The following is a 185,460-nucleotide window of genomic DNA, read 5'->3' as shown; positions in this document are numbered from 1 at the left end:
ACCGGCAACGTCCTCCAGCAGGGCGCACAGACCGGACCCGGCACCGGCAACGTCCTCCAGCAGGGCGCACAGACCGGACCCGGCACCGGCAACGTCCTCCAGCAGGGCGCACAGACCGGACCCGGCACCGGCAACGTCCTGCAACAGGGCGCACAGACCGGCCCCAGCAGCGGCAACGTCCTGCAACAGGGCGCACAGACCGGCCCCAGCAGCGGCAACGTGCTCCAGCAGGGTGCACAGACGTGACCTCTGTCGCGTGCTGATCACGCCCGAACCGAGCAGACTCGGTAACGCGAACCCGCCACTGGGCAGTGGCGGGTTCGCCAACACGCTGGAGCACGCCGGGGCGAGGACCTGCGGCTACGGGGATCCGCCACCGGGGCGCGACCGCTGCAGTTCGGACACCAGCCGGCGCAGCCGCGGTGTGGGACGGAGTCCCAGCTCGGCGCCGAGCTGTTGCTCGTAGCGTTCGAAGTCGTACAACGCCTCGGACCGGTTGTCCTCCGCCAGGTGGGCACGGATCAGCGAAGCCTGACTGCTCTCCCGCAGCGGGTCCGCCTGGACAGCCGCGTGGGCGGCCGTCACGGCCCAGGCGAACTCCTTCGTGCCGATGAAGGCTTCCGTCAGTGCCTCAAGAGCGTGGAGCCGGAGCTGCCGCCATTGCTCCGCCTCCGGCAGCATCCACTCGTCGTACCAGCCGGGCAGCAGATCTGCGGACAGCTGGTCGACGGCCGCCGCGTTGAGGTCGAGTTCCCCTGCGGGGACATGGGAGTCGAGTATGCGCTGGGCCAGCAACCGGGCCCGGAACAGGTCGACGTCGACCTCCCGCGCGAGACGCAACTCGGCGGGGCAGATGTTCAGCGCCTGCTTCCCGAGGTCCTGGAGACGTGACAGCGCCGACCGGAGGTTCGTGTTCGCGCCCTGCTCGGTCGCTTCGGGCCAAAGACTCCCGGCGACCAGAGTTCGGGGAACAGCAGCCCGGTAGTGTAGCGCGATAAACGCCAGTAGTCGCTTCGAGCCGACTGGGACGGTCACTGGTTCGTCGCCGACGACGATGTCGAAACCGCCGAGCAGAGAGATGCTCACGAACGGCCTGGACCTGGTGGGCGGCTGCGAGAAAGCGAGATCATATGAGCTCATGGCTTTGTGATCGCTTTGTGATCGCGTAGGGGGGTCGGTCTACCCGGCGCCCGTCGACTGGCCGCGCCGCCAACGCTGGGGGCCAGCGATCTGTACACCTCCCGCTTAGCCATGCTGCTCTACCTGCCGAGCGATGTCGAATTGTCTTCATCGGGACCGCGGAACCGTTGCACCGTGCATGGACGGGCCGGGGTGACCATCGCACGATTCGCTCGTTCTGCTGAACGTGCGTCCACTGCCAGAAGTACCTTCCGCAGCCGCCCCGGCCGACGGGGAGCAGGCCGGGGCCGCGCTCGTCGAGCACTATCCGCGGCTGGTCCGGCTCGGTTATCTCGTGCTGCCGCCGTCGCTCGGCAGCCACCGCCGGGTACTGAAGGCGCATGCGCTGGCCCAGCGGTGCCTGCTGTCCGGGTGCCGGTCGGGGGCCGGGAGCGGCTTCCCGGTGCCGCGCGGGCCCGGCGGTGCGGCGGCGGATCCGTCGTACGCGCTCGCCCGCCGGCGGGTGTTGCGGGCGGCCCTGGCGGCGGGCCGTCGCACCCGGCTGCCGTCGCTGCTCCCGCTCGTGTGGGGGCTGCGGCTGTTCCCGCACTCCGGCGGATCGGGCGGACTCGCCCTGGAGAACGCCCTGTCGGCGCTCTCCGGTCCCGGCCGTGCCGCCCACGCCCTGCGCGGTCTGGAGGGGCTGACCGACGCGGAGACCCGGCGGGTGCTCGCGGACGCCGGGGTCGCCGACCCGTACGGGGCGCTCGCCCAGGCGGCGGGCGTCCCGGCGCCGCACGCGCTCCTCGGCTCCCCCGAGTTCGACCCCTGTTCGCTCCAGGCCCGGCCGCCGGATCTGCTGCGCCGCCGCCGGCACGCGAAGGCGGCGCTGACGGCGGTCGCCGCGCTGCTGGTGTGCGGGGCGCTGCTGGGGCTGCCGGGCAACGGCTGGGGGCGCGGCGCCGCGTCCGCGCCTCGGGACAACCGGGGCACGGCCGCCCAACAGGCCCTGGATCCGGGAAGGTTGAGCCGGGTGTCCACGACGTCCTGGCAGCGCTCGCCGCGTACCGACTTCACTTCCTGGCCCACCCGCGGCAGCCGCACCGGGGACACCCGGCTGTTGGGCCGCGCGCTGCGGGCCTGGGCGCGCCCGGACGGTGCAGTGCGTTCGTCGGCGACCCCCGGCACTCCCGTCGGGCCTCCGATGGGGGCGCCGCAACTGCTGTACGCGGGCGAGGTGGACCGGGTGACGGTGGTGCTGTTCTACGACGGGCTGCGTGTCGTGCGGTACGCGGAACCCCGGGACGGCGGCCGGGGCGAGGGCGTCGCGCTCGACTTCGCCCGGGTCGACGGTGCGGACCGGGCGACGGCCGCCGCGCTGATCGTGGCGCGCGGTGGCGACCGGATCCGCTACCTCACCGCGCCCTGGGTGAGCGCGGTTTCGGTGCGGGACCTGCTGACGCCGGCTGCCGTACGGCGGCCGCTGCCCCGCCGCGCCGACGGGGTGACCGCCGCGCTGACCAGCCCGGCAACGGTCCGTGACTGCCGTGCCTGGGAGGCGATCGAGGTCCGCGACGGCCCGGCGGCCCGGCTGATGGCGGACCTCGGCGAGCTGGTCCCGGCCCGGCTCACCTCGGGCCCGCCGTCCGCGCCGCACGATGTCGCCGGATGGGCGGAGCGGGACAGCTGGGCGCGGACCGCCTGTCTGCTGCCCGCGGTGCGTTCGCGCGGGGTGCGGTCGGTGAACTCCTGGCAGTACGCCGAGCAGTTGCTGCCCGAGGGCGGCGGTTCCGCGCGCTGGCTCTGCACCAGGGCGGAGACCTGGCGGGGTACCGGCAGCCGGGTCCTCGCCCAGTTCCAGGCCCCGTCGGCACCGGCCGTCGCGACGGGCGGGCCGCCCGGGGCGGTGGCGGCCAGGGCCGAGGACTCCCCGGCCTGCGGGATGCGCGCGCCCCGGGTGCTGGCCGGGGTGCTGTGGAAGTCGCGGGGCGGCCGCTGGTACGTACTGGCGGCGGGCAGTGAGCAGTTCGCCTCGCTGACGGCGTCGGGCGGGGTGGAGGCGCGCTCCGACAGCCGCCTGCTCGCCGTGCCGGCCAGGGCGGGCGACCGGGCCCGCCTGAACGGGACGCTGGCGGACGGGAGCCGGGTGGGCGCGTTGCGCTGATGCACCGTCCTCCCGGGCGTCAGGAATTCGCCGCATGCCTCTGTTCCGGCGGCTTACCTCTCAGTACATTGACAACATGTCTAACACGCAGCCGGCGCCGGTCGCCTCGGAGCGGACGCCTCTCAAGGCGCGCAAGGTCTCCTTCGCCTGGGAGAAGACCCCCCTGCACTGGGTGCCGGGCGACCCGTTCACCACGCACACCATCAATGTGCTCCATCTCCTGCTGCCCGCCGGGGAACGCTGGTTCATCCACGTGTACCGGCAGGTGCTGCCGTACATCCACGACGAACAGCTGCGTCAGGACGTCATCGGCTTCATCGGCCAGGAGGCCGTGCACTCCCAGGCGCACGACGACGTCCTGCCCCGTCTGAAGGAGCTGGGGCTCGACCCGACGCCGTACACCGCGCAGGTCGACTGGTTCTTCGAGAAGCTGCTCGGCGACCGGACGCTGCCGCCGGGGCGGGCGCGCAAGTGGTGGCTGATGGAACGGGTGGCGCTGATCGCGGCGATCGAGCACTACACCGCCTTCCTCGGCGACTGGGTGCTGAACGCCGACGAGCTGGACCGGCGCGGCGCCGATCCGATGATGCTGGACCTGCTGCGCTGGCACGGTGCGGAGGAGGTGGAGCACCGCTCGGTCGCGTTCGAGGTGTTCATGCACGTCGACGGCGGTTACCCGCGCCGGGCGCGCACCTGGGCCACGGCGTTCAGCGCGCTGGTCTTCCTCTGGCAGCGCGGCATCCGCTTCTTCATGGAGAACGACCCGAGCCTGCTGAACGGCAAGGGCTCGTTCAAGGAGTTCTACACCAGCGGCAAGCGCGGCACCCTGCCCGCCACCGGTGATCTGCTGCGTTCGGTCCCCCGCTATCTGAGCCGGGACTACCACCCCTCGCAGGAGGGCAATACGGCCCAGGCCATCGACTATCTCGCCCACTCGCCCGCGGCGACCGCCGCCGAGGCCCGTATGACGGGAACCAGCTGAACATGCCGCTCCCCCTGCCCCGCCTGCGCACCGTCGTCCTGGTCGCGGGCGCCGCACTGCTGGCCAAGCGCGCCCTGCACCGCCGGATCCAGAACTCCCCGCTGTGGCCGCTGCCCGCCCTGGAGGAACCGATCTCGGGCCACTCCGAGCGACGCACCACGGCCACCCGCCGGCTGCTGATCACCGAGCGGACCACCCCGGCCGAGGGCGTCGTCCAGCTCCGTCTCGAAGGGTCCGCCCTGCCGCCGTGGCAGCCCGGTGCCCACCTCGACCTGCTGCTGCCCTCCGGCCTGGTCCGCCAGTACTCGCTGTGCGGGGACCCGGCCGACCCCGGCACGTACACCATCGCGACGCGGCTGGTCGAGGACGGCCGAGGCGGCTCCCGCGAGGTCCACGCCCAGCTCCACGAGGGCGAGGAGGTGGAGATCCGCGACCCTCGCAACCGCTTCCCGCTCACCGACGCCCCCGCGTACCTGTTCGTCGCGGGCGGCATCGGCATCACCCCGATCCTGCCGATGCTGCGGTCCGTCGCCGCCTCGGGCGCCGACTGGCGGCTGCTGTACGGCGGTCGGACCCGCGCCTCGATGCCGTTCCTGGACGAGATCGAGAAGCTGGGCGCGGAGGGCGGCCGGGTGACGGTCGTCGCCGAGGACGAGGCGGGCCACCCGGACGCCGCGGCGGCCCTGGCGGACACGACGGAGGGCACCGCCGTCTACTGCTGCGGCCCCGAACCCCTGATGGACGCGGTCGCCGCCGCCGTCCCGCCCGGCCGCACCCTGCATCTGGAACGCTTCACGGCGGCGGCCGCGTCGCCGGCCGGCTCGGGCCCCTTCGAGGTCGAGCTGCGCCGCTCCGGCCGTACGGTCCGGGTGTCGGCGGACCAGTCGGTGCTGGCGGCGGTGCGCGAGGAGCTGCCCTACGTCTCGTACTCCTGCGAGCAGGGCTTCTGCGGTACGTGCCGGCAGCGCGTCCTGGAGGGCGAGATCGACCACCGCGACGAACTCCTGACGGACTCGGAGCGGGACGACTCGATGCTGATCTGCGTGTCCCGGTGCCGGGGCGAACGGCTGGTGCTGGACCTTTGAGCGCGGTGGGGAGCGGGGCCGGGCCGCCCGCCTCCGCTCCCGCGCCGCCCCACTCGGTACGCTGTCCACCATGACGACCGGGGTGCGGCGCAGGATGGGCGTCGAGGAGCGCAGACAGCAATTGATCGGTGTCGCGCTGGAGTTGTTCAGTCACCGCGCCCCGGACGAGGTGTCGATCGATGAGATCGCGGCCGCCGCGGGGATTTCGCGGCCGCTGGTCTACCACTACTTCCCGGGGAAGCAGAGCCTGTACGAGGCGGCGCTGCGGCGGGCCGCCGACGAGCTGGCGGCCCGGTTCGTGGAGCCCCGCGAAGGGCCGCTCGGGGCCCGGCTGTTGCGGGTGATGGGGCGGTTCTTCGACTTCGTCGAGGAGCACGGTCCGGGGTTCTCGGCGCTGATGCGGGGCGGGCCCGCGGCAGGGTCCTCGACGGCGAACGCGATGATCGACGGGGTGCGGCAGGCCGCCTGCGAGCAGATCCTGTCCCATCTGGGGGTCGAGGATCCCCCGGCGCGCCTGGAGCTGGTCGTGCGTTCCTGGGTGTCGCTGGCCGAGTCGACGGCGCTGATCTGGCTGGACGGGCGGCGGATTCCGCGCGAGGAGCTGGAGTTGCAGCTGGTGCACGACTTCGCCGCGCTGGCCGCGGTGAGCGCCGCGTACAGCACGGAGACCGCGGGCATCGTGCTGCGGGTGCTCGGCCAGGAGCCGGCGGACGGGCCGTTCGGAGAGCTGCTGAACCGGCTCTCCGCCCTGGCCCCGGCCGTACCCGCCGTGCCCGCGCAACGGCTGCTCCAGGGCGTGTTTCGAAAGTAGCGGTCTGCCCGCCGGGCGGACGGGACTTTCGAAACACGCCCTGGACCCCTACATGAGCAGTTCGCCCTGGAGCGCGGCGGCCAGACCGACCTCCGCGTTGTCCGCCCGGCCCCGTTCGAAGGCCCGCTGGTAGGCGACGTCGCCGACGGCCTCGCGGGCCTGGCGTTCGCATGCCTCGCGCAGCGGCTCCAGTTCCGGGGTGCCGCGTTGCGGCTGGCCGACCATGCGCCAGTACACCTGTCCCGTGCCGTACACCTGGGCGGCGCGGGCGCCCGCGCCCTGGGCGGCGATCGCCGCGGCCAGGACGTCCAGGCCCAGTGCGATCCCGAAGCGGTCGCGCATGCGGTGCTTGCCCGCGAGCATCGAGCGGGCGTGGGCGGCGGACGCCTGGGGATCTCCCTTCAGCAGGGCGATCAGGGCGAGCTGGTAGTCGACGTAGCTGCGGGTCCAGCATTCGTCCTGGGCCTCGCAGACCGCGCGCAGGACCGCGGCCGCCTCCGCCGCCTCGTCCAGCCGGCCGAGCCCGGTCAGGGCGAAGACCGTGATGAGCCGGCACCGCAGCCGGTAGGCCTTCTCCAGCGGGGTGGCGGTGCCGGTCGAGCGCAGGACCCGGTCGACCTCGCGCAGGCCCGCCTCGGGGCGGCCGGTCATCAGATCGGTGAGGCCGCACAGATAGGCGGCGGCGAGGATGCCCTCGTCGGTGCCGTCGCGCGCGGCTTCCCTGGTGCACTCCCGGCCCAGGCGGCGGGCGGCCGGGTAGTCGCCCTGGAGCATGACGGTGATGCCCAGCACCCACAGGGCGCGGGTGCGGTGGGGGCCCTCGGCCGGTCCGGCGGCCAGGGCGCGGCGGGCGTATTCGCGGGTCTGCGGGAGGTGGCCGCAGCAGCACCAGAAGAAGCCGATCCGTCCGGCCATCTCCTGGGCGGCCGCGGTGTCGTGGGCCAGCAGGTGGTCCAGGGCGGCGCAGAGGTCGGCGTGCGCCTCGGCGATGCGGTGGTACCAGCTGATCTGGTCGTCGCCGGTCCAGCCGGCGTGGGCCTTGCGGGCCAGGCCGAGGAAGCAGGCGGCGTGCCGGTCGGCGGCGGCCCGTTCCTCACCGAGTTCGGCGAGCCACATCCGTCCGTACTCGCGGATGGTGTCGAGCATGCGGTGCCGTGCGCCGTCCCGGCCGACCACGGACTTGGCGACCAGGCCGTTCAGCGCCCCGGTCACACCGTCCGGGGTGAGCGGCCCCCCGGCGCAGACCTCACGGGCCGCGGCCTCGTCGAACTCGCCGCGCAGGACGGTCAGCCGGGCCCAGAGCAGCCGTTCCAGCGGGGTGCACAGCTCATGGCTCCAGCCGATGGCGGTGCGCAGGGTGCGGTGGCGAGGCGGCCAGAGCGAGGTGTCGGCGGGTACGTCGAAGCGGGTCCTGATCCGTGCGGCGACCTGCTCGACGGTGTCCCGGCCGAGCGCCCCGGCCGCGAGTTCGACGGCGAGCGGAATGCCTTCGAGGCGGCGGCAGATCTCGGTGGCCGCCTCCGCGTTGCCCGGCTCGTCCAGGGCGAGGCCCGGGGCCGCCGCGGCCGCCCGGTCCCGGAACAGCGTCAGCGCGTCGGCCGCCCCCTCGACGGGCAGCGGTTCGACCTCGACGACCTGTTCGCCCTTGATGTTCAGGGGCTGCCGGCTGGTGGCGAGCACGGTGAGGCCGGGGGAGGTCGTGAGGATCTCGCCGAGCAGGTGCGCGCAGGCGGGGCGCAGATGTTCGCAACTGTCGAGGATCAGCAGCATTTCCTTGTCGACGAGCCATTCGCACAGGGCGTCGATGGGCATGCGCAGGGTGTGGTCGGAGAGCCCCACGGCGTCGGAGACGGTCGCGATGAGCAGTCCGTCGTCGTGCAGCGGTGAGAGGTCGGCCCACCACGCGCCGTCGCGGTGTCCGGCCGCCGCCTGCCGGGCGGCGCGGACCGCGAGCCGGGTCTTGCCGACGCCACCGCTGCCGGTGAGTGTGGTCAGCCGGTGCGTGGCGAGGGTGTGTTCGAGCCGGGCAAGTTCCGCTTTCCGTCCGACAAAGCTCGTGGTCTCCTCGGGGATGTTGCTCGCCATGGTCACCGTCGCTGAAACAGGTGGACCGGCCGGTCCCGGACCCTGACTCCGGACGGCACAGGCATGCGGGATGCCTGTGCCGTCCGGAGAGGGGCCGGGACCGGCCGGGTGGTGGGAGGGCGCGCCAGGGGTGCGGTGCTGCGGCATTCCCCGACGGCTGCTGCCTCCCAACCTAGCCCTGTCCTGGCTCAACTCAGGGAGAACACCGCCACCGTGCGTCCCGGGACGGTGAAACTTCCTGAACTCGCCTCATACGTGGACTTCTTGACAGTAAGATCCGCGCCCGCCGCCTGGACGGGGTGCAGCGCGTACTGCTTCCCCACCAGTTCGGCGACCGTCTGGGTCCGGGTGCCGGGAGCCGCGTTGAGGACGATCACCAGCTTTCCGAGCCGCATGGTGATCACGCCCGGGGTCTCGTCCTTCCCGGAGAGCGGGAAGGACAGGGCGGACTGCACCTGCTCGGTGGTGGAGAGGCCGAAGTCCTTCTCCGTGGAGCGGATGGTGAGCAGGTCCCGGTACGCGGCGGACGCGCCGTCGATCTGTGCGCAGCCGGGGCCGATCGCGGTGTTGCCCAGCAGCGGCTTCGCGTAGGACCACTTGGACTCGTTGTCGGCGGCCGGCGGCAGCCCGCGGCCGAAGCCGTTGCCGTCGCGGCAGTCCCAGTGCAGGGCGTTGAACCAGTCGCCGCTGTCGTACGAGTTGCGGTCCAGGGACTTGGAGCGCAGCAGGTCCGTGCCCGCCTGGGAGAGCGAGGGCCCCTGCGAGAGGGTGGCCGTCGCCATGGCCAGGACCTGCATGCGGGCCCGGTCGGCCGCCGGGGTGCCCGCCAGGAGCTTGAAGGCGAGCGCGTCGTACAGCGACTCGTTGTCGTGGGCGTCCGCGTAGGCGAGGGCGTCGCCGGGGGCGGCGGCGTATCCGGCGGGGGCGCCGTTGTAGTCGACGCCCGAGCCCTTGACGGTGCGGCCCGAGGAGTCGGTGAAGGTGTAGTCGGCGAGGTTGCCGGTGAGGCCGACCTTGATCAGGTCCTGGTAGTGGAGCAGCCGGGCCTTCTGCTCGGCCTCCGTGCCGTTGGCGGCGGAGGTGTTGGGGTCGGTGTAGAGGCCGGTGGCGAAGCCCTGTACGCCCGGGTCCTCGTCGAAGGGGCCGCCGCCGCGGACGGCGTCGCGGGAGCGGTCGGAGAACGTGGCGATGCCGGTGCCGGCCATGTTCTTCTGGGTGGCCTGGACGAAGCGGGCGTCGTCGGCGATCTCGCCGAAGTTCCAGCCCTCCCCGTACAGGATGATCTTCTTGCCGTCGACGCCGTCCTTCGCGACCGTCAGGGCGTCGAGCGCCTCGCGGACGGCGAGGATGTTGGCCCTGGGGTGGTGGCCCATCAGGTCGAAGCGGAAGCCGTCGACCTTGTACTCCTTGGCCCAGGTGACGATCGAGTCGACGACGAGCTTGCCCATCATGGCGTTCTCGGGGGCGGTGTTGGCGCAGCAGGTGGACGTGGCGACGGTGCCGTCGTCCAGCAGCCGCTGGTAGTAGCCGGGCACGATCCGGTCGAGTACGGACTTGTCGTCCTGGCCGGAGGCGACGGTGTGGTTGTAGACGACGTCCATGACGGTGCGCAGCCCCGCGCCGTTGAGGCCCTGCACCATCCGCCGGAACTCGACGGTGCGCTTCGTGCCCTCGGGGTCGGAGGCGTAGGAGCCCTCGGGGACGGTGTAGTGCAGCGGGTCGTAGCCCCAGTTGAACCCGTCGTTCGCGGCGGCCTTCGTCACGCAGGCCTGCTGCTCCTGGGAGTCGGGGGCGTACACGGACAGGTCACAGGCCGGCTTCTGCTGTGCGGACCTCTTCTCGGGGATGGTGCCGATGTCGAAGGCCGGCAGCAGATGGACGTAGCTGGTGCCGGAGTCCGCGAGCTTCTTGAGGTGCTTCATCCCGTCGGAGCCGGTGTCGGTGAAGGCGAGGTACTCGCCGGGGTGCTTCGAGGTGCGGTCCGCGATCGAGAAGTCGCGGATGTGCAGCTCCTGGATCTGGGCGTCGCGCAGCGGTACGGCGGCGGGCTTCTTCAGCCCGGACCAGCCCTTCGGCGCGAGGGCCGGGTCGTCCAGGTCGACGACGAGGCTGCGTGCGGAGTCGGTGGTCAGGGCGGTGGAGTAGGGGTCGGTGACCTTGTTGGTGACCATCTTGCCGACGGTGGGCGCCCAGACGTCCACCGTGTAGCGGTAGGGCTTGCCCTGCCAGCTCCTCGGGCCCGTGACGGACCAGACGCCGGTGCGGTCGTCGCGGCGCATCGGAACGCTGCGGCCGTCCAGCTCCAGGGCGACGGTACGGGCGGTGGGCGCCCAGACCGAGAGGGTGGGGCGGCCGTCGCGGCCGAAGACCGGGCCGAGCGCGGCGTCGGCCGCGTTCTTGCCGTACAGGTCGTCGAGCACGCCGGCGCTCTGCACGCCGGTGGCCGCGAGCAGGGCGCCGTTGGCGGCGCGCTGGGTGGCGATCAGCTGACCGCGCAGGGCCTCGCGGATCCGGTCCCGGTCCCGGGCGTCGACGGTGAACGCCGGGTAGTCCTTGAGGTTCGGGTGGGCCGCCTTCTGTGCGTCGGTCAGCGCGGCGGGGGTGAGCCGCAGCCACCGGCCCTCGTCGGAGAGCGCCCCGTCGACGACGGAGATCCCGCCGCCCGGTGCGTAGACGAGCTGCTGGCTGGTGGCGTCGGTGGTCTTCACCTTCCATACGACGGTGTCGGCGTCGATCCACTGCGCCTCGGCCCGGGAGAGGTCGGGGGCGGGTACGCCGCCGGTCTGGGGCAGCAGGTAGCCGGGCGTCGCGCCGAGCATCCAGACCTCGTGCCCGTAGGTGGCGAGGTCGAGCGACTGGTCGCTGGGGAGGTCCTTCTCGTCGCCCTTGTGCAGGATGTAGGAGAGCGAGGTGGCGCCGTCGGTGAGCGGTACCTCGAAGGTGACGCCGGAGGCGTCCTTCCGCACCGGCTGGAGGGGCTTCGCCCAGTCGGTGGGGTTCTTGGCGCCGGTCCAGGTGTGCAGCCCCCAGCCGTCGTAGTCGCCGTCGGGGCGGTAGTAGTGCAGGACGGCCTTGGTGGTGTCCTGCGGCGGGTAGGCGCCGTCGGGGGCCGTGTCGGCCTGGCCGTCCTTGCCCTGCTCGATCCAGACCTGCCCGGTCCTGGCGAGTTCGACGGTGCGCTGCGGCCCGTCGGCGGTGCCGTCCTTCTCGACGGTGTACGGGACGGTGGCGGCGCCCTCGTCGAGCTTCAGCCAGGCGAAGGCGCCGTAGGCGTCGCGCCCGGTGAACTGCGCGGTGCGGTCACCGGACCTGAGCGTCCAGCCCGCGTAGTCGCCGTCCGCGCGCTTGTAGTGGACGACGGCGTGGTCGCGCTGGACGGCCACCGGCTTCGGCTCGGCCGGGGCCTGTCCGGCGGTGGTCGTGGCGAGGGCGCTCGCGGTGCGTCCGGCGCGGTCGACGACGACCGCCTTGTAGCGCAGTGGGGTGCCGGCCGCGACCTTGCCGTCCAGGTGCTGGGTGACCTTGTACGGGGCGTGGTCGGCGGAACCGAGCGTGACCCACTTGCCGTTGCCGGTCTGAGCGGCGAAGACGACGCGGTTCAGCCCGCCGCCGTCGACGTCGGCGGAGATCTCGACGGTGCCGGTGGCCCCGGCGGCGGGCGCCTTCAGGGTGATGGCCGGCTCGGTGGCGGGGGTGCCCATCGGCTTCTCGGCGCGCAGCACGAGGCTGGAGAGGGCGGGGACGGTGACGGTGAGCTTCTTGTCGGCGCCGCTGCGGACGGTGGAGGAACCGCCGTACAGCGTACGGAAGTTCATGCCGGCCGATGCGGTGGGCAGCTCGACGGTCCTCGGGGCGGTGCCGTTGTTGGTGGCGACCAGGTACTCGTGGGGGCGCTCGGGGTCCGTGCGGGAGAAGGCGTAGACGGAGCCCTGCGCGTAGCGCTCGGTCTGGACGCCGTCGCGCAGCGCGGGGTTCTTCCGGGTGAGTGCGGAGAGCGCGGCGATGTTCCGGTACAGGGGGTGCTTCGGGTCGTACGCGTCGGTGGTGTGGGTGCGGTCGGTGCCCAGTTGGTCGTCGTCGAGGTAGTCGGCGGTCTTCGAGGCGAACATGGTCTGGCGGGCGTCCTTGTCGCCGCCCGCGCCGGTGAAGCCCTGCTCGTCGCCGTAGTAGACGACGGGGTTGCCCCGGACCAGGAACATCAGCTCGTTGGCGAGCTCCGCGCGCCGGACGAGTTCCGCGTCGTCGGCCTTCGGGTTGTCCTGCTTCAGGAACGTGCCGATGCGGCCCATGTCGTGGTTGCCGAGGAAGGTCACCTGCTCGTAGGCGTTGGCCTTGTCGGTGGTGTAGCGGTAGTCGTCGCCGAGGACGGCGGCGAGCTTCGCGGCCGGAGCGCCCTGGGAGGCGTACTGGCGGGCCGCGTCCTGGAACGGGAAGTCGAGTGTCGCGTCGAGCCGGCCCCGGGTGACGTAGGGCGAGGTGACGGCGGTGTCTGCGGAGTAGACCTCGCCGAACATGAAGAAGTCCTCGCGGCCGCGCCCGGCCGCGTAGGTGTCCAGGGCGGTCGCCCACTGGGTCCAGAAGTCCAGGTCGACGTGTTTGACGGTGTCGATCCGGAAGCCGTCGATGTCGAAGTCGCGGACCCACTTCTCGTAGATCTTCGCCATGCCGGTCACGACCTCGGGCCGCTCGGTCCACAGGTCGTCGAGACCGGAGAAGTCGCCGTACTCGGCGGACTCCCCGGCGAAGGTCGAGTCACCCCGGTTGTGGTACATCTCCGGGTCGTTGAGCCAGGCCGGGACCTTGTCGTCGCCGGTCTTCCTGGGCGTGTACGGGAACGAGTCCGCGTCGACCTTCGCCAGGCCCTTGCCGTCGTCGAACGGGCGGCCGTTCTCGTCCAGGTACGGGTAGGCGCCCTTCGGCCGGTAGCCGTAGGTCTTCTCGGCGTAGTCGACGGTGTCGGCGGTGTGGTTGGTGATGACGTCGAAGAAGACCTTCATGCCCTTGGCGTGGGCCTTGTCGATCAGCTTCGCCAGGTCGGCGTTGGTACCGAAGTGCGGGTCGACCTGCGTGAAGTCGGTGATCCAGTAGCCGTGGTAGCCGGCCGACGCGTCCTTGCCGGTGCCCTGGACGGGGCGGTTCCTGAAGATCGGGGCGAGCCAGATGGCGGTGGTGCCGAGGCCCTTGATGTAGTCGAGCCGGCTGGTCAGGCCCTTGAGGTCGCCGCCCTGGTAGAAGCCCTTGTCCGTGGGGTCGTAGCCGGTCTCCAGGCGCGAACCGGTCAGCCCGCCCCGGTCGTTGGACGTGTCGCCGTCGGCGAACCGGTCGGGCATGACGAAGTAGAACTGCTCGCGGGTCAGGTCGTGCCGGGCGGGCGCCTGGGCGAGCTTCGCGTCCGAGGGCGGGCCCGGAGGTCTCGGTGCGGCCGACGCGGTCGCCGCCGGGACGACGGGGAGGAGCGCCGCGCAGAGTGCGGCGACGGCTCCACGCCTGAGGGTGGAACGGGACACGGGCTGGGTCTCCTTGGGTGCGGGTGGTGCTCTGGGGGCAGGCGGACGTGCCGGGGGCGGGGCGGAGCGGACCCCGCCCCGCCCCCGGTCGCCGCTGTCAGCCGGTGGCCGCGCAGCTACGGGCGTTCACCTGGAGCGCCAGCGCTGTGTCGGCGCCGAGCGTCGCGGTGAACTGGCCCGAGCCGTTCACCGTGACGCCGTTCCCGGACTGGATGTCGCAGTAGTCGCCGGCGGGCAGCGAGGTCTGGAACGTACGGGTCAGCGAGGAGCTCTCGTGGTTGATCACGACGTACGCCTTGGAGCCGCGGCCGAAGGCGATCCGGTCGCCGCCGTTGTCCCACCAGTCGCTGACGGACTCGCCGCGCGCGGTGTTGCGGAAGCCGACCATGGAGGAGATCTCGCGCCAGGCGTGCTGGCACTTCCAGCCGTCGCTGTAACAGGCGTTCACCGTGCCGCCGCCCGGCGGACCCGCGTCCTTGTCGGACCACTCGTAGCCGGAGTGGACGTCGGGCGAGCCGTACGGCCAGGCCAGCATGAAGACACTGGCGAGGGTGTAGTTCGCGCCGTCCTTGTAGTTCAGCGTGTCGCCGCCGCGCTCGGTGTCGTGGTTGTCGACGAAGACCGCTGCCTTCGACGAGGGCATGAAGCCCCAGCCCTCGCCGTAGTTCTTCAGATAGGCGAGGTTCTCGTTGTTGAAGACCTGCTTGAGGCTTCGGGCGTAGCGGAATTCCTGGACGTCCCCGGTGCCGGTGTACTCGTCGGGCTGGACGGCCTCGCCCGCGCCGTGGATCGCCTCCTGCTTCCAGTAGACGCCCGGGTTGCTCAGCCGCGACTTGATGTCCGCCAGGTCGGCGGCGGGCATGTGCTTGGCGGCGTCGATGCGCAGGCCGTCGACGCCCAGGGAGAGCAGGTCGTCGAGGTAGGCGGCGATCCGGCCGCGCACGTAGTCCTCGCCGGTGTCCAGGTCGGCGAGGCCGACGAGTTCGCAGTTCTGGACGTTGGCGCGGTCCTGGTAGTTGCTGATCTGTGCGGTGCAGTCGTCCATGTCGGCGGCGGAGTACACGCCGGGGTAGTCGTACTTGGTGTACGAGGAGCCGCCGGTGCCGGTGCCCGAGCCGGCCGACATGTGGTTGATGACGGAGTCCGCGACGACCTTGACGCCGGCGGCGTGGCAGGTGCTGACCATGGCCGCGAAGGAGGCCCGGTCGCCGAGCCGTCCGGCGATCCGGTAGCTGACGGGCTGGTACGAGGTCCACCACTGGCCGCCCTGGATGTGCTCCTGGGGCGGCGAGACCTGTACGTAGCCGTAGCCGGCCGGGCCGAGCGTGTCCGTGCACGCCTTGGCCACCGAGTCGAACTTCCACTCGAAGAGGACCGCGGTGACGTCCTTGTCGCCGGGGGCGGCGGCACTGGCGGTCGCGGTCGGGGATATGAGGACGGCGGCGCCTGCTGCCAGGGCGAGCGCCGCGGACAGTGGTCTGCGTGCCATGTTTCCTCCTGCTGTGGGGGGAAATGCGGGTGACGGTGCAGCCTCACGTGGCAACGCGCCCTGCCCTCAAGGCTCCTGAAGGTTCTTGCTGCAAGAATGCAAACCTTGCCGCAGCGCAGACCGTACGAGTCCCTCAGGTTCCGGTCAACCCTTTGGACACCACCCGCTCACATCCACGAAATCCAGCAGTTTTCTTCCTGCAAGGACTTACGCAAAACATTGCAGCGCTGTTACGTTTCTCCCGACTCCGGTCCGGTCGGCCGGGGGTTCCGGCGACCCCGGACCCCACGCGCCCGGCCGGCCGGGCCGGTCACGGGCAAGAGAGGCACCCGGAGTCGCTCACTCCCCGCAGGCCCATTCCGGGCCGGCTCCCGGTGCCTCTCCTGTACGCCCGGCCCCCGGGCCTCCCGGTCGCCTCAGTCGCCCCGGAGCGCCGCGGTGGATCCCCGTACCACCAGCTCCGGCTGGAACACGTACTCCGTGCGCTGCACCGGGCTGCCGCCGATCTCCTCCAGCAGGGCGCCCACCGCCGCCGCGGCCATCGCCTGGACCGGCTGGCGCACCGTCGTCAGCGGCGGATCGGTGAACGCGATCAGCTGCGAGTCGTCGAAACCCACCACCGACACGTCGCGCGGCACAGCGAGCCCGCGCTCCCTGGCCGCACGCACCACGCCCAGCGCCATCAGGTCGCTGCCGCAGACGATGCCCGTACACCCCTGGTCGAGCAGCGCGCCCGCCGCCACCTGGCCGCCCTCGACGCTGAACAGCGTGGGGCAGACGAGGAGTTCGGCCTCGGCGCGGTCCATTCCCAGCAGGTTCACGGCGGCGTCGACGAACCCCTCGCGCTTGCGGCGGGCCGGCACATAACGCTGCGGCCCGATCGCCAGACCGACCCTGCTGTGGCCGAGTTCGGCGAGGTGCCCGACGGCCATCCGCACGGCGGCGGCGTCGTCGGGCGAGACGAACGGCGCGCTGATCCGTTCGTTGTAGCCGTTGATCAGGACGAACGGCACGCCGCGCTCGGTGAGCGCGGCGTACCTGGCCGGGTCGGCCGACATGTCGGCGTGCAGCCCGGAGATGAAGACGATCCCGCCGACGCCGCGCTCCACGAGCTGCTCGACGAGTTCGTCCTCGGTGGCACCGCCGGGCATCTGGGTGCAGAGCACCGGGGTGTAGCCGTGCCCGGCCAGCACCTGCTCGACGGACTGCGCGAACGCCGGGAAGATCGGGTTGGTGAGTTCGGGCGTCACCAGTCCGATCAGCCCGGCGCTGCGCTGCCGCAGCCGTACGGGACGTTCGTAGCCCAGGATGTCCAGCGCCGCGAGCACCCGCTGGCGGGTGGTCTCCGAGACGCCCGGTTTCCCGTTGAGCACCCGGCTGACGGTCGCCTCGCTGACCGCTGCCTGGCCGGCGATGTCCGAGAGCCTGAGCGTGCCGCCGGCTCTGGGCAAAGGGACGGTCACACCGTCCACCACACCGTTGTGTCCGCGGGCAGCTCGATCCCGGCGCCGTCGGTGACGACCGGGGCGCTGGACAGCAGGACGGTGCCGCGCACGGGGATGCGTACCGGGCGGTCCGTCATGTTGACGGTGCAGACGAAGCCGGGGCGGGCGAAGATCAGCAGCCCCTCGGGGGCCTGGAGCCACTCCACCGAGGTTCCGGCGCCGAGCCCCGGGTGGGCCCGGCGGGCGGCGATCGCGGCCCGGTACAGCTCCAGGGTGGAGCCCGCCACGCCAGTCTGCGCCTCCACGGAGAGCTCGCCCCAGCCCGTGGGCTGCGGCAGCCAGCTGCCGCCGCTGCCGAAGCCGTAGGAGCTGCCCTCGCGGGTCCACGGGATCGGCACCCGGCAGCCGTCGCGGAAGCCGTCCTGGCCCTCGGCGCGGAAGAACGAGGGGTCCTGGCGGACCTCGTCGGGCAGGTCGGTGACGTCGGGCAGGCCGAGCTCCTCGCCCTGGTAGACGTAGGCGGAGCCGGGCAGGGCCAGCATCAGCAGGGTGGCGGCGCGGGCCCGGCGCAGGCCCAGCTCGCGGTCGCCGGGGGTGCGGATCTGGGTGCCGAGGCCGGGCGGGTTGGCGAACCGGGTGGCGTGCCGGGTCACGTCGTGGTTGGAGAGCACCCAGGTGGTGGGGGCGCCGACCGGGCGCATCGCGTCGAGCGAGGTGTCGATCACCTCGCGGAGCTCGGCGGCGTCCCAGGAGGTGGAGAGGTACTGGAAGTTGAACGCCTGGTGCATCTCGTCGGGGCGCACGTAGTTGGCGGTGCGCTCGACAGTGGGGGTCCAGGCCTCGGCGACCGCGACACGCCCGCCCGTCGCCCGCCGCCGCCCTTCCGGCGAAGGCCCTTCGGGCCCCATGGTGTCGGGGTACTCGTCGAGGATGGTGCGCCAGGAGCGGTAGATCTCGTGCACCCCGTCCTGGTCGAAGAAGGGCATGACGTCGTTGCCGAGCAGCTTGAGCTGGTCGTGGCTGCCGAGGTCGGGCAGGCCCTCGGCCTTGACGAGGCCGTGGGCGACGTCGACCCGGAAGCCGTCGACGCCCATGTCGAGCCAGTAGCGCAGGATGGAGCGGAACTCGTCGGCGACGGCCGGGTGTTCCCAGTTGAAGTCGGGCTGCTCGGGCGCGAAGAGGTGGAGGTACCAGTCGCCCGGGGTGCCGTCCGGGTCGGTGGTGCGGGTCCAGGCGGGGCCGCCGAAGACGGACTCCCAGTCGTTGGGCGGCAGTTCGCCGGCCGCGCCCTTGCCGGGGCGGAAGTGGTAGCGATCGCGCAGGGCGGAGCCGGGGCCCTCGGCGAGGGCGCGCCGGAACCACTCGTGCCGGTCCGACGAGTGGTTGGGCACCAGGTCCACGATGATCCGCAGGCCCAGGTCGTGGGCGTCCCGGATCAGCCCGTCGGCGTCCAGCAGGGTGCCGAACATCGGGTCGATGGCACGGTAGTCGGCGACGTCGTAGCCGGCGTCCGCCTGCGGGGAGGAGTAGAAGGGGCTGAGCCAGACCGCGTCGACGCCGAGGCTCTTGAGGTAGGGGAGTCTGCCGCGTACGCCTGCGAGATCGCCCATGCCGTCGCCGTTGCCGTCGGCGAAGCTCCGCGGATAGACCTGGTAGATCACCGCGTCCTGCCACCAGCCGGTCTGGTGGGCCGCAGCGGCGCCGGACGTGCCGGTGGAGGGGGCAGCGAGGTGCTGGGTCATGTCGTCCCTGGGGTGTCTGGGTGGGGAGCGGCGCCGGGTCCGGGTCGGGATTCCGGCGGCCGCCGTGACTGGTGCGTGCGGGGCGTGCTGCCGTCGTGGGCTCAGCCCTTGACGGCTCCGGCGGACATGCCGGTCACGAGGTGCTTCTGCGCGAACAGGAAGACCAGGGCCGCGGGTATCGCGATGAGCACGGACGCGGCGGTCATCGGCCCCCACTGGGCTCCGTACTGGTTGACGAAGAGCTGGAGTCCGCCCGCGAGGGTGAGGTTGTCCTCGCCGACCATGAAGGCGGAGGCGTACGCCACCTCGCCCCAGGCGGTGATGAAGGAGTAGAACGCCGTGACGGCGAGGCCGGGCTTGGCGAGCGGCAGGATCAGCCGCCAGAACGTGCCGAACGGGGTGAGGCCGTCGACCTGCCCCGACTCGTCGATCTCGCGCGGGATGGTGTCGAAGAAGCCCTTCATCATCCAGGCGCAGAACGGCACCGAGATGGTGAGGTAGGTGATGACGAGACCGGCGGGCTGATTCAGCAGCCCCATGCCCGCCATGATGTTGTAGATCGGCACGATGAGGACGGCGACCGGGAACATCTGGGTGATCAGCAGCGTCCACATCAGTCCGCGCTTGCCGGGGAAGCGGAAGCGGCTGACGGCGTAGCCGGTGGAGGCGGAGACGATGACGCCGAGGAGCGTGGTGAGTCCCGCGATGAGCAGGGAGTTGCCGAACCAGGTGAGGAACTTCGTGTTCTGGATCAGGTTCGTGTAGTTGTCGAACGTCGTCTCTTTGAAGAAGTCCGTGGTGGTGGCGTACGCGGCGGGCTTCAGCGAGGTGAGCAGGACCCACAGCACGGGGAAGACGGCGATCACGGACGCGACGACGAGCGTCAGGTGCAGGCCGGCGGAGGCCAGCGGCGAACGCTCCCCGCGCAGCCGGACCTTGGGCGGCGCGGTGGGGGTGGGTGCGGTGGTGGTCACCAGTCGTCTCCCTGGGTGCGCAGGACTCGCCGGTAGACGGCGGCGAAGATCAGCAGGAGTACGAGGATCAGTACGCCCCAGGTGGAGGACTGCGCGAAGTCGCGCGGGCTGATCTCGAAGGAGAACTTGTACGCCTGGGTGACCAGGATCTGGGTGGCCTCGCCGGGTCCGCCGCGGGTCAGCAGGAAGATCACCGGGAACATGTTGAAGGTCCAGATGGTGGAGAGCAGGATCACCGTGGTGGAGACCGGCCGCAGCCCCGGCAGCGTGATGTGGCGGAACCGCTGCCAGGCGGTGGCGCCGTCCATCTCGGCGGCCTCGTAGTGCTCGCTGGGGATCGACTGCAGTCCGCCGAGCAGGGCGACCATCATGAACGGGACGCCGAGCCAGACGTTGACGGCGATGACGGAGAACTTCGCCCAGGTCGGGTCGTTCAGCCACGGGACGGCGTCGATCCCGCCGCCGGAGAGGATCTTGTTGAGCAGCCCGCGGTCCTCGTTGTAGAGGAAGCGCCAGGCGAAGACGGAGACGAAGCCGGGGATGGCCCAGGGCAGGATGAGCGCCATCCGGTAGGCGGAGCGGCCCGCGATCCTGCGGTTGAGGATGTTGGCGAGGGCCATGCCGAGGCAGAAGGTGATGGCCACGCAGGAGACCGTCCACACCAGGGTCCAGCCGAGCGTGCCGAGGAACTGGTCGCCGGTGAGGGCTTCGGTGTAGTTGTCCAGGCCCACGAACTCGTACGTGGCGGGCATGTGGTTGACACCGATGGACCGTTCGACGTTGCGCTCGTTGGCGTCGGTCATCGACAGGTAGATGCCGCGGACCAGCGGATAACCGATGATCACGCCGATCACGACGACGACCGGGGCGACCATGGTCCAGGCGTACCAGTGGGTCGACAGGGCCCGCCGGAGCCTGCCCGGCGGCGGGGGGTTGCCAGTACCGCGGCTCCGGCCGCGGGCGACGACGTCGTCACCCGCGGCCTTCGCCACCGACTGGCCGGTGTGGACAGCCATCAGCCGGCCTGCCTTCCTGTTACTTCCAGCCCTTGAGGAGCTTGCGGTAGGAGTCGCCGGTCGTCTTCGTGGCCTTCTCCGGCGTGGTCTGGCCGGTGAGGACCTTGGTGTACTCGGTGACGAGCGGGGCGAAGAGGCTGCCGGTCTCGGGGATCCAGGGGCGCTCGACGGCGGTCTCGACGACGGGCTTGAAGAAGCCGACGATCTCGTTGTCGACGACGTCCGGGCGGGCGTAGGCGGAGGTGCGGGTCGGCAGGAGGCTCAGCTCCTTGGTGACCTTGGCCTGGGTCTCGGCCGACGTCATGTAGTCGACGAAGGCGTAGGAGGCGTCGAGGTTCTTGGAGCCCGCGTAGACGGCCAGGTTGTGGCCGCCCTGCGGGGCGCCCTGGGCGGCGGAGCCGGCCGGGACCGGGGCGATGCCCAGGTTGGCCTTGTCCTTGAACTCCTTGCCGGCGTAGGTGTCGGCGACGGCCCACGGGCCGTTGATCATCATGGCGACCTTGCCGTCCTTGAAGGACGCCTGCATGTTCTCCCAGCCGTCCGTGGCATCGGTCTTGGCGGCCCCGGAGTCGACGAGGTCCTTGACGACCTTCATCGCCTTGACGCCCGCGGGGTTGTCGATGGTGACGGACTTGGTGGAGGCGTCGACCATGTCGCCGCCCTCGCCGTACAGGAAGGACAGGAACCAGTACGCGTCGTCGCCGCGCAGGTACATACCGGTCTTGCCGGTCTTGTCCTTGATCTTCTTGGAGACGGTCTTCAGCTCGTCGACGCTCTTGGGAACCTCGACGCCGGCCTCCTTGAAGATCTTCTTGTTGTAGAAGATGCCCATGGAGTCGATGACCTGCGGCACCGCGTACGTCTTGTCCTTGTACTTGGTGGACGCGGCGGCCTGCTTGAGGAAGTCGTCCGAGTTCTTCAGCGCGGCGGTCCCGTCGAGCGGCGCCAGGTAGCCGAGGTCGGCGAACTCGGGGGTCCAGGCGACCTCGGAGCGGATGACGTCGGGGGCGTCGGAGCCGGACTGCGCGGCGTTCTTGAACTTGTTCTGCGCGTCGCCGAAGGGGACGTTGACGTACTTGACCTTGACCTTCGGGTGCTTCTTGGTGAAGTCCTCGGCGATCTTCTTGAAGACCTTGTCCTCGCTGCCCGCGGTGGAGGTGTCCCACCACGTCACGGTGCCGGCGAGTTCGCCCGAGCTCTTGCTCGTGCCCTCGGACTCGTTGTCGCTGCCGCAGGCGGTCGCCGCGAGCGCCAGGGCCGCGACCAGGGCGGTGGCCGTTATGCCACGTCGCATCTGAACTCCTTCAACTGCCGTACCGCTCCGTCGCGGCGCCGGGTCGACGAGAACGTAACAAGGATGAAAGAACGCCGAAAGAGTTTGCGGAAGATTTCTGCAAGCGCCGACGATCGTTACATTCGCGTGTCCTCACGGTTGCCGTCAAGACCCTTGACGCGTGGCATCGCGCCCTGGCAGCAGCAGGCCACAGCCCCTGAGGCCATGCGGTGCGACGATCCGACCGGGGCCCGCAAGCCGTGCTCGCAAGTCCTTGCAAGATGTTGCCGGTAAACCACCGAGAACCGGCGCACGGGGGCACTCGTCCGGTTCATGCCCATGGTGGGCAATCCGACATACGCCCGGTACAGTCCACTTCCATGACCGCACGGCTTGCCGATATCGCAACTCAGGCGGGTGTCAGCGAAGCGACGGTCAGCCGTGTACTGAACGGCAAGCCCGGTGTTGCAGCGGCCACCCGTGAATCCGTCCTCGCCGCGCTCGACGTCCTCGGCTACGAACGGCCCGTACGCCTGCGCCGGCGCAGCGCGGGACTGGTCGGGCTGATCACGCCCGAGCTGGAGAACCCCATCTTCCCCGCCCTGGCCCAGGTCATCGGCCAGGCACTGACGCGGCAGGGCTACACGCCGGTACTGGCCACCCAGACCCCCGGCGGCTCCACCGAGGACGAGTTGACCGAGATGCTGGTCGACCGCGGCGTCTCGGGCATCATCTTCGTCTCCGGTCTGCACGCCGACACCTCGGCCGACATGCAGCGCTATGAGCAACTGCGCGTCAAGGGTGTCCCGTTCGTCCTGGTCAACGGCTTCTCGCCCAAGGTCCAGGCGCCGTTCATCTCGCCGGACGACCGGGCCGCGATGCGGCTCGCGGTGACGCATCTGGTGTCGCTGGGCCATCAGCGGATCGGGCTGGCGGTCGGCCCGAAGCGGTTCGTGCCGGTCCTGCGCAAGATCGAGGGCTTCCACGCCACGATGCGGGACCAGTTGGGCCTCGCGCCGGACGCGGTGGAGGAACTGATCCAGCATTCGCTGTTCACCCTTGAGGGTGGACAGGCCGCGGCGTCGGCGCTCATGGAGCGGGGCTGCACGGCGGTGGTGTGCGCGAGCGACATGATGGCGCTCGGCGCGATCCGGGCCGCCCGGCGGCTGTCGATGCAGGTGCCGCGCGATCTGTCGGTGGTCGGTTACGACGATTCGCCGCTCATAGCGTTCACCGATCCGCCGCTGACGACGATCCGTCAGCCGGTGACGGCGATGGGTCAGGCCGCCGTGCGCACGCTCCTGGAGGAGATCGGCGGCACGCCCGCCCCGCACAGCGAGTTCGTCTTCATGCCCGAACTGGTCGTTCGCGGTTCAACGGCAGCCGGCCCCGGGCCCGCTCCGACCGCCACCGCCTGACCGCCCCAGGATCCCACGCCCGCTCCTGGCGCGCACTCCCCCGCGCGCCCGGACGCTCCACCACGCACTGATGTGCAGCCCGGACCCGACCGGAGGATGATCGGGCGGAGGGGCAATTTCTGACAGACTCTGTGCCTATGGGTGAATTGAGCGTGACACCGAAGTCAGGCCGTTCGAGGGCCACCCCGTCACCCATCGTGGACGAGGCGGCCCCTGCGGCGAACCCGGAGCGGGACACCGGACGGCGTTCCGGCGGCCCGGCGGGACTGCGTTCCCTGCGCTCCCCCCGCCGCCCACGCATCTGGTTCGAAATCCTGCTCGTCGCGGCCAGTTACTGGGTGTACTCACTGGTGCGCAACGCCGTCCCGGAACAGCGGGCCGAGGCGCTGCGCAACGCCGAGCGGATCTGGTCGGCCGAGAACCACCTGGGCATCGCCGTGGAGCAGACGGTCAACCATGCGGTGAATTCCCTGACATGGCTGATCGTCTCGATGAACTACTACTACGCGACACTGCACTTCGTCGTCACCGTCTGTGTGCTGGTGTGGCTGTTCCGCTGCCACCCCGGCCGTTACGCGGCGGCCCGGCTCGCCCTGTTCGCGACCACGGGTGTGGCGCTGCTGGGGTACTACCTGTATCCGCTGGCACCGCCCCGTCTGATGAACGGCAGCCACTTCATCGACACCGTGCTGGTCCATCACACCTGGGGTTCGATGGCCTCGGGCAACTTCAAGAACATGTCGAACCAGTACGCGGCGATGCCGTCGATGCACATCGGCTGGTCGCTCTGGTGCGGTCTGACCGTCTTCGCGCTGACCTCCGCGCCCTGGGCACGGATCCTGGCCCTGCTCTACCCGGCGCTCACCCTGGTCGTCATCGTGGCGACCGCCAACCACTTCTGGCTGGACGCGCTGGGCGGCATGGCGTGCCTCGCCTTCGGCTGCGCCGTCTCGTACGCCTGGTACGGCTCGCTGCCGCACCATCTGCCCAGGCGGGTGGCGCCACCGCGCCAGCAGGCCCGGCTGGCGGGCCTCGCCGCGGCGGCGCCGCTGCCGACCCGGCGCCCGGCGGCGGACGCGGCGGCGGGCCGCCGCTGAGGCCGCGCCCGCCGCCAGGGCCCCGCCGCCTCAGCCCCGGTGCGCCACGCGCCCCCCGCACACCGTCAGCCGCACCGGCGCCTCGCCCAGCTCGTCCGCCGGTGCCGCCACCGGGTCCACGCCGAACGCCGTCAGATCGGCCCGGTGGCCCACCGCGATCCGGCCCGCGACCTGCTGCTCCCCGGCGGCGACCGCCGCGTGCGAGGTGCAGCCCTCCAGCGCCATCAGCCCGGTCAGCGCCTGCTCGGCGGTGACCGGCTCGGTGTCGTACGCCCCGGGCAGCCGCCGCAGCCGCGCCGTGGCCAGCACCTGCCGTACGTCGTAGTGGGCGATCGGCCAGTCGGAGCCCAGCGCCAGGTACGCCCCGGCGTCGCGCAGGTCCCGGCAGCGCCAGGCCCGTCCGGCCCGCTCGTCGCCGAGCCGCCTGGACCACTCGTCGCTGTGGTCGGCCCGGGTGTACGCGGTGTGCGTGGGCTGCATCGAGGCGATCACCCCGAGCTCTGCGAACCGGGTGGCCAGGGCGCCGGGCACGGTCTCGATGTGCTCGATGCGGTGGCGGAGCCGGCCGCCCTCCCCCAGCGCCTGGACCGTGTCCAGCACATGCCGCACGGCGGCGTCCCCGATGGCGTGGGTGGCGGTGCGCACCCCGGCGTGGTGCAGGTGGTGGACGGCGGCGGTGTACGCCTCGGGGTCCGGCCAGAACGCCTCGGTGCCCTCCCCGTGGCAGTCGGCGTGCTCCAGCCAGGCGGTGCCGCCCTCGACGGTGCCGTCCATGAAGAACTTGACGCCGCCGACGCGCCAGAGCCGGCCCGCCTCGCCCTGTACGCGCACCAGCTCGTCCAGGGCCTCCTTGTCGGCGCCCGGCATGCACCAGGGGGCCAGCCGCAGCCGTACCGGCAGGTCCGTCTCCTCCTCCACGGCGGCCAGCAGCCCGGGCACGGAGCCGTCGGCGAGGTCCATCACATGGGCCCCGGTGAGACCGGTGGCGGCCATGGCGGAGAGCAGCTCCACGAGGCGGGTGCGGCGCTCGGCGTACGAGGGCCTGGGCAGCCGTTCGCCGACCAGGTCCATCGCGGCGTGCTCGACCAGATGCCCGGTGGGGCGGCCGTCGGGGTCGCAGACGACGGTGGAGCGCTGGACGAAGGTGCGCGGCCCGGTGATCCCGGCGCGCTCCAGGGCCGCGCCGCTGACCAGGGCGGAGTGCCCGTCGTAGAGCCGGATGAAGGCGGGGGCGCCGCCGATGGCGTCCTCGATCAGGGCCCGGTCGACGGGCCGGCCGCCGAAGGCGTTGTGGTCCAGGCCCCAGGCGACGATCCAGCCCTCGGTCCGTTCGGCCGCGGCCAGGGCGGCGCGCAGCTGGTCGAGGTCACGGACGGCGGTGAGGTCGGTGCCGGTGGCCATCTCCAGCCCCCAGACGGGGTGGCTGTGCGCGTCGACCAGGCCGGGCGTGAGGGTGGCCCCGGACAGGTCGATGTGCTCGGTGCCGTAGCCGCGCCACTCGCGCAGCCCGGCCTCGTCGCCGACGGCGGTGATCACCCCGTCCTTGACCGCCACGGCGGTGGCATCCGGCCGGGCCGGGTCGAGGGTGCGGACACGGGCTCCGGTGAGGAGGAGGTCGGCTGCGGGCACGGTGGGGCTCCTTAGACGGTGGTGACGGCAGTGGCGGGGGCGGCCTCGGCCCCGGGCTCCTGCGACGGTGGCGACGACGGTGACGGTGCCGACGACGGCTCGGCCGCGAAACGGGCGTACACCTCGGGCCTGTCGCGCTTCAGCCGGTACGCGAGGGCCAGTCCGATCAGGAAGACCGCGGGCACCAGCGAGACGAGCACGATGTTCACCCCGGTCGAGGCGCCGGAGAACAGGTCGACGTGGTCCGTGACCAGGAAGATCGCGGCTGCCAGCAGCACGGCGGCGACGACCGGCGCGACGACGGTACGGAATCTGCCCTCGCCGTGCGCGAACCGGCGGAAGAACAGCGGTACGGCGATCGCGGCGAGCAGCTGGAGCAGCATCAGGCCGAGCATTCCCGGAGTGTTGACCCAGAGCAGCAGCTGCGCGTACGGGTCGGCGCCGGCCGCCGCGAAGCCGATGACGATCACGGCTCCGAGGGCGATCTGGGCGAGCCCGGCCACGTAGGGGGAACGGTGGCGGGGGTGGATGCGGCCCAGGGACGTGGGCAGCACCCCTTCCTCGGAGAGCGCGAGTCCGTACCGGTTGATGGCGTTGTGGAAGGCGAGCAGCGAGGCGAGGACGCTGGTGACGATCAGGATGTGCATCAGGTCCGCGGCCCAGGAGCCGACGTAGTGGGTGATGGCGGAGAAGAAGAGTCCGCCGGGGTCGGTGGTGGCCGACCGGACGACGTCCGCGTCACCGAACGCCTGGATGACGGCCCAGACGATGAACGAGTAGAACAGCCCGAGGAACGCGACGGCGATGTAGGTGGCGCGGGGGACGGTGCGGTCCGGGTTCCGTGCCTCGCGCCGGTAGATGACCGTGGACTCGAAGCCGGTGAAGGCGGCGAACGCGCAGGCCAGCACGGCCGCCGTGCCGGGTACGAGGACATTGCCCGGGGTGAAGGAGGCGAACGAGATCCCGTCGGCCCCGCCGTCCAGGAGCACTCCGCCGGCGAGCAGTACGAGGATGCCGGTCTCGGCGACGAGCAGCACCCCGAGGACCTTGGCGCCGAAGTCGATGGAGCGGAAGCCGCCGTACCAGACGAGCAGCAGCCCGGCGAGGGAGATCGGCAGCCAGGGGATGTCGATGCCCCACAGGGCCTTGGCGGTGTCGGCGGTGGTGGAGCCGAGCAGCCCGTAGACGCCGATCTCCATGCCGTTGTAGCCGAGCATCGCGATCAGGGCGGAGGCGATGCCGACGGGGCGGCCGAGGCCCTGGGTGATGTAGGCGTAGAACGCGCCGCCGCTGCGGACGTGGCGGCTCATGGTGGTGAACCCGATGGCGAATATCGCGAGGGTCACCCCGGCCAGCAGATAGCCGACCGGGGCTCCGATGCCGCCGAGCATGATGGCTATGGGGGCGACTCCGGCCATCACCGTGAGCGGGGCGGCCGCCGAGATGACGAAGAAGGCGATGTCGGCGGTGCCGAGGGTGCCTTTTCTGAGGGTTGGCGCATCCATGCGAAAGGGGAGCCCTTCTGCGACTGGCGGGGAGCAGGGACCGGCGACCGAAAATCTAAAGGCTTTCGGTTTGGCGCAATGTAGCCTCACCCACGGGCATCCGGGAAGACCTTCCGGTGGACACACGTCAGGAGAACCAGTCATGGGGCGGCCACGCACACCGCTGCTGGACCGGGAGCGCATAACCAGCACGGCACTCGAACTCATCGACGAGCAGGGCGAGTTCAGCGTCCCGCAGATAGCCCGGCGGCTCGGGGTGCAGACCGGGTCGCTCTACCACCATGTGGACGGAAGAAGCGGCGTCGTCGAGCTCGTCCGGGAACGGGTGTGCGCCGCGATCGACTCCGCGACCCTCGACGTGGAGCCCTGGGACGCGGCCATGACGGCCTGGGCCCGCTCCTACCGTGCCGCGTTCGCCGCCCACCCGCGCGCGATCCCGCTGCTGATGACGTCACCGGTGCGCGCCCCGAAGGTCCTGGACCACTACGAGCGGGCGGTCCGGCTGCTGCTGGGTGTCGGCTTCGCGATGGCCGAGGTGATGACGGTGATCACCGCGCTGGAGAACCTGGTGCTGGGTTCGGCGCTGGACCTGGCGGCCCCGGAGACGATGTGGGAGCTCCCGGACGACACCACGACACCCCGCCTCGCCGAGGCGCTGGCCGCGGTGGGCACGGGGCGGGCGGACGCGGCGTTCGAGCTGGCGCTGGGCGCGTTCATCGGGCACGCCCGCGCGCTGCTGGACGCGAAGGAGGCGTGACGGGGAGGGCCCACGCGCCCCGTCTCACGCCTCGCCGCACATCCCCCGTCTCACGCCCTCACCTCACGCCCCGTAGAACCGCTCCTCCATCACCGCCCGCGCCCGCCGGGTGATCCGCCGGTAGTCGTCCAGCATGTCCCCGACGTGCCCCGGCTCGTACCCCAGGTACCGCCCGACCGCGGTGAGTTCACGCGGACCCGACGGGAAGGTGTCGCCCGGCCGGCCGCGTACCAGCATCACCGCGTTGCGCACCCGGGTCGCCAGCACCCATGCCTCGTCCAGGGTGGCCGCGTCCTCGCCGGAGATCAGCTCCGCCGCGCAGGCCGCGGCCAGTGCCTCGCGGGTGCGGGTCGTGCGCAGCCCCGGCTCCACCCAGCCGTGCTGCATCTGCATCAGCTGGACGGTCCACTCGACATCGCTCAGCCCGCCGCGCCCCAGCTTGGTGTGGAGCGTCGGGTCGGCGCCGCGCGGCAGCCGCTCGGACTCCATCCGGGCCTTCAGCCGCCGGATCTCACGGACCGCGTCCTCCCCCAGGCCCTCCATGGGATAGCGCAGCGGATCGATCAGCTCGATGAACTCACGGCCGAGTTCGGCGTCACCCGCGACCGGTTCGGCGCGCAGCAGCGCCTGGCTCTCCCAGACCAGGGACCAGCGCCGGTAGTACGCCTCGTACGACGCCAGCGAACGCACCAGCGGCCCGCTCCTGCCCTCCGGGCGCAGATCCGCGTCGATGATCAACGGCGGGTCGGCGGTGGGCAGTTGGAGCAGCCGGCGCATCTCGGCGACCACCGCGTTCGCGGCCCGGCCCGCCTCCTGCTCGTCGACCCCCTCGCGCGGCGCGTGGACGAACAGCACATCGGCGTCGGAGCCGTAGCCGAGCTCGTGGCCGCCGAACCGGCCCATGCCGATGACCGCGAACCGGGTGGGCAGGGTGTCGCCCCACTGTTCGCGCACGGCGGCGCGCTGGGCGCCCGCGATCGTGACGGCGTTCAGGTCGGTGACCGCGTTGCCGACCCGGTCGACCAGCGCCCCCGGGTCCTCCTCGGCGGGCCTGTCCTCCGTGCCGTACGAGCCGATGAGGTCGGCGGCCGTGGTCCTGAACAGCTCGCGCCGCCGCACCCCGCGCACCACCGCGACCGCGGTCTCGGCGTCGTCCGCGCGCCCCACCGCGGCCAGCACCTCCTGCTCCAGGTTCTCCCGGGTGCGCGGCCGCAGCCCCTGCGGGTCGCCGAGCAGCGCCACCGCCTCCGGAGCCCGCAGCAGCAGGTCGGGGGCGAGCCGGCCGGCCGACAGGACCCGGGCGAGGTTCTCCGCCGCGGCGCCCTCGTCCCGCAGCAGCCGCAGGTACCAGGGGGTCTTGCCGAGCGCGTCGGACACCTTGCGGAAGCCGAGCAGCCCGGCGTCCGGATCAGCGGAGTCCGCGAACCAGCCGAGCAGCACCGGCAGCAGGGTGCGCTGGATGGCGGCCTTGCGGGACACCCCGGACGACAGCGCCTCCAGGTGCCGGAGCGCGGCGGCCGGATCCGCGTAGCCGAGCGCTTCGAGCCGGTGCGCGGCCGCCTTCGCGCTGAGCCGGGACTCGCCGGGCGCGAGCTGGGCGACGGCGTCGAGCAGCGGCCGGTAGAACAGCTTCTCGTGCAGCCGCCGCACCACGGAGGCGTGCCGCTTCCATGCCTGGTTGAGTTCGGTGATCGGGTCCGTGCGCATCCCGAGGGAGCGGCCGATCCGCCGCAGGTCCGACGCGTCCTCCGGGACGAGGTGGGTGCGGCGCAGCCGGTAGAGCTGGATGCGGTGCTCCATGGCGCGCAGGAAGCGGTAGGCGTCGTCCAGTTGCGCGGCGTCCACCCGCCCCACGTAGCCGCCCTCGGCGAGTGCGCGCAGGGCCTCCAGCGTGGTGCCGCTGCGCAGGGTGGTGTCGCTGCGGCCGTGCACCAACTGGAGGAGCTGTACGGCGAATTCGACGTCCCGCAGGCCACCGGGGCCGAGCTTGATCTCGCGGTCGACGCGGTCGGCGGGGATGTTGTCGACGACGCGGCGGCGCATCTTCTGCACGTCGGGGACGAAGTTCTCGCGGTCCGCGGCCTGCCACACGAGCGGCGAGACGGCCTCGACGTACTCCGCGCCGAGCTCGGGGTCGCCGGCCACCGGCCGGGCCTTCAGCAGCGCCTGGAACTCCCAGGTCTTGGCCCAGCGCTGGTAGTACGCGAGGTGCGAGGAGAGGGTCCGCACCAGGGGGCCGTTGCGGCCCTCGGGGCGGAGGTTGGCGTCGACGGGCCAGATGGTGCCCTCGACGGTCGTGTCGGAGCAGATCCGCATCATGTGCGCGGCCAGCCTGGTGGCGGCCGGCACGGCCTCGCTCTCCTCGTAGCCGTCGACCGGTTCCGCGACGAAGATGACGTCGACGTCGGAGACGTAGTTCAGCTCGTGCCCGCCGCACTTGCCCATCGCGATGACGGCGAGCCGGCAGCGGGCGGCGTCGGCGGGCGCCGCCGTACGGGCGATGGCGAGCGCCGCCCGCAGGGTCGCGGTGGCCAGGTCGGCGAGCTCGGCGGCGGCCTCGGCGACGTCCGTCGTGCCGCACACGTCGCGGGCCGCTATCGACAGCAGGCACCGGCGGTAGGAGACGCGCAGCGAGTCCGGGTCGTCGGCCCCGGCGAGCCCCTGCTCGAACTCGGCCACGCCGGGGTGGAGGTCGGATGCCTCGTAGGTGACCAGGGCCTGCCAGTCGCGGGGGTGACGGGCGAGGTGGTCGCCGAGCGCCTCGGACGCGCCGAGCACCCCGAGCAGCCGGTCCCGCAGCGGTTTGGCGGTGATGAGCGTGTCCAGCAGGACCTGCCGTTCGTCCGCCTCCTCGGCCTCCACCAGCCGGACGAGCCCGTTCAGCGCCAGATCCGGGTCGGCGGTCGCGCCGAGCGCTTCGAGCAGCACCGGATCGGAGCGTACGGACGACAGATCGGGCAGGTCGAGCAGCCGCTCGGCGGCGGAGGGGTCGGTGAAGCCGTGCCGCAGCAGTCGGGTGAACGTGCTGCTCCTTCGCCCCGGCACCGTCGTCATTCGTGCTCTCCCGCTCGCCGCCCACACATCGATCCAGCCTCCCGAGCCTAGCCCTGCTCCGAGTGTTCCGAAGCGGGTGCGCGGTCGGCATTTCGCGGGCACGATCATTCCCAGGAGCAGACCGGGGAGGCCCTCATGTCCGGATTCGAACCCTACGCCGAGCTGGACGGCGACTACAGCGACAAGGACGCGACGGCCTGCCCGTGGTCGACGGCCAGGGACCTGCTGACCGGGGCGGAGCTGTACTGGCTGTCCACGGTCCGCCCGGACGGCCGCCCGCACGTCACTCCGCTGATCGGGGTGTGGGCGGACGGCGCGCTGCACTTCGCCACCGGCGCCGAGGAACGCAAGGCCCGCAATCTGGCCGCCAACCCCGAGGTGGTGCTGACCACCGGGACCAACACCATGTCGGAGGGGCTGGACGTGGTGGTCGAGGGCAGGGCGGAACGGGTGACGGACGAGGGCCGGCTGAGTCTGCTGGCCACGGTCTGGGAGGCGAAGTACGGCCCGGAGTGGCACTTCGACGTCCGGGAGGGCGCCTTCGCGCACTCGGGCCATACGGCGCTGGTGTTCCAGGTGCGCCCCCGCAAGGCCTTCGGCTTCGGCAAGGGCGCCCGTTTCAGTCAGACCCGGTGGCGGTTCAGCTGACCGTGTCGCTCGCGGACGGGGCGTCCGGGCCGGGTCTGGTCGCGATGACGACGGTCGCGTACAGCTCGTCGGAGGTGACCACGCGCGGGATCAGGCCGCTGCGGGCGACGGTCGCCTCGGCCCGTGCCGCCTGCCGCTCGCTCGTCTCGACCAGCAGATGCCCGCCCGGTGCCAGCCACCGCGGGGCCTCGGCGGCGACCCGGCGCAGGACGTCGAGGCCGTCCGCGCCGCCGTCGAGCGCCACCCGTGGTTCATGGATACGGGCCTCCGGGGGGAGCAGTTCGACGTCGTCCGTGGGAACGTACGGCACGTTGGCGAGCAGGATCTCCACCCGGCCGCGCAGCGAGGCGGGCAGCGGCTCGAAGAGGTCGCCCTCGTACACCTCGCCCGCGGCTCCGATGTTGCGGCGGGCGCACCGCACCGCGGCGGGTTCGACGTCCGCGGCATGGAGTTCGGCCCGGCCCAGCGTCGCGGCGAGCGCGGCGCCGAGGGCTCCCGAGCCGCAGCACAGGTCGACGACGACCGCTCCGGGGCCGGTGAGTGCGGCGGCCTGCCGGACCAGGAACTCGGTGCGGCGGCGGGGTACGAAGACGCCGGGGTCGACGGCGATCCGCAGGCCGTCGAACTCGGCCCAGCCCAGGACGTGTTCCAGGGGGAGTCCGGCGACCCGCCGTTCGACCATGGCCGTGATCGCGGCGGGGCCGGTGGCGGTGGCGAGGATCAGTTCCGCCTCGTCCTCGGCGAAGACACAGCCGGCGGCGCGGAGCGCGGGAACGATGGCGGAGCGGGTGAGCGGTGCAGCGGTGACCGACATGAGCGGAGCCTTTCGGGAAAGCCGATGGGCGCTCCGCGGTCGACTATGCCGGGTCGACGACGCGTTCGCGGGAGCTGAGCACCCAGCCTGATACAGCGTTGATGGGTCTCACCTCCTTGGTCGGCCCCCGGGTGGGGATGCGTCACATTACACGGGCCGTGTCGCACCTGTCGCGCTCCGGACAAGGCCCGGCTCAGCCCGCCGAGGCCGGGGCCTCCACCGCGACCGGCGACGACCCGCCCTTCACGGCCATGCGGGGCTCCCCCGTCCCGTCCGCCGGCACGGTCCAGATGTCGCTCCCCCGGCCGCCCGCGCCCGGCAGCGCGTAGGCGAGCGTGCCGTCGTCCAGCCAGGCCGCCTGGTCGTCGACGCCGTGTTCCTCGGCGAGCGGCGTCTCGCGCATGGTGCGCAGGTCGAGGACGTACAGCCGCCAGGGCGCGGCCGCGTCGTCGGAGACCTTCTTCTTGAAGGCGAGCCGGGTGTTGTCGGGCGACAGGGAGGGGCATTCGACGTTCTGCCGCAGCGCCTTCGCCGTCCAGTCCCGCATGTTGCCCTCGACGAGGTAGGTGCGGCCCTTGGTGGAGACGGTCGCGTAGAAGCGGTTGTCGTCGCGGGCGAAGCTCACGCCCCAGTAGTTGACGTCGGGGGCGTGGTAGCGGGCGCCGTCGATGGTGAGCTGGATGTTCTCCATGGACTTGATGAGGTATCCGGTGCGCTGGTCGAGGATGGCGGTGCGGGTGGAGAAGGACGTGGTGGCGTACGAGTCACCGGTCGCGAACACCGTCCAGGACAGCATCCGCCCGGAGGCTGAGACCCGGGCGCGGGTGGGGACGCCGGGCACGGTGATCCGGCGCTTCTCGCGCAACTGCCGGTCGAGGACGATCGCGTACGTCTTCGGCAGCAGCCCGGGCCCGGCCCGCAGGCAGAGCGCGTCCCCGCCGGAGGCGTAGAACCGGTCGCAGGCGGGTCCGCCGCGGGTGCGGGCGCCACCGGTGCGGGCGTCGGTGGTCCGGGCCCCGCCGGTCCGGGCCCCGGGGAGCGGCTGGTGCGCGACGCGCCCGCCGGCCGTGTCCCGGAAGTACAGCGCGGGACCGCCGAGGGTGAACGAGGCGTCGGCCTCGGCCCGTTGGCCGTTCGTCCGCTGTCCGGCATGCATCACGTACCCGACGGAGCCGCCCGCCAGGAGCAGCACCGCGGCCACCACGACGGCGATCCTGGCGCGGGGGCCCAGCGGGGTCGCGGCTTCCGAGAACCTGGCACTCATGCGGTCCGCCTTCCGGGGATCTGGGCTTCCGGTTCCCCGGGGGCCGGGGCAACGGAGGGGTTGCGCGGCAGCAGCGCCCAGCCGCCCGCGAGGGCGGCGAGCAGGGCCGAGAGGGCCGCCCACAGCGCGGGCCCCGCCCCCCACAGGGTCCAGGCGGCGCCGAAGCCCGCTGCGGCGAGCATCCGGGCCAGCGCCTGTCCGGTCTGGAGCACGGCGAGTCCGCCCGCCCTGCCGTCGGCGGGCAGCACGGGTCCGGCCAGCGCCATCAGCACCCCGTCGGTGGTGGCGTAGAAGACCCCGAGCAGGACGAGGACGGGTACCAGCAGGAGCGGGGCCGGGCCGCCGGCCGGGGCGAGGAGCGTGGCGTACACGCCGAGCAGCGCGAGGTGTCCGTACAGGAACGGCAGCCGTCGGCCGACCCGGTCGGCGATCCGGCCCGCCGGGATCGCCAGCAGCAGGTAGCAGGCCGCCGCGCCGAGCGGCAGCAGCGGGAACCAGCTGACGGGGAGGTCGAGCCGGTGCTGGAGCAGGAGGTAGACGAAGGCGTCGCCGACGGTGGCGGCGCCGAGCAGACAGGCCGCCGCCAGGATCCGCCGGAAGGCGGGGTCGCGGAGCGCCGCGAACGCCTTGCGCCCGCGGGGAGCCGGGATCGCCGGTTTCGGTGCCGGCTGCTGCCCGGGGACGTACAGGACGAGGAGCAGTACACCGAGCAGGCCGACGCAGAAGCTGACGACGAACACCGCGTCGTAGGCGTCGGCGGTCGCCCAGAGCAGGGCGAACGCGGCGAGCGGGCCGAGCAGGGCGCCCGTGGTGTCCATCGCCCGGTGCACGCCGAAGGACCGGCCGAGCGTCTCGGGCGGGCTGCTCAGGGTGATCAGCGCGTCGCGGGGTGCCGTGCGGATGCCCTTGCCGACCCGGTCGGTGGCGAGGGCGGCGGCGATCGCGGCGGTGGCGCCGCCGGCGAGCAGCAGGCCGAGCCGGGAGAGGGCGGAGAGGGCGTAGCCGAGCCCGGCGACCCGTTTGTGGCCGCGGCCGCGGTCGGCGGCGTACCCGCCGAGCAGCCGCACGATGGCGGCGGCTCCGTTGAACAGGCCGTCCAGGAAGCCGAATTGGAGGGGCGAGAGACCGAGTCCGAGGACCAGGTAGAGCGGCAGCACCGCGGTGACCATCTCGGAGGAGATGTCGGTGACGAGGCTGACCGTGCCGAGTGCGAGTACGGTGCCGGGGACGCCCCGGCCCGCCCCGCCGGAGCGGGGCCGGGCCGGTGCGTCCCGGCGGCCTGTGGTCGCCAGGTACATCAGTGGCAGGTGTACTTCGGGCTGGTGTCCTTGGTCTCGCCATCGGTGCCGACGTAGTTCCAGCTGTAGCCGGAGTCGGTGAAGTCCAGCTTCAGGACGCCGTATTCACCGCTGATCCGCTTCTGGCTGTTGGGCTGGACCTCCTCGATGGGGTAGGGCTCGGCGCCGCCCATCCCGCCGACGATCTCGGTGATCCCGTCGGCGACGGCCTTCCCGTCGGGGTTCTGCGGGGCGAACCGTTCGTAGTGGTGGTCGTGCCCGTTGAGCACCAGGTCGGCCTTGGCCGCGTACAGGAGCTTCCAGACCGGCCTGCTGACCGGGTCGTTGCCGTGTCCGCCCGAGGAGTAGAGCGGGTGGTGCCAGTAGGCGGCGACGCACGCCTTGCTGTTCTTGGCGATGTCGGCCTTGAGCCAGTCGATCTGGGCGCTGTCGTCGAAGGAGTTGGAGTCGAGGGCGATGAAGTGCCAGTTGCCCTCGTCGTAGCTGTAGTAGGTCTTGCCCTGCGGGTAGGCGATGGCCCCGAAGTAGGACTTGTAGCCGGCCAGCGCCCCGGCCGGGTCGTACGTCTCGTGGTTGCCCGGCACCGGACGCGTCTTGGCCTTGAAGGCGCCCCAGGTCTTGTCGTAGTAGGCGCGGAAGTCGGCGATCCGGGCGTCGTCGTACTGGCTGTCGCCCATCGTCAGATAGAACTTCGGGTCGATCTTCTGGGCCAGCGCCGCGGTCCTGGGGTGGGCGCAGTCGCTGTCGGACGCGGTGCACTGGGCGGCGATGTCACCGGCGGCGACCACGGTGAAGGCGCCGGTCTGCGGCGGCTCGCTGCCGGGCGTGCCGTACACCTCCATCCCGTACAGCGAGTAGCCGTAGGCGGTGCCGCGCGCGGTGCCGTACACGCGCAGGTAGCGGCCCTTGCCGGTGAGGGAGGCCCAGTCGTCGGTGCCGCCGTCCCCGGCCGTCTCGTCGGCGAGCCGGGTCCAGGTGGTGCCGTCGGCGGAGATCTCGATCCGGTACGCCTTGGCGTACGCGTCCTCCCAGTCGAGCTTGACCCGCGTGACGGCGGCGCCGGCGCCGAGGTCGACGCTCAGCCATTGCGGGTCCTTGCCCTCGACGCTCGCCCAGCGGGTGGCCGGGTCGCCGTCGAAGGCGTTCTGCGGTCCGAATTCGGAGCTTTCGTCGGAGGAGGAGGTGGCGGTCCTGCCGCCCGAGATGAGGGGGTCGGCCGCCGCGCCGGCCCGGTCGGGGTAGGCGAGCAACAGGCCGCCCACGAGGACGAGTACGGCGGCGACGACCACGCCCACCGTACGGCGCCGCGTGGGCGTGAGGAGCAAAGCTGAGCCGTTCGGGTGCATCCCTGGACTCCTGGCCTTGTGGGGGTGGCGAGAGCTGGGCATCGGTGCGTGGCCCCGTATCCGGCCCGGGTGCGGGCAGGTTCCGGGGTCGTGGTGGCCGGGCCAGAGCTCTCACTGAGCGCGTCATGCCTGCGGAAGCGGGGCACCGCGCCGAGCCACCGCCGGGAATGCTAGCGAACAGTAAACTTTCCTACCAGTCCCCCAACTGGCTTCGTTCCACGGCCTGTTCACCATTTCCGCGATCAACATTCCGGCGTTCGGCATTCAGTTCGACGGCGAGCGGCGGCCGGACGCACTCCGGGCAGGACGCACTCCGGGCCGGAGGCATGCCGCCTCCGGCCCGGATGTCACTGCGTCGCGGTCACAGCACCGGCAGCAGCGCCTTCAGCTCGAAGGCGGTGACCTCGGAGCGGTACTCCTCCCACTCCTGCTTCTTGTTGCGCAGGAAGAAATCGAAGACGTGCTCGCCGAGCGTCTCGGCGACCAGTTCGCTCTTCTCCATCAGCGCGATCGCCTCGCCCAGGTTCTGCGGCAGCGGCTCGATGCCCATCGCGCGGCGCTCCGCGTCGGACAGCGCCCAGACGTCGTCGTCGGCGCCGGCCGGGAGTTCGTAGCCCTCCTCTATGCCCTTGAGGCCCGCGGCGAGGAGCACCGCGTACGTCAGGTAGGGGTTGGCGCCGGAGTCGATGGAGCGGACCTCCACCCGGGCGGAGCCGGTCTTGCCGGGCTTGTACATCGGTACGCGGATGAGCGCGGAGCGGTTGTTGTGGCCCCAGCAGATGTACGAGGGGGCCTCGCCGCCGGCGCCCGCCGCCCGGGAGGAGCCGCCCCAGATGCGCTTGTAGGAGTTGACCCACTGGTTCGTGACGGCGGAGATCTCCGCGGCATGGGTGAGCAGTCCGGCGATGAAGGAGCGGCCGACCTTGGAGAGCTGGTACTCGGCGCCCGACTCGTAGAAGGCGTTGCGGTCGCCCTCGAAGAGGGAGAGGTGGGTGTGCATGCCCGAGCCGGGGTACTCGGAGAACGGCTTCGGCATGAACGTCGCCTGCACGCCCTGCTCCAGCGCGACCTGCTTCATCACCAGGCGGAAGGTCATGATGTTGTCGGCGGTGGAGAGCGCGTCCGCGTACCGCAGATCGATCTCCTGCTGGCCGGGGGCGCCCTCGTGGTGGCTGAACTCGACCGAGATCCCCATGGATTCGAGCATGGTGATCGCCTGGCGGCGGAAGTCCATGCCGACGTTCTGCGGGGTGTGGTCGAAGTAGCCGGAGCTGTCGGCGGGGGTGGGGCGGCTGCCGTCGACCGGCTTGTCCTTCAGCAGGAAGAACTCGATCTCCGGGTGGGTGTAGAAGGTGAAGCCCAGGTCGGAGGTCTTGGCGAGGATGCGCTTGAGGACGTAGCGCGGGTCGGCGAAGGACGGTGAGCCGTCGGGCATCAGGATGTCGCAGAACATCCGGGCCGTGCCGGGGGCCTCGGCCCGCCACGGCAGGATCTGGAACGTGCCCGGGTCCGGCTTGGCGATCATGTCGGACTCGTACACCCGGGCGAAGCCCTCGATGGCCGAGCCGTCGAATCCGATGCCCTCGTCGAACGCCTGCTCCAGCTCCGCGGGGGCGACCGCGACGGATTTGAGGTAGCCGAGGACATCGGTGAACCACAGCCGTACGAAGCGGATGTCGCGCTCCTCAAGCGTCCTGAGGACGAATTCCTGCTGCTTGTCCATAGCCACATCCTTGCAGTTCAGACGGTCCGTGCACCACCGCCCGGGGTAGGGGAGGAGCTCCAGTATCACGACCCGGGATTTCACCCAGATTACGCACACGAAGTGAGATGGAGCACCTGGCCACCCACTACGATCGGCGCCCATGGCGCGCAAGGGGTGGAACGCCTTCGTGACGGCCCCGCGCGTGCCGGTTCTCCCGGCCTACGGCCCCGTCCGTCCCCCCATCCCTTCCCAGAAGGACCTGACGACATGAGCTTCGACCCCAGGACCCCCATGGCGCAGCAGCACGATCCCCACCGCGCGCGGCAGCGCCGCGACCGTGCCCTGGCCATAAGCCTGAGCGTGCTCGTGGTCGTGGGGCTGGTCGGCTTCGGCTCGTACATGGTGCTGGAGAAGTCCGAGGCGTCCGAGCAGAAGCAGACCGCCCCGGCGGCGGACGACAAGACGGGCGACAGGGCGCCCTCGGCACAGCAGCAGCCCGCGGGCGGGGCGATCGAGGGGCTGCGGACCTGGGACGCGAAGAAGCTGACCCGCAACCATGTCACCGGGCCCGTCGCCTACCCGATGAAGCCGCCGGTCGGCGGCGACCACAACCCCGTATGGATGAATTGCGACGGCAAGGTCTACAAGAGCGCGGTCCCCGATGTGAACGCCGTGCACGCGATGGAGCACGGAGCGGTGTGGGTCACGTACACCGGCAAGGCCCCGGCCGCCGATGTGGCGAAGCTCGCCGAGCGGGTCGGCCGGACGCCGTACTCGCTGATGAGTCCGTACGAGGGCCAGTCCGGAACGATCATGCTGACCGCCTGGGGCAACCAGGTGACCGTGGACGGCGCCGACGACCCGCGGGTCGAGCAGTTCTTCTCGAAGTTCGTGCAGGGGGCGCAGACGCCCGAGCCCGGCGCGACGTGCTCGGGCGGGCTGGAGGCGCAGTGACCGCGGGGAGGCGCATCCGGCGCGTCGAGTGGGTGGCGGGCTCCGCCGTGGTGCTCGCGCTGCTGTTCGCGGGGGCGGCGACGGTCGCCTCCGCGCGCGGCGACGCGGGCGGGGCGCAGCGGGTCGCCACCGCCGAGTCCACCGCGCGCACGCCCGCGGTGGACTCGGCGGACGCCGGTTTCGCCCGCGACATGGCGGTCCACCACCAGCAGGCCGTGGAGATGTCCTTCATCGTGCGTGACCGCACGCAGGACGAGGAGGTGCGCCGGCTCGCGTACGACATCGCCAACACGCAGGCCAATCAGCGCGGCATGCTGCTCGGCTGGCTGGATCTGTGGGAGCTGCCGAAGACGACCGCCGGGCAGCCGATGGACTGGATGGCGGCCGGGCACGAGGGCCACTCGATGCAGGACATGGACGGGATGGAGGGCATGGGCACCGGCTACCGGGCCCACGACGGCTCCCTCATGCCCGGCATGGCCACCAGGACCGAGCTGGACCGGCTCCGGGCGGCGAGCGGCAAGGCGGCGGAGGTCCAGTACCTCCGGCTGATGACCGAGCACCACAAGGGCGGCGTCGACATGGCCCGCGGCTGCGCCCGGCTGTGCACGGTGAAGGCGGAGAAGCGGCTCGCCGGCGGGATGGTCGAGGCCCAGCGCTCGGAGCTGGACGAGATGGCCGGGATGCTGGCGGCGCGGGGGTCGGCGCCCCGGTCGTGAAACATTCCCCGGATCCGCAGGTGCACCCGAACGGGTGATAGCGGTCGCGTCCCCCGAACGGGCCCATGACGATGGGTTCGCTCGGGGTCGTACGGCATGCCCATCGGCACGCAGGAGGAATCCCTCATGACCACTGCCAAGGACATCATGCACACCGGGGCCACATGGATCCCCGCGCACGAGACGCTCGACCGGGCCGCGCAGCTGATGCGTGACCACAAGGTCGGCGCGTTGCCCATCTCGGCCAGCGGCGAGAAGGACCGGATGATCGGCATCCTCACGGACCGCGACATCGTGATCGGCTGTGTGGCGATGGGCCACGATCCGTCGAAGATGACGGCGGGCGACCTCGCCCAGGGCACCCCCCGCTGGATCGACTCGGGGGCGGGCGTGGACATGGTCCTGGAGGAGATGCAGACCCATCACATCCGCCGGCTCCCGGTCGTCGAGGACAAGATGCTGATCGGCATGATCAGCGAGGCCGACCTGGCGCAGCACCTCACCGCGGAGCAGATCGCCGGCTGGGCGGAGAAGGTCTACGCCCGCGGCTGACCCACCGCACCCGGCCCGGCACCCCCTCGCACGGACCCCGCTGTCCGGATCCGGCCGAAGCACGGCCCGGTCCGGTCCGGGCGGGAGGCCGTGGGGTGCCGGGCCTTCGTGCTGCCCGCCCGGCCCCGCCGCCCGCCCCGCCGGGCCCCGTACCAGCGAAGATACGTTTCCGCGCGCGAGCGATACCCGGCGGGGGTAAGGTGCTCGACATGACCCTGAGTGGATGTGCGACATACGGACAGTTGTTGCTGTTCGTCTCGCTGCTCATCGGGATCCTCCGCCTTCTCAGGGGCGTCGCGGCCCGGGACGCACCCCGGCCGGGGCCGGATCCCCTGCCGGACGTGACCCGACCGGCCCCGTTGTCGGTGCTGTGCATATAGAAGGGGCGCCTCCCCCTCCCCCAGCAGACCGAAATACCGACAACACCCCGAGGTGCACCTCCGTCATGCGCACTCCACCCACCCGACGCGCCGTGCTCGGCGCCGCTGTCGCCACCGCCGGTTCGGCCGTGCTGGCCGCGTGCTCCGGCGAGTCCGACACGGGCCACGGCGGCAAGAAAACCGGTAGCGCGAACGCCGGTGGCACCAGCCACGGCGGCGTGAACCACGGGGCCTCCCCCGGCAGGAAGCACGGAGTCTCCCCCGGCGCGAAGCCCCGCGGCGAGTACGTCTCCCCCGACGGGGAGGAGGTCGCGGCGGCCGAGGCGAAGCGGGGCTCGGGCTCCCTGCGGAAGGTCCACCTCGTCGCCACCCCGTCCCGGCTCGATCTGGGCGGCGGGCTCACCGTCGGCTCCTGGGCGTACGAGGCCCGGCTGCCCGGCAAGGAGCTCCGGGTCACGGTGGGCGACACCCTGGCGCTCACCCTGGCCAACCACCTGCCCGAGGAAACGTCTCTGCACTGGCACGGCCTCAATGTGCGCAACGACATGGACGGCGTGCCGGATCTGACCCAGGCGCCCATCAAGCCCGGCGCGGAATTCGCCTACCGGTTCAAGGTTCCGCACGCGGGGACGTACTGGTTCCACCCGCACACGGGCGTCCAACAGGACCGCGGACTGTACGCGCCGCTGATCGTCGACGACCCGAAGGAGCCGCTCAAGTACGACAAGGAGTGGGTCGTCGTCCTGGACGACTGGGTCGACGGGGTGGCCGGTTCGACGCCGGACTCGGTGCTGTACGAGCTCAGCGGGGGCAGGGGCGGCATGAACCACGGCGGCGGCGCGCACGGAGCGCCCACCAAGGGCCGCACCGGCCCCACCCGGATGATGCGGGACTCCTACAGCGAACTGCTCGACAGCCACGGGGGCGATGTCGCCTACCCGTACTACCTGATCAACGGCCGCACCCGGAAGTCCCCCACGTCCTTCGCCGCGAAGCCCGGCGACCGGATCCGGCTGCGCATCATCAACGCGGGCGGCGACACCGCCTTCCGGGTGGCGCTCGGCGGCCACCGGATGACGATCACGCACACCGACGGCTACCCGGTCCGGCACACCACCACCGACGCCCTGCTGCTGGGCATGGGCGAGCGGTACGACGTACTGGTCACCGCCGGCGACGGGGTGTTCCCGCTGACCGCGGTCGCGGAGGGCAAGAAGTCCTCGGCACTGGCCCTGCTCCGTACCGGGAAGGGGACGGCGCCCACCGCGTCCGTACGGCCCGAGGAGCTGTACGGAAGGCTGGTGCAGGCGGACGAACTCGCGCCGGACGAGTCGGTGGAGCTGTCCTCGCGCAAGCCCGACCGGACGATCCGGTTCAAGATGACCGGCAACATGCGGGACTACAACTGGGCCTTCGACCACGAGCCGTACGACCCCCACCGGCGTCGCCCGGTGGAGGCGGGCGAGCGGGTCAGGCTGGAGTTCTTCAACACCACGGAGATGTGGCACCCGATCCATCTGCACGGGCACTCGTTCGGCCTCGTGGGAGCGGCGGGGCCGGACCACCGGGCGACCCGGCGGGGACCGGCCGCCTGGGCGCGCAAGGACACCGCGATCATCCGGCCGAACAGCTCGCTCGCCGTCGAGTTCGACGCGGACAACCCGGGGCTGTGGATGCTGCACTGCCACAACATCTACCACTCGGACGTGGGCATGATGACGGTCCTCGGGTACCGCCGCTAGCGCTGCCCCGGCGGGCCACGGCCATGGTTCCGCGGCCCGCCAGGACATTGCGTCAGTCAGACGATTACACTGGTGCGCGTGCCTCAACTACGTCTCGCACTGAATCAGATCGACTCGACCGTCGGTGACCTCGCCGGCAACGCCGAGGCGATCGTCCACTGGACCCGGCACTCCGCCGAACAGGGCGCCCATCTGGTGGCGTTCCCGGAGATGGTGCTGACCGGCTACCCCGTCGAGGACCTGGCCCTGCGCCCGTCCTTCGTCGAGGCCTCGCGGCAGGCGCTGCGCGCGCTCGCCGCCCGGCTCGACGCCGAGGGCTTCGGGGAGCTGCCGGTCGTGGTCGGCTACCTCGACCGCTCGGAGACGGCCCAGCCCCGCTACGGGCAGCCGGCCGGCTCCCCGCAGAACGCCGCCGCGGTGCTGCACCGGGGGCGGGTCGCGCTGGCCTTCGCCAAGCACCACCTTCCCAACTACGGCGTCTTCGACGAGTTCCGGTACTTCGTACCGGGCGACTCGATGCCGGTCGTGCGGGTCCACGGCGTGGACGTGGCGCTCGCCATCTGCGAGGACCTCTGGCAGGACGGCGGCCGGGTGCCGGCCGCGCGGGCCGCCGGCGCGGGTCTGCTGCTGTCGATCAACGCCTCGCCGTACGAGCGGGACAAGGACGACACCCGGCTGGAACTGGTCCGCAAGCGGGCCCAGGAGGCGGGCTGCACCACCGCGTACCTGGCGATGATCGGCGGCCAGGACGAGCTGGTCTTCGACGGCGACTCGATCGTCGTCGACCGGGACGGCGAAGTGATCGCCCGTGCCCCGCAGTTCGCCGAGGGCAGCGTCGTGCTCGACCTGGAGCTGCCGGCGGCCGCCGCCGAGCCGCCGTCCGGGGTCGTCAACGACGGGCTGCGGATCGACCACGTGGTGCTCTCCGAGGAGCCGCTCCCGGCGTACCCGGCGGAGCTGACCGGTGGCTACGCGGAGCGGCTGGACGACGACGAGGAGCTGTACTCGGCGCTGGTCGTGGGGCTGCGTGCGTACGCCGCCAAGAACGGCTTCAGCAGTGTGCTGATCGGGCTCTCCGGCGGGATCGACTCGGCGCTGGTCGCCGCGATCGCCTGCGACGCGCTGGGGGCGCAGAACGTGTACGGCATCTCGATGCCGTCGAAGTACTCCTCGGACCACTCCAAGGGTGACGCGGCCGAGCTGGCCCGCCGCACCGGGCTGAACTTCCGCACCGTGCCGATCGAGCCGATGTTCGACGCGTACATGGGCTCGCTGGGGCTCACCGGCCTCGCCGAGGAGAACCTCCAGGCGCGACTGCGCGGCACGACGCTGATGGCCGTCTCCAACCAGGAGGGCCAGATCGTCCTCGCGCCGGGCAACAAGTCCGAGCTGGCGGTCGGCTACTCGACGCTGTACGGCGACGCGGTCGGGGCGTACGGCCCGATCAAGGACGTCTACAAGACGGCGGTCTTCCGCCTGGCGAAGTGGCGCAACCGGGCCGCCGAGGAGCGCGGGCAGACCCCGCCGATCCCGGAGGCGTCCATCACCAAGCCGCCCAGCGCCGAGCTGCGCCCGGGGCAGGTCGACACGGACTCGCTGCCCGACTACGACGTACTGGACCGGATCCTGGAGCTGTACGTCGACCGGGACCAGGGCCTGGACGAGATCGTCGCGGCCGGCTTCGACGCGGCGCTGGTGGCGAAGACGTTGCGGATGGTGGACACGGCGGAGTACAAGCGGCGGCAGTACCCGCCGGGCACGAAGATCTCCCCGAAGGGCTTCGGCAAGGACCGGCGGCTGCCGATCACCAACCGGTGGCGCGAGTCGGGCTGAGCGCGGCGGGGGCGCGGTGACCGGGCGGACCGGTCACCGCGCCCCCGCGTTTCGGCGCACGTCCGCCATGGGGAACGGCTCGGCTCGTCACAGCTTCACGCGCGCCACGATCGGCAGGTGGTCGCTCTCCGTCGCAGCGAGCGTCCACGAGGACACCGGCTCGACGTCCTTCACCAGGATCTGGTCGATCCGGGCCATCGGGAACGAGGCCGGCCAGCTGAAGCCGAAGCCGTCGCCGGCCGCGCCCTGGGTGGAGCGCAGCTGGGAACTGACCGCGTTCAGGGCGCGGTCGTTCATCGTGCCGTTGAGGTCGCCGAGCAGGATCACCCTGTCGAGCCGTTCGTCGGCGATGGCCTCGCCCAGGGCGTCCACGCTGTCGTCGCGCTGGTTGGCGGTGAATCCGGCGTGCAGCTTGACCCGTACGGACGGCAGATGGGCCACGTAGACGGCGACCTCGCCCTTCGGTGTCGTCACCGTGGAGCGCATCGCGCGGGTCCAGCCCATCTTGATGTCGACCGGCCTGGTGGCGCTCATCGGGTACTTGCTCCACAGGCCGACGGTCCCCTGCACCGAGTGGTACGGGTAGCGGTCGGCGAGTGCCGCCTCGTACGCCGCCACCTTGCCGTTCGGGAGCTCCTCCAGGGCGATGACGTCGGCGCCGGAGTCCGCGACCGTCCGGGCGGTGCCCTTGGGGTCGGGGTTGTCGGCGTTGACGTTGTGGGTGGCCACGGTGAGGTCGCCGCCGGTGCCGGACTTGTCGGTGAGCAGGCCGCCGAAGGCGTTGAACCAGACCACGACCGGCAGCAGCAGGGCGATCAGCGCGGTCGCCGAGCGGCGCACCAGGCCGAGGACCAGCAGCAGCGGGACGAACGCCCCGAACCACGGCAGGAACGTCTCGGAGAGGCTGCCCAGGTTGCCGATGGTGTTCGGGATCTCGGCGTGGAAGGCCATCACGAGGGTGAGGAGCACCGAGCAGAGGGCGAGGACGATGCCGCGCCGCCAGATGCCCGGGTCGCGGGTCAGTCTGTCGCGCAGGCCCCGGAAGCGGGATCCGGGCCCGACGCGCCCCGGTTCCGGTTCCGCACGGTCGTTCCCGGTGTCCGCTCCGTACGCCTGCACCATCGCGCTGTCCTCACTGCCTTGCCGTGCATGTCGCCGCGCCCTCGACCCTAGGGTCTGTCCGCCGGACAGACCCTAGGCGATGGCGGCGTGTTTCCTGCCGTCGACGACGGCCGTACTGCCACGAGGACGAAGGGCGGGGTCCGGCGGGTTCCGGCCGGACCGGGTCTGTGGGGGCTTGTGACAGAACGCTCACACTCGGGCGGGTCTCATCGGCCCGCTCCCGCCGCGCGTACCGGCCGGTCGCCCCGGCCCGACCCGTCGGGGCCCGCCTCGGGGGGCGGCTTCCCCGGCAGGAAGAGCGCGACCACGAGGGCGCCCACCAGGGCGATGGTCGCCGAACCGATGGCGGTGACGTGCATGGCCTTCAGGAACGCGTCGTTCGCCGAGGCGACCAGCCCGGCGCCCGCCGGGCCCAGCCGGTCCGCGATGCCGAGCGTCGCCTCGATCGACTCCCCCGCCGCGTCCCTGACCCCGGCCGGAAGCCCGCCGAGGTGGCCCTCGATGTCGCCCCGGTAGACGGTGGAGAGCACCGAACCGAGCACGGCGACCCCGAGCGCCCCGCCGACCTGCCGGAAGGTGTTGTTGATGGCCGATCCGGAACCGGCCTTCTCCCGGGGCAGCGCCTGCATCACCGAGACCGTGACCGGTGTCATCACATGGGCCATGCCGGTGCCCTGGACGAAGAAGAGCAGGCACAGCACCCAGACCGGCGTGGTGCTGTCGAACATCGCGAACGCGGCCAGGCCGACCGCGACCAGCACCATGCCGCCGGTACAGGTGGCACGCGCGCCGAAGCGGTCGACGAGCAGCCGGGCCCGGGGCGCGAAGATCATCTGGGTGGCGGCCAGCGGCAGCAGCATCGCGCCCGCCTGGAGCGCGGTCCAGCCGCGCACGCTCTGCATGTAGAAGGCGGAGAAGAAGGTCACCCCCATCAACGCGAAGAAGACCAGCGCTATGGCGGCGACGGCCGCGGCGAACGAGGGCTCCTTGAAGTACGCGATGTCGAGAGCCGGGTGGGTGCTGCGCTTCTCGTGCCAGACGAACCCGGCCAGCACGAGCAGCCCGCCGAAGATCGACAGCAGCACCACGGGGTCGGCGAAGTCGGCGAGCTGTCCGCCGCGGATGATGCCGTACACCAGCAGCACCAGGCCGACGATGGAGAGCACTACGCCGAACGGGTCGGTCCGGCCCGGGTTCGGGTCCCTGGAGTCCGGCACCAGCAGCATCATCGCGGTCAGCGCCACGATCACCACGGGCACGTTGACCAGGAAGATCGAACCCCACCAGAAGTGTTCGAGCAGCAGCCCGCCGGTGATCGGGCCGATCGCGATGGCCACCCCTACGCTGCCGGCCCACAGGCCGATGGCCCTGGGCTGTTCGTCGCGCTCGAAGACGTTCATCAGGACGGCCAGGGTGGCGGGCATGACGAACGCGGCACCGAGCCCCATCAGCGCACGCCAGGTGATCAGCTGACCGGGCGAACCGGACATGGCGGCGAGCGCGGAGCCGGTACCGAAGAGCAGGATGCCGAAGAGCAGCGTCTTCTTGCGGCCGATGCGGTCGCCGAGCAGCCCGGCGGTGAAGAGGAGTCCGGCGAAGACCAGCGTGTAGGCGTTGATCGCCCACTCCAGCTGGCTCTGGGTGGCGCCCAGGCCGGTCGGTGCGGGGCTCGCGATGGTCTTGACCGCGACGTTCAGGATCGAGTTGTCCAGCACCACGATGAGCAGGCTGAACATCAGGACGACGAGGATCGCCCAGCGGCGGCGGTGGACCGCCTCCGGAATCCCGGGCGTCGCAGCGCGAGCACTCGACGGCATCGACATGAATCGGAGCTTATCCGACTTAGATACGAGACCGTCTTGTATTGGGATGAAACAGGGAAAAGGTGGATGGCATATGGGGAGGTCGTTGCCGGTGCGGCCGCCCTCCGGCCGCGCCCGAGCGGGCGTGTGGGGGCCCACTTCCCGCGGACCACCGCGGGATGCCACCATGGAACCGGTCCGGGGACGCCGTCAGGGCGCCTCGAGATGACGAAGGAGCCGTTGGCAATGTCGCTTCAGGCTGCGCAGAATCAGTCCGCAACACCCCCCGCGGGTACCCGCACCGACAGCAGCAAGGCGCTGTACGGAGGCAAGAGCACCCGCCGTATCTCCATCCACGACATCGCCGCCGCCACCGAGCGCGGCGAGAAGTGGCCCATGCTCACCGCCTACGACGCGATGACCGCGTCCGTCTTCGACGAGGCCGGGATCCCGGTCATGCTCGTCGGCGACTCCATGGGCAACTGCCACCTCGGTTACGAGACCACCGTGCCCGTCACGATGGACGAGATCGCGATCCTCTCCGCGGCGGTCGTACGGGGCACCAAGCGCGCCCTGATCGTCGCGGACCTGCCCTTCGGGGCGTACCAGGAGAGCCCCGTCCAGGCCCTGCGCAACGCCACCCGGCTGATCAAGGAGTCCGGGGTCGGCGCGGTCAAGCTGGAGGGCGGCGAGCGCAGCCACGAGCAGATCAAGCTGCTCGTCGACGCCGGCATCCCGGTCATGGCGCACATCGGTCTGACCCCGCAGTCCGTCAACGCGATGGGCTACCGGGTGCAGGGCCGCGGCGAGGAGGCCGCCCAGCAGATGCTGCGCGACGCCAAGGCCGTGCAGGACGCGGGCGCGTTCGCCGTCGTCCTGGAGCTCGTACCGGCCGAGCTGGCCGCCGAGGTCACGCGCACCCTGCACATCCCGACGGTCGGCATCGGCGCCGGTCCCGACACGGACGCCCAGGTGCTGGTCTACACCGACATGGTCGGGCTGACCGGCGGCAAGGTGCCGCGCTTCACCAAGCAGTACGCGAACCTGCGCCAGGTGCTGGGCGACGCGGCGAAGGAGTTCGCGGAAGAGGTCGTGGGCGGCGCCTTCCCGGCCGCCGAGCACACCTTCCACTAGTTCCGCGGTTCCGCCGGTTCGTTCCGTGTGAACGTCTGAACCACTGCCCGCACCACCGACAGCCCGCCGACATCCCCCATCGGCGGGCTGTCGGCCTGCTGTCGGCGGACTGTCGGTGGCGGCTGGTCCCATGGTGGACATGACGCGAATCGACAAGAACCCCAGGAGCGGCTCGAACGCCGTCGAGGTCCGGGGGCTGGTCAAGCACTACGGCTCGACCAAGGCTCTGGACGGCGTGGACCTCGATGTCCGCGAAGGCACCGTGCTCGGTGTCCTCGGCCCCAACGGAGCGGGCAAGACCACACTCGTACGCTGCCTGTCCACCCTGATCGTCCCCGACGCCGGACACGCCACCGTGGCGGGCTACGACGTGGTGAAGCAGCCCCGGCAGCTGCGCCGCACCATAGGTCTGACCGGGCAGTACGCCTCGGTCGACGAGAAGCTCTCCGGCTGGGAGAACCTCTACATGATCGGGCGGCTGCTCGATCTGTCCCGCAAGGCCGCCCGGTCGCGGGCCGACGAGCTGCTGGAGCGGTTCTCGCTCACCGACGCGGCGAAGAAGGCCGCGATGGACTACTCCGGCGGCATGCGGCGCCGGCTCGACCTGGCCGCCTCGATGATCGGCAACCCGGCCGTGCTGTACCTGGACGAGCCGACGACGGGGCTGGACCCCCGGACCCGCAACGAGGTCTGGGACGAGGTGCAGCGGATGGTCGCGGAGGGGGCGACCGTGCTGCTCACCACCCAGTACATGGAAGAGGCCGAGCAGCTCGCCAACGAGCTGACCGTCATCGACAAGGGGAAGATCATCGCCCGTGGCGGGGTCGACGAGCTGAAGGCGAAGGTCGGCGGCCGCACCCTGCAGATCCGGCCCTCCGACCCGGCGCAGCTGGCCGCGATGGCGCAGGCGATCCGCGAGGCGGGGCTCGACGGGGTCTCGGGCGCGCAGGCCGTCCCGGACGAGGGACTGCTGTACGTACCGATCCTCAGCGACGAGCAGCTGACCGCCGTGATCGGCCTGCTCGGCACCCGGGGCTTCTCGCTGGCGCACGTCGCCACCGCGCTGCCCAGCCTGGACGAGGTCTTCCTCGCCATCACCGGCGAGAAGTCCGCTTCCGCCACCGACACGATCCCCGAGGAGGTCGCGGCATGAGCACGGCGACTCTGACACCCACGCCCACGCCCGGCGAGTCCGCACGGGCGAGGACGGTCCACGACGAGGGCCGGATAGGGCTGCGGAACAACCTGCGCCACATCGGGGCGCTGGTGCGGCGCAACATGCTCCAGATCAAGAAGGATCCGGAGTCGATGTTCGACGCGCTCCTGATGCCCGTCATCTTCACGCTGCTCTTCGTGTACGTCTTCGGCGGATCGGTCGGCGGCAGCATGGGCGGCGGCCGGCAGGAGTACCTGAACTACCTGATCCCCGGGCTGATGGCGATGATGGGCATGAACATCGCCATGGCGGTCGGCTCCGGTGTCAACGACGACTTCCGCAAGGGCATCATGGACCGGTTCCGGACGATGCCGATCGCCCGTTCCTCGGTGCTCATCGCGAAGATCGTGGTCGAGCTGGGCCGGATGATGGTCGCCACCCTCATCCTGCTGGCCATGGGCTTCGCGCTCGGCATGGAGCTCCAGGAGTCGGTGCTCGGGCTGCTCGGGGCGATCGCGCTGTCGGCCGCGTTCGGCGCCGCCATCATGTGGATCTTCATCCTGCTCGGACTGACCATGAAGACGGCCCAGGCGGTTCAGGGAATGGGGATGCTCGTGCTGATGCCGCTCCAGTTCGGTTCCTCGATCTTCGCCCCGACCAAGACCATGCCGGGCTGGCTCCAGACGTTCACCGACTACAACCCGCTGTCCAACCTGGCCGACGCCGCGCGCGCCCTGATGATGGGCGGCCCGCTGGCGCACTCGGTCCTGGTGACGCTCGGCTGGACCGTGGTCATCACCGCGGTGATGGCGCCGCTCGCGGTCGCCAAGTTCCGCAAGAAGTCCTGACCGGCGGGGTCATTCCCGGTACGCGTCCACGAGGGCGGTGGCCTCCACGAGGGAGAGGCCGCCGCCCTCGGCGTACGCGCTCGCGTAGGCGGCCCGGCCGAGCACGGCGACGGCCAGTTCCTCCGCCCGTACCCAGTCGTCGCGCTCCATCGTCGTCGGTACGTGGCCCAGGGGCAGCAGTTCCCGGCCCGCCCCCAGCAGCCGGGCCGCGGTGGTGGCCCGCCGCTCGCCGCCGATGCCGGCCAGCGAGCGGGCGAGGGAGACGAGATTGATGACGGACATCTGCGGGGCCACCAACTGCGACAGCCGGTCGTGGGACCGCTCCAGCGCCACCAGGCCCCGGGGCAGGGCGTCCGCGTACCGCCCGTCCTGGTTGTCCAGCCAGGCCATCGCGCCCAGCACGACCCCGTCGAAGATCGCCATGGTCTCGGAGTGGAACTCCTCGCGCAGTACGGTGAGTTGCTCGCGCGCCTCGTCGGTGCGGTCGGTGCGCCCCAGCCACATGGCCAGATGGAGCCGGGCGATGGACCGCGTGTCGTGCCGCCCGGCGATCACCTCGCGCAGGATCGCCTCGCCCTCGGCGCCGCGGTCCAGCTCGGTGAGCACGGCCGCGTACCTGGTGCTCAGGACCGCCACCTGGGATGCCGCGCCCAGCTCCTTCGCGTACCCGATGGCGGCCTGGAAGTCCTCGGCCGCGCGGGCGTACTCGCCCCGGCGCTCGTTGGCCTCGCCCCGTGCCGAGAGCGCTTCGGCGACGCCCCAGTCGTCACCGATCCGGCCGAAGAGCTCCAGGCTCTCGTCGGCGTCCGTGCGCGCGTCGCCCGCCCACTCGGGCCGGTTGGCCAGCACGTTGGCCCGCATCTGCAGGGCCCCGGCGAGCTCCCATTCGTAGCCGAACTCCCGGCAGGCGCGGACCGTTTCGTCCAGCAGCTCGCGCAGCCTGTCGGTCTCCCCGACGAGCATGACCGCGAAGAACCAGAGCGATGCCGGGACCCGGCAGGTCTGCGGCTGGCCGGCCCGGTAGGTGTTCGCGATGACCCGCAGCCGGGCCATGCTCGCCTCGTCGTTCCACCGCTCCGCGGCGTGGTCCATGCTGACCAGCCGGATCAGCCCCGCCTGGCGGCGTGCCTCCTGGAGCAGCTCGGGCCGCATGGGCGGCGGCGCGTCGGTGCAGCGTTCGTGGAGGGAGGGCGCGGGCTCGGCGGGCGGGGCGAAGGGGTCGGGGCCCAGCGCGGCGGCGGCGTCGGCCCAGTGCAGCGCGTCGCCGCTCAGGTTGCGCATCTGCCAGTACCAGCACAGCGAGAGCACCATGCAGAGCGCCTCCTGCTCGTCGCGGGCGGCGACGGCACTGCGCAGGGCGGTGCGGATGTTCTCGTACTCGCGCTGGAGGAGTTCGATGGCGGCCCGCTGTCCGGTGCCGCGGAGCCGGGGTTCCGTGGTGCGGACCAGTTCCCGGAAGAACACCAGGTGGCGCCGGACCACGGGGTCCCGCTCCGCCGCCTCGTCGAGCCGGGTGGCGGCGTACTCGCCGACGGTCTCCAGCAGCCGGTAGCGCATCTCGCCGTCCTCGGCGGGCACGGCGACGACGAGCGATTTGTCGACGAGGGAGCCGAGCAGCCCGGCGACCTCGCGCGCGCCCCGCGGCCCGTCCGCGCAGACCGCCTCGGCGGCGGTCAGGGTGCAGCCGCCCGCGAAGACGGAGAGCCTGCGCAGCACGGCGCGTTCGGAATCGTCGAGCAGGTCCCAGGACCAGTCGACGACGGCGCGCAGGGTCTGCTGCCGGGGCAGTACGGTGCGGGCCCCGCTGGTGAGCAGGCGGAACCGGTCGTCGAGCCGGTCGGCGATCTGGCGCGGGGCGAGCATCCGCAGCCGGGCGGCGGCGAGTTCGATGGCGAGCGGCAGTCCGTCGAGGCGGCGGCAGATCTCCGCCGAGGCGGCCGCGGTCTCCTCGTCCGCGTCGGTCCTGAAGCCCGGCCGGGCGGCGGCGCCGCGTTCGGCGAACAGGCGCAGCGCCATCGGGTCGGGCAGCGGTTCGACGGGGCGGACGAACTCGCCCGGCACGCCGAGGGGTTCGCGGCTGGTCGCGAGCACGGTGAGCCGCGGGCAGTGGGCGAGCAGGTGGTCGGCGAGGGCGGCGGCCGCGTCGACGAGGTGTTCGCAGTTGTCCAGGAGGAGCAGCATGCGGCGCCGGGAGCAGTGCTCGGTGAGGCGTACGAGGGGGTCGTTCGCGTTTCCCTCGGCGACCCTGATCTCCTCGGCGCCGGCGCCCCGCAGCACGGTCTCGCGGGCACCGAGCGCGGTCAGTACGGCCTCCGGGACCGCCTCGGGGTCGTCGACGGGGGCGAGTTCGGCCAGCCAGACGCCGTCCGGCCAGGCGGCCGCGGCGGATTCGGCGGCCTCCTGGGAGAGCCGGGTCTTGCCCGCGCCGCCGGGGCCGAGGAGAGTGACGAGCCGGGCGTGCGAGAGGTCCTCGCGCAGGGTCTCGATGTCGTCCTCGCGCCCGACGAAACTGGTGAGCCTGGCCCGGAGGTTGCCGTGCGGTGCGGCGGGGACCTCGGTGCGGGGGGCCGCGAGCGGCGCGGCGGGGGCGGGCGGGCGGACCGGGTCCTGGCGGAGCAGTTCGGCGTGCAGCGAGCGCAGTTCGGGCCCGGGGTCGGTGCCGAGGCGGTCGGCGAGCGAGGTGCGGACCTCGTCGTAGGCGGCCAGGGCCTGGGCGGTGCGCCCGGCGTCGCGCAGGGCCCGCAGCCGCAGGGCCTGGAGGGGCTCGTCGATCGGGTGCTCGGCGCACAGGGCGGCCAGTTCGGGCAGGGCCTCGTCCGCGCGGCCGAGCGCGAGGTCTGCGCGGAGCCGGTTGCGGCGGGCGTCCAACCGCCGGGCCTCCCAGCGGGCCGCGACGGCGTCGCGGTCGGGCAGATCGGCCAGGACCGGGCCGCGCCACAGGCCGAGCGCGTCGTCGAGGACCGCCCTGGCCTTCGCCGCGTCGCCCTCCTCCAGCGCCCGCACGCCCTCCCCCGCGAGCCGTTCGAAGCGGTACAGGTCGACGGTGTCCGGCTCGGCGGCCAGCCGGTAGCCGCTCTCCGCGGAGACGACCGCGTCGTGGCCGACGGCGCGCCGGAGCCGGCCGACGAGCGCCTGGAGGGCGCCCACCGCGTCGGCGGGCGGTTCGCCGTCCCACACCTCGTCGACGAGCACGGCGGCGGGGACGGTGCGGCCGGGGCGCATCGCGAGGACGGTGAGCAGGGCGCGCAGCCGTGCCCCGCCGACGGCGACGGCCGTGCCGTCGTCGCTCAGTGCCCGGGTCGTTCCGAGGATGCAGTAGCGCACCGGCCCATTCTCCGTGACCGGGATCGGGAAACGCACACCTGTCCGCCCGTGCCCCTGTGCGGCGTGCTCCGGATCGCTCGTCATGCCCCCACCCTGTCCGGAACCACCGCCCCGGCGCGAGACGTTTGTGACGTGTCGGCGGTACGGTCGGGCTCCCCGCCCGCCGCACCGTCCCCTTCCGGCCGTCCGTCAGGAGTTCGCCGATGACCACCGCAAGCGCCCGCAGCGACCGGCGGATCAGCCCGGTCTTCCTCGGGATCGCCGCCGTGACGGCGGTGTCGGGCTGGGCGGTGTGGACGGACACCGGGTATCCGTACGGGCTCGCGGTCTTCGTCTTCGTCACGGCGGCTTGGGTGGTCTCGCTCTGTCTGCACGAGTACGCGCACGCCCGCACCGCGCTGCACAGCGGGGACCTCTCGGTCGGTGCGAAGGGGTACCTCACCCTCAACCCGTTCGCCTACACGCACGCCCTGCTCAGCATCGTGCTGCCGGTGCTGTTCGTGATCATGGGCGGGATCGGGCTGCCCGGTGGCGCGGTCTTCATCGAGCGGGGCCGGATCCACGGGCGGTGGAAGCACAGCCTGATCTCGGCGGCGGGCCCGCTGACCAACGTGCTGTTCGCGCTGGTGTGCACGGCGCCGTTCTGGCTGCACGCGCTGGACGGTGTCCCGAGGGAGTTCCGGTACGCGCTGGCGTTCCTGGCCCTGCTCCAGGTCACCGCGGCGATCCTGAACTTCCTGCCGGTGCCGGGGCTGGACGGTTACGGAGTGATCGAGCCCTGGCTGTCGTACCGGATCCGGCGCAAGGTGGAGCCGTTCGCGCAGTTCGGGCTGATCGCGGTGTTCGCCGTGCTGTGGATCCCGGAGGTCAACCACGTCTTCTTCGACCTGGTCCACGGGGTGCTGGACGCGCTGGGCGTGAGCGGCCGGGGGACGGAGTGCGGCCGCGCCGCCTACCGGTTCTGGGAGAACTGGAACGAGGAGTATCCGGGCTGCGCCTCCGGCCCGTGACCGGCGGACCGGCGGACCGGCGGACCGGCCCCGGGGGCGGCCGGATGACCGCCTGCGGCCTCAGCCCGCGGTCTGTGCGCGGTGCCGGCGCAGATAGAACCACGCCATGTTGGACGAGAGCCCGGCCAGCAGCACCCAGACGATCCCGAGCAGGCTGCCCTGGACGAACGAGATCACGGCCGCGACGACGGCCAGGACACAGACGGTGATGGCGTAGAGAGCGAGTCGGGGCATGGGGGCGGCTCCTGTCGGGGGTGGTGCACGGTCCCGTCCAGTGTCCCCCATGCCCCTTTTCGCTCACCGCAGGGTGGGCCCGGGAGCGGCTCGGGAGCGGCTCGGGCCCGGACGGCCGGTGACGGGTGCGGCTCAGACGTCGGTCGTGCGGAGTCCCGCGTGCGCCTTGTAGCGGCGGTTGACCGAGATCAGGTTGGCGACCAGCGACTCGACCTGGTGCGCGTTGCGCAGCCGGCCGGCGAAGATGCCGCGCATGCCGGGGATCCGGCCCGCCAGTGCCTGTACGAGGTCGGTGTCGGCGCGGGCCTCGCCCAGCACCAGCACATCGGTGTCGATCTCCTCGATGGACTCGTCCTGCAGCAGCACCGCCGAGAGGTGGTGGAAGGCGGCGGTGACCCGGGAATCCGGCAGCAGGGCGGCGGCCTGCTCGGCGGCGCTGCCCTCCTCGGGCTTCAGCGCGTAGGCGCCCTTCTTGTCGAAGCCGAGCGGGTTGACGCAGTCGATGACGAGCTTGCCCACGAGTTCGTCCCGCAGCGACTCCAGGGTCTTGGCGTGCCCGTCCCACGGCACGGCGACGATCACGACGTCGCTGCGGCGCGCGCACTCCGCGTTGTCCGCGCCCTCGACGCCGTGGCCCAGCTCCTCGGCGGCGCTCTGCGCACGGTCGGCGGCCCGGGAGCCGATGATCACCCGCTGCCCGGCGCGGGCGAACCGGTAGGCGAGGCCGCGCCCCTGGGGTCCGGTGCCGCCGAGCACGCCGACGGTCAGCCCGGAGACGTCGGGAAGGTCCCAGGGGTCCTTGGCGGGGGGCTTGGCCGCGCTGTCACTGCCATTCGTAGTCATGGCTCCGACATTACTGCCCGCCACGGAACGGGACCCGGTGTCATCCCCTGTTCCCGTACTCGTCCCCGCAGCCGCCTCCGTACTCGCTCCCGTCCCTCGTTCCCGTCCCGTGCTCCCGTTCGGCTGGTTCGGGGCCGTTCCCCGGCGCCGGGCGGGCTCCCTCGGGCAGGATGCCGGGCCATGGATGCCGTACGCGTCGCCCTGCTCCGTGAAGTGCTCGCCGGGACCGAGTGGCCCGCCGCGACCCGGCGGTTCGCCGGAGCCCTGCGGTCGTCCGTCGTGCCGCACGGCGGCGGCCTGCTGCTGGTGGGGACGGCGGCGTACGAGCCGTGGCATCTGGCGGCCCACCTGGTCGACGAGTCCGCCTGGTCCGGGCTGCCGGAGCTGGCCCCCACCCTGGTGCGCCACCGGGTGGAGCCGGGCGGCCCCGCGCATCTGGCCGTGGGCCTCGGCCGGATCGAGGCGGCGGGGCGGGGCGAGACGCTGCTCCTGGTGGCCCCGGAACGGCCCGGCGCGGGGCTGCTGGAGCGGGTGCACGACGCTCGGCGCGCCGGGGCCACGGTGCTCTCGCTGAGCGACGGCGATCCGGAGGTGCGCGGGCTCGCCCACGAGACGCTCGCGGTGACCGGCGCCGACGACGTGGACCTGGACACCGTGCAGCATCTGGTGAGCGCGGCGGCCGGGGAGAACAGCGCCCCGGCCCCGCGTGGCCGCCGCGGCTTCCGGGACCGGCTGTCCCGGCTCGCCGACCAGCTGACGGCGCCGCCCCCGGCCCGGTGGTGACGGGCCGGAGGTGACGCCCGGTGCCGGCCGCCCGGAAAATCCCGTTGCGGCACTGCTCGCGGCGCCGGAGCATGGCCTCCTGTGACCTCTGCTCCGTCCCCGGCCGCCCGGCTGGCCGCCCTGCTGCCCGACCTCACCCCGCTTCGCGCCTCCGCCGACTTCCGGCTGCTGTGGTTCCAGGGGCTGGTGACGTACTTCGGCAGCTTCATGGCGATGATCGCGCTGCCGCTCCAGATCAAGGAGCTGACGGGTTCGCCGCTGGCCGTCGGGGTGATGGGCGCGGTGGAGCTGGTGCCGCTGGTCGTCTTCGGCCTGTACGGCGGGGCGCTCGCGGACGCCGCGGACCGCCGCAAGGTGATCCTGGCCACCGAGGCCGGGCTGGGGCTGCTCGCCCTCGTGCTCCTGGTGAACGCGGCGCTGCCCGGCCCGATGCTCTGGCCGCTCTACCTGGTCGCGGCCGGGGTCTCCGCGCTCGCCGGGCTCCAGCGGCCCGCGCTGGACTCCCTGATGGCCCGGATCGTGCCGCACGAGCAGCAGACCGCGGCCGCCGCGCTGAACTCGCTGCGCTGGCAGTTCGGCGCGATCACCGGTCCGGCGGTGGCGGGACTCGTGGTGGCCTACGCCGGGCACGCCACGGCGTACGCGGTCACGGTGGCCACGTTCGCCGTCTCCGTGCTCCTGTGTCTGCGCCTCGCGCCCGCGCCGCCCGCCCGGGACGGCAGGAAGCCCTCGCTGCGCGGCATCGCCGAGGGGGCCGGGTACGCCTGGAGCCGGCCGGTGCTGCTGGGAACGTACGCGGTCGACCTGGCGGCGATGTTCTTCGCCTACCCGAACACGATCTTCCCGTTTCTCGCGGACGAACTGGACGCCGACTGGTCGCTGGGCCTGATGTACGCGGCCGGGTCGGTCGGATCGCTGGTGCTGGGGCTGACCAGCGGGTGGACGTCACGGGTGCGGCGCCATGGGCTGTTCGTGGTGTGCGGGGCCGCGGTCTGGGGGCTGGCGATCGCGGCGGCCGGCTGGTTCGGCAACGTGTGGCTGGTGCTGGTCTGCCTGGCGGTGGCGGGCGCGGGCGACATGCTCAGCGGCCTGGGCCGCTCCACGATCTGGAACCAGACGATCCCGGAGGAGTTGCGGGGCCGCCTGGCGGGCATCGAGGTGCTCTCGTACAGCGTCGGCCCGCAGCTGGGTCAGGTGCGGGCCGGTGCGATGGCGGGCTGGACGGGGACCCGGTCGGCGATCTGGAGCGGTGGTGTGGCGTGCGTGGCCTCGGTCGCGCTGCTCACGGCGGCGCTGCCGAAGCTGCTCACCTACGACTCCGAGACGGACGAGGACGCGCTGCGCAGGCGAAAGACCAGGGAGGCCGGCGGGGGCGGCGGAGCAGGCGAATCCAGCTCCTCCGCGCCCTCGGCCGTCTGAGGAACGCCGGGAACGGGCCCCGGGGACGGGGCCCCGGCGCCCCCGGTCATGCCTGCTGGTCGGGCGGGGTGGTGCCCCCGTCGTGCCACTTGGGGTCGTTCTCCCACTCCAGGTTCCGCTCCCGCGCGGTGTCCATCGCGTGCTGCGCCTCCTCACGGGAGGTGTACGGCCCGAACCGGTCCTTGGCCGGGCACTCGGGGCCCTCCTCGACCTTGTGGTGTTCCAGGCAGTAGTACCACTCGCCCGGCTTGCCGACCGTGCGCTTCTTGAACAGGGCCATCATCGGCTCCTTCCCTCGGGGCCATGCTGCCCCAAGCGCGCTGGTTAGACTCGCTGACATGTCTGGCCAGTCGCTGCTCGTACCCGGGGAGATCACTCCCATCCGCTCCGTGCCCGGAAAGATCCGGCGCCCCGAATACGTGGGCAAGCCGGCCCCCACCCCGTACACCGGTCCGGAGATCCAGGACACCGACACCATCGAGCGCATGCGCATCGCCGGCCGGATCGCCGCGCAGGCGATGGCCGAGGCCGCGAAGCACATCGCCCCGGGTGTCACGACGGACGAACTCGACCGGGTCGCCCATGAGTTCATGTGCGACCACGGCGCCTACCCGTCGACGCTCGGCTACCGCGGCTTCCCCAAGTCGCTCTGCACCTCGCTCAACGAGGTGATCTGCCACGGCATCCCGGACTCCACGGTGCTGCGCGACGGCGACATCGTGAACCTCGACGTCACGGCGTACATCAACGGTGTGCACGGCGACAACAACGCCACGTACCTCTGCGGCGACGTGGACGAGGAGTCCCGGCTGCTCGTGGAGCGCACCGAGGAGTCGCTGAACCGGGCCATCAAGGCGGTGCGGCCGGGCCGCCAGATCAATGTGATCGGGCGGGTCATCGAGTCCTACGCCAAGCGCTTCGGCTACGGCGTGGTGCGGGACTTCACCGGGCACGGGATCAACTCCTCGTTCCACTCCGGCCTGATCATTCCGCACTACGACAGCCCGCACGCGACCACCGTGATGCAGCCCGGGATGACGTTCACCATCGAGCCGATGCTGACGCTGGGCAGCCACGACTACGACATGTGGGACGACGGCTGGACCGTGGTGACGAAGGACCGCAAGCGCACCGCCCAGTTCGAGCACACGCTGGTGGTGACGGAGACGGGCGCCGAGATCCTGACGCTCCCGTAACCGTCCGGACCGTTCCGCCACGAAAGCGGCCGCCCTCCCGGGCGGCCGCTTTCGCGTATCCCGCACGCGGAACCAGGCGTATCGTTTTTACCGACAGGCCGTCGGGAAGTTGTTGACTTAGGTAAGCCTAAGTAGGAAGATCGGTGCTGTCGACAGCACCGCGACAGCACGTGGTGGCTGCCGATTTTTCCGCTTCTTTCCGGACTTACCGTCCCCTCTCGGTCCCAGGAGGCCCGCCTTGGACGCCACCGCCACCACGCCCTTCTCGACGCTCATCCGTACCGCGTCGCACGAGCAGCACACCGAGGCGGAGACCTCGACCTTCATGAGCGACCTGCTCGGCGGGCGCCTCGGAGTGGAGGCGTACACGCGGTACACGGAGCAGCTGTGGTTCGTGTACCGGGCCCTGGAGGAAGGTGTGCAGGCGCTGCAGGGCGACCCGGTCGCCGGTCCCTTCATCCGGCCCGAACTCATGCGCACCGCCGAGCTGGAGCGCGACCTGGCCCACCTGCGGGGCGCGGACTGGCGCGAGGGCCTGGAGCCGCTGCCGGCCACGGCCGTGTACGCCGCCCGGGTCGCCGAGTGCGCCCGCGACTGGCCGGCCGGATACGTCGCGCACCACTACACCCGCTACCTCGGCGACCTCTCCGGCGGCCAGATCATCCGGGACAAGGCGGAGCGGACCTGGGGCTTCGAGCGCAAGGGCGACGGGGTCCGGTTCTACGTCTTCGAGGGGATATCCAACCCCGCCTCGTTCAAGCGGGGTTATCGCGAGCTGCTGGACGCGGTGGACGCGGACGACCTGGAGAAGCAGCGCGTCGTCGACGAGTGCAAGCGCGCGTTCGCGCTGAACACGGCGGTGTTCCGGGAGCTGGGCGAGGTGTTCCCGCTCAGCGCGTAGGGCCTGTCCGGTAGTTCGGGGCCGGACAGGCCCTGGCGCCCCGGGCCCGGTTCAGCGCCGGGCCCGTACGGTGGCCAGTGCCACCCGGCCGCCGACCTCCACCGTGCCGTCGGGCGCGGGGGCGGTGAGGATCTGGGAGCCGCGGCCCTGCCTGATGTTGAGGGCGCGTCCCAGCTCCGCGGTGAGCAGCAGCGCCGCCGCTCCGGTGGCCTCGTCCTCCACGATGTTGTCGTCGCGCCGGGGGAACGCCCGCGCCCTGACCCGGCCGGCCGCCTCGTCCTCCCAGGCCCAGACGTACAGCCAGCCCTCCCCCGGCGGCGGCCCGGTGAGCGCCTCGACCTCGGCGACGGACCCGTACCGCTCCAGCGTGCGCGGGGGCGCCCACTCGGGGCGGGCGGTGATCCAGGTGAACTCGCCGTCCTGGCGGGCGAAGATCTCCCCGACCGGAAGCTCCAGGATCTCCAGGTCGAGCAGCCAGGCCGTGCCGACGAGCGGATGCCCGGCGAACGGGAGGCGGAGCCCCGGGGTGTAGATGTCGACCCGTCCGCGCTCGGGGTCGTCGACGAAGACCGTCTCGCTGAAGCCGAGCCGGCCGGCCAGCGCCTGCCGGGACGCCTCGTCCGGGTAGGTACGGCCGTCGCGCACCACGCCGAGGGCGTTGCCGTGCCGCCCGTCCGGGCCGCAGAACACGCGCAGTACGTCGATGCCCTCGGGTACGTCGAAGTCGATGTCGCTCATGCGGGCATTCAAGCACCGCCCGGGTGGTGGCCGTTCGGCCGGTCCACCCGGGCGGTGCCGTCATGGGACCCGGACGGGTCAGACGGTACGGCGACGGCGGGCCGCGATCACGGCTCCGGCGCCGGCCGCCACGACCACGCCCGAGGCGGCGAACAGGGCACCCGCCGGGACGCCGGAGCCGGTGACGGCGAGGGAACCCGCTCCACCGGCCGAGCCGCCGCCGACGCTGCCGCCGCCCACGGTCGCGGAGCCGCCCGTCGATCCGGTGCCGCCGGCCGATCCGGTGCCGCCCGTGGAGCCGGTGCCGCCCGTGGAGCCGGAGCCGCCTGCGGAGCCCGGGAGTTCGGCGTCCTTGTCGAGGGCGACCGCGACGGTCAGCGCGTCGAGCTTCTCGCCGGCCTGGTACATGCCGCCGAATGCCTTGGTGCCGTCGGCGGTGAGGGTCGCCGGGACGGCGGAGAGGTTCACCACACCGTTCTTGACGGCGAGTTGCCCCTTCGGCAGCTTCAGGTCGGCGACGGCCAGACCGGTGTAGGTGGAGACCTTCCTGGTCGTGCGGTCCTTGCTGGAGACGTCCGCGACCAGGGTGCCCTTCGTGCCGTTGACCTGGATCTCCATGCCGGTCAGGGAGAGGTCGAGGGTGTACGCGCCGTCCTCCTCGTGGCCCAGGAAGCGGACCTTGCCGTGGAATTCGGCGTTCAGGGTCTGCTTCGCGGCGTCGAAGTGTCCGGTCGCGTCGGGGAACCGGTAGCCGTCGCCGGACGCGGTGGCGCCGGCCGTCGTCTCGACCCTGCCGCCCGCGATCGGACCCGTGACGTAAGAACGGAAGGACTCCTTGACCCCCCAGTCCAGGGTGCCGTCGACGATCTCGCCCGGGGTGGCGGCCGGCTTGTCGGTGGCCGTGACCGAGGGGGACGGGGACGCGGACCCGGTGGGCTCGGTGCCCGGTCCGGTGGACGGGGTGCCGGTGGGCTCCGTGGAGGGCCTGCCGGTCGGCTCGGTGCCGGGCTCCTCGGTGGGGTCGGTGGACGGGGGCGTGACCGCCTTCACCGAGAGGGTGGCCGGGTCGAGCGCGTCGCCCTCCTTGTACTGGCCGTCGAACGCCTCGGAGCCCGCCTTCGTCAGCGTCGCCGGGATGTCCTTGAAGACCATCGCGCCGCCCTCGCCCCTGCCCGGCTTCACCGCCGAGAGGTCGAGGGCCGCGAACTCCACGTCGTCGCTGGTCCCCTTCGGGGTGGTGACGTCGACGGTGATCGACCCACCGGTGCCGGTCGTGGCGAGTCTCACGTCGGAGAGCGTGATGTCGAGGACTCCCCCGTGGGCGTAGAAGTTGACGCCGCCCCCGAAGGCGGTGTCGGTGCCGTGCGTGGCCGTGTCGTAGGCGCCCTTGCCGCCGGAGAAGGTGAACACCCCGTTGTCGGGCGCCTGGACGGCACCGTCCCGGACGGTGATCTTCCCGCCGGAGAACGACGAGGCGAGGTACTTGCGGAAGGACTCCTTGACGCCCCAGTCCAGCGTGCCGTCCGTCAGCTCCAGTTTCGGTGCGGCGGCGGTCCCGCCGCCGGTCGCGGCGCCGTCGGCGGCGAGCGCCGGAAGGGCGAACACGGTGGCGCCGAGGGCGGCCGCCGTGGCGACTGCGGCGGTGAGGGCTATGGGGCGGCGGTGGGTTGCTGCCATGGTCGTCGGTCTCCTCAGGAACACGGGAACAGGGGGTGGTGGGACGGGGAAGGTCAGTTGTCGTTCTGCCGGGCGGTACGGCGGCGGGCCAGGTACAGCGCGCCCGCCGCGGCGGCGAGGACGCCCGCGCCGCCGAGGACCGGGTACAGGACGGTGCCGTCACCGGTGCGGGACGCCGCTGCCGCGGCGGGCTTCGCCGTGGCCGGGGCGGACGGCTCGGCCGAGGGGGCGGGGTCGCTGCCCAGGTCGGGCAGGGCGGGCAGCTCGGCCCCGGATTCGACGGCGACGGCCAGGGAGACCGGGTCCATGGCGGTGCCCGCCCGGTAGAGCGAGCCGAACGCCTCGGCGCCGTCGGTGGTGAGGGTGGCGGGGGCTTCGGTGAGGCGGGCCAGACCGTCCTTCGGCGCGAAGTCCTTCGCGGTGAAGGTGACGAGCGGTACGGCCTCGTCCCGGTCGCCGTCGCGGTGGACGTCGGCCAGGAGCGTGCCCCGGCCCGCCTTCACCCGGACCTTGACGGCCGAGAGTTCCAGGTCGAGCCCGTCGGCCCCGGTGAAGTGGACGCTGCCCGCGAATCCGGCGTCCAGGGTCTGCTTCTCCGGGTCGTACGTGCCCTTGCCGCGGGGGAAGCGGAAGAGCGCCCCGCCGTCCTGGGCTCCCTCGGCGAGGGTCCACTTCCCCTTGCCGATGGAGCCGGTGACGTACTCGCGGAAGGTCCGGCGTACGCCCCAGTCGACGGCGGCGTCCTCGAAGCGCCCGGCGGCCGGGGCGGTCTTCTTCGACTGCGGCTTCTTCCCGGGGGACTTGGTGGCGGCGGGCTTCCCGGCCGGGGCCGCGGTGTCCATGGAGAGGCTGACCGGGTCGAGCGGGGTGCCGGCGGTGTAGTACCCGGCGAACGCCTTCGCGCCCTGGGCGGTCAGGGTCGCCGGGACGTTGTTCAGGGCGACGGGGGTGGAGCCGCCCCGCATGTCGATCCCGGACAGGCCGAGCGTCGCGAGCGGCACCTGGGCCGCCGAGGTCACGCGCCCGCTCCCCCGGTCCTTGCTGACCATGTCGGCGTACAGGGTGCCGCTGCCGCCCGTGATGCGGACGGTGGGGCGGCTGATGGTGAGGTCGAGTTCATGGCTGCCGTCGGCCTTCCGGTGGCCGAGGAAGTGGACCCCACCCGCGAAGGCCGAGCGGAAGGCGCCGGTCGCCGGGTCGTAGGAACCGGTGGCGGAGTGGAAGCGGAACTGGCTGCCGCCGACCGTGGCGGCGCCGCCGGTCAGGCTCCAACTGCCGTTGGCGATCGGGCCGGTGACGTAGCTCTGGAAGGAGGACTTGATGCCCCAGTCCAGCCTGCCGCCCTGCACCGTGCGGTCCGCCGCCTGCGCGGCGGTGGCCGGGAGCAGGGCTCCCAGCACGGCCGCGAGAAGCGCGACGGCGAGTGCGCGGGCAGGTCTGGACGGCAGCATGGGACCCCTCCGAGGTCTGGAAAGTCAGGTAAGGCTAACCTAAGCCATACGGGTTTCGTGGCGGCTCCCGGCCCCTACATCCCTCGCATACCAGGACCAACTGCCCCGCGTGGGCGACAGGAACGACAGGACGGTGCCCCAGTGCGCTTCTCGCAGGACTTCGCCCCATCGGGCCCGGCCGACCGGCGGCCGGGGCGCGGGCTGGCCGGGACCCGTGGACCGCTCGGCGTCCTGACCGCCGCCCTCGCGCTGGCCCTCGTCCTGACGGGCTGCGGCGGCGGTACGGACGCGAAGGCTCCCGCCGCCGCTGCCGGGGCCACCGCCGACCGGATCGAGCCCCTCACCACCACACCTCGGCCTCGGCTGCCCGTCACGGTGAAGTCGGCGGACGGCGCCGAGGTCACCATCACCTCGACGGACCGGATCGTTCCGCTGACCGGCGGGCTGAGCGAGATCGTCTTCACGCTCGGCCTCGGCAAGCAGGTCGTGGCCCGCGACATCACCGCCACCTTCGAACAGGCCGCGGAACTCCCGGTGGTGACCCGGGCCCATGACGTCTCGGCGGAGAGCGTGCTGTCGCTGAAGCCGACCGTCGTGCTGGCCGAGACCACGACCGGCCCGGCGGAGGCCGTCGACCAGATCCGGGACGCCGGCGTTCCGCTCGTCGTGGTCGCACCCGCCAAGGAGCTCGCCGACGTCGGCCGCCGGATCGGCACCGTGGCGACGGCCCTGGGCGTGCCGGAGTCGGGCACCGAACTGCAGGCGCGCACCCGGTCGCGCATCGACGCGGTACGCGAGTCCGTGCCCGCCCCGGCGGACGGGGGCGAGAAGCCCCGGGTCGCCTTCCTCTATCTGCGCGGCTCGGCCTCCGTGTATCTGCTGGGCGGCCGGGAGTCCGGGGCGAGTTCGCTGCTGGAAGCGGCGGGCGCCGTCGACGCGGGCAAGGCGTCCGGGCTGAAGAAGGACTTCACCGCCATCACCAGCGAGGCCCTCGCCAAGGCCGCCCCGGACGCCATCCTGGTGATGTCCAAGGGGCTCGAATCGGTGGGCGGCGTCGACGGGCTCGTGAAGATCCCGGGCGTCGCCGAGACCCCGGCCGGGATGGACCGGCGGATCGTCTCCATCGACGACGGTGTGCTGCTGAACTACGGCCCGCGCACGGACCGGGTGCTGAGCGAACTGATCGCGCAGCTCTACCCGCAGGACGGGGCGGACAAGTGACCACCTCGCCCCCGGAACTCCCCCGGACCGACCCCACCTCCACCGCCACCGCCACCGGGAAGCCCCGGCGCTCCCCGTCCTTCGCGCTGACCGCCGGACTGCTCGCCGCCCTCCTGGTGTGTTGTCTGCTCTCCGCCGGGCTCGGCGCGTACAGCATCCCGCTCGGCGACGTCCTCGGCTCCGTCCAGCACCGGCTCGGCCTCGGCGGGGCGGCGCTGGACCGGGTCGGCGAGAGCGTGCTGTGGAACGTACGGCTGCCCAGGGTCGTCCTCGCCCTGCTGGTCGGGGCGTCGCTGGGCTGCGCGGGCGCCCTGATGCAGGGGGTGTTCGGCAATCCGCTCGCCGAGCCCGGGGTGATCGGGATCTCCTCCGGCGCCGCCGTCGGCGCGGTCGCCTCGATCGCGCTCGGGCTGAACTTCTTCGGCAACTGGACCGTCACCGTCTGCGCGTTCGCCGCCGGGCTCGCGACCGTGCTGCTGGTGTACGCGCTGTCCCGGTCGGGCGGCCGGACCGAGGTGGTGACGCTGATCCTCACCGGGATCGCGGTGAACGCCTTCGCGGGCGCGCTGATCGGGCTGTTCATCTTCTTCGCCGACAACGCGCAGGTCTCCCAGATCACCTTCTGGCAGCTGGGCTCGCTGGCCCAGGCGACCTGGCCCAAGGTGCTCGCCGTGCTGCCGTGCGCGGCGCTCGGGCTGCTCGTCGCACCGTTCCACGCCCGGAAACTGGACCTGCTCGCGCTCGGTGAGCGGCCCGCCCGCCACCTGGGCGTCGATGTCGAACGGCTGCGGATCGTGCTCGTGCTCGTGGTGGCGCTGCTGACCGCCGCCGCGGTGGCGGTCGCCGGGATCATCTCGTTCGTGGGGCTGCTGGTGCCGCATCTGCTGCGGATGGCGAACGGCCCCGGCCATCGCTTCCTGATCCCCGGCAGCGCGCTCGGCGGCGCCCTGGTCCTGGTGGTGGGCGATCTCGCGGCCCGGACCGTCGCCGACCCCGCCGAGCTGCCGCTCGGTGTGCTGACCGCGCTCTTCGGCAGCCCGTTCTTCTTCTGGCTGCTGCGCAGGACCCGTCGCAAGCAAGGTGGTTGGGCATGAGGAGTCCGAAGAATCCCTTCCGGGTACGCGCACGGCGCCTGCCGCCCGCCCCCCTCTCCCCCGGCTCCCCCGTCGCCGAGGCGCGCGGGCTGCGGGTGCGGCTGGGGCAGCGGCCGGTGCTCGACTCCATCGACCTGACCGCCCGCGCGGGCGAGGTGCTGGCGCTCGTGGGGCCCAACGGCGCGGGCAAGTCGACCCTACTGGCGGCGCTGGCCGCCGATCTGCCCGCCGAGCGGGGCGAGGTACGGATCGACGGACGCCCGGTCACCGGCTGGTCGCCCGCCGAACTGGCGCTGCGCCGGGCCGTGCTGCCCCAGTCCGCCGCGCTGTCGTTCCCGTTCCCGGTGGCGGACGTCGTACGGATGGGGCGGGCGCCGTGGGCCGGTACGGAGCGGGCGGACGAGGACGATCCCGCCGTCGCCTCGGCGATGGCGGCGACCGAGGTCACCGAGTTCGCCGAGCGCCCCTTCTCCGCCCTGTCCGGCGGCGAGCGGGCCCGGGTCGCGCTGGCCCGGGTGCTGGCGCAGCGCGCCCCGCTGCTGCTGCTCGACGAGCCGACGGCCGCGCTCGACCTGCGCCACCAGGAACTGGTGCTGCGGATCTGCCGGGAGCGGGCCGCCGCCGGGGACGCGGTCGTCGTGGTGCTGCACGATCTGGGGCTCGCGGCGGCGTACGCGGACCGGGCGGCCGTGCTGCACTCCGGGCGGATCGCGGTGCTGGGGCCGCCCGCCGGGGTGTTCACGGGCGAGCTGCTCGGCGAGGTCTACCGGCAGCCGGTCGAGGTGTTCCCGCATCCGCGGACCGGGGCGCCTCTCGTCGTACCGACAAGAGGCACTTGACCATTGCTTGACCCTTCCGTGGGATGCCCATGGGTGGTCCGTGACCAGCCCGTTCCCGGGCCCGCGTGATGAGAGCTGAATCACGGCACGGGTGGGTATCGCTCAGGTAAGCCTCGGTTAAGTTAGGTCCGCCTCACCTGACTTTGTCCGGATCTTCTCCCGCTTCTCCTTCGTCCTCATGTGGAGCTTGTATGCGAGCCGTTCGTTTCTCCGTCGTCACCGCTGCCGCCACCGTGGCCGCCCTGACCGCCGTCACGGGCTGCGCGCAGAAGAGCGACGGCAAGGGTGACGGCGCCGTCCAGGTCGTCGCCAAGGACGACTCCTGCGAGGTCTCGAAGAAGAAGCTCCCGGCCGGCCACATCGAACTGGCCGTGGAGAACAAGGGATCCAAGGTCACCGAGGTCTACGTCCTGTTCCCGGACGACCGCATCGTCGCCGAGCGCGAGAACATCGGCCCCGGCACCAAGGCGAACATCACGGCCGAGATCAAGGCCGGTTCGTACGAGATCGCCTGCAAGCCCGGCATGAAGGGCCACGGCATCCGGCAGAAGCTGGAGATCACCGGCGCCTCCGCGGCCAAGCGCAGCCCCGAGATGGACAAGGCCGTCGCGGAGTACCGCACCTACGTCCAGGCCCAGGCCGACGAGACGCTGCCGAAGGCCAAGAAGTTCACGGACGCCGTCGCCGCCGGTGACATCGAGGCCGCCAAGAAGGCCTACGCCGACTCCCGGCTCGGCTGGGAGCGCACCGAGCCGGTCGCCGAGTCCTTCGGCGACATCGACCCGAAGGTCGACATCCGCGAGGACGGCCTGGAGGACGGCCAGAAGTGGACCGGCTGGCACCGCCTGGAGAAGGCGCTGTGGCAGGACAAGAAGCTGGGCGCCGAGGAGAAGGCCCTCGCCCCCGTCCTCTACAAGGACCTGCTCGACTGGCAGAAGCGGGTCGGCACCGCCGACATCACCCCGACCTCGATGGCCAACGGCGCCAAGGAGCTCCTGGACGAGGTCGCCACCGGCAAGGTCACCGGTGAGGAGGAGCGCTACAGCCACACCGACCTGGTCGACTTCAAGGGCAATGTCGAGGGCGCCGAGAAGTCCTACGAGCTGCTGAAGCCGATCGCCTCGAAGAACGACGCCGCTCTGACCACCACCCTGGACAAGCGGTTCGCCGAGCTCAACACGCTGCTGGACAAGTACCGCGCGGACAAGGGCTCCTACGAGTTCACCTCGTACGAGAAGGTCTCCAAGGCGGACCGCAAGGAACTGTCGGACGCGGTCAACGCGCTGGCCGAGCCGCTGTCCCGGCTCGCCGCAGCGGTGACGAAGTAACGAGCGGAGGGCTCCCGGTCATGTCCGATCAGACACAGGTCACCGAAACCCCGAAGGACGCCTCCGGCCCCGCCCCGTCCCGCCGGGCACTGCTCGGCTGGGGCGGCGCGGGTCTCGCGCTCGGCGCCGTCGCCGCCGGTGGCGCGGTCGCCGCGGTGCGTCCGGGGAGCGACGCGGTGCCTGCCGCGGACAGCGGTGCGGCGGTGCCGTTCCACGGTGCGCACCAGGCCGGTGTCGCCACCGCCGTACAGGACCGGCTGCACTTCGCCGCGTTCGACGTGACGACGAAGGACCGGGCCGAACTCATCGCGCTGCTCAAGGAGTGGACGCGGGCCGCGGAGCGGATGACGGCCGGGCACGCGGTCGGCGACGGGGCGTACGGCGGTCTGCCCGAGGCCCCGCCGGACGACACGGGCGAGGCGCTGGGCCTCAAGCCGTCCCGGCTCACCCTCACCATCGGCTTCGGGCCCTCGCTCTTCGCCAAGGGCCGGTTCGGCCTGGAGGACAAGCGGCCCGAGGCACTCGTCGACCTGCCGAAGTTCCCCGGCGACAACCTCGACGCGGCGCGCAGCGGCGGCGACCTCTGCGTCCAGGCGTGCGCGGACGACCCGCAGGTCGCGGTGCACGCCATCCGCAACCTCGCCAGGATCGGCATGGGCCGCACCGCGATCCGCTGGTCCCAGCTGGGCTTCGGCAAGACGTCCTCGACGACGCCGGACGCCCAGACCCCGCGCAACATGTTCGGCTTCAAGGACGGCACCCGGAACATCTCCGGCACCGACACCGCCGCCCTGGACAAGCACGTGTGGGTCGGCGCGAAGGACGACGCGGGCTGGATGACCGGGGGTTCGTACCTGGTGGCCCGGCGCATCCGGATGCACATCGAGACCTGGGACCGCACCTCGCTCCAGGAGCAGGAGGACGTCTTCGGCCGCGACAAGGGCGAGGGAGCCGCGGTCGGCAAGTCCAAGGAGCACGACGAGCCGTTCCTGAAGGCGATGCTGCCGACCGCGCACGTACGCCTCGCCCACCCGGACAGCAACGACGGGGCGACGATCCTGCGCCGCGGCTACTCGTTCACCGACGGTACGGACGGCCTCGGCCGGCTCGACGCCGGGCTGTTCTTCATCGCCTACCAGCGCGACGTCCGCAAGGCATTCATTCCGTTGCAGCGGCGCCTCGCGGCGCACGACGCACTCAACGAGTACATCCAGCACGTGGGTTCGGCGCACTTCGCCGTCCCGCCGGGCGTCCGCGACAAGGACGACTGGTGGGGCCGGGCGCTGTTCTCGTAACGGGACTCGAAGCAGAAAAGGAGAACCGAGACGTGTTCAGCAACTTCCTGATCGGCCTGCGTGAGGGCCTTGAGGCCAGCCTGGTCGTCTGTATCCTCATCGCCTATCTGGTGAAGACCGGCAACAGGGACAAACTGGCGCCGATCTGGACCGGCGTCGGGATCGCCGTCGTCGTCAGCCTGGCGTTCGGCGCCGGGCTCGAATTCGGTTCGCAGGAGATGACGTTCAAGGCCCAGGAGGCGCTGGGCGGTTCGCTCTCGATCGTCTCCGTCGGCCTGGTCACCTGGATGGTCTTCTGGATGCGGCGCACCGCGCGGCACCTGAAGACGGAGCTGCACGGCAAGCTCGACGCGGCGCTCGCGATGGGCACCGGCGCGCTGGTCGCCACGGCGCTCCTCGCCGTGGGCCGCGAGGGTCTGGAGACCTCGCTGTTCGTGTGGCGTGCGGTGCACGCGGCGGACGACGGCTGGCACCCGATGATCGGCGCGCTCCTCGGGATCGCGACCGCCGTCGTGCTGGGCTGGCTGTTCTACCGCGGCGCTCTGAAGATCAACCTGTCGAAGTTCTTCACCTGGACCGGCGGGATGCTGGTGGTCGTCGCCGCGGGCGTGCTCGCGTACGGCGTCCACGACCTCCAGGAAGCGGAGTTCATCGGCGGGCTGCACAACCGGGCGTTCGACATCAGCTCCACGATCCCGCCGGACAGCTGGTACGGCACGCTGCTGAAGGGCACGTTCAACTTCCAGCCCGACCCGACCGTTCTCCAGGTCACGGTGTGGGCGCTGTATCTGATCCCCACCCTCGCGCTGTTCCTCGCCCCGGTAGGGTTCGGACGGTCAGGAGGGGCCCTCTCGGGAGGGGCGACGGATCAGAAGGCGCGGAAAGCAACGGATGAGAAGTCTGAGGCCGATTCGGCTGGCGACGGGGCTCGCGACGGCGACGGTGCTGTCGATGACGGCGAGCGGTTGCGTGACGGTGCACGGCGAGCTGGCAGTGGTACCGGCGGCAACCAGGTCTGAGGCCGCTCAGGCCCTGAAGGCCTTCACCTCCGCGTACAACGCTGCGGACAAGGCCTACGACCCGGCCCTGGACGCGGACCGGGTCACCGGTCCGCTCGGTGCGATCAACCAGGCCGGGCTGAAGGCGCGGCAGAAGAACCATCCGGACGGCAACCCGGCCCACTCGCCGCTGGAGCTGACCGACGCCGACTACCTCATCCCGAAGAAGGCCGGCTGGCCCCGGTGGTTCCTCGCGGACACCGACTCCAACCGCGACGAGGACGGCGGAAGGCTGGACACCCGCTGGCTGCTGGTCTTCGTGAAGTCCGGGCCCGGCGCCGGGTGGAAGGCGTCCTACCTGTCGGTCGTGGCCCCTTCCCGGCTGCCCGCCCTGGCGAAGGACGACGACGGCCGGGCCAGGCCGGTGGCGGCGGACAGCGGCGCTCTGGCCGTGGCGCCGAAGGACCTGAGCACCCAGTACACCCAGTACCTGCAGAAGGGCGCCCCGGACGTCTTCGCGCCCGGTTCCGCCACCTCGGGCTGGCGGGAGGCGCGCCGGACCACCCGGCGGGCGGGCTTCTCGTACCAGTACATCGACCAGCCGCTGGACAGCGGTACGTACGGCCCGCTCGGTCTGGAGACGGACGACGGCGGTGCGCTGGTCTTCTTCAGCAGCAAGCACTTCGAGCGGCAGACCGCGGCGAAGGGGCTGCGCCCGACGGTCAGCGCCGATGTGGATGCGCTGCTGACCGGTGAGGTGGAGTCCACTCTCACCAAGGAGCGGGTCTCCAGCCAGCTGGTGTACGTCCCGAAGAAGGGCTCCACGAAGGACGGCGGCAAGGTCGTCCTGCTGAACAGGCTGCCTGGCCTGACGGCGGCCAAGGGCTCGTGACGGAACCGGGGCCGCCCGCGGACGGCCCCGGTCGTCGGCCGGCGGCCCCGGTCGTCGGCGGCCGGCCCTGGTAGCCGGTCGCCGGATTCCGCGTCCGGGACAGTCGGCGCATGGGCCAACTGCGGTAGCGGCGTGGCCATTTCAACGGAACGCGGCCAGAGGCCGCCCACTGGCAGACCAGCCGACCGCCGCCCGCGAGGCCGCATCGACGAGTTCCACGAGCGCCGCGAGACGCGCGAGACGCGCGAGACGCGCGACATCGTGGTGGGCGACCATGTGCGTCGCGCGCTCGCTCCGGCGCCGACAGCCCGCTCGATCGAGGTTGCAATCGCCATGATTATCCCGCCCCGCCGCACCAAGAGGCCAGATTCATGGCATCTGGCGGGCCCGTGGAACCATTCGCATCTGCTTATCGTCACTTGAATCAAGTTCGGCACCGCACACAAAACCATTGCCCGGCACAGCGGTTGGGACCGCCCGGTTCCCCGTAGGGCCCGAAGCTCCGACCGCCACGACATCTGCTCCACTGGTGCCCGATCCAAGAACACGTCCCACCGCCCCCCATGCGCCACTCCATGACCGGCACATGCCAAGGGGTCGACAGACAAACCTCCTGGAGATCACCTTCATGTATCCGAGACCACGTCGACGACGCGTGCTCGCCGCTGTTTTCCCCGTGCTGATGCTCGGCGCGCTCCTGTCGCCGGCCGCGACCGCGAGCGCCTCCCCCGCGGCACCCGAGGCCCCGGAGCCTGCCCGGATCGACCTGGTTCTCGACCTGTCCGGGTCGATGAACGAGAACGACGCCGGTGGCCAGACCCGCCTCGCCGCCGCCAAACAGGCGGTCACCCGGATCATCGACACCGCCCCCGAACAGGCCCCGCTGGGGCTGCGCGTCTACGGCGCCACGTATCCCGGACAGGACAAGAAGCGAGGCTGCACCGACACGCAGCAGGTCCTGCCGGTGACGCCGATGGACGGGACGGCGCGCGCCGACGCCAAGAAGCGGGTCGCGGGCTTCAAGGCGGTCGGGTTCACACCGATCGGCGTCTCGCTCCGTGAGGCCGCCAAGGACCTCGGCACGAGCGGCGAGCGCCGCATCATCCTGGTCTCGGACGGTGACGACACCTGTGCGCCGCCGCCTCCGTGCGAGGTGGCCCGCGAGCTCAAGGCGCAGGGTGTCGACCTCGCCGTCGACGTGGTCGGGTTCAGGACGCCGTCCTCGGCACGTACGCAGCTGAAATGCATCGCCGACGTGACCGACGGCTCCTACACGGACGCCGACGACGCCGACTCGCTGACCGCCAATCTGGGCACCCTGTTCCGCAAGGGGTGGCGGACCTACCACGCCACCGGAAAGCCGGTCGCGGGCTCCCTCGACGGCTGCCAGGACGCTCCGCTGGTCACGCCCGGCCAGTACCTGGACAAGTTCACCGGTGGGCGCGACCTCTACTACAAGGTCAAGAAGCGGCCTGACCAGCTGATCCAGGTGAGCGCCACCGCCGTCGCCGAGGAGGGATACGGTCGCGGTTCCATCATCACCGTCGCGGCCGGCCCTCCGGGCGACGGCGAACCCCGCGCCTGGCTGCGGGAGTTCACCCAGTCGATGGGATGGGCGAACGTCATCACCACCGGAGGCCGCAGCAAGCCCGGATCTGGCAACGAGGAGCGCGCGCCGGGCGACATCGGCTGCATCATGGTCGAGAACGACGTGACCGATTCCGGCGACAAGGCGATGCCCGTCGAACTGCTCGTCGGCATCGCCGACAAGACGACCCGGGCCGCCGGCGTGCGGACTCCGGAGCCCCGCACCGGGGCCGACGCCGAGGGCGGTTTCTCCTTCAACAGCGCCACCCCGATCGGACCGGGCACCCACCGGCAGTCCATCGCCGTCGGCGAGGCCCCCTTCTGGCGGGTGGAGCTGAAGGCCGGCCAGAAACTGACGGTCAAGGGGGGCGTGGACATCCCGGCCGACTTCCCCAACACCGGCGGCACCACCGGGTGGAACGTCGACGTCTACAACGCCCAGCGCGAGATGACGCAGTGCAACGAGGACCATGACTCCACCGAGCTCCTGACGGGCAGGCGCGGGCACATCGAGCGGGTCTGCGGGCCCTGGGAGATCACCGAGGGGGACGCGAAGAGCTCCGACTCCAAGGGATACGACGTGCCCGGCACGTACTACATCCAGGCGCAGATCGCCGAGCCGTACGACGAGGCGATGGGCATGGTCGTACCGATCTCGCTGACCGTGGACGTCTCCGGTTCACCGCGCTCCGGAAACAGCCCGGTGTTCTTCTTCGGTGACGACACCACCCGGAGCCCCTCGCAGTCCGGTGCGAACGGAAAGGGCGAACAGGGCGGGACCGGCGGCACAGCGACCGCCTCGAAGGACGACGATGCGCCCGCAGGCAAGATCGCGCTGCTGGCCGGCGCCGGCGCCGGGGTCCTCCTGCTCGTCGGCATCACCTTCTACGCCCTCAGGCGCCGCAGGGCGGCCTGACACCGGCGCCCGCCCGGGTGGGACGACCAGGCCGAGCGCTGCCGAGGTGGTACGCGGGCAGGGGTCTTGAACGGGCGAGGGCCTTCCGGTTCGGTGTGGATCGCGATGTCCACACCGGCTGGAAGGCCCTCGTGCCCCACCGAAATGCGCCCCTGCCCGAGACGGCCCGCCGCGTCGTCGAGGACGGCACGGGGCAATATGTCTAGCGGCTCAGCGGCCAGGCCACCGAGTCATGGTCGAGATCGCTCTGGTCGGCCGCGTCCGCGTACTGCGCGCACGCGTCGGTGAGCGTCTCCAGCAGGGTCAGCGGATCGGGCAGCGGGTTCTCCGGTCCGCGCACCCACCGCACGTCCAGCTCGCCGGGGAGCAGGGCCGGCGGGAGGAGCACATAGCTGCCCCGGCAGTGCCACCGCAGCCCCGGATGTTCGTCCATGGTCTCGGGATGGCAGTCGAGCTCGCACGGCCACCATTCGTCCTCGTCCTCGGGCGTACCCCGGGTGGCGGTGAAGAAGAGCATCCGGTCGTCGCCGGAGCGGGCGACGGGGCCGACATCGATGCCGGCGGCGAGGAGCCGCTCCAGTGCCTGGGTGCCCGCGGACAGCGGCACGTCGAGCACGTCGTGGATCATGCCGGTCGCGGTGATGAAGTTGGCCTGCGGCTGGCTGCGGGCCCAGCGCTCGATCTGGGCCCGGTCGGTGGTGGACTGCGTCTGCCAGGCGAAGGAGATCGGGTGCCGGGCGGGGGTGGGACAGCCGATGCGTTCGCACGAACATCGGTATCCGACCGGATGGGCGGCCGGCGCGATCGGCATTCCGGCCTCGGCGACGGCCAGGAGCAGCGCCTCCCGGGCGGTGTCGTCGACCGCGCCCTGCTGCGGTTTGGGTCGGCGTCGCAGCCATTGGGAAAATTTGCTCTCTGAGCCGCGGTAACGGCCGAAATCGGCGCCCATCTATCCCCTTACCTTTGCGTTGCCCCTGCCCATGGTCCCACCATCCTGCGCCCCGGGTGGCCGGACTCCCGAAGCGGGGTACGGGCGACGACGCCGTGAGCTGGGCTCTATGCCACTTCTTGTCATGAAATGACGGGTGCGTCTCGGGGCGCCGGCCTGCACGTCGGGCGCCGGTGCGCCGACCCCGCGCACCGCGTCCCCGGCGGTGGCGCCGAACCACCCGATCGGATCACTGTGCGTGGGGCCCCGGAGAGCGGACCATGGGCTCACGCACACACCCGTGCGACGTCCCCCGGCAGGCAACCCCTGCCTTTTCGTGAGGAGCCTCCATTGCCTCGTGAAGCTCGTGAAGCCACACCCCGCCGCTACCTGATGTGCGCGCCCACCCACTTCAGGGTGACGTACTCCATCAACCCCTGGATGGACCCCAGCAAGCCCGTGGACCTCCCCCTGGCCCAGACCCAGTGGGAGGACCTGCGCGACCGGTACCGCGCCCTCGGGCACACCGTGGAGCTGATCGCCCCCCGCCCCGAGCTGCCCGACATGGTGTTCGCCGCCAACGGCGCCACGGTCATCGACGGCCGGGTGCTGGGCGCCCGCTTCGCGTACCAGGAGCGGTACGAGGAGGCCGGGGCGCACCGCGAGTGGTTCCGGGCCCATGGCTTCACCGAGATCCATGAACCGGACCACGTCAACGAGGGCGAGGGCGACTTCGCGGTCACCGCGTCGTACGTGCTGGCCGGGCGGGGCTTCCGGTCCAGTCCGCTCTCGCACGGCGAGGCGCAGGAGTTCTTCGGGCGCCCGGTGATCGGGCTCGATCTGGTCGACCCGCGCTACTACCACCTGGACACGGCGCTGTCCGTGCTCGACGACGCGGGCGACGAGATCATGTACTACCCGGGGGCGTTCTCGCCGGGCAGCCGGTCGGTGCTGGCCCGGCTCTTCCCGGACGCGCTGATCGCCGAGGAGGCGGACGCCGCGGCGCTCGGGCTGAACGCGGTCAGCGACGGGCTCCATGTGCTGCTGCCACAGGCCGCGACGGGGCTCTTCGATCCGCTGCGGGCGCGGGGCTTCGAACCGGTGCCGATGGACCTGGGCGAGCTGCTCAAGGGCGGCGGCAGCGTGAAGTGCTGCACGCAGGAGCTGCGGGGGTAGGGCCTGTCCGGCGGGCCGCCGTCAGCCGTCTTCCCGGGGCGGCCACTCGTCGCCCCACGCGATGTCCCGGGCGGCCCGGTACAGCTCGCCGTGCCGCTTGGTGACCGTGGCGCGCCGCAGGGCCTCGTCGCGGGTGCACAGGTCCAGCAGCACCTGCCCCTTGCGGATCTGGGGCTTGCGGGTGACCCGCGCCGCCACGGGCTGTGTCCCGAAGCGGGTCGCCACCACGTAGCTGAACTTCTCGTCCTCGTACGGCAGCGAGCCGCCCTTGACCCGCCGGTGCAGCGAGGAGCGGCTGACCCGGGCCGAGAAGTGGCACCAGTCCGTGCCCGGCTCGATCGGGCAGGCCGCGCTGTGCGGGCAGGGCGCGGCGACCGTCAGCCCGGCGGCGATCAGCCGGTCGCGGGCCTCGATGATCCGGGCGTAGCCGTCGGGGGTGCCCGGTTCGACGACCACGACCGCCTGCGCCGCCGCGGCGGCGGTGTCGACGAGGGCGGCGCGCACGTCCGCCGTCAGCTCGTTGAGTACGTAGGAGACGGTGATCAGGTCCGTGGGGGCGAGTTCGAGGCCCGCGCCGATCCGGGCCCGGCGCCACTCGGCGGCGCGCAGGGCGGGGATGCCGGAGAGCTCCGCCAGTTCACGGCCGAGGGCGAGTGCGGGCTCGGCCCAGTCCAGCACGGTGGTGCGCGGCGCCTGTGCCTCCCAGGCCCCCGCCACGGCCCAGCTCGCCGCTCCGGTGCCGCCGCCGACGTCGGTGTGCGTGACGGGCACCCAGTCCGGGGCGGCCTCCCGGAGCGCGTCGACGGCGGACCGTACCGCTTCGAAGGTGGCGGGCATCCGGTACGCGGCGTACGCGGCGACGTCGGAGCGGTCGCGGAGCACCGGCGCGTCGGTCGGGGTGGTCCCGCGGTAGTTGGCGATGAGCCGTTCGACGGCCTGGGCGGCCTGCTTGGGCGGCAGTCCGTCGAGCAGTCCGGCGAGCGTCGCGCGCAGGACTTCCGCGGAGGGGAGGGTGGCGTTCACCGACGAATTGTAGGCAAAGCCGACGGACCCGTCCGCGCCCCGGTGACCGCGCCGGTATCCGCGCCGAACTGCACGGAATCCGAACTGCCGCGATGCCCATGCAAGTTGCTACGCTGACCGCCGCTGGGGTCTTGCGTTCGGATCAGCCCGGCGTGATCCGGGCGAGCAGCCCCGGGTAGGGATTGCCCATCGAGGGGAACCATGAGACAGAAGATCGTGCGCCTGGTTCTGGTCGGCGGAGTGCTCGTGCTGGCCATGCTTCTTCTGCTCGCCACCTGCGGCAGTGGTGAGAAGGGCACGGAAGAGCCGGAGAAGCAGGCCAAGAAGAAGAGTACGGCCGAGGTGACACAGCTCACCGTTCCCTCCGCGTACGCGCCCGAGCGCGGGTGGGAGCTCATCGGGACCTCGCCCGACTACGCGATCTCCCGGACCACGGGCCGCCTCGCCTATCTGGTACGGGAGTCGGAGACCAAGTACCAGCTGCGGACCATCGACTCCAAGACGGGCGAGACCGGCTGGCACGGCGAGAGCTGGCGGCCCCCGTCGCCGCACCAGTTCCCGAAGCTCCTGCCGGTCACCGTCGACGACCACGAGTACTTCGTGACCTGGGCGTACGGAAAGGTCGGCGAGAACGCGCTGACCCCGGCCGACACGATCGTCTCGCTGGATGTCTACGACGTGGAGGACGGCTCCCGGCGGCGCGTCGAGGTGCCGTGGAACTCGGTCCCGACGGTCTCCACCACCGGCCCCGGCATCCTCATCAGCGACGGCCGGACGAACAGCGCGGTGGTCGACCCGGTGACCGGCCGGGTGTCCAAGGTCGAGGCGTCCGCGCTCAAGTACCCGAAGGGCTGCAAGACCTGCAAGCAGCTCACCGAGGTGCGCGGGCTGACGCAGAAGGGCCTGCTGGTCAGCGGGGCGAAGGAGTTCTGGGTGCAGGGCGGCTGGTTCAGCCGCAATGTCGCCCCCAAGGGCACGGACAAGGTCAGCGGGATCCCGACGTCGGTGGTCCCGGGCCTGGTCCTGGCGAAGTGGCAGCTGGACAAGAAGGCGAAGCGCGCCGCCACCCACGACATGTGGGTGGTGCACGACGTGGAGACGGGCAAGCCGCTGGCCTCGGTGGAGTGCAGCAAGCCCGCGATAAAGCCGGGCCAGTACCCGCAGCTCGTCGCCGCGCCCTCGGGTTCCTACCTGGTCGCCGGACCGCTCGCGTTCGACCTGGCCACGAAGCGGGGGTTCTGCTTCGAGGGCGCGGACGGCACGAAGCCGCTGACCCTGGCCTCGGTGAACGACGAGGGCACCGCGTACGGCGCGGCGAGCGCGCGCAACGCGGCCGACGTCCTGGCCGGCGGCGGCGCCCCCGTCGCGGTCGCCGTCCGCAGCGGTTCGACGGGCGCCCTGCCCTCGAACGTGCGCGTCCCGGGCATGGAGACCGCGGACGGCGTCGGGCTGTTCCGCTGGACGGACGAGAAGGACCGCCCGCACCTGATCGGGTACCCGAGGTCCTCGTAACGGCGTGGGTGCCGGGGCGGAAACCCGTTCGCCCCGGCTCGGACGTCCCGCGCGTCACGTCCCGCGCGTCACGGCGTCCGTGTCACGCCGCCCGCCGCCAGGGCCGGCACAGCCCCAGGAAGCAGGCCATCGCGCCCACCGCGCACACCAGCTGCACGACGGCCATCGGTACGGCCGTGTCCTCGCCCGCGATCCCGACGAGCGGCGAGGCGATGGCACCGATCAGGAAGGACGAGGTGCCGAGCAGCGCCGAGGCGGACCCGGCCGCGTGCTTCGTACGCATCAGCGCCTGCGCGTTCGTGTTCGGCATCGCCATCCCCATCGCCGACATCAGCACGAACAGCCCGGCGGCGACCGGGAACAGGCCCACCTCTCCGAAGACCCCGGTCGTCATCAGCAGCAGTGCGGCCGCGGCGAGCACGATGACCGAGAGCCCGACGGCGAGCGCCTTGTCCAGGCTGACCCGGCCGACCAGGATCTTGCCGTTGATCTGGCCCACGATGATCATGCCGACCGAGTTGATGCCGAAGAGCAGGCTGAACGTCTGCGGCGAGGCGCCGTAGATCTCCTGCATGACGAACGGCGATGCGCTCACGTACGAGAAGAGGGTGGCGAAGGCGAGGCTGCCCGCGATCATGTAGCCGGTGAAGACCCGGTCGGCGAGCAGTCCGCGCATGGTGCGCAGCGCGTCGCCGAGGCCGCCGGTGTGCCGGTCCCGCGGCGGCAGGGTCTCGCCCAGCCACTTCCAGACGACGAGGGTGAGCACCAGGCCGACGACGGTGAGGACGGCGAAGATCCCGCGCCAGTCGGTGAACCGCAGCACCTGGCCGCCGATCAGCGGGGCGACGATCGGCGCGACGCCGGAGATGAGCATCAGGGTGGAGAAGAACCTGGCCATCTCCATGCCGTCGTACATGTCGCGCACCACGGCACGGGCGATGACGATGCCCGCCGCACCGGCCAGGCCCTGGAGCAGGCGGAAGCCGATGAGGAGCCCGGTGGTGGGCGCGAAGACGCAGAGCGCGGTGGCGACGACGTAGATCATCATGCCGATGAGCAGCGGTCTGCGCCTGCCCCACCGGTCGCTCAGCGGGCCGACGACGACCTGTCCGAGCGCCAGGCCGGTCAGGCAGGCGGTGAGGGTGAGCTGGACGGTGGCGGCGGGCGCGTGCAGGGAGTCGGTGACCGCGGGCAGGGCGGGGAGGTACATGTCCATGGAGAGCGGCGGTACCGCGGTGAGGCCGCCGAGGACGAGGGTGACGAGAAGTCCGGTGCGCCTGGCCGCTTCGGCAGCGGCCGGCTTTCCGGGGAAGGTGCCGGTGGCTCCGGGCTCCGTGGCCCCGGTTCCGGCGGTCGATATGTGTGTGCGTTCCTGCTGGGCCCGGCTTGCGCCGCTCTCCGGCATTTCCATCTCCATGTCGTTGAATCCGCATCTATGCTCTCAGCTCAGCCGGACTGGTCGAGACCTCTTGGGGAGCAGGCATGACAGGCATGAGCGGCACTGTGCGGTGGGGTGTGCTGGCGACCGGCGGTATCGCCACGACGTTCGCCGAGGATCTCCGGTCGATGCCGGACACGGAAGTGGTGGCCGTCGCGTCCCGGACGGACGCCTCGGCGCAGGCGTTCGCCGAGCGGTTCGGGATACCCCGGGCGTACGGCAGCTGGGCCGCGCTCGCCGCCGACGACGAGGTCGACGTGGTGTACGTCGCCACGCCGCACTCGGCGCACCGGGAGGCGGCGGCGCTCTGTCTGGAGGCCGGGAAGCACGTGCTGTGCGAGAAGGCGTTCACGCTCAACGCCCGGGAGGCGGACGAGCTGGTGAAGCTCGCCCGGGACCGGGGGCTCTTCCTGATGGAGGCCATGTGGACGTACTGCAACCCGGTCATCCGGCGCATGACGGAGCTGGTGCGGGACGGCGCCATCGGCGAGATCCGCACCGTGCAGGCGGACTTCGGGCTCGCGGGCCCGTTCGGGCCCGAGCACCGGCTGCGCGACCGGGCGCTGGGCGGCGGCGCGCTGCTGGACCTCGGGGTCTATCCGGTGTCGTTCGCGCAGCTGCTGCTGGGCGAGCCGGACCGGGTGCAGGCCGACGCGGTGCTCTCCCCCGAGGGCGTCGATCTGCACACCGCGATGCTGCTGGGCTGGTCGGAGGCGGGCGCCTCGGCGCTGCTGAACTGCTCGCTCGTCGCGGACACCCCGCAGACCGCGGCGGTCACGGGCACGAAGGGCCGGATCGAGTTCCCGCGCGGCTTCTTCTACCCGGAGCGGTTCGTGCTGCACCGGCCGGGACGCGAGCCCGAGGAGTTCACCGCCGGATCCGCAGGCGGTGCCGGGACCGGGGGGCTGCGCGGGATGCAGTTCGAGCAGGCCGAGGTGGTGCGGGCGCTGCGGGCGGGCGAGACGGAGTCGCCGCTGGTGCCGCTGGACGGGTCGCTGGCCGTGATGCGGACGCTCGACGCGGTGCGTGACCGCATCGGCGTCCGCTACGCGGCGGACGGGATCACGCAGGAGTGAGGCCCTGGTCGCCCACCTCGGTGACGAACGACGCGGCCGTCGCGAGGGGCGCGCCGGGGGTCGTGACGGCGGACACCGTGCGGTAGTCGGCGCGTGCCTGCTCCCGGCCCAGGGTGACGACGGCGTACCCGCGGCGGCCGTTGAAGAACTTCATGTGCGGGTTGGCCTGCATCTGGTTGTTCCAGCTGCCCGGCTTGTCCGAGCCGTCCTTGCCGCTGGTGATGGAGGTGGCGACGATCTCCGTGCCGAGGGTGCGGGAGGCGGGGTCGTCGAAGTCCTTCTTCAGGTCGAAGCCGTAGCCGACGTGCACGTCGCCGGTCAGCACCATCAGGTTGTCGACCCCGGCGGCCTCGGCGCCCTTCAGGATGCGACTCCGGGAGGCGGGGTAGCCGTCCCACGCGTCCATGGACAGCTTGAAGGCGTCGGTGGGGACGTCGCGCCGCTGGGCGAAGGTGACCTGCTGCGGCACGACGTTCCAGGTGGCCCGCGAGGCGTGCCAGCCGTCGATCAGCCAGCGTTCCTGGGTGGCGCCGGTCATGGTGCGCGACGGGTCCTCGGACTCCGGTCCGGGCGTCTGCCAGCCGTCGCCGTACGCCTGGTCGCTGCGGTACTGGCGGGTGTCGAGGATGTCGAACTGGGCGAGCCGGCCGAACTGCAGGCGCCGGTAGAGCCTCATGTCGGGGCCGGTGGGCCGCTGCGGGGCGCGCAGCGGCTGGTTCTCCCAGTACGCGCGGTACGCGGCGGCCCGGCGCAGCAGGAACTCCTCCGGCGGTACGTCGTTCTCGGGGGTCCCGCCCGCGTAGTTGTTCTCGGTCTCGTGGTCGTCCCAGGTGACGACGAAGGGGTGGGCGGCGTGGGCGGCGCGCAGATCGGGGTCGGACTTGTAGAGGCCGTACCGCAGCCGGTAGTCCTCCAGCGTGACCGTCTCCCGGTTGTAGTGGGCGGGGAGCCTGCGGTCGGTGTAGTTGCGGGCGCCGCCGGTCGCGTTGACGGCGTACTCGTAGAGGTAGTCGCCGAGGTGGAAGACGACGTCGACGTCCTCCTGGGCGAGGTGCTTGTACGCGGTGAAGTAGCCGTCGTGGTACGCCTGGCAGGAGACGGCGGCCAGGCTCAGCGAGCTGTTGCGGGCGCCGCGGGCGGGCGCGGTGCGGGTCCGGCCGACGGGGCTGGTCCATGTTCCGGTGCGGAAGCGGTAGTAGAAGACCCGGTCGGCTTCGAGGCCCTTGACCTCGACGTGGACGCTGTGGTCGAACTCCGGGTGGGCGGTGGCCGATCCGCGCCGCACGACGCGGGAGAACCGCTCGTCGCGGGCGAGCTCCCAGCGCACCTGCACCCGGGCCCGGGGCAGTCCGCTGCCGGGCTCGTAGGGGCGCGGTGCGAGTCTGGTCCACAGCAGGACCGAGTCGGGAAGCGGGTCGCCGGAGGCGACGCCGAGGGTGAACGGGTCGTCGCCGATCTTCTTCGCGTCCAGCTCGGCGGCGCTCGCGGTGCCCGCGGCGGGCAGGTTGACCGAGAAGGCGAGCGCGGCGGCCGCGCCGGTGACGGTGAGGAAGCGGCGGCGCCCGACCTGCCTGGCCGCGTCGCGCATGTCCTGTTGGTGCGATGAGTGTGTCATCTGTCCCTCCCCTGGCCGGTGACGTACTGCGGCAGTTCACCGGCCCAGCGCATCGGGCGGCTGTCGTGTTCGCGTCGTCCGGGCGTCGGGAGGATGAGGAGTGCGGCAGCAATGGGTCCCCGGGGACAAAGCACGCATCCCATGCGCCTCGTTGGTCCCGTGCGGCCCCGGGCGGCCTCGCGTCTCCCCGGGGCGGCAGGGCGTACGCTGCGGCGTCATGAGCAACAAACTGTTGAATTCCGACCCGAAGCCAGGTCCGCGGTCCGGCCCGAAGTCCGGCCCGAAGTCAGGTCCGAAGACGGCGGTCGTGACGGGCGCGGGCTCCGGCATCGGCCGCGCGGTGGCGCTCGCCCTGACCGGCGCCGGCTGGTCGGTGGCGCTCGCGGGCCGGCGGCCCGAACCGCTCGCCGAGACGGCCGCGCTGGCCGGGGAGCACGCCCGGGTGATCACCGTCCCCGCCGACGTGTCCCGCCCCGAGGACGTGACCGCGCTCTTCTCCTCGGTACGGGAGTGCTTCGGCCACCTCGACCTGCTCTTCAACAACGCCGGTACGTTCGGCCCGCGTTCGGTGCCCGTGGAGGACCTCTCGGTGGCGGACTGGCGAGCGGTGGTGGACGTGAACGTGACGGGCGCGTTCCTGTGCGCGCAGGCGGCGTACCGGCTGATGAAGGAACAGGACCCGCAGGGCGGCCGCATCATCAACAACGGCTCGATCTCCGCCCACGCGCCGCGCCCGCACTCGGTCGCCTACACCACGACCAAGCACGCCATGACGGGGCTGACGAAGTCGCTGTCGCTGGACGGACGTCCGTACCGGATCGCCTGCGGGCAGATCGACATCGGCAACGCGGCCACGGACATGACCGAGCAGATGCAGACCGGCATCCTCCAGGCCAACGGCGAACTCGCGGTCGAGCCGGTGATGGCGGCGGCGGACGTGGCCCGGACGGTGCTCCACATGGCGGAGCTGCCCCTGGAGGCGAACATGCAGTTCGCGACGGTACTGGCGACGGCGATGCCGTACGTGGGGCGCGGCTGACGGAGCGGCCCCTGCAAACAGCACAAGCAGCCCACCAAGGGCAGCTGCTGCCCGGACGACCGGACCCCGGGCGCGGCGAACACCTGTGTGCCGGGGCACCGCGCGCCGTCCTGCCAAGAACTGCCACTGAGCCGGGCGACCGCGGCCCGGGGCGTTCTCGCCGTCCGGCCGGCCGGGTGCGGGAATGTCCCGGGCCGCGACAGGGTTGACCTGCGACATGAGCCGTCATCCGGATACCCAGGTCCTGCGCTACACCGCGTTCTCCGCCGATCCCGAGGGAGGCAATCCCGCCGGGGTGGTCCTCGACGCGTCCGGACTCGACGACGCCACCATGCTGGCCGTCGCGGCGGAGCTGGGGTACAGCGAGTCGGCGTTCCTGACCGGGCGGGGGGAGCCGGCCGGTGCCGGGGGGCAGGGCGCCCGGGAGTACGCCATCCGCTACTTCAGCCCGAAGGCCGAGGTCCCGTTCTGCGGCCACGCCACCGTCGCGACGGCCCTCGCCCTGGCCGAGCGCGACGGCCCCGGCGACCTGGTGTTCCACACACCCGCGGGCACGGTCCCGGTCACCGTCACCCGGGAGGGCGCCGAGCTCCGCGCCACGCTCACCAGCGTCGAACCGGACGTCATGGACATCGCCCCCGACGACCTGGCCGAGGCACTCGCCGCGCTCGACTGGCCGGCCGCCGATCTCGACCCGGCCCTGCCGCCCCGGATCGCCTTCGCGGGCGCCCGCCACCTGGTGCTGGCCGCCGCGACCCGTGAGCGTCTCGCCGACCTCTCCTACGACTTCGCGCGCCTCGAAGCGCTGATGCGCCGACTGGACCTGACGACCCTGCAACTGGTGTGGCGGGCCGCGCCGGACGTCTTCCATGTCCGCGACCCGTTCCCGGTCGGCGGCGTCGTCGAGGACCCGGCCACGGGCGCCGCGGCGGCCGCCTTCGGCGCCTATCTCCGCGACCGGGGTCTCGCGCCCGAAACGGCGGTCCTCACCCTCCACCAGGGCGAGGACATGGGCCGCCCCGGCACGCTCACGGTCGAACTGCGGGCGGACGACGCCCGGGTGCGGGTGAGCGGGACCGGAACCCGCATCGGGGGCTGACCGGTCCTGGCAGGCTGGGCACCATGGACCAGCAGAGCACCCACGACCGCGAGGACCACGACCGCGAGGACCGGGACCACGGCACCTGGCGGACGATCGACGAGCTGCACGGCTGGCTCGACGCGGAGACCGGCATCCCGCCCGAGCAGGATCTGCTGCTGAGGATGCTGAAGCTGTCGGAGGAGGTGGGCGAGGTCGCCGAGGCCGTCATCGGGGCGGCCGGCCAGAACCCGCGCAAGGGCGCCAGCCATTCCTGGCAGGACGTGGAGGCGGAGCTCTGCGACGTCATCGTGACGGCGATGGTGGCCCTGCGCACCCTCACCCCCGACGCGGAAGCCGTCTTCGACCGGCATGTGCGACGCGTCGCGGCACGCCCGCGCGCCCCTCTCGCCCCGTCCCGGCAGACCCCCGGCACCGCATCCTGACCAAGGCTCACGCGGCATGGCGGGGCGGCGACGGGTGGCTGAACAACGGGCGACCAGCTCTTGGGACTACGATCGCGGGCACCGAAGCGAGACCAGGAGTGCCGACCGTGTCCGAACCACGCATCGCCGTATCCGTCATCACCATGGGCGATCGCCCGAAGGAGGTCGAGGCCCTGCTGGCCTCGGTGGCCGGACAGGACGTCCGTCCGCACCGGCTCGTCGTGGTGGGCAACGGATCGCCCCTCCCCGACTTCAGCGCCCTTCCCGGCCTGTCCGATCTGTCCGGCGGGGTGACGACGATCGAGCTGCCCGAGAACCTGGGCTGCCCCGGGGGCCGCAACGTCGCCCTGCAGAGGCTGGCGGAGTTCGGCGACGTGGATGTCGTCATCGAGCTCGACGACGACGGGCTCCTGGTCGACAACGGGGTGTTCCGCAAGGTCCGGGAGCTGTTCGCCGCCGACCCGCGGCTCGGCATCGTCGGCTTCCGGATCGCCGACGAGCACGGCGAGACCCAGCGCCGCCACGTGCCCCGGCTGCGCGCCACCGACCCGATGCGTGGCGGACCGGTCACCGCGTTCCTGGGCGGCGGCCACGCCTTCTCCATGAAGATGCTCGCCCAGACGGGCCCCTGGCCCGCCGAGTTCTTCTTCACGCACGAGGAGACGGACCTGTCCTGGCGGGCGCTCGACGCGGGCTGGAAGATCCTCTACGAGCCCGATCTGCTGCTCCAGCACCCCAAGACCTCCCCGGCCAGGCACTCCGTCTACTACCGGATGACGGCCCGCAACCGGGTCTGGCTGGCCCGCCGGAACCTGCCTCTCCCCCTGGTCCCGGCCTACCTGGGCACCTGGACCCTCCTCACCGTGGCCCGCACCCGCTCGGCGACGGGTCTGCGCGCCTGGGCCGGTGGCTTCGCCGAGGGCGTCCGTACCCCGTGCGGGCGAAGGCAGCCGATGCGCTGGCGCACGGTGTGGCGGATGACGAAGCTGGGACGGCCGCCGGTCATCTGATCCGCCGGGTCATCCGATCCACGGGTCATCCGATCCACGGGTCGGATGACCCACGTTCATCCGACCCGCCGGTCCGCGGCTGGATCATGGGGCTCGGATTCGCGTCCCGGCCCGTGGTCCAACTCGGCGTCATGCGCCGTCGCTCCCGTCGCCGTCGTACGGAAGGATCCGCCGCAGCAGGCCCCTGGGGTGGCCGCGCCTGCGCCATTCCCTCGGGTATCCGACGGAGACCTCCTCGAAGCGCACCCCGTCGTACCAGGTCGTACGGGGTATGTGCAGATGGCCGTAGACCACCGCCGCCACGTTGAACCGCCGGTGCCAGTCGGCGGTGAGCCGGGTGCCGCACCACTGGGCGAACTCGGGGTACCGCAGGACGTCCATCGGTTCGCGCACCAGCGGCCAGTGGCCGGCGAGGACCAGCGGGATCTTCGGATCGTGTGCCGCCAACCGCTTCTCCGTCTCCGCCACCCGCTCCCGGCACCAGGCGTCACGGCTCGGGTACGGGTCCGGGTGCAGCAGGAACTCGTCGGTGCACACCACCCCCGTCCGGTACGCGTAGGCCAGGGACTCCTCCTTGGTCGCCGTGCCCGGCGCCCGGAAGCTGTAGTCGTACAGCGCGAACACCGGCGCGACGGCCACCGGCCCGTCGGGCCCGGACCACAGCGGGTACGGATCCTCCGGGGTGACCACCCCCAGGCTCCGGCAGAACCCGACCAGGTGCTCGTACCTCTCCCGGCCCCGCAGCCGGACCGGATCGCTCTCGGGCGTCCACAACTCGTGGTTCCCCGGGGTCCAGATCACCCGCTCGAACCGGCCCGCGAGCAGCCGCAACGCCCACTCCACGTCCGCCATGCGCTCCGCCACATCACCGGCGACGATGAGCCAGTCGTCGTCCGATCCGGGCCGCAGGGACTCGGCGAGGGGGCGATTGTCCGCCATCCCCACGTGCAGGTCGCTCACCGCCAGCAGCGAACCGCGGCTTCCATCGGTGTGATCGGACATGCGGAACCCTCCCACGCAGTGACTGGACGAAATAGTGCCCCACCGCGGACCGGCCCGGTCGGTGACGGCCGGAACCGGGCTGCCGGAACCGGGCTGCCGGAACTGGCGACCGGAACGAGCCGAGGCATGATGGAGACGTCCGTGGACGCGGCGCGGGACCGTCGGCAGGGCAGGGCCGGGAGAGGGAGCTGAGTACGTGGTGGACGGCATGACCCTCCCGGGCACCCCCGGGCACAACGGGCTCCCGTTCGCGGACGGCGCGGCCGGGGCCCTGCTCGACGAGAACGGACTGATCATCGGCTGGACACCCGCGGCGGAGGAGCTGTTCTCGCTCCCCGCCGACCAGGCCTGCGGCCGTTCCGCCCTGGAGCTGCTCGCGGACCCGGCCGACCGACCCCAGCCGCCCGGCGAGTACCGGACGAGCGCCTGGTACGGCGAGACGACGGTGCGCACCGGCCGGGGCGAGGAACTGGGCATCGCCTACCAGGTGTTCCCGCTGCTGGACGACGGCGCCGGGACGTCCGGGGGCGCGGCCCGGTTCTTCGTGCTGTGGGCGCCCGCCGGGACGGTCGCCCGGTGGCAGCAGGACCAGGCGTTCACCCGGGAGCTCTTCCTGCAGGACCGGCTGGGTCTCGCCGTGTTCGACGCGGAACTGCGGCTGGTCAGGACCAACACCCATCTGCTGCCGTACACCGGCCTCCTGCCAGATCTGCGCAACCACCGGCTGGGGGACTTCCTCCAGGAGTCGGGCGCGGCGGCGATCGAGCGACGGCTGCGCGAGGTGCTGCGGACCGGCCGGCCGCTGATCCTGGCGGAGCAGACCGTACGGACCATCGAGGATCCCGGCGGCGGGGTGGTGATGGCCGTCTCCGCGTTCCGGCTCCAGGCGCCGGACGGGCAGGTCTTCGGCGTCACCGCGCTGTTCACGGACGTCACCGAGCAGCGCCGCTCCGACGAGCGCCTGGCGATCCTGCACCGCGCCACCGCCGCCGTCGGCGGATCGCTGTCCGTCACCGGCACCGGCGAGGAGCTGGCCGCCGTGCTGGTGCCCGGCCTGGCCGACCTCGCCGTGGTGGAGGTCGCCCGAGCGGTGTTCACCGGCGAGGAGCCGGTCCCCGGCAAGGACGGGACGGTGCCGCTCCGGCTGACCGCGGCGGCCGGGGAACGGGCCGGGGAGGTGGCGACCGGCACCGTGGTCCCGGCCGATGCCCGCTGTGCCCCGGCCGTCGGTGACTCCGCCGCGTCGATGACCGCCCCGCTGCGGGCCCGGGGCAGCTTCCTCGGCCGGGTGACCGTACGGCGCGGCCCCGACCGGCCCGGCTACGCGCCGGCCGACCTGGACCTCCTGTGCGAGATCGCCGCCCGCGCGGCCCTCGCCCTGGACAACGCCCGCCGCTACACCCGGGAGCACCGGGCCGCCGTCAGCCTCCAGCGCAGTCTGCTGCCACCCGCGCAGGCCGAGACCGTCGCCGTGACCACCTCCGGCTTCTACCTGCCGGCCGACACCGCCAGAGGCGTCGGCGGCGACTGGTTCGACGTGATCCCGCTGTCCTCCGCCCGGGTCGCCCTGGTCGCCGGGGACGTGATCGGCCACGGTCTCGGGGCCACCGCCACCATGGGGCGGCTCCGTACCGCCGTCCGCACCCTCGCCGATCTCGACCTGGAGCCGGACGAGCTGATGGTGCACCTCGACGACCTGGTGTCCCAGCTCCGCGACGAGCCCGGACAGCCGCACGGGCTGGACGAGCCGGATGAGCTGGATGAGCCGGATGAAGGCGTCGGGTCGGGCGGATCCGGCGGATCAGGTGGTTCTGGCGGGGCCGGCGGATCGGGCGCGCCCGGCCGGTACGACGGACCCGATCGGCCCAGCACCGTCACCCCACCGGACGAGGACGGGTCGTACAGCGGTCTTCTCCGCGCCGACCCGGTCGGTGCCACCTGCCTGTACGCCGTCTACGACCCGGTGTCACGGCGCTGCGCGATGGTCTCCGCCGGACACCCCCCGCCCGCCGTCGTGGATCCGGACGGGACCGTCTCGTACGTGCCCCTCAACCCCGGGCCGCCGCTGGGCGTCAACGGTCTGCCCTTCGAGGTGACCGAGGTGGAACTGGCGCCCGGCAGCCTGCTCGCGCTCTACACCGACGGGCTGATCGAGGGACGCGACAGCGACGTCGACGAGGGCATGGCCGAACTGGCCCGCCGGCTGGCCCGCCCCGGCGCCACCACCGCACCGTTGCGCGAACTCGGCCAGGAGATCATCTCCGCCCGGCCCGCACACCAACTCGCCGACGACGTGACCCTGTTGCTCGCCCGCACCCAGGCGGTGCCGCCCGGCAACACATCCGTGTGGCCCGTGGCCACCGACCCGGCCGCCGTCGCCCAGGTCCGGCAGGACGCGGCGCAGCAGCTGCGCGACTGGGGGCTGGAGGAGCTCGTCTTCACCACCGAACTGGTGCTGAGCGAGCTGGTCACCAACGCCATCCGCCACGCCGGTGGCCCGGTCGAGGTGCGGCTGATCCGTGCGGGGCAGCTGACCTGCGAGGTCTCCGACCCCAGCGCCACACAACCCCGCATGCGCCGGGCCCTGCTCACGGACGAGGGCGGCCGCGGCCTGTATCTGGTCGCGCAGCTCACCACGCGCTGGGGCAGCCGCTACACCCGGCGCGGCAAGACGATCTGGGCCGAGCAGCCGATCCCGGACTCCATGGACGCCGAAACCATCTGATCCACCCGCCGCCTCCGCGCCGGCTCGCTGAACTCCCGTACGCCGACAGCTGGTTACCGGCGTCCGACGCCCGGCCCACCCGGCAGGCGGCTCCCTTCGGCATGTACGGCCCCGGGGCGCACCGCCCCCGCCGGACCCTGCGGCACCCCGGACGACCTCTTGAGTACCTCAACGCCCCCATGCTAGAAAACGCTTACCACGCTGGCATTCCCGCACTGGCTCACTCTCCCCCGGAGCTTCGATGACAACTGCCTGGTCCCGTCGTGCCCTGCTGGCCACGGGCGGCGGTGCGGCGCTCGCCCTCGGCCTGCCGACCGCCGCGTCCGCCTCCGGCTCCGCCGCCCTCCCCGCTTCCGCCGCCTCCACCGCCGCGGCCGACGCCGCCGACGAGTTCGCCGCTCTGCGGGCGAAGTGGCGCGATCTGTACCTGGGGACCGGTTTCAGCCCGACCGCCGAGCCCTTCAAGTCCAAGCTCGCCGACCTCGGCGCCCAAGCAAGCGGTTACCGTTCCACGATGGCCCCCGCGCGCGGCTCCCTCTGGCCGGACCTGGTCCATCTCGACCCCGAACCGGACACCGACACCGAGTCGTTCAACTTCTCCGCCAACATGAACACCGCCTACAACCGGCTGCGCACCATGGCGGAGGCGTACTCCCAGCCCGGCACCGGGGTCACCGGCGACACGGGTCTCAGGGACGCGGTCATCACCGGCCTCGACCACCTGTACGCCGACGTCTTCAACGAGACGACCGCGCGTTACGGGAACTGGTGGAACTGGCAGATCGGCGCGCCCCAGGCCCTCATGGACACCTGCGTGCTGCTGTATGACGCCCTGTCGGACGCCCAGCGCGCCAACTACTGCAATGCCGTGGACAAGTTCCTGCCCGACTCCGCCGTCGGCTCGTACACCGGCACCAGCACCGGTGCCAACCGCGTCGACCTGTGCCGCGGCATGATCCTGCGCGGCATCGTCGGCGCCAGCACCGCCAAGATCGCGCTCGCGGTCGACGCGCTCTCGCCGGTCTTCCCGTACGTCACGACCGGCGACGGCTTCTACCCGGACGGTTCGTTCGTCCAGCACACCTCCATCCCGTACATCGGTGGCTACGGCGCGGTCCTCAACGACGGTCTCGGCCGGCTGTTCGCCCTGCTGCGCGGTTCGACCTGGGAGATCACCGATCCGGGCAGCCGGCAGTTCCTCGACACCATCGACGCGGCCATCGCCCCGTTCATCTACGACGGCCTGATGATGGACAACGTCTCGGGCCGCGGCATCACCCGCGTCGGCGCCAGCGACCACACCCGTGCCCATGGCGTGATGGCCTCCATCGTGCTGCTGGGCATGGGCGCCGGCCCCGAGGAGAACGCCCGCTGGCGTGCCATGGTCAAGGGCTGGCTGCAGCGCGACTACTACGCCCCGGCGCTCAGGGCCGGCTCCCTGAGCCTGGTCAACACCGCCCGGCTGCAGACCCTGTTGGACGACACGACCGTCACCGCGTCGCCGGAGCCGGCCGCCCACCGGGTCTTCCACAACATGGACCGGGCCACCCACCGCCGCCGCGGCTGGGGCGCCGGTCTCTCGATGGCCTCCGACCGGATCGCCCACTACGAGTTCGGCAACGGGGAGAACAAGCGCGGCTGGCACACCGGCGCGGGCTGGCTGCAGTGGTGGGGCGACGGCGCGGGTCTCGAACAGTACTCGGACGCGTACTGGCCGACCGTCGACCCGTACCGGCTGCCCGGCATCACCGTCTCCCGGAAGAAGCTCGCCGACGGGCAGGGCGGCGCCTGGGCCAACCCGAAGCCGGGCACGAAGTGGGTCGGCGGCACCGGCGACGGCGAGTTCGGCACCACCGGCCAGCACCTCCAGGGCCTGGCGAGCACGATGCGCGCCCGCAAGTCGTGGTTCTGGCTGGACGACTGCGTGGTCTGCCTCGGCTCCGGCATCACCTCCACCGACGGCGCGGCCGTCGAGACGGTCGTCGACAACCGCTGCCTCGGCGCGAGCGGCGCCCAGCGGCTGCTGCTCGACGGCGTGGCCCAGCCCACCACCCAGGGCTGGACCACCACCCGTACCACCACCTGGGCCCACCTCGACCGGCATGCCGGATACGTCTTCCCCGGCGGCACCGAACTGCACGCGCTGCGCGAGGAGCGCACCGGCGCCTGGAAGGACATCAACGACGGCGGCACGGCCACGCCCAACACCCGTAGGTACGTGACCCTTTGGAATGACCACGGCGCCGACCCGGCGGGCGGCTCCTACGCGTACATCCTGATGCCGGGCGCGAGCAGCAAGCGCACCGCCGACCGCGCCGCGGACACCGGCTGGCTGCAGATCCTCGCCAATGACGCCGGACGCACCGGCATCAGCGTGCCCTCCCTCGGTTTCACCGGCGTCAACTTCTGGGAGGCGGGCACGGCGGGCAAGGTCACGGCGAGTGCGCCGGTCTGCGTGCAGATCCACGAGAAGCGCGACGGCACCGCCACGATCAGTGTCTCCGACCCGTCCCGCACCGTCACCGGCCTCACCCTCACGTGGAAGCGCCCCGCCAAGTCCGTCCTGTCCAAGGCGGAGACGGTCACCGGTGTCCGGACCGGTTCGTCGGTGACCGTGACCTTCGGCGACCTGAGCCGGAGCCGCGGCGCCACGCACACGGTGCGCCTCCGGGTGCAGTGATCACTGCCATCCTGGTCTCCGGGGTTGCGGTTGCCGCAGCGGCAGCTTCTACCGTCCTGACCAGGGCCGGAGAGGCCGGCCCGGTGAGGTGATCGTGGGGAGACGGGAATGGTCTGGCCGATCGCGGAGGTCGCCCGGATGTCCGGTGTGACGGCTCGGACGCTGCGGCACTACGACGAGATCGGCCTGCTGCCGCCCGCGGGGACCGGTTCCAACGGCCACCGCTGCTACGGGGAGGGCGAGCTGCTCCGGCTGCAGCAGATCCTCGTGCTGCGGGCGCTGGGCCTGGGTCTGCCCGAGATCGGGCGGATCCTGGCCTCGCAGGTCGATGAGGTGGAGGCGCTGCGCGGTCACCACCGCCGGCTCCTCGCCGAGCGCGACCGGATCGACGCGCTGGCCGGCACCGTCTCCCGCACGATCGCCGAACTGGAGGAATCCAGAAAGGACGGTAACCCCATGACGGCGATCAACCGACCGGAGAATCTCTTCGAGGGCGTCCGGCCCGCCCAGATCCAGGAGAGCCTGCGCGACTTCCCGGAGCTGGCCGGGGACATCGACCGGCACACCTCGGCGATGAGCGAGGCACAGATCGAGGCCGGACACCGCGAGCGCACTGCGCAAATGATCCGGCTGGCGGAGCTGCTGGCCGCCGGGGTGCCCGCCGACGCGGGTCAGGTGCAGGCCGAGATCGAGGCCCAGCACCGGGCCCTGACCGGGCTGCGGGCGGTCTCCGCCGAGGAGTACCGGGCGATCGGCCGCTCCTGTGTGGAGAACGAGCAGTGGCGCGCGGCGTACGAGGCGATCGCGCCGGGCCTGGCCGCGTACCAGCGGGACGCCATCGAGGCGTACGTGACGACCCGGCTGATGTGACGACTCCGCCGGCATGACGACCGGCTGACGTGGCGGCCCAGCCGGCACAGCGGCCCGGCCGGCATGGCGACCCTGCCGGCGTAACGACCCGGCTGGTCCGAGCCGGGGCAAGCGGCGCAGGTGCCGCCTGCCCCGGCTCGCTCGGGGTTTCCGCCCGCCCCCCGGCTCACTCGACGGCGTCGTCCGGCCCGCGCCGGAGGGCGGCGTCGAGCAGGGTCACCAGTTGCCCGGTCCGTTCCTGTGCCTGCTGCCGGTCGTGCGCGCCGGTCATGAGCAGGTGGTGGACGGTCCCGACCAGGGCGAGGGCCGCGGCGGCGGTGTCGGCCCGTTCCGCGATCCGGCCGCCCCGCCGTTCCGCGTCCAGGTAGTCGGTGATCGCGTCCTGGACCGTGTCGAAGCCCGGCGCACCGCCCACCAGGGCCTCGCGGATGTGCGAGGAGGCCTCGGGGCGGGTGAGCGCCAGCCCGGCGACGGTGGGGCCGGCCGAGGCCAGCAGCGCGAGAGCGATGCCGTGAAGGTTCTCCGCGACGGTGCCCTGCCCCACCCGCCCCCGGAGCTCCTCGGCGTGCCGGGCCACCCGCGCGAACCGGTCCAGGACGAGCTCCGCGACGAACTGGTCCAGTCCGCGGAAGTGGGCGTGCAGAAGGCCCTTCGCGCAACCCGCCTCACCGGTGATCGCCCTGCTCGTCAGGGCGCCCGGCCCGTCCCGCTCCAGCACCCGCTCCGCAGCGGCGAACAGCCGCTCGCGGACATCCGGAGTCGTCACACCACGCGGTGACACGGCATCCCTCCCTCTCAGCCCGTTTACAGTATGGGCGATTGCCCATACCTTGAATGGGCGCTCGCCCATACTAGTCGCTCCGACGTCCGCGGGCGCCTGAACCCAGGGGGAGAAATCCGTATGAGCCAGATCGCCAACAAGGACCAGGACCGGGCCTGGAACGGCTACGAGGGGGCCTACTGGGCCGCCAACCAGGACCGCTGGGACGGGGTGAACGGAGGGTTCGACGAGCCCCTGCTCGCCGCCGCGGCCATCACCGGACGGGACCGCGTCCTCGACATCGGCTGCGGCGCGGGGCGCACCACCCGGCTCGCCGCGCGACGGGCGAGCGGCGGGCGGGCGCTGGGCCTGGATCTGTCGGCCCCGATGCTGGCCCGTGCGCGGGAGTCCGCGCGGCGCGAGGGGATCGGCAATGTCGCGTTCGAGCAGACGGACGTCCAGGTCCATCCGTTCGGGCCCGCGCTCTTCGACGTCGCGATCAGCCGTTTCGGGGTGATGTTCTTCGCCGATCCCGTCGCCGCCTTCGCCAACATCGGGCGGGCGCTGCGCCCCGGCGGCCGTATCGCCTTCGTCTGCACCGCGCGGGCCGACCGGAACGAGTGGCTCCAGGCCATCCGGGGGCTGGGCGGCCTCCTGCCCGTCGGCGGGCTGGGTGCCCCGGGCTCCGGCATGTTCTCGCTGGCGGACCCGGAGGCCGTGCGTGCCGTGCTGTCCCGCGCCGGGTACGAGGCCGTCGCCACGACGCCGGTCGAGGCGTACGGGACCTGGGGCCGGGACGCCGCCGACGCCGCCGCCTTCCTGCTGGGCTCCGGACCCGGCCGGCACCTGATGAGCCAGGCCGGGGAGGACGACCGGGACCGGGCCCGGCAGCGGCTCGTCGACCTCCTGCGGCCCCACGAGCGGGGCGAAGCACTCCAGTTGCGCAGTGCCGCCCAGTTGGTCACCGCACGACGGCCCGGGTGAAACGAGGGGCGGCGTCCGCTGCCGGGGCGGACACCCACCCCGGCAGCGGGCGCCGCCCCCCACCACGATCGTCGAGAAACATCCACCTCTTTCCAGGCCAACCCCTTTCAGGCCGCTCCCTTTCAGGCCGCGGCCTTTTCCGGCTGGTCACCGCTGCCCGCACCCTCGCCCGCACCCTCGGCGGCGGGTGCGGTGCGCAGGGTCAGCAGGGCGGCGAGGCCGCCGACCACCGCGAGGGCCGCGGCACCGAGGAAGGCGGCGGAGAAGCCGTTGGTGAGCGCCACCGGGTTCCCCGGCTCACCGGCGCCGTGCGCGGCGGCCACTGCCGTCATCGCGGCGAGCCCCAGCGCGGAGCCGACCTGGTAGCTGGTGTTGACGATCCCCGAGGCGAGACCGCCCTCCTCCGGGCGGGCGCTGGAGAGCGCGGTGCCGAGCGACGGGATGAACGCCAGGGACATACCCACCGCCGAGAGCAGGGAGGCGGGCAGCACGTCGACGAGGAAGTTTCCGTCCGGGCGGGCGAGCGAGAGCCAGAACATGCCCGCCCCGAGCACGAACAGCCCGAGGACGATGAGGGGCTTGGGCCCGAACCGGGAGATCAGTCGCGGCGCCAGGACGATCATCATGATCATGATGGCGCCGGTCATCGGCAGCAGCGCGGAGCCGGAGGCGAAGGCGCCGAGCCCCAGGACCTGCTGGAGGTAGAGGTTGAGGAAGAACCACATGGGGATCCACGCGGCGGCCATGAGCAGCTGAGCGATGTTGGCACCGGCCAGGTTGGGCGCCCGCCAGATGCCCAGCCGCATCAGCGGTTCGCGCCGCTTGGCCTGGATCGCGACGAACCCGGCGATCAGCGCCGCACCGGCCAGGAGGACCAGCCAGGTCTCGGCCGAACCCCAACCGGTCTCGGGAGCACGGACGATGGCGTAGACGGCGGCGGCGAGACCCGCCGTTACGGTGACCGCGCCGGCCAGGTCGATCGAGCCGCGTCGTCCCGCCCCCGAGGGCATGACGGCGGGCGTGGCGATCAGGACGACGAGGGCGACGGGGATGTTGATGTAGAACACCCAGGGCCAGCTCGCGTACTGGGTGATGACCCCGCCGAGGAAGACTCCGGCGGTGCCACCGGCCGGGGCGGCCGCGCCGTACAGCGCGAAGGCCTTCCCCAGCTCCTGGGGCCGCGAGCCGAACAGGGTCATCAGCAGGGTGAGGGCGGCCGGCGCGATCAGCGCGGCACCCACGCCCTGCAGGGCCCGCCCGGTCAGCTCGACCCAGACCTCACCCGCGAGGCCCGCGGTCAGGGACCCCGCGGCGAGGACGACCCATCCGGCGCTGAACAGGCGCCTGGCACCGAGCAGGTCCGACAGCCGCCCGCCGAGCAGCAGCAGCCCTCCGAAGGCGACGACGTAGGCGTTGAACACCCACGACAGGTTCTCCTGGGAGAACCCCAGGTCGGCCTGCATCTTGGGCAGGGCCACGCCGATGATCGACGTGTCCATGATGACGATGAACTGAGCCAGGGCGATCAGCGCGAGCGCGGACCATCTCCGCGAATCGGTTGGCGCGTCGGGTGATGCCGACATGGTCATAGCAAGTACTCCTATACGGGAGGGGGGTATCTACGCGTCGTGAATATACCCCCTAGGGGTATCAATGGCCAGCGCCCGGTGCCGTTCCCCTCGGTGCCCGGCGGCGATGTCGCCGCCGTCGTCACGGAGGCCGGTGCGGACGTGACCGGCTTCGCCGTGGGCGACGAGGTCTTCGGCTCGATCGGCTCCGGCGGCTACGCCGAATTCGCACTCGCGCCCGCGGCGCAGCTCGCGCGGAAGCCGGAAGGCGTGCCCCGGGAGGTCGCGGCCGGCCTGCCGGTGGCCGTCGACATGGCGTACCAGGTACTCGCGGACCTCGGGCTGAAGTCCGGCGAGACCGTGGTCGTGGACGGGGCCGCCGGTGACGTCGGGTCCGTGGCCGTACAGCTCGCCAGGCAGCTCGGCGCGACCGTGATCGGTACGGCGAGCGAGCGCAACCACGCGTACCTGCGCTCACTCGGCGCCGAACCCGTGACGTACGGCGAGGGGTTCGCCGGGCGGGTCCGCGGCGTCGCCGCGAAGGGTGTGGACGCGGCGTTCGACGCCGCCGGGAAGGGCTCGCTGCCGGCCCTCGTCGAACTCGTCGGCGGCCCGGACCGCGTGGTCACCATCGCCGACCACCGGGCGGCGGAGCACGGCGTACGTTTCGCGTTCGCCGGCCCCGAGGCGATCCGTGAGCGCCTTGAGCGGGCGGCCGCGCTGGTCGTGAGCGGCGAACTCGCCCTGTCCGTGGCGAGGACATACCCCTTGTCCCGGGCCGCCGACGCCCACCGGGAGAGCGCCGGCGGCCATGTACGCGGCAAGCTGGTCATCGCTCCGGACCGAGGAAGAAGCCGCCCCACCGGCAGGCTGCGGCCATCGCGCCTATCGTTAAAAGATGAGTCAAGCCGAGCATGAGACCGGTCCCCAAGGGGCGCTTGTCTGCCCGGTCTGCAAGCAGCCCGTGACCGCAGTCGTGAAGAGACGGCACAAGAGTCTCGGAATCTTCGTGCCCGTGTGGCATCCCGGCCCCTGCCACAACCCCGAATGCCCCGAATACCTGGAGACCCCGGAACAGTCCGAGCACCAGGACACCTGACACGGCCGTGCCCGTGGAGTCGCGCACCCGAGGGCGCGCGACTCCAGGGGCGCGCCCGGAACCCCGGGGCGCAGAAGAAAGGCCGCGGCGGCAGAGGCTGCGACGGGGGAGCATCCGGCGCCTTGTCGCACGGCCCATGCCCACCACGCCCCGGCCTCACTGATCGCGCAGGTCTCCTTCCTGTTCTTCCCCGACACCAAGCCCGCGGCCGAGAGGTGAGCCGACGCGATGAGCCGGCCCCTCACCCGCCCTGGAGCAGGGCTCTCCACAGATCCACTAATTGCGAAATTCTGCAATTAACTACATGCTGTATTGGCCGTGTCCGCAGGCAGCCGCGCGCACGGCCGACAGAGCACCCCGAAACATGGGGGTGGTGAAGGGAGTCCGAGGACCGTGCCGGTTCCGCTGCACCAGGCCAAGGCCGAGTTCTTCCGGATGCTCGGGCACCCGGTCCGCATACGCGTACTGGAACTGCTGCAGGACGGTCCGAAGCCGGTACGGGACCTGCTGACCTCGATCGAGGTGGAGCCGTCGGCGCTGTCCCAGCAACTGGCCGTGCTGCGCCGCTCCGGCATCGTCACCTCGGCCAGGGAGGGCTCGACCGTGGTGTACGAGCTGTCCGGCGGGGACGTGGCCGAGCTGATGCGGGCCGCGCGCCGGATCCTGACCGAGATGCTCGCCGGGCAGAACGAGCTCCTGGCCGCGCTGCGGGAAGCCGAGGTCGGGACGGAGTGAGTACCGTGCTCGCCCGGCCCTGGGGCCGGGTCGCCTCCCTGCTGCCCGCCCGCGCCGACTTCGCGGTGATGGGCCGCGCCCCGCGTCGCGATCTGCTCGCCGGTCTGACCGTCGCGATCGTCGCGCTGCCGCTCGCGCTGGGCTTCGGCGTCTCCTCCGGGCTCGGCGCCGAGGCCGGACTGGCGACCGCCGTGGTGGCGGGCGCGCTGGCGGCGCTGTTCGGTGGCTCCAACCTCCAGGTGTCCGGGCCGACCGGGGCGATGACGGTGGTGCTGGTGCCGATCGTGGCCCGGTACGGACCGGGCGGGGTGCTGACGGTCGGGCTGATGGCCGGCGTGCTGCTGATCGCCCTCGCACTGCTGAAGGCCGGCCGGTACATGCGCTACATACCGGCTCCGGTGGTGGAGGGCTTCACGCTCGGCATCGCGTGCGTCATCGGGCTCCAGCAGGTGCCGAACGCGCTGGGGGTGGCCGAGCCGGAGGGCGACAAGGTCCTGGTGGTGACCTGGCGCGCGGTCGAGGAGTTCGCACGGACCCCGAACTGGACCGCCGTCGCCCTCGCGGTGGGCGTGGCGGCCGTGATGCTGCTGGGTGCCCGGTGGCGGCCCACCGTCCCGTTCTCCATCGTCGCGGTGATCGCCGCCACCCTCGCGGCTCAGCTGCTCCACCTGGACGCGGCCGCTCCGATCGGCGACCTGCCTTCCGGGCTGCCCGCGCCCTCCCTCGGCTTCCTCGACCCGTCCGCGCTGGGGTCGCTGCTCGCCCCGGCCGTCGCGGTCGCGGCGCTGGCCGCGTTGGAGTCGCTGCTGTCGGCGACCGTCGCGGACGGCATGACGGTGGGCCAGCAGCACGACCCGGACAAGGAGTTGTTCGGGCAGGGCATCGCGAACCTGGCGGCCCCGCTGTTCGGCGGAGTCCCCGCCACCGCGGCGATCGCCCGTACCGCCGTCAACGTCCGGACCGGCGCGGGCTCACGGCTCGCCGCCCTCACCCACTCCGCCGTCCTGGCCGTGATCGCCTTCGCCGCCGCCCCGCTCGTCTCCAGGATCCCGCTGGCCGCGCTCGCCGGGGTGCTGCTGGCGACCGCGATCCGGATGGTGGAGGTCGGTGCGCTGCGGGCGATGGCCCGCGCGACCCGCTCCGACGCGATCGTGCTGGTACTGACCGCCGTCGCCACGCTCGTGCTCGACCTGGTCCACGCGGTGATCATCGGCCTGGTCGTGGCGGGCACCCTGGCGCTGCGGGCGGTCGCCGGTCAGGCCCGGATGGATCAGGTCGACTTCAGAGCCGACGTGCCCGGCGAGCACAGCGAGGAGGAACACGCGCTGCTGGCCGAGCACATCGTCGCGTACCGGATCGACGGGCCGCTGTTCTTCGCCGGCGCCCACCGCTTCCTCCTGGAGCTGAGCGAGGTCGCCGACGTACGGGTGGTGATCCTGCGCATGTCGCGGGTGTCGACGATGGACGCCACCGGCGCCCTGGTCCTCAAGGACGCCGTGGAGAAGCTGAACCGGCGCGGCATCGCCGTGCTGGCCTCCGGCGTGCGTCCGGGCCAGCGCCGGGCCCTGGAGTCGGTCGGCGCACTGGAACTGCTCGGGCGGGAGGGCCGGGAGTACGCCACCACGCCCGAGGCCATCGCCGGAGCCCGTGCCCATCTGCACCGGGCCGGCGTCCTGCCCGCCGTCCCCGGAACCTCCGAGGCCGTCCGGTGAACGCCCAGCCCGGCGCCCTGCCCCTGCGGCACGTCCTGACCCTGCCCGCGATGGGCTCGGCCGTGCGGATCGCCCGCGAGACCACCGAGCAGGTCCTCGCGGAGTGGGGCATCAGCCCGCGCCATCCCGCCGTCGATCCGGCGCTGCTGATCCTTTCCGAGCTGGTCACCAACAGCGTCCGGCACGCGGCCCCGCTGTCCCCGGACCTCACCGTGATCTACGCGGCCGGGCAGGACACGTTCGCGTTCGGCGTCCACGACCGCCACCCGTACCAGCCCCCGCTCGTCCCGGCAGTCCCCGGGACCGGCAGCGGCGGCGGACTGGGCACCATCATGGAACTCACCCTCGGCCTGGGCGGCACCGCGGTCGTCCGGGGCGACGCGGACGCCGGAGGCAAGAGCATCTGGATCACCCTCCCGCTGCGAAAACCCCCGCTCGAAGCCTGACGCGAGCAATGCCCAGCACAGACAGACAGCCAAACAGGCAACGTGCGAACAAGTGAACGAACGAACAAGGCAAGGAAAGACCATGAGCGATATGACCGAGGCACTGCCGCCGTGCCCCGAGTGCTCCGGCGTGTACACCTACGAGACGGGCGCACTCCTCATCTGCCCCGAGTGCGGCCATGAGTGGACGCCCACCGCCGCCGAGCCCGCGGCCGAGGCCGCGGCCGGAGGGATCAAGGACGCGGTCGGCAACGTACTCGCCGACGGCGACACCGTCACCGTGATCAAGACCCTGAAGGTCAAGGGCAGCCCGAGCGGCATCAAGGCCGGAACCAAGGTGCGCAACATCCGCCTCGTGGACGGTGTGGACGGCCACGACATCGACTGCAGGATCGACGGGTTCGGCTCCATGCAGCTCAAGTCCAGCGTGGTCAAGAAGGCCTGACCCACCCTTCCGGCCTCCCCGGCTGCGCCCGCCCCGTCCTGGGGCCGCAGCCGGGGGCGACGAACCTCCCGCCTCCGCCTCCCACATTGCTAACCTTGGCAATTCCTGAAGTCATCACATCGGTGTGAGGGCGCGAGGATGTCCTCATGGTGAAGAGTTTTGGGTGGATGCGATGCGCGGTGCACGCACGACAGCTGCCGTCCGGCATCCCGGCGGCCCCTCCGGGCGCGGGGCGGGCACGGTGAGCGCCCCGCTGTACCAGCTGAAGGCCGAGTTCTTCAAAACGCTCGGCCACCCGGTACGGATCAGGGTGCTCGAACTCCTGAGCGAGCGGGAGTACGCGGTCTCCGAAATGCTGACCGAGATCGGCGTGGAGGCCGCTCACCTCTCCCAGCAGCTGGCCGTCCTGCGCCGGGCCAACCTCGTCGTCCCCCGCCGGGAGGGCTCGGCCGTCTACTACTCCCTGGTCAATCCAGAGATCGCGGAGCTGCTGCGGGTCGCCAGGGGCATCCTGTCCGGCGTACTGGCCGGGCAGGCGGAACTGCTGGCCGACCTCAAGGCCGCCGAATCCGGCACCACCGCCCCCGGACACCGCAAGCCGTCCTAGGTGTGTCGTCCCGGGACGACACACCTAGATCCGCGAGTTGCGCAGCGACTGCCACGCAGCGCCGGCCAGCGCCCGCGTCGACCGTGGGACCGACAGCCGCTCGTGCTCGCGGTAGAGCTCCCAGTTGTACCGGACCAGCGACAACTTGTTGGAGGACAGTGATCCCGCCTGGTGGGACCTGTACACCGCGAGCGGCTCGGGCAGACCCCGGGCGTCGGCGCCGTCGCGCATGATCGACAGCCACAGGGCGTAGTCCTGTCGCTTCCGCATCTTCGGCATCAGCCGCGTGCCGAGGACAGTGCGGTCGTACATGGCGGTCAGAGCGCCGATGTGGTCCCGGACCAGCATCGCGCGGTAGTCCACGTGTTCCCGCGCGCGGACCACTCGCCCGTTCGGGACGAAGTCGGTGCTCTCGCCCTCGTGATCGGCGTCCATCTTGAAGTACGAGGTGAACGTCAGAGGCGCACTGCCCGCCGCAGCGAATTCGATCTGCCGCTCGATCTTCTCCGGAAGCCACATGTCGTCGCTGTCGAGAAAGGCGACGTAATCCCCCCGAGCCCGCTCGATGGCGAGATTGCGTGCCCGGCCGGCACCACCCTGTTCCGGTGCCGATTCCGGCAGGACACGCTTGTCCTGCCGGGCGAACTCCATGAGCAGGTCCATCGAGGCATCGGAAGACTTGTCGTCGGTGACCAGCAGCTCCAGGTCGCTGTGGGTCTGCGTGAGCACCGACCGGACCGCTGCGCCGAGAGTCGCCGCCGAGTTGTACACGGGCATCACGACGGACACCAGGGGCACAGTGTTTCTCCTTGCTGGACTGGACAGGACGGTCCATTCAAGCACTGTGATCGTAGGAGGAGCTGCCGTGCATGTTGTTTTCGCAGGTCACGGCCACGTGGGGCGGTCGCCGGTCGTACCCTCCCCGGAAGAGAGGGGTGGCAGACGAGTCGGGCTGTACGCCGGGTTCTGTCGGCGCAACGCTATGACCTGCACAAACATGCAGGGATGGTGCTTCCGTGGCTACTTTGATGGCTACATAACAAGACATCCCCGCCCGGATCGGCCCGGACGGGGACGTCGTCGCTCCTGAGATCAGACGGTCCCTTCGATGCGTTCGAAGATGTCCGCGTCCGTCTCCCGCTGCCAGTCCGGCAGGTCGGACCAGTCGGCAACATATCCGGGCTTCGGGTCTTCGAAGTGCCTGAACATCTGGGCGGTCCAGCAGATCGCGACGAAGCGGCTCTTCTGCTCGCGGGTGAGCCGGGCCGCATGCCCGCCGCTGACCTCGATGAAGTCGCGCACCTGCCCGTACACGGCGGTGGCGGCTTCGCGCTCCCACGCGGGCGTCTCGTCCCACGGCGTGACGTAGCCGGGCTTGGGCTCGCCGGGATAGTGCTTGTTCACACCGTCGATCCACGCCTCGCGGAAGATCCGGCCGTCATTCATGCGCGTGTCCCTCTCGTCATGCGGTGCGCGGAAGCGCCGCGATTCGGTGATCAAGAGTCGAGACTCGGTCATCGGACATGAGCGGGGCAAGGCGCCCCCGAAGCCCGTCCAGCTTCTTGCCGATGAATCCCGAATTCGACCGGCCGGCCAGTCCGAGTGCTTGCTCCGCGTAGTGCACGACCTGATCGATGTCTCGCCTGTGCGCCCCGAGCACGGCGAGGTCGCTCAGAACAGCGGCGCGGCGACGCAGGGACAGAGGCTGGGCAAGGGCCGCGGTGAGCGCTTCCTCGGCGAGATCAGGGCGGCCCAGTTGGAGGTAGCAGGCCCCTCTCTCCTCTGCCAGGCGAGAGCCGTCGAAGCGGAGCCAGCCGCCGTTGTGGGAGTGAGCGCCGTCGAGGGCGTGCACTTTCTCGGCTTCGTCAAGAGCCCGGTTGCACGCGTCGAGATCGCCCACGGACGCGTACGCCTGCGCCTGGACGACCGCGACCCAGTGACGGGTGGAGAGAGTGTCGTCGCCCCTCCGGGCGATGCGGAAAGCTGCCGCGAGCAGGGGCTGGGCAGCGTGCGCGCGGCGCGCGTACAGCTCGACGTACGCGTGGCGGGTCATGGCACAGGCCCACAGGTCGTGGTCGCCACCGGCGTAGGCCGCGTTGGCAGCCAGTGTGTAGCACTGCGCGGCGTCGGTGTACCGGTTGGCATCGAAGAACACCTCGCCGACGAGCTGGTAGAGGTCGGCCGTCATCCGACACAATCGGGACCGATCCACAGCAGTACGGGTCTCGGCCAGTCCCTTCGCCATCACATCGAGCTGTGCGCGCACCGCAGGGAAGATGACCTGCTTGGCGTCCGATAGCGCGTAGACCTGCCAGAGGCTGCGGTGTAGGGCGTCCCCTGTCTCCAAGAGCGTCGATACTGCCCGCCCTCGGGCGGCCTCACCGGGATCGGGAAGGGCGACCAGCGCACCCGTAACGGCGAGCAGACCCAGGACTTCGCGGCGCTTCATGTCGTCATCATCACCATGGAGGAGGGGTGGAGCAGCGGAGAGCCCGGCTGTCTCGGCCGGCTGTTCGTCGGAGAGAAGGGCTTCCAGCTCGGGGAGGGGCACTCCCAACAGCTCTGCGATCTTCGGCCGTTGGTGGGGACGCGGGGTGGCGCGACCACTTTCCCAACGGACCACGGTGGACGCGGCCACCGAGAGCGCTTCTGCGAATTCCTCCTGAGAGTAACCCCGGGCCGCGCGCCGTTCCGCAAAGTGCTTACGCCTCGACGTCATAGGTCTCCCCTCACGAGAACCCTTTCACGCACTCATACCCGCCACGCGCCAACGCCTGGAAAACGCCCGGGTATTGCGCGAGGTTCGCTCTGGGAGAAGGTAACGGATCGTCGTTCACTGGTCACACGCCGCTCGGAGGCCGAAGGACCCTCCGGGCGGCTCCCCACGGAGAGGAGCGACCGCGTGACAACCTCCGGACTGCCCCGCAGGAACCCTGGCGCCAGTGGCCGTACGTACACGCCGCCGGAGCCCCGGCGGGGTGCGCCGAGCCGGGCTCTGCGGGTACGGGCAGCCGGCGGCTGGGAGAGGTTCATGCGCCGCGTCGAGGCCAGGCAGGAGCCGGAGGAGTGAACCCGGTCGGTTCCGACGGCTATGAGCATCACCCGCTCCTGGACACGCATGTCCGTGACATCGCCTCGCGTGGGGAGGGTGTGCTCGTCGCCGTCACACACGAGCTCCACAGCCACGGCACGGTCCGCATCGCGCACATCCGGCCGGCGTCCGGAGTCGAGTGGACGACCGCGGCCGACAACATCCAGGCCGCTCGCCCCTGAGTCGCGGCCCGCAGATCGCCGTCCGCGCCCCCTGGCGCAGACGGATTCCCGCACCACACCCTTCAACCCAAGGAGTCTCATGAACACCTCTGTCGCACTCCCCTCCCCCACGCAGCCGTGGGGTGCGGGCCGACTCGCGCCCTACCCGACGGTCATCCGCCGACCCCACGCCACGGTCGCCGTCGACCCCACGACGCAGCTCGGGGTGTTCAGCGACCACGCCGGGCAGGTGGTCGAGATGGGCAAGCACGGCACCAGCTCCGGTACCGAGACCTCCACGACGACGAACTCGGACTCCCGGAACGACCAGGGTCACGATCAGGACAGTACTCAGGACTGATGGCCATGACCGAGGAGAGGCCGGTTCTGGTGGTCACCGAGGCGGACGACATCACCGCCGACATGGTGATCACCGCACTCAACCGGCGCGATGTGCCGGTGGTCCGGTTCAACCCCGCCGACATCGGCGAAGACCTCGCGGTCTCGGCTCGGTTCGGCACCTGCCCGGCCCCGGTGGTCGGGCAGGTGCGCACCCCGTCGAGAACCGCTGATGTGACGCAGATCCGGTCGGTGTACTGGCGCCGCCCGGAGTGGCCCACGTTTCCCCACCTGTCGCCTGACGACTCCCGGTTCGCGGCGGCGCAGGTCCGCTACGGACTCGGCGGCACCCTCTACGCTCTGGGCGGCCCGCTCTGGGTCAACCACCCCCTACGCGTTGCCGCAGCCGACTACAAACCCGCGCAGCTCGTTCTCGCCCAGCAGCTCGGCTTCACCATCCCGCCCACCCTTGTCACCAACGACCCGGACGAGGCCCGCGAGTTCGTCCACGCTCAGGGGCAGGCGATCTTCAAGACGCTGCGATGGACCCCCTACACGCGTGACAGCGTGCCGGTGACCGGCTGGGCGGACCCGGTCACCGTCGGCGAGATCGACGACAGCGTCCGGGTCACCCCCCACTTGTTCCAAGCCCGCGTGGACAAGGTCGCCGACGTCCGCGTGCTGATCATCGGCCGGCATACGTTCGCCGTACGCATCCACTCCGACCTCCTGGACTGGCGCAAGGACTACAGCTCCCTCACCTACACCGCGGAGCACCTCCCGGACCAGGTGGAAAGAGCCCTGCACGCCTACCTGGACCGGCTGGGCCTGGCATCGGGAAGCTTCGACCTCTCGGTGGACCGAGGAGGCGATTACTGGTGGCTGGAGCTGAACCCCAACGGCCAGTGGGGGTGGCTGGAGACGGAAACCGGCCTTCCGATGTCCGTGGCCTTCGCCGACCTGCTCATGCAAGGAGACAGCCGATGAACGACTCAGAGCCCGAGCGGCACCGCCTGGCCGCTCTTCTGGCGAGCAAGGGCGTCCTCACATCCCCCTTGCTGCGGGAAGCCCTCGAAACCGTGCCGTGCGAGCAGTTCCTCCATCCCGGCGTGTTCCTCGACGAGGGGCGGGCCTGGCGGCCCGTCACCGCGCTCGGCACGGCCTCGGACGAGTGGTTGAAGATCGCGTACAGCGTCGACACCCTCACCACTCAACTCGACGGCCACCTCACCGCCGACCAGGTCGGCGAGCCCGTCGCAGGCGTACCCACCTCGTCCTCGACCGACCCGACCACGGTCGTCAGCATGATCGAGGCCCTGGACCTCACGGCAGAACACCGCGTCCTGGAGATCGGCACGGGCACCGGCTACTCCACCGCCCTGATGTGCCACTACCTCGGCGAGGACAACGTCACCACGATCGAGGTCGACCCGCAGGTGGCAGCACGCGCCGATGCCGCCCTGGAAACCGTCGGCTACTCGACGTGGACGATGACGGGCGACGGACTCCTCGGCCATCCGCGCCGGGCTCCGTACGACCGGGTCATCGCCACCTGCGCGGTCCGTCGCATCCCGCACACGTGGATCCGGCAGACCAGGCCCGGCGGCGTCGTCCTCAGCACGGTCGGCTCTTGGCCCTGGGGAACCGGTCTCGCGAAGGTCACCGTCGGCGACGACGGCACCGCCGAGGGCGCCATCATCGGACGGTCCTCCTTCATGCAGGCGCGGGCCCAGGCAGCGACCCCCGTGGCGGGCGACCTCGCCGCACGGACCGCGTACGCGGACAGTGAGCGGGCCGCTCTGCTGTCCCCTCTCGTCCTTGAGGAATGGATGCCCGCCTTTCTCGCACAGTTGGCCGCGCCCGGCGCTCAGTTCGTCCGCGCGACGGACGGTGACGGGTCGCCCTTGCGGTACCTGTTCGATGCGGAGCGGGAGTCGTTCGCCGAGTTCATCACCGACGGCGAGAGCTGGACCGTCCGCCAGGGCGGCTCCGTGGCCCTGTGGGACGACATCGAACGCTCCCTCGTCGCCTGGCACGACGCCGGGGCACCGGACATCGACGCCATTCGGCTCCGTGTGACGATGACATCCCATCTGTACCGGATCGACCACCGGAGCCCCTCACTGCGCTGGGAACACCGGCTCGCCTGACCAGCAGCCGTCAGCCCGCCTCGCCTTCTCCGCCCCGAAGACGCGTGGCTGCCTTCATGGCCGCGATGGCTGGTTCGAAAGGGTACGAAGCGAGGTCCGACTCGGGCCGCCGATCCGCGAAAAGGGCCCCTGACCTGCGATTTCACTGGTCAAGAGCCCGAAGGGGCAGACGAGTCGGGCTGTACGCCGGGTTCTGTCGCCCGGTCGCCTCGCGGCGGCCGGGGAGACGGCCATCCATCTAGGGCCGGCATTGCTGCCGGCCTCGTGCGGTCTACCCGCGAACTCGGGCGGGCCGCCCTCGATCATTCGCGCAGGGCCGTCTTGCGACGGCCCCTCTTGACCTTGCTCCGGGTGGGGTTTACCTAGCCGCCTGAGTCACCTCAGGCGCTGGTGGTCTCTTACACCACCGTTTCACCCTTACCGAGGACCGAAGTCCCCGGCGGTCTGTTTTCTGTGGCACTGTCCCGCGGGTCACCCCGGGTGGCCGTTAGCCATCACCCTGCCCTGTGGAGCCCGGACGTTCCTCGGGGAGATCCGAGGATCCCCACGCGGCCGTCCGCCCGGCTCGTCTGCCGTGCCGACCATGCTACCCGTCCGCCGAGGGCCGCCGACCGGGCCCGGGTTCAGATGAGTTCCCCGGTCTCCAGATCGAAGGCGAACGGTGCCGGGAGCGTGAGCCGCTTGCCGAACGGGATCGTGCAGTGCCGGCGGTAGTCGTCGCCCTCCGGGTCGCTGAACAGCGTCAGCGAGGACTGCTCCCGGTCCACCAGGAGGTAGAGCGGGATGGGTCCGCGGGCGTAGCAGTGACGCTTGTCGGTGCGGTCCGCCCGGGGCTTGGTCGAGGTGACCTCGACGACGAGCGCCACCCCCTCGCACGGCATCCAGGGGTCGGCTCCCCGGTACAGACGCAGTTCGGTGGGGGCGAAGGTGCCATCGGGAATGACGTGGTTCTTGGGACAGCGCCCGCCGCTCCTCAGCTTCAGCCCCTTGTTTCCGGAAAAGTCCATGTCGGTCCGGGCCAGCCTGATCACCTGCTTCATGATCAAGCTGATGTAGTCCTCGTGGTCCCCGTCCGGCGGCGGCGTCACGACAATTTCCCCGTCGATCAGCTCGGCCCGGAAGCCCTCCGGCGTATCCAGCGCCAGGAAGCCCTCCAGCAGGACGTCGGCCTGCGCGAGCAGTTCGTGCGGCAGGGCAGTCATGTCACGCCCCTTCCTCGGTCGCTCGCCGGATTGGGACATCGATGGACCCGCCGTCCGTGAGATGGGAGTACGTAAGCCGATCGTGGCACAGACGAGTCCGGAGTGGCCGGATACGGAGAGGTGCGCGGGCAGCGCTTGACCCTGCCGCAGCGTCAACGTTTCTACTGGAGCCATGCGCATCGGAGAGATAGCCGCGCTCGTCGGGGTCACCTCGCGGGCGGTCCGGCACTACCACCACATCGGGCTGCTTCCCGAGCCCGTGCGCCGGGCCAACGGCTACCGCGTCTACGGCGTGCGGGACGCGGTGGTGCTGGCCCGGATCCGGCGGCTCACCGAGCTCGGGCTCGGGCTGGACGAGGTGAGGGACGTGCTCGCCGATGCGCAGGGGCACGAGCTGATGGAGGTACTGGCCGGGCTGGACGCGGATCTGGCCCGGCAGGAGGGCGAGATCCGGGAGCGGCGGCGTCGGCTGGCCCGGCTGCTGGACGGGCCGGTCCGCGCCGAGGAGCCCGTGTCGCCGGCCCTCGCCGAGCTGCTGGGTACGGTCCCGACGACCGGTTCTCCCATGGCCGCCAAGGACCGCGAGCATCTCGTGCTGCTGGACACCACGGGCGTCGGCAGCGAGATCTACGCCGCGCTGGCGCCGCTGGCCGAGGACCCTGCCGTGCACGCGCTGTACGAGCGGCTGGACGCGCTGGCCGGGGCGGCCGTGGACGATGCCCGGATTCCCCCGCTCGCCGCCGAGCTGGCGGCTGCCGTGCCGGACGGGGTGCTGGCGGTGATCCCCACCCAGGGGCCGGTCGTGACGGGGTTCGGCGAGGCGCTGCTCGACGACTTCGCGCCCGCGCAGGCCGAGGTGGTGCGCCGGGTGATGGCGGCCCTGGCGGAGCGTGTGGCGGGAAGGGGTACGGGATGAGGGTGGCGTGCGCTCGCCGGGCAGGAGGTCCGTGCCCGGCACCGCTCACGCGGGGGCGAACAGCACCTTCGAAGAGCCAGGATCCGCCCGGTCCAGCCTGACCCGCAGCCGCTCCCCCAGCGGGAGCTTCGCGTCGCCGCTCTCGATCCGGGCGACGACGGCCGGTTCCTCGATGTGGACGGTGCCGGTGGTGGGTTCCTGCTCCGACACGTCGACCACGTACCCGTCGAAGACCTCGCCGATCCGGTCCTGGAGCAGCGCGGCCTCGACGAGGTCGACGCACTCGCGCTCGACGGTGTTGGCGCGCCTGGTTCCGTCCGCCATCTCCTTCGGCAGGCCGGGCAGCGCGGCACCGACCCACTCGGGCGGCTCGTGTTCCGCGACGGCGGCGAGGCACAGCTCGGCGGCGTACCGGTCGACGAGGCGGCGCAGCGGGGCGGTGCAGTGCGTGTAGAGGTCGGCGACTGCGGCATGGACGGCGGGGGTGGGGAGTTCGCCGTGGTCGAAGACGGTGTAGCCGGCGCCGCGCAGCAGGGTGGTGCATTCCTGGAGGAACGCGGCGTGGGCGCTCCTGCGCGGGTCGAGGGAGCGGATGAGCCGTGCGTACGGGACGTGGTGCGGCCAGTCGATGTGCAGCGCCTCGGCGGAGCGGCGGAGCCGGGCCACGGCGCCGTCCGGGGCGACCGGCAGGGTGCGCAGGATGCCGGTCCCGGTCTCGGCCATGAGGTGGGCGGCGGCCATGCCGGTCAGCAGGGAGAGCTGGGCGTTCCAGCCGTCCGCGGGCAGCGGGGCGCGGTATTCGAGGCCGTAGCCGCCGTCGCGCTGGACGATCTCCTGCTCGGGCACGTTGAGCGAGATGCCGCCGCGGGCGACCTCCTGTTCCTCGCGAAGCCGTCCGATGTCGCGGAGCAGGGCCACGGACTCCTCGGCGGTGCCGGTGTCGATCTGCCGCTGGACACCCGCGTAGTCGAGCTTGGCGCGGCTGCGGACGAGGGCCCGGCGCACCGAGGTGGCGACGACCGCGCCCTCGGTGTCGAGGTCGATCCTCCAGAGCGCGGCGGGGCGGGTCCGTCCCGGCAGGAGGCTGGCGGCGCCCTCGGAGAGCGAGGCGGGGTGGAGCGGCACCCTGCCGTCGGGGAAGTAGAGGGTCGTCACCCGGCGGTGGGCCTCGGTGTCGAGCGCTCCGCCGGGGCGTACGAAGGCCGCGACGTCGGCGATGGCGTAGTGCACCCGGTAGCCGTGCCGGCGGCGTTCCAGGTGCATGGCCTGGTCGAGGTCGGTCGAGGCGGGCGGGTCGATGGTGAGGAACGGCAGGTCCGTCGCGTCCTCGTGGGCCGCTACCGCCGGGTCCTTCGCCGCCTGTACCGCTTCGGCGAGGACCTCGGCCGGGAAGTCGTCGGGAAGGGCGAGCTCGGTGCGCAGTTTGCGCAGGGACGCCCCCAGCGGGGTGTCGGCCGGCCCGGTCATACGGAGATGGCGGCGGGGCATGGACCGAGCGTATGGCGGGGCGGGGCGGGCGGCATCCCGGCCGGCGGACCGGACGGTGCCGGCGGGACCGGGAGCGGAACGGGCGCTCGCGGGCCGCGGACGGGCTACGGACGGGCCGCGGATGGGCCGCGGACGGGCTGCGGACCGGACGGCTCCGCCGTCCCCGTACGCTGGCGCGGGGGGCTGGTCCCGTCGCCCCGACCGTGCGTACGAAGGAGAACCGCCGTGCTCGTGCTGTTGCCGCCCTCCGAAGGAAAGGCCGCCTCGGGGCGCGGTGCTCCGCTGAAGCCGGAGTCGCTGTCGCTGCCGGGTCTGGCCCAGGCGCGGGCGGCGGTGCTCGACGAGCTGGTCGAGCTGTGCACGGCGGACGAGGAGAAGGCCCGTGAGGTGCTCGGGCTGAGCGAGGGGCTGCGCGGCGAGATCGCGAAGAACGTGGAGCTCCGGACGGCCGGGACGCGTCCGGCCGGGGAGATCTACACGGGCGTGCTGTACGACGCGCTGGACCTGGCCTCCCTGGACGCGGCGGCCAAGCGGCGGGCCGGGAAGTCGCTGCTGGTCTTCTCCGGACTGTGGGGCGCCGTGCGGGTGGGCGACCGGATTCCGACGTACCGCTGCTCGATGGGCGTGAAGCTGCCGGGCCTGGGCGCGCTCGGGGCGTACTGGCGCGACCCGATGGCGCGGGTGATGCCGGAGGCCGCCGGGGACGGGCTCGTCCTGGATCTGCGGTCCTCGGCCTACACCGCGGCCTGGAAGCCGAAGGGCGAGGTGGCGGAGCGTACGGCGAGCGTGCGGGTGCTGCACTCCCAGTTGGTGGACGGGGTCGAGAAACGGTCGGTGGTCAGCCACTTCAACAAGGCGACCAAGGGGCGGATGGTCCGCGATCTGCTGGTCTGCGGTGCGCGGCCGAAGGGGCCCGCGGAGCTGGTGGAGACCTTGCGCGGGCTCGGGTACGTGGTGGAGGCCGAGGCTCCGGCACGGGCCGGGCGGGCGTGGTCGCTCGATGTCGTGGTGACGGAGATCCACTGAATCGCCGACCGCCCTGGGTGGGCTCGTCGGCGACCGCGTGTTGCACCATGCGCAACGCTCGTTGCGTACGATGCTGCCGTCGCGCAAGATGGGCGCATGACCTCCTCTGTGCTGGACCTTGCCCCCGTCGTGCCCGTAGTCGTCCTGGAGGACGCCGCCGACGCGGTGCCGCTCGCACGGGCCCTGGTCGCCGGCGGGCTCCCGGCCATCGAGGTGACGCTGCGCACCGCCGCGGCCCTGGACGCGATCAGGGCGATCGCGGCCGAGGTGCCGGACGCGGTGGTCGGGGCCGGCACGGTGATCTCCGTACGGAATGTCGCCGACACCGTCGCCGCGGGGGCCCGGTTCCTGGTCAGCCCCGGCTGGACGGACCGGCTGCTGGACGCGATGAAGGCGTCGGGCGTGCCGTTCCTGCCGGGTGTCTCCACGACGTCCGAGGTGGTCGCGCTGCTGGAGCGCGGGGTCACCGAGATGAAGTTCTTCCCGGCCGAGGCGGCCGGTGGCACGGCGTATCTGAAGGCGCTCTCCGCGCCGCTGCCGCAGGCCCGGTTCTGCCCGACCGGCGGCATCACGCCCGCCTCCGCGCCGTCCTATCTGGCGCTGCCCAACGTCGGCTGCGTGGGCGGCAGTTGGATGGTCCCGGCGGACGCCGTCGCGGCGAAGGACTGGGCACGGGTGGAGCGGCTGGCGGGCGAGGCCGCGGCGCTGCGCGGCTGATCTCCCCCAGGGCGCGGAGCCCCCGTGCCCTGGACGCGGGGCATCCCTCGCGCCCGCCTCACCGCAGGTGCGAGGTGTCGTTCAGCAACCGGACCGACGCGTTGCCGTCCGCGTAGTACGCCACCGCCGAGACCGAGGCCGCCGAGAGCTCCATCCGGAACATGGCCTCCGGCGGGGCGCCGAGTGCCAGTCGGATCAGGGTCTTGATCGGGGTCACATGCGTGACCAGCAGGACCGTGCGGCCCGCATAACTGGCGGTGAGGCGGTCGCGGACGGCCGACACGCGGCGGGTCACCTCGGCGAAGCTCTCGCCACCGCCGGTGGGGGCCGCCTTCGCGGAACCCAGCCAGGCGTCCAGGTCGGGGCCGTAACGCTCGCGCACCTCGGCGAAGGTCAGGCCCTCCCAGGCGCCGAAGTCCGTCTCGCGCAGGCCCTCCTCGATCCGGACCTCCAGACCGAGCCGGGCGGCCACCGCGGCCGCCGTCTCGCGGCAGCGGCGCAGCGGGGAGCTGACGATCTCCTCGACCGTGCCGCGGGCGGCCAGCGACCGGGCGATGCACTCGGCCTGCTGGCGGCCGGCCGCCGAGAGTTCGGGATCGCTGCCGCCGCTGCCCGAGAACCGCTTCTCGGGGGTGAGGGCGGTCTCGCCGTGCCGGAGCAGCACGAAGGTGGCGGGCGCCCCCAGATCGGGTGCCGCGGCCCAGCCGACCCGAGGGGCCGACGGGGAGGCCGCGGCCGGCCGGGAGGCCAGGGCCGCGCGGGCCTTCGCCGCGCCCGCCGCCGCGTCTCCGGGCGGGCCCGAGACCGGCGGCAGGGCGGAGGCCACCGAGGGCCGGGAGGTGTCGAGGGCGGCCGTCGACGCCGACGGCTCCCACTGCTTGCCGCGCTTGCCCGCGTCCATCGCCTCGTTGGCGAGCCGGTCGGCGTGCTTGTTCTTCTCGCGCGGGATCCACTCGTAGGTGACGGCGGAGGCCGGCAGGATCCTGGCGGCCTCCGCCGCGAGCGGCTTCATGTCGGGGTGCTTGATCTTCCAGCGGCCCGACATCTGTTCCACGACCAGCTTGGAGTCCATCCGGACCCGCACCTGGACCGCGCCGTCCGCCGAGGCGTCCGGCACCAGCGCCTTCGCCGCCTTCAGGCCCGCGATGAGGCCCTTGTACTCGGCGACGTTGTTCGTCGCGACGCCGATGTACTCGGCGGCCTCGGCGAGGGTCTCCCCCGTCACCGGATCGATGACGACCGCTCCGTAACCGGCGGGCCCGGGGTTGCCCCGGGATCCGCCGTCGGCCTCGATGACGAACTGGCGCGGCTGGGTCATTACAGGCCCGACTCCGCCGTACGCACCAGGATGCGGTGGCAGTTCTCGCAGCGCAGGACGGTGTCCGGGGAGGCCGCCTTCACGTCGTTGACCTCGGTGATGTTCAGTTCGAGGCGGCAGCCCTCGCAGCGGCGCTGGTAGAGGCGGGCGGCGCCGACCCCGCCCTGCTGGGCGCGGAGCTTGTCGTACAGCTTCATCAGGTCCGCGGGAACGGAACCGGCGACGACCTCGCGCTCCTTGGCGACGGTCGCGGCCTCCTCGTCGAGCTCCTTGGTCGCGGCGTCACGGCGGGCGGTCGCGTCGTCGGCCTTGGCCTGGACAGCGGAGACCCGGTCGGACAGCTCGGTGACGCGCTCCTGGGCGGACTCGCGGCGCTCCATCACTTCGAGGACGACGTCCTCCAGGTCGCCCTGACGCTTGGCCAGCGAGGTGATCTCGCGCTGGAGGCTCTCCAGGTCCTTCGGCGAGGTGACCGCGCCGGAGTCGAGACGCTGCTGGTCGCGGGCGGCGCGCTGGCGCACCTGGTCGACGTCCTGCTCGGCCTTGGTCTGCTCGCGGGCGGTGTCGCTCTCCTCGGTCTGCGAGGCGACCAGCAGGTCACGCAGTTGCGCGAGGTCGTTGGTGAGCGACTCGATCTCGGCGTGCTCGGGCAGCGACTTGCGCCGGTGCGCGAGCTGCGACAGGCGTACGTCGAGGGCCTGGACGTCGAGGAGTCGGATCTGGTCGGCGGGCGCGGCGTTCAGTTGGGGGCTCCAGAAGAGTGGTGGGTGGTGGTGGTCCAGGGGTCGGTGACCTGCTTCGAGACGTGGACCCGCAGGTCCCATCCGTGGCGGTCGGAAATCGCGTCGAGCTGCGCCGCGGCCTGTTCGCACCAGGGCCATTCGGTGGCCCAGTGGGCGGCGTCGATCAGGCCGAGCGGGGAGTGCTGGACGGCTTCGGAGGCCGGGTGGTGGCGCAGGTCGGCGGTGAGGAAGGCGTCGACCCCCGCGGCGCGCACCGCGTCGAAGAGGCTGTCGCCCGAGCCGCCGCTCACCGCGACGGTGCGCACCGTCGCGGCCGGGTCGCCGGCGAGCCGGATGCCCTGCGCGGTGGCGGGCAGCCGGGCGGCGGCGCGGGCGGCAAGGTCGGCCAGGGTCTCGGGGTGGTCGAGCACGCAGATCCGGCCGAGGCCGCGCCGCCCCCCGGGGTCGGACGGGTCCGGCACGAGGGGGCCCTCGACGCGCAGGTCGAGCGCGCCGGCCAGGGCGTCGGAGACGCCCGGGTCGGCGGTGTCGGCGTTGGTGTGGGCGACGTGCAGCGCGATGTCGTGCTTGATGAGGGTGTGCACGACCCGGCCCTTGAAGGTGTCCGCGGCGACCGTCGTCGTACCCCGCAGATAGAGCGGGTGGTGGGTGACGATCAGCTGGGCGCCGAGCCGGATCGCCTCGTCGGCGATCGTGTGGACGGGGTCGACGGCGAAGAGCACGCGGTCGACGGGGGCGTCGGGGTCTCCGCAGACGGTACCGACCGCGTCCCAGCCTTCGGCCCGCTCGGGCGGCCAGAGAGCGTCGAGCTCGGCGAGGACATCAGACAGACGGGGCACAAGCAAAGGCTACCTGCCCTCCGTGCCCCGCCGTCCAGGGCTGTGGCGGTCCGTGCGGACCGCCACATTCTGCTCGGTACCGGTTACTTCACGAGGTCGGCGCGGAGGTCGTCGAGGACCAGGTTCGCGGCCGTGACACCGAGGCCGAGGTACCAGGTCTCGTCGGAGACGTTCTTGGCCCGGCCCTCCTTGACGGCCTTGAGGTTCTTCCACAGCGGGTTGGCCTGGGTGGTGTCGCGCTCGGTGGCCTTCACGTCGCCGTAGACGCCGGTGAAGATCCAGTCGGCGTCGGCCTCGTCGATCTTCTCCGGGCTGATCTCCGCGGCGAGGTCGTCGATCTGCTGGTTCTCGGGCCGCGGCAGGCCGACGTCTTCGAGGATGGTGCCGATGAAGGACGCCTTGGCGTAGAGGCGGATGCGGTCCGGCAGGTAGCGGACCATGGAGATGGTCGGCTTGTCGGGGCCGATGTCCTCGCCGAGCTTCTTGGCCTTCGCCTCGTAGGCACCGAGCTCGCTCTTCGCCTTGGCCGTCCTGTCCAGCGCGGCGGCGTTGAGGAGGTAGTTCTCCTTCCAGGTGAAGCCCGGACGGATGGAGAACACGGTCGGCGCGATCTTGGAGAGCGCGTCGTACTTGTCGGCGGCGCGCAGCTGGCTGCCGAGGATCAGGTCGGGCTTCAGGCCGGCGATCGCCTCAAGGTTGAGGTTGTTGATCGTGCCGACGTTCTTCGGGTTGCCCGCGTCCTTCTTCAGGTACGAGGGGATGGCCGCGTCGCCCTCGGAGGGCGCGTAGCCGACCGGCTTCACACCCAGCGACACGACGTTGTCGAACTCGCCGACGTCCAGCACGACGACGCGCTTGGGGGCGGACTTGATCTCCGTCTTGCCCATGGCGTGGGTGAGGGTGCGGGGGAACTCGCCGGCCTCGGCGTCCGTCCCGTACTCCGCCGTCTTCTTCGCGGCGTCAGCGAAGTCCTTGCCGCCCGTGGCGACGGCCGCCTTCTTGTCGCCGTCCGACTTGGCCGAGCCGCCCGACTCCCCGTCGTCGCTCCCGCAGGCCGAGAGGGTGAGGGCGGCGGCCACCGCCAGGCCGACTGCGGCGGTGCCGCGGCGACGAAGGGACATCACTTGCTCCAGTTGGTAAGGGACATACAGGTATTTCTTAGGGCTGCCTTACCTTACCCACCCGTCTCGGCTCCAGCACAGCCACCCCCTCCCCCTCAGGCGAATCAGGGCATCACCACCCTTATGTGTGAAGAGGTGGGTCTCGTGTTGTTCGGCAGGAAGTGCGAAAACTAGCTTCGGTGGCCGGAGGTGACCAGCCCATGACTGCCTGTGCAATCGAGAACGGGACCGCGGAGGCGACCGGGGCCGCCGGAGACGCCGAGGTCCCCGGAGGAACGGTCCTGGAGGACGGTGCGCCGGACGACCCGCCGGACGGGGCCGGCGGACCGGGCGGCGCGCCCCTCGGAGCGGCCCCCGCCACGCTGCCCGTCGCGCCCGCGTTCACGATCTCCGCGGACGGTTCGTACGCGGCCCGGCTCGCGCTCGCGAACGTGGCGGCGGATCCGCCCGACGGGGCCGGTGGGGCGGGCGGGGCGTGGTTCGTGGAGCGCTGGACGCTCGGCGGGCCCGAGCCGTACGCGGTGCCGCTCCCCCTCGACCAGCCGGAGGAGCCGGACTCCGAGGTGCTGCCCCTGGCCGACGGGCGGGTGCTGATCCTGCGCCGGGTCGCGGACCGGCACACGGTGTCGCTCCTCTATCCCACCGGCCCCGCGACCGGCGAACTCCCGCTCGGCAGCGTCGAATCCGCGGAGCTGACCCTGCTGCCACCCTCACCGGACGGCGTGAGCGCGTACGCGCTGTCGGCCGGGGCACGCACCACCTCCGTCTGGCTGGTGGCGGGCGGCGCCTTCGGCCCCGAGCCGGTCGCGGAGATCCCGGGGCACTGCTCCGGGGGCGTCTGGCTGGACCGGGCGGGCCGGATGCTGGCCCTGGACCGGGAGATGCCGGGCGGCGGCCCGGTCAAGGCCATCGCCGTGGACCTGGAGCGGGGCGGCGAGGTGTCGCCGCTGCTGCAGATCGCCCCGGACAGCAATGACCGGCTGCTGCTCGCCGACCCGGACAGCGGGCTGCTGCTGATCCGCTCGGACGCGCCGGGGCACGACCGGCTGGGTTGGGGGGTGCTCGGCAGCTGTCTGCCGGTGCGCTTCCCGGAGTGCCTGCGCCCGGCCGATGTGGCGGTGACGCCGTTCGCCGTGCAGCCGGGCCAGATGCTGATGCCGGAGAGCTGCGCGGTGGCGCTGCGGATCGATGGCGCGGCGGGCAGCTGGGTCGGGGTGTGGCGCCCGGCCGGGCGCCGGCTGCACCAACTCGCCGCCCCCGAGGGGTGGCAGGCCGGCCACGGGGTGTGGACCCGGGACGGGGTGCTCGGACTTCCGTACGCCGCCGGGGACGTGGCGTGCGGGGTGGCCCTGCTGGAGGCTCCGGCGGACGGTGAACGCGGGGTGTGGCCGTCGTCGGCGACCGGCGCGGGAAGCGGTATGCAACCGTCCGCCGACGTGGCGCCTCTACCCGTGTGCAAGCCGGTTCCATTGGGGCAGGCGGCTCTCACGGGGCGCCTGGTGCCTGGTTAAAATCCTGGGTCCGGGCTGCGCAGCCGTGTCCGACGGTCGCCGACGGTGACCGTGCCAAGGCGCGGCCGGCGTGATCGGCCCTGGTGACACACATATGCAAGCGATCACAACGGGGTGACTTCCCACATGCCTGAAGCCCGAACCGACCCGACCCAGACGCGTCCGGACGACGCCGACCGGGCCGAAGCCGGCGGCTCCGGAAAACACCGAGGGGGTGAGTCGGTGGACGACACGTCCGCAGAGCCGCACGGTCGCCATCGTCGCCCCGCCGAGGGGGACAGCCGGGCGGCCTGACCGCGCGGGACATCGACGAGGAGAACGAGGGACGGGTGGGCCCCGGCAGCCGTTCGGCTGCCGGGGCCCACCCGTTCCCCCGTACGACGTCGTCAGCCCCGCTTCAGGCCGAGCACCTCCGCCGCGGCGAAGGTCTCGTTGGGCGGGCGGTCCTCGTAGTACGGCGAGATCAGCTCGTCCAGTTCGTCGAAGGAGAACGTCTCCTTCGAGGAGTCGAACTTCGCCGCCACCCTGGGACGTTCGACGATCGCGACCATCCCGCCGTGCACCACCAGCAGCTGCCCGTTGACCTTGGCGGCGGCCGGGGAGGCCAGATAGCCGACCAGCGGCGCGACATGCTCGGGGGCGAGCGCGTCGAGCCGGCCGTCCGTCGGTTCCTGGAAGCCCGCGAAGACGTCCTCGGTCATCCGGGTGCGGGCCCGCGGGCAGATGGCGTTGGCGGTGACGCCGTACCTGGCCAGCGCCAGGGCCGTGGAGGTGGTGAGGCCGACGATGCCGCCCTTGGCCGCCGCGTAGTTCGGCTGGCCCGCCGAACCGGCCAGGAACGCCTCGGACGAGGTGTTGATGATCCGTCCGTGGACCGGGCCGCCGGACTCCTTGGAGCGGGTGCGCCAGTGCGCGGCGGCGAAGTGCGTGGTGTTGAAGTGGCCCTTGAGGTGGACCCTGATGACCGAGTCCCACTCGTCCTCGGTCATCGAGAAGATCATCCGGTCGCGCAGGATGCCCGCGTTGTTGACCAGGATGTCGAGCTTTCCGTAGGTGTCGACGGCCAGCTCCACCAGGGCGCGGGCCTGTTCGTGGTCGGAGACGTCGCCGAGGTGCGCGACGGCCCGGCCGCCCGCGGCCCGGATCTCCTCGGCGACCTCCTCGGCGGGCGTCGCGGACGCCTCGCCGGAGCCGTCACGGCCCGGCTGCCCGTAGTCGTTGACGACCACGGACGCGCCCAGCCCCGCCAGTTCCAGCGCTTCGGCGCGTCCGAGGCCGCGGCCCGCGCCGGTGACGATCGCGGACATGCCGTCCAGGGGAAGTGACATCGGAATCTCTCCAGTCCTCTCGGGAGGGGGCGGGGCGGTGGTCAGAGCTCGACGCAGGTGCGCAGCGACTCGCCGGTCCGCATCTGGTCGAGTGCGTCGTTGATCCCTTCGAGCCGCACCCGGTGGGTGATCATCGATTCGAGGTCGATCCGGCCGGCCCGCCAGAGCGCGATGGCCCGTTCGTACGAGCGGAGCACGTCGCCGCCCCCGTACATGGAGGGCAGGATCCGCTTCTCGTCGAAGAACAGCTCGAACATGTTGACCTGGAAGTTGTCGTCCATCGCGCCCGCGCCGACGACGCACAGGGTGCCGCCGCGCCGGGTGTGCTCGTACGCCGTGCGTGCGGTGGCCGACTTGCCGACGACCTCGAAGACGTAGTCGAAGCCCTCGCCCGCGGTGATCCGCTGCTTGGCGTCGGCGAACTCGTCGGGCGACACCGCCTCGGTCGCGCCGAACCGCAGCGCCGCCTCGCGCCGCGAGGCGACCGGGTCCACCGCCACGATCTGGGCGGCGCCCTGCACCCTGGCGCCCTGGATGGTGGAGATGCCGACGCCGCCGCAGCCGATCACGGCGACCGACGAACCGGCTTCCACCTTCGCGGTGTTGATGGCGGCGCCGAGCCCGGTGGTCACCCCGCAGCCGATCAGCGCGGCGATCTCGAACGGCACGTCGTCCGGGATCGGCACCGCGCAGCCCGCACCGACGACGACCTCCTCGGTGAAGGTGCCGGTGCCCGCGAAGCCGAACACGTCGCCGCCGGGGCGCTTGAAGTTGGGGGTGCCCGCGTTCATGAAGCCGGCCAGGCAGAGGTGGGTCTGGCCGCGCTTGCAGGACGGGCACGCCCCGCAGGCGGGCAGCCAGCAGACGAGTACCCGGTCCCCGGCGCTGAGACCGGTGACGCCGTCGCCGACGTCCAGGACCTCGCCGGCGCCCTCGTGGCCCGGGATGAACGGGGCGGGCTGCGGCAGCACGCCGCTCATCGCGGAGACGTCGGAGTGGCACAGTCCGGTGGCCCGGATGCGGAGCCTGACCTTGCCGGGGCCGAAGCCCACCGCCTCGACGTCGTCGAGTACTTCGAGTTTCTCCTGGCCTATCTCGTGCAGTACGGCTGCGCGCATGGTGCGGCTCCCCTCATGGGCGGGTGGAACTGGGCCTGCGGTCCTCTTGGCTGGAGTCGGTCGGTCCGGGACGGATCAGGAGTGTTCGACGAAGGTGTCGCCGAGAACCATGGCGTTGTCCCGCTCCACGGCCCTCACCTCGACCCGTACCTGGTTCTCGGACGTCCACATCTCGATGCGGAGGGTCTCGCCGGGGAAGACAACCCCGGTGAAACGGGTGCGGTAGGAGCGGATACGGGTCACGTCGCCGCCCAGGACCGTGTCGGTGACGGCCTTGAGCGTGATGCCGTAGGTGCACAGTCCGTGCAGGATCGGCCGGTCGAAGCCGGCGAGCGCGGCGAATTCGGGGTCGGCGTGCAGCGGGTTCCAGTCCCCGGAGAGGCGGTACAGCAGCGCCTGGTCCGGCCTGATGGGCCGCTGCACGATGCGGTTCGGGGCGATCGCGGGGTGGGCGGCCCGTTCGGACGGGCCGCGTTCACCGCCGAAGCCGCCTTCGCCCCGTACGTAGATCTGGGCGTCGTTGGTCCACAGCGGGCCCTCCTCGTCGGCGGCCTCGGTGCGCAGCACCAGCACGGCCGCTTTGCCCTTGTCGTACACCGCGGCGACCTTCGAGGTCACTTCGGCGCCGCCCTCGACCGGGATCGGCCGGTGCACCCGTACGCTCTGCCCGCCGTGCAGGACGGCGGCGAGGTCGATGTCGATGCCGGGCGAGGAGAGTCCGCCGACGACGCCCATGCCGGCGCCCGCGACGGTGGCGAAGGAGGGCAGCACCTGGAGCCGGGACTCCAGCGTGTAGCGCAGCTCGGCGGGGTCGGTCGCGGCATCGGGGCGGTCGGGGCCGAAGCCCGCGCCGATCCCGAGGTGGTAGAGCTGGACGTCCTTGTGGCCCCAGCTGATCCGGGTGGAGCGGGGTTCGGCGGCGAGAGCCTTTTCGGCATCAATGGGCATGGGAGAGCTGCTCCTTGATGGTGGGAAGACCTCGGCGCGGCCGTCCGCACCGTCGGCCGCACCGAGGTCGCGCGGGACCGGCCGCCACGCCCGTTCTAGAACGCGTTCTAGCCGATGAACCCATGTATAACGCAGTGCCCAGCGCTTGGGAAGACCGCTGCTGACGTAGCGTCAGATTCCTTGGCCGGCCTGCCTTCCGGCCCATCCGGGCTCCGTCCCGGCCATGACATATGTCATGGCGAAGTCCGTACGGACACATCTGCCGGGACCTGCGGCGGTCTCCGTAGCGTCGTGTCCATGACGCAGACAACGGGGAACGGAGCCGCGGTGGACCTCACCGCGGTGGTCAGGACCTTCGGCCGGGCGGAGCGCAGCGTACGGGCCGTGGACGGGATCGATCTGTCCATCGGCCGCGGCGAGACCGTCGCCCTGCTCGGCCGCAACGGCGCGGGCAAGTCCAGCACCATCCGGCTGCTGCTCGGCCTGGACCAGCCGGACTCCGGCACGGTGCGGGTGCTGGGCCGGAGTGCCGAACACGCGGTGCGGGACGGTCTGGTCGGCGCCATGCTCCAGGACGGGCGGCCCATCCAGCGGATCACCGTCCGCGAGCTGGTCGACTTCGTCGCCTCCACCTACCCGGAGCCGATGCCGGTCTCCGAGGCGCTCGCGCTGGCGGGGTCGAGCGACTTCGCCAACCGGCGCATCGACAAGCTCTCCGGCGGCCAGACCCAGCGCGTCCGCTTCGCCGTCGCGCTGGCCGGCAATCCGGAACTGATCGTCCTGGACGAGCCGACCGCCGCCCTGGACGTGGAGGCGCGCCGCACGTTCTGGGACTCGATGCGGGCCTACGCCCGGCGCGGCAACACCGTCCTGTTCTCCACCCACTACCTGGAGGAGGCCGACGAGAACGCCGACCGGATCGTCGTGATCGACGGGGGCCGGATCGTCGCGGACGGCACCGGCGACACGATCCGGGGCTCGGCCGGCCGCGGCCTCGTCTCCTTCGACCTGGCGGGCCGGCCGGCCGGGGGCCTCGAACTGCTGCCCGGCGTGGTCACCGTCGAGGTGTCCGGGGACCGGGCGCTGCTGCACACCGACGACTCGGACGCCACCGTCCGGGAGCTGGCCCGTCTGGACGCGATCCGCGACCTCCAGGTCTCCCGGGCCACGCTGGAGGACGCGTTCCTCTCCCTCACCGCACCGGCCGCCACGGCCTCCACGACCGCTTCCGAGAGGGAGAACGTCTGATGTACCGCTACATCGTGCTCGAAATCCGCCGGACCCTGCGTGACAGCACCTTCCTGATCTTCGGGACCGGGATGCCGGTGATGATGTACCTGGTCTTCACCAACATCGGCGGCGGCACCGATGTCGACGGCTGGAAGACCGCCTCGATGGTCGGCATGGCCGCGTACGGGGCGCTGGGCTCCGCGATGTCGATCGGTACGGGGGTCGCCTCCGACAAGACCCTGGGCTGGCTGGAGCAGTTGCGGGTCACTCCGCTCTCGCCTTCCCGGGCGGTCGTGGGCCGCGCGGTCAGCGGTTCGGTGACGGTCCTGCCGACGATCTTCACGGTGCTGCTGGCCGGCGGGCTGGTCAACGGGGTACGGCTGGACGCCTGGCAGTGGATCACGCTGGCGGTGCTGCTGTGGATCGGCGCGCTGCCGTTCACCATGCTCGGCCTCGGCAACGGCTACCGGCTCACCCCGCAGGGCACCGGGGTGGTCAACGTGGCCTGCCTGATGGGCTTCGGGATCGTCGGCGGACTGTGGTTCCCGCTGGAGCTGCTGCCCGGATGGCTGCGCTCCGTCGGCAGGTTCACCCCGGCCAACCGCTTCGCCGACCTGGGCTGGGCGACCACCGAGGGCCACGCGCCCGGCGTCGGCACGGTCGCGGTGCTCGGCGCCTGGCTCCTGCTGTTCGGCACGTACGCCGTGATCTCGTACCGTCGGTCCGCGAGGACCGTGTGACAGGACCGTGCGAGTGGACCGTGTGAGTGGACCGTGTGACAGGAGGGGACATGGCCAGGAACCGGGCGGATGGGTGTGCGCAGGGGCGGCCGGGCCCGTGGTGGCGCCGGCGCGGGAAGGGTGAGGAGCGGCGCCCCGGCCCACCCGGCCCGTACGCCCTGCTGCCCTGGCTGCTGATGGGGATGGGCTCCTTCTCCAATCTCTTCCAGGGCGAGGCGGCCAATCCCTGGCTCGGTGGTCTCGGGCTGCTCGCCTTCAACTCCCTCTACGTCTCGGTGGTGTTCCGCGGCTTCGACCGGAGGAAGCGCCAGAGCCCGGTGTCGTACTGGCTGCTCGCCGCGATGGCCGCCATCACCCTCGCGCTGGCGATCGGCTACGGCGGGAGCTGGCTGCTGTTCTTCCCGCTGCTCTCGCTGGCCTGCGGATCCGTCCTGCGCAACCGGCAGCTGGCGGTCTGCATGCTCACGCTCGCCGCGGTCGCCACCTTCGTGGCGGTGTGGCGCGGCCACGGCGGCTCGGACCCGTGGACGATCGGCTACGGCACCTTCATCTCGGGCGCGGTGACGGCCGCGCTCCTCACCCTCGCGGAGACGGTGATGGAGCTGCGCGCCACCCGCCAGGAGCTGGCCCGTACCGCCGTCGAGAAGGAGCGGCTGCGCTTCTCCCGCGATCTGCACGATCTGCTGGGCCACACGCTCTCCGTGATCGTGGTCAAGTCGGAGGCGGCCCGCCGGCTCGCGCCGCGCGACATGGACGCGGCGCTCACCCAGGTCGCCGACATCGAGTCCGTCGGCCGGCAGGCCCTCACCGAGATCCGGGAGGCCGTCACCGGCTACCGGGAGGGCAGCCTGGCCACCGAACTGGACCGGGCCCGCTCCGCGCTGACCGCCGCCGGGATCGAACCGGTGCTCCGCCGCTCGGGACCACCGCTCGCCCCGCAGGCGGAGGCGCTGCTGGGGTGGGTGGTGCGGGAGGCCGTCACCAACGTCGTACGCCATTCCCACGCGACCACCTGCTCGTTCGTGGTCGCGGGCACGGCCGAACAGGTCCGGCTGACGGTCACCGACGACGGCAGCGGCCCCGGCCCGGACGCCCCGGCCACGCCCGGCATCGGCGGCACCGGACTGACCGGGCTCACCGAACGCCTCGCCGCGGCGGGCGGCAGCCTGCGCGCGGGCCCGGGGCCGGGGCGCGGCTTCGTGGTCACGGCGCGGCTCCCGGTGGACGAGCCGGGCCCGGCGGACGAGTCCGGCACGCCCGGTACCGCCGCGAGCCATACGCTGGGACGGTGAACGAGATGCCGCAGGACCACCGTCCGGCCAAGTCCGTACGTGTGCTGCTCGCCGAGGACCAGGGGATGATGCGGGGCGCGCTCGCGCTGCTGCTCGGTCTGGAGCCCGACATCGAGGTCGTGGCGCAGGTGGCCGCCGGGGACGAGATCGTGGACGCCGCGCTGCTGTCCCGCCCCGATGTGGCGCTCCTCGACATCGAACTGCCGGGCCGCAGCGGGCTGGACGCCGCCGCCGATCTGCGCGAGGAGGTACCGGACTGCCGGGTGCTGATCCTCACCACGTTCGGCCGCCCCGGCTATCTGCGCCGGGCGATGGAGGCCGGGGCGGCGGGGTTCCTGGTCAAGGACGGACCGGTCGAGGAGCTCGCCGCCGCGATCCGCCGGGTGCTGGGCGGGGAGACGGTGGTCGATCCGGCGCTGGCCGCCGCCGCGCTCAGTGCCGGCCCGAGTCCGCTGACCGCGCGGGAACGGGACGCGCTGAACGCCTCGGTGGACGGGGCGACGGTCTCCGACATCGCGGCGAAGCTGCATCTGTCCGAGTCGACGGTGCGGAACTACCTGTCCGCGGCGATCGGCAAGACGGGGACCCGCAACCGGATGGAGGCGGTGCGGGCGGCGCGGCAGCAGGGGTGGCTGTAGGCATGGCCACAGGCGCGGCAGCAGGGGTGGCCGCAGCGCCCGCGGCCCCTCGGCTCAGCGCCGGGCCGGCCGGGCGCGCGGCAGCCAGAGCGCCATCAGCAGCAGCCCGCCCAGCAGCACCGTGCCGGCCGTCCGGAAGGCGAGCGCGTACCCGGCGGTGAGCTCCTCCGGTCCGGTGCCGCCCGCGGTGCGGGCCGCCGCGACGGTGGAGAGCGCGGCGAGACCGAGCGCACCGCCCATCGTGCGGGAGGTGTTGACGAGCCCGGAGACCAGACCGGCTTCGCCGGGGGCCGCGCCGGTGATGGCCAGCGAGGCGAGCGGCGTGGACGCCAGGCCCGCACCGGCCATCATCAGGACCCCGGGCAGGCAGACCGAGGTGAGGTACGAACCGTCGGCGCCCATCGTGGACTGCCAGCCGAAACCGGCCGCGGCGATCGCCGTACCGATGAGCGCCAGGTTCTTCGTGCCGGTCACGGCCATCACCCTGGGCGCGCACTTCGAGCCGAGGACGACCGCCAACGACGTGGGCATCAGGGCGAGTCCGGCCTCCAGCGGGCTGTAGCCCAGCACGGCTTGGGCGTACACGGTCATGAAGTACCACATCGAGAACGTCGCCGAACCGATCACGAACATCGCCGCGTTGGCCGATGTCACCGCCCGTGCCGCGAGCACCCTGAGCGGCATCAGCGGCTCCGCCGTCCGGGCCTCCACCACCACGAAGACGCCCAGCAGGGCCAGCCCGCCGAGCAGCGGTGCCAGGGTCGCCGTCGCGGTCCACCCCGACTCCTCGGTCTGGACGATGCCGTACGCGACGCAGGCGAGGCCCACCGTGACCAGTACCGCGCCCAGGAAGTCGATCCGCCGCCGGTCCCCGCCCCGGCCCTCGGCGAGCCGGACGGCGGCGCCGGCGAGGACGAGCACCCCGATGGGCACGTTGATCAGCAGCACCCAGCGCCAGGAGAGCAGATCGGTGAGCACCCCGCCGATCAGCCCGCCGGCCGCGCCGCCGCCCGCGCCGACGGCCATCCAGGTGCCGATCGCCTTCGTCCTGGCCGGGCCCTCGGGCACGGCGGTGGTGAGCAGGGTCAGGGTGGCGGGGGCGAGCACGGCGGCGCCGAGCCCCTGCGCGGCACGGGCGGCGAGCAGCTGCCAGCCCTCCTGGGCGAGCCCGCCGGCCAGGGAGGCGGCGGTGAACAGGCCGAGACCTATGAGGAACATCCGCTTGCGGCCGTATATGTCCGCGGCGCGTCCGCCGAGGAGCATGAATCCGGCGAACGCGATCGAGTAGGCGTTGAGCACCCACTGGAGCCCGGCGGAGCTCATCTGGAGGTCGGAACGCATCGACGGCAGGGCGACGTTGACGACGGACACGTCGAGCACGACGAGGAACTGGCCGATGCAGGCGGCGAGCACCGCCGCCCAGGTGCGGGTACTGGTCCGCTCTCGCGGCGGCGCGGGGGTCGTGACGTCAACCATGCCCGTCATACTCGCACCCGCGCCGCACCCCGTACATCCGCATATCGGCCCTACCGCCGCAGCAGTGTCACCACCGCCGCCCCGCCGAGCCCGATGTTGTGGGCGAGGCCGACCCGGGCGCCGTCCACCTGCCGGTTTCCCGCCTCGCCCCGCAGCTGCCAGGTCAGTTCGGCGGTCTGGGCGATGCCGGTGGCACCGAGCGGGTGTCCCTTGGAGATCAGCCCGCCGGACGGGTTGACCACCCAGCGGCCGCCGTACGTGGTGGCGCCCGACTCGACGAGCTTCCCGGACTCGCCCTCGCCGCACAGTCCGAGCGCCTCGTAGGTGAGGAGTTCGTTGATGGAGAAGCAGTCGTGCAGTTCGATGACGTCCAGGTCGGCGGCCGTGAGCCCGGACGCCTCGTAGACCTGCCGGGCGGCGGCCTGCGACATCGGCCGGCCCACGGCGTCGATGCAGGTGCCCGACGTGAAGGAGTCGGTGGTGTCGGTGGTCATGGCCTGGGCGACGATCTCGACCGCCCGCTCGCCCAGGCCGTGGGTCTCGACGAAGCGTTCCGACACGACCACGGCGGCGGCCGCGCCGTCCGAGGTGGGTGAGCACTGGAGCTTGGTCAGCGGGCGGTGGATGGTCTTCGCGGCGAGTATCTCCTCGACCGTGTACGGGTCCTGGAACTGGGCGTACGGGTTGTTCACCGAGTGCCGGTGGTTCTTGGCGCCGACCGCGGCGAGCTGCGCCTCGGTCGTCCCGTACCGCTCCATGTGCTCGCGGGCCGCGTTGCCGAAGATCTGGGCGGTCGGCGGGCTCATCTCGAAGCCGTGGGCGGCGGCCATGATCCCGTAGTGCCGGGCGACCGGTGACGTCTTGAAGTCGGCGGCACCGCCGTCCGCGCCACCGCCGCCGAGTGCGCCGCGCGTCATCTTCTCGAAGCCGAGCGCGAGGACGCAGTCGCTGCCGCCGCTCTCGACGAACTGCCGGGCCATCATCAGGGCCGTGGAGCCGGTGGCGCAGTTGTTGTTGACGTTGTAGACGGGGATCCCGGTCAGGCCGAGTCCGTACACCGCGCGCTGGCCGGCGGTGGAGGGCTGGAAGCAGTAGCCGACGACGGCCTGCTGGATCTGCTCGTACGTGACCCCGGCGTCGTCGAGCGCCGCCGTGCCGGCCTCCTTCGCCATGTCCCAGTACTGCCAGTCGCGGGTCTCGGGCTTCTCGAACTTCGTCATTCCGACGCCGACGACGTACGCCTTCATGAGCTTCATGGGCTTCATGGAAAGTCCCTTCAATCGCGCGGGAGGCCGAGGATGCGCTCGGCGACGACATTGAGCTGAACCTGGGTGGTGCCGCCCGCGATGGTCAGGCAGCGCGACATCAGGAAGCCGTGCAGGGCCCGCTCCCCCGGCCCCTCGCCCGCCGCGCCCGCCGGGCCGAGCAGTTCGAGGGCGAGTTCGGCGACCTTCTGCTGGTGGGTGGTCTGGACGAGCTTGCGGACGGAGGCGCCCGCGCCGGGTTCGAGCCCGGAGACCTGCTGCATCGTGGTGCGCAGCCCGATGCAGCCCAGCGCGTGGGCCTCGGCGGCGAGTGCTCCGATGCGGGCCCGGCAGGCGCCGTCGAGTTCGCCGGAGCGGGCGATCAGCGCCTCCAGGCCGGTGTCGAAGGTCATCTGGTCGGCCATGTGGACGCGTTCGTTGCCCAGGGTGTTGCGGGCGACCTTCCAGCCACCGGTGGGCTCGCCCACGACGGCGTCGGCGGGCAGCAGGACGTCGTCGAAGTACACCTCGTTGAAGAGGGCGTCGCCGGTGATCTCCTTCAACGGCCGGATGTCGATGCCCGGGGTGTTCTTCATGTCGACGAGGAAGTAGCCGATCCCCTGGTGCTTGGGGGCGTCCGGGTCGGTCCTGGCGAGCAGGATCCCGTGGTCGGCCCACTGGGCGGCGCTCGTCCACACCTTCTGGCCGTTGATCCGCCAGCCCTCGTCGGTGCGTTCCGCCTTCGTGCGCAGCGAGGCGAGGTCGGATCCCGCGTCGGGCTCCGAGAACAGCTGGCACCACAGGAGTTCGCCGCGCAGGGTGGGCAGCAGATAGCGCTCCTGCTGCTCGGCCGTCCCGTGGGCGAGGAGCGAGGGCACCACCCAGGTGGCGATCCCGAGGTCGCTCAGCTTCACCCCCTGTTCCTTCAACTCCTGCTGGATGGCGAGCTGTTGCACGGGACCGGCGCCCAGGCCGTAGGGGGCGGGGAGGTACGGGGCGGCGTAGCCGGTCGGTGCGAGGGCGCGGCGGGCGGCCCTGGGGTCGAGGCCGCGGGCGGCGGCGACGGCCTCGCGCGCGGCGGCCCGGTGGGCGGCGGCGTCGGCGGGGAGTTCGAGGGCGAGCGAGCGGCGGGCCCCGCCCTCGGCCAGCCGGACGGCCCGCAGCCGGTGGCTGTCGCCGGTCCCCAGCAACTGGCGGGCCACCAGGGCCCGGCGCAGATACAGATGGGCGTCGTGCTCCCAGGTGAAGCCGATGCCGCCGAGGATCTGGACGCAGTCCTTGGCACAGCCGTACGCGGCGTCGAGGGCGTCCGATGCGGCGAGGGCGGCGACCATGGACCGTACGTCCGGGTCCGTCTCCTCGTCGGCGGCGCGGGCCGCGTCCCAGGCCAGCGCGCGGGCCCGCTCGACCCGTACGAGCATGTCGGCGCAGAGGTGCTTGACGCCCTGGAACTGTCCGATGGGGCGGCCGAACTGTTCGCGGACCTTGGCGTGTTCGGCGGCGGTGTGCAGCGCTCTGGCGGCGGTTCCGCAGGCTTCGGCGGCGAGGAGGACGGCGGCCAGGTCGCGGACGCGGGTGGTGTCGGTCCGTACGAGGCGGCCGGCCGGGACGAGTACGCCTTCGGCGTGGACCTCGGCGGTGGGCCGGGTCGGGTCGGCGCCCCGGTGCGGGCGCACGGCGAGCCCCGCGGTGGCGGAGTCGACGGCGAACCAGAGGGTGCCGGTGGCCGATTCGGCGGGCAGGAGCAGCAGGTCGGCCTCGGCGCCGGAGAGGACGGGCGGCGCGGTGCCGTCGAGCAGATGGCCGTCCTCGTGCTCGACGGCGGTGAGGGTGCCGGGGCCCAGCGCGACGGCGCCGATGCGCGTACCGGACGCGAGGTCGCGCACGAGGCCGGGCGGGCCCGCCGTGTGCAGTACGGCGGAGGCCAGGGCGCTCGACAGGTACGGGCCGGGGAGCGCGGCCCGGCCGGCCTCTTCGAGGACCACGGCCAGATCGAGGAGCCGGCCGCCCCCGCCCCCGTGCTCCTCGGGCAGATGGATGGCGAGCAGGCCCTGTCCGGCGAGCCCGTCCCAGTACCCGGGGCGCACGCCGTCGGTACCGGGCGGGTCCGCGTCGAGGAGTGCGCGGATCTCCTTCGGTGGTACGGCGCGCGCCAGCCAGCCCCGTACGGACTGCGCCAACTCCCTGTGTTCTTCGGTGATTCCGATGCCCATGCGGATCCTCGCCGGTCGCAGCCACTGGAACGGCGCAAGAGTAGAACACGTTCCATTCTGACGGAAGGTCAGATGACGGAGGGATCTCCGCGCGCTCCGGCCGAGTGCGCCGGAGTGCCCCCGTTCGCACCGCGTTCACCGGAATACCGCTGACACCGGGAAGGTTTCACGCTGCACACACTTGGCGGTCGGGCGCTGCCCGCCCGCGCCGCCCGCGTGCCTGCCCAGAACCTCGATCACGCCGCCCGGAGGCGCACGTATGCCACAGACGACGAACGGACAGCACGCCGGGGAACTCCCGGATCCGAGGCCGCGCGGGGCGGGCGGCGGGGTCGTCCCCGTGCTCGCCTTCGCGGGCATCACCGTCGCGGTGATGCAGACCCTGCTCGTCCCCGTCATCAAGGACCTGCCCGCCCTTCTGCACACCGACCCGTCGAACGCCACCTGGGTGATGACCGCGACGCTGCTCGCGGGGGCCGTCTCCACCCCGATCATGGGGCGGCTCGGTGACCTCCACGGCAAGCGGAGGATGCTGCTCGCCAGTCTCGCCGTGATGGTGGCCGGCTCATTGATATGCGCCTCCACCGACGACCTCGTGATCATGATCGTGGGACGCGCGCTCCAGGGCTTCGCCATGGGCGCCATCCCGCTGGGCATCGGCATCATGCGCGACGAGCTGCCGCCCGAGCGGCTCGGCGCGGCGATGGCGCTGATGAGCTCCTCGATCGGGGTCGGCGGCGGCCTGGCGCTGCCCGCCGCCGCCCTGGTCGCCCAGCACGCCGACTGGCACACCCTGTTCCTCGGCGCGGCCGGTCTCGGGGTGCTGTCGATGGCGCTCACCGTGCTCGTCGTGCCGGAGCCCACGCTGCGCGCCCCCGGCCGGTTCGATCTCGTCGGCGCGCTGGGGCTCTCGCTCGGCCTGGTCTGCCTGCTGCTGCCCATCACCAAGGGCAGCGACTGGGGCTGGACCTCGGGCAGCACCCTCGGGCTGATCGCCGCCTCGCTGGTGATCCTCGTCCTGTGGGGCCTGTTCGAGCTGCGCAGCCCGGCCCCGCTGGTCGATCTGCGGACCACCGCCCGGCGCGAGGTGCTGCTCACCAACCTCGCCTCGATCATGGTCGGGGTCGCCTTCTACGCCGTCTCGCTGGTCCTGCCGCAACTGCTCCAGCTGCCGGCGTCGACGGGGTACGGCCTCGGGCAGTCGATGGTGGTCGCGGGGCTGTGCGTGGCGCCGCTCGGTCTGACGATGATGTTCGTCGCCCCGCTGTACGCCCGGCTGTCCGCCCGCCGGGGCCCCAAGGTCTCGCTGATGCTCGGCATGCTGGTCATCGCGATCGGTTACGGGGCCGGGCTCGGGCTGATGAGCGCCGCCTGGCAGACGGTGGTGATCGCGGTGATGCTCGGTGCCGGCATCGGGCTCGCCTACTCGTCGCTGCCCGCGCTGATCATCGGGGCCGTCGACCCGTCGGAGACGGGTGCGGCCAACGGCCTGAACACCCTGATGCGGTCGATCGGCACGTCGGTGTCGAGCGCCGTGATCGGCATGGTGCTGGCCAACACCTCGGTGCACGCCAAAGGGGCGGTGCTGCCCTCGATGGAGGGTTTCCGCATCTCGTTCCTGATCGCGACGGGCGCGGTGGTGATCGGGCTGGTGCTGGCCTCGTTCCTGCCGTCGCGCAGCGAGGCGATGCGCCCGGCACTGCTGGCGAGCAGCGCCGGGGACGCCCGGGAACCGGCCCCGGTGCCGGGCGCCTCCCGCCCGGTCGCCGGTTCGGGCGGCTTCCGCGGCCGGGTGCTGGACGCGGACGGCGCCCCGGTGGCCCGCGCCAATGTCACGCTGATCGACCACCGGGGCCGGCAGGCCGGTCTCACCGTGACGGACGGGGACGGCCACTACGCGCTGACCGCCCCGCACGGCGGCGACTTCGTGCTGGCGGGGTCGGCCACCGGGTACGCGCCGAGCGCCCGCCCGGCCGCGTACCCGGGCGACGGCCGGCCCGTGGACGCCGATCTGGTGCTGGAAGTCAGCGCACCGGAGCGTCGAACCGCGGTGTCGTCGTGAGCAGATGAGAGACGTCCGACCCCGCCGGGAGCTCCTGCGGCTGCGCGCCGCGGGTGAACAGCCGGGCGGGGCGGGCGCCCTGCACCCGGGCCTGGCGCCCGTCGACCCGCAGCCACGACCCCTCGCGCAGGCCGAGCACCGGTACGTCGTTCTCCTCCAGGAATTCGTTGAGCCGCTCCTCGCGGGTCTCGCCCTTGTGGGTGCTGGCCGGGTCCGGGTCCAGATAGTGCGGGTTGATCTGGAACGGGACCAGGCCGAGCGTCTCGAAGGACGGCGGCTGCACGATGGGCATGTCGTTGGTGGTGCGCAGGGTGGGCGCCGCCATGTTCGTCCCGGCGCTGGCCCCCATGTACGGCAGCCCGCCGCGCACCGCCTCGGTCACGGCGTCCCGCAGACCGGTCCGGTACAGGGCGCTCAGCAGCCGGAAGGAGTTGCCGCCGCCGATGAACACGGCGTCGGACGCGGCGAGTTCGGCGACCGGGTCGGCGTTCTCGTGGACCCCGCGGACGGTGATGCCGTGGGGTTCGAGGGCCTCGCGGACGCGTGCGGTGTAGGCGGTGTAGTCGGCGAGCGCGTAGGGGACGAAGGCCAGCCGGGCACCGGCGGGCAGGAAGCCGGTGACGGTGTCAATGGCGTGTTCCAGATAACCGCGGCCGTGCTGGGTGGAGTTGGAGAGCAGCAGCAGATTCATGGGGTTCCTCTTGGTTCTCTTCCGGATCATCAGGCGGTACGGGGGCGACGGGTGCGGGGCTTCGGGCGCTGCGGAGGGTGGGTGAGCCGCCGCTCCAGCATCCGGGCCGCGTGGCGCAGTGCGTCGAGCCGGTCGTCCGGCGCGTCCCGGAAGAGCTCCGAGGCGCCGCCGAGGCTGAGGCTGCCGTACGGTTCGCGGCCCAGGAAGACCGGTACGGCGACGGTCGCGATGCCGGTGTCGTACTCGCCGACCGTCCACGCGTAGCCCTGGGCGCGGATCTTGAGGAACTCCTCCTCCAGCCGGTCCGGGTCGGTGACCGTCCGGTCGGTGAAGCGGGCCATCGGGCGGCCCCGGAAGAGCCGGTGGCGCTGCTCGTCGGGGAGGTACGCGTAGTACGACTTGCTGGTCGCCCCGGCGTGCGCCGGGTAGAGCTCGCCGACCAGCGGGTAGTACCGCAGCGGCCCGGCCTCCCCCTCCTCGGCGGCGACGCACCGCATGTGGAAGCTGTCCGGCAGGCAGAAGAGCACGGTGTCGCCGGTGACCCGGCGCAGCTCCTCCAGGACCGGCCCGGCCAGCAGCTCCAGCGATCCGGAGCGCTCCCAGAGCCTGCCCAGGCGCAGCACGGCGGGGCCGATGCGGTAGCGGCGGGTGACCGGGTCGGAGACCAGGAAGCCCCGTCCGGCGAGGGTGGCGAGCAGCCGCTGGGCCACCGAGGTGTCCCAGCCGAACTCCTCGGCGACCTCGGTGACGCCCCAGTCGGGCCGGGTCCGCTCGAAGGCGAGCAGCACCAGGAGCGCCCGGTCGACGGTTTGCAGGGCTCCGGCGGGGGTGCGCCGGTCCAGATCGAAGTCCGCCATCGTCATCTCACCATTCAGACCTGAATTGCAAATAACGGGAAACAGTTGCGTCCAACGCTATCCGATCCCGAATGTGGCCTCAGCACCCCGCCCCGCGCTTCCCCCGCCGGACAGGCCTCGGCGCCGGCCCGGGTGCCCGGTTGAGCGAGAAAGGCCCCCCATGTTGAAGTACGTACTGGACATCGTCGATCTTCTGGACGATCCCCAGGTCAATGGCAAGACGGTCGTCGAGTACCTCGACTCCGTGAGCGGGACCGAGGGCTCGTCCGCACAGGTCACCACGGTCGCCGGCGAGCAGGGCTCGACGGACTTCGTGATGGTCCGCATCCCGGGCTCCCACGGGCGCACGTCCGGTGGCAGCGCCCGCACGCTGGGCGTGGTGGGCCGGCTCGGCGGCATCGGCGCCCGGCCCGAGGTGACCGGTCTGGTCTCCGACGCCGACGGCGCGGTCTCGGCGATCGCCACCGCCGCCAAGCTGCTCGACATGCGCCGTCGCGGCGATGTGCTGCCCGGCGACGTGATCGTCGCCACCCACATCTGCCCGAACGCGCCGACCGAGCCGCACGACCCGGTGCCGTTCATGGGCTCGCCCGTGGACATCGCCACCATGAACCGTCACGAGGTGACCGGCGAGATGGAGGCCGTGCTCTCCATCGACACCACCAAGGGCAACCGGATCATCAACCACAAGGGCCTCGCCCTGTCGCCCACCGTCAAGGAGGGCTGGGTGCTCCGGGTCAGCGAGCAGCTCGGCGAGCTGCTGGCCGTGGTGACCGGTGAGCCGTTGGTCACGTACCCCGTGACCACGCAGGACATCACCCCGTACGGTAATGGGGCACACCACATCAATTCGATCCTGCAGCCCTCCACCGCGACGGCCGCCCCGGTCGTCGGCCTGGCCATCACCTCGGCCGCCGCGGTGCCCGGCTGCGGTACGGGCGCGAGCCACGAGACGGACATCGCCTCCGCCGCCCGCTACGCCGTGGAGGTCGCCAAGGCCTTCGGCGGCGGTCAACTGGACTTCCACGACGCGGTGGAGTTCGACAACCTCGTCAGCCGCTACGGGTCACTGACGCACCTGCAGACCTTCGGCCGTACACCCCAGGAGTCCTGATGGCAGCCACCCCGCAGGCCGAGGCCGTGGCCCCCGAGGCCAAGAACATCGGCAGCGACGACTACGCGCTCTCCCGTGTGCCGCGCGACAAGCGGTTCGGTTTCTGGTCGATGCTGCTCCAGTGGCTCGCCCAGTCCGGCTCGATCTCGCAGTTCACCCTCGGCGCCACCATCGGCGTCGGCATGACCTTCGGGGACGCGTTCCTCGCCTTCACGCTCGGCGCGGTGATCCTGGAGGTCGTGATCTTCGCGATCGGCCTGGCCGGTATGCGCGAGGGCCTGGCGACCCCGATGCTGACCCGCTGGGTCGGCTTCGGCCGCAACGGCTCGGCGCTGGTCAGCTTCGTCATCGCGGTCAGCCTGGTCGGCTGGTTCGGCGTCCAGAACACGATCTTCGGCAACAGCGTCTCGGCGCTGGTCGGCGGCCCGTCCTGGATGTGGTGCGTGCTGGCCGGCATCGCCATCACCGCACTGGTGATCTTCGGTTTCAAGTACATGGCAGTCTTCGCCAAGATCGTGACGCCGCTGTTCTTCGCGATGGTCGCCTGGTCCATCGTCTCGACGCTGAAGGACCACTCGCTCAGCGACCTGATCCACTCGCCGCCGCCCGGCCAGACGATCCCGCTCGCCGTCGCCGCCACCGCCATCGCGGGCGGCTACATGACCGGCGCGATCGTGTCCCCGGAGATGACCCGGTACAACCGCAAGGGCTCGCACGTCTTCCTGCAGAGCGCCTCGTCGATGATCCTCTCCGAGTACATCGTCGGCCTGACCGGCGTGCTCCTGGGCCACCTGGTCAAGAGCAACGAGGTCTCGCACATCGTGCTCTCCACCTCCGGCGCCTTCGGCGTCATCGTGGTCCTGATGTCCACCGCCAAGATCAACGACTGGAACCTGTACGGCTCCTCGCTCGGCGTCGTCAACTTCTTCCAGGTCGTCTTCGGCAAGCGAATCCACCGCGGCGCGGTCACGATCGTCCTCGGCATCGCGGGCACGGTCCTGTCCGCGGTCGGGATCATGACCCACTTCACCGAGTTCCTCTCCATCCTCGGCGTCGCGATCCCGCCGATCGGCGGCATCATCGTGGCCGAGTACTGGGTCGTGAAGAAGATGCGCAAGCCGCTGGACGAGACCCGCGCGTCCGAGACCCTGCCGAAGACCTCGCCGACCTGGGTCCCGATGTCCATCGCCATCTGGATCGCGGCGTTCTGCGTCGGCAAGTTCTACGACGGCGGCATCCCGGCCCTGAACTCGCTGGCCACCGCCTTCATCCTGTACAGCGCCCTCGGCCTGCTGGGCTGGGTGAAGCCGTACGGCACCTCCACCCTGGACGACGAGGACGACACCGCCGCCCCCGCCGCCCGCGCGACAACCCCTGTGGGAGCAGCATGACCACCGCCGGTTCCTCCGTCCCCTTCGTCCCGGCCTCCGACCGGGCCCAGGACGAGGTCGTCGAACTCTGCGCCGAACTGATCAGGTTCGACACCTCCAACCCCACCAGCGACGAGCGTGCGAGCGCCGAGTGGGTGGTGGGCCGCCTCGCCGAGGTGGGCATCGCCTCCGAGTTGGTCGAGTCCGCCCCGGGCCGCGCCAGCGTCATCGCCCGGATCGCGGGCGCCGACCCCGAACGCGGCGCCCTGCTGGTCCACGGCCACCTGGACGTCGTCCCGGCCGACGCCTCCGATTGGCAGGTCCCGCCGTTCTCCGGCGAGATCCGCGACGGCTACCTCTGGGGCCGCGGCGCGATCGACATGAAGGACACGGTGGCCGTCATGCTGGCCACCGCCCGCCACTTCGCCCGCACCGGCACCAGGCCCTCGCGCGACCTGGTCCTCGCCTTCCTCGCCGACGAGGAGGCGGGCGGCAAGTTCGGCGCCCACTGGCTGGTCGAGCACCGCCCGGAGCTGTTCGCCGGGGTCACCGAGGCGATCGGCGAGGGCGGCGGCTTCTCCTTCGCCATCGACGACACCCGCCGCCTCTACCCGATCGAGAACGCCCAGCGCGGCATGGCCTGGATGGAGCTCACCGCCACCGGCCGGGCCGGCCACGGCTCCTCCCCCAACGACGAGAACGCGGTCACCGACCTCGCCGAGTCGCTCACCCGGATCGGCCGCGAGACCTTCCCGATCCGGCTGATCGAGCCGGTCCGCGCCCTGCTGGAGGAGGCGGCCCGCCTCTACGGCGTCGAGTTCGACGAGGACGACATCGAGGGCAGCCTCGCGAAGCTGGGCCCGGTCTCCGACTTCATGCAGGTGGTGCTCCGCAACTCCGCGAACCCCACCATGTTCGAGGCCGGCTACCAGACCAACGTCATCCCCGGAAAGGCGACCGCCCGGGTGGACGGCCGCTTCCTGCCCGGCCACGAGCAGGAGCTGATCGACACCATCGACAAGCTGCTGCTGCCCTCGGTCACCCGGGAGTGGGTCAACCACGACATCGCGCTGGAGACCACGTTCGACGGCCCGCTGGTCGACGCCATGTGCGAGGCCGTGCGCGCCGAGGACCCGGACGGCCACCCCGTCCCGTACTGCAACCCGGGCGGCACCGACGCCAAGGCCTTCACCCACCTCGGCATCCGCTGCTTCGGTTTCAAGGGCCTCAAGCTCCCGCACGACCTGGACTACGGCCGCCTCTTCCACGGCGTGGACGAGCGCGTCCCACTGGAGGGCCTGCGCTTCGGCGTCCGCGTCATGACCCGCCTCTGGCAGAGCTGCTGACCCCGCCGTCACGGCCCACCGACCGCCCCGACCCGGGCTCACCCCTCGTACGCCCCCGCCGAGCACATATTGCGTTCGGCGGGGGCGTACGTCATCGTGCCGGGAGCCGGCGGTGTCCCGTCACCCGCGTCGAGGGCTCGGGGGCCGTCCCTGTCGGCCCATCACGCGGGACCCGCGCCGACGCAGAACTCGTTTCCCTCCGGATCCGCCATCAGCACGTGGTGCCCGCCGAACTTCTCCAGAACGGCCCCACCCGCCCTCACCAGGCGTTCGGACTCCGCCTCGATCCGTGCCCATCGCTCGTCGGGGCTGCCGTGCCCGGGCACTCGCACGTCGATGTGGAGCCGGTTCTTCGCCGACTTGGGCTCGGGAACCTTGAGGATGCACAGGCGGGGACCGACGCCGTCGGGATCGCAGAGCCACGCTCCGTCGTCCACCGAATCGTCCTCCGGCAGGTCGAAGGAGGCGAACCACTCCGCGCGCGTTCTGAAGGGAGCCGGCGGTGGCTCGTCCACGTATCCGAGGGCCGACTTCCAGAAAACAGCGAGGAGTTGTGCGTCCGCGCAGTCGAACGTCAGGTCGATTCTGGCTGCCATGGGGAGACCGTACTGCGCGCCTCTGACAGCCGGGTCATGGCCGCGCGAAGCGGGGCAGGACACTCGGACTCATTCCGGCCGCGCCGATCCTCAGGGTGCCCGTTGCTCCGAGAACAGGGCCCGCGAGCCCGGCATGATGCGGACGGGAGGCCCTTGGTCATTCCGGCGGCGGGGTGATCCGCTTCTCGAACCAATGGTGGGCGTCCGGCTCGTCGCTGAAGGCGGCGACCTCCTGGAAACCGCAGGAGTGGTACAGGCCGATCGCGGCGTTGAGCGCCTCCAGCAGGGAGCCGGCCAGTTCGTCGCTGCGGCCGTCGGGCACGGCTTGCTGCTCCCGGTCATTCTCCGACCTTGGTCAGGGAAGCGCGGTGGGGCCAGGGCCCCGCCGAGAGCACCGGCGGGTGCGTACGGCACGATGGGGCGCCGTCGAAACACGCACCCCCGACCACCGTCCCCACCAGGAGGAACCCGTGCCCGCCGAGTCCGCCGTCGAGCCGTCGCCCGAGATTCTCGCCGCCTTCCAGGCCGCCAAGGGCTTCATGCCGGTGGGCGAAGGACTCGCGCTGTACGCGGCCGCCGCCGAGGCCGCCGCACTGGGGCTGCCCCTCCTGGAGGTCGGCACGTACTGCGGGCGCTCCACGATCCTGCTCGCCGACGTGGCGCGGGCGGCCGGTGTGACGGCCCTCACCGTCGACCACCACCGGGGCAGCGAGGAGCAGCAGCCGGGCTGGGAGTACCACGACCCGACCGTGGTGGACCCGGAGGTCGGGCGGATGGACACGTTGCCGACCTTCCGCCGGACCCTGCACGCGGCGGGTCTGGAGGACCACGTCGTGGCACTGGTCGGGCGGTCTCCGCAGGTCGCGGCGGTCTGGGGCGGGAAGCTCGGGTTCGTCTTCATCGACGGAGGCCACACCGACGAGCACGCGAACGGCGACTACGAGGGCTGGGCGCCGCATGTGGCCGAGGGCGGGCTGCTGGTGATCCACGACGTGTTCCCGGACCCCGCGCACGGCGGCCAGGCCCCGTACCGCGTCTATCTGCGGGCGCTGGAGTCCGGCGCGTTCACCGAGGTGTCCGTGACGGATTCGCTGCGGGTGCTGCGGCGTACCGGAACCGGCATCTGAGGGCGGCCGCCCGGGGGCCCGGATAGCATCGCGTGGTGCCGTACGACGAGAGTGTTCCCCCCACCCGGCGCCGCCGGTCCCTGCTCGCCGCCACCGCGCTCGTCGCCGTGTGCCTGACCGCCGCGGGCTGCGGCGCGGGCGACATCGGCGGCGGGACGCGGGCCGAGCCCCGGCCGGGCGGCGGCGGTACCTCGGCGCCGCCGCCGTCGAAGAGCGCTCCGGCGCCGGAGAGAACGAAGACGTCCGCGCCCCCCACACCCGCCGCGAAGCCGTCGAAGCCCGCGGGCGGCGGGACCGGCGGGCCGCTGGCCGGGAAGACCGTCGTCATCGACCCCGGGCACAACCCCAACAACCATCTGCACACCGGCGAGATCAACCGCCAGGTGGACATCGGCACCACGCACAAGGAGTGCGACACCACCGGCACGTCCACCAACTCCGGTTACGCGGAGGCCCGGTTCACCCTCGACGTGTCGCACAGGCTTCGCACCCTGCTCCAGAAGCAGGGCGCGAAGGTCGTGCTGACGTACGACGACGACCGCGCGTACGGGCCGTGTGTCGACGAGCGGGCCCGGATCGGCAACGAGGCGCGGGCCGATGCCGTGGTCTCGGTGCACGCGGACGGTTCCGCGGTCGGCAACCGGGGTTTCCATGTGATCCTTCCCGCGTCGGTGCGGGGCGGGAAGGCCGACACCTCGAAGATCGTCGAGCCCTCGCGCGATCTCGGAACCAGGATCGCCGGTTTCTTCGTCCGTGATACCGGAAGTGCACCTTCCAATTACGTCGGCGGCAATAGCGGGTTGGACACCCGAAAGGATCTGGGCGGACTTAATTTGTCGACCGTGCCCAAAGTGTTCATCGAATGCGGCAATATGCGTGATCCGAAGGACGCCGCGCTGCTCACCAGCGCAGGCTGGCGCCAGAAGGCGGCGCAGGGCATTGCCGATGGCATCAGCAGCTACCTGAAGGGGTAGCAAGAGGTAGTTCTGAGGCGATATTGGGGGGAAGTGCGTCCGAGGACCGGGCAGGGCCACAACCCCGCCAGGCAGACGATAGATTCATCCGTACGATGGGGAGCCGCCCCCGAGCTTCGCGTTGTGCCCGCCGTACCCGTACAGGCGGCAGCGACGACCGCCCCGACGAGACGACCGACTAAGGACCTTCACGTGAATATCCGCTCCCTCACTCGAGGCGACGGCGTGGTGATCGGAGCAGCGGTGGTGCTGTTCATCGCCTCTTTCCTCGACCTCTCCGGCTTCGACTGCCCCGAGGGCATCAACTGCTCCAACTACAACTCCCCGAACGCCTGGGACTCGCTCGGCATCCTGATGAGCATCTTCCTGGCCGGGATCATCGGTGCGGCACTGGTCGTCGTCGGTCGTTCCATGCCGGCCCGGAAGGTCGTCGGTCTCGACCTCGGTCAATTCGGCGCCGCCTTCTGTGTCTTCGCGCTGTGGGCGGGCTTCTGGACGACCATCGACGCCAGCGACGCGGGCGCCGGAATGATCCTCGGCCTGCTGGCCACGATCGCGCTCGCAGGCGGCGCGGTCGCCACCCCGCTGGTCCCCGCGCTCAAGGCCCCGCTGGTGAGCGCCCCGCGCCCGCAGGCCGTGCAGCCGCCGTACGGCGGCCAGCCGCAGCCCGGCCAGGGATACGGCTACCCGGGCGCCCAGCAGCCCTCGTACGGTGGCCAGCCGGGTCAGCAGCAGCCCTACGGTGCGCAGCCGCAGCCCGGCCAGCCGGAGCCGCAGCCCCAGGGGAACGCCCAGCAGGCCCCCGCAGCGGGTGCGCCGGCCGGTGACTTCACCCCGTTCTGGTTCGCGGTGCCGGTGGCCCGCCCGCTGTACGGGGAGGACGGTTCGCCGTCGCCGATCGCCGAACTGGCGCCCGGCACCTGGTACCTCGCGGTGGAGCAGCGTGGTCCGGGCCTGATCGCCCAGACCCAGGACGGCCGTCGCGGTGTGCTCCAGGACACCACGGGCATCCAGCGCGGCTGAGCCCGCCACAGGCAGTACGACAGCGGCCCTCCGCCCCTTCCGGGCGGGGGGCCGCTGTCGTACCCTCCGTCCGTACCTCATTTCCTGACGTAGCGTCAGAACTACTGGGAGGCGGCGGACATGCGGCTCGGACTCGCGCTCGGATACTGGGGCCGCGGCCCGAACCCCGCCCATCTGGAGCTGGCCAGGGAGGCCGAGGCGCTGGGGTACGCGTCGGTGTGGACGGCAGAGGCCTGGGGTTCGGACGCGTTCACCCCGCTGACCTGGATCGCCGCGCACACCTCCCGCATCCGACTGGGCACCGGCATCGCGCAGATGGCGGCGCGCACCCCGACCGCGACCGCCATGCACGCCCTCACCCTCGACCATCTCTCCGGCGGCCGGATGATGCTGGGCCTCGGGCTGTCCGGGCCGCAGGTGGTGGAGGGCTGGTACGGGCGGCCATTCCCGAAGAGCCCGCTGACCGCGACCCGGGAGTACGTCGACGTCATCCGCCAGGTCCTGGCCCGCGAGGCCCCCGTGGAGCTGGACGGCCGGTTCCACTCCCACCCGTACAACGGTCCGGACGCCACCGGCCTGGGCAAGCCGCTGAAGCCGATCACCCATCCGCTGCGGCCGGGGCTGCCGGTGCTGCTCGGGGCGGAGGGGCCGAAGAACATCGCGCAGACGACCCGGATCGCGGACGGCTGGCTGCCGCTGTACTGGTCGCCGATGCGCACCGATGTGTACGAGGCGTCGCTCACGGACCTGCCCGAGGGATTCATGATCGCGCCGATGGCGCGGGCCCAGGTCTGTGACGACGTCGCCGAGGGGCTGCTGCCGGTGAAGGCGATGCTCGGCTTCTACATCGGGGGGATGGGCCACGCGGCCCGCAACTTCCACGCCGATCTGATGGCGCGGATGGGGTTCGAGGAGGAGGCGCGGCGGATCCAGCGGCTGTTCCTCGAAGGGCGCAAGCAGGAGGCGGTACTGGCGGTGCCGGACGCCTTCGCGGACGAGATCTCGCTCGTCGGTCCGCGTGAACGGATCGCGGAGCGTCTGGAGTTGTGGCGCAAGGGACCGGTCACCGATCTGCTGGTGACGGCGCCCGACCCGCACACCCTGCGGGTGCTCGCGGAGCTCAACTAAGGGCCTGGGCGGGCCGGGTCGGTCGGCCAGGTGTCGGTGCCGGCCTGCGCCGGGCGGCCGCTCCGTCGTGTCGCGGTGCGCTCCCAGGGCTGGGGGTCGGGGTAGGTCAGGAGTTGCAGGGTGCTGCCCCACGGGGTGCGCAGATACGCGAACCGGTTGTGCTCCCCCGCCTCGGGGCCCGGCAGCGGCTGCGGCCCGGCGAGCAGCGAGGCGCCCGCGGCCACGCAGTCCCGGACCGCCGCGTCCAGGTCGTCGGCGTACAACGCCACGTGCTGCCAGCCGAAGTCGCAGGGCCGCGCCGGGGGTTCGCGACGGGGGCCCTCGAACTCGCAGAGCTCGATGCCCGGACCGCCGCCGGGGAGGGCCAGCATCCTGATCGCCAGTTGCTGGGTGCCCGCCGGGACGCCGAGGCGGCGCTCGACTTCCGGGCCGCCGTTCGGGCCGTCCTGGCGGCGCAGGGTGTCGTAGAGCACCTCGGCGCCGAACGCCCTCGCGAGGAAGAGGGTGGCGGTCTCCAGGTCGGGGACCGTGACCCCGATGTGGTCGATGCCTCGCACGCTTGTGGCCGTCATGGCTTCACCGCTCCTGTCCCGGGGCTGCGCCGATGGCCCCGACCGTCCCGGAGCGGGCCCGCTCCGGGATCGTGCCGCCGCGTGACCAGGCCAGGAGTTCCTCGGCCGGCCAGGTGGTGACGACGCGTTCCGCCGGGACCAGGCACGCCTCGGCGCGGGCGCAGCCGTTGATCTGCCAGTCCAGCTGTCCCGGCGCGTGGGCGTCGGTGTCGACGGCGAAGAGGGTGCCCGCCACGACGGCGCGGCTCAGCAGCCTGCGGGGCGGGTCGAGCCGCTCCGGCCGGCTGTTGATCTCCACCGCGGTACCGGCCTCGGCGCACGCGGCGAAAACCGCGTCCGCGTCGAACCGGGACTCCGGGCGTTTCCGGTCCGCGACCAGCCGTCCCGTGCAGTGCCCGAGGATGTTCGCCCGCGGGTGGCGGACAGCCGCGATCAGGCGCCTGGTCATCGGGGCCGGGGCCATCCGGAGCTCGGAGTGGACGGAGACCACCACGACGTCCAGCCGCTCCAGCAGCTCGTCCTCCTGGTCGAGGGAGCCGTCGGGGAGGATGTCGCACTCGATGCCGGTGAGCAGCCGGAACGGCGCCCACCGCGCGTTGAGCTCGCCGACCGCGTCCAGCTGGCGCCGCAGCCGGTCCGGGGAGAGCCCGTTCGCCACGGTCAGCCGGGGCGAGTGGTCGGTGAGGGCCGCCCACTCGTGACCCAGCTCCGCCGCGGTGCGGCCCATCTCCTCGATCGGGCTGCCGCCGTCCGACCAGTCGGAGTGCAGATGGCAGTCGCCGCGCTGGAGCGCGCGGAGCTCCTCGCCGCCCTCGGCGGGCCGGGCCGTGGCCTCGGTCTCCAGGCGTTCGAGATAGCCGGGCACGTCCCCGGCGACCGCCTCCCGGATCACCTGCGCGGTCTTCGGCCCGATGCCCTTGACCGCCTCCAGCGAACCTGCCGCCGCACGCCGCCCCGCCTCACCGTCCGGCATCGCGGCCACCGCGTCGGCGGCAGCCCGGAACGCCCGCACACGGTAGGTGTCGGCCCTGCCGCGTTCGAGCAGGAAGGCGATCCGTTTCAGGGCGCGGACGGGCTCCATCGGCACCTCCACGGGGCCGCCGGACACTACGTGCTCTTCCCTCCAGCTTCGCGCAGCCCGGCCCGGCCCGCACAGCGGCACCGGGTGACGGCTCAGCCGAACGCGGCGCGCTCCAGCCAGAAGTCCAGCAGCTCCGCGTCACCGAGCACCTCGACCCGGTCGCTGTCCGCCGCCAGGCGCCGGTTGAAGACCAGCATGACGTCGGTGAGCGGGCCGCGCAGCGCGACGGTGGCCTTCTCGTGGGCGCGCCGCCAGGCGAAGCCGTCCTCGCCGAACTCGATCAGCCACTCGGCGCCGGGCACGTCCGTGGCGTGCAGATGGATGGAGCGCCCGGCCCCGGTCAGCTCGGCGGCCTCCCTGTCGCCCGCGGCCCGTGCGAAGGCGACGATCTCCAGCCACTCCTCGATCGTGTCGGCGGCCAGCTCCGGCGCCACCTCGTACCCGGTCCGCGCGGTGAGTGCCGCGTCGGCGTGGTGGACGATCGTCTCGTGCGCCATCCGGCGTGCCCAGAAGCCGGTGCTCCCCTCCCAGCCCCAGGACCACACCTTCAGTTCCGGGCCCGCGGCCCGCAGCGCCTCGACGGTGCCGGCCGCTCCGTCCGCCAGCCAGGCGTCGAGCGCGGCGGGGTCGTCGCTCCCGGGTGCGGAGTCCGGTACCTGCTCCGGCGGGACCACCTCGGTGGCCCGGGTGCGTACGATCTCGCCGACCCAGCGATGGGCCCGGCCGACATGGAGAACGAGCTCGCGCAGGGTCCAGTCGGGGCAGGTCGGGACGGTGGCGCCGAGGTCCGCGTCACGGATCGTGGCTCTCAACGCGTCGGTACGGGCGATGATTTCGTCACAGTACTGGTCGTGCGTCAGTAGGCTCATGCCACGCACCCTAGTTCGATCACTGACCGAACCCCACCGATTACCCGCCGAGCTGCGAGGCGCTGGGCACCTTGTCCTTCACCTCGGCGCCCGCGCTGCTGCCGGCCGACTTGATGCCGTTGATCACGCTCTCGAAGACGCCGATGTCGCCCGCGCCCGCCTCGCCCTTGCGGAGCTTCTCGGCGAGCCCCTTGAGCGATTCGATGCCCGCCGTCAGCGGCGCGACCGCCTTGGACAGCAGCGGATCGGCCTTGGCGTTGGCCACCGCCGCCTTCAGCCGGTTGTAGGTGAAGCCGCCCGCGAGCCCGGCCTTGACCAGCGCGAGCGTCCGCCCGTCCGCGCCCTTCTTGAACTTGCCCGCCCGGTACGGCTTCACGATCCACTGGTACGTGGCACCGGCCGCGAGCCCGGCGTTGGCGACGAACCGCGCCTTGGCGAACTTCTGCGCCTGGGCCGAGGACGTGCCGCTCGGGGACGCGGAGCTGCTCGCACTGTTGCCGTCGCCGCCCCCGCACCCGGTGGCGCCCACGACCAGGGCGCAGCACAGCAGCGGCGGGACGACGAGACGGCGCAGCAGTACGGAACCGGCGGTCACGGCGGAACTGGGCACGGCGGGCCTCCCTGGCCGGGCACATCAGGGCGATCTCTACGATGAGTGACCACATCGGGCACTCTCGGTAAGGTTCGCCCGGCCCTGGACGGCGTGCCACTCGGGCAACGCCGTCCGGGTCCACGCGACGGAGACCTGAGGACCGGCCGGTGCGGCGATCCGGTCAGACGACGCTGTGCGCCCGGTGAGGGTCCCCGTCGAGCAGCAACGCGCGCACCGCCTCGGCCTCCGGGGCGCGCAACCGTTCGTAGACGTCGAGTGCCTCGCTCCACGAAGCGACCGCGCGGCCGGTCTGGCCCAGTTCCGAGAGTGCGTGGCCGAGCACGGTCAACACGTTGCCCCGGCGCCACTCCCCGCCGATCCCGGCCAGCGTGATCAGTGCCCTCTCGGCGTTGGCCGCGGCCTGCGCCGGGCGCTGCGCGGCGAGGTCGACCTCGGCCAGACGGAACAGGCTCATGCCTTCCCACAGCCGCTGGCGGCTGTCACGGAAGACGTCCAGCGCCTGGTGGAGGCAGTCGCTCGCGGAGTCCAGTTCGCCGCTCCGGGTGAGGGCCAGGGCGAGTGCGTAACGGCCGTTGGCGCCGCGCAGGGCGCTGCCCATGGAGTCGTGGATGTCGATGCCCTGCCGTGCCAGCGCGATGGCGCTCGCGGTCCGGCCGGTCGCGAGATGCACCCGCGAGAGGTTGACCAGGACGGCGGCCTGGCCGGGGCGGTCGCCGAGCGCACGGAAGTACTCGATGGCCCGGGAGAGATGGGCTTCCCCGTCCCCGTGCCGGTTCCGGTAAAGCGCGATGACGCCTCTGCTGTTGAGCGCGTCGCCCGTGGTCCAGGAGTCGCCGGCCGAACCGCTGAGCCGCGCCGCCTCGCGCGCTTCGTGGTCCGCCTCCCGGAAGCGGCCCGCGAGGTAGTACAGGTGGGCGAGAGCCGCTCGCGTCCGTGCCTCGGTCCGCTCGTCGCCGCTTGCCACGACGGCACTCAGCAGGGCCGTGGCCACCGACTCGTAGCGCTTGAATTCGCTGCCGGACTCGGCGAGGTCCCGCACCGCGAGCAGCAGATCGGCCGCCTTGCGCAACTCGCCCGTCTCGACGGCCTGCCGGGCCGCGGACAGCAGTGCCCTCGCTTCGTCGAACAGCCAGTCCAACGCCTCGGAGCGGTCGGTGAAGACCAGCCCGTCGCCCTCGGTCGACGCCAGGTGCTCGATCAGGCGGTCGCCGGGCCGCTCCAGCGCGTACACGCCCGCCGCGGTGGCCAGGTAGAAGTCCAGCAGCCGGGACAGGGCCGCTGCCCGCTCGCCCGGCGGTTCCTCGCCCCTCTCCGCGCAGGCACGTGCGTAGAGGCGGAGCAGGTCGTGATACCGGTACCGGCCCGGTGCCGCCGACTCCACCATCGACGTGTCGACGAGGGTCTCCAGGAGTTCCTCGGTGTCGTCCTCGGGAAGGCCGAGCATGGACACGGCAGCCGGCAGGGAGATGTCCGGTCCGTCGGCCAGGCCCAGCAGACGGAACGCGCGTGCCTGCGCGGGTTCCAGCTGCCCGTGAGCCAGCTCGAAGACGGCCTTCACCGCCAGGTCCCCGGACTGCAGCTCGTCCAGTCGCCGCCGCTCGTCCGCCAGTTTCGCGGCCAGTACCGAAACGGTCCAGGTCCGCCGCACCGCCAGCCGCGTCGCAGCGATCCGGATCGCCAGCGGCAGGAAGCCGCACGCGGCCACGACGTCGAGCGCCGCCGCACGCTCGCCGGCGACACGTTCGCTGCCGACGATCCTGGTGAACAGCTGCAGCGCCTCCTCCGGACTCAGCACGTCCAGGTCCACCAGATGGGCGCCCGCCAGGTCGCCCAGGTGCCCCCTGGACGTGATCAGCGCGGCACATCCCTCCGTGCCCGGCAGCAGTGGTCTCACCTGGGCGGCGTCGCGCGCGTTGTCCAGGAGCACCAGCACCCGCCGACCGTTCAGGACCGAGCGGTACAGCGCCGCCCGGTCCTCCAGGGAGTCGGGGATCGCCGCGTCCGGCGTGCCCAGGGCGCGCAGGAAGGAACCCAGAACCGTCTCGGGCTCCGCCCCTCTGGCCTGCAGGCCCTGGAGATCGACGTACAGCTGGCCGTCGGGGAATTCCGGGCGTGCACGGTGAGCGACGTGTACCGCCAGCGTCGTCTTTCCGACGCCCGCGATTCCTGACAGCGCCGCCACCGCCATGACCCGGCCGTTGGCCGATTCCAGCACCTCCCGCAGCTCCTCCAGGTACGACACATGGCCCGTGAAGTCGGGCACGGTCGCGGGGAGTTGGGCGGGGCGCACGGGAGCCACCGGCGGCTCGGGCTCCGGAGCGGACGGCTTCGCCAGGGCCGGGTCCGCCTGCAGGATCCGGCGCTGCAGCTCCGTCAGCTCGGCGCGGGGATCCACGCCCAGTTCGTCCGCCAGCAACCGCCTGGTGTCGGCGTACACCGCAAGCGCCTCCGCCTGGCGGCCGCTGCGGTACAGCGCCACCATCAGCAGCTCCCGCAGCCGCTCCCGCAGAGGATGCGCCGCCGTCAGCGACGTGAGTTCCGATACGGCTTCCGCCTGGTGGCCCTGTTCGAGCTCCATGTCCAGGCAGGATTCGATCAGTTGGAGGCGCCACTCCTCCAGACGACTGCGCTGGGATTCCGCGTACGGGCCCGGCACCCCCGACAGCGACTCGCCGTCCCACAGGGCCAGTGCCTCGCGGAGCAGATCACGCGCGCGGCCCGGCTCCCCTTCGCCTCTGGCCCGTTCGGCCCGCTCCGCGAGATCCTGCACCGTCGCCAGATCCAGGGCCCCGTCGGGCAGGCCCCGGATCGCGTAACCGCCCGACTCGCTCACCAGGACGCTCGGGCCGAGGATCTTGCGCAGACGGGAGGCGTACGTCCGGACGGCGGCCAGCCCCTGCGACGGGGGCTCGTCGCCCCACAGCGCGTCGATCAGTTCGGCCGCGGTCGCCGTGCGACCCCCGCGCAGCAGCAGGGCGGCCAACAGGCCACGCTGCTGCGGTGATCCGCTCGGCAGTGCTTCGGTTCCGCGCCACGCGCGCACCGGTCCGAGTACGCTGAAACGCAATGCCGCCGCACCCTCGGGTGACATGGCGGGACGACGCTCCGGCACCCGTCGCACGACATCCATGGCTGCCCCCCTTTCGGCAGCGTATCAACTCGCTGGTCGGCAGCCTATCGACTCGTTTAGCAGACGTATATGGATCGTTTATCGGCACCTGCGACCATCGACGCATCGCACTCTGTGACTTGCCCAGTCCGGGGCTGCGCCGAGGCGGGGTCCCCGGGAGTGGCATCCCGGGCCCCGACCGCCCGGCCTGGCAGCCGATCATTTCGCGCTGCGATTTTCTTCAACTCTAGCTCAGTCAAGTGACTTTGAGCTACCGTCATCCCGTTGCCGCGGACCGCGGACGGGCCGGCCCCTGCCAAGGGCCCCGTATGGCCTGCCCGTTGGTGCGCGCAGCAGATCCGGACTGGGCACCGTCATAGGGAGAACGAGCATTGTCATGCAATCAATCAGTCCACCTGTGCTGTGGGCCGGAGTCGTGGTCACTCTGGCCTATTTCGTCTTGGTCGGTTACCTCATCAGGTCACTGAGGTCCAACAAGCGGCTGCCTTCGGCGATCGCAGCCGTGACGGGGCTCGTGGGCGCGCTTCCCGTGGTGCTCTACGCCCTGTATGCCGTGCTCAGCACCCCGGCGTAGGCATATCCGCACGGGGTACGTGTCCGGCTCGGGGAAGCGGTGGAACAAGCGCCGCTTCCCCCAGTCGCGCGGCCGGTACTTGGCCGGGCCGACCGCTCAGCGGCAGCAGTCCGGCTCCAGTCCGCGCGGCAGGTGCGCACCGCCGAAGACCTCCGCGGTCGCGTCGTCGCCGCCGAGCGCGGCCACGGCGAGCAGCAGCGATCCGGCCGTCCAGGTGGTGAGCTCCTGGGGCCAGAAGTCCCGGTCGCCCTCGAAGACGTACCCGGTCCAGTACATGCCGCCCTCGGCGCGCAGATGCTGGATGGACTGGAGGATCTCCAGTGCCCGGTCGGACTCCCCCATCACCCAGAGCGCCAGGGCGAGTTCGCAGCTCTCGCCGCCGGTCACCCAGGGGTTGGGCAGCACGCAGCGCACCCCGAGGCCGGGGACGACGAAGCGGTCCCAGCTCTCCTCGATGCGCTCCTTGGCGGCCGTCCCGGTGAGCGCGCCGCCGAGGACGGGGTAGTACCAGTCCATCGAGTAGCGGCTCTTGTCCAGGAAGCGTTCCGGGTGGTTGCCGATCGCATGGCTCAGCGCGCCGGTCGCCAACTCCCAGTCGGGCTGCGGCTCCTCGCGCCGTTCGGCGATGGCGAGCGCGCAGCGCAGCGCCTGGTGGATGGAGGAGCAGCCGGTCAGCAACGCGTCGTCGACGGGGGTTCCGTCGGCCTCGCGCTTCCAGCCGATCTGGCCACCGGGCTGCTGGAGCCGCAGGACGAACTCGACGGCGGCATAGACGGTCGGCCACATCCGGTCGACGAACGCGTCGTCGCCGGTGGCGAGGTAGTGGTGCCAGACGCCGACGGCCACGTACGCGCAGAAGTTGGTCTCCAGCGAGCGGTCGGTCGGCCGGTCCGGGTCGCCGTCGTGGTACGCGGCGTACCAGGAGCCGTCCTCGTTCTGGTGCCGGGCCAGCCAGTCGTACGCGCGCTCCGCGGCGGCGTGTTCGCCCGCCGCGTCGAGAGCCATGGCGGCCTCGGTGTGGTCCCACGGGTCGAGGTGGTGGCCGCGGAACCAGGGCAGGGCGCCGTCCTCGCGCTGCACAGCGAGGAGGGCCGCGACGGTCTCGGCGGCCTGCTCGGCGGTGAGGACCCCGGGCAGTACGAGGTGCTCGGTCTGCTCGGGAACGGTCACGCCTCAACCTTGGTGAGGCCCTCGGTCGCGGAGGCCGCGGCGGCCACGGGCAGGTGCGGCTTGGTCGCGTACGCCACGAAGCTCTTGCCGACGACCGGGTTGAGCAGCTGCTCGGCGACCCGGGTCGCCATCGGCTTCTTCATGATGTCCCAGACCAGCAGCTTGTGGTACGCGCGGACCGGCAGGGCTGCGTCCTTGCCGTCGCGGCCCACTCCGAAGGCGCACTTGAGCCACCAGTACGGCGAGTGCAGGGCGTGGGCGTGGTGGGTGCCGTACGGCTTGAGGCCGGCGCCGCGGATCTTGCCGAGCAGTTCGTCGGCCTTGTAGATGCGGATGTGGCCGCCCTCGACCTCGTGGTAGGCGTCGGAGAGCGTCCAGCAGACCTTCTCGGGGCCGTAGCGCGGCACGGTGATCGCGATCCGGCCGCCGGGCTTGAGGACCCGGACCATCTCGGCGAGTACGCCCTTGTCGTCGGGGATGTGCTCCATGACCTCCGAGATGATCACGACGTCGAAGGACTCGTCGGGGAACGGCAGGTTGAGCGCGTCGCCCTCCATCGCGGTGGCGGTGGCGCCCTCGGGGGCCTCGCCGGCCTCCTTCATCGCGGCGAACCACTTCGCGACCTCGCGGATCTCCTCGCCGTTCTGGTCGAGGGCCACGACCTGGGCGCCGCGCCGGTAGCACTCGAAGGCGTGGCGTCCGGCGCCGCAGCCCAGGTCGAGCACTCGGTCACCTGCGGCGAGCGGGAAGCGGGTGAAGTCCACGGTCAGCACGAATGCCTGCTTTCGCGGTCGGGGGGGGAGGGCGGGGGCGGGTACGGCGGGAACGGTCGGCGGTGTCAACGACGGCGTCCGGGGCGCGTGGCTCCGGACCGGGCGGCGATCGCCTCGCGGTAGAGGGCGGCGGTTCCGATGGCGGCCTGCTTCCAGGTGAAGCGGGAGAGCACCCGCTCGCGGCCCGCGGCACCGAGCCGGGCGCGCAGCTCCGGGTCGCCGAGCAGCCGGGCGAGCGCGTCGGCCAGCGCCCCGGCGTCGGCGGGCGGGACGGCCAGGCAGGTCTCGCCGTCCGGACCCGCGACCTCGGGAATCGCACCACCGGTGGTGGCGACGAGCGGGGTGCCGGTGGCCATGGCCTCGGCGGCGGGCAGCGAGAAGCCTTCGTACAGCGAGGGGACGCAGGCGATCTGGGCGCCGCGCACCAGGTCGACGAGCTCGGCGTCGCTGATGCCCTTGACGAACTCGACGGCGTCCTGGAGTCCGTGCCGCTCGATGGCCTGGGCGACCGGTCCGTCCTCGGCGCGCTTGCCGACGACCACGAGGTGCGCCTTCGGGTTGCCGGTACGGAGCTTGGCGAGCGCCTCGACGAGGTGGACGAGGCCCTTCAGCGGGACGTCGGCACTGGAGGTGGTGACGATCCGGCCGGGCACCTCGGCGACCGAGGCGTCCGGGGACCAGAGGTCGGTGTCCGCGCCGATGTGCACGACGTGGATGCGGCCCGGGTGCACCCCGAGGTGGTCGACGATCTCCTGCTGGGAGGAGCCGGAGACGGTGAGTACCGACGGCAGCCGGCGGGCGACCCGCTTCTGCATGCGGGTGAAGCCGTACCAACGGCGGACGGAGGCGCGTCGGCGGCGCGTGTCGGCGGCGTCCAGGTCGAGCTGCCGGTCGACGGTGATGGGGTGGTGGATCGTGGTGACGAGCGGGGCGCCGAGGTCCGCGAGCAGTCCGTAGCCGAGCGTCTGGTTGTCGTGGATGACGTCGAACTCGCCGCGGCGGGCGGCGAGATGGCGCCGGGCCCGCAGGCTGAAGGTGAGCGGTTCCGGGAAGCCGCCGGTCCACATGGTGGCGACCTCGGCGGCGTCGATCCAGTCGCGGTACTCGCCGCGCTTGGGGGTGCGGAACGGGTCGGGCTGGCGGTAGAGGTCCAGGCTCGGCAGCTCGGTGAGCGGGACGCCCTCGTCGAGCACCGGGTAGGGCTGGGCGCCTATCACCTCGACGCTGTGGCCGAGGCGGGCGAGCTCGCGGGCGAGGTGGCGTACATAGACGCCCTGGCCGCCGCAGAAGGGGTTGCCCTTGTAGGTGAGGAGTGCGATGCGCAACGGACGGTCGTCGGCGGTGCCGGACGTGTCGCTGCCCGTGCGGGGGCCCGACTCTATGGCCTCAGCGGTCACACTCGGCCCCCTTCTCCCTGCGTGTTCGCCGGAGCGTAACCGCTCACGCTAATCTAGAACAAGTTTCAGACTGGATCGTTCAATGAGCTACGAATCTACCGGCAGGTAGCGTCGGTGCAACGGCCGGATCAGGTGATTCGCGCCACCACCGGGCACGCTGGCATGCTGTGCGCCCCCGGGAGACCGAGCGCCTCCCTCCGGTCGCGGACAGAAGCCATGGATGGGGACACATGACAGCTGAGGCCAAGCCGGCATCGCCGCCCCTGACCGAACGCCAGGAGGCCCGCCGCCGCCGCATCCTGCGCGCCAGCGCCGAGCTCGCCGGCCGGGGCGGCTTCGAGGCGGTGCAGATGCGCGAGGTCGCGGAGGAGGCCGGGGTCGCCCTGGGCACGCTGTACCGCTACTTCCCGTCCAAGATCCATCTGCTGGTCGCCACCATGCAGGACCAGCTCCAGCACATGCACACGACGCTGCACAAACGCCCCCCGGCCGGCGACGACCCGGCGCAGCGGGTCGCCGACACCCTGATGCGGGCCTTCCGCGCGCTCCAGCGCGAGCCGCATCTGGCGGACGCGATGGTGCGGGCACTGACCTTCGCGGACCGCAGCGTCAGCCCGGAGGTGGACACCGTCTCGCGGATCACCACGGCGATCATCCTGGACGCGATGGGCCTGGAGCATCCGACGCCGGAGCAGCTGTCCGCGGTCCGCGTCATCGAGCACACCTGGCACTCGGCGCTGATCACCTGGCTGTCGGGGCGGGCGTCGATCGCCCAGGTGAAGATCGACATCGACATGGTCTGCCGGCTGATCGACGTGACGAAGCCCGCGGAAGCCCACTAGCACATACAGGCCGCGCTTCGCGGCGTTTTCATCACACTCCTCTCACCGTTCTGACCGAAAGGGCCACAAGCGGCTCCTTATCATGGTCATGACCAGCACCGATGGAGAGGAAGACATGGCTGACCAGTCAGTAACCGCAGGCGGCACGATGGGCCCGCAGGCCCCGGGCGGACCGGGGTACGGCGCCCAGCCGCCGATCGGTTACGGAACCCCCGGTGGTGCCGTGCTGCCCAGCGGCAAGGCGACCGCCTCGATGGTTCTCGGCATTCTCGGCCTGGTGCTCATCCCGATCATCCTGCCGATCATCGCGCTGTGCCTGGGCATCTCGGCCAGGCGGATGGCCGACCGGGGCGAGGGCGGCGGCCGCGGCCAGGCCGTCGCGGGCATCGTGATGGGCAGCGTCGGCATCGCGTTCGCCGTGCTCGGCATCATCGTGGCCACGGTCCAGGGCATCGGCGCGATGTAGCGGGCCGTCACCCAGGGCCCGCGCACCGCGCACCACGTACCGGCCGCGCCGGGGAACCGTACGATCCGGTTCCCCGGCGCGGCTTCGGTTTTTGCCGGTCGGCCTCACGGGCCCATGTGCGGCCCCCACATGCGCACCGCGCCAGGTGGGGCGGTCTGCACCATGTCGACGGCTCCACGGTGTTCATACGGTTCGGCGACATCACAGAAACACGCCGAGGAGCCGGTCACCATGCGTCGCAGAGCCACAGGCACCGCCCGTCACCGCAGATCCCTCCACGCCGCCGTCGCGCTGACCGCCGCCGGTCTCGTGCTCGCCGGGTGCACCGCCGCCGGGAAGGCCGGTGAGAGCGAATCGGGCGGGGGCTCGAAGGACGGCACCGTCAAGGTGGGTCTGGTGTACTCCCGGACCGGGCTCCTCGCGGACTACGGGAAGCAGTACCGCGACGGGTTCATGGCGGGCCTGGACCACGCCACGAAGGGCACCGGCAAGGTGGCCGGGCACCGCGTCGAGGTCACCGAGCAGGACGACGCGGGCGACCCGGGCAAGGCGGTCTCCGCGGCCAAGAACCTGATCGGCAAGGGCTACAAGGTGCTGGCCGGCACCACCGATTCCGGCGTGGCGCTCCAGATGGCGCCGCTCGCCGCCCAGAACAAGGTGCTGTACATCAGCGGCCCGGCCGCCACCGACGCCGTGACCGGCATCAACGAGTACACCTTCCGCTCGGGCCGGCAGTCCTACCAGGACATCCTCACCGCCGGGACGATGCTCGGCGAGGCCAGGGGCAAGAAGGTCACGGTGCTGGCCCAGGACTCCACGTTCGGCCAGGCCAACGTCGCCGCGGTGAAGGCCGTCCTCGGTGCCAAGGGCGCGAAGGTCGGCTCCGTACTGGCTCCGCCCAGCGCCACCGACCTGACCCCGTTCGCCCGGCAGGTCAAGGCGGGTGGGCCCGATCTGGTCTTCGTCGCCTGGGCCGGCTCCACCGCGCCCGCGCTGTGGACCGCGCTGGACCAGCAGGGCGTGCTGGAGGCGGGCAAGGTCGTCACGGGCCTGGCCGGAACGGCCTCGTACCCGGTCTTCGGCGACGCCGGTTCCAAGGTGTCGTTCCTGGCGCACTACTTCCCCGGCGCGGGCGGCGGCAACGCCGTGGAGAAATCCATGATCGACTCGGTCGGGAAGGCCGGCGGCACCCCGGACCTGTTCACCCCCGACGGCTTCACCGCCGCGCAGATGGTGGTGCGCGCGATCGAGGAGGGCGGCGCCACCGACACCGCCGCCATGGTGAAGGCCCTGGAGGGCTGGAGCTTCGACGGGGTGAAGGGCAAGGAGCGGATCCGGGCCGAGGACCACGCCCTGGTGCAGCCGATGTTCGTCGCGAAGCTCAACGGGAAGGGCGCCGACGCCCGGCCGGAGCTGGTGAGCACCGCGCCGATGGACGAGGTGGCACCGCCCGCGAAGCCCTCGGCGGGCTGACCGGTGGCCGCATCGGACACCACCGCACGGCGCACGGCCGGGGCGCGGAACACCGCCCCGGTGCTCCAGCTGACCGGGCTCGGCTGGGGCGTCGGCGGGGCGACGATCGTCGAGGACGTCACGCTCGGCGTCCACGAGGGCGAGTTCCTGGCCTTCATCGGCCCCAACGGGGCGGGCAAGACCTCCCTGTTCAACCTGATCAGCGGGCTGACCACGGCCACCTCCGGCACCATCGCGCTGGACGGCACCGACATGACGGCCGACCCCGCGCACGCACGGGCGCGGCGCGGCATCGGGCGCACCTTCCAGACGTCCAGCCTCTGGCCGGCGATGAGCGTGGCCGACCACGTCCGGCTGGCCGCCCAGGCGGCCCGGGGCGGCTCCTACCGGCTGTGGCGGCGGGCCTCCCGGTACACGGCCGAGGTCGACGGCGTACTGGAGCGCACCGGCCTGGGCCACCGGGCACGGGCGACGGCGTCCGAGCTGTCGCACGGCGAGAAGCGGAAGCTGGAGCTCGCGGTGCTGCTGGTGGGCGAGCCGCGTCTCATGCTGCTCGACGAGCCGATGGCCGGGGTCAGCGCGGAGGAGGTCCCCGCGCTGACCGAACTCATCCGCACCCTGCACCGCGACGAGGGCCGCACCGTCCTGATGGTCGAGCACCACATGGACGTCCTGCTGGGGCTGGCCGACCGGCTCGCCGTGATGCATCACGGAAAGCTGCTGGCGCTGGACACCCCCGAGGCAGTGACCGCCGACCCGACCGTCCAGCAGGCCTATCTCGGGGAGGGGCTGTGACCACCGGACCCCTGCTCGCCGTACGGGACCTGCGGGTCCTGATCGGCGGGCGGCACATCCTGCACGGCGTCGACCTGGACGTGGCCCGGCACGGCGTGACCGCGCTGCTCGGCCGCAACGGTGCCGGGAAGACCACGACCGTGCGCGGCGTCCTCGGTCTCGTCCCGCGCACCGGCAGCGTGCGGCTGGACGGCGCGGAGACCGTGGCGATGCCCACCCACACCGTGGTGCGCCTCGGCATCGGTTACGCCCCCGAGGACCGGGGCGTCTTCGCCGGGCTGACCGTCGCGGAGAACCTGCGGCTGGCCGAGCGGCGCGGCGCGGACGGACCCGCGTACGGACTCGTCCATGAGCTGTTCCCCGAACTGAAGAGCCGGGAGCGGCAGTTGGCGGGGACACTGTCCGGCGGGCAGCAGCAGATGGTGGCGATCGGCCGCACCCTGCTCAACGGCAACCGGCTGATCATCGCCGACGAACCCACCAAGGGCCTGGCGCCCAAGGTGGTCACCGAGGTCGCCCAGGTGCTGGAACGGGCCGCCGAGGCGGTGCCGGTGCTGCTCGTGGAGCAGAACCTCGCCGTCGTGCGGCGCCTGGCCGAGCACTGCGCGGTGCTCGCCGACGGCCGGACGGCCCACCAGGGACCGGCCGCCGAGCTGCTGGGCGACGCGGAGACGGCGCGGCGGCTGCTGGGCGTCGGACACGGCCCGGCCGGCCGAGCACCTTCCGTGGAGGCGGATTCCTGATGTCCACCATCGTTCTTCTCACCATGACCGGACTCGGTCTGGGAGCCCTCTATTTCCTGATCGCGTCGGGACTCTCGCTGATCTTCGGCCTGATGGACGTGCTCAACTTCGCGCACGGGGCGCTGCTCTCCATCGGCGCGTACGGCACCTGGTGGGCGGCCTCGGGTCAGCTGCCCGGCGCCGGTCCGGACGGGGCGGGCTTCGTCCTAGCGGTCCTGTTCGGTACGGCGGTGGGCACCGCGGCCGCCGTGCTGCTGGAACTCGCCGTCGTCCGCCCGCTCTACACCCGGCCGCGCGAGCAGGTGCTCGCCACCGTCGGGGTGGGGCTCGCCGTCCCGGCGCTGCTGTCGGGCATCTGGGGTTCGGACGCCCGTACCTTCCCGGGCCCGAAGGCGCTGTCCGGCACCTTCGGCCTGTTCGGCGCCCAGGTGCCGGTCAACCGGCTGGTCCTGGTCGCGGCGGCCCTCGTCGTGCTCGTGGCGCTGCGGCTCTTCCTGGGCCGTACCCGGCACGGTCTGGTCGTACGGGCCGGGGTCGAGGACCGGGCGATGGTCACCGCGCTCGGCATCGACGTACGGAAGGCGTTCACGCTCGTCTTCGCGATCGGCGGCTGCGTGGCCGCGCTCGGCGGGGCGCTCGGCGGCCTGTACTTCGGCTCGGTCGACCCGCGCCAGGGCACCTCGCTGCTGATCTTCGCGTTCGTCGTGGTGGTCACCGGGGGCATGGGGTCGGTGAGCGGAGCCGCCGTGGCGTCCGTCGTCATCGGCCTGGTCCAGCAGTTCGCCAACTACTACACCGCAGCGGGCCTCGGCGACCTGGCCGTCGTCGTCCTGCTCGCCGCGCTGCTGCTCGTCCGGCCGCGCGGACTGACCGGGAGGCTCGCGTGAGCACCGCCACCGAGACACATCACCACCGCACCGGCGGGGAGCACCCGGCCGCACGGGCCCCGGGAAGCACCGTCCGGCTGCTGCGCCGCTGGTGGCCCGCCGCCGCGCTGCTGGTCCTGGCTCTCGCCCCGTTCAGCGCGCTGCCGCTGCCGGGGCTGCTGGACGGCCCGCTGGGCAGCCCGGGAAGTCTCCAGCTCCTCGCCACCTGCCTGCTGTTCGGCGCGCTGGCGACCGGTTACGACCTGCTGCTCGGCCGGACCGGGCTGCTCTCCTTCGGGCACGCGCTGTACTTCGCGGCGGGCAGCTACGCCACGAACACGTTCCTGCTGGAGGCGGGCCTCCCGTTCGCCGTGTCCGCCCTGCTCGGCGTCGGCTGCGGGATCGTACTCGCGCTGGTGCTGGGGTCGGTGAGCCTGCGGGTCACCGGCATCGGCTTCTCCATGGTGACGCTGGCGTTCGCCCAGGCCGGGTCGATCCTGGTCTCCCGCAACCCGGGCGGTCTGACCGGCGGCGAGGAGGGCCGGGCCGCCCCCGCCGACCTGCTGCCGTCCGGGCTGGTGGGCATCGAGAACACCGCGAACCTCTACTGGCTGGCCCTCGCCTACCTCGTCCTGACGCTCGCCGTCGTCCACCGGGCGGTCAACTCCCCCACCGGGCGCGTCTGGGAGGGCATCAAGGAGAACGAGCGCCGGGTGGAGGTGCTGGGGCTGAAGCCGTACGGGTTCAAGCTGACCGCCTTCGTCCTGGCGGGCGCGCTGGCCGCGCTCGGCGGTCTGGTGCACCTGCTGCTCACCGGCGGCTCGACCCCGCAGACCACCACCTCCGACTTCACCCTGTCGCTGCTGGTGATGGTGGTGCTGGGCGGGTCCGGCACCCGGTGGGGGCCGATGGCCGGCGGCATCCTCTACACCTGGGCCGATCACCGGCTCGGTGATCTGGCCGGCTCGGGCGCGGTCGCCGAACTGCCCGCGGTGCTGCGGGTGCCGCTCTCCCAGCCGCTGTTCCTGCTCGGTGTGCTGTTCGTCGCCGTGGTACACCTGCTGCCCGGCGGCCTGGCCAGGCTGCCGTCCCGGCTGGCCGCGGCACGCCGCGCGCCCGCCGGCACCGGAACATCCACGGACAGCAAGTACCGGAAGGAGAACGGACGCCCGTGATCACTCACGAAGAGGTACGAGTCCCCGTGACCGGGGGCGAGTTGGCGGTGCTGCGGTGGCCGGCCCGGGAACCCGGCGCCCCGGTCGTCGTCGCCCTGCACGGCATCACGGCCAACGCACTGTCCTGGGGGCCGGTGGCGAGGCTGCTGGACGGCCGGGTCACGCTGGTCGCGCCGGATCTGCGCGGCCGGGCCGGGAGTTCGGCGCTGCCCGGTCCGTACGGGATCGCCACGCACGCCGACGACGCGGCCGCGGTGGCCGCGGCGCTGGGCACGGGCCGGGTGGTGCTGGCGGGCCATTCGATGGGCGCGTTCGTGGCGGCGCTGGCCGCCGTACGGCACCCGGAGCGGTTCGGGCCGCTGCTGCTGGTCGACGGCGGCATCGGCTTCCCCGCCCCCACGCACCTGTCCCCGGACGAGCTGATGACCGCCGTGATCGGCCCGGCGATGGACCGGCTGTCGATGACCTTTCCCGACCGGGCCGCGTACCGCTCGTTCTGGCAGGCGCACCCCGCGTTCGCGGATGCCTGGTCGGACGAGGTGGACGCGTACATCCAGCGCGACCTGACCGGGGACGAGCCGGCCCTGCGCTCCACCTGCCGGATCGAGGCGGTGCGCACGGACGGCATCAACCTCTTCGACGAGGAGGTGCTGTCGGCGGTCCGGAAGCTGCCCGTCCGGGCGACGCTGCTGTGGGCGCAGCGCGGGCTGATGGACGAGGAGCAGGGGCTGTACGACGAGACCCGGCTGGCGGCGGCGGAGCTCGGGGGGACACGGGTGACGCCGGTGGCGGTCCGGGGCGTCAACCACTACACGGTGCTGACGGGGGACGCGGGCGGCAAGGAGATCGCCCGCCGGCTCGTGGACCTGTCGGAAGTCTGAGAGGGGCGGGGCCCGAGGGGGCGGCGGGGCCGGGGGCTACCGGTCCCGGCCGCCGCCCGCCAGCAGGTGCAGCCGCAGGGCGAGTTGCAGCTCAAGGGCGCGCCCCGGCTCGTTCCAGTCGCGGCCCAGCAGCACCTGCACCCGGTCCAGCCGCTGCACCACCGTGTTGACGTGCACGTGGAGTTCGTCCTTGGCGCGGACGAGGCTGCCGCCCGAGCCGAAGTAGGCACCGAGGGTGCGCACCAGGTGGGTGCCGCGCTGTGCGTCGTACTCCAGCAGCGGGCCGAGCGTCGCGGCGACGAAGCCGTCGACGTCCTGCGCGTTGCCCAGCACCACGCCCAGGAAGCCGAGTTCCTCGACGCAGGCCCCTTCGCCCGTGCGCCCGAGGACCCGCATCGCGCGCAGGCAGCGGGCGGCCTCCCCGTACGCGGCGGCCAGTTCCCGGGCACCGCTCGCCGGGCCGGCGGCGGCGACGGTGACGGGGGTCTGGGCGAGCCGGCCGAGCTGGGCCGCCGCCGCGCGGGCCGCGTCGCCCGCGGCCGGTCCGGGGTCACCGGCCGCCACCAGCAGCACCACGGCCCCGGCGTGCTCCGCACTCACCCCGTGGATGCCGCCGCCGAACAGATAGCGCATCGCGGCGGGGGCCAGTCGCTCCCGGGCCCCGCCCTCGGCCACCAGCAGCAGATGCGGGCGGTCGAGGTCGATGCCCAGGCGCCGGCCGCGTTCGGTGAGTCCGGCCGGGTCGCGGTCCGCGTCGGTCAGCAGGTCGGAGACCAGCTCGCCGCGTATCCGGTTCTCGGTCTCGGCGACGGTGCGGCGCAGCAGCAGGAGCAGTCCGGTGACCACCGCGGCCCGCTCGAACAGCCGTCGGTCGGAGTCGTCGAGCTGTCCGCGCCGGTGCAGGACGAGACCGGCCAGGAGTTCCTGCCCGGCGAGGACCGCGCAGATCCACCGGCCGTCGCGGTGCACGGCGCGGGCGCCGGTACGGGACTCCTCGGCGGTCTCGGCCAGCCATCCGGCGTCCATGCCGTCGGCGGCGAGGTCCGCGCCGTCGGGCCGGACCGCCGCCAGGGGCCGGCCGCCGGGGTCGTGGATGGTCAGCGGGGAGTCCAGCAGCCCCGCGACCGCCGTCGCGACGTCCTTGACGTCCCGGCCGCGCAGCACCAGGTCGGTCAGCCGGTCGTGGGACTCCTCGGCCCGCAGCATGGCCGCCGAGTGTGCCCGTACCGCCGCGTTGGCCTCGGCCAGCTCGGCGTTCGCGCCCGCCAGTTCGTCCAGTGCGGACCGGGTGTCGGCGAGGGCGCGGGCGGTGTCGATGGCGATCGCGGCATGGGCGGCGAGCGAGCAGAGCAGGGCGACCTCGTCGGGGCTGAAGACGCGGGGCGACCGGTCGGCGGCGAAGAGGACGCCGATGACCTTTCCGGTGCCGCCGCGGCTGGAGCCGAGGAGGAGCGGCACGCCCAGGATGGCGACGAGCCCTTCGTCCAGTACCCCGGCGTTGATGTTGCGGGTGTGGTGGAAGCGGTCGTCGGTGCGGTAGTCGGGGGTCGCGTACGGCCGTGCGGTCTGCGCCACCAGGCCGCCCAGCCCGTGGCCGAGCTCCAGCCGCAGCCGCTGGAAGACCACCGACACCGATCCGTCGGTGACCCGCATGTAGGTGTCGCCCGCCTCCTCGTCGGGGAGGGTGAGATAGGCGGTGTCCGTGCCGAGCAGCATCCTGGCCCGGCGGACGATCGCCTTGAGCACGTCGTCGAGGTCGCGGGAGGCGGCCAGGTCGCCCGCCGTGTCGAAGAGCGCGGTGAGCTGGAGCTCGCGGCGGCGGTGCTGGCGCAGGGCGCCCCTGATCCGCAGCGCGGTGGCGGTGGCCCGCTCCACCTCCGCCAGGTCGCCGGCGGGCACCCCGGCGGCCCGCGCCTGCGAGGAGACGGCGCCCAGCGCCTCGGCGGGGGCGCCGTCGGCCAGGAGGTCGAGCAGGCGTCGCAGATGGGGCGCGGCGGAGGTGGTGGCGGAGGTGGAGGCGGACGGTTCAGACATGGGCGGCCGGGATTCGTAGGGGGCGGGGGGCGGTTGTCGGTCCGGGCGCCGGCCCGGGGGTCCGGCCGCCGCCCCGGGAGGTCAGTTGGCGGTCCAGCCGCCGTCCATGGAGAGCGAGGTTCCGGTGATGTGCCCGGTGCGCGGCCCGCAGAGCCACAGCACGGCCTCGGCGACGTCGGCGGGGTCGATCAGCCGTTTGATGGCGCTGCGTTCCAGCATGACCCGGCCCACCACCTCCTCCTCGGAGATGCCGTGCGTACGGGCCTGGTCGGCGATCTGGTTCTCGACCAGCGGGGTGCGTACGTACCCGGGGCAGACGCAGTTGCTCGTCACCCCGTGCTCCGCCGCTTCGAGCGCGACCACCTTGCTCAGTCCCTCCAGTGCGTGTTTGGCCGTCACATAGGCCGACTTGTAGGGGCTGGCCCGCAGTCCGTGCACCGACGAGATGTTGACCACGCGCCCCCAGCCGCGTTCGTACATGCCCGGCAGGGTCCGGCGCAAGATGCGGAACGGGGTCTCCACCATGACGCGCTGGATCAGCGCGAAGCGGTCCGGCGGAAATTCATGGACGGGCGCGACGTGCTGGAGCCCGGCGTTGTTGACCACGATGTCCGCGTCGGCGGGCAGGGTGTCCACCGCGTCGGGGACGGCGAGGTCGACCACCCACGCCGTCCCGCCGATCGCCTCCGCCAGGCTCTTCGCCGCCTCGTCGGCCTTGTCCACCACGTGCACATGGGCGCCGGACGCCGCCAGGGCCTGTGCGCAGGCCCGCCCGATGCCGCTCGCGGCGCCGGTCACCAGAGCGGTGCGCCCGGCGAGCAGCGGGTTCGCGGAGGGCGGGGCGGTGAGCGGGGCGGGCCCGGGAGCCGGGCGCTGAGGAGTCTCCATGGCCGTCACCGTAAGGAGGCCGGGGCCCCCGTCACACGGGGTCGGTGCACACACCGTCGTACCCCGGCATGGTGGCTGCGCACATGGGGCGGTCCGGCGGCGGGCCGCCGGTGTGCCGCCGTGTGCCGCCGGTGTTGCCGGACGGACCTCGGGCGCCGCGGCTGCGGCTCCGGGGACGCAACGGCGGCGCCGCACACAGCCGGGGGCGGGGAGTTGTCCGCCGGGCCCATGGGCGCGGGCTCCCCCGCCCCCTAGCGTCCGCACCGCGGTTCCCCACCCAGGAGCCGGAACACCCCCCACAGGGAGGCACCCGTGCGCCCATCGACCCTGCGACGCCTGCTCCGGCGCGTCGCCTCCACCGCCGCTCTCGCCCTCGTCGCGGCGACACTGAGCACGGCGACGGCGACGGCGGAGGCGACGGCCGCGCAACCGGCTGCGACCGCGGCCGCCGGCGGTCTGCACCAGGTCACCGGCTTCGGTTCGAATCCCGGCAACCTCCAGATGTACGAGTACGCCCCGGCCGGACTGCCCGCGAACGCGCCGCTGGTCGTCGCGCTGCACGGCTGCACGCAGACCGCGAACGACTACTACGCCTCCTCGGGCTGGCCGAAGTACGCCGACCTGTGGGGCTTCGCCGTGGTCTTCCCGCAGACCTCGGCCGCCAACAACGCGCTGTCCTGCTTCGGCTGGTTCGATCCGGCCGAGGACAGCAGGGGCCGGGGCGAGGCCGCCTCGGTCGTGCAGATGGTGGAGTACGCGAAGCAGCAGTACGGCTCGGACGGCCGCCGGGTGTACGTCACCGGCCTCTCGGCGGGCGGCGGCATGACGGCCGACCTGCTGGCCGCCTATCCGGACGTGTTCGCGGGCGGCTCCGTGGCCTCGGGCCTGCCCGCCCAGTGCGCGACGAGCCAGGCGGGCGCGTCCGGCTGCCAGACCGGGCCGCAGAAGCTGACGCCCGCGCAGTGGGGCGACAAGGTGCGCGGCGCCCACCCCGGGTACGCGGGGCCCTGGCCCCGGGTGGCGATCTGGCAGGGCACCGCCGACTACACCGTGTACCCCGCCAACGCCACGGCCCTGCGCGACCAGTGGACGGACGTCTGGGGCATCGGCCAGACCCCCTCGGCCACCGACACCCTCCCCGGCAGCACCACGCGCAGCGTGTACGACGACGCCTCGGGCAATCCCGCGGTGGTGACGTACTCCGTCTCCGGCATGGGCCACGGTCTGGCCGTGAGCCCCGGCTCGGGCACCGAGCAGTGCGGGGCGACTGCGGCGTACTTCCTGAACGCCATCTGCTCGACGTACCACACCGGCGTCTTCTGGGGCCTGGACCAGGGCGTTCCCGGCGGCGGGGAGCAGCTGCCCGCCCCGTCCGGCCTGCGGGTCACCGGCGTCACGGCGGACAGCGTCTCGCTGGCCTGGGACGCGGTGGCGGGCGCGGACTCGTACGCGGTGCACCGCGACGGCGCGAAGGTCGCCACCACCGCCTCCCCCTCGTACACGGACCCGGGTCTCACCGCCGGCACGGCGTACCGCTACACGGTGGCGGCCGTCGACGGATCGGGCACCCCCGGCACCACCTCGCCCCAGGTGACGGCGACCACGACCGGCGCCGCCCCGGCGCGTTGCTTCACCGCGACCAACTACGCGCACGTGACGGCGGGCCGGGCGCACACCAGCGGCGGTCTCGTGTACGCCAACGGCTCGGACCAGAACATGGGCCTGTACAACGTCTTCGTCACCCACACCCTGCGGGAGTCACCGCCGGGACACTTCGTGATCGCGGACACCGGGTGCACCGCCTGAGGGACGCCCGGTCCCGGGCCGGCGCGGTCGGATCCCGCACGGTCAGGTCTTGCGCAGGTCCGGGGCCGGGACGCCGATGAGCAACCGTCGCAGGGCGTCCCACGCGGTACGCATCGCACGGGTGAGGGCGGGCGGGTCACTGCCGACGACCCGGACCCACGCCCCGCAGTCGTCGGGCAGGGTGCTCGCCCCGAAGACCTGACCGGTCGGTGCGAGCGCCTCGTGGAGGGCGTCGGCGACATCGGCGGCGGAGGCGAGCGGGGTGACCGCGTACAACGTGGCCATCAGGTCGTGGCCGGCGAAGACGGCGCGTCCGGTGACCCCGCCCGGCCCCCGCGGATCGAGGCGGACGGTGTCCACGGCCAGGAGCGTCCCGTCGGGGCGCCGGATCTCCAGATCGCTGAAGAGCATGCGGTAGGCGTGCCGTTCGCCGCGGGCCAGCCGCCCGGCCGCGATCGTCTCGCCCAGCAGCACGGTGGCGGCCGGATCGACGGTCACCCGGGTGTGCTGGTAGAAGCGGGCGTCCCGGTAGGGGATGAGGGAGTCCGGCAGGTACTCGACGTAACTCCCCTCCTCCGCCGTCAGGTTGACGACCTGGGTCGCGTGGTCGAACTCCATCCGGTGCACCTTGGTCGCCGCCTGGGTGGTCAGGTGGACCGAGGTGCCGGGACCGCAGCCGATGTCGATCCGGTTGCGGTCGGCCTGGATGATGCCGCCGCCGGTCGACATCAGATAGGTCACCGGAAGGTCGGGCCGCAGCGGGTCGATGTACAGCGGGCGCATGATCTGGAGCGGTGACTTCTGGTACCGGTCGACGAGTTCGGTCCGCCCGCCCACCCGGGCGTAGCCCAGTTCGAGCAGGCCGACCTTGCCGGGGCGCCCGGCGGCCAGGGTGTCCGGGGTGCCGGTGAGCCCGAGCATCGGGGCCGGTACCCGCCGGGGTTCGTAGTGCGCGGGGTCCAGCCGCGCGGGCGCCCCGGTCACGCGGAGGCCGTCTCCTGCGCGGCTTCACGAGCGGCTTCGTGAGACAGCAGGAAGTCGGCGATGGTGCCGAGGCCCTCCCCGGTGAGCGCATTGGTCAGCACCACCGGCCGGCCGTCCCGGACGTGGTGCGCGTCCGCCTCCATGACGCCGAGATCGCACCGTACGTAGGGCGCGATGTCCACCTTGTTGATGACGAGCAGTTCGCACTCGGTGATGCCCGGTCCGCGCTTGCGCGGCATCTTGTCGCCCTCGGCGGTGTCCAGCACGAACAGGAACAGGTCGACCAGCGCCGGGCTGAAGGTGAGGGTCAGGTTGTCCCCGCCGCTCTCGAAGAGCAGGGTGTCCACCTCGGGGAATCGCTCCAGGAGTTCGTCGGCGGCGGCCTGGTTCATCGTCGGGTCGTCCCGGACGGCGGTGTGCGGACAGGCCCCGGTCTCCACACCGACGATCCGGTCGGCGTCGAGGATCCCGGCGAGGGTGCGGCGCACATGCGCGGCGTCCTCGGTGGTGAAGATGTCGTTGGTGATGACGGCGGGGGTCCGGCCGCGCTCGATCAGCACCGGGACGAGCGCTTCGATCAGGGCGGTCTTGCCGGAGCCGACCGGTCCGGCGATCCCGACGCGCAGCACGCCGTCCTTCGGCCGCCGCATGAGCTCGTCGTGGCCGTGGTCGTGGTCGTGGTCGTGGCCGTGGCCGTGGTGCTGCCTGGCCTGCATGGGGTCGTGCATGGTGTTCCTGTCCTGGTGGGGATGGGGTGGTGTGGGTGCGGGGGGAAGGATGTGGAGGGGTGAAAGGGTGTGGAGGGGTGCCCCGCGGGACAGCCCTCAGCTGGCGAACAGGCGTGCCTCGGCGCGCTCGTGGCGGCCGGCCATGACGTCCGCCACCGGGACGCAGCCCCCGATGTCGGCCGGTTCCCGTCCCAGGGCCGCTTCGGCGGTCTCCTCGATCACCGCGGCGGCGCCGTGCAGTACGACCTGCGCCCGGCGGTGGTCGGTCAGCCGCAGCCGCAGGGCGGCCCCCACGAAACTGGCCGCGAAGGCGAACAGCTCACAGGTGACCGCCTGGCGGACGGGCAGCCCGTTGCCCGCGTGGACGACGGCGGCGACGACCGGCTGGCAGCCGCGTACGGAACCGTCCCGGTAGAGATCCCGGTACCGCTCGACAGGCGCGGTGCCGTACACCTCGCCGGCCAGGTCCAGCAGCTGCCGTCCGGTGCGGACGGCGGCCTGCCGGGCCTCGCGGCCCAGTTTGGTGGCGTGCAGCCGCTGCTCCACGGCCACCACCTCCTCCCAGTCGTCGGCGGTGACCGCACGGTGGGCGAGCGCGAGGGCGGTGGCGTCGGCCGGGCCCACGCTGTGGCGCAGCAGGTCGTGCAGGAGCGCCGGCAGGCCGGACGGGGTGATCGCGCGGGCCTGCTGAAAGCCCTCCAGGCCGTGGGAGAGGGTGTAGTAGCCGCTGGGAAAGGCCGAGTCGGTGAGCTGGAGTCCGGTCAGCAGGGCCGGGATCGGGATCGGGTCGTTCACACCGGGATCTCCGTTCGGGCGGTCGTGAGGCGATGCGGTCGTCGGGCGATGCGGTCGTCAGACGATGTAGTCGTCGGGCGATGCGGTCGTCAGACGATGTAGAAGAGGTGATTGAGCGGCAGCCGCTCGGCCGGTTCGATGGTGGCGGGCTCGCCGTCCACGGTGACCTTGTACGTCTCCGGGTCCACCTCGATGCGTGGCAGCGCGTCGTTGCGCACCATGTGCTGCTTGCCGATGGTCCGGCAGCGCCGCACGGGCTCGATCCGCCGTCGCAGCCCCAGCTCCTCGGGGACCCCGGCGGCGATGGACGCCTGCGACATGAACGTCACCGAGGTGCGTTGCTTCGCCCGGCCGTGGGTGCCGAACATCGGCCGGTAGTACACCGGTTGGGGCGTCGGCAGCGAGGCGTTCGGGTCGCCTATCAGGGCCCAGTTGACCATGCCGCCCTTGATGATCAGCCTGGGCTTGGCGGCGAAGGAGTGGATCGGCCAGAGCACGATGTCGGCGAGCTTGCCGGGCTCCAGGGAACCGATCACGTCCGCGGCGCCGACCGCCGTCGCGGGGTTGATCGTCAGCTTGGCCAGGTAGCGCAGGACCCGCGCGTTGTCGTTGCGGGAGCTGTCCTCGGCCAGCGGGCCGCGCATCTCCTTGCAGTGGTGTGCCGTCTGGAAGGCGCGCAGGAAGGACTCGCCGACCCGGCCCATGGCCTGGGAGTCGGAGGAGAAGATGCTGATGACCCCGAGGTCGTGCAGCACGGTCTCGGCCGCGATCGTCTCGGCCCGCACCCGGCTGTCGGCGAACGAGACGTCCTCGGGGATGTCACGGGACAGGTGGTGGCAGACCATCACCATGTCCAGCAGCTCGTCCACCGCGTTGACCGTGTACGGAAGGGTCGGGTTGGTGGAGGCCGGCAGTACGTTGGCCTCGCCCGACACCCGGATGATGTCGGGGGCGTGGCCGCCGCCCGCGCCCTCGGTGTGGAAGGTGTGGATGGTCCGGCCGTCGATCGCGGAGAGGGTGTCCTCGTAGAAGCCGCCCTCGTTGAGGGTGTCGGTGTGGATGGCCATCTGTACGTCGTGCTCGTCGGCGACCCGCAGCGCGGTGTCGATCGCGGCGGGGGTGGCGCCCCAGTCCTCGTGCACCTTGAGCCCGGCCGCTCCCGCCTCGACCTGCTCCCGCAGCGCCTCGGGCAGGCTGCCGTTGCCCTTGCCGAGCAGTCCCACGTTGACCGGCAGGTCCTCCACGGCCTCCAGCATCCGGTGGATGTTCCAGGGGCCGGGGGTGCAGGTGGTGCCGTTGGTTCCGTCGGTGGGTCCGGTGCCGCCGCCGAAGAAGGTGGTGATGCCGTTGGACAGGCCCTCCTGGGCCTGCTGGGGCGCGATGAAGTGGATGTGCGTGTCGACGCCCCCGGCGGTGGCGATGAGGTGCTCGCCGGAGATCACCTCGGTGCCGGGGCCGATGACGAGCTTGGGGTCGACACCGTTCTGCAGATGCGGGTTCCCCGCCTTGCCGACGCCGACGATCAGGCCGCCGCGGACCCCGATGTCACCCTTGACCACGCCGAGGACCGGGTCGAGGACCACGACGTTGGTGATGACGAGGTCCAGGGCGCCCTCGCGGTTCAGCGCGGAGGGATCCTGGGCCATGCCGTCCCGGATGGCCTTGCCGCCCCCGTAGACGGCCTCTTCCCCGTAGGAACCGGCGTTGTGGTCGTACTCGACCTCGACGATCAGATTGGTGTCGGCCAGGTGGAACCGGTCGCCCACGGTGGGACCGAACAGGTCCGTGTACTGCTTGCGCGGGATGATCGCCATCAGTTCCGCTCCTCTTCGTCGTTCTTCTCGGTTCCGGACCCGGGCTGTACGAAGCCGAGTTCCGCGGCGCGGCGGAGCGCGTCGCGCCGCGTGTCCGGGGCCGACAGGCCGCCGTTGACGAGTGCGGCGAAACCGTTGAGCCGGCCGGTGCCGCCGAAGGCGCACAGCTCCACCTCGCGGGTGTCGCCGGGCTCGAAGCGCACGGCGGTCCCGGAGGGGATGTCCAGGCGCATGCCGTAGGCGGCCTCGCGGTCGAAGCGCAGGGCGCGGTTGATCTCGAAGAAGTGGTAGTGGGAACCGATCTGGACGGCCCGGTCACCGGTGTTGGCGACGGTGAGCCTGGTCCTGGCACGGCCGGCGTTGATCTCCACGGGTTCGTCCCCGTAGAGGTAGTGGGCTCCGCCCGACATGTGTCTCTCCTCCGTGTCCGGTGGGTCTCAGGCGCCGACGCTGATCGGGTCGTGGCAGGTGACCAGCTTCGTCCCGTCGACGAAGGCCGTCTCGACCTGGAGGACGGTGAGCATCTCCCGTACGCCGGGCATCACGTCGTCGCCCGAGACGACCTTGCGGCCCAGCTCCATGCATTCGGCGACGGTGTGGCCGTCGCGCGCGGCCTCCAGGACGGCCTCGGTGATCAGGGCGGCGGCTTCGCTGTAGTTGAGCTTGGTTCCCCGGTCCCTGCGGCGGCGGGCCAGGTCCGCGACCACGTAGACGTGGAGTTTGTCGATTTCCCGCGGTGCGAGGTTCATGGCGTCACGTCAGCTTTCTCGAAGGAGTTTCCTCGAAGGCGTTTCCCGAAGGGGAACCCGGGCCGGTCCAGAGCCGGAGCGGCTGCCAGGAAGAGCCAGGTCGTCACGGTGAACGGCCAGGTGAAGGGGGTGGTGCCGGACGGCTGGGCGAAGGCTTCCCAGGCGGCACTGAAGGGGACCGAGGCCACGGCGGCGAGCGCGGCGTACCCGGCGGTCCACGGGGTGGGGGTCAGGAAGGTGGCGGCCAGCGCGATCGCGCAGAGCACCGCGTTGTAGCCGTACAGCCCCTCGGTGATCCTGTCCGCGGGCAGCCCCGCCGCGCAGGCGGTGAGCAGCGCGAGGACGCTGCCGCCGACCGCCGCGAGGGCCGCGGTCCGGGAGGCGACGAGGAGCCCGGCGAGCAGGATCAGACCCGCGTACCAGTTGTCCAGGAAGAAGATCTGGCCGATGTTGTTGCAGAACGCGCGCCAGACCTCGGCGGCCGTCAGCTCGGTGAACCCCGCAACCCGGTCGGCCACGCCCGCGGTGACCGGGGCGCCGGGCAACGCCATCGTCAGCGCTCCGACGACCAGGCAGTAGGGGGCCGTCAGGACCGGCAGCCCGAGCGGGGCGAGGAGCCGCCCCGCGGCGGCGGCCGGCACCGAGCAGACGGCCGCGCCGAGCACGGCCAGCACCGCGGTCTGCCAGGAGGCACCGAGCCGTACGACGAGGGCGATGCCGGTCAGGCAGCCGCAGTAGCCCTGGAGCCCCTTGCTCACCCCCTGCCGGTCGGCACCCAGCAGGACCGCCGCCCCGGCGGACGAGGCGGCGCCGAGCAGGCCGTACACCCCGATACGCCACCCGCCGGTGAACAGCGCGAGGGTGAACAGCAGCCCGGACCAGGGACTGGAGACGAGTGCCACCTGGGCGACGCCGCGCAGTTGCACCAGTCCGGCGCGGAGGGAACCCCAGTCCGGTCCCGGCGCCGCCCGTTCTCCCTGCGCCGCCTGCTCCGCTGCGGGCATGTCATCTCCTTCGAGGACATGGCGAATCGACCCGTACCCCTCCGGCACCCCGGGGGATCGGGATCTTGATCAACAATCTGTTGAGACGGTACGCCCGGCAACAGCACGACAGCGGCGCCCAGTTGGCGCATCCCCATGTGACGGCACGAACACGGTCAGGCATGTCCGCAGATGAGGGGCGCGCCCGCGGGGCGCCCGGCGGGGTGTTCCGGCCCCGCGTCCGAGGGATCTTTGGTCAGAGGTTGAATGTTTCGTACCTGTTGCTTGACCGATCGTTTGACGGAACAGGGAAGTCGCGGCCGCACGCCTTCCCGTACCGCGCACTCAGGCATTCCGACCGGGAAAACGTCACCATGGAATGCCGGCTCTCACGGCACGAGCACGGCGCAACGACATGAGCGGCAGGCAGGGACACCATCCCTGCCTGCCGCTCACCGAAGGTACAGAAAGGCTGCGAGATCGCTATCAAGCGCCTGGATGACGATCAGATTTCGTCCGTCCTCGACAATTGACCTGCCGGACCGCCCTCAGTCCTCCGGCGGAAAGACGACCTCCCCCGTCCCGATCAGCGTGATCGTGATCGCTTCGACCGGGCACCCCTCGGCGGCCACGAGGACCTTCTCGTCGGCGTCGGTCTCCGGGTCCGACGGGTGCGACTGCCGGGCGGTGTCCAGCGCGAACCGGCCCGGCGCGTGGTTCAGGCACATCCCGGAGCCGATGCAGATGCTCCGGTCGACCTCGACGGCCCAGCGGTCCCCCATTACTCCCCCTCGTATCCGGCCGGCAGGTGGATCATCTTGTGCTCGAAGTACTCGCCGTACCCCTCGGGGCCGAACTCCCGGCCCAGGCCGGAGTTCTTGTACCCGCCGAACGGGCCGAGCATGTCGAGGCTGAAGGTGTTCACGCTGTACGTGCCCGTCCTGACCCGGCGGGCGATGTCGATGCCGCGTTCGGTGTCGGCGGTCCAGACGCTGCCGCTGAGGCCGTAGTCGGAGTCGTTGGCGATCCGTACGGCCTCGTCCTCGTCGCCGTACGGCAGCAGGCAGATGACGGGGCCGAAGATCTCCTCGCGGGCGATGCGCATGGAGTTGTCCACGTCACCGAAGAGGGTCGGCTCGACGTACCAGCCCCGCTCCTGGGACGCCGGACGGCCGCCACCGGTAAGGATCTTGGCGCCCTCGTCCTGCCCGATCCTGATGTAGTCCAGCGAGCGTTCCTGCTGGCGCCGCGCGACCAGCGGGCCGAGTTCGGTGGCCGGGTCGAGCGGATCGCCGACCTTCAGCGCACCCGCCGCGGCGGCGAACGCCTCGGCCGTCTCGTCGTAGCGGGAGCGCGGTACGAGGATGCGGGTCTGGGCCACGCACGCCTGGCCGTTGATCATCCAGGCGAAGGGGACGATGCCCGCGACGGCGGTGTCCAGATCGGCGTCGGGAAGGATCACGGCGGCGGACTTGCCGCCCAGCTCCAGGGTGACCCGGGTGAGATTGCGGGAGGCGACCTCCATCACCCGGCGCCCGGCGGCCACCGACCCGGTGAACGACACCTTGTCGACGCCGGGGTGCCCGACCAGGTACTCGCTGACCTCGCGGTCGGCCGGAAGGATCGACAGCACGCCCTCCGGCAGCCCGGCATCGGCGGCGATCTCGGCCAGGATGTAGGCGTCCAGCGGTGATTCGGGCGAGACCTTGAGCACGGCGGAGCAGCCGGCCAGCAGCGCGGGCGCGAGCTTGGCGGCGGCGGTGAACTGCGGAACGTTCCACGGCACCACGGCCGCGACCACCCCGACCGGCTCCCGCCGCACCAGCAGCGGCCCGAGCGCCCCGTTCCGCCGCTCCTCGTAAGCGAATTCGCGGGCGACGGTGATCGCCGAGTCCCACACCATCATCGCGGCGAGGGCCTGCACCATGACGCTCGACGTGTACGGGGTGCCGTTCTCCGAGCTGATGACCCGGGCGATCTCCTCGTACCGGACGGCGAACGCGTCCTTGATCCGGGTCACCACCGCGATCCGCTCGTCCAGGCTCATCCGGGGCCAGGGCCCCTCGTCGAACGCCCGCCGCCCGGCGGCGACGGCCGCGTCCACGTCCGCCTCACAGGCATGTGGCACCCGGCCGATGACCTGCTCGGTGTGGGGCGAGACGACCTCGATGGTGTCCTGGCCCAGCGGATCGACCAACTCCCCGCCGATGAACAGTTTTCCGTGTTCGACAAGCTCGGTCATGGCTGCTGCCTCCCGCGGCGCGGTGCGTTGCCCGAATCGACGTCCGGTCCGGATCGGCATCCGACCCGGCATCCGATTCAGGATCTGACTCTGTGTCAGAACTGATACCAGTTCCAGTTCCAGGAGTCCACGTCCGCGACAGCACCCCGAACCAGATGGTCGACCGGGGCTACTACTGGAACAAGTTCTCGTTACAGTGGGCGCGACGCACCCACATGCGGGCGCGACGGAGCGCAGCCGCACGTCGTCGAGAGAGATGGGGACCTCATGGCGCAGGTGACCGACCACGGCGGGGGCGTGCACAGCATCAAGGTGCCCATCCCGGACAATCCGCTCGGCCACACCCTCGTACACGTCCTGGACACCGATCGGGGACCGGTTCTGATCGACACCGGCTGGGACGATCCCGAGGCCTGGGACACGCTCGTCGCCGGACTCGCCGCCGTCGGTACGGAGATGGCCGACATCCACGGGGTGGTCATCACCCACCACCACCCCGACCACCACGGGCTCTCCGGGCAGGTGCGCGAGGCCTCCGGGGCCTGGATCGCCATGCACGCGGCGGACACCGCGATCGTGCGCCGCACCCGGGAGAACGAACCCGGCAGGTGGCTGACATATCTCGCGGCCAAGCTCACCGCGGTCGGTGCGCCCGAGGAGCATCTCGCGCCGTTGCGGGCCGCCGCGGCCGGCGGGGGCCGGATGCGGACGCTGCCGGGGCTGCGGGCCGCGCTCCCGGACCGCGAGATCGTCCCCGGTGAGCTGCTCGATCTGGCGGGGCGCAGGCTGCGGGCGATCTGGACGCCGGGGCACACGCCGGGGCATGTGTGCCTGCACCTGGAAGAGGATCACCCGGGCAATCTGCCGGGCCGGGGGCGGCTCTTCTCGGGGGACCACCTGCTGCCGGGAATCAGTCCGCACATCGGGCTGTACGAGGACCCGGACGACGCCACGGCCACCGACCCCCTCGGCGACTACCTCGACTCGCTGGAACGGATCGGCAGGCTCGGTGCCGCCGAGGTGCTGCCCGCCCACCAGTACGCCTTCACCAATGCGGCGGGGCGGGTACGGGAGCTCCTCGGGCATCACGAGGAGCGGCTGACCGGGCTGCTCGGGCTGCTGGCGCAGCCGCTGACGCCGTGGGAGCTGGCCGAGCGGATGGAGTGGAACCGGCCCTGGGAGCAGATCCCGCACGGCTCCCGGAACATCGCCGTCTCGGAGGCGGAGGCGCATCTGCGGCGACTGGTGAAGCTCGGGCGCGCGGAGGCGGTGCCGGGGACCGGTCCGGTGGCGTACATCGCGGTGTGAGGAGGGGCGGGGTGCGGCGGTGAGGGGTGGGGTGCGTTGCGGTGTGATGGCCGCGTGCCTCGCGTGCCTCGCGTGCCTCGCGTGCCTCGCGTGCCTCGCGGTGCGAGCGCGGCCCGCGGTGCGGAGCGGAGCGGCGTGACGTACGTCTCGGTGTGATCAGGGGCGCTCCTCCCGGCCCGGACCCCGACCGGACCCGCCCGGTACAGTGTGCGGGTCGTCATCATGCCCGTTCAGGGGGAAGCCGGTGCGAATCCGGCACTGACCACGCAGCCGTGAACCGTCTTCGCAGGCGGTGAGTCGGAATGCCCTGTCCGCGGTCGTGACCGGCTCGGACCACCGGATCCCCCGGTGGTCGGCACCGTCGAGGTATACGGAGCCGGAGCCTGGTGCCTGAGCGTGCCTGTGCCCGGTTCACCCCGCAGGAGAGGCCCCGCCCGCCATGACCGTACGTCGCAGCGCAGCAACGCTCGCCGCCACCGCCGCCGTGCTCTGCGCGGCCGCTGCGCCGGTCGCGGTGGCAGCGCCGTCCCCGTCGCCCTCGCCGTCCGTCGCGCTGCCCTCGGGGCTGTACGGCACGGCGGACCCCACCTACGACGGCGTGTGGCGGCAGTCGATGGCCTTCCTCGCCCAGCGGCTCGAAGGGGTCACCCCGGCCACGAAGTCGGTGGACTGGCTGATCTCCCAGCAGTGCGCCGACGGCTCCTACGCCGCGTTCCGGCCCGACGTCTCCAAGCCGTGCGACGCGAAGACCGTGCGGGACACCAACGCCACCGCGGCCGCCGCCCAGGCGCTGGTCGAGGTGGGCGGGCACCGCGAGACCGTGAACAACTCGGTCCGCTGGCTGAAGTCCGTGCAGAACGAGGACGGCGGCTGGGGCTACACCGCGGGCGCGCCCAGCGACGCCAACTCCACCTCCCTGGTGATCGGCGCCCTCGCCCGGCAGGGGCAGCGGCTCGCGGACATCACGACCCCCGGCGGCAAGACCCCCTACGATCCGCTGCTCGCGCTCGCGATCCCGTGCGGCGGGAAGGACGGCGGCGCCTTCGCGTACCAGGCCGACAAGAAGGGCGGGCTCACCGCCAACGCGGACGCCACCGCGGCCGCCGTGCTCGGCACGATGGGCAAGGCGATGGCGGTCGGCAACAACGCCGCGGGCAAGGCACCGACCTGCCGGACCGGTTCCCCCCTCACGCCCGAGCAGGCCGCCCAGAACGGCGCCCACTACCTCACCGGTGCCCTCGCCGGCAGCGGCCACCTGAACCAGGCGCCGATGCCCGGTGCCACCGACACCACCCCGCAGCCCGACTTCGGCAACACCGCGGACGCGGTCGTCGCGCTCTCCGCGGCCGGCCACCAGGACAAGGCCGCCGGGGCCATCGCCTGGCTGAAGAAGAACTCCGCGGACTGGGCCGCCCAGAGCGGACCCGCCGCCTACGCCCAGCTGATCCTGGCCGCCCACGCGACCGGCGACAACGCCCGGGACTTCGGCGGCGTCGACCTGGTCGCCCGGCTGAACGCGGCCGGCCCCGAGCCCGCCGCCGTGGTGACGCCCGACCCGTCCGCCGACACCGGGTACGAGCCCACGGAGAAGGACCAGGTCCACAGCGGCGACGACGTGATCGGGGGCGTGTGGTGGTACATCGGTATCGGCCTCGTCCTCGCCGCGATCGCGTTCTTCCTGATCAGCGGTCGCCGGAAGAACAGGCAGCCGTGAGGCGCGCGGGACGGGCCGCCGCGCTGCTGGTGGCCCTGGGCGCCGTCCTGGCCGTGCTCGGCGCGGGACCGGCCCAGGCGGCCGGCTACCGGTACTGGTCGTTCTGGGAGAGCTCCGGCTCCGACTGGACGTACGCCACCCAGGGCCCGTCCCTGGTCCGGCCGGACGACGGGGCGGTGCAGGGCTTCCGGTTCTCGGTCAGCGAGGACTCCCAGGACTCGGCGAAGCCGCGCCGCGCCCCCGACTTCGCGAAGATCTGCGCCAACACCCCGGCGAAGGACGGCACCAAGCGGATCGCGCTCGTCATCGACCCGGGCACGGCCGCGGACGCCCCGGCAGGGGAGACACCGCCCGCGCCGCGTACCGCGTGTGCGCGGGTCGCCCCGGACGCGAGCGCCGCGGAGGCGCTCGCCGCGGTGGCGAAGCCGCTGCGCTACAGCAGCGACGCGATGCTCTGCGCCATCACCGGCTACCCGGGCTCCGGCTGCGGCGAACAGGTCTCCGGGAACGGTGACGGGGGCGGCGCGCCTGCCGCGTCGGCCTCCGCCTCACCTGCCGGGTCCGCGGCCTCCGGCGGTTCCGGCGGTTCCGGCGGCGGCCCGTCCGCCGGGGTGCTCGTCGGTGTCGGTGCCGTGCTCCTCCTCGGCATCGCCGCGGTCGCGCAGTCCCGCCGCCGCCGCGGATGACCGCCCAGGCCGGCTCCGCGGTCCTGGCGCGCCGTCGTCCGCTGCGCGCCCCCGAGGCGACCCGGAGCAACGCCCTGCCCGCCGGGGCCTGGTGGCTGTGGGCGCTCGGACTCGCCACCGCCGCGTCCCGGACCACCAATCCGCTGCTGCTCGGGCTGCTGATCGCGGTGGCCGGCTATGTGGTCGCCGCGCGCCGTACGGACGCGCCGTGGGCCCGTTCGTACGGGGCGTTCATCCGGATCGGGCTGTTCGTCGTCGGTGTGCGGCTGGTCTTCTCCGTCTTCCTCGGTTCGCCGATCCCCGGTACGCACACGGTGTTCACGCTCCCCGAAGTGCCGCTGCCCGACTGGGCGAAGGGGGTCAGGATCGGCGGCCGGGTCACCGCCGAGCAGCTGCTCTTCGCGCTGTACGACGGGGCGAGGCTGGCCACGCTGCTGATCTGCGTCGGCGCGGCGAACTCGCTCGCCAACCCGGCCCGGCTGCTGAAGTCGCTGCCGGGCGCGCTGTACGAGGCGGGGGTCGCCGTCGTCGTCGCGATGACGTTCGCGCCGAACATGGTCGCCGACGTGATGCGGCTGCGCACCGCGCGGCGGCTGCGGGGCCGTCCGACCGGCGGCGTCAAGGCGGTCCTCCAGATCGGACTGCCGGTCCTGGAGGGCGCGTTGGAGCGGTCGGTCGCGGTGGCCGCGTCGATGGACGCGCGCGGCTACGGGCGCACCGCCCAGGTCCCGCCCGCCGTCCGCCGCACCACGAACGTCCTCACGCTCGGCGGGCTGCTCGGGGTGTGCGCCGGTACGTACGGGCTGCTGGCCGCGCAGGGCGCGGTGTACGGGCTGCCGGTGCTGATCGCCGGGCTCGTCGCCGCCCTGGCCGGGCTGCGGCTCGGCGGGGCCCGGTCGGTCCGTACCCGCTACCGGCCCGACCGGTGGGGTGCGCGGGCCTGGCTGGTCGCGGGTTCGGGTGTCGCGGTGGCGGTGGCGATGATCTGGGCGGGCGGTGTCGACGGGGCGGCGCTGCACCCCGGGGTCGTACCGCTGGTCGCGCCGGTGCTTCCGCTGTGGCCCGCGGCGGCCGTGCTGATCGGGCTGCTGCCCGCGGTGGTGGCGCCGGTGCCGCCGCCGATGGGTGCGCCCGCGGGTGCGCCTGTGGGTGCGCCGAATTCCAAGGAGATCCAGTGATCCGGTTCGAGCAGGTCTCGGTGCGGTACGAGGGGACGGAGCGCCCCACCCTGTCCGGGGTCGACCTGACCGTGCCCGAGGGCGAGCTGGTGCTGCTCGTCGGACCGTCCGGGGTCGGCAAGTCGACGCTGCTGGGTGCCGTTTCCGGTCTGGTGCCGCACTTCACCGGCGGCACGCTGAGCGGCCGGGTCACGGTCGACGGGCGTGACACCCGTACCCACAAACCGCGTGAACTCGCCGACCTGGTCGGCACGGTGGGCCAGGACCCGCTCTCCCACTTCGTCACCGACACGGTCGAGGACGAACTGGCGTACGGCATGGAGTCGCTGGGCCTGGCCCCCGACGTGATGCGGCGGCGGGTCGAGGAGACCCTGGACCTGCTGGGGCTCGCCGGGCTGCGCGACCGGCCGATCGCCACGCTCTCCGGCGGTCAGCAGCAGCGGGTCGCGATCGGTTCCGTCCTCACCCCGCACCCGAAGGTCCTGGTCCTCGACGAGCCGACGTCCGCCCTGGACCCGGCGGCGGCCGAGGAGGTCCTCGCCGTGCTGCAACGGCTGGTGCACGACCTGGGTACGACGGTCCTGATGGCGGAGCACCGGCTGGAGCGGGTGGTGCAGTACGCGGACCGGGTCGTCCTGCTGCCGTCGCCGGGCGCCGCCCCGGTCATGGGCGGGCCCGCGGACGTCATGGCCGTCTCCCCGGTCCACCCGCCGGTCGTCGCGCTGGGCCGGCTGGCGGGATGGGAGCCGCTGCCGCTGTCGGTCCGCGATGCCCGGCGCCGGGCTGCGGACCTGCGCGAACGGCTGGCGCCGGTGCGCCCGCCCGCCCCGGAGCCGGTGGCCGCTCCCGGCCCGGTGCCGCTGAGCCCCTCCCCCGAGCGGCGCGGTGTCCTGGCCCGGCTGCTGGGGCGCGGCGGGCGGGCGGCCGATGTGCCCGAGCCGGTCACCGACGTCACGGCCCGGGTCGAACGGCTCGGCGTACGGCGCGGGCGCGTCGAGGCGCTGCGCCGGGTGACGCTCACCGTCGCCCCCGGCGAGACCGTCGCCCTGATGGGCCGCAACGGCGCGGGCAAGTCCACCCTGCTGGCCACCCTCGTCGGCATGGTCGAGCCCACCACCGGCACCGTCCTCGTCGGCGGCCGGGCCCCGCACCGCACCCAGCCGCGCGAGATGGTGCGCCGGGTCGGGCTCGTACCGCAGGAACCGCGCGATCTGCTGTACGCGGACACCGTCGCCGCCGAGTGCGCTGCGGCGGACAGCGACGCGGGCGCCGCCCCCGGCAGCTGCCGGGCCCTGGTCTCCGAGCTGCTGCCGGGCGTACCGGACGACACCCATCCCCGTGATCTCTCCGAGGGCCAGCGCCTCGCGCTCGCCCTGGCCGTCGTGCTCACCGCGCGGCCCCCGCTGCTGCTCCTGGACGAGCCGACCCGTGGCCTGGACTACGCCGCGAAGGCCCGGCTGGTCGGGGTGCTCCGGGGCCTCGCGGCCGACGGCCACGCGATCGTGCTGGCCACGCACGACGTGGAGCTCGCCGCGGAGCTGGCGCACCGGGTGGTGATCCTCGCCGACGGGGAGGTCGTCGCGGACGGGGAGACCCGGCAGGTGGTGGTCTCGTCCCCGGCGTTCGCCCCGCAGACCGCGAAGATCCTCGCCCCGCAGGAGTGGCTGACCGTGGCCCAGGTGCGCGCCGCGCTGGGAGAGCCGTCATGAGCGGGCGCCAGGTGCGGCCGGTACGGCTCGGGCCGCGGGCGATCGCCGCGCTCGTTCTCATCAGCGCGATCGGGGTGGTCGCGTTCGGCTGGCCGCTGCTGGCCGGCCCCGATGCCGGTCTGGCGCACTCGCGGGACGCGCCGTGGCTGTTCGCCGCGCTGCTGCCGCTGCTGGTCGGGGTGGTCGTCGCGATGATCGCGGACTCCGGTCTGGACGCGAAGGCGGTGGCGATGCTGGGGGTGCTGGCCGCGGTCGGCGCGGCGCTGCGGCCGCTGGGGGCGGGCACGGCGGGGCTGGAGCCGATGTTCTTCCTGATGGTGCTGAGCGGCCGGGTGCTCGGGCCCGGCTTCGGCTTCGTGCTCGGCGCGGTGACGATGTTCGCCTCCGCACTGCTCACCGGCGGGGTGGGGCCGTGGATGCCGTTCCAGATGCTGGCGATGGGCTGGTTCGCGATGGGCGCGGGCCTGCTGCCGGGCCCGGACCGGCTGCGCGGGCGGGGCGAGCTGCTGATGCTGGCGGGGTTCGGCTTCGTGGCGTCGTTCGCGTACGGCACGGTGATGAACCTGTACGGCTGGACGATGGTGCCGCCGGCCGGCTCGGGCGTCTCGTTCCACGCGGGCGATCCACTGGCGGACAACCTGGTCCGCTTCCTGGCGTACTGCGCGGCCACCTCGCTCGGCTGGGACCTGGGCCGGGCGGTGCTCACCGCGGTACTGACGCTGGCCGTCGGTCCGGCGCTGCTGAAGGCGCTGCGACGGGCCACCCGACGCGCCAACTTCGAGGCCCAGGTCACATTTGACGCTCCCCGCGAGTGAGGGCTCCCACAGGCCATTGGTCCTCCACTATGCGGGGTAGTGGCCTGGCGTGAATCGCGGGACCCGCTCGGCGCCCCGTCCGACCTGCCATGACGCCTTCGGGCCGGTCGGGGCGGTCCGGGGCCCTTCGGTCCGGGTACGAGACGGGCTCGTACCCGGGGTCGTTGCCACGGCTGAACGCCGCCGCTAACACTGGATGAGTCGCCGAGCACCGCAGCGTCCGCCGAACCGGACCGCGGTCGACGAAGACCGGCCCACCCGCACGACCGCACGATCCGGACCGGCCCGCGACCTCCCCCGTACCCGACGTCAGGACTTCTCTGTGTCGTTCGCCCGCAACATCCTCGCCAAGCCCCGCACCGCCCGCCGCAAGTCCGCCGTCGCCGGCGCCGCCGTGCTCCTCGGCGCCACCGGTCTGGGCCTCGGCGTCACGCCGGCCATGGCCGCTCCGGCCGCCGCGCCGACGTCCGTCGGAGCGAGCGCGCAGGCCACGGCGAAGGCGATGATCGGCGACGCCGCGCAGTTCCGGTGCTTCAGCAACATCGTCCAGCACGAGAGCGGCTGGAACCCCAGCGCGACCAACGCCTCCTCCGGCGCCTACGGTCTCGTGCAGGCCCTGCCCGGCTCGAAGATGGCCTCCGCCGGTGCCGACTGGAAGACCAACCCCTCCACCCAGATCAAGTGGGGCATGGACTACATGAACTCCCGCTACGGCAGCCCGTGCGGCGCCTGGTCGTTCTGGCAGGCCAACCACTGGTACTGAGCCGACGGCTCGTACGCAGGCTGACCCGAAGGCCCCGACCACCGGTCGGGGTCTTCGCCGTACCCGGCCCTCACCCGCCCGAGCGAATAGGGCACTTGATATCACTTGGATAACTTAATGACCCGTTAGTCCATTTAGGCGCTTTTGGCTTGCCCGTCCGTTCCCAGCGGCGGCCGACGCGTTGTCCCTTCCGTGGAACCACGAAAATTCTGGGAGCGGAACACCGTCCTGGCGGAAGCTTTCTGCGCCAGCGACGAACGTATGCGCCGCGCACAGGCGGTGCTGGACGAGACACAGGCGGAGCGGAGCCGAACGCTGGCCGCTTTCGCCGTCACGGTCGGCGACGACGGTTCGATCGCCGATTTGATGGGCCTGAACGAACGCGAGGTGCGATTAGCACGGCGCACCGTCGGCCGCAGCGACGCACGGTCCCTCGCCGAAGAGCTGTTGAAGCAGAACCTGCCGACGGCGGGCGAACCGGCGGGGAAGCCGCCCGCCGCGCCGGAACAGCCCCTGCCCCACCCGGCCGACGAGACCCCCGCACCGCCGCCGGAAGCACCGCGGCCCACCCCGGCCCGGACCCCGACCGTGACCGTGACCACGGCCGTGCCCCCCACTCCGGCCGCACCCCCGCCCCCGACCCCGACATGGATCCCGGCACCGGCACCGGCACCGGCAACCACCGGGGTCCTGGCCCACATCCCGGCTCCCTCTCCGCCCGCCGAGATGGAGCACACCGTCGTCTGGTCGCCGAGCATGGACTCCGTACTGCTGTGGAGCTGGGAGTCCGGCCTCGATCTGCAGACGGTGGCCGCCGAACTCGGCCTGGAGGTACGGGCACTGCTGATGCGGGTACAGGAGCTCGCCAACGACGGGCTGATCACGCTCGCGCACCCGGTCGCGGACGTCAGCCGGTCCGGGCGGCACCGCCGCCACGAGGAGGGATACGCGGCGCTGTTCAGCCCCACCGCCACCTTCCCCACCCACGTGCCGTACTGAGGCACGCCCCGTCGCCCCGGCGACGCGGGCCCCGGCCGGAGCATCGGCCGGGGTTCCCCCCACACCCCCACCCTCCGCGCGCGCCCCCCACGCCCCGCGCGCTCCCGCGCCCCGCGCCCCGCGCCCCGCGCCCCCCATGCTCAGTGCCGTGCGGCCACCGTGTCGAACCAGCGGACGATCTGCGGACCCGACTTCATGTACGTGGTGTTGTGGTCGGCCCCGCCCTGGTCGACCACCGGGGCGTCGACGCCCCGCGCGGCCAGATCGGCGGCGCAGTGGCGGGCGTTGGCGATCGGGACATCGGTGTCGCCGGACGAGGAGTGGAGCCGCACCGGAACGTCCGGTTTCCAGTCGCAGCTGCCGTCCTGGGCGCGCGCCGCGGCCAGCAGTCCGCCGGTGGGGTGCTGGAGCCGGCGGTAGTAGTCGTCGGTGAGCAGCTCCTTCAGTGTCGCGGGCAGGGCCGGGATGATCTCCTCCTCGGTGTGGTTCGTGTCGAAGAGGTCGTCCACGATCGCGGCGTACGGCTTCCGGAACGCCTCGGAGGGGTCCTTGTAGAGCGGGTGCAGCCGGCTCTGCGCGGTGAGGTAGTACGACATGTAGAAGACGGCGCTGATGTCGTTGACCCTGCCGTCGAACAGGGCAGGTGTTTCCGCGTGCTCGATGTCGTAGGGGCCCGCTACGGGGGCGAGCGCCCGGAGCCTGAAGTGCCGGTCGGCGCCGCCGTCGAGCGCCTTGCCCAGGGCCATCGCGACCTGGCCGCCCTGGGAGAAGCCGCTGGCGTACACATCGCCGGTGAGCGGCCGGTCCAGGCGCCGCGCGGCGGTGCGGGCGGCCCTCAGCATGTCGACGGAGGCGGTGACGGAGGACTTGGTGTCCATGTACGGGTGGCGTCCGGGCCCCTTGCCGAGGCCCAGGTAGTCGGGAGCGGCGACGGCGCGGCCCGCCGAGGCGTGCAGGTACGGGGCGTAGCGGCCGAAGTCCTCGCCGACGGAGGGGGCGTAGTCGCGGTGGGCCATGGTGCCGTGGGTGTCGGAGACCAGGTCGAGCCGGTGGGGGCCGCCCTTGGGCAGGGCGAGGAGGCCGGTCGCGGTGGTGGGTGCGCCCTGGGGGGTGACGGTGCGGTAGGTGAGGCGGTAGGCGCGCAGTCCGTGGCGGACTGTACCGGTGTCCATGCCGCCCGAGGAGAGGAACCGGGCGACGTCCGCGCGGTCGAGGTCGGCCACGGGGGTGACGCTCAGCAGGGCTCCTCTGCCGTGCGCGGCGTACGGGTGCTGCGCCCCGGGTGCCTCAGGGGTCCCGGCGGCCCCGGGGGTCCCTGTGGGCTGTTGTGCCACGGCCGGTGCGATACCGAGGGCGGCCAGGACCATCACCGCGGCGGCCGCCGTCGTCCGGCGGGCGATGCGCCGCCCATTGCATGAAGTCCGGTGTCCCGTACGCATGTTGTCGTTGTCCATGGCCACGACGCTAGGCGGCCGGGCGCCGCGCCGGCATCGGCGTGGGCCCCCGGCCCGGGGTGCACCTGACGACACCCCCGGACCGGGGGCCACCCCTGCGCGGGGCGCTTGCGGTCAGAGCCGCTGGATGATCGTCCCGGTCGCCAGCGCGCCGCCCGCGCACATCGTGATGAGCGCGAACTCCTTGTCCCGGCGCTCCAGTTCGTGCAGCGCCGTGGTGATCAGCCGGGCCCCGGTGGAACCCACCGGGTGGCCGAGCGCGATGGCTCCGCCGTTGACGTTGACCTTTTCGAGGTCCTGCTCGAAGACCTGCGCCCAGCTCAGCACCACCGACGCGAAGGCCTCGTTGATCTCGACGATGTCGATGTTCTTGAGCGACATCCCCGCCTTGCCGAGCACCGCGCGGGTCGCGTCGATCGGCCCGTCCAGGTGGAAGTGCGGGTCCGAGCCGACCAGGGCCTGGGCGACGATCCGGGCGCGCGGCTTGAGCTTGAGGGCGCGCGCCATCCGCTTGGAGGCCCACATGATCGCGCAGGCGCCGTCGGATATCTGCGAGGAGTTGCCCGCGGTGTGGATGGCGGTGGGCATGACGGGCTTGAGCCGGCCAAGCCCCTCCATGGTGGTGTCGCGCAGTCCTTCGTCCCGGTCGACCAGGCGCCACATGCCCTGCCCGGCCGCCTGCTCCTCCTCGGTGGTCGGCACCTGGACGGCGTACGTCTCCCGTTTGAACCGCTCCTCCGCCCAGGCGACGGCGGCCCGTTCCTGCGAGATCAACCCGAGCGAGTCGACGTTCTCCCTGGTCAGTCCGCGCTTACGGGCGATGCGCTCGGCGGCCTCGAACTGGTTGGGCAGATCGACGTTCCACTCGTCGGGCCAGGGCTTGCCCGGTCCGTGCTTGGAACCGCTGCCCAGCGGCACCCGCGACATGGCCTCGACGCCGCAGCTGATGCCGACGTCGATGACTCCGGCCGCGATCATGTTGGCCACCATGTGGGATGCCTGCTGCGAGGAACCGCACTGGCAGTCCACGGTGGTGGCGGCGGTCTCGTACGGGAGGCCCACGGC

Annotated in this window: 158 protein-coding genes, 1 other RNA gene, 3 pseudogenes and 1 riboswitch (1 of these 163 only partly in view); of the genes and pseudogenes, 87 read left to right on the top strand and 75 right to left on the bottom strand. The window is 72.1% G+C overall.

Going from position 1 to position 185,460, the window contains the following annotated elements; translation table 11 throughout:
* Window positions 1-246 (top strand): annotated as a pseudogene (locus ACFYY1_RS03785) (hypothetical protein); the annotation flags it as partial.
* A 114-nt stretch (window positions 247-360) separates the two neighbouring features.
* Here the strand turns inward: ACFYY1_RS03785 and ACFYY1_RS03780 are convergent.
* Window positions 361-1,086: a BTAD domain-containing putative transcriptional regulator gene (locus tag ACFYY1_RS03780; protein ID WP_388580347.1), complete on the bottom strand. Its 726-nt coding sequence runs from the start codon at window positions 1,084-1,086 to the stop codon at window positions 361-363.
* A gap of 280 nt (window positions 1,087-1,366) precedes the next feature.
* Here ACFYY1_RS03780 and ACFYY1_RS03775 point away from each other — a divergent pair, with 280 nt between their 5' ends.
* The 4 genes from ACFYY1_RS03775 to ACFYY1_RS03760 all read left to right on the top strand — a co-directional run bounded on the left by ACFYY1_RS03775 (window position 1,367) and on the right by ACFYY1_RS03760 (window position 6,161).
* A complete protein-coding gene (locus tag ACFYY1_RS03775) occupies window positions 1,367-3,283 on the top strand; it encodes a hypothetical protein (protein WP_388580345.1) in 1,917 nt (638 codons plus the stop codon).
* Window positions 3,284-3,359: 76 nt separating this feature from the next.
* A complete protein-coding gene (locus ACFYY1_RS03770; protein WP_388580342.1) occupies window positions 3,360-4,265 on the top strand; it encodes a metal-dependent hydrolase in 906 nt (301 codons plus the stop codon).
* A 2-nt stretch (window positions 4,266-4,267) separates the two neighbouring features.
* Window positions 4,268-5,350, top strand: a complete 1,083-nt coding sequence (locus ACFYY1_RS03765) for a PDR/VanB family oxidoreductase (RefSeq protein ID WP_388580339.1) — start codon at window positions 4,268-4,270, stop codon at window positions 5,348-5,350.
* Between the two features lie 70 nt (window positions 5,351-5,420).
* Entirely contained in the window at window positions 5,421-6,161 is a 741-nt protein-coding gene (locus ACFYY1_RS03760; protein WP_388580336.1) for a TetR/AcrR family transcriptional regulator, read from the top strand.
* Window positions 6,162-6,209: 48 nt separating this feature from the next.
* Here the strand turns inward: ACFYY1_RS03760 and ACFYY1_RS03755 are convergent, their stop codons facing one another.
* The 8 genes and pseudogenes from ACFYY1_RS03755 to ACFYY1_RS03720 form a co-directional block, all read right to left on the bottom strand.
* Complete coding sequence (locus ACFYY1_RS03755) at window positions 6,210-8,246, bottom strand: ATP-binding protein (protein WP_388580333.1); 2,037 nt, start codon at window positions 8,244-8,246, stop codon at window positions 6,210-6,212.
* 188 nt (window positions 8,247-8,434) lie between these two features.
* Window positions 8,435-13,753 (bottom strand): pullulanase-type alpha-1,6-glucosidase, encoded by a 5,319-nt coding sequence (pulA, locus tag ACFYY1_RS03750; RefSeq protein ID WP_388580329.1) that lies wholly within the window; start codon window positions 13,751-13,753, stop codon window positions 8,435-8,437.
* Window positions 13,754-13,853: 100 nt separating this feature from the next.
* Window positions 13,854-15,242 (bottom strand): annotated as a pseudogene (locus ACFYY1_RS03745) (alpha-amylase family protein); the annotation flags it as partial.
* A 416-nt stretch (window positions 15,243-15,658) separates the two neighbouring features.
* Window positions 15,659-16,717, bottom strand: coding sequence for a LacI family DNA-binding transcriptional regulator (locus tag ACFYY1_RS03740; protein WP_388580326.1), 1,059 nt, complete (start codon window positions 16,715-16,717; stop codon window positions 15,659-15,661).
* Window positions 16,702-18,429, bottom strand: coding sequence for an alpha-amylase family glycosyl hydrolase (locus ACFYY1_RS03735; RefSeq protein WP_388580324.1), 1,728 nt, complete (start codon window positions 18,427-18,429; stop codon window positions 16,702-16,704). The genes ACFYY1_RS03740 and ACFYY1_RS03735 overlap by 16 nt, the downstream gene beginning before the upstream one ends.
* Window positions 18,430-18,530: 101 nt before the next feature.
* The gene (locus ACFYY1_RS03730) at window positions 18,531-19,403 is read right to left on the bottom strand and encodes a carbohydrate ABC transporter permease (protein WP_356090310.1); all 873 of its coding nucleotides are present in this window, start codon (window positions 19,401-19,403) and stop codon (window positions 18,531-18,533) included.
* Window positions 19,400-20,419 (bottom strand): carbohydrate ABC transporter permease, encoded by a 1,020-nt coding sequence (locus ACFYY1_RS03725; protein ID WP_388580321.1) that lies wholly within the window; start codon window positions 20,417-20,419, stop codon window positions 19,400-19,402. Before ACFYY1_RS03725 ends, ACFYY1_RS03730 begins: the two co-directional genes overlap by 4 nt.
* 19 nt (window positions 20,420-20,438) lie before the next feature.
* The gene (locus tag ACFYY1_RS03720) at window positions 20,439-21,713 is read right to left on the bottom strand and encodes an extracellular solute-binding protein (RefSeq protein WP_388580318.1); all 1,275 of its coding nucleotides are present in this window, start codon (window positions 21,711-21,713) and stop codon (window positions 20,439-20,441) included.
* 359 nt (window positions 21,714-22,072) lie between these two features.
* Here ACFYY1_RS03720 and ACFYY1_RS03715 point away from each other — a divergent pair, with 359 nt between their 5' ends.
* Complete coding sequence (locus ACFYY1_RS03715; protein ID WP_388580316.1) at window positions 22,073-23,110, top strand: LacI family DNA-binding transcriptional regulator; 1,038 nt, start codon at window positions 22,073-22,075, stop codon at window positions 23,108-23,110.
* A 152-nt stretch (window positions 23,111-23,262) separates the two neighbouring features.
* Window positions 23,263-24,207 carry a phosphatase PAP2 family protein gene (locus ACFYY1_RS03710; protein WP_388580314.1) on the top strand — a complete coding sequence of 315 codons (945 nt, stop codon included), beginning with the start codon at window positions 23,263-23,265 and terminating at the stop codon, window positions 24,205-24,207.
* A gap of 30 nt (window positions 24,208-24,237) precedes the next feature.
* Here ACFYY1_RS03710 and ACFYY1_RS03705 read toward each other — a convergent pair whose 3' ends face one another.
* The gene (locus ACFYY1_RS03705; RefSeq protein WP_388580313.1) at window positions 24,238-25,836 is read right to left on the bottom strand and encodes an amidohydrolase; all 1,599 of its coding nucleotides are present in this window, start codon (window positions 25,834-25,836) and stop codon (window positions 24,238-24,240) included.
* 11 nt (window positions 25,837-25,847) lie between these two features.
* The gene (locus ACFYY1_RS03700) at window positions 25,848-27,341 is read right to left on the bottom strand and encodes an APC family permease (RefSeq protein WP_388580310.1); all 1,494 of its coding nucleotides are present in this window, start codon (window positions 27,339-27,341) and stop codon (window positions 25,848-25,850) included.
* A gap of 142 nt (window positions 27,342-27,483) precedes the next feature.
* On the opposite strand from ACFYY1_RS03700, the gene ACFYY1_RS03695 reads away from it, so the two are divergent.
* Complete coding sequence (locus tag ACFYY1_RS03695; protein ID WP_388580307.1) at window positions 27,484-28,098, top strand: TetR/AcrR family transcriptional regulator C-terminal domain-containing protein; 615 nt, start codon at window positions 27,484-27,486, stop codon at window positions 28,096-28,098.
* A 63-nt stretch (window positions 28,099-28,161) separates the two neighbouring features.
* Here ACFYY1_RS03695 and ACFYY1_RS03690 read toward each other — a convergent pair whose 3' ends face one another.
* On the bottom strand, window positions 28,162-31,152 hold the full coding sequence (locus ACFYY1_RS03690; RefSeq protein ID WP_388580305.1) for a bifunctional [glutamine synthetase] adenylyltransferase/[glutamine synthetase]-adenylyl-L-tyrosine phosphorylase: 2,991 nt from the start codon (window positions 31,150-31,152) through the stop codon (window positions 28,162-28,164).
* Between the two features lie 135 nt (window positions 31,153-31,287).
* On the opposite strand from ACFYY1_RS03690, the gene ACFYY1_RS03685 reads away from it, so the two are divergent.
* Window positions 31,288-31,800, top strand: a complete 513-nt coding sequence (locus tag ACFYY1_RS03685; protein WP_388580302.1) for a pyridoxamine 5'-phosphate oxidase family protein — start codon at window positions 31,288-31,290, stop codon at window positions 31,798-31,800.
* Here the strand turns inward: ACFYY1_RS03685 and ACFYY1_RS03680 are convergent.
* The 5 genes from ACFYY1_RS03680 to glnA form a co-directional block, all read right to left on the bottom strand.
* Window positions 31,793-32,614 carry a putative protein N(5)-glutamine methyltransferase gene (locus tag ACFYY1_RS03680; RefSeq protein ID WP_388580300.1) on the bottom strand — a complete coding sequence of 274 codons (822 nt, stop codon included), beginning with the start codon at window positions 32,612-32,614 and terminating at the stop codon, window positions 31,793-31,795. The genes ACFYY1_RS03685 and ACFYY1_RS03680 overlap by 8 nt on opposite strands.
* Window positions 32,615-32,807: 193 nt before the next feature.
* A complete protein-coding gene (locus tag ACFYY1_RS03675; RefSeq protein WP_388580297.1) occupies window positions 32,808-33,878 on the bottom strand; it encodes a TolB family protein in 1,071 nt (356 codons plus the stop codon).
* Complete coding sequence (locus tag ACFYY1_RS03670) at window positions 33,875-35,176, bottom strand: MFS transporter (protein WP_388580294.1); 1,302 nt, start codon at window positions 35,174-35,176, stop codon at window positions 33,875-33,877. Before ACFYY1_RS03670 ends, ACFYY1_RS03675 begins: the two co-directional genes overlap by 4 nt.
* Window positions 35,176-36,522 carry a discoidin domain-containing protein gene (locus ACFYY1_RS03665; protein WP_388580291.1) on the bottom strand — a complete coding sequence of 449 codons (1,347 nt, stop codon included), beginning with the start codon at window positions 36,520-36,522 and terminating at the stop codon, window positions 35,176-35,178. The genes ACFYY1_RS03670 and ACFYY1_RS03665 overlap by 1 nt, the downstream gene beginning before the upstream one ends.
* A gap of 361 nt (window positions 36,523-36,883) precedes the next feature.
* The gene (gene glnA / locus ACFYY1_RS03660; protein WP_072483343.1) at window positions 36,884-38,245 is read right to left on the bottom strand and encodes a type I glutamate--ammonia ligase; all 1,362 of its coding nucleotides are present in this window, start codon (window positions 38,243-38,245) and stop codon (window positions 36,884-36,886) included.
* 249 nt (window positions 38,246-38,494) lie between these two features.
* Here glnA and ACFYY1_RS03655 point away from each other — a divergent pair, with 249 nt between their 5' ends.
* From ACFYY1_RS03655 to ACFYY1_RS03635, 5 genes are all read left to right on the top strand, one after another.
* The gene (locus tag ACFYY1_RS03655; RefSeq protein WP_388580288.1) at window positions 38,495-39,181 is read left to right on the top strand and encodes a DUF3105 domain-containing protein; all 687 of its coding nucleotides are present in this window, start codon (window positions 38,495-38,497) and stop codon (window positions 39,179-39,181) included.
* Window positions 39,178-39,900, top strand: coding sequence for a DUF305 domain-containing protein (locus tag ACFYY1_RS03650; RefSeq protein ID WP_388580285.1), 723 nt, complete (start codon window positions 39,178-39,180; stop codon window positions 39,898-39,900). Before ACFYY1_RS03655 ends, ACFYY1_RS03650 begins: the two co-directional genes overlap by 4 nt.
* Before the next feature lie 126 nt (window positions 39,901-40,026).
* A complete protein-coding gene (locus tag ACFYY1_RS03645; RefSeq protein WP_388580282.1) occupies window positions 40,027-40,452 on the top strand; it encodes a CBS domain-containing protein in 426 nt (141 codons plus the stop codon).
* Window positions 40,453-40,897: 445 nt separating this feature from the next.
* Window positions 40,898-42,574 (top strand): multicopper oxidase domain-containing protein, encoded by a 1,677-nt coding sequence (locus ACFYY1_RS03640; protein WP_388580279.1) that lies wholly within the window; start codon window positions 40,898-40,900, stop codon window positions 42,572-42,574.
* Window positions 42,575-42,652: 78 nt separating this feature from the next.
* Entirely contained in the window at window positions 42,653-44,407 is a 1,755-nt protein-coding gene (locus tag ACFYY1_RS03635) for an NAD+ synthase (protein ID WP_388580276.1), read from the top strand.
* Window positions 44,408-44,494: 87 nt separating this feature from the next.
* Here the strand turns inward: ACFYY1_RS03635 and ACFYY1_RS03630 are convergent, their stop codons facing one another.
* Together ACFYY1_RS03630 and ACFYY1_RS03625 are read right to left on the bottom strand one after the other, a co-directional pair.
* A complete protein-coding gene (locus ACFYY1_RS03630) occupies window positions 44,495-45,529 on the bottom strand; it encodes an endonuclease/exonuclease/phosphatase family protein (protein WP_388580274.1) in 1,035 nt (344 codons plus the stop codon).
* Window positions 45,530-45,735: 206 nt separating this feature from the next.
* On the bottom strand, window positions 45,736-47,352 hold the full coding sequence (locus tag ACFYY1_RS03625) for an MFS transporter (protein ID WP_388580271.1): 1,617 nt from the start codon (window positions 47,350-47,352) through the stop codon (window positions 45,736-45,738).
* Between the two features lie 225 nt (window positions 47,353-47,577).
* Here ACFYY1_RS03625 and panB point away from each other — a divergent pair, with 225 nt between their 5' ends.
* The 3 genes from panB (at window position 47,578) to ACFYY1_RS03610 (ending at window position 50,469) form a co-directional block, all read left to right on the top strand.
* Window positions 47,578-48,465, top strand: a complete 888-nt coding sequence (gene panB, locus ACFYY1_RS03620) for a 3-methyl-2-oxobutanoate hydroxymethyltransferase (protein WP_388580268.1) — start codon at window positions 47,578-47,580, stop codon at window positions 48,463-48,465.
* A gap of 130 nt (window positions 48,466-48,595) precedes the next feature.
* Entirely contained in the window at window positions 48,596-49,618 is a 1,023-nt protein-coding gene (locus tag ACFYY1_RS03615) for an ATP-binding cassette domain-containing protein (RefSeq protein ID WP_388580265.1), read from the top strand.
* Window positions 49,615-50,469, top strand: a complete 855-nt coding sequence (locus ACFYY1_RS03610) for an ABC transporter permease (protein ID WP_388580263.1) — start codon at window positions 49,615-49,617, stop codon at window positions 50,467-50,469. The genes ACFYY1_RS03615 and ACFYY1_RS03610 overlap by 4 nt, the downstream gene beginning before the upstream one ends.
* Before the next feature lie 9 nt (window positions 50,470-50,478).
* Here the strand turns inward: ACFYY1_RS03610 and ACFYY1_RS03605 are convergent, their stop codons facing one another.
* A complete protein-coding gene (locus ACFYY1_RS03605; RefSeq protein WP_388581495.1) occupies window positions 50,479-53,793 on the bottom strand; it encodes a BTAD domain-containing putative transcriptional regulator in 3,315 nt (1,104 codons plus the stop codon).
* A 203-nt stretch (window positions 53,794-53,996) separates the two neighbouring features.
* Here ACFYY1_RS03605 and ACFYY1_RS03600 point away from each other — a divergent pair, with 203 nt between their 5' ends.
* Window positions 53,997-54,803 (top strand): site-2 protease family protein, encoded by an 807-nt coding sequence (locus tag ACFYY1_RS03600; RefSeq protein WP_388580260.1) that lies wholly within the window; start codon window positions 53,997-53,999, stop codon window positions 54,801-54,803.
* A gap of 60 nt (window positions 54,804-54,863) precedes the next feature.
* Here ACFYY1_RS03600 and ACFYY1_RS03595 read toward each other — a convergent pair whose 3' ends face one another.
* Together ACFYY1_RS03595 and npdG are read right to left on the bottom strand one after the other, a co-directional pair.
* Complete coding sequence (locus ACFYY1_RS03595) at window positions 54,864-55,037, bottom strand: hypothetical protein (RefSeq protein ID WP_266736997.1); 174 nt, start codon at window positions 55,035-55,037, stop codon at window positions 54,864-54,866.
* A gap of 132 nt (window positions 55,038-55,169) precedes the next feature.
* Complete coding sequence (npdG, locus tag ACFYY1_RS03590; RefSeq protein WP_388580257.1) at window positions 55,170-55,880, bottom strand: NADPH-dependent F420 reductase; 711 nt, start codon at window positions 55,878-55,880, stop codon at window positions 55,170-55,172.
* Between the two features lie 180 nt (window positions 55,881-56,060).
* Here npdG and ACFYY1_RS03585 point away from each other — a divergent pair, with 180 nt between their 5' ends.
* Together ACFYY1_RS03585 and ACFYY1_RS03580 are read left to right on the top strand one after the other, a co-directional pair.
* Window positions 56,061-56,663 carry a hypothetical protein gene (locus tag ACFYY1_RS03585; RefSeq protein WP_388580254.1) on the top strand — a complete coding sequence of 201 codons (603 nt, stop codon included), beginning with the start codon at window positions 56,061-56,063 and terminating at the stop codon, window positions 56,661-56,663.
* Window positions 56,664-56,744: 81 nt separating this feature from the next.
* A complete protein-coding gene (locus ACFYY1_RS03580; RefSeq protein ID WP_388580251.1) occupies window positions 56,745-58,082 on the top strand; it encodes an MFS transporter in 1,338 nt (445 codons plus the stop codon).
* Between the two features lie 46 nt (window positions 58,083-58,128).
* Here ACFYY1_RS03580 and ACFYY1_RS03575 read toward each other — a convergent pair whose 3' ends face one another.
* A complete protein-coding gene (locus ACFYY1_RS03575) occupies window positions 58,129-58,362 on the bottom strand; it encodes a hypothetical protein (RefSeq protein WP_266737376.1) in 234 nt (77 codons plus the stop codon).
* A gap of 58 nt (window positions 58,363-58,420) precedes the next feature.
* Between ACFYY1_RS03575 and map the strand changes: the two genes are divergently transcribed.
* Together map and ACFYY1_RS03565 are read left to right on the top strand one after the other, a co-directional pair.
* Window positions 58,421-59,278, top strand: a complete 858-nt coding sequence (gene map / locus ACFYY1_RS03570) for a type I methionyl aminopeptidase (RefSeq protein WP_388580247.1) — start codon at window positions 58,421-58,423, stop codon at window positions 59,276-59,278.
* A 238-nt stretch (window positions 59,279-59,516) separates the two neighbouring features.
* Window positions 59,517-60,179, top strand: a complete 663-nt coding sequence (locus tag ACFYY1_RS03565; RefSeq protein ID WP_388580244.1) for a heme oxygenase (biliverdin-producing) — start codon at window positions 59,517-59,519, stop codon at window positions 60,177-60,179.
* Between the two features lie 51 nt (window positions 60,180-60,230).
* Here the strand turns inward: ACFYY1_RS03565 and ACFYY1_RS03560 are convergent, their stop codons facing one another.
* The 3 genes from ACFYY1_RS03560 to ACFYY1_RS03550 all read right to left on the bottom strand — a co-directional run bounded on the left by ACFYY1_RS03560 (window position 60,231) and on the right by ACFYY1_RS03550 (window position 64,045).
* Complete coding sequence (locus ACFYY1_RS03560) at window positions 60,231-60,917, bottom strand: PhzF family phenazine biosynthesis protein (RefSeq protein ID WP_388580241.1); 687 nt, start codon at window positions 60,915-60,917, stop codon at window positions 60,231-60,233.
* 78 nt (window positions 60,918-60,995) lie between these two features.
* Window positions 60,996-62,594, bottom strand: coding sequence for an HtaA domain-containing protein (locus ACFYY1_RS03555; RefSeq protein ID WP_388580238.1), 1,599 nt, complete (start codon window positions 62,592-62,594; stop codon window positions 60,996-60,998).
* A 53-nt stretch (window positions 62,595-62,647) separates the two neighbouring features.
* Complete coding sequence (locus ACFYY1_RS03550) at window positions 62,648-64,045, bottom strand: HtaA domain-containing protein (protein ID WP_388580235.1); 1,398 nt, start codon at window positions 64,043-64,045, stop codon at window positions 62,648-62,650.
* 141 nt (window positions 64,046-64,186) lie between these two features.
* Between ACFYY1_RS03550 and ACFYY1_RS03545 the strand changes: the two genes are divergently transcribed.
* The 9 genes from ACFYY1_RS03545 (at window position 64,187) to ACFYY1_RS03505 (ending at window position 74,215) form a co-directional block, all read left to right on the top strand.
* Window positions 64,187-65,266: a hemin ABC transporter substrate-binding protein gene (locus tag ACFYY1_RS03545; RefSeq protein ID WP_388580232.1), complete on the top strand. Its 1,080-nt coding sequence runs from the start codon at window positions 64,187-64,189 to the stop codon at window positions 65,264-65,266.
* Entirely contained in the window at window positions 65,263-66,360 is a 1,098-nt protein-coding gene (locus ACFYY1_RS03540) for a FecCD family ABC transporter permease (protein ID WP_388580229.1), read from the top strand. The genes ACFYY1_RS03545 and ACFYY1_RS03540 overlap by 4 nt, the downstream gene beginning before the upstream one ends.
* Window positions 66,357-67,199 (top strand): heme ABC transporter ATP-binding protein, encoded by an 843-nt coding sequence (locus ACFYY1_RS03535; protein WP_388580226.1) that lies wholly within the window; start codon window positions 66,357-66,359, stop codon window positions 67,197-67,199. The genes ACFYY1_RS03540 and ACFYY1_RS03535 overlap by 4 nt, the downstream gene beginning before the upstream one ends.
* A 191-nt stretch (window positions 67,200-67,390) precedes the next feature.
* Window positions 67,391-68,527 (top strand): iron uptake system protein EfeO, encoded by a 1,137-nt coding sequence (efeO, locus tag ACFYY1_RS03530; protein WP_388580223.1) that lies wholly within the window; start codon window positions 67,391-67,393, stop codon window positions 68,525-68,527.
* Window positions 68,528-68,547: 20 nt separating this feature from the next.
* A complete protein-coding gene (efeB, locus tag ACFYY1_RS03525) occupies window positions 68,548-69,822 on the top strand; it encodes an iron uptake transporter deferrochelatase/peroxidase subunit (protein ID WP_388580220.1) in 1,275 nt (424 codons plus the stop codon).
* A gap of 32 nt (window positions 69,823-69,854) precedes the next feature.
* Complete coding sequence (efeU, locus tag ACFYY1_RS03520; RefSeq protein ID WP_388580217.1) at window positions 69,855-70,841, top strand: iron uptake transporter permease EfeU; 987 nt, start codon at window positions 69,855-69,857, stop codon at window positions 70,839-70,841.
* Window positions 70,774-71,712: a hypothetical protein gene (locus ACFYY1_RS03515; protein WP_388580214.1), complete on the top strand. Its 939-nt coding sequence runs from the start codon at window positions 70,774-70,776 to the stop codon at window positions 71,710-71,712. The genes efeU and ACFYY1_RS03515 overlap by 68 nt, the downstream gene beginning before the upstream one ends.
* Window positions 71,713-71,844: 132 nt before the next feature.
* Window positions 71,845-72,135: a hypothetical protein gene (locus ACFYY1_RS03510; RefSeq protein ID WP_388580211.1), complete on the top strand. Its 291-nt coding sequence runs from the start codon at window positions 71,845-71,847 to the stop codon at window positions 72,133-72,135.
* Window positions 72,136-72,367: 232 nt separating this feature from the next.
* Entirely contained in the window at window positions 72,368-74,215 is a 1,848-nt protein-coding gene (locus tag ACFYY1_RS03505; protein ID WP_388580208.1) for a VWA domain-containing protein, read from the top strand.
* A 202-nt stretch (window positions 74,216-74,417) separates the two neighbouring features.
* Here ACFYY1_RS03505 and ACFYY1_RS03500 read toward each other — a convergent pair whose 3' ends face one another.
* The gene (locus ACFYY1_RS03500; protein WP_388580205.1) at window positions 74,418-75,164 is read right to left on the bottom strand and encodes a bifunctional DNA primase/polymerase; all 747 of its coding nucleotides are present in this window, start codon (window positions 75,162-75,164) and stop codon (window positions 74,418-74,420) included.
* A gap of 330 nt (window positions 75,165-75,494) precedes the next feature.
* Here ACFYY1_RS03500 and ddaH point away from each other — a divergent pair, with 330 nt between their 5' ends.
* On the top strand, window positions 75,495-76,319 hold the full coding sequence (gene ddaH, locus ACFYY1_RS03495; protein ID WP_388580202.1) for a dimethylargininase: 825 nt from the start codon (window positions 75,495-75,497) through the stop codon (window positions 76,317-76,319).
* Window positions 76,320-76,340: 21 nt separating this feature from the next.
* Here the strand turns inward: ddaH and ACFYY1_RS03490 are convergent, their stop codons facing one another.
* Window positions 76,341-77,342: a small ribosomal subunit Rsm22 family protein gene (locus tag ACFYY1_RS03490; protein ID WP_388580199.1), complete on the bottom strand. Its 1,002-nt coding sequence runs from the start codon at window positions 77,340-77,342 to the stop codon at window positions 76,341-76,343.
* A gap of 201 nt (window positions 77,343-77,543) precedes the next feature.
* Here ACFYY1_RS03490 and ACFYY1_RS03485 point away from each other — a divergent pair, with 201 nt between their 5' ends.
* Complete coding sequence (locus tag ACFYY1_RS03485) at window positions 77,544-78,854, top strand: hypothetical protein (protein ID WP_388580196.1); 1,311 nt, start codon at window positions 77,544-77,546, stop codon at window positions 78,852-78,854.
* 82 nt (window positions 78,855-78,936) lie between these two features.
* On the opposite strand, the gene ACFYY1_RS03480 is transcribed toward ACFYY1_RS03485, so the two are convergent.
* Window positions 78,937-80,259 carry a multidrug effflux MFS transporter gene (locus ACFYY1_RS03480; protein WP_388580193.1) on the bottom strand — a complete coding sequence of 441 codons (1,323 nt, stop codon included), beginning with the start codon at window positions 80,257-80,259 and terminating at the stop codon, window positions 78,937-78,939.
* Window positions 80,260-80,345: 86 nt separating this feature from the next.
* Here ACFYY1_RS03480 and ACFYY1_RS03475 point away from each other — a divergent pair, with 86 nt between their 5' ends.
* Window positions 80,346-81,368, top strand: a complete 1,023-nt coding sequence (locus ACFYY1_RS03475) for a Gfo/Idh/MocA family protein (RefSeq protein ID WP_388581492.1) — start codon at window positions 80,346-80,348, stop codon at window positions 81,366-81,368.
* Here ACFYY1_RS03475 and ACFYY1_RS03470 read toward each other — a convergent pair.
* Complete coding sequence (locus ACFYY1_RS03470) at window positions 81,355-82,983, bottom strand: alkaline phosphatase D family protein (RefSeq protein WP_388580190.1); 1,629 nt, start codon at window positions 82,981-82,983, stop codon at window positions 81,355-81,357. The genes ACFYY1_RS03475 and ACFYY1_RS03470 overlap by 14 nt on opposite strands.
* Before the next feature lie 217 nt (window positions 82,984-83,200).
* On the opposite strand from ACFYY1_RS03470, the gene ACFYY1_RS03465 reads away from it, so the two are divergent.
* From ACFYY1_RS03465 to ACFYY1_RS03450, 4 genes are all read left to right on the top strand, one after another.
* The gene (locus ACFYY1_RS03465) at window positions 83,201-84,022 is read left to right on the top strand and encodes an SDR family oxidoreductase (protein WP_388580188.1); all 822 of its coding nucleotides are present in this window, start codon (window positions 83,201-83,203) and stop codon (window positions 84,020-84,022) included.
* 217 nt (window positions 84,023-84,239) lie between these two features.
* Entirely contained in the window at window positions 84,240-85,121 is an 882-nt protein-coding gene (locus ACFYY1_RS03460; RefSeq protein ID WP_388580185.1) for a PhzF family phenazine biosynthesis protein, read from the top strand.
* Between the two features lie 23 nt (window positions 85,122-85,144).
* Complete coding sequence (locus tag ACFYY1_RS03455) at window positions 85,145-85,546, top strand: MazG-like family protein (protein WP_388580182.1); 402 nt, start codon at window positions 85,145-85,147, stop codon at window positions 85,544-85,546.
* 107 nt (window positions 85,547-85,653) lie between these two features.
* Window positions 85,654-86,556 (top strand): glycosyltransferase family 2 protein, encoded by a 903-nt coding sequence (locus ACFYY1_RS03450; RefSeq protein ID WP_382930654.1) that lies wholly within the window; start codon window positions 85,654-85,656, stop codon window positions 86,554-86,556.
* Between the two features lie 129 nt (window positions 86,557-86,685).
* Here the strand turns inward: ACFYY1_RS03450 and ACFYY1_RS03445 are convergent, their stop codons facing one another.
* Entirely contained in the window at window positions 86,686-87,558 is an 873-nt protein-coding gene (locus ACFYY1_RS03445; protein ID WP_388580179.1) for a metallophosphoesterase family protein, read from the bottom strand.
* Between the two features lie 208 nt (window positions 87,559-87,766).
* Here ACFYY1_RS03445 and ACFYY1_RS03440 point away from each other — a divergent pair, with 208 nt between their 5' ends.
* From ACFYY1_RS03440 to ACFYY1_RS03430, 3 genes are all read left to right on the top strand, one after another.
* Entirely contained in the window at window positions 87,767-90,283 is a 2,517-nt protein-coding gene (locus ACFYY1_RS03440; protein ID WP_388581490.1) for a SpoIIE family protein phosphatase, read from the top strand.
* 241 nt (window positions 90,284-90,524) lie between these two features.
* Complete coding sequence (locus ACFYY1_RS03435) at window positions 90,525-92,963, top strand: polysaccharide lyase 8 family protein (RefSeq protein WP_388580176.1); 2,439 nt, start codon at window positions 90,525-90,527, stop codon at window positions 92,961-92,963.
* Window positions 92,964-93,071: 108 nt separating this feature from the next.
* Complete coding sequence (locus tag ACFYY1_RS03430) at window positions 93,072-93,833, top strand: MerR family transcriptional regulator (protein WP_388580173.1); 762 nt, start codon at window positions 93,072-93,074, stop codon at window positions 93,831-93,833.
* Window positions 93,834-93,999: 166 nt separating this feature from the next.
* On the opposite strand, the gene ACFYY1_RS03425 is transcribed toward ACFYY1_RS03430, so the two are convergent.
* Window positions 94,000-94,614 (bottom strand): TetR/AcrR family transcriptional regulator, encoded by a 615-nt coding sequence (locus tag ACFYY1_RS03425; RefSeq protein ID WP_388580170.1) that lies wholly within the window; start codon window positions 94,612-94,614, stop codon window positions 94,000-94,002.
* A gap of 120 nt (window positions 94,615-94,734) precedes the next feature.
* Here ACFYY1_RS03425 and ACFYY1_RS03420 point away from each other — a divergent pair, with 120 nt between their 5' ends.
* On the top strand, window positions 94,735-95,577 hold the full coding sequence (locus tag ACFYY1_RS03420; protein ID WP_388580167.1) for a class I SAM-dependent methyltransferase: 843 nt from the start codon (window positions 94,735-94,737) through the stop codon (window positions 95,575-95,577).
* Between the two features lie 122 nt (window positions 95,578-95,699).
* Here ACFYY1_RS03420 and ACFYY1_RS03415 read toward each other — a convergent pair whose 3' ends face one another.
* Window positions 95,700-97,160 carry an MFS transporter gene (locus ACFYY1_RS03415; protein ID WP_388581488.1) on the bottom strand — a complete coding sequence of 487 codons (1,461 nt, stop codon included), beginning with the start codon at window positions 97,158-97,160 and terminating at the stop codon, window positions 95,700-95,702.
* Window positions 97,161-97,244: 84 nt separating this feature from the next.
* Here ACFYY1_RS03415 and ACFYY1_RS03410 point away from each other — a divergent pair, with 84 nt between their 5' ends.
* The 6 genes from ACFYY1_RS03410 to ACFYY1_RS03385 all read left to right on the top strand — a co-directional run bounded on the left by ACFYY1_RS03410 (window position 97,245) and on the right by ACFYY1_RS03385 (window position 102,189).
* Window positions 97,245-98,063, top strand: a complete 819-nt coding sequence (locus tag ACFYY1_RS03410; protein ID WP_388580164.1) for an NADP-dependent oxidoreductase — start codon at window positions 97,245-97,247, stop codon at window positions 98,061-98,063.
* 574 nt (window positions 98,064-98,637) lie between these two features.
* Window positions 98,638-98,979: an ArsR/SmtB family transcription factor gene (locus ACFYY1_RS03405; protein ID WP_388580161.1), complete on the top strand. Its 342-nt coding sequence runs from the start codon at window positions 98,638-98,640 to the stop codon at window positions 98,977-98,979.
* A gap of 68 nt (window positions 98,980-99,047) precedes the next feature.
* Window positions 99,048-100,691, top strand: a complete 1,644-nt coding sequence (locus tag ACFYY1_RS03400) for a SulP family inorganic anion transporter (RefSeq protein WP_388581485.1) — start codon at window positions 99,048-99,050, stop codon at window positions 100,689-100,691.
* A gap of 50 nt (window positions 100,692-100,741) precedes the next feature.
* Entirely contained in the window at window positions 100,742-101,137 is a 396-nt protein-coding gene (locus ACFYY1_RS03395) for an ATP-binding protein (RefSeq protein ID WP_388581482.1), read from the top strand.
* A gap of 91 nt (window positions 101,138-101,228) precedes the next feature.
* Window positions 101,229-101,582: a zinc ribbon domain-containing protein YjdM gene (locus ACFYY1_RS03390; RefSeq protein ID WP_388581480.1), complete on the top strand. Its 354-nt coding sequence runs from the start codon at window positions 101,229-101,231 to the stop codon at window positions 101,580-101,582.
* 241 nt (window positions 101,583-101,823) lie between these two features.
* Window positions 101,824-102,189 (top strand): ArsR/SmtB family transcription factor, encoded by a 366-nt coding sequence (locus ACFYY1_RS03385; RefSeq protein ID WP_388581477.1) that lies wholly within the window; start codon window positions 101,824-101,826, stop codon window positions 102,187-102,189.
* Window positions 102,190-102,213: 24 nt separating this feature from the next.
* On the opposite strand, the gene ACFYY1_RS03380 is transcribed toward ACFYY1_RS03385, so the two are convergent.
* From ACFYY1_RS03380 to ACFYY1_RS03365, 4 genes and pseudogenes are all read right to left on the bottom strand, one after another.
* Entirely contained in the window at window positions 102,214-102,987 is a 774-nt protein-coding gene (locus ACFYY1_RS03380) for a glycosyltransferase family 2 protein (RefSeq protein WP_388580159.1), read from the bottom strand.
* Window positions 102,988-103,281: 294 nt separating this feature from the next.
* Complete coding sequence (locus ACFYY1_RS03375; RefSeq protein ID WP_388580156.1) at window positions 103,282-103,635, bottom strand: hypothetical protein; 354 nt, start codon at window positions 103,633-103,635, stop codon at window positions 103,282-103,284.
* 16 nt (window positions 103,636-103,651) lie between these two features.
* Window positions 103,652-104,638: a transcriptional regulator gene (locus ACFYY1_RS03370; RefSeq protein WP_388581475.1), complete on the bottom strand. Its 987-nt coding sequence runs from the start codon at window positions 104,636-104,638 to the stop codon at window positions 103,652-103,654.
* 87 nt (window positions 104,639-104,725) lie between these two features.
* A pseudogene (locus ACFYY1_RS03365) lies at window positions 104,726-104,908 on the bottom strand (multiprotein-bridging factor 1 family protein); the annotation flags it as partial.
* A 183-nt stretch (window positions 104,909-105,091) separates the two neighbouring features.
* On the opposite strand from ACFYY1_RS03365, the gene ACFYY1_RS03360 reads away from it, so the two are divergent.
* The 5 genes from ACFYY1_RS03360 (at window position 105,092) to tgmC (ending at window position 107,930) form a co-directional block, all read left to right on the top strand.
* On the top strand, window positions 105,092-105,259 hold the full coding sequence (locus ACFYY1_RS03360) for a hypothetical protein (protein WP_388580153.1): 168 nt from the start codon (window positions 105,092-105,094) through the stop codon (window positions 105,257-105,259).
* Entirely contained in the window at window positions 105,256-105,462 is a 207-nt protein-coding gene (locus ACFYY1_RS03355; protein WP_345046953.1) for a hypothetical protein, read from the top strand. Before ACFYY1_RS03360 ends, ACFYY1_RS03355 begins: the two co-directional genes overlap by 4 nt.
* A 79-nt stretch (window positions 105,463-105,541) precedes the next feature.
* Window positions 105,542-105,802, top strand: a complete 261-nt coding sequence (gene tgmA, locus ACFYY1_RS03350) for a putative ATP-grasp-modified RiPP (RefSeq protein WP_388580150.1) — start codon at window positions 105,542-105,544, stop codon at window positions 105,800-105,802.
* A gap of 5 nt (window positions 105,803-105,807) precedes the next feature.
* Window positions 105,808-106,767 carry an ATP-grasp ribosomal peptide maturase gene (gene tgmB, locus ACFYY1_RS03345; RefSeq protein WP_388580147.1) on the top strand — a complete coding sequence of 320 codons (960 nt, stop codon included), beginning with the start codon at window positions 105,808-105,810 and terminating at the stop codon, window positions 106,765-106,767.
* A complete protein-coding gene (gene tgmC / locus ACFYY1_RS03340; RefSeq protein WP_388580145.1) occupies window positions 106,764-107,930 on the top strand; it encodes an ATP-grasp peptide maturase system methyltransferase in 1,167 nt (388 codons plus the stop codon). Before tgmB ends, tgmC begins: the two co-directional genes overlap by 4 nt.
* 166 nt (window positions 107,931-108,096) lie before the next feature.
* On the opposite strand, the gene rnpB is transcribed toward tgmC, so the two are convergent.
* Window positions 108,097-108,498, bottom strand: an RNA gene (gene rnpB, locus ACFYY1_RS03335) — RNase P RNA component class A.
* A gap of 55 nt (window positions 108,499-108,553) precedes the next feature.
* Window positions 108,554-109,132: a Uma2 family endonuclease gene (locus tag ACFYY1_RS03330; RefSeq protein ID WP_388580142.1), complete on the bottom strand. Its 579-nt coding sequence runs from the start codon at window positions 109,130-109,132 to the stop codon at window positions 108,554-108,556.
* 172 nt (window positions 109,133-109,304) lie between these two features.
* Between ACFYY1_RS03330 and ACFYY1_RS03325 the strand changes: the two genes are divergently transcribed.
* Window positions 109,305-110,048, top strand: coding sequence for a MerR family transcriptional regulator (locus ACFYY1_RS03325; protein WP_388580140.1), 744 nt, complete (start codon window positions 109,305-109,307; stop codon window positions 110,046-110,048).
* Between the two features lie 45 nt (window positions 110,049-110,093).
* On the opposite strand, the gene ACFYY1_RS03320 is transcribed toward ACFYY1_RS03325, so the two are convergent.
* The gene (locus ACFYY1_RS03320) at window positions 110,094-111,536 is read right to left on the bottom strand and encodes an RNB domain-containing ribonuclease (RefSeq protein ID WP_388580137.1); all 1,443 of its coding nucleotides are present in this window, start codon (window positions 111,534-111,536) and stop codon (window positions 110,094-110,096) included.
* A 225-nt stretch (window positions 111,537-111,761) separates the two neighbouring features.
* On the opposite strand from ACFYY1_RS03320, the gene yaaA reads away from it, so the two are divergent.
* Window positions 111,762-112,562, top strand: coding sequence for a peroxide stress protein YaaA (yaaA, locus tag ACFYY1_RS03315; RefSeq protein WP_388580134.1), 801 nt, complete (start codon window positions 111,762-111,764; stop codon window positions 112,560-112,562).
* A gap of 96 nt (window positions 112,563-112,658) precedes the next feature.
* Window positions 112,659-113,279, top strand: a complete 621-nt coding sequence (gene eda / locus ACFYY1_RS03310; protein ID WP_388580131.1) for a bifunctional 4-hydroxy-2-oxoglutarate aldolase/2-dehydro-3-deoxy-phosphogluconate aldolase — start codon at window positions 112,659-112,661, stop codon at window positions 113,277-113,279.
* A gap of 58 nt (window positions 113,280-113,337) precedes the next feature.
* On the opposite strand, the gene ACFYY1_RS03305 is transcribed toward eda, so the two are convergent.
* From ACFYY1_RS03305 to ACFYY1_RS03290, 4 genes are all read right to left on the bottom strand, one after another.
* Window positions 113,338-114,597, bottom strand: a complete 1,260-nt coding sequence (locus tag ACFYY1_RS03305) for a bifunctional RNase H/acid phosphatase (RefSeq protein WP_388580128.1) — start codon at window positions 114,595-114,597, stop codon at window positions 113,338-113,340.
* The gene (locus ACFYY1_RS03300; protein WP_388581473.1) at window positions 114,597-115,340 is read right to left on the bottom strand and encodes a zinc ribbon domain-containing protein; all 744 of its coding nucleotides are present in this window, start codon (window positions 115,338-115,340) and stop codon (window positions 114,597-114,599) included. Before ACFYY1_RS03300 ends, ACFYY1_RS03305 begins: the two co-directional genes overlap by 1 nt.
* Window positions 115,337-116,179, bottom strand: coding sequence for a Nif3-like dinuclear metal center hexameric protein (locus ACFYY1_RS03295; RefSeq protein WP_388580125.1), 843 nt, complete (start codon window positions 116,177-116,179; stop codon window positions 115,337-115,339). Before ACFYY1_RS03295 ends, ACFYY1_RS03300 begins: the two co-directional genes overlap by 4 nt.
* A gap of 83 nt (window positions 116,180-116,262) precedes the next feature.
* Window positions 116,263-117,300, bottom strand: a complete 1,038-nt coding sequence (locus ACFYY1_RS03290) for an ABC transporter substrate-binding protein (RefSeq protein WP_388580123.1) — start codon at window positions 117,298-117,300, stop codon at window positions 116,263-116,265.
* A gap of 200 nt (window positions 117,301-117,500) precedes the next feature.
* Between ACFYY1_RS03290 and ACFYY1_RS03285 the strand changes: the two genes are divergently transcribed.
* On the top strand, window positions 117,501-118,811 hold the full coding sequence (locus ACFYY1_RS03285; RefSeq protein WP_388580120.1) for a hypothetical protein: 1,311 nt from the start codon (window positions 117,501-117,503) through the stop codon (window positions 118,809-118,811).
* Between the two features lie 386 nt (window positions 118,812-119,197).
* Here the strand turns inward: ACFYY1_RS03285 and ACFYY1_RS03280 are convergent, their stop codons facing one another.
* The 3 genes from ACFYY1_RS03280 to ACFYY1_RS03270 all read right to left on the bottom strand — a co-directional run bounded on the left by ACFYY1_RS03280 (window position 119,198) and on the right by ACFYY1_RS03270 (window position 122,205).
* The gene (locus ACFYY1_RS03280) at window positions 119,198-120,139 is read right to left on the bottom strand and encodes a 3-oxoacyl-ACP reductase (protein WP_266737074.1); all 942 of its coding nucleotides are present in this window, start codon (window positions 120,137-120,139) and stop codon (window positions 119,198-119,200) included.
* A gap of 41 nt (window positions 120,140-120,180) precedes the next feature.
* Window positions 120,181-121,257, bottom strand: coding sequence for a Zn-dependent alcohol dehydrogenase (locus ACFYY1_RS03275; RefSeq protein ID WP_388580117.1), 1,077 nt, complete (start codon window positions 121,255-121,257; stop codon window positions 120,181-120,183).
* 75 nt (window positions 121,258-121,332) lie between these two features.
* Window positions 121,333-122,205, bottom strand: a complete 873-nt coding sequence (locus ACFYY1_RS03270) for a MaoC/PaaZ C-terminal domain-containing protein (RefSeq protein WP_388580114.1) — start codon at window positions 122,203-122,205, stop codon at window positions 121,333-121,335.
* 297 nt (window positions 122,206-122,502) lie between these two features.
* Between ACFYY1_RS03270 and ACFYY1_RS03265 the strand changes: the two genes are divergently transcribed.
* From ACFYY1_RS03265 to ACFYY1_RS03250, 4 genes are read left to right on the top strand one after another with little or no spacing between them, the layout of a single operon-like run.
* On the top strand, window positions 122,503-123,453 hold the full coding sequence (locus ACFYY1_RS03265) for an ABC transporter ATP-binding protein (RefSeq protein WP_388580111.1): 951 nt from the start codon (window positions 122,503-122,505) through the stop codon (window positions 123,451-123,453).
* Window positions 123,453-124,175, top strand: coding sequence for an ABC transporter permease (locus tag ACFYY1_RS03260; protein ID WP_388580109.1), 723 nt, complete (start codon window positions 123,453-123,455; stop codon window positions 124,173-124,175). Before ACFYY1_RS03265 ends, ACFYY1_RS03260 begins: the two co-directional genes overlap by 1 nt.
* 50 nt (window positions 124,176-124,225) lie before the next feature.
* Window positions 124,226-125,467 carry a sensor histidine kinase gene (locus ACFYY1_RS03255; RefSeq protein ID WP_388580106.1) on the top strand — a complete coding sequence of 414 codons (1,242 nt, stop codon included), beginning with the start codon at window positions 124,226-124,228 and terminating at the stop codon, window positions 125,465-125,467.
* 5 nt (window positions 125,468-125,472) lie between these two features.
* The gene (locus ACFYY1_RS03250; protein ID WP_388581470.1) at window positions 125,473-126,105 is read left to right on the top strand and encodes a response regulator; all 633 of its coding nucleotides are present in this window, start codon (window positions 125,473-125,475) and stop codon (window positions 126,103-126,105) included.
* 54 nt (window positions 126,106-126,159) lie between these two features.
* Here the strand turns inward: ACFYY1_RS03250 and ACFYY1_RS03245 are convergent, their stop codons facing one another.
* The 3 genes from ACFYY1_RS03245 to ACFYY1_RS03235 are packed head-to-tail and all read right to left on the bottom strand — an operon-like array spanning window position 126,160 to window position 131,038.
* Window positions 126,160-127,590, bottom strand: a complete 1,431-nt coding sequence (locus ACFYY1_RS03245; protein ID WP_388580104.1) for an MFS transporter — start codon at window positions 127,588-127,590, stop codon at window positions 126,160-126,162.
* A gap of 41 nt (window positions 127,591-127,631) precedes the next feature.
* Window positions 127,632-128,828: a lipid-transfer protein gene (locus tag ACFYY1_RS03240; RefSeq protein WP_388581467.1), complete on the bottom strand. Its 1,197-nt coding sequence runs from the start codon at window positions 128,826-128,828 to the stop codon at window positions 127,632-127,634.
* 29 nt (window positions 128,829-128,857) lie between these two features.
* On the bottom strand, window positions 128,858-131,038 hold the full coding sequence (locus tag ACFYY1_RS03235; RefSeq protein WP_388580101.1) for an acyl-CoA dehydrogenase: 2,181 nt from the start codon (window positions 131,036-131,038) through the stop codon (window positions 128,858-128,860).
* 259 nt (window positions 131,039-131,297) lie between these two features.
* On the opposite strand from ACFYY1_RS03235, the gene ACFYY1_RS03230 reads away from it, so the two are divergent.
* Window positions 131,298-133,100 carry an MFS transporter gene (locus ACFYY1_RS03230; RefSeq protein ID WP_388580099.1) on the top strand — a complete coding sequence of 601 codons (1,803 nt, stop codon included), beginning with the start codon at window positions 131,298-131,300 and terminating at the stop codon, window positions 133,098-133,100.
* Here ACFYY1_RS03230 and pepE read toward each other — a convergent pair.
* Entirely contained in the window at window positions 133,063-133,791 is a 729-nt protein-coding gene (pepE, locus tag ACFYY1_RS03225; RefSeq protein WP_388580097.1) for a dipeptidase PepE, read from the bottom strand. The genes ACFYY1_RS03230 and pepE overlap by 38 nt on opposite strands.
* Before the next feature lie 29 nt (window positions 133,792-133,820).
* Window positions 133,821-134,648, bottom strand: coding sequence for an IclR family transcriptional regulator (locus tag ACFYY1_RS03220; RefSeq protein WP_388580095.1), 828 nt, complete (start codon window positions 134,646-134,648; stop codon window positions 133,821-133,823).
* A 160-nt stretch (window positions 134,649-134,808) separates the two neighbouring features.
* Here ACFYY1_RS03220 and ACFYY1_RS03215 point away from each other — a divergent pair, with 160 nt between their 5' ends.
* From ACFYY1_RS03215 to ACFYY1_RS03205, 3 genes are read left to right on the top strand one after another with little or no spacing between them, the layout of a single operon-like run.
* The gene (locus tag ACFYY1_RS03215; RefSeq protein ID WP_351251602.1) at window positions 134,809-135,762 is read left to right on the top strand and encodes a DUF1177 domain-containing protein; all 954 of its coding nucleotides are present in this window, start codon (window positions 134,809-134,811) and stop codon (window positions 135,760-135,762) included.
* The gene (locus ACFYY1_RS03210) at window positions 135,762-137,153 is read left to right on the top strand and encodes a cytosine permease (protein WP_388580093.1); all 1,392 of its coding nucleotides are present in this window, start codon (window positions 135,762-135,764) and stop codon (window positions 137,151-137,153) included. The genes ACFYY1_RS03215 and ACFYY1_RS03210 overlap by 1 nt, the downstream gene beginning before the upstream one ends.
* Window positions 137,150-138,478, top strand: coding sequence for a M20/M25/M40 family metallo-hydrolase (locus tag ACFYY1_RS03205; protein ID WP_388580090.1), 1,329 nt, complete (start codon window positions 137,150-137,152; stop codon window positions 138,476-138,478). The genes ACFYY1_RS03210 and ACFYY1_RS03205 overlap by 4 nt, the downstream gene beginning before the upstream one ends.
* Before the next feature lie 161 nt (window positions 138,479-138,639).
* On the opposite strand, the gene ACFYY1_RS03200 is transcribed toward ACFYY1_RS03205, so the two are convergent.
* On the bottom strand, window positions 138,640-139,074 hold the full coding sequence (locus tag ACFYY1_RS03200) for a VOC family protein (RefSeq protein ID WP_388580088.1): 435 nt from the start codon (window positions 139,072-139,074) through the stop codon (window positions 138,640-138,642).
* A gap of 157 nt (window positions 139,075-139,231) precedes the next feature.
* Entirely contained in the window at window positions 139,232-139,396 is a 165-nt protein-coding gene (locus ACFYY1_RS03195; protein WP_388580085.1) for a hypothetical protein, read from the bottom strand.
* A 217-nt stretch (window positions 139,397-139,613) separates the two neighbouring features.
* Here ACFYY1_RS03195 and ACFYY1_RS03190 point away from each other — a divergent pair, with 217 nt between their 5' ends.
* From ACFYY1_RS03190 to ACFYY1_RS03175, 4 genes are all read left to right on the top strand, one after another.
* Window positions 139,614-140,201, top strand: coding sequence for a class I SAM-dependent methyltransferase (locus ACFYY1_RS03190; protein WP_388581464.1), 588 nt, complete (start codon window positions 139,614-139,616; stop codon window positions 140,199-140,201).
* 35 nt (window positions 140,202-140,236) lie between these two features.
* Window positions 140,237-141,175 (top strand): N-acetylmuramoyl-L-alanine amidase, encoded by a 939-nt coding sequence (locus ACFYY1_RS03185; RefSeq protein WP_388580082.1) that lies wholly within the window; start codon window positions 140,237-140,239, stop codon window positions 141,173-141,175.
* Between the two features lie 192 nt (window positions 141,176-141,367).
* Window positions 141,368-142,198: a hypothetical protein gene (locus tag ACFYY1_RS03180; RefSeq protein ID WP_388580079.1), complete on the top strand. Its 831-nt coding sequence runs from the start codon at window positions 141,368-141,370 to the stop codon at window positions 142,196-142,198.
* Between the two features lie 120 nt (window positions 142,199-142,318).
* Complete coding sequence (locus tag ACFYY1_RS03175) at window positions 142,319-143,326, top strand: LLM class F420-dependent oxidoreductase (protein WP_388580077.1); 1,008 nt, start codon at window positions 142,319-142,321, stop codon at window positions 143,324-143,326.
* Here ACFYY1_RS03175 and ACFYY1_RS03170 read toward each other — a convergent pair.
* The 5 genes from ACFYY1_RS03170 to ACFYY1_RS03150 form a co-directional block, all read right to left on the bottom strand.
* Window positions 143,323-143,898 (bottom strand): VOC family protein, encoded by a 576-nt coding sequence (locus ACFYY1_RS03170; RefSeq protein WP_388580074.1) that lies wholly within the window; start codon window positions 143,896-143,898, stop codon window positions 143,323-143,325. The two genes, ACFYY1_RS03175 and ACFYY1_RS03170, sit on opposite strands and share 4 nt — an antisense overlap.
* Before the next feature lie 4 nt (window positions 143,899-143,902).
* Window positions 143,903-144,979 carry a PHP domain-containing protein gene (locus ACFYY1_RS03165; protein ID WP_388580071.1) on the bottom strand — a complete coding sequence of 359 codons (1,077 nt, stop codon included), beginning with the start codon at window positions 144,977-144,979 and terminating at the stop codon, window positions 143,903-143,905.
* 92 nt (window positions 144,980-145,071) lie between these two features.
* Window positions 145,072-145,848: a maleylpyruvate isomerase family mycothiol-dependent enzyme gene (locus ACFYY1_RS03160; RefSeq protein ID WP_388580068.1), complete on the bottom strand. Its 777-nt coding sequence runs from the start codon at window positions 145,846-145,848 to the stop codon at window positions 145,072-145,074.
* Between the two features lie 40 nt (window positions 145,849-145,888).
* A complete protein-coding gene (locus ACFYY1_RS03155; protein WP_388580065.1) occupies window positions 145,889-146,458 on the bottom strand; it encodes a hypothetical protein in 570 nt (189 codons plus the stop codon).
* A 163-nt stretch (window positions 146,459-146,621) separates the two neighbouring features.
* Complete coding sequence (locus ACFYY1_RS03150; RefSeq protein ID WP_388580062.1) at window positions 146,622-149,591, bottom strand: BTAD domain-containing putative transcriptional regulator; 2,970 nt, start codon at window positions 149,589-149,591, stop codon at window positions 146,622-146,624.
* Between the two features lie 376 nt (window positions 149,592-149,967).
* Between ACFYY1_RS03150 and ACFYY1_RS03145 the strand changes: the two genes are divergently transcribed.
* Window positions 149,968-150,165, top strand: coding sequence for a hypothetical protein (locus ACFYY1_RS03145; RefSeq protein ID WP_388580060.1), 198 nt, complete (start codon window positions 149,968-149,970; stop codon window positions 150,163-150,165).
* Between the two features lie 96 nt (window positions 150,166-150,261).
* Here ACFYY1_RS03145 and ACFYY1_RS03140 read toward each other — a convergent pair whose 3' ends face one another.
* The 3 genes from ACFYY1_RS03140 to ACFYY1_RS03130 form a co-directional block, all read right to left on the bottom strand.
* The gene (locus ACFYY1_RS03140; RefSeq protein WP_388580058.1) at window positions 150,262-151,335 is read right to left on the bottom strand and encodes a prenyltransferase/squalene oxidase repeat-containing protein; all 1,074 of its coding nucleotides are present in this window, start codon (window positions 151,333-151,335) and stop codon (window positions 150,262-150,264) included.
* The gene (locus ACFYY1_RS03135; RefSeq protein ID WP_388580054.1) at window positions 151,332-152,108 is read right to left on the bottom strand and encodes a class I SAM-dependent methyltransferase; all 777 of its coding nucleotides are present in this window, start codon (window positions 152,106-152,108) and stop codon (window positions 151,332-151,334) included. The genes ACFYY1_RS03140 and ACFYY1_RS03135 overlap by 4 nt, the downstream gene beginning before the upstream one ends.
* A gap of 65 nt (window positions 152,109-152,173) precedes the next feature.
* Complete coding sequence (locus ACFYY1_RS03130; RefSeq protein WP_388580051.1) at window positions 152,174-153,505, bottom strand: glycosyltransferase family 4 protein; 1,332 nt, start codon at window positions 153,503-153,505, stop codon at window positions 152,174-152,176.
* A 230-nt stretch (window positions 153,506-153,735) separates the two neighbouring features.
* Here ACFYY1_RS03130 and ACFYY1_RS03125 point away from each other — a divergent pair, with 230 nt between their 5' ends.
* From ACFYY1_RS03125 to ACFYY1_RS03090, 8 genes are all read left to right on the top strand, one after another.
* On the top strand, window positions 153,736-154,347 hold the full coding sequence (locus ACFYY1_RS03125; RefSeq protein WP_388580048.1) for a TetR family transcriptional regulator: 612 nt from the start codon (window positions 153,736-153,738) through the stop codon (window positions 154,345-154,347).
* Window positions 154,348-154,462: 115 nt separating this feature from the next.
* Window positions 154,463-154,813 (top strand): DUF4190 domain-containing protein, encoded by a 351-nt coding sequence (locus ACFYY1_RS03120; protein ID WP_388580045.1) that lies wholly within the window; start codon window positions 154,463-154,465, stop codon window positions 154,811-154,813.
* Window positions 154,814-155,044: 231 nt separating this feature from the next.
* Window positions 155,045-156,286, top strand: a complete 1,242-nt coding sequence (locus tag ACFYY1_RS03115; RefSeq protein WP_388580043.1) for a substrate-binding domain-containing protein — start codon at window positions 155,045-155,047, stop codon at window positions 156,284-156,286.
* A gap of 3 nt (window positions 156,287-156,289) precedes the next feature.
* Window positions 156,290-157,081, top strand: coding sequence for an ABC transporter ATP-binding protein (locus ACFYY1_RS03110; RefSeq protein WP_388580040.1), 792 nt, complete (start codon window positions 156,290-156,292; stop codon window positions 157,079-157,081).
* The gene (locus ACFYY1_RS03105) at window positions 157,078-157,824 is read left to right on the top strand and encodes an ABC transporter ATP-binding protein (protein ID WP_388580038.1); all 747 of its coding nucleotides are present in this window, start codon (window positions 157,078-157,080) and stop codon (window positions 157,822-157,824) included. Before ACFYY1_RS03110 ends, ACFYY1_RS03105 begins: the two co-directional genes overlap by 4 nt.
* Window positions 157,824-158,711, top strand: a complete 888-nt coding sequence (locus ACFYY1_RS03100; RefSeq protein WP_388580035.1) for a branched-chain amino acid ABC transporter permease — start codon at window positions 157,824-157,826, stop codon at window positions 158,709-158,711. Before ACFYY1_RS03105 ends, ACFYY1_RS03100 begins: the two co-directional genes overlap by 1 nt.
* Window positions 158,708-159,865, top strand: a complete 1,158-nt coding sequence (locus ACFYY1_RS03095) for a branched-chain amino acid ABC transporter permease (RefSeq protein ID WP_388580033.1) — start codon at window positions 158,708-158,710, stop codon at window positions 159,863-159,865. Before ACFYY1_RS03100 ends, ACFYY1_RS03095 begins: the two co-directional genes overlap by 4 nt.
* Window positions 159,862-160,746, top strand: coding sequence for an alpha/beta hydrolase (locus tag ACFYY1_RS03090; protein ID WP_388580031.1), 885 nt, complete (start codon window positions 159,862-159,864; stop codon window positions 160,744-160,746). The genes ACFYY1_RS03095 and ACFYY1_RS03090 overlap by 4 nt, the downstream gene beginning before the upstream one ends.
* A gap of 36 nt (window positions 160,747-160,782) precedes the next feature.
* Here ACFYY1_RS03090 and ACFYY1_RS03085 read toward each other — a convergent pair whose 3' ends face one another.
* Window positions 160,783-162,780, bottom strand: a complete 1,998-nt coding sequence (locus tag ACFYY1_RS03085) for a helix-turn-helix domain-containing protein (protein WP_388580029.1) — start codon at window positions 162,778-162,780, stop codon at window positions 160,783-160,785.
* Between the two features lie 81 nt (window positions 162,781-162,861).
* On the bottom strand, window positions 162,862-163,668 hold the full coding sequence (locus tag ACFYY1_RS03080; protein WP_388580027.1) for a 3-hydroxybutyrate dehydrogenase: 807 nt from the start codon (window positions 163,666-163,668) through the stop codon (window positions 162,862-162,864).
* A gap of 312 nt (window positions 163,669-163,980) precedes the next feature.
* Between ACFYY1_RS03080 and ACFYY1_RS03075 the strand changes: the two genes are divergently transcribed.
* On the top strand, window positions 163,981-165,474 hold the full coding sequence (locus ACFYY1_RS03075) for a PHB depolymerase family esterase (RefSeq protein WP_388580025.1): 1,494 nt from the start codon (window positions 163,981-163,983) through the stop codon (window positions 165,472-165,474).
* A gap of 42 nt (window positions 165,475-165,516) precedes the next feature.
* On the opposite strand, the gene ACFYY1_RS03070 is transcribed toward ACFYY1_RS03075, so the two are convergent.
* The 9 genes from ACFYY1_RS03070 to ACFYY1_RS03030 form a co-directional block, all read right to left on the bottom strand.
* Window positions 165,517-166,395: an urease accessory protein UreD gene (locus ACFYY1_RS03070; RefSeq protein ID WP_388581461.1), complete on the bottom strand. Its 879-nt coding sequence runs from the start codon at window positions 166,393-166,395 to the stop codon at window positions 165,517-165,519.
* A gap of 59 nt (window positions 166,396-166,454) precedes the next feature.
* Window positions 166,455-167,108 carry an urease accessory protein UreG gene (ureG, locus tag ACFYY1_RS03065; protein WP_388581458.1) on the bottom strand — a complete coding sequence of 218 codons (654 nt, stop codon included), beginning with the start codon at window positions 167,106-167,108 and terminating at the stop codon, window positions 166,455-166,457.
* A gap of 174 nt (window positions 167,109-167,282) precedes the next feature.
* Window positions 167,283-167,981 (bottom strand): urease accessory protein UreF, encoded by a 699-nt coding sequence (locus ACFYY1_RS03060; RefSeq protein WP_388580022.1) that lies wholly within the window; start codon window positions 167,979-167,981, stop codon window positions 167,283-167,285.
* A gap of 89 nt (window positions 167,982-168,070) precedes the next feature.
* Window positions 168,071-169,795, bottom strand: coding sequence for an urease subunit alpha (ureC, locus tag ACFYY1_RS03055; RefSeq protein WP_388580020.1), 1,725 nt, complete (start codon window positions 169,793-169,795; stop codon window positions 168,071-168,073).
* Window positions 169,795-170,205, bottom strand: a complete 411-nt coding sequence (locus tag ACFYY1_RS03050; RefSeq protein WP_388580017.1) for an urease subunit beta — start codon at window positions 170,203-170,205, stop codon at window positions 169,795-169,797. Before ACFYY1_RS03050 ends, ureC begins: the two co-directional genes overlap by 1 nt.
* A 27-nt stretch (window positions 170,206-170,232) precedes the next feature.
* Entirely contained in the window at window positions 170,233-170,544 is a 312-nt protein-coding gene (locus tag ACFYY1_RS03045; protein WP_388580014.1) for an urease subunit gamma, read from the bottom strand.
* On the bottom strand, window positions 170,541-171,548 hold the full coding sequence (locus tag ACFYY1_RS03040; RefSeq protein WP_388580011.1) for an urea transporter: 1,008 nt from the start codon (window positions 171,546-171,548) through the stop codon (window positions 170,541-170,543). Before ACFYY1_RS03040 ends, ACFYY1_RS03045 begins: the two co-directional genes overlap by 4 nt.
* Before the next feature lie 527 nt (window positions 171,549-172,075).
* Window positions 172,076-172,309: a ferredoxin gene (locus tag ACFYY1_RS03035; protein WP_388580009.1), complete on the bottom strand. Its 234-nt coding sequence runs from the start codon at window positions 172,307-172,309 to the stop codon at window positions 172,076-172,078.
* Complete coding sequence (locus tag ACFYY1_RS03030; protein WP_388580006.1) at window positions 172,309-173,769, bottom strand: aldehyde dehydrogenase; 1,461 nt, start codon at window positions 173,767-173,769, stop codon at window positions 172,309-172,311. Before ACFYY1_RS03030 ends, ACFYY1_RS03035 begins: the two co-directional genes overlap by 1 nt.
* Before the next feature lie 267 nt (window positions 173,770-174,036).
* Between ACFYY1_RS03030 and ACFYY1_RS03025 the strand changes: the two genes are divergently transcribed.
* The 8 genes from ACFYY1_RS03025 (at window position 174,037) to ACFYY1_RS02990 (ending at window position 182,941) form a co-directional block, all read left to right on the top strand.
* Window positions 174,037-175,077, top strand: coding sequence for an MBL fold metallo-hydrolase (locus tag ACFYY1_RS03025; RefSeq protein ID WP_388580003.1), 1,041 nt, complete (start codon window positions 174,037-174,039; stop codon window positions 175,075-175,077).
* A 194-nt stretch (window positions 175,078-175,271) separates the two neighbouring features.
* A riboswitch (cobalamin riboswitch) is annotated at window positions 175,272-175,407 on the top strand.
* A gap of 109 nt (window positions 175,408-175,516) precedes the next feature.
* On the top strand, window positions 175,517-176,791 hold the full coding sequence (locus ACFYY1_RS03020) for a prenyltransferase/squalene oxidase repeat-containing protein (protein WP_388580001.1): 1,275 nt from the start codon (window positions 175,517-175,519) through the stop codon (window positions 176,789-176,791).
* Window positions 176,788-177,477, top strand: coding sequence for an SCO2322 family protein (locus ACFYY1_RS03015; protein ID WP_388579998.1), 690 nt, complete (start codon window positions 176,788-176,790; stop codon window positions 177,475-177,477). The genes ACFYY1_RS03020 and ACFYY1_RS03015 overlap by 4 nt, the downstream gene beginning before the upstream one ends.
* Window positions 177,474-178,655 (top strand): energy-coupling factor transporter transmembrane component T, encoded by a 1,182-nt coding sequence (locus ACFYY1_RS03010; RefSeq protein ID WP_388579996.1) that lies wholly within the window; start codon window positions 177,474-177,476, stop codon window positions 178,653-178,655. Before ACFYY1_RS03015 ends, ACFYY1_RS03010 begins: the two co-directional genes overlap by 4 nt.
* Window positions 178,652-180,364 (top strand): ABC transporter ATP-binding protein, encoded by a 1,713-nt coding sequence (locus ACFYY1_RS03005; protein ID WP_388579993.1) that lies wholly within the window; start codon window positions 178,652-178,654, stop codon window positions 180,362-180,364. The genes ACFYY1_RS03010 and ACFYY1_RS03005 overlap by 4 nt, the downstream gene beginning before the upstream one ends.
* On the top strand, window positions 180,361-181,179 hold the full coding sequence (locus tag ACFYY1_RS03000; RefSeq protein WP_388579991.1) for an ECF transporter S component: 819 nt from the start codon (window positions 180,361-180,363) through the stop codon (window positions 181,177-181,179). Before ACFYY1_RS03005 ends, ACFYY1_RS03000 begins: the two co-directional genes overlap by 4 nt.
* Window positions 181,180-181,501: 322 nt before the next feature.
* Window positions 181,502-181,942 carry a transglycosylase SLT domain-containing protein gene (locus ACFYY1_RS02995; protein WP_388579988.1) on the top strand — a complete coding sequence of 147 codons (441 nt, stop codon included), beginning with the start codon at window positions 181,502-181,504 and terminating at the stop codon, window positions 181,940-181,942.
* A gap of 261 nt (window positions 181,943-182,203) precedes the next feature.
* Window positions 182,204-182,941: a hypothetical protein gene (locus ACFYY1_RS02990; RefSeq protein WP_388579985.1), complete on the top strand. Its 738-nt coding sequence runs from the start codon at window positions 182,204-182,206 to the stop codon at window positions 182,939-182,941.
* A gap of 140 nt (window positions 182,942-183,081) precedes the next feature.
* Here the strand turns inward: ACFYY1_RS02990 and ACFYY1_RS02985 are convergent, their stop codons facing one another.
* A complete protein-coding gene (locus ACFYY1_RS02985; RefSeq protein WP_388579982.1) occupies window positions 183,082-184,395 on the bottom strand; it encodes an alpha/beta hydrolase in 1,314 nt (437 codons plus the stop codon).
* Window positions 184,396-184,509: 114 nt separating this feature from the next.
* A protein-coding gene (locus ACFYY1_RS02980; protein ID WP_376627276.1) for a steroid 3-ketoacyl-CoA thiolase crosses the window boundary here: on the bottom strand, window positions 184,510-185,460 show its 3' portion. 219 nt of this gene lie beyond the right edge of the window; the window shows 951 of its 1,170 coding nt (coding positions 220-1,170); the start codon falls outside the window, past its right edge — the gene reads right to left on this strand; the stop codon is at window positions 184,510-184,512.

The organism is Streptomyces sp. NPDC001890 (assembly GCF_042891445.1).
Lineage (GTDB): Bacteria > Actinomycetota > Actinomycetes > Streptomycetales > Streptomycetaceae > Streptomyces.
This window is presented reverse-complemented; position numbering and strand designations above follow the sequence as displayed.

What these genes read in the sequence shown, in the direction of transcription:
- ACFYY1_RS03000 (WP_388579991.1), top strand. Translation starts at nt 180,361, where the DNA reads ATGAGCGGGCGCCAGGTGCGGCCGGTACGGCTCGGGCCGCGGGCGATC.
- ACFYY1_RS03465 (WP_388580188.1), top strand. Translation starts at nt 83,201, where the DNA reads ATGAGCAACAAACTGTTGAATTCCGACCCGAAGCCAGGTCCGCGGTCC.
- ACFYY1_RS03325 (WP_388580140.1), top strand. Translation starts at nt 109,305, where the DNA reads ATGCGCATCGGAGAGATAGCCGCGCTCGTCGGGGTCACCTCGCGGGCG.
- ACFYY1_RS03390 (WP_388581480.1), top strand. Translation starts at nt 101,229, where the DNA reads ATGACCGAGGCACTGCCGCCGTGCCCCGAGTGCTCCGGCGTGTACACC.
- panB (WP_388580268.1), top strand. Translation starts at nt 47,578, where the DNA reads ATGTCGCTTCAGGCTGCGCAGAATCAGTCCGCAACACCCCCCGCGGGT.
- ACFYY1_RS03575 (WP_266737376.1), bottom strand. Translation starts at nt 58,362, where the DNA reads ATGGCCCTGTTCAAGAAGCGCACGGTCGGCAAGCCGGGCGAGTGGTAC.
- ACFYY1_RS03170 (WP_388580074.1), bottom strand. Translation starts at nt 143,898, where the DNA reads ATGACGGCCACAAGCGTGCGAGGCATCGACCACATCGGGGTCACGGTC.
- pepE (WP_388580097.1), bottom strand. Translation starts at nt 133,791, where the DNA reads ATGAATCTGCTGCTGCTCTCCAACTCCACCCAGCACGGCCGCGGTTAT.
- ACFYY1_RS03160 (WP_388580068.1), bottom strand. Translation starts at nt 145,848, where the DNA reads ATGAGCCTACTGACGCACGACCAGTACTGTGACGAAATCATCGCCCGT.
- ACFYY1_RS03430 (WP_388580173.1), top strand. Translation starts at nt 93,072, where the DNA reads ATGGTCTGGCCGATCGCGGAGGTCGCCCGGATGTCCGGTGTGACGGCT.
- ACFYY1_RS03190 (WP_388581464.1), top strand. Translation starts at nt 139,614, where the DNA reads ATGCCGGTGGGCGAAGGACTCGCGCTGTACGCGGCCGCCGCCGAGGCC.
- ACFYY1_RS03475 (WP_388581492.1), top strand. Translation starts at nt 80,346, where the DNA reads ATGAGCGGCACTGTGCGGTGGGGTGTGCTGGCGACCGGCGGTATCGCC.
- ACFYY1_RS03025 (WP_388580003.1), top strand. Translation starts at nt 174,037, where the DNA reads ATGGCGCAGGTGACCGACCACGGCGGGGGCGTGCACAGCATCAAGGTG.
- ACFYY1_RS03255 (WP_388580106.1), top strand. Translation starts at nt 124,226, where the DNA reads ATGGCCAGGAACCGGGCGGATGGGTGTGCGCAGGGGCGGCCGGGCCCG.
- ACFYY1_RS03165 (WP_388580071.1), bottom strand. Translation starts at nt 144,979, where the DNA reads ATGGAGCCCGTCCGCGCCCTGAAACGGATCGCCTTCCTGCTCGAACGC.
- ureC (WP_388580020.1), bottom strand. Translation starts at nt 169,795, where the DNA reads ATGGCGATCATCCCGCGCAAGCAGTACACGGACCTGTTCGGTCCCACC.
- ACFYY1_RS03500 (WP_388580205.1), bottom strand. Translation starts at nt 75,164, where the DNA reads ATGGGCGCCGATTTCGGCCGTTACCGCGGCTCAGAGAGCAAATTTTCC.
- eda (WP_388580131.1), top strand. Translation starts at nt 112,659, where the DNA reads ATGACCTCCTCTGTGCTGGACCTTGCCCCCGTCGTGCCCGTAGTCGTC.
- ACFYY1_RS02990 (WP_388579985.1), top strand. Translation starts at nt 182,204, where the DNA reads ATGCGCCGCGCACAGGCGGTGCTGGACGAGACACAGGCGGAGCGGAGC.
- ACFYY1_RS03755 (WP_388580333.1), bottom strand. Translation starts at nt 8,246, where the DNA reads ATGGCGAGCAACATCCCCGAGGAGACCACGAGCTTTGTCGGACGGAAA.
- ACFYY1_RS03615 (WP_388580265.1), top strand. Translation starts at nt 48,596, where the DNA reads ATGGTGGACATGACGCGAATCGACAAGAACCCCAGGAGCGGCTCGAAC.
- ACFYY1_RS03630 (WP_388580274.1), bottom strand. Translation starts at nt 45,529, where the DNA reads ATGGTGCAGGCGTACGGAGCGGACACCGGGAACGACCGTGCGGAACCG.
- ACFYY1_RS03435 (WP_388580176.1), top strand. Translation starts at nt 90,525, where the DNA reads ATGACAACTGCCTGGTCCCGTCGTGCCCTGCTGGCCACGGGCGGCGGT.
- ACFYY1_RS03285 (WP_388580120.1), top strand. Translation starts at nt 117,501, where the DNA reads ATGACTGCCTGTGCAATCGAGAACGGGACCGCGGAGGCGACCGGGGCC.
- ACFYY1_RS03470 (WP_388580190.1), bottom strand. Translation starts at nt 82,983, where the DNA reads ATGACACACTCATCGCACCAACAGGACATGCGCGACGCGGCCAGGCAG.
- ACFYY1_RS03690 (WP_388580305.1), bottom strand. Translation starts at nt 31,152, where the DNA reads ATGACGACGGTGCCGGGGCGAAGGAGCAGCACGTTCACCCGACTGCTG.
- ACFYY1_RS03420 (WP_388580167.1), top strand. Translation starts at nt 94,735, where the DNA reads ATGAGCCAGATCGCCAACAAGGACCAGGACCGGGCCTGGAACGGCTAC.
- ACFYY1_RS03555 (WP_388580238.1), bottom strand. Translation starts at nt 62,594, where the DNA reads ATGGCAGCAACCCACCGCCGCCCCATAGCCCTCACCGCCGCAGTCGCC.
- glnA (WP_072483343.1), bottom strand. Translation starts at nt 38,245, where the DNA reads ATGGACAAGCAGCAGGAATTCGTCCTCAGGACGCTTGAGGAGCGCGAC.
- ACFYY1_RS03245 (WP_388580104.1), bottom strand. Translation starts at nt 127,590, where the DNA reads ATGACGGGCATGGTTGACGTCACGACCCCCGCGCCGCCGCGAGAGCGG.
- ACFYY1_RS03725 (WP_388580321.1), bottom strand. Translation starts at nt 20,419, where the DNA reads ATGGCTGTCCACACCGGCCAGTCGGTGGCGAAGGCCGCGGGTGACGAC.
- ACFYY1_RS03610 (WP_388580263.1), top strand. Translation starts at nt 49,615, where the DNA reads ATGAGCACGGCGACTCTGACACCCACGCCCACGCCCGGCGAGTCCGCA.
- ACFYY1_RS03455 (WP_388580182.1), top strand. Translation starts at nt 85,145, where the DNA reads ATGGACCAGCAGAGCACCCACGACCGCGAGGACCACGACCGCGAGGAC.
- efeB (WP_388580220.1), top strand. Translation starts at nt 68,548, where the DNA reads ATGTCCGATCAGACACAGGTCACCGAAACCCCGAAGGACGCCTCCGGC.
- ACFYY1_RS03330 (WP_388580142.1), bottom strand. Translation starts at nt 109,132, where the DNA reads ATGACTGCCCTGCCGCACGAACTGCTCGCGCAGGCCGACGTCCTGCTG.
- ACFYY1_RS03550 (WP_388580235.1), bottom strand. Translation starts at nt 64,045, where the DNA reads ATGCTGCCGTCCAGACCTGCCCGCGCACTCGCCGTCGCGCTTCTCGCG.
- ACFYY1_RS03445 (WP_388580179.1), bottom strand. Translation starts at nt 87,558, where the DNA reads ATGTCCGATCACACCGATGGAAGCCGCGGTTCGCTGCTGGCGGTGAGC.
- ACFYY1_RS03050 (WP_388580017.1), bottom strand. Translation starts at nt 170,205, where the DNA reads ATGTCGGGCGGAGCCCACTACCTCTACGGGGACGAACCCGTGGAGATC.
- ACFYY1_RS03700 (WP_388580310.1), bottom strand. Translation starts at nt 27,341, where the DNA reads ATGGATGCGCCAACCCTCAGAAAAGGCACCCTCGGCACCGCCGACATC.
- ACFYY1_RS03625 (WP_388580271.1), bottom strand. Translation starts at nt 47,352, where the DNA reads ATGTCGATGCCGTCGAGTGCTCGCGCTGCGACGCCCGGGATTCCGGAG.
- ACFYY1_RS03100 (WP_388580035.1), top strand. Translation starts at nt 157,824, where the DNA reads ATGTCCACCATCGTTCTTCTCACCATGACCGGACTCGGTCTGGGAGCC.
- ACFYY1_RS03595 (WP_266736997.1), bottom strand. Translation starts at nt 55,037, where the DNA reads ATGCCCCGACTCGCTCTCTACGCCATCACCGTCTGTGTCCTGGCCGTC.
- ACFYY1_RS03515 (WP_388580214.1), top strand. Translation starts at nt 70,774, where the DNA reads ATGACGGCGAGCGGTTGCGTGACGGTGCACGGCGAGCTGGCAGTGGTA.
- tgmB (WP_388580147.1), top strand. Translation starts at nt 105,808, where the DNA reads ATGACCGAGGAGAGGCCGGTTCTGGTGGTCACCGAGGCGGACGACATC.
- ACFYY1_RS03670 (WP_388580294.1), bottom strand. Translation starts at nt 35,176, where the DNA reads ATGTACCTGGCGACCACAGGCCGCCGGGACGCACCGGCCCGGCCCCGC.
- ACFYY1_RS03685 (WP_388580302.1), top strand. Translation starts at nt 31,288, where the DNA reads ATGTCCGGATTCGAACCCTACGCCGAGCTGGACGGCGACTACAGCGAC.
- ACFYY1_RS03645 (WP_388580282.1), top strand. Translation starts at nt 40,027, where the DNA reads ATGACCACTGCCAAGGACATCATGCACACCGGGGCCACATGGATCCCC.
- ACFYY1_RS03150 (WP_388580062.1), bottom strand. Translation starts at nt 149,591, where the DNA reads ATGGATGTCGTGCGACGGGTGCCGGAGCGTCGTCCCGCCATGTCACCC.
- ACFYY1_RS03460 (WP_388580185.1), top strand. Translation starts at nt 84,240, where the DNA reads ATGAGCCGTCATCCGGATACCCAGGTCCTGCGCTACACCGCGTTCTCC.
- ACFYY1_RS03375 (WP_388580156.1), bottom strand. Translation starts at nt 103,635, where the DNA reads ATGAATGACGGCCGGATCTTCCGCGAGGCGTGGATCGACGGTGTGAAC.
- ACFYY1_RS03220 (WP_388580095.1), bottom strand. Translation starts at nt 134,648, where the DNA reads ATGGCGGACTTCGATCTGGACCGGCGCACCCCCGCCGGAGCCCTGCAA.
- ACFYY1_RS03080 (WP_388580027.1), bottom strand. Translation starts at nt 163,668, where the DNA reads ATGGAGACTCCTCAGCGCCCGGCTCCCGGGCCCGCCCCGCTCACCGCC.
- ACFYY1_RS03235 (WP_388580101.1), bottom strand. Translation starts at nt 131,038, where the DNA reads ATGGGCATCGGAATCACCGAAGAACACAGGGAGTTGGCGCAGTCCGTA.
- ACFYY1_RS03535 (WP_388580226.1), top strand. Translation starts at nt 66,357, where the DNA reads ATGAGGAGTCCGAAGAATCCCTTCCGGGTACGCGCACGGCGCCTGCCG.
- ACFYY1_RS03695 (WP_388580307.1), top strand. Translation starts at nt 27,484, where the DNA reads ATGGGGCGGCCACGCACACCGCTGCTGGACCGGGAGCGCATAACCAGC.
- ACFYY1_RS03120 (WP_388580045.1), top strand. Translation starts at nt 154,463, where the DNA reads ATGGCTGACCAGTCAGTAACCGCAGGCGGCACGATGGGCCCGCAGGCC.
- ACFYY1_RS03115 (WP_388580043.1), top strand. Translation starts at nt 155,045, where the DNA reads ATGCGTCGCAGAGCCACAGGCACCGCCCGTCACCGCAGATCCCTCCAC.
- ACFYY1_RS03010 (WP_388579996.1), top strand. Translation starts at nt 177,474, where the DNA reads ATGACCGCCCAGGCCGGCTCCGCGGTCCTGGCGCGCCGTCGTCCGCTG.
- ACFYY1_RS03560 (WP_388580241.1), bottom strand. Translation starts at nt 60,917, where the DNA reads ATGAGCGACATCGACTTCGACGTACCCGAGGGCATCGACGTACTGCGC.
- ACFYY1_RS03275 (WP_388580117.1), bottom strand. Translation starts at nt 121,257, where the DNA reads ATGCGCGCAGCCGTACTGCACGAGATAGGCCAGGAGAAACTCGAAGTA.
- ACFYY1_RS03600 (WP_388580260.1), top strand. Translation starts at nt 53,997, where the DNA reads ATGACCACCGCAAGCGCCCGCAGCGACCGGCGGATCAGCCCGGTCTTC.
- ACFYY1_RS03715 (WP_388580316.1), top strand. Translation starts at nt 22,073, where the DNA reads ATGACCGCACGGCTTGCCGATATCGCAACTCAGGCGGGTGTCAGCGAA.
- ACFYY1_RS03680 (WP_388580300.1), bottom strand. Translation starts at nt 32,614, where the DNA reads ATGTCGGTCACCGCTGCACCGCTCACCCGCTCCGCCATCGTTCCCGCG.
- ACFYY1_RS03085 (WP_388580029.1), bottom strand. Translation starts at nt 162,780, where the DNA reads ATGTCTGAACCGTCCGCCTCCACCTCCGCCACCACCTCCGCCGCGCCC.
- ACFYY1_RS03415 (WP_388581488.1), bottom strand. Translation starts at nt 97,160, where the DNA reads ATGTCGGCATCACCCGACGCGCCAACCGATTCGCGGAGATGGTCCGCG.
- ACFYY1_RS03145 (WP_388580060.1), top strand. Translation starts at nt 149,968, where the DNA reads ATGCAATCAATCAGTCCACCTGTGCTGTGGGCCGGAGTCGTGGTCACT.
- ACFYY1_RS03210 (WP_388580093.1), top strand. Translation starts at nt 135,762, where the DNA reads ATGGCAGCCACCCCGCAGGCCGAGGCCGTGGCCCCCGAGGCCAAGAAC.
- ACFYY1_RS03125 (WP_388580048.1), top strand. Translation starts at nt 153,736, where the DNA reads ATGACAGCTGAGGCCAAGCCGGCATCGCCGCCCCTGACCGAACGCCAG.
- ACFYY1_RS03240 (WP_388581467.1), bottom strand. Translation starts at nt 128,828, where the DNA reads ATGAAGGCGTACGTCGTCGGCGTCGGAATGACGAAGTTCGAGAAGCCC.
- ACFYY1_RS03250 (WP_388581470.1), top strand. Translation starts at nt 125,473, where the DNA reads ATGCCGCAGGACCACCGTCCGGCCAAGTCCGTACGTGTGCTGCTCGCC.
- ACFYY1_RS03040 (WP_388580011.1), bottom strand. Translation starts at nt 171,548, where the DNA reads ATGCCCGCAGCGGAGCAGGCGGCGCAGGGAGAACGGGCGGCGCCGGGA.
- ACFYY1_RS03440 (WP_388581490.1), top strand. Translation starts at nt 87,767, where the DNA reads ATGACCCTCCCGGGCACCCCCGGGCACAACGGGCTCCCGTTCGCGGAC.
- ACFYY1_RS03485 (WP_388580196.1), top strand. Translation starts at nt 77,544, where the DNA reads ATGAGACAGAAGATCGTGCGCCTGGTTCTGGTCGGCGGAGTGCTCGTG.
- ACFYY1_RS03735 (WP_388580324.1), bottom strand. Translation starts at nt 18,429, where the DNA reads ATGACCCAGCACCTCGCTGCCCCCTCCACCGGCACGTCCGGCGCCGCT.
- ureG (WP_388581458.1), bottom strand. Translation starts at nt 167,108, where the DNA reads ATGCGGCGGCCGAAGGACGGCGTGCTGCGCGTCGGGATCGCCGGACCG.
- ACFYY1_RS03480 (WP_388580193.1), bottom strand. Translation starts at nt 80,259, where the DNA reads ATGCCGGAGAGCGGCGCAAGCCGGGCCCAGCAGGAACGCACACACATA.
- ACFYY1_RS03230 (WP_388580099.1), top strand. Translation starts at nt 131,298, where the DNA reads ATGCCACAGACGACGAACGGACAGCACGCCGGGGAACTCCCGGATCCG.
- ACFYY1_RS03770 (WP_388580342.1), top strand. Translation starts at nt 3,360, where the DNA reads ATGTCTAACACGCAGCCGGCGCCGGTCGCCTCGGAGCGGACGCCTCTC.
- ACFYY1_RS03675 (WP_388580297.1), bottom strand. Translation starts at nt 33,878, where the DNA reads ATGAGTGCCAGGTTCTCGGAAGCCGCGACCCCGCTGGGCCCCCGCGCC.
- ACFYY1_RS03665 (WP_388580291.1), bottom strand. Translation starts at nt 36,522, where the DNA reads ATGCACCCGAACGGCTCAGCTTTGCTCCTCACGCCCACGCGGCGCCGT.
- ACFYY1_RS03035 (WP_388580009.1), bottom strand. Translation starts at nt 172,309, where the DNA reads ATGGGGGACCGCTGGGCCGTCGAGGTCGACCGGAGCATCTGCATCGGC.
- ACFYY1_RS03070 (WP_388581461.1), bottom strand. Translation starts at nt 166,395, where the DNA reads ATGCTCGGGCTCACCGGCACCCCGGACACCCTGGCCGCCGGGCGCCCC.
- ACFYY1_RS02985 (WP_388579982.1), bottom strand. Translation starts at nt 184,395, where the DNA reads ATGGACAACGACAACATGCGTACGGGACACCGGACTTCATGCAATGGG.
- ACFYY1_RS03045 (WP_388580014.1), bottom strand. Translation starts at nt 170,544, where the DNA reads ATGAACCTCGCACCGCGGGAAATCGACAAACTCCACGTCTACGTGGTC.
- tgmC (WP_388580145.1), top strand. Translation starts at nt 106,764, where the DNA reads ATGAACGACTCAGAGCCCGAGCGGCACCGCCTGGCCGCTCTTCTGGCG.
- ACFYY1_RS03270 (WP_388580114.1), bottom strand. Translation starts at nt 122,205, where the DNA reads ATGCCCATTGATGCCGAAAAGGCTCTCGCCGCCGAACCCCGCTCCACC.
- efeO (WP_388580223.1), top strand. Translation starts at nt 67,391, where the DNA reads ATGCGAGCCGTTCGTTTCTCCGTCGTCACCGCTGCCGCCACCGTGGCC.
- ACFYY1_RS03290 (WP_388580123.1), bottom strand. Translation starts at nt 117,300, where the DNA reads ATGTCCCTTCGTCGCCGCGGCACCGCCGCAGTCGGCCTGGCGGTGGCC.
- ACFYY1_RS03720 (WP_388580318.1), bottom strand. Translation starts at nt 21,713, where the DNA reads ATGCGACGTGGCATAACGGCCACCGCCCTGGTCGCGGCCCTGGCGCTC.
- ACFYY1_RS03655 (WP_388580288.1), top strand. Translation starts at nt 38,495, where the DNA reads ATGAGCTTCGACCCCAGGACCCCCATGGCGCAGCAGCACGATCCCCAC.
- ACFYY1_RS03585 (WP_388580254.1), top strand. Translation starts at nt 56,061, where the DNA reads ATGGATGCCGTACGCGTCGCCCTGCTCCGTGAAGTGCTCGCCGGGACC.
- ACFYY1_RS03765 (WP_388580339.1), top strand. Translation starts at nt 4,268, where the DNA reads ATGCCGCTCCCCCTGCCCCGCCTGCGCACCGTCGTCCTGGTCGCGGGC.
- ACFYY1_RS03175 (WP_388580077.1), top strand. Translation starts at nt 142,319, where the DNA reads ATGCGGCTCGGACTCGCGCTCGGATACTGGGGCCGCGGCCCGAACCCC.
- ACFYY1_RS03305 (WP_388580128.1), bottom strand. Translation starts at nt 114,597, where the DNA reads ATGACCCAGCCGCGCCAGTTCGTCATCGAGGCCGACGGCGGATCCCGG.
- ACFYY1_RS03395 (WP_388581482.1), top strand. Translation starts at nt 100,742, where the DNA reads ATGGGCTCGGCCGTGCGGATCGCCCGCGAGACCACCGAGCAGGTCCTC.
- ACFYY1_RS03200 (WP_388580088.1), bottom strand. Translation starts at nt 139,074, where the DNA reads ATGGCAGCCAGAATCGACCTGACGTTCGACTGCGCGGACGCACAACTC.
- ACFYY1_RS03280 (WP_266737074.1), bottom strand. Translation starts at nt 120,139, where the DNA reads ATGTCACTTCCCCTGGACGGCATGTCCGCGATCGTCACCGGCGCGGGC.
- ACFYY1_RS03320 (WP_388580137.1), bottom strand. Translation starts at nt 111,536, where the DNA reads ATGCCCCGCCGCCATCTCCGTATGACCGGGCCGGCCGACACCCCGCTG.
- tgmA (WP_388580150.1), top strand. Translation starts at nt 105,542, where the DNA reads ATGAACACCTCTGTCGCACTCCCCTCCCCCACGCAGCCGTGGGGTGCG.
- map (WP_388580247.1), top strand. Translation starts at nt 58,421, where the DNA reads ATGTCTGGCCAGTCGCTGCTCGTACCCGGGGAGATCACTCCCATCCGC.
- ACFYY1_RS03265 (WP_388580111.1), top strand. Translation starts at nt 122,503, where the DNA reads ATGACGCAGACAACGGGGAACGGAGCCGCGGTGGACCTCACCGCGGTG.
- ACFYY1_RS03260 (WP_388580109.1), top strand. Translation starts at nt 123,453, where the DNA reads ATGTACCGCTACATCGTGCTCGAAATCCGCCGGACCCTGCGTGACAGC.
- ACFYY1_RS03030 (WP_388580006.1), bottom strand. Translation starts at nt 173,769, where the DNA reads ATGACCGAGCTTGTCGAACACGGAAAACTGTTCATCGGCGGGGAGTTG.
- ACFYY1_RS03215 (WP_351251602.1), top strand. Translation starts at nt 134,809, where the DNA reads ATGTTGAAGTACGTACTGGACATCGTCGATCTTCTGGACGATCCCCAG.
- ACFYY1_RS03400 (WP_388581485.1), top strand. Translation starts at nt 99,048, where the DNA reads ATGGGCCGCGCCCCGCGTCGCGATCTGCTCGCCGGTCTGACCGTCGCG.
- ACFYY1_RS03370 (WP_388581475.1), bottom strand. Translation starts at nt 104,638, where the DNA reads ATGAAGCGCCGCGAAGTCCTGGGTCTGCTCGCCGTTACGGGTGCGCTG.
- ACFYY1_RS03640 (WP_388580279.1), top strand. Translation starts at nt 40,898, where the DNA reads ATGCGCACTCCACCCACCCGACGCGCCGTGCTCGGCGCCGCTGTCGCC.
- ACFYY1_RS03205 (WP_388580090.1), top strand. Translation starts at nt 137,150, where the DNA reads ATGACCACCGCCGGTTCCTCCGTCCCCTTCGTCCCGGCCTCCGACCGG.
- ACFYY1_RS03020 (WP_388580001.1), top strand. Translation starts at nt 175,517, where the DNA reads ATGACCGTACGTCGCAGCGCAGCAACGCTCGCCGCCACCGCCGCCGTG.
- ACFYY1_RS03760 (WP_388580336.1), top strand. Translation starts at nt 5,421, where the DNA reads ATGACGACCGGGGTGCGGCGCAGGATGGGCGTCGAGGAGCGCAGACAG.
- npdG (WP_388580257.1), bottom strand. Translation starts at nt 55,880, where the DNA reads ATGACTACGAATGGCAGTGACAGCGCGGCCAAGCCCCCCGCCAAGGAC.